The organism is Ornithinicoccus hortensis (genome assembly GCF_006716185.1).
In the GTDB taxonomy this organism is placed as follows: domain Bacteria; phylum Actinomycetota; class Actinomycetes; order Actinomycetales; family Dermatophilaceae; genus Ornithinicoccus; species Ornithinicoccus hortensis.
In genome coordinates, this window is the sequence record NZ_VFOP01000001.1 from 1,710,474 (window position 1) to 1,941,159 (window position 230,686).

General features: G+C 70.6%; 207 protein-coding genes, 1 other RNA gene and 1 other annotated feature (2 of these 209 only partly in view). Of the genes, 136 read left to right on the forward strand and 72 right to left on the reverse strand.

The genetic code is table 11. The features are described 5' to 3' along the window. The 7 genes from FB467_RS07945 to FB467_RS07975 all read left to right on the forward strand — a co-directional run. On the forward strand, positions 1-340 hold the end of the coding sequence (locus FB467_RS07945) for a tripartite tricarboxylate transporter permease (protein WP_141784623.1). The gene continues 1,325 nt to the left of window position 1, outside the view; the window shows 340 of its 1,665 coding nt (coding positions 1,326-1,665); the start codon falls outside the window, past its left edge; it ends in the stop codon at positions 338-340. Further along, positions 337-1,563, forward strand: coding sequence for an L-2-hydroxyglutarate oxidase (lhgO, locus tag FB467_RS07950; protein WP_141784624.1), 1,227 nt, complete (start codon positions 337-339; stop codon positions 1,561-1,563). Before FB467_RS07945 ends, lhgO begins: the two co-directional genes overlap by 4 nt. After that, the gene (locus FB467_RS07955) at positions 1,560-2,513 is read left to right on the forward strand and encodes a dihydrodipicolinate synthase family protein (RefSeq protein WP_141784625.1); all 954 of its coding nucleotides are present in this window, start codon (positions 1,560-1,562) and stop codon (positions 2,511-2,513) included. Before lhgO ends, FB467_RS07955 begins: the two co-directional genes overlap by 4 nt. Continuing rightward, entirely contained in the window at positions 2,510-3,283 is a 774-nt protein-coding gene (locus FB467_RS07960; protein WP_141784626.1) for an SDR family oxidoreductase, read from the forward strand. The genes FB467_RS07955 and FB467_RS07960 overlap by 4 nt, the downstream gene beginning before the upstream one ends. 78 nt (positions 3,284-3,361) lie before the next feature. Further along, positions 3,362-4,228 carry a fumarylacetoacetate hydrolase family protein gene (locus FB467_RS07965; protein WP_228393107.1) on the forward strand — a complete coding sequence of 289 codons (867 nt, stop codon included), beginning with the start codon at positions 3,362-3,364 and terminating at the stop codon, positions 4,226-4,228. 77 nt (positions 4,229-4,305) lie between these two features. Then, a complete protein-coding gene (locus FB467_RS07970; protein WP_141784627.1) occupies positions 4,306-4,986 on the forward strand; it encodes an energy-coupling factor ABC transporter ATP-binding protein in 681 nt (226 codons plus the stop codon). Next, positions 4,967-5,626 carry a CbiQ family ECF transporter T component gene (locus FB467_RS07975; RefSeq protein WP_141784628.1) on the forward strand — a complete coding sequence of 220 codons (660 nt, stop codon included), beginning with the start codon at positions 4,967-4,969 and terminating at the stop codon, positions 5,624-5,626. The genes FB467_RS07970 and FB467_RS07975 overlap by 20 nt, the downstream gene beginning before the upstream one ends. Positions 5,627-5,633: 7 nt before the next feature. Here FB467_RS07975 and FB467_RS07980 read toward each other — a convergent pair whose 3' ends face one another. Further along, complete coding sequence (locus FB467_RS07980) at positions 5,634-6,092, reverse strand: hypothetical protein (protein ID WP_141784629.1); 459 nt, start codon at positions 6,090-6,092, stop codon at positions 5,634-5,636. Between the two features lie 105 nt (positions 6,093-6,197). Between FB467_RS07980 and FB467_RS07985 the strand changes: the two genes are divergently transcribed. Then, the gene (locus FB467_RS07985) at positions 6,198-6,593 is read left to right on the forward strand and encodes a hypothetical protein (RefSeq protein WP_141784630.1); all 396 of its coding nucleotides are present in this window, start codon (positions 6,198-6,200) and stop codon (positions 6,591-6,593) included. An 81-nt stretch (positions 6,594-6,674) separates the two neighbouring features. Further along, positions 6,675-8,300: an AMP-binding protein gene (locus FB467_RS07990; RefSeq protein WP_228393102.1), complete on the forward strand. Its 1,626-nt coding sequence runs from the start codon at positions 6,675-6,677 to the stop codon at positions 8,298-8,300. Between the two features lie 84 nt (positions 8,301-8,384). Here the strand turns inward: FB467_RS07990 and FB467_RS18715 are convergent, their stop codons facing one another. After that, positions 8,385-10,463: an HNH endonuclease signature motif containing protein gene (locus FB467_RS18715; RefSeq protein ID WP_194288304.1), complete on the reverse strand. Its 2,079-nt coding sequence runs from the start codon at positions 10,461-10,463 to the stop codon at positions 8,385-8,387. A gap of 703 nt (positions 10,464-11,166) precedes the next feature. Between FB467_RS18715 and FB467_RS08000 the strand changes: the two genes are divergently transcribed. The 3 genes from FB467_RS08000 (at position 11,167) to FB467_RS08010 (ending at position 16,274) form a co-directional block, all read left to right on the forward strand. Continuing rightward, on the forward strand, positions 11,167-12,105 hold the full coding sequence (locus FB467_RS08000) for an aminoglycoside phosphotransferase family protein (RefSeq protein ID WP_141784631.1): 939 nt from the start codon (positions 11,167-11,169) through the stop codon (positions 12,103-12,105). 71 nt (positions 12,106-12,176) lie between these two features. Next, positions 12,177-12,872, forward strand: a complete 696-nt coding sequence (locus FB467_RS08005; protein ID WP_141784632.1) for a VOC family protein — start codon at positions 12,177-12,179, stop codon at positions 12,870-12,872. A 6-nt stretch (positions 12,873-12,878) separates the two neighbouring features. Continuing rightward, entirely contained in the window at positions 12,879-16,274 is a 3,396-nt protein-coding gene (locus FB467_RS08010; RefSeq protein ID WP_141784633.1) for a TM0106 family RecB-like putative nuclease, read from the forward strand. Here FB467_RS08010 and FB467_RS08015 read toward each other — a convergent pair. Next, the gene (locus tag FB467_RS08015) at positions 16,271-16,768 is read right to left on the reverse strand and encodes a hypothetical protein (protein WP_141784634.1); all 498 of its coding nucleotides are present in this window, start codon (positions 16,766-16,768) and stop codon (positions 16,271-16,273) included. The genes FB467_RS08010 and FB467_RS08015 overlap by 4 nt on opposite strands. Before the next feature lie 102 nt (positions 16,769-16,870). On the opposite strand from FB467_RS08015, the gene FB467_RS08020 reads away from it, so the two are divergent. The 3 genes from FB467_RS08020 (at position 16,871) to FB467_RS08030 (ending at position 19,449) form a co-directional block, all read left to right on the forward strand. Continuing rightward, complete coding sequence (locus FB467_RS08020; protein ID WP_342354708.1) at positions 16,871-18,115, forward strand: DUF445 domain-containing protein; 1,245 nt, start codon at positions 16,871-16,873, stop codon at positions 18,113-18,115. Between the two features lie 68 nt (positions 18,116-18,183). After that, positions 18,184-18,666: a hypothetical protein gene (locus FB467_RS08025; RefSeq protein ID WP_141784635.1), complete on the forward strand. Its 483-nt coding sequence runs from the start codon at positions 18,184-18,186 to the stop codon at positions 18,664-18,666. Between the two features lie 60 nt (positions 18,667-18,726). Continuing rightward, on the forward strand, positions 18,727-19,449 hold the full coding sequence (locus FB467_RS08030; RefSeq protein WP_141784636.1) for an AMIN-like domain-containing (lipo)protein: 723 nt from the start codon (positions 18,727-18,729) through the stop codon (positions 19,447-19,449). 77 nt (positions 19,450-19,526) lie between these two features. On the opposite strand, the gene FB467_RS08035 is transcribed toward FB467_RS08030, so the two are convergent. Then, the gene (locus tag FB467_RS08035; protein WP_141784637.1) at positions 19,527-20,228 is read right to left on the reverse strand and encodes a TetR/AcrR family transcriptional regulator; all 702 of its coding nucleotides are present in this window, start codon (positions 20,226-20,228) and stop codon (positions 19,527-19,529) included. A gap of 65 nt (positions 20,229-20,293) precedes the next feature. Between FB467_RS08035 and FB467_RS08040 the strand changes: the two genes are divergently transcribed. Next, a complete protein-coding gene (locus FB467_RS08040; RefSeq protein WP_141784638.1) occupies positions 20,294-20,806 on the forward strand; it encodes a hypothetical protein in 513 nt (170 codons plus the stop codon). Here the strand turns inward: FB467_RS08040 and FB467_RS08045 are convergent. Then, entirely contained in the window at positions 20,787-22,301 is a 1,515-nt protein-coding gene (locus FB467_RS08045) for a M1 family metallopeptidase (RefSeq protein ID WP_141784639.1), read from the reverse strand. The genes FB467_RS08040 and FB467_RS08045 overlap by 20 nt on opposite strands. A gap of 10 nt (positions 22,302-22,311) precedes the next feature. Next, positions 22,312-22,833 (reverse strand): GNAT family N-acetyltransferase, encoded by a 522-nt coding sequence (locus tag FB467_RS08050; RefSeq protein WP_141784640.1) that lies wholly within the window; start codon positions 22,831-22,833, stop codon positions 22,312-22,314. A 62-nt stretch (positions 22,834-22,895) separates the two neighbouring features. On the opposite strand from FB467_RS08050, the gene hrpA reads away from it, so the two are divergent. Together hrpA and FB467_RS08060 are read left to right on the forward strand one after the other, a co-directional pair. Then, entirely contained in the window at positions 22,896-26,834 is a 3,939-nt protein-coding gene (gene hrpA / locus FB467_RS08055; protein WP_141784641.1) for an ATP-dependent RNA helicase HrpA, read from the forward strand. 80 nt (positions 26,835-26,914) lie between these two features. Beyond that, the gene (locus FB467_RS08060) at positions 26,915-27,700 is read left to right on the forward strand and encodes a hypothetical protein (protein WP_141784642.1); all 786 of its coding nucleotides are present in this window, start codon (positions 26,915-26,917) and stop codon (positions 27,698-27,700) included. A 6-nt stretch (positions 27,701-27,706) separates the two neighbouring features. Here the strand turns inward: FB467_RS08060 and FB467_RS08065 are convergent, their stop codons facing one another. Continuing rightward, positions 27,707-28,420, reverse strand: coding sequence for a PP2C family protein-serine/threonine phosphatase (locus FB467_RS08065; protein ID WP_141784643.1), 714 nt, complete (start codon positions 28,418-28,420; stop codon positions 27,707-27,709). Positions 28,421-28,516: 96 nt separating this feature from the next. On the opposite strand from FB467_RS08065, the gene FB467_RS18720 reads away from it, so the two are divergent. Continuing rightward, the gene (locus tag FB467_RS18720) at positions 28,517-28,891 is read left to right on the forward strand and encodes a YkvA family protein (protein ID WP_228393100.1); all 375 of its coding nucleotides are present in this window, start codon (positions 28,517-28,519) and stop codon (positions 28,889-28,891) included. A 28-nt stretch (positions 28,892-28,919) separates the two neighbouring features. Here the strand turns inward: FB467_RS18720 and FB467_RS08075 are convergent, their stop codons facing one another. Further along, on the reverse strand, positions 28,920-31,061 hold the full coding sequence (locus tag FB467_RS08075; protein ID WP_141784645.1) for a S9 family peptidase: 2,142 nt from the start codon (positions 31,059-31,061) through the stop codon (positions 28,920-28,922). A gap of 122 nt (positions 31,062-31,183) precedes the next feature. Here FB467_RS08075 and FB467_RS08080 point away from each other — a divergent pair, with 122 nt between their 5' ends. Next, positions 31,184-32,125: a PAC2 family protein gene (locus FB467_RS08080; protein WP_141784646.1), complete on the forward strand. Its 942-nt coding sequence runs from the start codon at positions 31,184-31,186 to the stop codon at positions 32,123-32,125. Positions 32,126-32,161: 36 nt separating this feature from the next. Here the strand turns inward: FB467_RS08080 and FB467_RS18725 are convergent, their stop codons facing one another. Continuing rightward, complete coding sequence (locus tag FB467_RS18725) at positions 32,162-33,391, reverse strand: hypothetical protein (protein ID WP_194288302.1); 1,230 nt, start codon at positions 33,389-33,391, stop codon at positions 32,162-32,164. A 130-nt stretch (positions 33,392-33,521) separates the two neighbouring features. On the opposite strand from FB467_RS18725, the gene FB467_RS08090 reads away from it, so the two are divergent. The 5 genes from FB467_RS08090 (at position 33,522) to FB467_RS08110 (ending at position 38,640) form a co-directional block, all read left to right on the forward strand. After that, positions 33,522-34,232, forward strand: coding sequence for an EcsC family protein (locus FB467_RS08090; protein WP_228393098.1), 711 nt, complete (start codon positions 33,522-33,524; stop codon positions 34,230-34,232). A gap of 61 nt (positions 34,233-34,293) precedes the next feature. After that, on the forward strand, positions 34,294-35,511 hold the full coding sequence (locus FB467_RS08095) for a DUF4192 family protein (RefSeq protein WP_141784648.1): 1,218 nt from the start codon (positions 34,294-34,296) through the stop codon (positions 35,509-35,511). Between the two features lie 100 nt (positions 35,512-35,611). Continuing rightward, complete coding sequence (locus FB467_RS08100) at positions 35,612-36,019, forward strand: universal stress protein (RefSeq protein WP_141784649.1); 408 nt, start codon at positions 35,612-35,614, stop codon at positions 36,017-36,019. 221 nt (positions 36,020-36,240) lie between these two features. After that, on the forward strand, positions 36,241-38,079 hold the full coding sequence (locus FB467_RS08105; RefSeq protein WP_141784650.1) for an RNA polymerase sigma factor: 1,839 nt from the start codon (positions 36,241-36,243) through the stop codon (positions 38,077-38,079). A gap of 3 nt (positions 38,080-38,082) precedes the next feature. Beyond that, positions 38,083-38,640 (forward strand): GNAT family N-acetyltransferase, encoded by a 558-nt coding sequence (locus tag FB467_RS08110; protein WP_228393096.1) that lies wholly within the window; start codon positions 38,083-38,085, stop codon positions 38,638-38,640. Here FB467_RS08110 and FB467_RS08115 read toward each other — a convergent pair. The 3 genes from FB467_RS08115 to FB467_RS08125 are packed head-to-tail and all read right to left on the reverse strand — an operon-like array spanning position 38,615 to position 43,222. Then, positions 38,615-40,942, reverse strand: coding sequence for a transglutaminase TgpA family protein (locus FB467_RS08115; RefSeq protein ID WP_141784651.1), 2,328 nt, complete (start codon positions 40,940-40,942; stop codon positions 38,615-38,617). The two genes, FB467_RS08110 and FB467_RS08115, sit on opposite strands and share 26 nt — an antisense overlap. Next, entirely contained in the window at positions 40,939-42,204 is a 1,266-nt protein-coding gene (locus FB467_RS08120) for a DUF58 domain-containing protein (protein ID WP_141784652.1), read from the reverse strand. The genes FB467_RS08115 and FB467_RS08120 overlap by 4 nt, the downstream gene beginning before the upstream one ends. A 37-nt stretch (positions 42,205-42,241) precedes the next feature. Next, positions 42,242-43,222, reverse strand: coding sequence for an AAA family ATPase (locus FB467_RS08125; RefSeq protein ID WP_141784653.1), 981 nt, complete (start codon positions 43,220-43,222; stop codon positions 42,242-42,244). 410 nt (positions 43,223-43,632) lie between these two features. On the opposite strand from FB467_RS08125, the gene mraZ reads away from it, so the two are divergent. From mraZ to dnaE, 23 genes are all read left to right on the forward strand, one after another. Next, positions 43,633-44,064 (forward strand): division/cell wall cluster transcriptional repressor MraZ, encoded by a 432-nt coding sequence (gene mraZ / locus FB467_RS08130; RefSeq protein ID WP_141784654.1) that lies wholly within the window; start codon positions 43,633-43,635, stop codon positions 44,062-44,064. 248 nt (positions 44,065-44,312) lie between these two features. Beyond that, positions 44,313-45,323, forward strand: coding sequence for a 16S rRNA (cytosine(1402)-N(4))-methyltransferase RsmH (gene rsmH, locus FB467_RS08135; RefSeq protein ID WP_141784655.1), 1,011 nt, complete (start codon positions 44,313-44,315; stop codon positions 45,321-45,323). Beyond that, positions 45,320-45,880 carry a cell division protein FtsL gene (gene ftsL / locus FB467_RS08140; protein ID WP_141784656.1) on the forward strand — a complete coding sequence of 187 codons (561 nt, stop codon included), beginning with the start codon at positions 45,320-45,322 and terminating at the stop codon, positions 45,878-45,880. The genes rsmH and ftsL overlap by 4 nt, the downstream gene beginning before the upstream one ends. A 3-nt stretch (positions 45,881-45,883) precedes the next feature. Continuing rightward, positions 45,884-47,770: a peptidoglycan D,D-transpeptidase FtsI family protein gene (locus tag FB467_RS08145; protein ID WP_141784657.1), complete on the forward strand. Its 1,887-nt coding sequence runs from the start codon at positions 45,884-45,886 to the stop codon at positions 47,768-47,770. Beyond that, the gene (locus FB467_RS08150) at positions 47,771-49,192 is read left to right on the forward strand and encodes a UDP-N-acetylmuramoyl-tripeptide--D-alanyl-D-alanine ligase (protein ID WP_141784658.1); all 1,422 of its coding nucleotides are present in this window, start codon (positions 47,771-47,773) and stop codon (positions 49,190-49,192) included. Then, positions 49,192-50,307, forward strand: a complete 1,116-nt coding sequence (mraY, locus tag FB467_RS18965) for a phospho-N-acetylmuramoyl-pentapeptide-transferase (RefSeq protein ID WP_141784659.1) — start codon at positions 49,192-49,194, stop codon at positions 50,305-50,307. The genes FB467_RS08150 and mraY overlap by 1 nt, the downstream gene beginning before the upstream one ends. Beyond that, on the forward strand, positions 50,304-51,848 hold the full coding sequence (gene murD, locus FB467_RS18970; protein ID WP_228393094.1) for a UDP-N-acetylmuramoyl-L-alanine--D-glutamate ligase: 1,545 nt from the start codon (positions 50,304-50,306) through the stop codon (positions 51,846-51,848). The genes mraY and murD overlap by 4 nt, the downstream gene beginning before the upstream one ends. Then, entirely contained in the window at positions 51,845-53,107 is a 1,263-nt protein-coding gene (gene ftsW / locus FB467_RS08165; RefSeq protein ID WP_141784661.1) for a putative lipid II flippase FtsW, read from the forward strand. Before murD ends, ftsW begins: the two co-directional genes overlap by 4 nt. Then, positions 53,104-54,210, forward strand: a complete 1,107-nt coding sequence (gene murG, locus FB467_RS08170; RefSeq protein ID WP_141784662.1) for an undecaprenyldiphospho-muramoylpentapeptide beta-N-acetylglucosaminyltransferase — start codon at positions 53,104-53,106, stop codon at positions 54,208-54,210. Before ftsW ends, murG begins: the two co-directional genes overlap by 4 nt. Next, entirely contained in the window at positions 54,207-55,700 is a 1,494-nt protein-coding gene (murC, locus tag FB467_RS08175) for a UDP-N-acetylmuramate--L-alanine ligase (RefSeq protein WP_141784663.1), read from the forward strand. Before murG ends, murC begins: the two co-directional genes overlap by 4 nt. After that, positions 55,697-56,503, forward strand: coding sequence for a cell division protein FtsQ/DivIB (locus FB467_RS08180; protein ID WP_141784664.1), 807 nt, complete (start codon positions 55,697-55,699; stop codon positions 56,501-56,503). The genes murC and FB467_RS08180 overlap by 4 nt, the downstream gene beginning before the upstream one ends. 188 nt (positions 56,504-56,691) lie before the next feature. Continuing rightward, positions 56,692-58,026 (forward strand): cell division protein FtsZ, encoded by a 1,335-nt coding sequence (ftsZ, locus tag FB467_RS08185; protein WP_141784665.1) that lies wholly within the window; start codon positions 56,692-56,694, stop codon positions 58,024-58,026. Between the two features lie 131 nt (positions 58,027-58,157). Then, positions 58,158-58,925, forward strand: a complete 768-nt coding sequence (locus FB467_RS08190) for a purine nucleoside phosphorylase YfiH/LACC1 family protein (protein ID WP_141784666.1) — start codon at positions 58,158-58,160, stop codon at positions 58,923-58,925. Next, positions 58,922-59,659, forward strand: a complete 738-nt coding sequence (locus FB467_RS08195; protein WP_141784667.1) for a YggS family pyridoxal phosphate-dependent enzyme — start codon at positions 58,922-58,924, stop codon at positions 59,657-59,659. The genes FB467_RS08190 and FB467_RS08195 overlap by 4 nt, the downstream gene beginning before the upstream one ends. Positions 59,660-59,705: 46 nt before the next feature. Next, positions 59,706-60,194, forward strand: coding sequence for a cell division protein SepF (locus FB467_RS08200; protein ID WP_141784668.1), 489 nt, complete (start codon positions 59,706-59,708; stop codon positions 60,192-60,194). Positions 60,195-60,270: 76 nt separating this feature from the next. Further along, a complete protein-coding gene (locus FB467_RS08205) occupies positions 60,271-60,567 on the forward strand; it encodes a YggT family protein (protein WP_141784669.1) in 297 nt (98 codons plus the stop codon). A 117-nt stretch (positions 60,568-60,684) separates the two neighbouring features. Beyond that, positions 60,685-61,881, forward strand: coding sequence for a DivIVA domain-containing protein (locus FB467_RS08210; RefSeq protein WP_141784670.1), 1,197 nt, complete (start codon positions 60,685-60,687; stop codon positions 61,879-61,881). Between the two features lie 134 nt (positions 61,882-62,015). Next, on the forward strand, positions 62,016-62,441 hold the full coding sequence (locus FB467_RS08215) for a TraR/DksA family transcriptional regulator (RefSeq protein WP_141784671.1): 426 nt from the start codon (positions 62,016-62,018) through the stop codon (positions 62,439-62,441). Beyond that, a complete protein-coding gene (gene lspA, locus FB467_RS08220) occupies positions 62,414-63,013 on the forward strand; it encodes a signal peptidase II (RefSeq protein ID WP_141784672.1) in 600 nt (199 codons plus the stop codon). The genes FB467_RS08215 and lspA overlap by 28 nt, the downstream gene beginning before the upstream one ends. After that, positions 63,006-63,935: an RluA family pseudouridine synthase gene (locus tag FB467_RS08225; RefSeq protein ID WP_141784673.1), complete on the forward strand. Its 930-nt coding sequence runs from the start codon at positions 63,006-63,008 to the stop codon at positions 63,933-63,935. The genes lspA and FB467_RS08225 overlap by 8 nt, the downstream gene beginning before the upstream one ends. A 32-nt stretch (positions 63,936-63,967) precedes the next feature. Then, entirely contained in the window at positions 63,968-65,008 is a 1,041-nt protein-coding gene (locus FB467_RS08230) for an AbrB family transcriptional regulator (protein ID WP_211350575.1), read from the forward strand. Between the two features lie 67 nt (positions 65,009-65,075). After that, complete coding sequence (locus FB467_RS08235; protein ID WP_141784674.1) at positions 65,076-67,061, forward strand: S9 family peptidase; 1,986 nt, start codon at positions 65,076-65,078, stop codon at positions 67,059-67,061. 396 nt (positions 67,062-67,457) lie between these two features. Next, complete coding sequence (dnaE, locus tag FB467_RS08240) at positions 67,458-71,015, forward strand: DNA polymerase III subunit alpha (protein ID WP_141784675.1); 3,558 nt, start codon at positions 67,458-67,460, stop codon at positions 71,013-71,015. A gap of 21 nt (positions 71,016-71,036) precedes the next feature. Here the strand turns inward: dnaE and FB467_RS08245 are convergent, their stop codons facing one another. Beyond that, positions 71,037-71,822, reverse strand: coding sequence for an LLM class flavin-dependent oxidoreductase (locus FB467_RS08245; RefSeq protein ID WP_141784676.1), 786 nt, complete (start codon positions 71,820-71,822; stop codon positions 71,037-71,039). A 74-nt stretch (positions 71,823-71,896) separates the two neighbouring features. Here FB467_RS08245 and FB467_RS08250 point away from each other — a divergent pair, with 74 nt between their 5' ends. From FB467_RS08250 to FB467_RS08270, 5 genes are all read left to right on the forward strand, one after another. After that, positions 71,897-74,020, forward strand: coding sequence for a S9 family peptidase (locus FB467_RS08250; protein WP_228393302.1), 2,124 nt, complete (start codon positions 71,897-71,899; stop codon positions 74,018-74,020). Between the two features lie 5 nt (positions 74,021-74,025). Then, positions 74,026-74,430: an HIT family protein gene (locus FB467_RS08255; protein WP_141784678.1), complete on the forward strand. Its 405-nt coding sequence runs from the start codon at positions 74,026-74,028 to the stop codon at positions 74,428-74,430. 162 nt (positions 74,431-74,592) lie between these two features. Then, positions 74,593-74,940 (forward strand): peptidoglycan-binding domain-containing protein, encoded by a 348-nt coding sequence (locus FB467_RS08260; RefSeq protein ID WP_244932731.1) that lies wholly within the window; start codon positions 74,593-74,595, stop codon positions 74,938-74,940. Between the two features lie 84 nt (positions 74,941-75,024). Further along, positions 75,025-75,657 carry a TetR/AcrR family transcriptional regulator gene (locus FB467_RS08265; protein ID WP_141784680.1) on the forward strand — a complete coding sequence of 211 codons (633 nt, stop codon included), beginning with the start codon at positions 75,025-75,027 and terminating at the stop codon, positions 75,655-75,657. Between the two features lie 69 nt (positions 75,658-75,726). After that, the gene (locus FB467_RS08270; RefSeq protein WP_141784681.1) at positions 75,727-76,539 is read left to right on the forward strand and encodes an ABC transporter substrate-binding protein; all 813 of its coding nucleotides are present in this window, start codon (positions 75,727-75,729) and stop codon (positions 76,537-76,539) included. A 244-nt stretch (positions 76,540-76,783) separates the two neighbouring features. Here FB467_RS08270 and FB467_RS08275 read toward each other — a convergent pair whose 3' ends face one another. After that, positions 76,784-77,089 carry a HigA family addiction module antitoxin gene (locus FB467_RS08275; RefSeq protein ID WP_141784682.1) on the reverse strand — a complete coding sequence of 102 codons (306 nt, stop codon included), beginning with the start codon at positions 77,087-77,089 and terminating at the stop codon, positions 76,784-76,786. 793 nt (positions 77,090-77,882) lie between these two features. On the opposite strand from FB467_RS08275, the gene FB467_RS08285 reads away from it, so the two are divergent. Together FB467_RS08285 and FB467_RS08290 are read left to right on the forward strand one after the other, a co-directional pair. Next, the gene (locus FB467_RS08285) at positions 77,883-81,293 is read left to right on the forward strand and encodes a helicase-related protein (RefSeq protein ID WP_141784683.1); all 3,411 of its coding nucleotides are present in this window, start codon (positions 77,883-77,885) and stop codon (positions 81,291-81,293) included. Then, positions 81,293-82,111 (forward strand): hypothetical protein, encoded by an 819-nt coding sequence (locus FB467_RS08290; protein ID WP_141784684.1) that lies wholly within the window; start codon positions 81,293-81,295, stop codon positions 82,109-82,111. Before FB467_RS08285 ends, FB467_RS08290 begins: the two co-directional genes overlap by 1 nt. Before the next feature lie 37 nt (positions 82,112-82,148). On the opposite strand, the gene FB467_RS08295 is transcribed toward FB467_RS08290, so the two are convergent. The 3 genes from FB467_RS08295 to FB467_RS08305 all read right to left on the reverse strand — a co-directional run bounded on the left by FB467_RS08295 (position 82,149) and on the right by FB467_RS08305 (position 85,551). Beyond that, positions 82,149-82,694, reverse strand: coding sequence for a hypothetical protein (locus FB467_RS08295; protein WP_141784685.1), 546 nt, complete (start codon positions 82,692-82,694; stop codon positions 82,149-82,151). Positions 82,695-82,904: 210 nt separating this feature from the next. Next, entirely contained in the window at positions 82,905-84,287 is a 1,383-nt protein-coding gene (locus FB467_RS08300; protein WP_141784686.1) for an IS1380 family transposase, read from the reverse strand. A 49-nt stretch (positions 84,288-84,336) separates the two neighbouring features. Continuing rightward, on the reverse strand, positions 84,337-85,551 hold the full coding sequence (locus FB467_RS08305; RefSeq protein ID WP_141784687.1) for an SIR2 family protein: 1,215 nt from the start codon (positions 85,549-85,551) through the stop codon (positions 84,337-84,339). 79 nt (positions 85,552-85,630) lie between these two features. Between FB467_RS08305 and FB467_RS08310 the strand changes: the two genes are divergently transcribed. After that, complete coding sequence (locus FB467_RS08310) at positions 85,631-86,806, forward strand: PD-(D/E)XK nuclease family protein (RefSeq protein ID WP_228393303.1); 1,176 nt, start codon at positions 85,631-85,633, stop codon at positions 86,804-86,806. Positions 86,807-86,960: 154 nt separating this feature from the next. Here FB467_RS08310 and FB467_RS08315 read toward each other — a convergent pair whose 3' ends face one another. After that, entirely contained in the window at positions 86,961-88,346 is a 1,386-nt protein-coding gene (locus FB467_RS08315) for an IS1380 family transposase (RefSeq protein ID WP_141784688.1), read from the reverse strand. Between the two features lie 136 nt (positions 88,347-88,482). Between FB467_RS08315 and FB467_RS08320 the strand changes: the two genes are divergently transcribed. From FB467_RS08320 to FB467_RS08340, 5 genes are read left to right on the forward strand one after another with little or no spacing between them, the layout of a single operon-like run. Beyond that, on the forward strand, positions 88,483-91,251 hold the full coding sequence (locus tag FB467_RS08320) for a DUF1156 domain-containing protein (protein ID WP_141784689.1): 2,769 nt from the start codon (positions 88,483-88,485) through the stop codon (positions 91,249-91,251). Next, positions 91,248-93,086, forward strand: coding sequence for a hypothetical protein (locus FB467_RS08325; protein ID WP_141784690.1), 1,839 nt, complete (start codon positions 91,248-91,250; stop codon positions 93,084-93,086). Before FB467_RS08320 ends, FB467_RS08325 begins: the two co-directional genes overlap by 4 nt. Before the next feature lie 10 nt (positions 93,087-93,096). Next, complete coding sequence (locus FB467_RS08330; RefSeq protein WP_141784691.1) at positions 93,097-94,944, forward strand: GmrSD restriction endonuclease domain-containing protein; 1,848 nt, start codon at positions 93,097-93,099, stop codon at positions 94,942-94,944. A gap of 1 nt (position 94,945) precedes the next feature. Beyond that, positions 94,946-98,305: a DUF499 domain-containing protein gene (locus FB467_RS08335; RefSeq protein WP_141784692.1), complete on the forward strand. Its 3,360-nt coding sequence runs from the start codon at positions 94,946-94,948 to the stop codon at positions 98,303-98,305. 24 nt (positions 98,306-98,329) lie between these two features. After that, entirely contained in the window at positions 98,330-98,950 is a 621-nt protein-coding gene (locus FB467_RS08340) for a hypothetical protein (RefSeq protein WP_141784693.1), read from the forward strand. An 87-nt stretch (positions 98,951-99,037) separates the two neighbouring features. On the opposite strand, the gene FB467_RS08345 is transcribed toward FB467_RS08340, so the two are convergent. Continuing rightward, positions 99,038-100,213, reverse strand: a complete 1,176-nt coding sequence (locus FB467_RS08345) for a tyrosine-type recombinase/integrase (protein WP_141784694.1) — start codon at positions 100,211-100,213, stop codon at positions 99,038-99,040. Positions 100,214-100,316: 103 nt separating this feature from the next. Further along, entirely contained in the window at positions 100,317-100,733 is a 417-nt protein-coding gene (locus tag FB467_RS08350; RefSeq protein ID WP_141784695.1) for a hypothetical protein, read from the reverse strand. 125 nt (positions 100,734-100,858) lie between these two features. Between FB467_RS08350 and FB467_RS08355 the strand changes: the two genes are divergently transcribed. Next, positions 100,859-101,050 carry a helix-turn-helix domain-containing protein gene (locus tag FB467_RS08355; RefSeq protein ID WP_228393307.1) on the forward strand — a complete coding sequence of 64 codons (192 nt, stop codon included), beginning with the start codon at positions 100,859-100,861 and terminating at the stop codon, positions 101,048-101,050. Positions 101,051-101,108: 58 nt separating this feature from the next. On the opposite strand, the gene FB467_RS08360 is transcribed toward FB467_RS08355, so the two are convergent. Both FB467_RS08360 and FB467_RS08365 read right to left on the reverse strand, forming a co-directional pair. Continuing rightward, complete coding sequence (locus FB467_RS08360; RefSeq protein ID WP_141784697.1) at positions 101,109-101,747, reverse strand: metallophosphoesterase; 639 nt, start codon at positions 101,745-101,747, stop codon at positions 101,109-101,111. 170 nt (positions 101,748-101,917) lie between these two features. Next, the gene (locus FB467_RS08365; RefSeq protein ID WP_141784698.1) at positions 101,918-102,712 is read right to left on the reverse strand and encodes a DUF5677 domain-containing protein; all 795 of its coding nucleotides are present in this window, start codon (positions 102,710-102,712) and stop codon (positions 101,918-101,920) included. A gap of 863 nt (positions 102,713-103,575) precedes the next feature. Here FB467_RS08365 and FB467_RS08370 point away from each other — a divergent pair. After that, positions 103,576-104,873 (forward strand): IS3 family transposase gene (locus FB467_RS08370; protein ID WP_228393305.1). Its coding sequence is split into 2 segments (ribosomal slippage): positions 103,576-103,870 and positions 103,870-104,873, totalling 1,299 coding nucleotides; the frame shifts between segments, so codons are not numbered across the junction. Beyond that, positions 103,854-104,003: a sequence feature (AL1L pseudoknot), on the forward strand. Its footprint overlaps the gene before it by 150 nt. On the opposite strand, the gene FB467_RS08375 is transcribed toward FB467_RS08370, so the two are convergent. After that, entirely contained in the window at positions 104,842-105,285 is a 444-nt protein-coding gene (locus FB467_RS08375; RefSeq protein WP_141784699.1) for a hypothetical protein, read from the reverse strand. The genes FB467_RS08370 and FB467_RS08375 overlap by 32 nt on opposite strands. A 1,240-nt stretch (positions 105,286-106,525) precedes the next feature. Between FB467_RS08375 and FB467_RS18985 the strand changes: the two genes are divergently transcribed. Beyond that, a complete protein-coding gene (locus FB467_RS18985; protein WP_228393306.1) occupies positions 106,526-106,711 on the forward strand; it encodes a helix-turn-helix transcriptional regulator in 186 nt (61 codons plus the stop codon). Between the two features lie 79 nt (positions 106,712-106,790). On the opposite strand, the gene FB467_RS08385 is transcribed toward FB467_RS18985, so the two are convergent. Next, positions 106,791-107,147: a hypothetical protein gene (locus FB467_RS08385; RefSeq protein ID WP_141784700.1), complete on the reverse strand. Its 357-nt coding sequence runs from the start codon at positions 107,145-107,147 to the stop codon at positions 106,791-106,793. Between the two features lie 136 nt (positions 107,148-107,283). Between FB467_RS08385 and FB467_RS08390 the strand changes: the two genes are divergently transcribed. Then, positions 107,284-108,516 (forward strand): Fic family protein, encoded by a 1,233-nt coding sequence (locus tag FB467_RS08390; RefSeq protein ID WP_141784701.1) that lies wholly within the window; start codon positions 107,284-107,286, stop codon positions 108,514-108,516. Positions 108,517-108,759: 243 nt separating this feature from the next. Here the strand turns inward: FB467_RS08390 and glnA are convergent, their stop codons facing one another. After that, positions 108,760-110,184: a type I glutamate--ammonia ligase gene (glnA, locus tag FB467_RS08395; RefSeq protein ID WP_141784702.1), complete on the reverse strand. Its 1,425-nt coding sequence runs from the start codon at positions 110,182-110,184 to the stop codon at positions 108,760-108,762. Positions 110,185-110,307: 123 nt separating this feature from the next. Here glnA and FB467_RS08400 point away from each other — a divergent pair, with 123 nt between their 5' ends. Then, positions 110,308-110,766: an RDD family protein gene (locus FB467_RS08400; protein ID WP_141784703.1), complete on the forward strand. Its 459-nt coding sequence runs from the start codon at positions 110,308-110,310 to the stop codon at positions 110,764-110,766. A gap of 17 nt (positions 110,767-110,783) precedes the next feature. Here FB467_RS08400 and FB467_RS08405 read toward each other — a convergent pair whose 3' ends face one another. From FB467_RS08405 to lipB, 5 genes are all read right to left on the reverse strand, one after another. Beyond that, entirely contained in the window at positions 110,784-111,566 is a 783-nt protein-coding gene (locus FB467_RS08405; RefSeq protein ID WP_141784704.1) for a DUF4191 domain-containing protein, read from the reverse strand. 5 nt (positions 111,567-111,571) lie between these two features. Beyond that, positions 111,572-112,597: a lipoyl synthase gene (gene lipA / locus FB467_RS08410; protein ID WP_141784705.1), complete on the reverse strand. Its 1,026-nt coding sequence runs from the start codon at positions 112,595-112,597 to the stop codon at positions 111,572-111,574. A gap of 157 nt (positions 112,598-112,754) precedes the next feature. Continuing rightward, positions 112,755-113,741, reverse strand: a complete 987-nt coding sequence (locus tag FB467_RS08415) for an ABC transporter permease subunit (RefSeq protein WP_141784706.1) — start codon at positions 113,739-113,741, stop codon at positions 112,755-112,757. Continuing rightward, positions 113,738-114,733: an ABC transporter ATP-binding protein gene (locus FB467_RS08420; protein ID WP_141784707.1), complete on the reverse strand. Its 996-nt coding sequence runs from the start codon at positions 114,731-114,733 to the stop codon at positions 113,738-113,740. Before FB467_RS08420 ends, FB467_RS08415 begins: the two co-directional genes overlap by 4 nt. Before the next feature lie 141 nt (positions 114,734-114,874). After that, entirely contained in the window at positions 114,875-115,516 is a 642-nt protein-coding gene (gene lipB / locus FB467_RS08425) for a lipoyl(octanoyl) transferase LipB (protein ID WP_141784708.1), read from the reverse strand. Between the two features lie 69 nt (positions 115,517-115,585). On the opposite strand from lipB, the gene FB467_RS08430 reads away from it, so the two are divergent. The 4 genes from FB467_RS08430 to FB467_RS08445 all read left to right on the forward strand — a co-directional run bounded on the left by FB467_RS08430 (position 115,586) and on the right by FB467_RS08445 (position 121,113). Continuing rightward, entirely contained in the window at positions 115,586-117,199 is a 1,614-nt protein-coding gene (locus FB467_RS08430) for a protein kinase domain-containing protein (protein ID WP_141784709.1), read from the forward strand. Between the two features lie 152 nt (positions 117,200-117,351). Beyond that, positions 117,352-118,263, forward strand: coding sequence for a 3-hydroxyisobutyrate dehydrogenase (mmsB, locus tag FB467_RS08435; protein ID WP_141784710.1), 912 nt, complete (start codon positions 117,352-117,354; stop codon positions 118,261-118,263). Positions 118,264-118,322: 59 nt separating this feature from the next. Then, positions 118,323-119,672, forward strand: coding sequence for an MFS transporter (locus FB467_RS08440; protein ID WP_141786550.1), 1,350 nt, complete (start codon positions 118,323-118,325; stop codon positions 119,670-119,672). A gap of 10 nt (positions 119,673-119,682) precedes the next feature. Further along, entirely contained in the window at positions 119,683-121,113 is a 1,431-nt protein-coding gene (locus FB467_RS08445) for an L-lactate permease (protein ID WP_141784711.1), read from the forward strand. Between the two features lie 7 nt (positions 121,114-121,120). Here the strand turns inward: FB467_RS08445 and FB467_RS08450 are convergent, their stop codons facing one another. The 4 genes from FB467_RS08450 to lpdA all read right to left on the reverse strand — a co-directional run bounded on the left by FB467_RS08450 (position 121,121) and on the right by lpdA (position 125,962). Next, a complete protein-coding gene (locus tag FB467_RS08450) occupies positions 121,121-121,657 on the reverse strand; it encodes a hypothetical protein (RefSeq protein WP_141784712.1) in 537 nt (178 codons plus the stop codon). Continuing rightward, positions 121,654-122,598: a TIGR01777 family oxidoreductase gene (locus FB467_RS08455; protein ID WP_228393053.1), complete on the reverse strand. Its 945-nt coding sequence runs from the start codon at positions 122,596-122,598 to the stop codon at positions 121,654-121,656. Before FB467_RS08455 ends, FB467_RS08450 begins: the two co-directional genes overlap by 4 nt. A gap of 29 nt (positions 122,599-122,627) precedes the next feature. Continuing rightward, entirely contained in the window at positions 122,628-124,499 is a 1,872-nt protein-coding gene (gene sucB / locus FB467_RS08460; RefSeq protein WP_141784713.1) for a 2-oxoglutarate dehydrogenase, E2 component, dihydrolipoamide succinyltransferase, read from the reverse strand. A 77-nt stretch (positions 124,500-124,576) separates the two neighbouring features. After that, positions 124,577-125,962: a dihydrolipoyl dehydrogenase gene (gene lpdA / locus FB467_RS08465; RefSeq protein ID WP_141784714.1), complete on the reverse strand. Its 1,386-nt coding sequence runs from the start codon at positions 125,960-125,962 to the stop codon at positions 124,577-124,579. A 58-nt stretch (positions 125,963-126,020) separates the two neighbouring features. Between lpdA and FB467_RS08470 the strand changes: the two genes are divergently transcribed. Together FB467_RS08470 and FB467_RS08475 are read left to right on the forward strand one after the other, a co-directional pair. Further along, positions 126,021-126,395, forward strand: coding sequence for a hypothetical protein (locus FB467_RS08470; protein ID WP_170230636.1), 375 nt, complete (start codon positions 126,021-126,023; stop codon positions 126,393-126,395). 104 nt (positions 126,396-126,499) lie between these two features. Further along, positions 126,500-126,709, forward strand: coding sequence for a DUF5302 domain-containing protein (locus FB467_RS08475; protein WP_141784715.1), 210 nt, complete (start codon positions 126,500-126,502; stop codon positions 126,707-126,709). 93 nt (positions 126,710-126,802) lie between these two features. Here the strand turns inward: FB467_RS08475 and FB467_RS08480 are convergent, their stop codons facing one another. Next, complete coding sequence (locus tag FB467_RS08480) at positions 126,803-128,323, reverse strand: leucyl aminopeptidase (protein WP_141784716.1); 1,521 nt, start codon at positions 128,321-128,323, stop codon at positions 126,803-126,805. Between the two features lie 147 nt (positions 128,324-128,470). Here FB467_RS08480 and gcvT point away from each other — a divergent pair, with 147 nt between their 5' ends. Then, positions 128,471-129,577: a glycine cleavage system aminomethyltransferase GcvT gene (gene gcvT, locus FB467_RS08485; RefSeq protein ID WP_141784717.1), complete on the forward strand. Its 1,107-nt coding sequence runs from the start codon at positions 128,471-128,473 to the stop codon at positions 129,575-129,577. Between the two features lie 10 nt (positions 129,578-129,587). Here the strand turns inward: gcvT and FB467_RS08490 are convergent, their stop codons facing one another. From FB467_RS08490 to FB467_RS08500, 3 genes are read right to left on the reverse strand one after another with little or no spacing between them, the layout of a single operon-like run. Beyond that, positions 129,588-130,160: a bifunctional adenosylcobinamide kinase/adenosylcobinamide-phosphate guanylyltransferase gene (locus FB467_RS08490; protein ID WP_141784718.1), complete on the reverse strand. Its 573-nt coding sequence runs from the start codon at positions 130,158-130,160 to the stop codon at positions 129,588-129,590. Between the two features lie 50 nt (positions 130,161-130,210). Further along, positions 130,211-131,206: an SCO2322 family protein gene (locus FB467_RS08495; protein ID WP_141784719.1), complete on the reverse strand. Its 996-nt coding sequence runs from the start codon at positions 131,204-131,206 to the stop codon at positions 130,211-130,213. Positions 131,207-131,265: 59 nt separating this feature from the next. Beyond that, the gene (locus FB467_RS08500) at positions 131,266-131,817 is read right to left on the reverse strand and encodes a DUF937 domain-containing protein (protein ID WP_141784720.1); all 552 of its coding nucleotides are present in this window, start codon (positions 131,815-131,817) and stop codon (positions 131,266-131,268) included. A 114-nt stretch (positions 131,818-131,931) separates the two neighbouring features. Between FB467_RS08500 and FB467_RS08505 the strand changes: the two genes are divergently transcribed. Beyond that, positions 131,932-132,144: a hypothetical protein gene (locus tag FB467_RS08505; RefSeq protein WP_141784721.1), complete on the forward strand. Its 213-nt coding sequence runs from the start codon at positions 131,932-131,934 to the stop codon at positions 132,142-132,144. Positions 132,145-132,154: 10 nt separating this feature from the next. Here the strand turns inward: FB467_RS08505 and FB467_RS08510 are convergent, their stop codons facing one another. Beyond that, positions 132,155-132,736, reverse strand: coding sequence for a DUF3043 domain-containing protein (locus FB467_RS08510; RefSeq protein WP_141784722.1), 582 nt, complete (start codon positions 132,734-132,736; stop codon positions 132,155-132,157). A 22-nt stretch (positions 132,737-132,758) separates the two neighbouring features. Between FB467_RS08510 and FB467_RS08515 the strand changes: the two genes are divergently transcribed. The 3 genes from FB467_RS08515 to FB467_RS08525 all read left to right on the forward strand — a co-directional run bounded on the left by FB467_RS08515 (position 132,759) and on the right by FB467_RS08525 (position 135,421). After that, positions 132,759-133,019, forward strand: coding sequence for a hypothetical protein (locus FB467_RS08515; protein WP_141784723.1), 261 nt, complete (start codon positions 132,759-132,761; stop codon positions 133,017-133,019). Between the two features lie 96 nt (positions 133,020-133,115). After that, positions 133,116-134,414, forward strand: a complete 1,299-nt coding sequence (locus tag FB467_RS08520; RefSeq protein ID WP_141786553.1) for a dipeptidase — start codon at positions 133,116-133,118, stop codon at positions 134,412-134,414. Next, on the forward strand, positions 134,414-135,421 hold the full coding sequence (locus FB467_RS08525) for a glutathione S-transferase family protein (protein ID WP_141784724.1): 1,008 nt from the start codon (positions 134,414-134,416) through the stop codon (positions 135,419-135,421). Before FB467_RS08520 ends, FB467_RS08525 begins: the two co-directional genes overlap by 1 nt. Positions 135,422-135,444: 23 nt before the next feature. Here FB467_RS08525 and FB467_RS08530 read toward each other — a convergent pair whose 3' ends face one another. Next, complete coding sequence (locus tag FB467_RS08530) at positions 135,445-136,914, reverse strand: peptide MFS transporter (protein ID WP_141784725.1); 1,470 nt, start codon at positions 136,912-136,914, stop codon at positions 135,445-135,447. 200 nt (positions 136,915-137,114) lie between these two features. On the opposite strand from FB467_RS08530, the gene trpS reads away from it, so the two are divergent. From trpS to FB467_RS08570, 8 genes are all read left to right on the forward strand, one after another. After that, complete coding sequence (gene trpS, locus FB467_RS08535) at positions 137,115-138,251, forward strand: tryptophan--tRNA ligase (RefSeq protein WP_211350577.1); 1,137 nt, start codon at positions 137,115-137,117, stop codon at positions 138,249-138,251. Positions 138,252-138,264: 13 nt separating this feature from the next. Then, positions 138,265-139,395 (forward strand): glycerate kinase, encoded by a 1,131-nt coding sequence (locus FB467_RS08540; protein WP_141784727.1) that lies wholly within the window; start codon positions 138,265-138,267, stop codon positions 139,393-139,395. 82 nt (positions 139,396-139,477) lie between these two features. Continuing rightward, positions 139,478-139,855 carry a HesB/IscA family protein gene (locus FB467_RS08545; protein ID WP_141784728.1) on the forward strand — a complete coding sequence of 126 codons (378 nt, stop codon included), beginning with the start codon at positions 139,478-139,480 and terminating at the stop codon, positions 139,853-139,855. Positions 139,856-139,979: 124 nt separating this feature from the next. Continuing rightward, positions 139,980-140,963, forward strand: coding sequence for a carbohydrate kinase family protein (locus FB467_RS08550; protein WP_141784729.1), 984 nt, complete (start codon positions 139,980-139,982; stop codon positions 140,961-140,963). A gap of 50 nt (positions 140,964-141,013) precedes the next feature. Next, on the forward strand, positions 141,014-141,718 hold the full coding sequence (gene aat, locus FB467_RS08555; protein ID WP_141784730.1) for a leucyl/phenylalanyl-tRNA--protein transferase: 705 nt from the start codon (positions 141,014-141,016) through the stop codon (positions 141,716-141,718). Positions 141,719-141,785: 67 nt separating this feature from the next. After that, positions 141,786-142,673 (forward strand): aa3-type cytochrome oxidase subunit II, encoded by an 888-nt coding sequence (gene ctaC, locus FB467_RS08560; protein ID WP_228393056.1) that lies wholly within the window; start codon positions 141,786-141,788, stop codon positions 142,671-142,673. Continuing rightward, the gene (ctaD, locus tag FB467_RS08565) at positions 142,673-144,472 is read left to right on the forward strand and encodes an aa3-type cytochrome oxidase subunit I (protein WP_141784731.1); all 1,800 of its coding nucleotides are present in this window, start codon (positions 142,673-142,675) and stop codon (positions 144,470-144,472) included. The genes ctaC and ctaD overlap by 1 nt, the downstream gene beginning before the upstream one ends. Further along, positions 144,469-144,888: a cytochrome c oxidase subunit 4 gene (locus tag FB467_RS08570; RefSeq protein WP_228393057.1), complete on the forward strand. Its 420-nt coding sequence runs from the start codon at positions 144,469-144,471 to the stop codon at positions 144,886-144,888. Before ctaD ends, FB467_RS08570 begins: the two co-directional genes overlap by 4 nt. Positions 144,889-144,991: 103 nt before the next feature. Here the strand turns inward: FB467_RS08570 and FB467_RS08575 are convergent, their stop codons facing one another. The 6 genes from FB467_RS08575 to ctaE all read right to left on the reverse strand — a co-directional run bounded on the left by FB467_RS08575 (position 144,992) and on the right by ctaE (position 151,303). Next, positions 144,992-146,512, reverse strand: coding sequence for an MFS transporter (locus tag FB467_RS08575; RefSeq protein WP_194288301.1), 1,521 nt, complete (start codon positions 146,510-146,512; stop codon positions 144,992-144,994). A 78-nt stretch (positions 146,513-146,590) separates the two neighbouring features. Next, positions 146,591-146,932, reverse strand: coding sequence for a metallopeptidase family protein (locus FB467_RS08580; protein ID WP_141784733.1), 342 nt, complete (start codon positions 146,930-146,932; stop codon positions 146,591-146,593). Positions 146,933-146,999: 67 nt separating this feature from the next. Beyond that, positions 147,000-148,766 (reverse strand): cytochrome bc1 complex cytochrome b subunit, encoded by a 1,767-nt coding sequence (gene qcrB, locus FB467_RS08585; RefSeq protein ID WP_141784734.1) that lies wholly within the window; start codon positions 148,764-148,766, stop codon positions 147,000-147,002. Next, entirely contained in the window at positions 148,766-149,821 is a 1,056-nt protein-coding gene (qcrA, locus tag FB467_RS08590) for a cytochrome bc1 complex Rieske iron-sulfur subunit (RefSeq protein ID WP_141784735.1), read from the reverse strand. The genes qcrB and qcrA overlap by 1 nt, the downstream gene beginning before the upstream one ends. A gap of 1 nt (position 149,822) precedes the next feature. Beyond that, positions 149,823-150,623: a cytochrome bc1 complex diheme cytochrome c subunit gene (gene qcrC, locus FB467_RS08595; protein ID WP_141784736.1), complete on the reverse strand. Its 801-nt coding sequence runs from the start codon at positions 150,621-150,623 to the stop codon at positions 149,823-149,825. An 11-nt stretch (positions 150,624-150,634) separates the two neighbouring features. After that, the gene (gene ctaE / locus FB467_RS08600) at positions 150,635-151,303 is read right to left on the reverse strand and encodes an aa3-type cytochrome oxidase subunit III (protein WP_425325828.1); all 669 of its coding nucleotides are present in this window, start codon (positions 151,301-151,303) and stop codon (positions 150,635-150,637) included. 80 nt (positions 151,304-151,383) lie between these two features. On the opposite strand from ctaE, the gene FB467_RS08605 reads away from it, so the two are divergent. Both FB467_RS08605 and trpD read left to right on the forward strand, forming a co-directional pair. Further along, positions 151,384-151,800: a DNA-binding transcriptional response regulator gene (locus FB467_RS08605; RefSeq protein WP_141784737.1), complete on the forward strand. Its 417-nt coding sequence runs from the start codon at positions 151,384-151,386 to the stop codon at positions 151,798-151,800. After that, positions 151,797-152,861, forward strand: coding sequence for an anthranilate phosphoribosyltransferase (gene trpD, locus FB467_RS08610; RefSeq protein WP_141784738.1), 1,065 nt, complete (start codon positions 151,797-151,799; stop codon positions 152,859-152,861). The genes FB467_RS08605 and trpD overlap by 4 nt, the downstream gene beginning before the upstream one ends. 44 nt (positions 152,862-152,905) lie before the next feature. Here the strand turns inward: trpD and FB467_RS08615 are convergent, their stop codons facing one another. Together FB467_RS08615 and FB467_RS08620 are read right to left on the reverse strand one after the other, a co-directional pair. Further along, positions 152,906-153,193: an Lrp/AsnC family transcriptional regulator gene (locus tag FB467_RS08615; protein ID WP_141784739.1), complete on the reverse strand. Its 288-nt coding sequence runs from the start codon at positions 153,191-153,193 to the stop codon at positions 152,906-152,908. Beyond that, a complete protein-coding gene (locus FB467_RS08620; protein ID WP_141784740.1) occupies positions 153,190-154,995 on the reverse strand; it encodes a DEDD exonuclease domain-containing protein in 1,806 nt (601 codons plus the stop codon). The genes FB467_RS08615 and FB467_RS08620 overlap by 4 nt, the downstream gene beginning before the upstream one ends. Before the next feature lie 198 nt (positions 154,996-155,193). Between FB467_RS08620 and FB467_RS08625 the strand changes: the two genes are divergently transcribed. Continuing rightward, positions 155,194-155,487, forward strand: coding sequence for a hypothetical protein (locus tag FB467_RS08625; RefSeq protein WP_141784741.1), 294 nt, complete (start codon positions 155,194-155,196; stop codon positions 155,485-155,487). Positions 155,488-155,513: 26 nt separating this feature from the next. After that, entirely contained in the window at positions 155,514-156,389 is an 876-nt protein-coding gene (locus FB467_RS18470; protein WP_170230638.1) for a gluzincin family metallopeptidase, read from the forward strand. A 13-nt stretch (positions 156,390-156,402) separates the two neighbouring features. Here FB467_RS18470 and FB467_RS08635 read toward each other — a convergent pair whose 3' ends face one another. Further along, complete coding sequence (locus FB467_RS08635; protein ID WP_141786557.1) at positions 156,403-158,205, reverse strand: AMP-dependent synthetase/ligase; 1,803 nt, start codon at positions 158,203-158,205, stop codon at positions 156,403-156,405. A gap of 69 nt (positions 158,206-158,274) precedes the next feature. Here FB467_RS08635 and FB467_RS08640 point away from each other — a divergent pair, with 69 nt between their 5' ends. The 5 genes from FB467_RS08640 to FB467_RS08660 are packed head-to-tail and all read left to right on the forward strand — an operon-like array spanning position 158,275 to position 161,988. Continuing rightward, positions 158,275-158,730: an SRPBCC family protein gene (locus FB467_RS08640; RefSeq protein WP_141784742.1), complete on the forward strand. Its 456-nt coding sequence runs from the start codon at positions 158,275-158,277 to the stop codon at positions 158,728-158,730. Beyond that, a complete protein-coding gene (locus FB467_RS08645; protein ID WP_141784743.1) occupies positions 158,723-159,250 on the forward strand; it encodes a hypothetical protein in 528 nt (175 codons plus the stop codon). The genes FB467_RS08640 and FB467_RS08645 overlap by 8 nt, the downstream gene beginning before the upstream one ends. Further along, positions 159,247-160,212: an ROK family glucokinase gene (locus FB467_RS08650; RefSeq protein WP_141784744.1), complete on the forward strand. Its 966-nt coding sequence runs from the start codon at positions 159,247-159,249 to the stop codon at positions 160,210-160,212. Before FB467_RS08645 ends, FB467_RS08650 begins: the two co-directional genes overlap by 4 nt. Further along, a complete protein-coding gene (locus FB467_RS08655; protein WP_141784745.1) occupies positions 160,212-161,195 on the forward strand; it encodes an ROK family glucokinase in 984 nt (327 codons plus the stop codon). The genes FB467_RS08650 and FB467_RS08655 overlap by 1 nt, the downstream gene beginning before the upstream one ends. A gap of 1 nt (position 161,196) precedes the next feature. Then, a complete protein-coding gene (locus FB467_RS08660) occupies positions 161,197-161,988 on the forward strand; it encodes an endonuclease/exonuclease/phosphatase family protein (RefSeq protein ID WP_141784746.1) in 792 nt (263 codons plus the stop codon). Between the two features lie 63 nt (positions 161,989-162,051). On the opposite strand, the gene FB467_RS08665 is transcribed toward FB467_RS08660, so the two are convergent. Together FB467_RS08665 and FB467_RS08670 are read right to left on the reverse strand one after the other, a co-directional pair. After that, positions 162,052-162,639 carry a hypothetical protein gene (locus FB467_RS08665; protein ID WP_141784747.1) on the reverse strand — a complete coding sequence of 196 codons (588 nt, stop codon included), beginning with the start codon at positions 162,637-162,639 and terminating at the stop codon, positions 162,052-162,054. Positions 162,640-162,643: 4 nt separating this feature from the next. Beyond that, the gene (locus tag FB467_RS08670; protein ID WP_228393088.1) at positions 162,644-163,414 is read right to left on the reverse strand and encodes an alpha/beta hydrolase; all 771 of its coding nucleotides are present in this window, start codon (positions 163,412-163,414) and stop codon (positions 162,644-162,646) included. Positions 163,415-163,488: 74 nt separating this feature from the next. Here FB467_RS08670 and FB467_RS08675 point away from each other — a divergent pair, with 74 nt between their 5' ends. From FB467_RS08675 to ppk2, 4 genes are read left to right on the forward strand one after another with little or no spacing between them, the layout of a single operon-like run. Beyond that, entirely contained in the window at positions 163,489-164,514 is a 1,026-nt protein-coding gene (locus FB467_RS08675) for a 1-acyl-sn-glycerol-3-phosphate acyltransferase (RefSeq protein WP_211350578.1), read from the forward strand. A gap of 37 nt (positions 164,515-164,551) precedes the next feature. Then, on the forward strand, positions 164,552-165,922 hold the full coding sequence (locus FB467_RS08680; RefSeq protein ID WP_141784749.1) for a class II 3-deoxy-7-phosphoheptulonate synthase: 1,371 nt from the start codon (positions 164,552-164,554) through the stop codon (positions 165,920-165,922). Then, on the forward strand, positions 165,919-166,965 hold the full coding sequence (locus FB467_RS08685; RefSeq protein ID WP_141784750.1) for a threonine aldolase family protein: 1,047 nt from the start codon (positions 165,919-165,921) through the stop codon (positions 166,963-166,965). Before FB467_RS08680 ends, FB467_RS08685 begins: the two co-directional genes overlap by 4 nt. Before the next feature lie 51 nt (positions 166,966-167,016). Continuing rightward, positions 167,017-167,877, forward strand: coding sequence for a polyphosphate kinase 2 (gene ppk2 / locus FB467_RS08690; RefSeq protein ID WP_141784751.1), 861 nt, complete (start codon positions 167,017-167,019; stop codon positions 167,875-167,877). 15 nt (positions 167,878-167,892) lie between these two features. On the opposite strand, the gene pknB is transcribed toward ppk2, so the two are convergent. From pknB to FB467_RS08705, 3 genes are all read right to left on the reverse strand, one after another. Continuing rightward, entirely contained in the window at positions 167,893-169,878 is a 1,986-nt protein-coding gene (pknB, locus tag FB467_RS08695; RefSeq protein WP_228393062.1) for a Stk1 family PASTA domain-containing Ser/Thr kinase, read from the reverse strand. A 161-nt stretch (positions 169,879-170,039) separates the two neighbouring features. After that, positions 170,040-170,486, reverse strand: a complete 447-nt coding sequence (locus tag FB467_RS08700; RefSeq protein ID WP_141784752.1) for a hypothetical protein — start codon at positions 170,484-170,486, stop codon at positions 170,040-170,042. Between the two features lie 168 nt (positions 170,487-170,654). Then, complete coding sequence (locus tag FB467_RS08705) at positions 170,655-171,890, reverse strand: LysM peptidoglycan-binding domain-containing protein (RefSeq protein ID WP_141784753.1); 1,236 nt, start codon at positions 171,888-171,890, stop codon at positions 170,655-170,657. Between the two features lie 137 nt (positions 171,891-172,027). On the opposite strand from FB467_RS08705, the gene FB467_RS08710 reads away from it, so the two are divergent. The 4 genes from FB467_RS08710 to FB467_RS08725 all read left to right on the forward strand — a co-directional run bounded on the left by FB467_RS08710 (position 172,028) and on the right by FB467_RS08725 (position 175,081). After that, positions 172,028-172,393: an Rv2175c family DNA-binding protein gene (locus FB467_RS08710; protein WP_228393070.1), complete on the forward strand. Its 366-nt coding sequence runs from the start codon at positions 172,028-172,030 to the stop codon at positions 172,391-172,393. Positions 172,394-172,481: 88 nt separating this feature from the next. Beyond that, positions 172,482-173,423, forward strand: coding sequence for an ABC transporter ATP-binding protein (locus tag FB467_RS08715; protein WP_228393071.1), 942 nt, complete (start codon positions 172,482-172,484; stop codon positions 173,421-173,423). After that, entirely contained in the window at positions 173,416-174,279 is an 864-nt protein-coding gene (locus FB467_RS08720) for an ABC transporter permease (protein WP_228393072.1), read from the forward strand. The genes FB467_RS08715 and FB467_RS08720 overlap by 8 nt, the downstream gene beginning before the upstream one ends. Position 174,280: 1 nt before the next feature. Next, positions 174,281-175,081: an ABC transporter permease gene (locus FB467_RS08725; protein WP_141784755.1), complete on the forward strand. Its 801-nt coding sequence runs from the start codon at positions 174,281-174,283 to the stop codon at positions 175,079-175,081. 12 nt (positions 175,082-175,093) lie between these two features. On the opposite strand, the gene FB467_RS08730 is transcribed toward FB467_RS08725, so the two are convergent. Then, positions 175,094-176,182, reverse strand: a complete 1,089-nt coding sequence (locus FB467_RS08730; protein WP_228393075.1) for a polyprenyl synthetase family protein — start codon at positions 176,180-176,182, stop codon at positions 175,094-175,096. A 258-nt stretch (positions 176,183-176,440) separates the two neighbouring features. Between FB467_RS08730 and FB467_RS08735 the strand changes: the two genes are divergently transcribed. The 5 genes from FB467_RS08735 to FB467_RS08755 all read left to right on the forward strand — a co-directional run bounded on the left by FB467_RS08735 (position 176,441) and on the right by FB467_RS08755 (position 183,225). Next, the gene (locus FB467_RS08735) at positions 176,441-176,770 is read left to right on the forward strand and encodes a DUF6504 family protein (protein ID WP_141784756.1); all 330 of its coding nucleotides are present in this window, start codon (positions 176,441-176,443) and stop codon (positions 176,768-176,770) included. 42 nt (positions 176,771-176,812) lie between these two features. After that, complete coding sequence (locus FB467_RS08740; protein ID WP_228393077.1) at positions 176,813-177,301, forward strand: SAV_6107 family HEPN domain-containing protein; 489 nt, start codon at positions 176,813-176,815, stop codon at positions 177,299-177,301. Further along, positions 177,301-181,236, forward strand: a complete 3,936-nt coding sequence (locus FB467_RS08745) for a DNA polymerase III subunit alpha (RefSeq protein ID WP_141784757.1) — start codon at positions 177,301-177,303, stop codon at positions 181,234-181,236. The genes FB467_RS08740 and FB467_RS08745 overlap by 1 nt, the downstream gene beginning before the upstream one ends. A gap of 50 nt (positions 181,237-181,286) precedes the next feature. After that, the gene (gene dinB, locus FB467_RS08750) at positions 181,287-182,627 is read left to right on the forward strand and encodes a DNA polymerase IV (protein WP_425325829.1); all 1,341 of its coding nucleotides are present in this window, start codon (positions 181,287-181,289) and stop codon (positions 182,625-182,627) included. Positions 182,628-182,775: 148 nt separating this feature from the next. Beyond that, positions 182,776-183,225 (forward strand): DUF3040 domain-containing protein, encoded by a 450-nt coding sequence (locus FB467_RS08755; RefSeq protein WP_141784759.1) that lies wholly within the window; start codon positions 182,776-182,778, stop codon positions 183,223-183,225. 15 nt (positions 183,226-183,240) lie between these two features. Here FB467_RS08755 and FB467_RS08760 read toward each other — a convergent pair whose 3' ends face one another. Continuing rightward, positions 183,241-183,993 (reverse strand): MerR family transcriptional regulator, encoded by a 753-nt coding sequence (locus tag FB467_RS08760; protein WP_141784760.1) that lies wholly within the window; start codon positions 183,991-183,993, stop codon positions 183,241-183,243. 269 nt (positions 183,994-184,262) lie between these two features. Here FB467_RS08760 and FB467_RS08765 point away from each other — a divergent pair, with 269 nt between their 5' ends. Further along, entirely contained in the window at positions 184,263-186,587 is a 2,325-nt protein-coding gene (locus tag FB467_RS08765) for an HNH endonuclease signature motif containing protein (RefSeq protein WP_141784761.1), read from the forward strand. Between the two features lie 34 nt (positions 186,588-186,621). Here FB467_RS08765 and FB467_RS08770 read toward each other — a convergent pair whose 3' ends face one another. From FB467_RS08770 to FB467_RS08780, 3 genes are all read right to left on the reverse strand, one after another. Continuing rightward, positions 186,622-187,731, reverse strand: a complete 1,110-nt coding sequence (locus FB467_RS08770) for an aspartate-semialdehyde dehydrogenase (RefSeq protein WP_141784762.1) — start codon at positions 187,729-187,731, stop codon at positions 186,622-186,624. Further along, entirely contained in the window at positions 187,728-189,086 is a 1,359-nt protein-coding gene (locus FB467_RS08775; protein WP_141784763.1) for an aspartate kinase, read from the reverse strand. The genes FB467_RS08770 and FB467_RS08775 overlap by 4 nt, the downstream gene beginning before the upstream one ends. Before the next feature lie 90 nt (positions 189,087-189,176). After that, complete coding sequence (locus tag FB467_RS08780) at positions 189,177-189,938, reverse strand: helix-turn-helix transcriptional regulator (protein ID WP_141784764.1); 762 nt, start codon at positions 189,936-189,938, stop codon at positions 189,177-189,179. A 115-nt stretch (positions 189,939-190,053) separates the two neighbouring features. Between FB467_RS08780 and folE the strand changes: the two genes are divergently transcribed. From folE to FB467_RS19305, 4 genes are all read left to right on the forward strand, one after another. Continuing rightward, complete coding sequence (folE, locus tag FB467_RS08785; RefSeq protein WP_228393078.1) at positions 190,054-190,635, forward strand: GTP cyclohydrolase I; 582 nt, start codon at positions 190,054-190,056, stop codon at positions 190,633-190,635. Then, positions 190,635-191,807, forward strand: a complete 1,173-nt coding sequence (locus FB467_RS08790; RefSeq protein ID WP_141784766.1) for an NAD(P)/FAD-dependent oxidoreductase — start codon at positions 190,635-190,637, stop codon at positions 191,805-191,807. The genes folE and FB467_RS08790 overlap by 1 nt, the downstream gene beginning before the upstream one ends. A 315-nt stretch (positions 191,808-192,122) precedes the next feature. Continuing rightward, positions 192,123-193,196, forward strand: a complete 1,074-nt coding sequence (gene recA, locus FB467_RS08795; protein ID WP_141786562.1) for a recombinase RecA — start codon at positions 192,123-192,125, stop codon at positions 193,194-193,196. A gap of 5 nt (positions 193,197-193,201) precedes the next feature. Beyond that, positions 193,202-193,933, forward strand: coding sequence for a regulatory protein RecX (locus FB467_RS19305; protein ID WP_141784767.1), 732 nt, complete (start codon positions 193,202-193,204; stop codon positions 193,931-193,933). A 44-nt stretch (positions 193,934-193,977) separates the two neighbouring features. Here the strand turns inward: FB467_RS19305 and FB467_RS08805 are convergent, their stop codons facing one another. From FB467_RS08805 to FB467_RS08815, 3 genes are all read right to left on the reverse strand, one after another. Beyond that, on the reverse strand, positions 193,978-194,478 hold the full coding sequence (locus tag FB467_RS08805) for a DUF5709 domain-containing protein (protein ID WP_141784768.1): 501 nt from the start codon (positions 194,476-194,478) through the stop codon (positions 193,978-193,980). A gap of 73 nt (positions 194,479-194,551) precedes the next feature. After that, positions 194,552-196,243, reverse strand: coding sequence for a polysaccharide deacetylase family protein (locus FB467_RS08810; RefSeq protein ID WP_141784769.1), 1,692 nt, complete (start codon positions 196,241-196,243; stop codon positions 194,552-194,554). 85 nt (positions 196,244-196,328) lie between these two features. Beyond that, positions 196,329-197,564 (reverse strand): glycosyltransferase family 2 protein, encoded by a 1,236-nt coding sequence (locus tag FB467_RS08815; RefSeq protein ID WP_211350579.1) that lies wholly within the window; start codon positions 197,562-197,564, stop codon positions 196,329-196,331. A 407-nt stretch (positions 197,565-197,971) separates the two neighbouring features. Between FB467_RS08815 and miaB the strand changes: the two genes are divergently transcribed. Continuing rightward, a complete protein-coding gene (gene miaB / locus FB467_RS08820; RefSeq protein WP_141784770.1) occupies positions 197,972-199,501 on the forward strand; it encodes a tRNA (N6-isopentenyl adenosine(37)-C2)-methylthiotransferase MiaB in 1,530 nt (509 codons plus the stop codon). Between the two features lie 18 nt (positions 199,502-199,519). Here miaB and FB467_RS08825 read toward each other — a convergent pair whose 3' ends face one another. The 3 genes from FB467_RS08825 to FB467_RS08835 are packed head-to-tail and all read right to left on the reverse strand — an operon-like array spanning position 199,520 to position 201,708. Then, entirely contained in the window at positions 199,520-200,317 is a 798-nt protein-coding gene (locus tag FB467_RS08825) for a DUF4111 domain-containing protein (RefSeq protein ID WP_141784771.1), read from the reverse strand. Between the two features lie 27 nt (positions 200,318-200,344). Next, positions 200,345-200,635, reverse strand: a complete 291-nt coding sequence (locus tag FB467_RS08830; RefSeq protein WP_141784772.1) for a hypothetical protein — start codon at positions 200,633-200,635, stop codon at positions 200,345-200,347. Next, positions 200,632-201,708 (reverse strand): DNA polymerase III subunit beta family protein, encoded by a 1,077-nt coding sequence (locus FB467_RS08835; protein ID WP_141784773.1) that lies wholly within the window; start codon positions 201,706-201,708, stop codon positions 200,632-200,634. The genes FB467_RS08830 and FB467_RS08835 overlap by 4 nt, the downstream gene beginning before the upstream one ends. A gap of 64 nt (positions 201,709-201,772) precedes the next feature. Here FB467_RS08835 and FB467_RS08840 point away from each other — a divergent pair, with 64 nt between their 5' ends. Further along, a complete protein-coding gene (locus FB467_RS08840) occupies positions 201,773-202,156 on the forward strand; it encodes a hypothetical protein (RefSeq protein ID WP_141784774.1) in 384 nt (127 codons plus the stop codon). Here the strand turns inward: FB467_RS08840 and FB467_RS08845 are convergent. After that, positions 202,131-206,360: a type VII secretion EssC family protein gene (locus FB467_RS08845; RefSeq protein ID WP_141784775.1), complete on the reverse strand. Its 4,230-nt coding sequence runs from the start codon at positions 206,358-206,360 to the stop codon at positions 202,131-202,133. The two genes, FB467_RS08840 and FB467_RS08845, sit on opposite strands and share 26 nt — an antisense overlap. A gap of 317 nt (positions 206,361-206,677) precedes the next feature. Here FB467_RS08845 and FB467_RS08850 point away from each other — a divergent pair, with 317 nt between their 5' ends. Genes FB467_RS08850 through FB467_RS08880 form a run of 7 tightly spaced genes read left to right on the forward strand, consistent with a single transcriptional unit; the run spans position 206,678 to position 211,282 of the window. Continuing rightward, positions 206,678-207,907, forward strand: a complete 1,230-nt coding sequence (locus FB467_RS08850) for a TadA family conjugal transfer-associated ATPase (RefSeq protein ID WP_141784776.1) — start codon at positions 206,678-206,680, stop codon at positions 207,905-207,907. Further along, a complete protein-coding gene (locus FB467_RS08855) occupies positions 207,904-208,773 on the forward strand; it encodes a type II secretion system F family protein (protein ID WP_141784777.1) in 870 nt (289 codons plus the stop codon). Before FB467_RS08850 ends, FB467_RS08855 begins: the two co-directional genes overlap by 4 nt. Further along, positions 208,770-209,726, forward strand: coding sequence for a type II secretion system F family protein (locus FB467_RS08860; RefSeq protein WP_141784778.1), 957 nt, complete (start codon positions 208,770-208,772; stop codon positions 209,724-209,726). Before FB467_RS08855 ends, FB467_RS08860 begins: the two co-directional genes overlap by 4 nt. Positions 209,727-209,758: 32 nt before the next feature. Continuing rightward, complete coding sequence (locus tag FB467_RS08865) at positions 209,759-209,983, forward strand: hypothetical protein (RefSeq protein ID WP_228393079.1); 225 nt, start codon at positions 209,759-209,761, stop codon at positions 209,981-209,983. Continuing rightward, positions 209,980-210,372 (forward strand): TadE/TadG family type IV pilus assembly protein, encoded by a 393-nt coding sequence (locus tag FB467_RS08870; protein ID WP_228393081.1) that lies wholly within the window; start codon positions 209,980-209,982, stop codon positions 210,370-210,372. The genes FB467_RS08865 and FB467_RS08870 overlap by 4 nt, the downstream gene beginning before the upstream one ends. Further along, a complete protein-coding gene (locus FB467_RS08875; protein ID WP_141784779.1) occupies positions 210,369-210,803 on the forward strand; it encodes a pilus assembly protein in 435 nt (144 codons plus the stop codon). Before FB467_RS08870 ends, FB467_RS08875 begins: the two co-directional genes overlap by 4 nt. Further along, positions 210,800-211,282 (forward strand): pilus assembly protein TadG-related protein, encoded by a 483-nt coding sequence (locus tag FB467_RS08880; RefSeq protein WP_141784780.1) that lies wholly within the window; start codon positions 210,800-210,802, stop codon positions 211,280-211,282. Before FB467_RS08875 ends, FB467_RS08880 begins: the two co-directional genes overlap by 4 nt. 9 nt (positions 211,283-211,291) lie before the next feature. Here the strand turns inward: FB467_RS08880 and FB467_RS08885 are convergent, their stop codons facing one another. Continuing rightward, positions 211,292-212,614, reverse strand: coding sequence for a TrpB-like pyridoxal phosphate-dependent enzyme (locus tag FB467_RS08885; RefSeq protein ID WP_141784781.1), 1,323 nt, complete (start codon positions 212,612-212,614; stop codon positions 211,292-211,294). Positions 212,615-212,812: 198 nt separating this feature from the next. Between FB467_RS08885 and FB467_RS08890 the strand changes: the two genes are divergently transcribed. Beyond that, a complete protein-coding gene (locus tag FB467_RS08890) occupies positions 212,813-214,270 on the forward strand; it encodes a nitronate monooxygenase (RefSeq protein ID WP_228393082.1) in 1,458 nt (485 codons plus the stop codon). A gap of 5 nt (positions 214,271-214,275) precedes the next feature. On the opposite strand, the gene FB467_RS08895 is transcribed toward FB467_RS08890, so the two are convergent. Further along, the gene (locus FB467_RS08895; RefSeq protein WP_141784782.1) at positions 214,276-214,617 is read right to left on the reverse strand and encodes an ArsR/SmtB family transcription factor; all 342 of its coding nucleotides are present in this window, start codon (positions 214,615-214,617) and stop codon (positions 214,276-214,278) included. Positions 214,618-214,728: 111 nt separating this feature from the next. Here FB467_RS08895 and FB467_RS08900 point away from each other — a divergent pair, with 111 nt between their 5' ends. Both FB467_RS08900 and prfB read left to right on the forward strand, forming a co-directional pair. Then, the gene (locus tag FB467_RS08900; RefSeq protein WP_141784783.1) at positions 214,729-216,039 is read left to right on the forward strand and encodes a sodium:proton exchanger; all 1,311 of its coding nucleotides are present in this window, start codon (positions 214,729-214,731) and stop codon (positions 216,037-216,039) included. Between the two features lie 71 nt (positions 216,040-216,110). Further along, positions 216,111-217,223 carry a peptide chain release factor 2 gene (prfB, locus tag FB467_RS08905; RefSeq protein WP_141784784.1) on the forward strand — a complete coding sequence of 371 codons (1,113 nt, stop codon included), beginning with the start codon at positions 216,111-216,113 and terminating at the stop codon, positions 217,221-217,223. Between the two features lie 19 nt (positions 217,224-217,242). On the opposite strand, the gene FB467_RS08910 is transcribed toward prfB, so the two are convergent. Further along, complete coding sequence (locus FB467_RS08910) at positions 217,243-218,049, reverse strand: L,D-transpeptidase family protein (protein ID WP_228393083.1); 807 nt, start codon at positions 218,047-218,049, stop codon at positions 217,243-217,245. Between the two features lie 234 nt (positions 218,050-218,283). Between FB467_RS08910 and ftsE the strand changes: the two genes are divergently transcribed. The 4 genes from ftsE to smpB all read left to right on the forward strand — a co-directional run bounded on the left by ftsE (position 218,284) and on the right by smpB (position 221,969). Further along, a complete protein-coding gene (ftsE, locus tag FB467_RS08915; RefSeq protein WP_141784785.1) occupies positions 218,284-218,985 on the forward strand; it encodes a cell division ATP-binding protein FtsE in 702 nt (233 codons plus the stop codon). Continuing rightward, positions 218,982-219,905 carry a permease-like cell division protein FtsX gene (gene ftsX, locus FB467_RS08920; protein ID WP_141784786.1) on the forward strand — a complete coding sequence of 308 codons (924 nt, stop codon included), beginning with the start codon at positions 218,982-218,984 and terminating at the stop codon, positions 219,903-219,905. Before ftsE ends, ftsX begins: the two co-directional genes overlap by 4 nt. A gap of 19 nt (positions 219,906-219,924) precedes the next feature. Beyond that, on the forward strand, positions 219,925-221,403 hold the full coding sequence (locus tag FB467_RS08925) for a M23 family metallopeptidase (protein ID WP_141784787.1): 1,479 nt from the start codon (positions 219,925-219,927) through the stop codon (positions 221,401-221,403). A gap of 89 nt (positions 221,404-221,492) precedes the next feature. Further along, positions 221,493-221,969 carry an SsrA-binding protein SmpB gene (smpB, locus tag FB467_RS08930; protein WP_141784788.1) on the forward strand — a complete coding sequence of 159 codons (477 nt, stop codon included), beginning with the start codon at positions 221,493-221,495 and terminating at the stop codon, positions 221,967-221,969. A gap of 3 nt (positions 221,970-221,972) precedes the next feature. Here the strand turns inward: smpB and FB467_RS08935 are convergent, their stop codons facing one another. Beyond that, positions 221,973-222,488 (reverse strand): hypothetical protein, encoded by a 516-nt coding sequence (locus FB467_RS08935; RefSeq protein ID WP_141784789.1) that lies wholly within the window; start codon positions 222,486-222,488, stop codon positions 221,973-221,975. A 156-nt stretch (positions 222,489-222,644) separates the two neighbouring features. Here FB467_RS08935 and ssrA point away from each other — a divergent pair. The 3 genes from ssrA to FB467_RS08950 all read left to right on the forward strand — a co-directional run bounded on the left by ssrA (position 222,645) and on the right by FB467_RS08950 (position 224,623). Next, positions 222,645-223,011: a transfer-messenger RNA gene (gene ssrA / locus FB467_RS08940) on the forward strand. A 242-nt stretch (positions 223,012-223,253) separates the two neighbouring features. Continuing rightward, positions 223,254-223,475 carry a hypothetical protein gene (locus FB467_RS08945; RefSeq protein ID WP_141784790.1) on the forward strand — a complete coding sequence of 74 codons (222 nt, stop codon included), beginning with the start codon at positions 223,254-223,256 and terminating at the stop codon, positions 223,473-223,475. Beyond that, complete coding sequence (locus FB467_RS08950) at positions 223,454-224,623, forward strand: hypothetical protein (RefSeq protein ID WP_141784791.1); 1,170 nt, start codon at positions 223,454-223,456, stop codon at positions 224,621-224,623. Before FB467_RS08945 ends, FB467_RS08950 begins: the two co-directional genes overlap by 22 nt. 476 nt (positions 224,624-225,099) lie before the next feature. On the opposite strand, the gene FB467_RS08955 is transcribed toward FB467_RS08950, so the two are convergent. Together FB467_RS08955 and trxA are read right to left on the reverse strand one after the other, a co-directional pair. Continuing rightward, positions 225,100-226,011, reverse strand: a complete 912-nt coding sequence (locus FB467_RS08955) for a glycosyltransferase (protein WP_141784792.1) — start codon at positions 226,009-226,011, stop codon at positions 225,100-225,102. Between the two features lie 126 nt (positions 226,012-226,137). Next, on the reverse strand, positions 226,138-226,506 hold the full coding sequence (gene trxA, locus FB467_RS08960) for a thioredoxin (protein ID WP_141784793.1): 369 nt from the start codon (positions 226,504-226,506) through the stop codon (positions 226,138-226,140). Positions 226,507-226,609: 103 nt separating this feature from the next. On the opposite strand from trxA, the gene FB467_RS08965 reads away from it, so the two are divergent. The 5 genes from FB467_RS08965 to FB467_RS08985 all read left to right on the forward strand — a co-directional run. Beyond that, the gene (locus tag FB467_RS08965; RefSeq protein WP_141784794.1) at positions 226,610-228,160 is read left to right on the forward strand and encodes an NAD-dependent malic enzyme; all 1,551 of its coding nucleotides are present in this window, start codon (positions 226,610-226,612) and stop codon (positions 228,158-228,160) included. Next, entirely contained in the window at positions 228,144-228,584 is a 441-nt protein-coding gene (locus tag FB467_RS08970; protein ID WP_141784795.1) for a VanZ family protein, read from the forward strand. Before FB467_RS08965 ends, FB467_RS08970 begins: the two co-directional genes overlap by 17 nt. Beyond that, complete coding sequence (locus tag FB467_RS08975; protein ID WP_141784796.1) at positions 228,581-229,144, forward strand: YqgE/AlgH family protein; 564 nt, start codon at positions 228,581-228,583, stop codon at positions 229,142-229,144. The genes FB467_RS08970 and FB467_RS08975 overlap by 4 nt, the downstream gene beginning before the upstream one ends. Positions 229,145-229,212: 68 nt before the next feature. After that, complete coding sequence (locus tag FB467_RS08980; RefSeq protein ID WP_141786567.1) at positions 229,213-229,509, forward strand: DUF3039 domain-containing protein; 297 nt, start codon at positions 229,213-229,215, stop codon at positions 229,507-229,509. 141 nt (positions 229,510-229,650) lie between these two features. Further along, positions 229,651-230,686, forward strand: the 5' portion of a protein-coding gene (locus tag FB467_RS08985) for a DEAD/DEAH box helicase (RefSeq protein WP_141784797.1). 719 nt of this gene lie beyond the right edge of the window; the window shows 1,036 of its 1,755 coding nt (coding positions 1-1,036); it begins with the start codon at positions 229,651-229,653; its stop codon lies beyond the right edge, outside the window.

Consider the following 230,686-nt stretch of genomic DNA (forward strand, 5'->3'; position numbering starts at 1 on the left):
GATCGCCCTGGTCCTCGGCCCGCTGGCCGAGGAGACGCTGCGGCAGACGATGGTGATCTCCGGCGGTGACCCCACGATCTTCCTGCAGCGCACCACCTCGGTGTACCTGCTTATCGCGATGGCCCTGCTCCTGCTGATCCCGCTGGTCGCGCCGCTGCTCAAGCGCGCGGTCACCGCACAGGTCCGGGACATCGGGCGGGCCCGGCGCTACAAGGAGCGTCAGGAGGCCAAGGCGGCCAGGTCCTCCGGCGGGTCGGATGCTGAGAAGGTAGGGACCGCGGTCGGCAGCCAAGACGGACCGCCCCGTGAGGACCCACCCGCAGGTGAAGGGAAGTCATGACGCAGACCAGGTATGCCGTGGTCGGCGGCGGCATCGTCGGTGCCGCCGTCGCCAGCCGGCTGCTCGACGTCCACCCGGACGCCTCCGTCACCGTGCTGGAGAAGGAGGACTCCCTGGCGGGGCACCAGACCGGCCGCAACAGCGGCGTGGTGCACGCGGGGCTGTACTACACGCCCGGCTCGCTCAAGGCGCGGCTGTGCCGCCAGGGCGTCGGGATGCTGAAGGACTTCTGCTCCGAGCACCGGCTGCCCTACCAGGAGATCGGCAAGGTCCTCGTCGCGCTGGACGACGTCGAGGCCGGGCGGCTGGCCTCGATCCAGGAGCGGGCCGAGGCCAACGGCGTGCCCGGCGTGCGCCGGATCGGACCTGAGGAGCTGCGCGAGCTGGAGCCCCACGTGCGCGGGGTAGCCGGCCTGCACTCACCCACGACGGCGATCGTGGACTACCCGGCCGTGACCCGGACCCTGGCCGGTCAGGTGTTGGACCGCGGCGGTGACGTCCGCACCGGCACCGAGGTGGTGGCGTTGCGCAACACCGCCAACGGGGTGGAGCTGAGCACCACGGCGCAGGGTGAGACGCAGGTCGAGACGTTCGACAGCGTCATCCTGTGCGCCGGCCTGCACGCAGACCGGCTGGCCCGCCAGGTGGGGGCCAGTCCCGAGCCGCGGATCATGCCGTTCCGCGGGGAGTACCTGCTGCTGCGCCCGGACCGCCGCGACCTGGTGCGCGGGCTGGTCTACCCGGTGCCCGACCCGCGGTACCCCTTCCTCGGGGTGCACCTGACGCCCCGCACCGACGGCGAGGTGCTGATCGGCCCGAACGCCGTCCTGGCGCTCGCCCGGGAGGGCTACTCCTGGCGGAAGGTGTCCCTCAAGGACCTGTCCGAGACGGTGCTCTGGCGCGGCTTCGCCCCGTTCGCCGCGAAGAACTGGCGCACCGGGATCGCCGAGATGGCGGGATCGCTCAGCACGAAGCGGTTCGTGTCTGCAGCCCGCCGCTACGTCCCGGAGCTCGAGGTGGGCGACGTGCTGCCCGGCCCGAGCGGCATCCGGGCCCAGGCCATGGACCGGGACGGCAGCCTGGTCGACGACTTCCGGATCGACCGGCAGGGACGGGTCGTCGCGCTGCGCAACGCGCCGTCCCCGGCGGCCACCTCGAGCCTGGCGATCGCCGAGTACCTGGTCACCGAGATCGACCGAGCCCACGAGGAGCTGACGAGATGACCGAGCCCGCTGCACTAACCCCGGAGCACCAGGGACCCGCGGGGCACCCGCACCTGCCGGGGGACCTGTGGATCATCCTGGCCACCCCCTTCGACGGGCAGGGCCGTCTGGACCACGAGTCGATGGTCCGGCAGGTGGGCTTCGCCCGCGACGCCGGCGCCGACGGGGTGGTGGCGCTCGGGGTCTTCGGCGAGGCCGCCTCGCTGAGCCTGGCCGAGCAGCGCGAGGTCGCCCGGACGGTCGCCTCGGCGGCCGACGGTCTGCCGCTGGTCCTCGGGGTCGCCGGTCGCAGCACCGCGGTGGCGCTGGAGCAGGCGGAGAACGCCCTCGCCGGCGCGGACCGCGAGGCGGCCCTCATGGTGCTCATCACCAGCGGTCGGCCGGACGTGCTCCAGGCCCACCTCGACGCGTTGTATGCGGGCACCGGCGCACCCGTGGTGCTGCAGGACTACCCGGCGACCTCCGGCGTGCAACTGGCGGCGGCGGCGCTCGGCGACCTCGTCGCCGCCAATCCCCAGATCGTGGCGATCAAGGCCGAGGCGGCGCCTACGCCACCGGGCATCGCCGCCATGGTCGAGCGCACCGGCGTGCCGGTCTTCGGCGGTCTGGGCGGAGTGGGTCTGCTGGACGAGCTCGCGGCCGGCAGCGCCGGGGCCATGACCGGCTTCAGCCACCCGGAAGGACTCCGCGCGACGCTGGACGCCCACCGGGCCGGCGGCTTCGAGGCCGCCCGGGCGGCCTACGCACCATGGCTGCCGCTGGTCAACTTCGAGGCGCAGCAGGGGATCAGCCTGGCGCTGCGCAAGATGCTGTTGCACCGGCGGGGAGTCCTGGCGGATCCCTTCGTGCGACCGCCCGCCCCCTCCGTCCCACCGGCCCTGCTGCCCGTCCTCGAGCAGCACCTGGCCGCCGCACCCACCCGCCCGGACCACGAAAGGACCCCCGTATGAAGCTCGGCATCGAAGGCAGGACCGCCATCGTCCTGGGCGCCACCTCCGGCATCGGCTCGGCCATCGCCGACGCGCTCGCGGCCGAGGGCGTCAACATCGTCGTCGTCGGACGGGATGCCGACCGGACCACGGCCCGCGCGGCCCAGCTCGCCTCCGCCACGCCGGTCACCGCCGACCTCACCGAACCCGACGCGCCGGCGACGATCGTGGCGGCCGCGGAGTCGGCATACGGGCAGGTCGACATCGTCGTGCTCAACGGAGGCGGCCCGCCGCCCGGCACCGCGGACGCCACGACCCCCGAGGCCGCCGGCGACGCCTTCGACCTGCTGGTCCGGCCGCACGTCGACCTGGTGCAGCGCGTGCTGCCCGGGATGCGGGAGCGTGGCTGGGGTCGCTTCATCGCCGTCGGCTCCAGCGGCGTGCACCAGCCGCTGCCCAACCTCGCCCTGTCGAACCTCGGCCGGGCGGCGCTGGCCGGCTACCTGAAGACGCTGGCCAACGAGGTCGCCGGGGACGGCGTCACCGTCAACATGGTGCTGCCCGGCCGGATCCAGACCGAGCGGGTCGACAAGCTCGACCGGGCCAACGCCGAGAAGGCCGGCAAGGCGGTCGAGGACGTCCGCGCGGCGTCCATGGCGACCATCCCGGTCGGCCGCTACGGACGTCCCGAGGAGTTCGGGGCGGTCGCCGCCTTCCTGGCCGGCGAACCCGCCTCCTACGTCACCGGCCAGGAGATCCGGGTGGACGGAGGTCTGGTCCGCGCCCGCTGACCGACCCGCCCCCACGCCATACCGGCTGTTCCCGCCCCACCACGACGCCCCGTCCCACCCACGCCACCGAGGAGACCCGTGTCCGCCCACTTCGCCACCATCACCGAGTCCGGCACCGAGTCCGACACCGAGCAACCGGTCCTGGTCCTGCCCGAGCGCGGCGTGATCCCCTTCGCGGCGCTCGGGGACGACGTGCCCGCCACCCTGCTCGAGGCGATCCGGTCCGAGCGGACCGGTGAACTCGCCGACCGCGCGGCGACCGCCCCCGACACGGCCTTCCGCCCGGTCGACGGGGTGACCTTCACGGCCCCCTACCGGCACCCCCGGATGATCTGGGGGATCGGGCTCAATTACGTCGACCACGCCGCCGACCTGTCGGAGTCGGTCCCCGAGGAGCCGGCGTCCTTCATCAAGCTGGACCACACGGTGATCGGGCCGGGCGAGCCGATCCCGGTGCCGCAGCAGAGCGAGCGGACCACCAGCGAGGCGGAGATGGGCCTGGTGATCGGGCGACACTGCCGCAACGTCGAGCCCGAGGAGGCCCTGGACTACGTGCTCGGCGCGGTCAACGTGCTGGACCAGACGGCCGAGGACATCCTGGCGCGCAACCCGCGGTTCCTGACCCGGTCCAAGAACTTCCCCGGGTTCTTCTCCTTCGGCCCGCAGATCGTCCCGCTGGAGGAGGTCGTCGCCCACGCCGGGAGCCTGGAGGACATCGAGGTCTCCACGGTCGTGAACGACGAGCAGACACGGACCAACACGGTCTCCCGGATGCGGTACTCGCCCGCCTACCTGATCAGCTTCCACAGCAAGGTGATGCCGTTGCAGCCCGGCGACATCCTGTCGCCGGGGACCCCCGGCGCCATCCACGTGCGCCCCGGCGACATCGCCGAGTGCCGCATCCCCGGGCTGGGGGTGCTGCGCAACCCGGTGGTCGCCGGCTGAGACCGCGGGGCGCACGCCGCCCGGCCACCCGGCCACAGTGGTCGTGGGCACCCGTCCGGTGCTGGGAGACTGTGCGGGTGCCGGGTGTGCGTTTCGAACAGGTCGACCTGCGCTATGAGCGACGCACCGTCCTGGAGAGCATCGACCTGGACCTCGTGGAGCACCGGGTCGGCATCGTCGGCGCCAACGGTTCGGGCAAGTCCAGCCTGGTCCGGATGATCAACGGCCTGGTCCGTCCCACGTCCGGCCGGGTCCTGGTGGGCGGGCTCGACGTGGCCCGGGAGACCCGGCGGGTGCGCCAGCGCGTCGGGTTCCTGTTCCCCGACGCCGACCACCAGATCGTGATGCCGACGGTGCGGGAGGACCTGGCCTTCTCGTTGCGCGGGTCGGGGCTGCCGGCCGCCCAGGTGCACGAGCGGGTGGAGGGTGCGCTCACGGCATACGGTCTGGCCGAGCATGCCGACCACCCGTGCTACCTGCTGTCCGGCGGGCAGAAACAGTTGCTCGCGCTGGCCGCGGTGCTGCTCACCGAACCCACCCTGATCGTCGCCGACGAGCCGACCACCCTGCTGGACCTGCGCAACGTGCGCGCGATCTCGGCGCGCCTGGCCGCGCTCGAGCAGCAGCTGATCCTGGTCACCCACCACCTGGAACTGCTCGACGGGTTCGACCGGGTCGTGGTGATCGACGAGGGGCGGGTGGTCGCCGACGACGCGCCCGGGCCCGCGCTGGAGCGGTATGTCGAGCTCCTGGGGTAGCGGCGCGGCGCGCCTCATCGGGGTGCACTGGCCGGGCGACTCGTGGCTGCACCGGTTGCCGGCCGGGGCCAAGGTGGGCGGCCTGGTGGTCGCGGTGGCCGTGTTGCTCTGGATGGACGAGCCGTATGCCGTGGGGGCCGCGCTCCTGCTCTCCCTCCTGGTGCTCGCCTCGGCCCGGGTGCCGTGGCGCTGGTTGGGGGCCCCCGCCCGTGCCGTCGGCCTGATGCTCCTGCTGGTCGGCGCGTTCCAGGTGTGGGTGCTCGGGTGGGAGGCCGCCGTGGTCGGGGTGTGCCGGATCGCGGCCATGCTCGTGCTCGCCTGGACCGTCTCGCTGACCACCCCGGTCACCGCCATGCTGGACCTGTTGCGGAGGTTGCTGGGCCCGCTGCGGCTGGTGCGGGTGGACCCCGACCGGGTGGCGATGACGATCGCCCTGGCGATCCGGAGCATCCCCCTGGTGCTGGCGGCCGTGGAGCAGGCGGACCAGGCCCGCCTGGCCCGTGGGCAGCGCCGGTCCCTGACGGCACTGGTCGTCCCGACGGTCGTGCGGACCGTGCGCATCTCCGACGCGCTGGGGGACGCCCTGATCGCCCGCGGCTACGGCGCCGAGGAACCTGCCCCGCGGCGGGGAGCGGAGTAGCGGCCGGTCAGGTCGGGTCGGCGGCCTCGGCGAGCACCTGTCGGGCGCGGATCACCTGGGCCTCGACCTCGAGGATGCTGCAGGCCACCCGGCGCCGGTCGAGGATCCCGGCGGTCGGCAGGTAGCTGACGATTTCGCTGACCACCATGATCTGCACCCGTGCCAGGGCGGGGTGGCGCGGCAGCCACCGCTGGCCGAGGAATCCGGGCAGTGCGTGCAGGAGGGTCTCCGGCCCGGCGACCCGCACGACGGCCCCGAGGGAGTGCAGCTGCCGTTCGGCATGGACCAGGACCTTCTCGCTGTCGGTGAGGAACCGCTCGCACTCCAGGTCGAGGTAGCGCTCGAGCTTGCGACGGACGCCGTGCGAGCGTGTCCACATGGCGGGGTGGCGCAGCATCCGGGACTGCGCGAAGAAGCCCTCGAGTGTTCGCTCGATAGAGAGCGGAACTGCGGCCGCCGTGTCCATATGTAGAGACTGCCAAACGCCACCGACAGGTCGTGCACCGGGGTGGCCCGGCGTGTCCCGGAGTCCCTGCCCGGCGCCGGTCATCGGGGTGCGATCATGGCGGTGATGGAGAGACGAACGACCGGCATGGTGATCATCGGGGGCCTGATCTTCGTCGTGCTCGCCGGATTCCTCGCCGTGGTCCAGCCCGATGCCCGGCCCCTCGCACTGTCGGCGGCGTTGTTCTTCGGCGCGGTCGCCGCCATCGCCGCGGTGGAGCGGGGCCGACACCGCATCTCGCCGACCACGAATGCCCGGTTGATGGGGGCCGCGAGCGTGCTGTTCGGGGTCGGTTTCGGCGCCATGGGAGTCGTGGCCTGGCGGGACCCCTATGCCTTCGATCGCGCACCGCAGGCAGTGATCGTCGCGGTCGCCGTGCTCGGGTTGGTCTTCTTCGGCGTCGGCGGTGTGCTGCTCATCGTGACCGGTGGGCGGCCCCTGAGGTGGGGCAGGCGCCGCTGAGGTCCGAGACAAGCCCCAGGCGCCGGTGGCAGTCTGGGTGCTAGCACTAGCCTGGCGGTGCCGGATGACTGGCGATGCCGGATGAGAGGAGTCGAGATGGAGTCCTACGCCCAGGGCGAGACGGAGCCGCTGCTGGAGGAAACGATCGGCGCGAACTTCGAGCGGACAGTCGCCGCCCACGCAGACCGCGAGGCGCTGGTCGAGGTCGCGACCGGCCGGCGGTGGTCTTGGTCCGAGCTGAACCGCGACGTGGATGCCCTCGCCCGGGGACTGATGGCCGCCGGGGTGGAGAAGGGTGACCGCATCGGCATCTGGGCACCCAACTGTGCCGAGTGGACGCTGACCCAGTACGCCACCGCCAAGATCGGCGCGATCCTGGTCAACGTCAACCCGTCGTACCGCACGCACGAGTTCGCCTACGCGGTGAACCAGAGCGGTATGCGGATGCTGCTGGCGGCGAGCAGCTTCAAGACGAGCGACTACCGCGGCATGGTCGAGCAGACCGCCGCGGAGTGCCCGGCCCTGGAACGGGTGGTCTACGTGGACACCGACGACTGGGGCAACCTCCTCGCCGAGGGTGAGGGACTGCATACCGACGCCGTCGCCGAGCGGATGGCCACGCTGTCGCCCACGGATCCGATCAACATCCAGTACACGTCCGGCACGACCGGCCGCCCGAAGGGTGCCACCCTCAGCCACCGCAACATCCTGAACAACGGGTTCTTCGTCACCGAGCTGATCAACTTCACCGAGCAGGACCGGCTCTGCATACCGGTGCCGTTCTACCACTGCTTCGGCATGGTGATGGCCAACATCGGCTGCACGACCCACGGCTCCACCATGATCATCCCCGGTCCGGGATTCGCGGCCGAGGACACGTTGCGCGCCGTGGCCGCGGAGCGGTGCACCGCCCTGTACGGCGTGCCGACGATGTTCATCGCGATGCAGAACCACCCGACCTTCGCCGAGCACGACCTGTCGACGCTGCGGACCGGCATCATGGCCGGCTCGCCGTGCCCGGTCGAGGTGATGAAGAAGTGCGTCGACCTGATGCACATGTCGGAGGTCTCGATCTGCTACGGGATGACCGAGACCTCCCCGGTGAGCACCCAGACCCGGTCCGACGACGACCTGGAACGGCGCACCGAGACGATCGGACGGGTTCATCCCAACCTGGAGATCAAGATCGTCGACCCGGTGAGCGGTGAGGTCGTGCCGCGCGGGGAGACCGGTGAACTCTGCACCCGCGGCTACTCGGTGATGGTGGGCTACTGGGAGGAGCCGGCGAAGACCGACGAGGTGCTGGACGCCGACGGCTGGATGCACACCGGCGACCTGGCGGTGATGCGGGAGGACGGCTATTGCATCGTCGTCGGACGGAGCAAGGACATGGTGATCCGGGGCGGGGAGAACATCTATCCCCGCGAAATCGAGGAGTTCCTCTACGGTCACCCCGACATCCAGGACGTCCAGGTGGTCGGCGTCCCCGACGAGAAGTACGGCGAGGAGTTGTGCGCCTGGGTCCAGCTCAGGGAGGGTGCTGAGCCGTTGACCGCCGAGGCGGTCCGTGAGTACGCCACCGGCAAGCTGGCGCACTACAAGATCCCGCGCTACGTCATGGTGGTCGAGGAGTTCCCGATCACCGTCACCGGCAAGGTACGCAAGGTCGAGATGCGGAAGGTCTCCACGGAGAAACTCGGCCTGTGAGGTGGCGCCTGCCTCGCTGAGGTTGCGCCTGTATCGCTGAGGTGCGGTGTCCTCGGGACGTGGACGGCGCGACCGGTGACGCCGTCAGTCGCTGCCGCCCGGCCCTGGTCGGGCGGTGGGCGCCGCTTGCGTGTCCCCGCGGCTCAACTGGACCTCCATCTCGTGTGCCAGCGGCACCGTACTGATGGGCGGCACCGCCTCCCCGGGAGCCATCCCGCGACGGTTGGCGCCGCCCTCCGTGCGGTGCCAGAGCTCGAGGTTCTCCAGTGCTGCCTTGGTGTTGACCCACCAGTCGTCGAGGACGAGTGCCAGTTCCTCCTCGAGGATGCTGGCGCCCTCCTCGACCCGTGCGCCCGGCGGTGTCGACTGATCAGCGTCCGGCCGTGCACCGTCGGGTCCAGCGCCGCCGGGCCGAGCGCCGCCCGCCCGAGCACTGCCCAGGTGGTCGAAGGAGGCGTGCTCGATGGCGATGTCGAGGTCCTCGAGCTCCAGGTCGTTGTCCTCGCCGCGGATGAGACGGGCCAACTGGTCCCGGAACCAGCGGTAGCCGGCATCGGAGGCATCGGTCGACGCGGCGGTGGCGTGGGCCCAGTTCTGGGGCCGGGTGGTGTACTCCCGACCGGTGGGGCTGGTCCACCTCACCTCGCCGTCCGGAGACATGAGCGCGACCCACAGGGCCCGGGTCTTGGCGTCGTGGTGGAACTCGCACAGGCTCTCGATGTTCCATGTGCCGGTCAGCGGCTCCTGGCCGTCGGGCGTCCAGGGCATGACGTGGTCGCTCTGGGTCCGCATGGCCGGGCGCTGGCAGCCCGGGAAGCGACAAACTCCGTCCCGCGCCCGGGTGTGTTCCCGGACCGCGGCAGTGGGGCGGTAGGCGTGGCTGGACTTCTCGATGAGGTGTCCGTCGAGCGGGTCGGCGACGAGTCGTCGCCAGACGGACCCGGCGGTCAAGGCGGCCTGGCGTGCGCGTGCCGCGCTGATGCTGCTGAGGCCGGGAAGGTCGCCGATGCCGTTGCTCAGGCCCAGCAGCGTCTCCAGCGAGACCACGATGTCCACGTGGGCCGGAGGTAGCTCGCCGAGGTCTCGGTATCGCACCGACGGCCGTGCCTCCGCGCCCGTGACGTGCTCCGGCGGCTGGCCGACGTCATCCGTGGTGTGTGCGTCGTCGGTGACGTCGGCGTCTTCCTCGACGGTGGGTGGGATCGTGCCGAACTGGAGGAGATCCAGGGCGACGTCCGAACGCAGTTGCGCCAGGGTGCGCGGGTCGTCTCCGCAACGCTTGGCGGCCCTGGCTATCCCGTCGATGCGGGTATGCGCGGCGACGACCCGCTCCACGGCGCCGGTCGTGCGGACCTGCCCGGTGCCGTCGTCCTGGACCCGGGAGGTGGAGTCCCGCTTGTCGAGGGCCCGCTGGTCACGTTTGCGGGCCAACTGCGGCACCGCGCTGATCTGCTTCTGCACGGCCCGCTGCAAGGCCTTGTTGAACGACTGGAGGGACCGGCGCGTCCCGCCCGGGCGTCGTGCCAACACCGTCCGGGCGATCTCAGCCCGGTCCGCGTCGGGCAGCAATTCCGTGGCGTCCAGCACCCGCCAGGCCCGGTAGGAATCTGCCCCGCCGTCCGCGAGCACCTCGGCGATGGCCCCCTGGAGCAGCGGCGGTGCGGTGGCCAGGTCGATCAGCTGACCGGTCGCCCGGGCCCCCTTGCCAGTGGTGGTCTCGAGTTCGGTCTGCGTGGCCTTTCGCACGTCCCGGTGCCAGCGTTGCTGTTCGGCCTTGGTCAGTTCCTCGTGGGGAACCGTGGGTCTGAACCGTTCGGCCATGGCCCGGTGCAACTGGCGCGTTGCCCCGGCGGCCACACCGTCGAGCCAGCCGTGGAGGCACTGCACGGCTTCCACCGTGTCGCTGTGGGCGCGGCCATCGTCGGTGCGGAAGGGGCCCTGACCCAGGACGTGCAGCAGGAGGGACTGGAGCGCGTTCGTCACCTCGCCCGTGACACCGGCAGCAGTCAGCCCTTCTACGACGACCGCCGTGGCCTCCACGAGTTGCTCGTCGGCCGCAGAATCGGCCTCATGCTCGTTCGCAGTCTCCGTCGCGGTGGCCTCCGTGGCGGCGGTTGGGGACTGGTTCGCCTCTGGCCCCCGGTAGATCACATGTGACTCCATGCTCCGACCCCCTCGATCTGATCTGGTTCCACCGTAGGAGGGAGGTCTGACAGAGCGGCTCGGCGTCCGTGCAGTGTCGGGAGCGAGCGACGTATTGGTGGGGCCTGACCTGCGGTGTCCTCGAAATGGGGACAGATCGCCCGACAGGGGGTTGCCCGAGTTGAGGACGGCGGTCGTCGCGCCGGCCGCCGCACGGCCAGTGGGCCCCGCGTCCACCAGCTGTGGTCCGTCGGCTCCGCGGGGATGTGCTTGGGTGCGGGAGAAGGCTCGGAGTCGTTCCGGTGGCCATCAGCCGGTGTCCTCGTCACGAGGACACCGCAGGTCAGCACGCCTGAAAACTCCGCACTCCAGCAGCAGCCGCCGGATCGAGGTCTCGGGGACCCCGATGGCCGGCTAGGGCCTGGAAAGTGAGCGCGTGACCTCGACCGTCCGTCCCGGCCGATCGAGCCCCCGCCAGCTGGACTCCGCCTGCGCAACGCCGTCGACGAGTCCAACATCTGTCCCCGATCCGAGGACATCGCTGGTCAGCAGGCACAAGTTCACAGGGCCGAGCACCGTGTCGACACCCGGAACAGCAAGCGGCCCCGGACAGAGGAGATGATCGACCGATGCACTGCCTGTCCACCGTGACCGACGAGTCCACCGGCGAGGACCGACAGCAGGACCTGGGACCGGCCCTCCAGCGGGACGGGAGCCTCGCGACATGGTGACTGCCGACCTCATCCCGGCCGGTCTGCGCGAACTCGTCGTGCGCCACGTCCCCGGCCCCGGGATGCCGGAAGGTGGGGTGTGGCTCGAGGGGCTGCCCCGGCTGGTGGACAACCTGTTGCAGGACTGGGACCTGCAGGTCGACGGTGCGGCGATGCACGGCTACAGCGCCCTGGTGCTGCCGGTGCGACGCGAGGACGGGACGCCAGCGGTGCTGAAGGTGGTCTGGCCGCACGAGGAGGGGCGGGACGAACATCTCGCGCTGCGTGCCTGGGACGGCCGGGGCGCGGTCCGGTTGCTGGCCGCGGCACCGGCACGGTGGGCGCTGCTCCTGGAACGGCTCGACCACACCCGGGACCTGGGCAGGGAGCCGGCCATTGTCGCCTGCGAGGAGATCGGGACGCTCCTGACCCGGCTCGACCGGCCCGCTCCCGCCTGGGCACGGACCCTGTCGGACCACCTGGGCCAACTCGTGGACGACGCGGACCGGGCCCTGGCGGCACACACCGCCTTTCCCCGTCGCCTGCTGGAGCAGGGCCGCGCCCTCGCGCGGGACCTCGCGACCGAGCCCGACGTGGACGCACGACTGGTCCACGAGGACCTGCACCAGGAGAACGTCCTGTGGCGGCCGGACCCGGGGGAGTGGGTGGCGATCGACCCGCACGTGGTCGCCGGCACCCCCGCGTATGCCGTGGCGCCGGTCCTGTGGAACCAGTGGGACCAGGTGCAGCGCGCCCACGACCCCCGCGTGCACCTGGGGCTCCGCGTGGACATCCTCTGCGAGGCCGCCGGCATCGATCCGGACCTGGGCCGCAGCTACGCCATCGTCCGGATGGTGCGCAACGCGCTGTGGACGCTCGCGGCGCCGCATCCCGGGACCGAGCACGAGGTCACCCAGGCCGTGACGATCATCAAGGCAATGCAGCCGGCGTGACGCGGCACCGCGGGCCGCAGCCTCGCCCTGCTGGAGGGGACGGTGTCGGTGGGCTGTGCCAGGGTGGCGACATGAGCACACCGACTGATCCGGTCACCCCCTACGACGCGACCCACGCGGAGGGCCTGCAGGACTGGCGCTACGGGTTGGGGGCCCTGCTCGCCCGGTTCGAGACCGGCGACTTCGCCACCGGGGCGGCGCTCGTGCAGTCCATCGCGGAGGTGGCCGACGAGTTGAACCACCACCCGGACGTCGACCTGCGCTACCCGTACGTCCTGGTGCGCACCACCAGCCACGACGTGGGGACAGTCACCTCCCGCGACCTCGAGCTGGCCCGCCGGATCAGCGCGTTGGCCGCGGAGGTCGGTGCCCCGCCGAGCCCGCACGAGGTGTCTAGCCTGGAGGTGGGCATCGACACGGTCGACGAGGACGCCATCCGACCGTTCTGGGCAGCGGTCCTCGGGTACGAGACCACCGACGACGGGGACCTGGTCGATCCCACGGGCCAGCGGCCGGCGATCTGGTTCCAGGAGATGGACCCGCCGCGCACCGACCGCAACCGGATCCACTTCGACCTGACCGTCCCGCACGACGTCGCCGAGGAGCGGCTGGCCGCGGCCCTCGCCGCGGGTGGCCGGCTGGTGTCCGACGACCGTGCGCCGGCGTTCTGGGTGCTCGCGGACGCCGAGGGCAACGAGGTCTGCATCTGCACCTGGCAGAACCGGCCGAGCAGCGGCGGACCGAGCGCGGGTTCCGGACAGGGGTGAGCCCGGATGCAGCCCCGTGACGGTCAGATCGTCCTCAGCCCCACCGACGTCACACGGCACGTGGCGTGCCCGCACACGACCACGCTCGACCTGCAGGTGGCGCAGGGACGGCTGCAGCCCCCTGCGGACGGGGTGGACGACCAACTCCAGCTGGTCTTCAGCCAGGGCATGGCGCACGAGCAGCGCTACCGCGAGGCCTTGGCCGACCGTGGCCTCCGGGTCGTGGACATCCCGGAGCGGGCCCCCGGGACGGCCGAGGGGTCGGGGCGTCCGCTCACGTTCGCCGAGCGGGAGGACCTCACGTTGACGGCGATGCGGGAGGGCGCCGACGTCATCTACCAGGGGGTGCTGTTCGACCGGTCCTGGCTCGGGATCGCCGACTTCCTGCTAAAGGTCGATCGGCCCAGTGACCTGGGGGACTGGTCCTACGACATCGCCGACACCAAGCTGGCCCGCCGGCTGAAGGTCCCGGCGCTGCTGCAGATGGCGGGGTACGCCGCGCGGCTCGAACAGCTCCAGGGCGTGGCGCCGCAGCGGCTCGTGGTGGTCACCGGCGACGGTGCCGAGCACCCGTGGCGGCTGGAGGACGTCGACGCCTACGCCACCCGGGTCCGCGACGACCTCGAGACGACCATCACGGATGCCGCGGAGCTGCCTCCCACCGAGCCGGTGCCGTGTGCGTTCTGCGACCAGTGCCGCTGGAAGCCCCGCTGCAGCGCCGAGTGGGAGGCCGCCGACGACCTGTCCCTGGTGGCCGGGATGCGACCGGATCACCGTGCGGCACTGATCGCGGCCGGCACCACGACGGCAGCCGCGCTGGCGCGGGCCGCCGACGAAGATCTCGCGAGCCTGACTGCGGCGACGGGGCAGCGGTTGCGCGCCCAGGCCCGCCTCCAGGTGCAGGAACGGGAGACCGGCGAGCCGGCATACGAGCTGTTGCCCGCCCAGCCGGGCAAGGGGCTGCAACTGCTCCCGGTGCCCGACGAGGGCGATGTCTACCTCGACTTCGAGGGGGATCCGTTCGCTGCGGACGGGGCCGGTCGGGAGTACCTGGCCGGCGTGTGGACGCGCGACGAGCAGTTCCTGAGCTGGTGGGCCCACGACGCCGACCATGAACGGGAGATGGTCGGCGCACTGCTGACCTGGCTGAACGAGCGGTGGCAGCAGTTCCCGGACATGCACGTCTACCACTACGCCAACTACGAGCAGGCGGCGCTGAAACGGCTCACCGGACGGTATGCCGTGGCCGAGACCGAGCTCGACATGCTGTTGCGCGGAGAACGCTTCATCGACCTGTATGCCGTGGTGCGGCAGGGCCTGCGGATCAGCAAGGGGTCCTACTCGATCAAGAAGGTCGAGGCGTTCTACTGGGGGCACACCCGGGAGAAGGGAGAGGCCGAGGAGGTCTCGGACGCGCTGGACTCGGTGGTCAAGTACGAGCGGTGGCTGGCGGACGGACGCACCGACGCCTCGATCCTGGAGGAGATCCGCAGGTACAACGAGGAGGACGTCCGGTCCACCTGGGCGCTGCACGAGTGGCTCGAGGAGCGGCGCACGGAGCTGGCGCAGCAGGCGGAGGGCGACCTGGCCCGGCCGGTGGGCAAGGAGCAGACGGAGGCCAAGGACAGCGAGCTGACCCAGCAGGAGAACGACCTGGCTGGTCGGCTCGGCGATGCGGGACACGACCTGCTGGCGGGCTGTGTGGGCTGGCACCGGCGGGAGGACAAGGCGGAGTGGTGGGAGTACTACCGCACGCCCCTGTTGTCCGACCAGGAGGTGTTGGAGGACGCCTCGTTGATCGGTGGGTTGGGGGAGCCGGTGGAGGTCGGGGCGGAGAAACAGTCCCTGGTCTGGCGATACATCTTCCCGAAGCAGGAGGCGAAGATCTCCGTCGGCGACAAGGTCCACGACATCGACCTCGAGCCGGGCACGGGGAACCGCCCCATGGCCGGCACCGTCCACGCGGTCGACACGGAGCAGGGCTGGCTGGAGGTGCGACTGCACAAAGGCAAGCCGCCCCGCAGGGCTCGCGGGTTCGGTCCCGGCGGTCCGATCGCAGCGGGCGTGCTGCGGGAGTCGCTGCTGCGCACCGGGGAGGGCGTGCTCGCAGGTGAGGAGTCGCTGGCCGCGGCCGTGCTGGAGCGACGCGTCCCCGCCGACCTGGCGGTGCGGGCGGGGGAGACGGCGACAGATGCACTGGTGCGGGTCGGCCGGTCACTCTCCGGCGAGGTGCTCGCGGTGCAGGGTCCGCCCGGTGCGGGCAAGACCTTCGGGGGTGCACGGCTCGTGCGGGAGCTCCTCGACGCCGGCCTGCGGGTCGGTGTCACTGCGCTGTCGCACGCGGTCATCGGCCACTTCCTGGAGGGGGTGGACCGGCCCGCGGTCCGCAAGCTCAGCAAGGCCGCGGCCGCCTCCGAGGAGCCGGGTGGCCAGATCCGGCCAACGTCAGACAACGCCGTGCTCCTCGAGGCGCTCGGGCCCGGCGGCGAGCGGCTCGTGGGTGGGACCGCCTGGGTGTGGGCACACCCGGACATGGCCGACTCGGTCGACGTCCTCGTCATCGACGAGGCGGGACAGTTCTCCCTGCCGATGGCGCTGTCGGTGGCCCCAGCGGCACGGTCGATGGTGCTGCTGGGTGACCCGCAACAGCTCACCATGCCGAGCAGTGCGCAGCACCCCGAGGGCGTCGGGGTGTCGGTCCTGGAGCACCTGCTCGCCGGGCACGAGACGATCACATCGGACCAGGGGATCTTCCTGGACCGGACCTACCGGATGCACCCGGAGATCACCGACTTCGTCTCCGGGATGTCCTACGACAACCGGCTCGATTCGGTGCCCGGACTGGAGCTCCAGGAGGTGCACGACGTCCCGGGGCTCTCCGGGTCGGGGATCCGCTGGGTCCCGGTCGAGCACGAGGGATTCGGCTCCGACAACGAGATCGAGGCCAGGATCGTCGCTGATCTCGCCGAGCGACTGCTCCGGGGCACCTGGACCGACAACACGGGGGGCCGGGCCCCGATCGGGCCGGAGGACATCCTGGTGGTGGCGCCGTACAACGCCCAGGTGGACCTGTTGCGCAGCGTGCTGCCGGAGGGCGTCCGGGCCGGGACGGTCGACAGGTTCCAGGGCCGCCAGGGGGTGGTGGTGCTCTACTCGATGGCGTCCTCGAGCGCCGTCGACGCCCCCCGTGGGGTGAACTTCCTCTACGACACCCACCGGTTCAACGTGGCGGTGTCCCGGGCGAAGTCGCTCTCCGTCGTGGTGGGCAGCCCGGCGCTCCTGGACGCCGCGGTCAACCACCCGGAGCAGTTGCGGATGGTCAACGCCCTGTGCCGGTTCGTCGACCGTGCGACCTGGGTATCGCAGGACGAGGCGGGACTCGGTCAGCCGGCGCTTCGTTAGCCGCCGCGGGTCGCCTTCGAGTCCGTCGCGGGGGAGCAGGTGTCGATCCCACCGACGACGAACCGCCCCTCCGATGTCGTCTCGAGGTGGAGCACCGCCACGACTTCTCCGACGTCGTCGATCCGGTGCCAGACCTGTGCCACACCGTTGCCGTCACTGCCGGGCGGTGCCTCGACGTCACGCCCGTCCGGGACGGGGTCGCCGGGGCCGGTCTCCCCGGAGACGAAGGAGGCGATCGCCTCCTCGGGGGTGTCGTCTCCCATCCCGGGTTCGAAGGCGTAGTCGATCGAGGCGGACTGCACCAGGTCGCATCCCAGCACCGCCCGGGGCGGACCGGCTGTCGGCGGCGGCGTGGTCGTCCTCGTCGACGGGGTCGCCGTGCTGGCGTCGTGGGAGTGTGCGCCGGGCCCGGTGGCCGTGCCGCACCCGCCGAGGGCGACCGCCAGCGTCGCCAGCCCGAGGGCCAGGCGGGGCCTCGTGTGCCGCACGTTCATGCCCGATGATCGGCCCCGGGCCGCGTGCGGGTCAACGCCTCTCCACAGGCCGACCCCGATCCGTCGCGCGACGGGACACGCTGTCGGCATACCCTGACCCGGGTGATCGACCTGATGAGCGGGGCAGACGCGGCGCGTCGCCAGTCCCTGCGACGGATGCGTGTCGTGGCGACCGGCCTGCTGGTGCTGGCCGCGGTGGTCTTCCTGCTGACGCTGGGCCGGGACGGCGTCTGGGGCTACGTCCACGCCGCGGCCGAGGCGGGGATGGTCGGTGCGATCGCCGACTGGTTCGCGGTGACCGCGCTGTTCAAGCACCCGCTCGGGCTGCCGGTCCCGCACACGGCGATCATCCCGCGGCGCAAGGACAGCCTGGCGCTGAGCCTGGAGCAGTTCGTGACCGAGAACTTCCTCACCGGTGAGACGATCCGGGAGCGCTACCTGGGCGCCCAGGTGGCCGGCCGGCTGGGTAGTTGGCTGTCCCGGCGCGAGAATGCCGAGCGCATCGTGGCCGAGGCGGCCCCCCTGACCAGGCGGGCACTGGAGCGCATCCGCCCGGATGACATGCAGGCCTTCATCGAGCAGACCCTGCTGCCCCGGGTGCGGACCGAACCGCTCAGCCCGCTGGCCGGCCACCTCCTGGAGGCCGTGGTGGAGGACAAGGCGCACCGGGGTCTGGTCGACATCGCGGCGCGCGAACTGCATACCTGGCTGGAGGGACACCCGGACGAGGTCGCCTCGATCCTGGCCTCGCGGGCCCCGTGGTGGTCACCCCAGTGGCTCGACGAGAAGGTGGTGGCCCGGGTGTATGCCGAGCTGGTCGCCTGGGCGGCCGAGGTGCGGGCCAACCCGGAGCACCGGGTGATCCTGGCGCTGGACTCCTACCTGGCCGACCTGGCCGGCGACCTCCAGCACGACGAGGTCACCATGGCCCGGGCCGAGGAGCTGAAGCTGCGGATCCTGGAGCACCCGTCCGTCGGTCCGGCCGCGGTCGCCCTGTGGGAAGCGGTGCGGGTGGCGCTGGTGGAGGCGCTGGAGTCGCCGGAGGGGCACCTGCGGGTCCGGTTGTGCCGGGAGCTGCAGGAGTTCGGCGCCCGGGTCGTCGACGACGGGCCCTTGCGGGCCCGGCTGGACGAGTGGGGTGCCGACGCGGCCGTCGTGCTGGTCGAGCGCTACGGCGCCGAGCTGACCACGGTGATCAGCTCCACCATCGAGCGGTGGGACGGGCAGGAGGCGGCCGCCAAGATCGAGCTCCACGTCGGACGCGACCTGCAGTTCATCCGGATCAACGGCACGGTGGTCGGGGCGTTGGTCGGGCTGGTGCTGCACACCGTGTCGCAGCTCCTCTGAGCCGGCGGGTCGGACAGCCTGTGGACGACGGGCACGCGGGTCGGCGCGGATCGGCACGATGGGTTGGCATGACCTTCGAAAACCTCCCCGAGGACTGGCCGACCCGGTCACTGTCCCACGCAGGCCTCGCCCGCGATGTGCTCGACCTCGTCGTCTCGAACAGGGACCGCGACGGCGGCGGCATCTCCATCCTGTTCTGCGGTGCGACGGGCCGGCTCATGCAGCCGGTCTTCATCACCGACGCGACGCCGGAGCAGGACCTGTCCGCCGGGATGCCGGTCGTCAGGGTGGCGACCTCCGCCCTGGGCCCGGACCCGGAGGGACCGGTGGAACCCCAGCCGCTCCGCAGCGGCTCGGTCCTCTTTGCGCTCGTGCGCCGGCGGGGTGGCGTGACCGATACCGACCGGGCATGGCACCAGCGGGTGATCGAGGAGTGCCGCGACGCGGGCCTCCGGTTGCTCGGAGTCCATCTCGTCACGCTGGACGGCGTGGAGACGCTGCCCGCGTTGCCCTCGTCGGCCGGCGCGCTCCGGCCGGGAAACGTCGCCTGACCACCCCGGGAGGACCCCGCTGCCCGTGACAACCGGGCCGCCGTGCGCCACAGTGATCGGGTGGTGCACCGGCGAGGGAGCGTGTGGGGCGGCACGATCGCGTGTGTCGTGCTCCTGGCCGCCTGTGGACTGGCGACCGAGGATCCGCAGGTCCCGAGCACCCCGCCGCAGGACGACCTGTCCAGCCCGAGCGTCACGTCCACCCCGACACCCTCCGGCACCGGACCGGACTCGACCTCCGGGCCCCCCGCTACCTCCGAGCCGAGCACCACCCAGCCCACCTCCACGACGACGGGCGGCACCGGGCCCACCACGTCGACGGGCGCCCCCGACCTGGAGGGTTTCCTGCCGCCGGGGGAGCAGTCGGTGCAGGACCCCACGGGTCAGGTGGACCTGGTGGTCTCTGACGTGCGGGTCGGCGCGCAGCCGGGGTTCGACCGGGTGGTCTTCGACCTCGCCGGGACGGGGACCGTGGGGTGGCGGGTGGAGTACACCGAGGAGCCGGCCCAGGACGGCAGCGGTGCGCCGGTCGACCTGGCCGGCGACTACGTGCTGGCGGTGCATATCCAGGGGACGGGCCTGCCCGGGGCGGAGGAGACGGTCTACGACCCGCCGCAGTTGCTGGTGCCGGGGACCGGCCTGACCGAGGTCACCGAGGTGCTGCGGCTGACGCCCTTCGAGGGGCAGCTCAACGCCTACATCGGCGTCGCCTCGGAGCAGCCGTTCCGGGTCAGCCGGCTGGACGGGCCCGAACGGCTCGTCGTGGACGTGGCCCACGGCTGATCGGGCCGGCCGCTCTGACGTCAGTGGTCGCCACTCGTCGGGGCCCACCCGCCCTTGGTCTCATACGTCGTCTGGTCTCATATGTCGTCGGTGCCGGTGTCGAAGCCGGTGAGGATGGCATCGAGGGTGGCGTCGAAGGTGCTGGTCCGTGGCCCGGTCCCCTCCGCGGAGCGGACGGCGTCCGCCAGCTCGGGGAACTCGTCCAAATCCAGGCTGGCCAGCAACCGCAGCCGCGCGGTCGAGCCCTCGCCGGCGTCGCCACCCATCGCGACGTGACCGACCACGAACCCGATCACCGCGTAGACAAGGTCCAGCGCGCGGTGCGCCGGCATCCCGGACGTGCGGGCCACGGCGACGGAGCGCTCCAGCGCCGAGAGCGCGCTCGGCGTCACAGCCGGTCTGCTGAGCACCACCGGCACCAAGTTGGGGTGGGCCAGCAGCGTGTCCAGGATGCCCCGTGCGTGGCGGCGCACCACCTCCCGCCACGGTTCACCCTCGGTGGGCTCCGGCAGGGAGGCCAGGAAGAGCTGCTCGACCAGACCATCCAACAAGGCGTCCTTGCTGCCGACGTGGTGATACAGCGCCATCGCCTCGACGCCGAGTTCCGCCCCGAGTCGGCGCATCGACAGTGCGGCCAACCCCTGCTCATCCACCAGCGTCACCGCAGCGGCGAGGACTGCGTCCCGGGTTAGCCCCGCATGTCGTCCACGCGCTCGTCCAGCTGGCGCGGCGGGGCCTCGTCGATCGGCGGTGGCGGGGGAGCCAAATCCCGTTGACATGTTCTACAGCGTATATCTAACGTTGCTCGACGTTGTGCTTTACGACGTAAAACGTGCGTCGCGTGATGACCGGCATGACGGAGGGAAGAGGAAACGTGGAGCGGAAAGAGATGACGGCACCCGGGCTGCGCGCACTGTGGATCGGGGCCGCCCTGACGATCCTGGCGGTGGTGTTACCCCTGCTCGATCTCGTGACCAGCGACATCGTGGGGGACCACGTGCGTTCGGCCTACCCCCAGTGGGCGGCGGACACCGTGGCGACCGAGCGGATGGCCATCGTCGGATGGCTCGCGGGCAGCAGCGGGCTGGGACTCGCCGGGTGGTGGATGTCGATCAGGGGTGTGCGCCGCGGCAAGCGGTGGGCGCGGCCGGTCGCCACGACCTGGTTCGTGCTGGGGGCCATCGTGGCCTGCATGGACGTGTCGATGGGTGGTGCGGCCTACGCCGTCATCGTCCCGACGGTGTTCGGCGTGATCAGCGCCCTGCCGGCGGTCGCCGGTGCGGTGGCGACCGTCCAGGTCTGGCGGTCCATCCCGGTCCGGTCCGGTGTGGCAGGGGTCACCACTCCGTCGGTTTGACCGGCTGGTGCACCCAGACGTCGAAGAAGGTCGTCAGGTCCTGACCGGAGACCTCCTCGGCCAGCGCCTCGAAGTCGGCCGTCGTCGCGGTGCCTCCGCCGTAGGTCGCCACCCACTGCTGGGCCAGTTCGAAGAACGCGTCGTCGCCGATCTCGCCGCGCAACGCGTGGAGCGTGGCGGCGCCGCGGTCGTAGATGGCCCCACAGAAGAGGCAGAGCGAGCCCGGGTCGGCGACGACGACCGACCAGAACCCGTTGTCCGCCGGGATCGCCATGACCTGCTCGAACGACTCCTGCGCGGTGGCGTCGCCGTCGTGCTCGTTCCACATCCAGGTGGAGTAGCTCGCCCACCCCTCGTTGAGCCAGATATCGGCCCAACGGCCCGGGCTGACGTGGTTGCCCATCCACTGGTGCGCCAGCTCGTGCGCCACCGTGCCCTCGCGCGCCCGCACGCTGAAGAAAGAGCGGGTCTGCGTCTCCAGGGCATAGCCGACCGAGTCGTCGTCGACGATCGCCCCGTAGGACACGAATGGGTAGGGGCCGTAGCGCTCGGCGAAGAACTCCAGCATCTCCGGGGTCCGTGTCAGGTCGGCCGAGTTCGCCGGGGGCAGCGCCGGGTCGATGGCGTCGATGATCGGTATGCCGTCCGGTCCGGTCGTGGTGGTCAGCTCGAAGTCGCCGACGGTCGCCGTGGCCAGGTAGGCGGCCATCGGGTCCGGGGCGTCCCAGGTCCAGGTGGTCCAGCCGTCCTCGGAGGACTCGTCCTCCAGCACGCCGTTGGCCACCGCGACCAGCCCGTCCGGCACGGTGATCTCGAAGTCGTAGGTGGCCTTGTCCGTGGGATGGTCGCTGACCGGGAACCAGGTCGCCGACCCGTCCGGTTCGCTCACCACCATGGCGCCGTCCCGGGTGGTGACCCACCCGTAGAGCGCCCCCTCGATGTCGGTCGGTCGGGTGGTGGTCGCCTCGTAGAAGACCTCCACCTCGACCTCCTCGCCCTGGTGCAGCAGGCCACGGGCCCAGACCTGCAACTCGTTCTCGACCTGGGCGAAGCGCGTGCGCTTGCCGTCGATCCGGACCTGGCTGACCTCCGGGCCGCGCAGGTCGAGGTTGAAGCGGCGCAGCTTCTCGGTGGTGGTCAGCCGGATCGTCGCCACGCCCTCCAGGTGGCCCTCCAGCGGTGCCGGGGCGGCCTCCGGTGGGGTATAGGTCAGGTCGAGGGAGTAGTGGTCGACGTCGATCCCGCCGTTGCCGGCGAGCGGGAAGTACGGGTCGCCGGCGCCGTCGTCGCCGAGGACGGGGCGTCCCTGCTCCGAAGGTTGGGCGCGCTCCGCGGGTTGGGCGCGGTCGGGCTGCTCGCCGGGGGCTGCGCCGGCCGCGGTGGTGGCCAGGCCCAGGCAGAGGACGAGGGCGGCCGCGGCGCTGGCGCGGCGACGGGAGGGGGAGACGCGGGGTGTGGAGCGGCGGGCGGGGGAGGTGCTGCCGAGAAGGTCCATCCCAACGAACCTAGTCCGGAATGGCCGATCCCGCACCGGATAACCGGAACCGCAGGCGGGGCAGGACCCGGCCGGGGATCGATCCGCTCGGCGAGTCCCCGACCTGTCGGGCCCCGTGGTGACGGTAGAAGGGAGCGGCCCCCGGATCGGCGTCGAGCTCCAGCGTCGTGAAGCCGGCCGTGGCCGCCTGCTCCAGGGCGGCCCGCAGCAGGAGACCACCCAGGCCGGTGCCGATGTGCGCCGGGTCGACGAACAGGGCGTCGAGCTCACCGACCGGGGGAGTGCCGGAGAAGCGGAAGAAGCCGGCCGGGGTGCCGCCCGCGGCATCCACGACGCCGAATTCCACGACGCCGAACCCGCCACCCTGCTGCGGAGCCCCCGCACCCGCGATCTGCTCCGCGGTGTAGGTCAGTTCGGCCCGGCAGGCCTCCAGGAACTCGGCGTCGTAGCCCCAGTGGGCCTTGGACCGCAGTGCCAGCGCCGACAGCGCGGCGGCCTCCCGGGGTGCTGCTGGTCGGACCCGGATCGACATGCGCCCCATGCTTCCAGGTTTTCGGGTGTGCGAGCAGCCCGGGGATTTGTCAGGATGGGCCCATGCCCGAGCACGCCCGCCCTCCTCGGCGTGCCCGTCGACCGGGACGTCGCCCGCCCAGGCAGGGCGGCGACCCCGCGGCCAGGGCGGAGCGCCTCGCCCGACGCCGGGCGCTGGTGCCGACCGGGATCGACTACCCGGCCGACTTGCCGGTGGTCGAGCGCCGGGACGACATCGCGGGGGCCATCCGGGACCACCAGGTCGTCATCGTGGCGGGCGAGACAGGGTCGGGCAAGACCACCCAGCTGCCCAAGATCTGTCTGGAGCTCGGCCGCGGGGTGAACGGCACGATCGGGCACACCCAGCCGCGCCGGATCGCGGCCCGTTCGGTGGCCGAGCGGATCGCCGAGGAACTGGGCGTGGAGACCGGTGGCGTGGTCGGCTACCAGGTGCGGTTCACCGACCACTCGACCAGGGACACCCTGGTCAAGGTGATGACCGACGGCATCCTGCTGGCCGAGCTGCAGCGCGACCGGGAGCTTCGCCGCTACGACACGCTGATCATCGACGAGGCGCACGAGCGCAGCCTCAACATCGACTTCATCCTCGGCTACCTGCGCCAGCTGCTCCCGCGCCGTCCGGACCTCAAGGTGATCATCACCTCGGCCACCATCGACGTGGAGCGTTTTGCCGAACACTTCGCCGACGGGGAGGGGTGCCCGGCACCGGTCGTCGAGGTGTCCGGGCGGACCTACCCGGTCGAGGTGCGTTACCGCCCCCTGGTGCGCCCCGGCCCGCCGGCGAAGGACGGCACCCCGACCACCGTGGACGTCGACCAGGTCACCGGGCTGTGCGAGGCCGTCGAGGAGCTGTGGACCGAGTCCCCGGACGACGGTGGGCCCCAGGACATCCTGGTGTTCTGTTCCGGCGAGCGGGAGATCCGGGACGCCGCCGACGCCCTCGCGGGTCTGAACCTGCCGGCCACCGAGGTGCTCCCGCTCTACGGCCGGCTCTCCGCGGCCGAACAGCACCGGGTGTTCTCCCGGCATGCCGGGCGCCGGATCGTGGTCTCCACCAACGTGGCCGAGACCTCGCTCACCGTGCCGGGGATCCGGTATGTCGTCGACACCGGCACCGCGCGGATCTCCCGCTACAGCCAGCGGCTGAAGGTGCAGCGCCTGCCGATCGAACCGATCAGCCAGGCCAGTGCCAACCAGCGCTCCGGCCGGTGCGGGCGCCTCGCCGACGGCATCGCGGTCCGGCTCTACTCGGAGGAGGACTTCGCGTCGCGACCGGAGTTCACCGACCCCGAGATCCTGCGGACCAACCTGGCCAGCGTCATCCTGCAGATGACCAGCCTGGGACTGGGAGAGATCGCCGCCTTCCCCTTCGTCGAGCCGCCGGACTCCCGCCAGGTGGCCGACGGGGTGCGGTTGCTCACCGAGTTGCAGGCGATCGACCCGGACGCCCCGGTCCACCTCCCGCGCAAGCGGCTCACGGCATACGGCAGGGCGATCGCCCAGCTCCCGGTGGACCCGCGGCTGGCCCGGATGCTGATCGAGGCCGAGCGCAACGGTGCGCTGCGCGAGGTGCTGGTCATCGTGTCCGCCCTGTCGATCCAGGACCCCAGGGAACGGCCGACCGACAAGCAGGCGCAGGCAGACCAGTCGCACGCGCGCTTCCGGGAGGGGGCCGACGACTCCGACTTCCTGACCATCCTGAACCTCTGGCGCTACCTGAAGCGGCAGCAGAAGGAGCTCTCCGGCAGCGCGTTCCGGCGGATGTGCAAACGGGAGTACCTGCACTACCTGCGGGTCCGCGAGTGGCAGGACCTGCACACCCAGCTCAAGCAGGCGTGCAAGCAGGTCGGGCTGGGCCTCAACGACAACGACGCGGGACCGGACGCGATCCACCAGTCGCTGCTGGCGGGCCTGCTCTCGCTGGTCGGGCTCTACGACAGGGACAAGCGCGAGTACCTCGGGGCGCGCGGCGCCCGGTTCCACCTCCAGCCGGGTTCGGCGCTGTTCAAGAAGAACCCCGACTGGGTGATGACCGCCGAGCTGGTCGAGACCACCCGGCTGTGGGCGCGGGTCAATGCGCGCACCGACCCGGCCTGGGTGGAGCGGGCGGCGGGCCACCTGGTGAAGCGCAGCTACTCCGAGCCCCGGTGGTCACGCAGCCGCGGCAGCGCGATCGCCGACGAACGGGTGACCCTGTATGGCGTGCCGCTGGCCGCCGGTCGCGCCGTCCCGCTGGGCAGGGTGGACCCGGAGACGGCCCGCGACCTGTTCATCCGGCACGGACTTGTCGAGGGCGACTGGGACACCCGGCACGACTTCTTCCACGCCAACCGCAAGCTGATCCGGCAGCTGGGCGAGCTGGAGGCGCGGGCCCGCCGCCGCGACATCCTGGTCGACGACGAGACCCTGGTCGAGTTCTACGACCAGCGCATCCCGGCCGAGGTGGTGTCCGGGGCCCACTTCGACACCTGGTGGAAGCGGGCCCGGCGGGGGGATGCCGAGCTGCTCACCTTCACCGAGGACCTGCTGGTCAGCGACGGGGCCGGCCGGGTCAGCGACAGCGACTACCCGGGCACCTGGCGACAAGGCGACCTGGAGCTCCCGCTCACCTACCAGTTCTCACCCGGATCCGACGCCGACGGCGTGACCGTGCACATCCCGATCGAGGTGCTCAACCGGCTCACCCCCGACGGGTTCGACTGGCTGGTGCCCGGACTGCGCGAGGACCTGGTGACCGCGCTGGTCAAGGCGCTGCCGAAGGCCACCAGACGGCACTTCGTGCCCGCCCCAGACCACGCCCGGCGGGCGCTGCGGGCGATGGGCCCGGAGGGCGGGTCGGGGCCGATCGACGAGGCGCTCGCCGACGCGCTGTCGGCCGACGGCCCGGTGCGGGTCGATCCGGACGAATTCGACTGGGCCAGGGTGCCGGACCATCTGCGGGTCACCTTCCGGGTCGAGCGGCGCGCCGACCCGGCCGGGCGTCGGGGTGGCCGGCCGCGGGGCCGCGTCGAGGTGCTCGGCGAGGGCAAGGACCTCGCGGCCCTGCAACAGCAGCTGGCCCCCCAGGTCCGCACCACCATGGCCCGGGCGGCCGCCTCCGTGGAGAAGCAGGGGCTGACGACCTGGGACTTCGGGGTGCTGCCGGAGACCTTCGAGCAGCAGGTCGGGCCCCGGACGGTGCAGGGCTACCCGGCCCTGGTCGACACCGGGTCCGCGGTCGACATCCGGGTGCTCGGCACCGCCTCGGAGCGGGACCGCGCCACCCGCCTGGGCATCCGCCGGCTGTTGCTGCTCAACACCACGGCGCCCTGGAAGCGGCTGTTGGCGCTGCTGACCAACCAGCAGAAGCTGGCGCTGGGCAACAACCCGCACGGCTCGGTGCCCGCGCTGCTGGAGGACGCGCTGGCCTGCGCGGTGGACTCGGTCGTCGCGGAGATGCCGGGCGCCACGGTCCGCAGACCGGAGGACTTCGACGCGGCCCTGTCGCAGGTGCGCCAGCAGGCGGTGCCCCGGGTGCTGCAGATCGTGGAGAACCTGGTGCCGGTCCTCGACACGGCCCGGGAGGTCGGGCTCGCCCTGACCCGGCTGACCAGCCCGGCGGCGGCGGACCTCGCCACCGACCTCAGGCGCCAACTGGACCAGCTGGTCCGGCCGGGCTTCGTGGCCGACACCGGGTACACGCGGCTGCCGCACCTGCGGCGCTACCTGGCGGGCATGGCCGAGCGCCTGGAGAAGGGGCCGCAGGACGTGCGGCGCGACGCCGATCGGATGGCGACGGTCCACCAGGTCGAGCAGGAGTATGCCGACTTCCTGGCCCAGCTGCCCCCGCACCGGCGGACCGATCCGGACGTGGTCGACATCGGCTGGCAGCTGCAGGAGCTCCGGGTCAGCCTGTTCGCCCAGCGTCTCGGCACGCCGCAGCCGGTCTCGGCCAAGCGGATCTACGCCGCGATGGACCGCGCGGAGGACGCCACGGCGTGAGTCGTGCGGTGAGTCGTGCGGCGGGCCGTGGGGGACGGGCGTCGTGGGAACGGACCCCGGGTCGGTAACGTCTGCGTGTCATGAGACGAATCACACGGATGCGGCGGGCGGTGACTGCGGTCGCGGCGGGTGCCGGGCTGGTCCTGGCGCTGGGGGCCTGCGGAGACGGCGAGGACACGGAGGGCGACGCGGGGGACGGCGGGGACCCGGTCTCGCAGACCGGTGGCTCCGACGGCGCCGCGGGGTCCGAGGGCACCGACACGGACGCGGCGACCGCCACGGAGGGGGCCGACCCGGCGGCCGAGGAAGTGGCCGGTGCCCGGGCCGGTCTGGCGTCCTGGCTGGAGGAGAACAAGCCGGAGACCGCGCAGACCAGCACAGACATCCCGGACTGCCCCGCCATCACCGTCGAGCGGATGGAGGAGGCGTTGGGGGCTGCCGGGCACGAGGGGGTCTCGTTGGCCAGCTGGGGCACCGAGATCGAGTGGAGCGAGTACGAGGCGCTGCACCCCGACCTGATGGGGATCGTCTGCGGCGGGGACTCCGACGGGGACACCCACGACTCGGAGTTCGGGACGGCCAGTGGCGTCTTCGCGGTCGACCTGGCGGGCAAGTCCGACTTCGAGTCGCTGCTCAGCGCGCTGGACGTGGCCGACGCCGACAGCGTGCAGCCGCCGGAGGAGCTGGGCGGCGACCTCAGGACCGCCTGCTTCGAGGACGGTCCGCCGTTCTGCGTGGCCATCTGGCACTCCGACGGGCTGGTGCTCGGGACGAGCCTGATCGCCGACGACGCGGACGAGGAGGCGGTTCAGGCCATGTTGGTCGACCTCCTGCCCGACGTGCTGGACAGCCTGGCCCAGGCCTGACCGGCCTCAGTCGTCCAGGTCCACCACGACCACGCTGACGTTGTCGATCCCGCCGGCCGCCAGCGCGGCCCCCGTGAGTGCCTCGCACGCCGCCTGCGGGTCGCCCTCGGCCAGGAGCGATGCGATCTCGGGGTCGCACAGGTGGATGGTCAGGTCGTCGGTACACAGCAGCAGCCGCCCGGAGGCGGCGACCGTCAGCGTGTCGGCCTCCGCGGCCGGTCCCGCGCCGCCGAGACGCCGGGTGAGTTTGGACTGCCCCCAGTGGTCGTGGGCCTGCTCCGGGGTCAGTTGCCCGGCGGCCAGCAGCTCGGCCGCCACGTTGTGGTCGGTGGTCAGCCGGTGCAGGGTGCCGTCGACCAGGTGGTAGGCGCGGCAGTCGCCGACCCAGGCGCCCTCCACGGTGTCCGGCGCGTCCGGGCCGCCCAGCCGGGCGAGGACGGCGACGCAGCCCATGTCCGGCATACCGGTCTCGACACCGCGCGCGGAGACCCGCTCGTGCCCGACCCGGAACGCATCCGGGAGAGCGTGGGCCCAGCGGCCGTCCTCGCGCCGGGCGCCAGCATGCTCCAGCAGGGCCTGCGTGGCCGCCTCGGCGGCCACCTCACCACCTTCGTGGCCGCCCATGCCGTCCACCACGACCCACAGGCCGTCACCGACGGCGAGGGCGTCCTCGTTGCCCTCCCGGACCAGTCCAATGTGCGTCGCACTGCCTACCCTCATGGGCCCAGTCTGGACCGTGTCGCGGCGACCGCGGGAATCCTGGGCCGTCCGCGTTCGTTGACCGACCCGAGAACACCTGCCCGATCGGAGGGGACCGTGTCCGCTGCTACTGCCACCAAGGCCCTGCGCTGGGGGGCGCTCGCCGCCGTCGCACGCGCCATCAAGTCGGCGAGCTCGCCGGACGCCCCGAGCCTGTGGACCCGGCTCGCGGCGCTGCCCCGGATGGTGCGTGCCATCCGGCGCGGTGACTACACCGGGGCCGACCTCAGCCGCGTCCTCCTGATGATGGGCGCCGTCGGATACGTGGTGTCGCCGATCGACCTGATGCCCGAGGCGGTGCTGCTGCTCGGCGGGTTGGCCGACGACGCCGTGGTGGTCGGCTGGCTGGCCGTCACGGTGATCCGCACGACCGACGACTTCCTGGACTGGGAGCGCAACCGGCAGGCGGTGCCCGGCGAGGTCATCGGCTGACCCGAGGCCACCGGCCGACGCGGGGTCGCTACTGGCCGGCGGCCGACGCCTCGTCGCCCAGGTCTGTGTCGCCGTCCTGGTCCCCGTCGACCGCGCGCACCTGCTCCTCGGTCGGTGCGGTGCGGCCCAGTTCCACCGGCAGCGGGGCGGCCTCCTGACCCAGCACGTGCTCGGTCAGGAAGGCGCTCACCACCTCGTACCAGACCCTGGCGTGCTGCGGTGACAGGATCCAGTGGTTCTCGTTGGGGAAGTAGAGGAAGCGGTGCGGGGAGCGGCCCTCGTCGTCGGCGGGGAGGCCGGACGCGCTGAGCAGCTCGTACCAGAGCCGCAGGCCCTCACCGATCGGCACCCGGTAGTCCTTGTCGCCGTGGATGACCAGCACCGGCGTCACGATCTTGTCCACGGACAGGTGCGGGCTGTTGGCCTCGCCCATCTCGCGGGTCATCTCCCGCTGCCAGTAGAAGGCCGCGTCCGTGGTCGGCCCGAACTGGTCCAGCGCCCACAGCGAGGCGTGCGTGACGATCGCCTTGAACCGGTCGGTGTGCCCGGCGACCCAATTGGCCATGTAGCCGCCGAACGAGCCGCCCATCGCCGCCGTCCGGGTCTCGTCGATGTCCGGCCGGGCCACCACGGCGTCGGTGATCGCGAGCAGGTCCTCGTAGGGCGCACCGCCCCAGTTGCCCCACCCGCGCTGGATGAAGTCCTGCCCGTAGCCGGTGGACAGCGCGGGGTCCGGCAGCAGCACGGCATACCCCTGGGCGACCATCAGCCACGGGTTCCACCGCCAGGTCCAGGCGTTCCAGGAGCCGAGGGGGCCGCCGTGGATCCACAGCAGCATCGGGGCGGGCCCGTCGGTCTCGGGCAGCGCCAGCCAGGCCCGCACCCGGGTGCCGTCGGCGGTGGTGGTCTCCACCTCCTCGAGGCGACCGGGCAGTTCCGGGCGGGCGACGGGACCCTGCAGCGCGGTGGTCTCACCGGTCTCCAGGTCGATCCGCACCACCTCCGCCGGGAAGGCGTAGCTGCTGCGCACGGCATACCCGGTCGTGCCGTCGGGTGACACCACGAAGTCGCTGTATGCCGAGTCGTCGGTGGTCACCGCGGCCACGCCGCCGGTGGCGGGGTCGATCCGGAACACCGGGCACCGACCGTTGTCGTCGGCCAGGGCGAACAGGGTCGTGCCGTCGGGCGACCAGGCGACGGGGCTGGCCCACCGGTCCCAGTCCTCGGCGAGGGGGCTGAGGCTGCCGTCGGCCAGGTCGAGCAGGGCCAGCAGGGGACGGGGCGCGGTGTCCGGCGTGCTCTTGCCCTGGTGGACGACCACGGCGTGCGTGCCGTCCGGGCTGACGGGTCCGGGGGCGAACTCCCGACCCTCCTCGTCCAACAGCACCCGACGCTCGCCGGTGGTCAGGTCGATCCGTTCCAGGACGCTGCGCTGCTCGCCGCGCGCCTCCGGGCGGGCCACCGCGGCCAGCGCGAAGGTGCCGTCCGGGCTCAGCTGGACCGAGCCCGCGCCGAGCCGGTTGCCGATGCCCTCGGTCACGTCCCGCAGTCGCAGTGGGGCGGTGTGGTCCAGCGTCGTCGGCATGGTCGGCTCGTCCGACTCCTCGGGCTCGGCGACGAACAGGTGCGGCGCCGCCGGTCCGAGGTCGGCGTCCCAGAACCTGACCGGGTAGCCGTCGTGCAGGATCGCCGCGACGCCGCCGTCGGTGCGCACCTTGTGGATCGCGGCGTGGGCGGACTCGCTGTCGGCACCGGGGTAGGAGGGGGCGGTGACCAGGACCGTGGCCGCGTCCCGGGCGCACTGCACGGCGGAGACCCCGCCGGGACGGGAGAGCACGACGCGGGCCTCCCCACCGTGGGTCGGGACCTGCCACAGGGCGGCCTCCGGCTGCTCCTCGTCGGAGTCCGGGTTCGGCCGGGACGAGGTGAAGTACAGGTCCCCGGTGCTGCTGAACGTGGCGCCGGCCTCGCCCTTGCTGCTGCGGGTGATCCGGTGGGCCGGGGCCTCACCGGTCGGGTCGACCTCCCAGAGGGCCGTGGCATACCCGGTGCCCTTGCGGGTGGTCGTGGCCACGGTCGTCACCAGCCGTGACCCGTCGGGGCTGAGGGCGAGGCCGGAGAGCCTCGGGTAGGCGACGTACTGCATCAGGTCGTGGAAGACGGTCGTCATGACTCATCAGTATCACTCCGCGGTGTGGCCCTGTCCTGCGGAGGTGTCGCCGGAATCAACCGGGACCCCGGACCGTTGGAGTAGTCGACAAGGTTCGACCCTGCAGCCCAGGAGGGCAGATCGTGACGGAGCGCAGTCCCCTGTTCCAACTGACCGACGAGGCGGCCCGGCAGCCGATGCACGCGCCACACCTCATCGTGTCCCTCGAGGGATTCATGGACGCCGGCCTGGTCAGCGAGCAGGTCGCCGACCACCTGCTGGAGGCCCTGGAGCACGAGGTCGTGGCGACCTTCGACGTCGACCAGCTGGTCGACTACCGCGGCCGCCGCCCGGTGATGACCTTCGACAGCGACCACTGGGACGACTACGAGGCCCCGAGCCTGCTGCTCTACCGCATGCAGGACCACGCCGGTCAGGACTTCCTGCTGCTGCACGGCTCCGAGCCGGACTACCGCTGGGAGGGCTTCGTCAAGGCGGTCCGCCAGCTCTGCCTCGCCTTCGGCGTGCGGCGGATGACGACCGCCCACGGCGTCCCGATGGCGGTGCCGCACACCCGGCCCGTCGGGATGACCCGGTTCGGCAGCGACCCGGAGGTCGTCGGCCTCCAGGAGGCGGTCTTCGGCCGCGTCCAGGTGCCGGCCAGCGCCGAGTCGCTGCTCCACCTGAGGCTGGGGGAGGCCGGTCTGGAGACGTTCGGGATCGCCGTGCACGTGCCGCACTACCTCGCCCAGGCCCGCTTCGGCGACGCCGCGGTCGCCGCCCTGGACACCCTGCTGGTGCACTCCGGGCTGCAGGTGCCGACCGCCGACCTGGTCGAGGCCGCCAGCCTCAACCGGGTGGACATCACCAAGGAGGTGGCCGGCTCGACCGAGGTCACGGAGGTCGTGGAGGCGCTCGAACAGCGCTACGACCGGTTCCTGGAGGGTCAGCGCCGCCGGAGCCTGCTGGCCTCCGAGGCGGCGGACCTGCCCAGCGCGGAGGAGATCGGTGCCGAGTTCGAGGAGTTCCTGCGGGAGACCACCTCCCCCGACGCCGAGGGCGACCCGGACGGTCCCGCCGACTGAGTCACCCGCAGCGGGTCCGTCCCGGCGCCGGGCGGGTCAGCGCTGCCCGGCGTCGGTGCCCTCGGACTGGCCCTCGCCGTCTGTCTCGCTCGTGCCTTGCTCACCGCCGTCGTCTGTGGCGCCGAACGGGGACTGGTAGGGCTGCTGTCCGTATGCCGGGGGCGGCGGCGGGGGCTGCTGGCCGTACTGGTCGGAGCCTGAACCGCCCTGCCCGTAGGCCTGGGTCGGGTCCTGCGGCTGGTCCTGGCCGTACTGGTCGTAGCCGCCCTGTTGCTGGTAGGACCCCTGGTCGTAGCCGCCCTGTTGCGGGTAACCGCCCTGCTGCTCCTGGTAACCGCCCTGCTGCTCCTGGTAACCGCCCTGCTGCTCCTGGTAACCGCCCTGCTGCTGGTAGCCACCCTGCTGTTGGTAGGACCCCTGGTCGTAGCCGCTCTGCTGCGGGTAGCCACCCTGCTCCTGGTACCCGCCTTGCTGCGGGTAGCCACCCTGTTGCTGGTAGGAGCCCTGGTCGTAGCCGCCCTGTTGCGGGTAGCCACCCTGCTGCTGGTAGGAGCCCTGGTCGTAGCCGCCCTGTTGCGGGTACCCGCTCTGCTGCGGGTAGCCACCCTGTTGCTGGTAGGACCCCTGGTCGTACCCGCCCGGCTGCTGGTACCCGGCCGGCGCGGCGGGATAGCCGGCGCCCTGCTGGTCGTAGGACGGCTGGCCCTGCGCGTGGTACTGGTAGGGCGCCTCTTCCTGCTTCTTCTTGCCCTTGCCGCGGGTCAACAGGGCGGCCAGGGCGAGCAGCAGCGCCAGGCCGAGCAGGACGCCGCCGATGATCAGGCCCAGCTCGCCCATCACACCCGAGGCGACGGTCCGGGTGGCGCGCGGCCCGGCATACACCGCCTCCTCGGCCCCTTGGCAGGTGAGCGTGTACTCGCCGGCATCGGTCCCGGCAGGCGTGCGGCCGACCTCGTAGAAGTCGGTCCCCCCGACGTCCACCGTGAACTCGCTGACGGGCCGCTCGAAGACGACCTCCTCGCTGCCCGACGTGGCGACACAGACGGCCGCCTCCCGCACCGCGTCGGAGCGGGCGTACACGGACATGCCGTTCTCGCTGATCCGGAGCGTGTCGCCCTGGTTGAAGCCGGTCATGTTCGGCTTGGCCACGGTGAGCGTGCCGTAGAGCCCCAGACCGAGCAGGACCAGGCCTGCCACGCCCAGGAGGGCGGCAAAGATGGACAGGATCTTGGACGGGCCGGTGCCCCGAGACTCGGTGTTCCCCATGCGCGCAACCTAGCGCACCGAGGTCGCGGCGGGATAACGAACCCGCGCCGGACGGCATACCCGGACAACCGGTGGCAGGATGTGCCCCGAACCGTCCCGTTGGGGCGCCAGGTCGATGAAGGGGATGCCCGTGGGACTGTTTGGCAAGAAGGACGACTCCGTCGAGGAGAGCCCGAAGACCATCGACGAGGGAGGCGTGGCCAGCAAGACGGCCAACGCCATCGTGCAGAAGCTGATGGACTTCGGCTTCGACGGGCTGGGCCCGCTGGACTCGGTCGAGGACGTCGTGAAGGAGTTCACCGCCAAGTACCCGGACCCGGAGAAGGCGATCACCAAGATCATCCGGTCGCACACCCGGCTGGTCGCCTCCGCCGGTTTCGTCACCGGCTTCGGTGGCCTGTTCACCCTGCCGGTGGCCATCCCGGCCAACATCATCGAGTTCTACGTCCTGGCCACCCGGATGGTCGGCAGCATCGCCGAGATCCGCGGGTATGACGTGCGGCGCCCGGAGGTGCGGACCGCGGTCCTGCTCACCCTGGTCGGCGCCGACTCCACCGAGCTGCTCAACAAGGCCGGCGTCCCGACGGGCACCCGGCTCGCCCAGATCGCGGCCAAGCAGCTGCCCGATGCCGCGATGATGGTGATCAACAAGGGTGTGGGCTTCCGGGTCGCCACGAAGTTCGGCGGCCAGACGCTCAGCCGGTTCACCAAGGGCGTGCCGATCGCCGGCGGCGTCATCGGTGCCGGGCTCGACACGTTCATGCTCGACAAGATCGCCGACAACGCCAAGGTCGAGTTCCCGGCCCGGCGTCGGTTGGCCGCGGTGCCCGCCGAGGACTGAAGTTATCCACAGATTCGGTCGCTCCCGGTTCGGGGGCGACCGAATCGGTCACGCTGGGGCGATGAGTGCATCCGAAGGCGTGATCAGGGTGCGGGGGGCAGCGGAGCAGATCGCCGTGCTTCCCCACCAGTTGGGGTACCAGCCTCGGCAGAGTCTGGTGGTGACGCTGTTGGGGGAACCCCGCAGCGACGGCGGTCCGCTGACCGCGGCGGTGCTGATGACCATGCGGTTCGACATCCCGGAGCCCAACGTGGTCAACCGGGTGGTGGAGGAGGTCCGGGCGGTGTGTGCCCGGGAGCAACCGGGGGCGGCCCAGATCTTTGCCTACACCGACGAGCGCGAGGACGCCCACGCGGTGCGGTCGCTCCGGCTGTTCGGGCAGGCCTGCGCCGACGAGGGCGCTGCCGTGGACACGCTCGCCCAGGTCAGCGACGGGTTCTGGTGCCGTCGCACGCACCTGGGCGAACACGACTGCCCGCCGACCTGGGCCAGGATCCCGGCGCTCGCCGACGTGCCGGCCGCCGCCGACCTCGTATTCCGTGGCGCGAGTCCGCTGGGGGACCGGGCCGAACTCGGGCGGGCCCTGGACGCCGACTGTCCATTGACGCACCAGGCCGTGCGCCAGGCGCTGCGCCTGCACGACGAGGACCCGGAGGGGCCGTTCGGGGATGTCGACGGGCCCCGCCGGGAGGGGGACCTGCAGGCCTGGGAGGACCGCGAGCTCCGGCACTACCGGACGTGGGCCCTGGTGCTGCGTACCGACCCGGACGCGCCGGCCATCGAGCAGTTGGGTACGGAGGATCTCGTCGCGACTGTCCGTTCCCTGCGGTACCGGGTGTTCCGCGACTGCCTGTTGGAGCTCATCGCTCCGAGTCAGTTCTCCGACCTGGACTCGTCGGCCCCGAACAGGGTCCAGGCGGCGCTGGTGCGGGTGGAGCGACGATGCCTCGCCGAGGCCGTCGAGGAGGAGGCGCGTGGGCGCGGGCTGGCCGCGCCGCCCCCGATCGACCTGGACCTGCTGACCCCCCGGTTGACGACCCTCTGTGCCCGGACCCCCCGGGAGCACGCCGTCCCCGTGCTCAGCCTGTTGGGGATGCACGCGTGGTCCAAGGGGGCAGGCACCCTGGCGAACCTCGCCGTCGAGCGCGCGCTCGCGGTCGATCCGGACTACCGGCTGGCCCAACTGCTCGACCTCGCCCTGACGGCCGCGCTCCGGCCGAGGCGCTTCACCCGGGAGGCCGCCGACCGCTGCGAGGGCCGGGGCCCGGACGCGGCCTGATCGGCGGACACGCCCTACCCCGGTGGGCCCCGACGGGGGACGAAATGACATGCTCCGGTGTAATCTCACCAACATTCTCTCGAGCGGATGAGGAGCACCTATGTCGATCATCGTGGGTTATGTGCCGACCAAGGAAGGGCGCGCTGCGCTGCGGCGGGCCGCCCAGGAGGCACAACTGCGACGGACCAAGCTCATCGTGGTCAACTCTCACCGGGGTGGGCGGGACTTCGACGCGGGGGAGGCCCAGCGCTTCGAGGAGGAGCTGGGCAAGGTGCAGCGTTCGCTGGACGCCGACGGTGTCGAGCACGAGGTGCGGGCCCTGGTCCGCGGAAACGAGCCGAGCGAGGACCTCATCGCGGTCGCCGATGAGTCCGATGGCGACTTCATCGTGATCGGGCTGCGCAGGCGCACCCCGGTCGGCAAGTTGATCCTCGGCTCCAACGCCCAGCGGATCCTGCTCGACGCCTCCTGCCCGGTGCTGGCCGTCAAGGCGGGCGACGACGACTGACCCGCGTGTGTCGGGTGGGTTCGCGAGGCCCCGGACACCGCGCTGACCAGCCGGGGAACAACTTCGGCGGCCCGGTGGTTTTATAATGTCAGTAAGCCGCTGATCGGAACGCAACACGATCGGTGACACATCGCGAACCCCCCGACCACTCTGGTGCTCCCGTGCGCCCTGACTGGTCGTCCCCGGGTGCTGCGCAGGACCGGCGCAGCAGAAAGTAGTTGATGCCACCCGTGACCCCCAAGACCGCCGCCAAGACCGCCGAGCCGACCGAGCTTCCCGCTGAGTTCGGCACCCCCGAGCTGACCACCCTCTTCAAGGAGGGCAAGAAGCGCGGACACCTGAGCATGACCGAGGTGAAGGTCGCGCTGGAGAGCGCGGACCTGGGCTCCCGGGGAAGCAAGAAGGTCCTCAAGACGCTGCACGACAACGCCATCGAGATCCGCGAGGACGACAGCTCCCAGTTGCCGTCCGGCCGGCGCCGGACCGCCAAGAAGTCCCCGGCCAAGACCAAGACGGCGAGCAAGACCACGAGCAAGACGACCGACAAGAAGTCGAGCCCGGAGCCCGCCGACTCCGCCCCCGCCAACGACGAGGCGCAGGACACCACGTCGGCCGCCAAGAAGCCCGCAGCGAAGAAGGCCGCCGCCAAGACTGCGACGAAGACCGCGGCCAAGACGACCGCGGCCAAGACCGCGGCCAAGACGACCGCGGCCAAGACCGCGGCCAAGACGACCACGGCCAAGACGACCACGGCGAAGAAGGCCGCGAGCAAGGCCGCGGGAGCGGACGACACGGCCGAGGACGGGACGAGCACCAGCACGGGCGCCGCCAAGGGGACCGCCCGCAAGACCGCCTCCCGGGCAGGCACCACCCGCGCCGCTGCCAAGAAGGCTGCCGGCCGCACGACGAAGGCCGCGGCGGGCAAGACGGCAGCCAAGAAGACGGCCGCCAAGAAGGCCGCCGCCGCGAAGGTGGACGACGACCTCGAGGTCACCGAGGCGGACGACGAGGAGGGCGAGGACGCCGAGGAGACCGAGGAGGCCGCCACCCCCGGCAACGCCAACAAGAAGCCGGAGCGCGAGGACGAGAGCTTCGTGCTCAGCTCGGCCGACGACGACGACGCACCGGCCCAGCAGGTCGTCACCGCCGGCGCCACCGCCGACCCGGTTAAGGACTACCTGAAGCAGATCGGCAAGGTCGCGCTGCTGAACGCCGAGCAGGAGGTCGAGCTCGCCAAGCGGATCGAGGCCGGCCTGTTCGCCGAGGAGCGGCTCAACTCCGGGGACAAGATCGAGGCCAAGCTCAAGCGTGAGCTTTGGTGGATCTCCCAGGACGGCAAGAACGCCAAGAACCACCTGCTCGAGGCCAACCTGCGCCTCGTGGTGTCGCTGGCCAAGCGGTACACCGGCCGCGGCATGCTCTTCCTCGACCTGATCCAGGAGGGCAACCTCGGGCTGATCCGTGCGGTGGAGAAGTTCGACTACACCAAGGGCTACAAGTTCTCGACCTACGCCACCTGGTGGATCCGGCAGGCGATCACCCGCGCCATGGCCGACCAGGCGCGCACCATCCGCATCCCGGTGCACATGGTCGAGGTCATCAACAAGTTGGCGCGGGTGCAGCGCCAGATGCTCCAGGACCTGGGCCGGGAGCCCACCCCGGAGGAGCTGGCCGCCGAGCTGGACATGACGCCGGAGAAGGTCGTCGAGGTCCAGAAGTACGGCCGGGAGCCCATCTCGCTGCACACCCCGCTCGGTGAGGACGGCGACTCCGAGTTCGGTGACCTGATCGAGGACTCCGAGGCGGTCGTCCCGGCCGACGCGGTCTCCTTCACCCTGCTCCAGGAGCAGCTCCACTCGGTGCTGGACACGCTCTCCGAGCGGGAGGCCGGCGTGGTCTCCATGCGGTTCGGCCTGTCCGACGGGCAGCCCAAGACTTTAGACGAGATCGGCAAGGTCTACGGGGTCACCCGAGAGCGGATCAGGCAGATCGAGTCCAAGACGATGAGCAAGCTGCGTCACCCCTCGCGCTCCCAGGTCCTGCGGGACTACCTGGACTGACCGGTGCCCGTGGCGCGACCGGTGCCGGGGCCGCCGGGTCTGCACCTGCACCGTGTCGCCGCCGGGGACTGGGCCTCCCACCGCGACCTGCGGCTGCAGATGCTGCGGGAGGCCCCGGACGCGTTCTGGACCACCTACGAGGAGGTCGCCGACCGCACCGAGCAGGACTGGCGCGCATCGGTGACCGGTGCCGCGTGCGTGCTCCAGGCCCGCTCGGCGGACGACACGCCGCTCGGCACTCTGGGGATCCTGCCGGAGGGGTATGCCGACGACGTCCCGTTCGCGCAGGGGTCGGTCAACCTGATCGCGATGTATGTCGTGCCGGCTGCCCGCGGGTCGGGGGTCGGCGACCTGCTGATGGCCGGCGCGCGGGAGCTCACCCTGGAACTCGGGCGGCGGCGCATCCTGCTCGAGGTCACCAGCAGCAATGCCGCCGCGATCCGGCTCTACGAGCGGACCGGATTCCGGTTCACCGGAGCCACCACCCCGCACCCGCGCCGCGCCGACCTGGTGGAGCGCGAGATGGCCTGGGAACTCACCGCCGCCGGAGGAGCCGGCTGACCCCGTCTCGGATCGCGTGGAGCCCGCTGCGAGGGAGCACCCGGTTGTGCACCCGCACGTTCCACGGCAGCTTCTCGTGGGCGGCGTCGACGACCGCCCGGACGTCCCGGGCCATCACCGCGACCTGACCCTCCTGCTGGGCGGTGTCGCTCGCGTAGCGGCTGCGCTCGAGGGTGTCGGCGGCCCGGCCCAGCGCCTCGTTGCTCCGGCGGTCCAGCGAGGTGGCCGCCAGGTAGTGGTCGCGCATCTCCCGGGGGCTGCGGGCACCCGGCGGCCCGACCCCGAGGTCCTCCAAGGAGCGGGTGAGCAGCAGCCAGTGGCCCTCGATCCGGTCCGGATCGTTCTGTGCGCTGCGCAGCCCGGCCTCGCGGTAGCGGCGACCCGCCCACGGCACCAGCAGCATCAGGGCGGCGAGCACCACGAGCCCGACCAGGACCCGTCCGAGCGTGGGTGCCAGGTCCTTGACCGAGTCCCAGAGACCGGACTCCTGGCCACCGCCGGTGGCGTCGTCGGGCGCGGTGGGCGTGGCGGTCGGCGTGGGGTCGGTGTCCGCGGTCGGGTCGTCCTCCGGCAGCTCGGTCTGGCTCTGGGCATAGCCGGGAGGGGTGTTACCGGCCCGGCCGGGCGTGGGCTCGAACCGGGTCCACCCCATACCGTCGATGTACAGCTCGGGCCAGGTGTGCGCATCGGAGGCCCGCACCGCCCGGGTGCCGTCCTGCTGGATCGTGCCGGGCAGGAACCCGACGGCCATCCGGGCCGGGATCCCCTCGTGCCGCGCCATCATCACCATGGCGGTGGCGAACTGCACGCAGTAGCCCCGCCGGGTCTGCAGGAAGTGGCTGATCGGGTCGGACTCGTCACCGCCGGGTGCCAGTTCCAGGGAGTAGAGGTAGGCCCCGGTGCGGAAGTGGTTCTGGATCCGGGAGGCGACGTCGACGTCGTTCGTGGCGTTGCCGACGACCTCGTCGGCCAGCGCGGAGATGGCCTGTTCGGAGGCCGGGTCGACCCTCAGGTACTCCTCGAACTGTTCCTCCTGGCCGGGGGGCGGGGTCGCCGGCTCGTCGCCGATACCCTCCGGCAGGCCTCCCCGGGGCGCGATCTCCAGGTAGCGGACCTGGTACGACTCCGGCGGGGCCTCGACACGGATCGCGGCCGTGCCCCCGTCCACCGCCCAGGCGACGCCGAGATCCGCCGAGACGACGGGGCTGGGTACCGCCAGGGCCGGAGCCCGCACGGAGTTCTGCACCACCGTGATCTCCGCCGTGCCGCCGGGCACGTCCGGGTCCAGCGCGCCGGTCTCCCCGCCCCACTCGAAGCGGTCCGTGCCGCGCTCCGCGGGCGTCTCGGAGTAGTCGGGTGGCAGCCACTGGCCGTCCTCGAACACCGAGGTGGCGGTGACCCTGAGAGGAGTCGGGACCGCCGAGTTGGTCCGGTAGCGGAGGACGGGTGCCTGGGACGGGTTGTTGAGGTCCTGGCGCAGGTCCATGGTCTCGGTGAACGACACCGACCCGCTGTCACCCCCGACGCTGCGCCCGTCCGGGTTGCGGGCCAACCCGTCGGCGAAGTAGGTGGGGGGCAGGTGGGGCAGCAGGGAGGCGGCGAGCAGCGCGCCGATGATGGTGCAGGCCCCGAGGACCCGGGCGACGGCGCGGTAGCCCGTCGGCCCGTGCGAGACGTCCCGGGCACCGACCGCCTCGCGCCGGTCCGCGGAGGACCAGCCGCCCACGACCCGCCCGCCCTGTTGGGCGATCATCACCAGCCAGGCCGCGGCCACGGCCACGAAGTAGTAGGGGGCCATCGCCTCCCCGGTGTTGGAGACCGAGACCAGGAACCCGGCGGCGAGGGGGATACCGGCCGCGGCGGGGGAGCGTCCGGTGACCCCGATCGAGTCGACCGAGAGCGCGGTCAGGGTGATCACCAGGACGATGAGGAACTCCACGCCCTCCGTCGTCGGGGCCGGGGCGGCGTAGGTGCGCAGCACCTGCCCGGCCTCCTGGAGCAGACGCGACGCGCCGGAGATCGTCTCGGGGGTGGGCAACAGGTACCAGAGCGTGTCGCCCAGGTAGCGGTAGAGGACCGCCCACAGGGCCACGACCGCCTGGACCAGCACGGTCGTGGTGGGCCCGGCCCCGACCGCCCGCAGGAGCGCCCCGGAGACGGCCACCAACAGCACCATGATGAGGGCGCCCTCGAGCCAGACGTTCTCCCGGAGCAGCGAGGACACCGGCCACGCCACGCACAGCGAGGCGACCGCCGCGACGGCCGCCTCCTGCCACAGGCTGCGGTCCAGGCTCGGCCTCATCGCACGCCCTCCGACCGGCGGGACCCGTGGATGACCTCCCAGGCCCCGGCCACCGGGTCCGCCGGCCCCACGAGGGCGGTCTGCCAGCCGGACTCGGAGAGCACCCCCTCCAGGGCCAGCGTGCCGGTGTCCCGGGTCGTGCCCGTGGGGGAGCCGGCGTCGAAGGCCGACCGGTCCAGCACGAAGGCCATCGCCGTGTTGCCCGGTTGCCGGATCGCCGCGAGGTTGCGCACCTCCTGCTCGTCGTGTGCGACCACGGCGGCCACCACGAGGACGCCGCCGGAGGTGAAGGAGTGCGCGGCCGCGATCAACGGGTCCAGCCCCGCGGAGCCGGTCGCCGGCTGGATCCTGGCCAACACGGTCATGATCCGGTCCAGGTCGAGCGGGTGCGCGGCGCTGCCGTCCTCCAGCGTCGCCTCGGTGAGCAGGTGGACCACGAAACCGTCCTGGATCAGGTGCCGGGCGACCGAGGCGAGGGCACTGACCGCCCACTCGTAGGAGGGGCGGTGGACCGAGCCCGGGTGGGCCGACGAGCGCGAGTCCAGCAACAGCACCGCCCGGCGCCGGGTCGGCCGGTCCTCCTGGCGCACCATCAGCTCACCCCGGTGGGCGGTGGCGGGCCAGTGCACCCGGCGCAGCTCGTCGCCGTCCCGGTAGGACCGGATGCTCACGTCGTCCTCACCGTGCAGGGCCACCATCTGCGGCAGCTCGCCCTCCGTGCCGCGGCCCTGCCCGCGGGGCCCCCGGGTCCCGAGGTCGTAGATGCGGGGGAGGACGAGCGCCTCGTCGGTGCGGGGCAGCTGCATGACCAGGTAGGTCAGACCGAACGGGTCGCGCAGCCGGAGGGTGACCGGGCCGAGGGGGTAGCTGCCGCGGTGCCGACTACGGATCGTGTAGCGCAGCTGGCGTTCCTCGCCCCGGTCCATCCGGGGCAGCAGGAACCGCGGCCGGTCGCCCAGCGCGTAGTCGAACTGCTCCTCGGCCAGGTACATCGGGGTGCGGGAGGAGCCCACGTTGGTGAACAGTGCCCGCACCTCACCGCGCTCGTCCGGCAGCATCCGGGAGGGTGAGACGGTGCGGAGCACCCGGATCGAGGGCGGACGCCGGCGCATCCACACCATGGCCAGCAGCGGGAGCGCCAGCAGCAGGATGCCGATCCGGGTCACGTCCCGGTAGCCGAGCACGATGCCGGCCAACGCGGTCAGGACGCCGAGCATCAGGAAGGCCTGGCCCCTGCTCGTCAGCACCCCTGGGCTGCGCATCGTATTCCTTCGTCCGGGAGGTCGGTCGCCGGGGGCGTCAGCCGCGCCCGGAGGGCACCGGCGTGCGGCGGACGACGTCGGCGATGAGGTCGTGCGCGGTGTGCCGGGCGAGCTGGGACTCACCGGTCAGGATCACCCGGTGGGCCAGCACGTCCCCGGCCAGGCCCTGGACGTCCTCGGGCAGCACGTGGTCCCGGCCAGCCAGGGCCGCGTGCGCACGGGCCGCGCGGAGCAGCTGGAGACCGGCGCGGGGGGAGGCACCCAGCCGCAGGCCCTGGTGGTGCCGGGTCGCGGTGACCAGGTCGACCACGTAGCGGCGCAGCGCCGGCGAGGTGTGCAGGCCGCGGATCGCCTCGATCTGCGCCTGCACCGTCGCCCCGTCGGTAACCGGTTGCAGGGCGGCCAGCGGATCGTGCTCGCTGTGCGAGGCCAGCATCGTCATCTCCGCCGACGCCTCCGGGTACCCCATCGAGATCCGTGCCATGAACCGGTCCCGCTGGGCCTCGGGCAAGGGGTAGGTGCCCTCCATCTCGATCGGGTTCTGGGTCGCCATCACCATGAACGGGGACGGGAGTGCGTAGGTCGTGCCGTCCACCGTGACCTGGCGCTCCTCCATGCTCTCCAGCAGGGCGGACTGGGTCTTGGGGGAGGCCCGGTTGATCTCGTCGCCCACGACGATGTTGGCGAAGACCGCTCCTCGGCGGAACTCGAAGGACCGGGAGTCCTGGTTGAACACGCTGACGCCGGTGATGTCGCTGGGCAACAGGTCCGGCGTGAACTGCACCCGGCTGACCCGGCAGTCGATCGCCCTGGCCAACGCCTTGGCCAGCATCGTCTTGCCCACACCCGGGACGTCCTCGACCAGCAGGTGTCCCTCGGCGAGCAGTACGGTGACCGCCGTCCGGACCGCCTGTTCCTTGCCCTCGATCACGGTCGACACGGCGTGGTGGATCGTCGAGGCCGTCCCGCGGATGCTGTCGAGGTCGGCGGACTGTGCGGTCGGGGCGTTGACGGACATGGTGCGATCTTGCCTCATCGGGGCCACGGGGACCGCACCCGAATTGGGGATCGTGTCCGCACTGTGATCCGTGGGGCGACCCGGGTCCGCGCCGCCCTCCGCCATTCCGTCGCTGCCCACCGGCACTCCTCCACTTCGCTCCACCCTCGGCCCCTCCGCGGTGTCCCGATCCTCCCACGCCCGCCCCGGGGAGCCGTCGTTCGGTGCGCTCCGCGACCGGACGCGGGGCCCGTGGGCCCGCCGTGGCGAACTTCCCCCACTTGGCTCCACCTCGGTTCACCAGCGGGTATTCGGGAAACCTGGTCGTGAAAGCGGTCAGGAACGATGCGTGGTGGAGGAAAGTGGAGTACTGTGGGGCGCCTAGGAGAGCAGTGGTTCGGACTGGCGCGGTCGGGAAGGGGTGAGCACCGGTGTTCCTCGGCACGCACACGCCACGGCTGGACGACAAGGGCCGGATGTTCCTCCCGGCCAAGTTCCGCGAGAAGCTCGCCGGCGGAGTCGTCATCACCCGCGGCCAGGAGCACTGCCTGTACGTCTACCCGATGGCCGAGTTCGAGCGGGTCGCCGCGACGATGCAGACCTCGCCCACCACCAACCGTGCCGTCCGGGACTACCAGCGCGTCTTCCTCTCCGGTGCCTCCGACGAGGTCCCGGACAAGCAGGGCCGGGTCACCATCCCCGCCAACCTGCGCGCGTATGCCGGGTTGAGCCACGAGTGCACCGTCATCGGCGCCGGATCCCGGGTGGAGATCTGGGACACCGAGAGCTGGAACACCTACCTGGAAGAGACCGAGCCTGCCTACGCCGACCAATCGGAAGAGGTGGTGCCCGGACTCATCTGACCGGCCGCGGGTGCGCACTGCGCTCCTCGGGCCAGGTCTCCAGCCGCTCACCGCTCCGACGTCCCTTCCCCGGCGCCGGAGCCACGTCGAAACGGTGGCGTCGCCGACACCTCTTCCCCGGTGCCGGACCGCCCCGGAGCGGATGGAGACCTGACCAGAGGAACCAGGCCACCCGCGGACCGCCCGGACCGGGCGCACCAGGACCCCCGACCTTGACCATCCAGCGAGCAGAGCGGAGCACCCCGCAGATGACCGAACGGGCAGCGGCAGACCGGCACCAGCCGGTGCTGCGCGACCGCGTGGTCGACCTGCTCGCCCCTGCCCTCCAGCAGCCGGGCGCGGTGTATGTCGACGCGACCCTCGGCATGGGCGGCCACACCGAGGCGATCCTGCGGGCCTGCCCCGGGGCCCGCGCCGTCGGGATCGACCGTGACACCGAGGCCCTGGCCCTGGCCGGGGAACGGTTGGCCGGCTTCGGGGAGCGGTTCGTGCCGGTGCACGCCGTCTACGACGAGATTCCCGCGGCGCTCGCCGAGCTGAGCATCTCCCGGGCCGACGCGATCCTCTACGACCTGGGGGTCTCCTCGCTGCAGCTGGACGAGGAGGAGCGCGGCTTCGCCTACCGGATGGACGCGCCCCTGGACATGCGGATGGACCAGTCGCGCGGGATGACCGCCGCGGACGTGCTCAACGGCTACAGCGAGGCCGAGCTGACCAGGATCCTGAAGGACTACGGCGAGGAGCGCTTCGCCCGCAAGATCGCCCGCGCCCTGGTCCGCCGCCGTGAGCAGGAGCCGTTCACCACCTCCGGCCCGCTCGTGCAGCTGCTGCACGAGGTCGTGCCCGCCGCGTCGCAACGCTCCGGTGGGCACCCGGCCAAGCGCACCTTCCAGGCACTGCGCATCGAGGTCAACGCCGAGCTGTCCACCTGGCGGGCCGCGCTGCCCGCTGGACTCGATCTGTTGCCGGTCGGCGGCCGGGTGCTCGTGCTGGCCTACCACTCGCTCGAGGACCGCATCGCCAAGCAGCTGCTCGGCGCCGGCGCCACCAGCTCGGCACCCCCCGGGATGCCGGTCGAGCTGCCCGAGCAGCGCCCGTGGCTGCGCCTGCTCACCCGTGGCGCGGAGCAGGCCGACGACCAGGAGATCGCCGCCAACCCCCGGGCCGCCTCGGTCCGGCTCCGCGCCGCCGAACGCATCCGAGAGACCGCGCCCGCCGACCTTCACGCGCCAGCCGACCACAAGGAGAACCGCCGATGAGCCAGATGACCGCGGCGCGAGCCCCGCGAGGCGCCGTCCGGGCCTCCCGGGCAGGCGCCGCCCGCCCCGCGCCGGGGAACCGTCAGACGACGCAGCGTCCCCGCCTACGGATCGTCGACGCGGCACCGCGCCGCCAGGGCAACACCGGGTTCGCCCTGCTCTGCATCGCCCTCGTCCTCGGGGGCCTGATGGCCGCGCTGATGCTCAACATGGCGCGGGGGGAGGGGGCCTTCACGCTCGGGGCACTGACCGCCGAGCAGACCCGCCTGCACGACGAACGGGTGACCCTCGAGGCCGAGCTGAGCGTGCTGAGCTCCCCGGAGACCATCGCGAAGGAGGCGGACAAGCTGGGCATGGTGCCCTCGCCCTCCACGGCCGTGCTGCGACTTTCCGACGGCGCCGTGCTCGGCGTGGCGGCAGGGGTCGACGGCAATCAGACCTTTACCGTGGTGACGTCCTCAACGACCGACGAGACCACCTCCGGATCCGACGCCGAGGAAGGGGCCGGATCGGGCACCACCGACGAGAGTTCCGGGGACGCGGACAAGGAAGGCTGACCTGTGGCGACGAAGCGTCCGACCCCTGCCCGCCGGGCCCGTCGCCGCTCACCGGCCTCCCGCGGTCTGGTCCACCCGCAGCGCCGGGCGCGGATCATGCTGTTCGGCGTGCTGATCGTGTTCAGCCTGTTCGCCGCCCAACTGGTGCGGCTGCAGGGCCTGGACGCCGCGTCGGTGTCGGCCGCCGCGCTGGACATGCGGCTGCGGATGGCGACCATCCCGGCGGCGCGCGGCTCCATCGTGGACGCCAACGGGCTCCCGCTGGCCGAGAGCGTGGAACGCAAGCACATCACCGTCGACTCCACCGCCGTGGTGGAGTACAAGAAGAAGGTCGACGGCGTGACCACCACGGTGGGGGCGCAGGGGGCGGCCGAGGACATCGCGGCGGCCACCGGTCGGGACCCGCAGGCGCTGCTGGACATCATGCAGGCCAACCCGGACAGCCAGTGGGCCTACCTGGTCAAGGACGTCTCTCCCCAGGTCTGGCAGGAGGTGCACGCGCTCGGCATACCGGGCATTTATGCCGAGGACTACTACAAGCGCACCTACCCCCGGGGCAGTTCGCACGCCCCGCTGGTCGGCTGGGTCGGTGCCGGGGAGCAGCCGGCCGGCGGCGTCGAGCTCATCTACAACGACCTGCTGACCGGCACGCCCGGGACCAAGACCTTCGAGAAGGGTGGGGTCGGCCCGACCATCAGCACCGCCGACCACGCGGAGGAGCCGGCCGTCCCCGGCCAGGACGTGCGACTCACCATCGACAGCGACCTGCAGTGGTACGCCTACGACGTCATCGAGCAGCGGGTCAAGGAGGCCAAGGCGGTCTCCGGCTACGTGGTGATCACCGACATCGACGGCAACGTGCTGGCGCTGGCCAGCTACCCCTCGTTCGACCCGGCCGAGCCGTCGCAGACCTCCGCCGGGATGCGCAACGCGGCCGTCGAGGACGCCTACGAGCCCGGCTCCACCGGCAAGCTGATCACCGCAGCGGCCGCCCTGGAGGAGGGCCTGGTCGAGCCGGAGACCCCGATCGTGCTGCCCAACCGCCTGCCGCGGGGCGGCACGCGGTTCAAGGACTCGCACGACCCCGACAACCCCTACGTGACCTTCGCCGGGGCCCTGGCCACCTCCTCCAACATGGGCACCATCCTGTACGGCGAGGCGCTGGACGACGACGTCTTCTACGAGTACGAGCGCAAGTTCGGGATGGGGAGCACGTCCGGGCTGGGCCTGCCCGGTGAGTCCCCGGGACTGCTGTGGGAGCCGTCCAACTGGGGCCCCACGACCAAGTACACGATGCTCTTCGGCCAGGGCCTGACCAGCAACGCCCTGCAGCAGATCGGGGTCTTCCAGACGATCGCCAACGGCGGGGTCCACATCCCGCCGCGGATCGTCGCCGGCACCCAGGACGAGGACGGCGGATTCGTCGAGGAGCCAGCCCACGAGGGCACCAGGGTCGTCACCGAGGAGACGGCCGACACGCTGACCAGCATCATGGAGCACGTGCCGACGCAGGACGGCACGGCGCCCCAGGCCGCGGTCGAGGGGTACCGGGTCGCGGGCAAGACCAGCACCGCCGACCGGGTCGACCCCAAGACCGGCAAGTACAACACCGTCACCTCGGCATTCGTCGGCTTCGCGCCCGCCGAGGACCCGCAGATCATCGTGTCGGTGACCGTGCAGGCGCCCAAGGTGGGCAAGTGGGGTGGCGAGGTCGCCGGGCCGGCGTTCGCCGACGTCATGCGGTTCGCCCTGCAGCAGCAGGGAATCGAGCCGAGCACGACCGAGTCCCCGGACATCGAGCTCACCTACGACCCGGACGACCCTGCCCCGGGGGAGCCCTCAGGTGTCACACTGGGCGACATCGCGATCAAGGACGAAGGGAACGACTGAGTGATCCCGTTGTCGCTGCACGAGGTCGCGGCGGTCACCGGAGGCCGGGTCTTCCCAGCCGGGTCGGGGGACGTCCTGGTCCGGACCGCCGTGGTGACCGACTCCCGGGAGGCCGATCCCGGGAGCCTCTACGTTGCCCGCCAGGGTGAACACGCCGACGGCCACGACTTCGTGGCGGGTGCCGCCGAGCGCGGGGCGGTCGCCGCGCTCACCGACCGCGAGGTGTCCGAGCTGCCCTGCGTGGTCACCCCCGACGTCCAACAGGCCTTCGCCGACCTCGGCCGGGAGGTGGTGGACCGCTGCACCGCCGCCGGGGGGCTGCGGATCATCGGCATCACCGGGTCCTCGGGCAAGACCTCGACCAAGGACCTGATGGCCCAGGTGGTCGCCGGGCTGGGCGAGACGGTCGCGCCGATCGCCTCCTACAACTCCGAGGTCGGCGTGCCGCTGACCGTATGCCGTCTGGTCGAGTCGACCGCCTACCTGGTCGCCGAGATGGGCGCCTCCGGCGTCGGCCACATCGAGTACCTCACCCGGATCGCGCCGCCCTCCATCGGCGTCGTGCTCAACGTCGGCACGGCCCACCTCGGCGAGTTCGGCAGCCGACAGGCCATCGCCGACACCAAGGCCGAGCTGGTCCGGGCGCTGCCGGCCGACGGCCTCGCCGTGCTGAACGCCGACGACGCAGTGGTGGCCGCGATGGCCGAGAAGACCAGCGCCCGCGTGCTGCTGGTCGGCACCGGACCCGACGCCCAGGTCCGGGCGGAGGACATCCGGGTCGATGCCCGCGGCCGGGCCGGCTTCCGTCTGCTCCTGCCCGGTGCGGAGCCCCAGGACGTCCAGCTCCGGCTGCACGGCCCGCACCACGTGGGCAACGCGCTGTCGGTGGCTGCGGTGGCCCAGGAGCTGGGGATGGAGGCCCCCGAGATCGCCCGTGCCCTCGGGGAGGCCGGGCCGGTGAGCCGGTGGCGGATGGAGGTCCACGAGCTCCCCGGGGGGATCACGCTGGTCAACGACGCCTACAACGCCAACCCCGACTCGATGCGGGCCGCGCTGCGGTCGCTGGCCTCGATGCGGGGCACCGGCCGGACGTTCGCGGTGGTGGGGGAGATGCGCGAGCTGGGCGAGGACTCCGCGGCCGAGCACCGCGCGGTGGGCGAGCTCGCGGCACAGCTGGGGATCGACGCCGTGGTGACGGTCGGGCCGGGGGCCCTCCCGGTCGCCGAGGGGTTCGAGTCCGCCGGCGCCACCCGCCCGGGCGGACCCGGCGCGGTGTTCCGCACCGAGGACGCGGATGCCGCCCGCACGCTGCTCGAGCAGGAACTCGGCGAGGGGGACGTCGCCCTGCTGAAGTCGAGCCGGGACTCGGGGCTGCGCCTGCTGGGTGATGCGATCGTCGAGGCGGCGGAGGCGAGCGACTGATGGTGACCGTGCTGCTGTCCGCGGGGATCGCCATGGTCGTGGCGCTGTTCGGCACACCGCTGTTCATCAAGTTCCTGGTGCGCCGCGGCTACGGCCAGTTCATCCGCGACGACGGACCGACCTCGCACCACACCAAGCGCGGCACCCCCACGATGGGCGGTGCGGTGATCATCGCCGCGACCCTGCTGGGGTACTTCGGCTCCCACCTGCTGCTCATGCTGCTGGACGCGACCGGGCTGGTGGAGCTGGGCAGCAACACCTTCACGATCAGCGCCCTGCTGGTGCTCTTCCTGATGGCCGGGCTGGGCCTGGTCGGGTTCCTGGACGACTACATCAAGATCTCCAAGCAGCGCAGCCTCGGCCTGCGCTCCCACGAGAAGCTGATCGGGCAGACCGCCGTGGCGGTCATCTTCGCGGTGCTCGCCCTGCAGTTCCCGGGCGACACCTACCGCACCCCGGCCAGCACCGCCATCTCCTTCGTGCGGGACACCAACATCGACTTCGCCGTGTTCGGCACGGTCGGCGGCCTGATCTGCTTCGTGCTGTGGGCCAACGTGATGATCGCCGGGGCCTCCAACGGGGTGAACCTCACCGACGGCCTGGACGGCCTGGCCACGGGCGCCTCGGTGATGGTCTTCGGCGCCTACGTGCTCATCGGGATCTGGCAGTTCAACCAGAACTGCCAGATCAACCCCGGTTCGCGCTGCTACGACGTGCGCGACGCCCACGACCTGGCGGTGGTGGCCGCCTGCGTCGCCGGTGCCTGCTTCGGCTTCCTGTGGTGGAACGCCTCGCCGGCCAAGATCTTCATGGGGGACACCGGCTCGCTCGCCCTTGGCGGCGCGCTGGCGGGCCTGGCGATCACCACCCACACCCAGTTGCTGATGGCCATCCTGGGCGGGCTGTTCGTGATGATCACCCTCTCGGTCATCATCCAGGTGGGCTACTTCAAGATGACCCGCAAACGGGTGTTCCGGATGGCGCCGCTGCAACACCACTTCGAGCTCGTCGGGTGGCACGAGATCACCATCGTGATCCGGTTCTGGATCATCGCCGGACTGTGCGTCGCCGTGGGCCTGGGCATCTTCTACGCCGAGTGGGTGGTCCAGCTGTGACCGCGCGTCGCTCCCTGGACGACCTCACCCACGGCGCCGCGGACTGGGCCGGCCTCAAGGTCGTGGTCACCGGGCTCGGGGTCAGCGGGTTCGCCGCCGCCGACGCCCTGCTCGAGCGGGACGCGAAGGTCACGGTGCTGGACGCCGGGACCGGCCGGCAGCACCAGGAGGAACAGGCCCAGATCCTGCGGGTGCTGGACGCCGACGTCCGGCTCGGGGCCGAGCACGTGTCCGACCTGCCGGCGGACCTCGCCGATGCCGACCTGGTGGTGACCTCTCCCGGCTGGCGCCCCGACCACCCGGTCCTCACCGCCGCGGCGGGCCTCGGCATACCGGTCTGGGGAGAGGTCGAGCTGGCCTGGCGGATGCGTCCGCAGGAGGGGGCCGCGCCCTGGCTCACGGTCACCGGCACCAACGGCAAGACCACCACGGTCCAGATGCTGGCCGCCATCCTCACTGCGGCCGGGTTGCGCGCCACCGCCGCCGGCAACGTCGGCACCCCCATCCTGGAGGCGGTGCTGCACCCCGAGCCGTATGCCGTGATCGCCGTCGAGCTGTCCAGCTTCCAGCTGCACTGGAGCGAGTCGATCGCCCCGGTGGCCTCCTGCTGCCTGAACGTCGCCCCGGACCACGTGGACTGGCACGGGTCGTTGGAGGAGTACACCGCGGCCAAGGGCAAGGTCTACGAGCACACCGAGCTGGCCTGCATCTACAACGTGCAGGACCCGGTCACCGAGCAGTTGGTCCGCGACGCCGACGTCCAGGAGGGGTGTCGGGCCGTCGGGTTCACCCTCGGCACCCCGGGCCTGTCGATGGTCGGCCTGGTCGAGGACGTGCTGGCCGACCGGGCCTTCATCGAGGAGCGACGGTCCTCGGCCGCCGAGCTGGCCACCCTGGCCGACCTCACCCGGGACGGGGTCCCCCCGGCGCCGCACCTGGTGGCCGACGCGCTGGCCGCTGCGGCGCTGGCCCGTGCCGTCGGGGTCCCCGTGGCGGCCGTCCGGGACGGCCTGCGGGGCTTCGAGCCCGACCAGCACCGGATCACCGACGTCGGCGAGGTCGCGGGGGTCCGCTTCGTCAACGACTCCAAGGCGACCAACCCGCACGCAGCCGCCGCCAGCCTGACCGCCTTCGAGCACATCGTCTGGGTGGCCGGCGGCCAGCTCAAGGGCGCCGACGTCGACGGCCTGGTCGCGGGCGCCCGCGACCGCCTGCGCGCCGTGGTGCTGCTCGGCCAGGACCGGGAGCAGATCGCCGCCGCCCTGACCCGACACGCGCCCGAGGTCCCGGTCGTGCGGGTGTCCGCCGCCGACACTGGGGACATGGGACGTGATGGGCAGCAGACTCGGGGGACCGCGGAGGCCCTGGCGGCGGTGATGGACGAGGTGGTGGACCGGGCCCTCGGCCTGGCCCGCCCCGGCGACGTCGTGTTGCTGGCACCGGCCGCAGCCTCCCTGGACATGTGGCCCAACTACGGCGCGCGGGGCACCGACTTCACCGGCGCGGTCGCCCGGCGCCGGGACCGGGGTGAGACCTCGTGACGACGCTCAACCCGTCGCGGGGCCGCGGCGAGCCGGTCGAGCCGCCGTCGATCACGGCCGCCCTCGCCGACCGCCTGCGGTCGCCGCTGGCGCCCTACTACCTGCTGGCCACGAGCACCGCCATCCTGGTCGCGATCGGCCTGGTCATGGTGCTGTCCGCCTCCAGCATCGGCTCCTACTACGACAGCGGCAGCTCCTACACGGTCTTCCTCAACCAGGTGGTCTTCGCCGGTGCCGGGGTGGTGCTGTGCTTGATCGGCAGCCGGTTGCCGATCGGTGTCTGGAAGAAGCTCGGCCTTATCGGGATCGTGGCGGCCGTCGGGTTGCAGGCCCTGGTCTTCACCCCGCTGGGGATCGACTGGCAGGGCAACCGCAACTGGGTGCGCCTCGGGCCGTTCCAGCTGCAGCCCTCGGAGTTCGGCAAGATCGCGCTGGTCGTCTTCGGCGCGGTGGTGCTCGCCCGCAAGCGCAAGGTGATCCACCGGATCGGCCACGTGATCGTGCCGTTCGTCTTCCCGTTCGCACTCATCCTGATCGGCCTCGTCCTGCTCGGGCACGACCTGGGCACGGCGCTGATCCTGGTCGCGATCACCGGGGGGATGATGTTCACCGCCGGCGTGCAGGCGCGGTGGTTCATCGGGGCCGGTGCCCTCGCCGGGGTCGGCGTGGCCTACCTGGCCACCTCCAGCGCCAACCGGATGGAGCGGATCGCCGCCTGGATCGGGGACTCCTGCACCAACCCCCACGTGCAGGGCTGCTTCCAGAAGGTGCACGCCGAGTACGCCCTGGCCGACGGCGGTTGGTGGGGCCTCGGGCTGGGCGAGAGCCGGGAGAAGTGGGGCCTGTTGCCCGAGCCGCACAACGACTTCATCCTGGCCATCATCGGCGAGGAACTGGGGCTGCCCGGCACCCTGGCGGTGCTGCTGCTCTTCGTGGTGATCGGCTACGCCTGCTACCGGATCGTGGCGGGGAGCCCGGACACTTTCGTGCGGATCGCCGCCGCCGGCGTGATGGTCTGGCTGCTGGCCCAGGCGATGCTCAACATCGGGTCCGTCATCGGGGCGCTGCCGATCATCGGTGTCCCGCTGCCACTGGTCTCCAGCGGCGGGTCCGCGCTGGTCTCCGCCCTGCTCGGGATGGGCCTGCTGCTGGCCCTGGCCCGTTCCCTGCCGGGGGCCCGGGAGTCGCTGGCCGCCAAGCCCTCGGTACTCCGGCGCACCCTCGCGGTGCTGCCCACTCCCCGGGTCGGCCGCCGATGAACCCCCCGGGAGCACGGTCGGTCGTGCTCGCCGGCGGCGGCTCGGCGGGACACGTCAACCCCCTGCTGGCCACCGCCGACTGCCTGCGGCGTCGGGACCCCGACGTGCGGATCACCGTGCTCGGCACGGCCGAGGGGCTGGAGTCCGAGCTGGTCCCGGCCCGCGGCTACGACCTGCGGGTCGTGCCCAAGGTCCCCTTCCCCCGCCGACCCTCCGGGGCCGCCGTGCGCTTCCCGGCCCGGATGCGGTCCGCGCTGGTCACCACCCGTGGGGTGCTGGAGGAGGTGGCCGCCCAGGCCGTCGTCGGCTTCGGCGGCTATGTCGCCAGCCCCGCCTACCTGGCGGCCCGCCGTGCCGGGGTGCCGATCGTGATCCACGAGCAGAACGCCCGCCCCGGGCTGGCCAACCGGCTCGGCGCACGGTTCACCACCCACGTGGGGGTGACCTTCCCGCAGACCAGGCTGCCGCACGGTCGCGTGGTCGGCCTGCCGCTGCGCCGGGAGATCGCCGACCTGGACCGCGCCGCCCGCCGCGCCGAGGCCCGGGAACACTTCGGGCTGGCCCCGGACGCCACGACCCTGCTCGTCTTCGGGGGATCGTTGGGCGCGTTGCGCCTCAACACCGCCTTCGCCGGGGCCGCCGGCGACGTCACCGGTGCCGGGGTCCAGGTGCTGCACCTGACCGGGGCCGGGAAGGACATCGAGCTGCCGGAGGGCGGCGGCGTGCCCTACCGGGCCCTGCCCTACACCGACCGGATGGACCTGGCCTATGCCGCCGCCGACCTGGCGGTGTGCCGGGCGGGCGCGGGCACCGTCTGCGAGCTGGCCGCGGTCGGGCTGCCGGCCGTCTACGTCCCGCTGCCGATCGGCAACGGCGAGCAGCGGTTGAACGCCGCCGACCTGGTGGCCGCGGGTGGTGGGGTGCTCGTCGCCGACGAGGACGTCACCGCCGGGTGGGTCCGCTCCGAGGTGCTCCCGCTGCTGCAGGACGCCGACCGGCTCGCCACCATGGCCCGGGCCGCGGCGGTCATGGGCCACCGCGACGCCGACGAGGCGGTCGTGGACATGGTCCTGGACGCCGTCCGGGGAGGCGACGCGGGGTGAGCGACGGCGTCAACGAACGGTTCGACTTCACCCAGCCGGTTCCTCCCGCGGAGGAGCTGGGGGCGGTGCACTTCATCGCGGCCGGCGGCTCGGGTATGTCGGGGGTGGCCCGGATGTTCCTCGCCTCGGGGGCGGAGGTGTCCGGCTCGGACGCCGTCGACAGCCCCGCCCTGCAGGCACTGGCCCGCGAGGGGGTGCGGGTCGCCGTGGGCCACGACCCGGCGAACCTCGGTGCAGCGCAGACGGTGGTCATCTCCAGCGCCATCCGCGAGTCCAACCCCGAGCTCGTGGCCGCCCGCGCGGCCGGGCTGCGCGTCCTGCACCGCGCCCAGGGGATCGCCGCGCTGCTCCACGGTCGGGACGCTGTGGCCGTTGCCGGGGCCAACGGCAAGACGACGACCAGCGCCATGCTCGCCTGGGCCCTCCGGCAGGCCGGCGCGGACCCGGCATACGTGGTGGGATCCCCGATCGGCGGCACCGGCACCAACGCCGCGCCGGGGACCGGCCCCTTCGTGGTCGAGGCCGACGAGAGCGACGGGTCGTTCCTGGTTTACCGGCCGCAGGTCGCCATCGTCACCAACGTCAAGCCCGACCACCTGGACTTCTACGGCACCGTGGACAACCTGAGGGCGGCCTACCGGAGGTTCGCCGCAACAATCCGCCCGGGTGGGCTGTTGGCGGCCAGCTCCGACGACCCCGGTGCGGCCGATTTGGCCGAGCAGCACCGTGACCAGGGCAACCGGGTGCTCACCTTCGGGTCGGGTCCGGCGGCGGACCTGCAGGTGGGGGAGAGCGTCCCGGGGCCCGACGGGCTCTCGACGCGGGCGGTGCTGACCGACACCCGGTCCGGTGCCACCCACGACCTGCTGGTCCCGATGCCGGGGCGGCACAACGTGCTCAACGCGGCCGCCGCCTACCTCGCGGCGACCGCCGGGCTCGGCCTGGAGCCGGACCCGGTGCTGGCCGGGCTCGCGAGCTACCCGGGGACGCACCGCCGGTTCGAGCCCGTCGGCACCGCCGGTGGGGTGCAGATCATCGACGACTACGCGCACAACCCGGACAAGGTGGCCGCCGTCGTCCAGGCCGGACGTGCCGTCGCCGGACCCGACCGGCGCCTCGTGGTGCTGTTCCAGCCGCACCTGTACTCCCGGACCCGGGACTTCGCCGAGGAGTTCGCCGCCGGGCTCGCCGCCGCCGACGTGGTGTGCGTGATGGACGTCTACGGCGCCCGGGAGGATCCCGTCCCCGGGATCAGCGGTCAGTTGATCATCGACCGGCTCACGCTGCGCGACTTCCGGGGGGAGGCCCGCTTCCTGCCCCAACGGGACGGGACGGCCCACCATGTCGCCGAGACCGTGCGGCCGGGGGACCTGCTGCTCACCGTGGGCGCCGGCGACGTGACCCGGGTCGGTCCCGAGGTGCTGGGGCTGTTGGGTGCCGCCGACCGGGCCGCGGACGAGCCGGACCGGCAGGGGCGGGGCGGGTCGTGAGGTGGCTGCCCCGCCGGCGTGGGAAGGGTCAGCAGAACACCCCCCACCGCCGGATCGCCGAACGTGCTGCCCAGGTGCGGCGCCGCCCCCTGCGCCCGCTGCGCTGGGTCGCCCTGCTGGCCGTGCTGGTCGGCGCGCTGGTCTTCCTGTTCGGCTACTCCCGGGCGTTCGTGGTCCACGACGTCGTCGTCGAGGGCACCGAGGGAGAGCTGGCCACCGCCGTGGTCGACTCGGCGGCCATCCCCACCGGGCGTCCGCTGGCCCGGGTGGATACCGGGGACGTGCGCGAGCAGATCCTGGCGGACCCGCGGGTCGCCGACGTCGAGGTGAAACGCTCGTGGCCCGATGCGATCACCCTGGTGGTCTCGCCCCGGGAGCCGGTGCTGGCCGTGCGGTCGGGCTCCTCGGGGGACTACCAGGCGGCCGACCGGGCCGGTGTGCTCTTCGACCCGGTGGGCGGCCCTGCCGAGGACCTCCCGAAGCTGCGGGTGCCCGAGGCGGGGGCACCGGAGGAGCAGGTGGCCGGGGTCGCGGGCCTCCTGGAGGCGCTGCCCGAGGACCTGCGGTCCCGCGTCTCGGACCTGCGGCTCCGTAGCTCGGGCACCGTGCAGTTCACGATCGGCACGATGAAGGTGACCTGGGGCGACGTGTCCCAGTCCGAGCTCAAGACCAGGGTGCTGACCGCCCTGCTCGAGCAGAAGAGCATCGACCCGGACAACGAGGTCCAGCCGGTCACGGTGGACCTGTCGGCACCGGAGACCCCGGTCCTGACCGGTATGCCGATCGCGCCACCGGAGGACTGAGCCAGACGAGGATCCGCGAGCCCGGGCGGAGCTGGGCGCCGGGACCTCACCCTCGACCTCTACTTGAGGTCCAGGGATTGGCGGCCGGGAGGGGGCACCGACTTATGATGCGGAGCACCACCCGACCACGTCGCCGTCGCTCTTTTCCGGGCGCGCGCGACGAGCCACGAACCCGAGGAAGGCGCACCGTGTCATCAGCGCAGAACTACCTGGCCGTCATCAAAGTAGTCGGGATCGGCGGTGGTGGCGTGAACGCCATCAACCGGATGATCGACGTGGGCCTCAAGGGTGTGGAGTTCATCGCGATCAACACCGACGCCCAGGCGCTGCTGATGAGCGACGCCGACGTCAAGCTCGACGTGGGCCGGGAGCTCACCCGCGGCCTCGGCGCCGGGGCCGACCCGGAGGTCGGTCGCAAGGCCGCCGAGGACCACACCGAGGAGATCGAGGAGGCGCTGCGGGGGGCCGACATGGTCTTCGTCACCGCTGGCGAGGGCGGTGGCACGGGCACCGGCGGCGCGCCGGTCGTGGCCAAGATCGCCAAGTCGCTGGGCGCCCTCACCATCGGCGTGGTGACCCGCCCGTTCACCTTCGAGGGTCGGCGCCGGGCGAACCAGGCCGAGTCCGGGATCGGCAACCTCCGCGAGGAGGTCGACACCCTGATCGTCATCCCGAACGACCGGCTGCTCTCGATCAGCGACCGCCAGGTCAGCATGCTGGACGCGTTCCGCTCCGCCGACCAGGTGCTGCTCTCGGGTGTGCAGGGGATCACCGACCTGATCACCACCCCCGGCCTGATCAACCTGGACTTCGCCGACGTGAAGTCGGTGATGTCCGGTGCCGGGTCCGCGTTGATGGGGATCGGCTCGGCCCGCGGCGAGGACCGCGCGGTCCAGGCGGCGGAGCTGGCCATCTCCTCCCCGTTGCTGGAGGCCAGCATCGAGGGAGCCCACGGCGTCCTGCTGTCGGTCCAGGGTGGCTCGGACCTCGGTCTGTTCGAGATCAACGAGGCGGCCCGCCTGGTCCAGGAGGCGGCGCACCCCGAGGCCAACATCATCTTCGGCGCGGTGATCGACGACTCCCTGGGCGACGAGGTCCGGGTCACAGTCATCGCCGCCGGGTTCGACGGCGGCGCACCGCAGCAGCGCACCGACGAGCGGGCGCTCGGCCAGGTCCAGGCCGGTGGCGGCGGCCAGCAGCGCGGCCAGGGGCAGCAGGCCCCGCAGGGCCAGCGTCCGCAGGGCCAGCCCCAGCAGCGCCCCGCCCAGGGCGCGCCGCAGCAGGGACAGGGCCAGCCGCAGCAGGGACAGCCCCAGCAGGCGGGCCAGGCCGGCGCGCCGGCCGGTGGCCAGCAGGGGCAGCAGCGCCCGCAGCAGGCCCAGCCCGCCCCGCAGGGGCAGGGACAGCAGCAGGGGCAGCCCCAGCAGCGCCCCGCCCAGCCGCAGCAGCGGCCGGCCCAGCCGCCGCCGCAGGTGACCTTCGAGGAGAGCGACGAGCTGGACGTGCCCGACTTCCTCAAGTGAGGCGCTGACCCGCGTCGAGACCGGCCGGAACGGCCCGTCCCCATCCGGGGGCGGGCCGCTTCGTCATTCAGGAGCCCTTCTCCGGCAGGTGACCTGCCCGGCGGCGACCCGAGGGGGCTACCGTGGGCCCCGTGTTCAGGTGGCGTGAGCGTGAGTCGGGCGAGGGTCTGGAGTTCGGCGTCGACTGGGCCTTCACCGACCGGTGGGGCGGGGCGAGCCAGGAACCGTATGACGAGTTCAACCTCGGCGCGCACGTGGGCGACCTGCCCGGGGCGGTCGAGACCAACCGGCACCGGTTGGCCCACGCGCTGCGGCTCTCCGCCACGCAGCTGAGGTTCATGGACCAGGTGCACGGCACCGACGTCCTGGTCGCCGACGTGCTCGGCCGCCCGGCCGGCATGGACCCGCCCACCGCCTCCTGCGACGGCATCGTCACCGACAGCGACGAGGTCGCCCTCGTGGTGCTGGTCGCCGACTGCACCCCGGTGCTCCTGGTGGACCGGGTCGCCGGGCTCGCCGGTGCGGTGCACGCCGGACGCAAGGGCATGGTGGGCGGGGTGGTCCCGGCCGCCGTCGAGCGGTTGCGCCAGATGGGTGCCGAGCGGCTCGAGGCCGTGGTCGGCCCCTCGATCTGTCCGCGGTGCTACGAGGTGCCCGCCGCGCTCCGGCAGGAAGCGGCCGAGGTGGTGCCCAGTGCCTGGTCGGTCTCCGCGCAGGGCACCCCCGCCATCGACGTGGCCGCGGGGGTCGTCGAACAGCTCTCCCGGGCCGACGTCCCGCTCCGGTGGCTGCCCGGCTGCAGCCGCGAGGACGAGGGCCTCTACTCGCACCGGCGTGCCGGCACGACGGGCCGGTATGCCGGGGTGATCCGCCTGCTGCCGAAGGAGGGTGCCGCGTGACGGACCGGCGTGCGGAGCTCGCCGCGAACCTGGCCGCGATCCGGCAGCGCATCGAGGCGGCCTGCGCCGCCGCCGGCCGGGACCCGGCCGGGGTGACCCTCGTCGTGGTGACCAAGTTCTTCCCCGCCTCCGACATCGAGCTGCTGGCCGGGCTCGGCGTCACCGACATCGGGGAGAACCGCGACCAGGAGGCCGGGCCCAAGGTGGCCGACCTGTCCCCGGAGGTGGCCGGCGGGGTCCGGGTCCACTTCATCGGCCAGCTGCAGACCAACAAGGCCCGGTCGGTGGCGCGCTACGCCGACGTCGTCCACTCGGTCGACCGGGCCCGGTTGGTCACCGCGCTGGACAAGGCCGCCGGTGCCGCGCTCGACGCCGGTGAGCGGACGGCATACCTCGAGGTGCTCCTCCAGGTCGACCTGGAGGAGGGGGAGCGGGCCGGCCGGGGCGGGGTGCTGCCCGGGCAGGTCGCGGAACTGGCCGACCGGGTCGCGCAGGCGGAGCACCTGCGGCTGCGAGGGGTGATGGCGGTCGCCCCGCCGGGGCTGCCCGAGAACGGCACCCGCGCGGCCTTCGCCCGGCTCGCGCAGGCGTCCCGCCAGGTGGCGGAGGTCGTCCCGGAGGCCCGGCTGATCTCGGCCGGGATGAGCGGGGACCTGGAACTCGCGGTGGCCGAGGGCGCGACACACCTGCGTGTCGGGAGCGCAATCCTGGGATCACGCCCCGCACCCCGGTAGCGTCGTCAGCGACCACGTACACGCACGGCATCAAGGAGTCCACGACATGGCTGGGGCGCTGCGAAAGACCATGGAGTACCTCGGGCTGCAGGAGGCCGAGGAGCGCTATGACGACTACGAGGACTACGACGACCGTCCCGCGGCCGCCCCGGAGCCCGAGCGTGAGGAGAAGCCGCGCCGCACCGCCGAGGTGACCCAGCTGCCGCAGCGCACGCCGGTCGCCCGGGTGGTCCGCCAGCCGGAGGTGACCGAGTTGACCAGGATCACCACGATCCATCCCCGCACCTACAACGAGGCCAAGGACATCGGCGAGGCGTTCCGCGACGGTGTGCCGGTCATCATGAACCTCAGCGAGATGGCCGACAACGACGCCAAGCGCCTGGTCGACTTCGCCGCGGGCCTGGCCTTCGGGCTGCACGGCTCCATCGAGCGGGTCACCAGCCGGGTGTTCCTCATCTCGCCCTCCACGGTGGAGGTCGACGGAGGACCCGGTGAGTCTGCCCGCGCGCAGCAGCCGTTGTTCAACCAGAGCTGAGCACCGCTCGTCTGGTCCGCACCCGGCGGCACGGCGATGACCATCGCCCTGCCGCCGCCTGCGATACTGGGGCGTAATGAACAACAACATCGTCGGCGCCACCCTGAGCCTGGTGCTCTTCCTGTACTTCATCGTGCTCATCGGCCGGCTCATCTTCGACTGGATCCAGGTCTTCTCCCGCGACTGGCGGCCCACGGGGCCGCTGCTGGTGATCGCCGAGGGGGTCTACTCGCTGACCGACCCGCCGCTGCGCGCCCTGCGCAAGGTGATCCCGCCGCTGCGGCTGGGCAACGTCGCGCTGGACCTGGGTTTCCTGGTGCTGATCCTGGCGGTCAGCATCGCCCGCAGCTTCGCCGCGCAGATCCCGTTCTGAACCTTTGGCCTGCGCTGGGCAGGTCGCTAAGGTTGCTCGTTGTCAGTGCATGCCCGTTAGTCCCTGCTGGTCGAGTCGTGAGCGACCGGCAGTGATCATCTCCGGATCGAGGTAGACATGGCGCTCACCCCCGAAGACGTCATCAAGAAGAGTTTCAGCCCCACGCACATCCGCCGCGGGTATGACGAGCAGCAGGTGGACGACTTCCTGGACGAGGTCGTCATCGAGTTGCGCCGCCTCATCGCCGAGAACGAGGACCTGAGCAGCCAGCTGGCCGACTGCCGCGCCAGCAAGGGGTATGCCGAGGGCGAGGCGGTGCCCGCATCGTCCGCCGCGGCCGTGCCCGGGTTGAGCGAGGAGGACCTGGCCTCGCTGCGCGAGGAGCGCTCGTCCCTGGAGTCCGAGGTGGAGTCCCTGCGTGCCGAGCTCGAGCAGGCCCGCGCCGAGGCCTCCGGTGGCGCCGGTGAGGGCGAGCCGGGCGATGGCGAGGGCACCGACGGCGACAACGACGAGCGCGGCATGGGGGGCGACCCCGACGACGACACCGCCACCGGTGCCGACGCGGCCGCCGACGACCTCGGTGCTGCCGGGGTCCAGGCGGAGGAGCCGCAGGACGAGGACCAGCAGGACGACGTGCAGCTCGGTGCGTCCGACGACGCGGCCACGGTCGAGGAGGCCGAGGTCGACGGGGCCGACGAGCACCAGGACGCCCAGGACGAGTCGGGCGACGCCCCGGCGGCTGCGCCGGTCGCGGCCTTCGCCGCCGGCGGCGCCACCGCGGCCGTGTCCAGCGACCAGGGTCTGGCCGAGGACCCCACCTCGATCATCACCCTGGCCCAGCGGCTGCACGACGACCACGTCCGCGAGGGCATGATCACCAAGGAGCGGTTGGTCACCGAGGGCAACGAGTACCGCGACCGGGTGGTCGGCGAGGCCGACGCCCGCGCCAAGGAACTCGTCGAGACCGGCCAGCAGACCCACGACGAGCTGGTGCGCACCGGGCAGGAGAAGCACGACGAGCTCGTCTCCACCGGGCAGGCCCGGCACGACGAACTGGTCGCCACCGGTGAGGCCCGGCACGAGGAGCTGGTCACCACCGGGCAGACCCAGCACGACGACCTGGTCAACCAGGCCAACGAGGAGCGCAGCAGCGTCCTGGCCGACCTGGAGGTCAAGCGCAGCGCGGTGGCCACCAAGATCCAGGAGCTCACCGCCTTCGAGAACGACTACCGCGGTCGGATGCGCTCCTTCATCGGCGAGCAGCTGAACATCCTGGACCGGGACGGCGACGGCATCCCCGACGCCGCCCAGTAGGGACTCGCACGGACAGGGAGGGGCCCGGAAGACCGGGGCCCCTCCCTGCTGTTGTCGCAGGTAGGATCCTCACCTATCCTGCCGCCACACGCTGCGCCCACCGATGCGGCGCTCGACGACACATAAGGGGTCACATGACCAAGAAGGCGGGGTCCGCCAAAGTGCTCGAGCACCTCCCGGTGCTCGAGCACGAGGACCCGTGGACCGAGGCCGAGCTGGCCGAGGTCAAGGGGGAGTTGCAGGGCGACATGGAGCGGTTGCGCGCCGAGGTCGACGAGGCCGAGGCCGAGCTGTCGGAGTTGATGCGTGACTCCGGTGACGGGGCCGGGGACGACCAGGCGGATGCGGGCGCGGCCACCTGGGAGCGGGAGCAGGAGATGTCGTTGACGGCCAACGCCCGCGACCTGCTCGAGCAGACCGCCCACGCCCTCGCCCGGATCGAGAGCGAGGACTACGGGCTGTGCGAGTCGTGCGGGAACCCGGTCGGCAAGATGCGGCTGATGGCCTTCCCGCGTGCGACCCTGTGCATGACATGCAAACAGAAGCAGGAACGACGCTGACCCCCGAACCCGACCATGCCACTGGGGCGGCTGCCCCCACCCGGCACCGACCACGGTTGTTCTGGGTGGTCATCGTCGTGGCCGTCGTGTGGCTCGCCCTCGACCAGGTCACCAAGTACCTCGCCGAACAGCACCTGACCCAGGGCGACCCGATCCCGCTCGTCGGGGGGCTGCTGCAGCTGCGTCTGATCTACAACTCCGGGGCCGCGTTCTCGCTGGCCACCGGGGCCACCGGACTGCTCACGATCCTGGCCGTCTCGGTCGTCGTCTACATCATCTGGTCGGCCCGGCGGCTGGGCAGCCTCGGCTGGGCCTGGGGGCTCGGCCTGCTGCTCGGTGGGGCCACCGGCAACCTGACCGACCGGTTGTTCCGCCCGCCGAACTTCGGCGAGGGCCACGTGGTGGACTTCCTCGCGCTGCCCAACTTCCCGGTCTTCAACGTCGCCGACATGGGGATCACCGCCGCCGCCATCCTGATCGGGTGGCAGGCGCTGCGCGGGGTCAGCCCCGACGGCAGCCGGTCCGGCGGTGACGCCGCCGACGAGCGCCGGCCGGACCCCGCCGATGACTGAGGTGCGGGCGCTGCCCGTCCCCGAGGGGCTGGAGGGGGAGCGGGTCGACTCCGCGCTGGCCCGGATGCTGGGGCTGTCCCGCAGCCGCGCCGCCGACCTGGCCGGTCAGGGCCAGGTCACCGTGGACGGGATCGTGGTCGGCAAGTCCGACCGAGTCAGCGCCGGCGCCTGGCTCGAGGTGGCCCTGCCGCCGGCCCGGGAGGCCGAGGAGCTGCAGGTCAAGGCCGAGCCCGTGCCCGGGATGCGGATCGTGCACGACGACACCGAGATGGTCGTCGTCGACAAGCCCGCCTTCGTCGCGGCCCACCCGAGCGTCGGGTGGACCGGGCCCACCGTCGTGGGCGGCCTGGCCGCGGCGGGCTACCGGATTTCCACCTCCGGTGCGCCGGAGCGGCAGGGCATCGTGCAGCGCCTGGACGTGGGCACCAGCGGCCTGATGGTCGTCGCCAAGTCCGAACGGGCCTACACCGTGCTCAAGCAGGCCTTCCGGGACCGGGTCGTCGACAAGACCTACCACACCCTCGTCCAGGGGCTGCCGGATCCGCACGAGGGCACCATCGACGCCCCGATCGGACGGCACCCGGGCCACGACTACCGGTTCGCGGTGATGACGTCCGGGCGGCACTCCATCACCCACTACACGCTGCTGGAGGCCTACCGTTCCGCCAGCCTCCTGGAGGTGCACCTGGAGACGGGGCGGACCCACCAGATCCGGGTCCATTTCTCCGCGCTGCGGCACCCCTGCGCGGGCGACCTCACCTACGGCGCCGACCCCACGCTGGCCAAGCGGCTGGGCCTGGACCGGCAGTGGCTGCACGCCGTGAAGCTCGGCTTCGAGCACCCCGGCAGCGGCGACTACGTGGAGTTCGAGTCGCCCTACCCCGAGGACCTGCGGCACGCGCTCGAGGTCATCGCGTCCTGAACCCGCGGCCGGTCCCCTCCCTCCTCCGGCTGGTGCTGCTGGCCGGCCTCGTCGCCGTGACCGCGGTCGGGCTGGGCGCCGCCGGCCTCCCGTCACCCGACCTGTTCGCCGGGCTCGTCGTGGGGCTGGCGTACGCCCTGCTGGCGCGGGACGAGCTGCGGCTGCCGGGGTGGACCGGCACCGCCGCCCAGGGGGTGATCGGCGTCGTGATGGGCACCCTGGTCCAGCCGGACACGCTGCGGCCGCTGGCCGGCTACTGGCTGCCGGTCACGTTCATCACGCTGGCCACCCTGCTGCTGACCGTCCTGGCCGGGCTGCTGCTCGCGCGGTTCACCACGTTGGGGCGGACCACCGCCATCTTCGGGATGATCGCCGGCGGGGCCTCCGGGATCGTGGCGATCAGCGACGAGCTGGGGGCCGACGGCCGTTACGTCGCGGTGCTGCAGTACCTGCGGCTGCTGCTCATCGTGGTGCTCATGCCGGTGGCCGTCGTCGTCATCTTCGGCACCGACGGCCGGCAGGGTGACCTCGGGGCCGGGTCCGGACCCGCGGGGCCGTGGCCGGTGGCGGTGCTGGGGGTCATCGTGCTCGCCGTGGTCGGCACCTGGGTCGCCCGCGTGCTCCGGGTGCCCGCCCCCAGCCTGCTCGGCCCGATGGTCCTGGCCGCGGCGCTCACCGCTGCCGGGATCGAGGTCGTCCCATCCGTGCCGGTCCTGCTGACCAGCGCGGCCTTCGCCGTGGTCGGGGCCGAGGTCGGCCTGCGGTTCACCCCCGAGACGCTCCGCACGCTGCGCCGCATCCTCCCGGCGGGCCTGTTCCTGATCGTCAGCCTCATCGTGCTGTGCGGCGGGCTGGGGGTGCTGCTGAGCGTGATGACCGGGTTGACGCCGCTGGACGGCTACCTGGCGACCACGCCCGGGGGCATCTTCGTCGTGCTCGCCGTCGCCGCGGGGGCCGACGCCAACAGCACGGTGGTCGTGGCCGTGCAGGTGCTGCGGATGCTGGTCATGCTGCTGGCCGGCCCCGCGCTGGCCCGGCTGCTGAGCGGCCGGGACGGCGGCCCCGACCGGTGACCCGCCGGGGCCGGCGCCGGGCGGACACGGCCGACCCCCGGCATACGGCCTGTGACAGGCTGCCGTCATGGCTTCCTTGGACGACACCGCCCTCATCCCGCGTGACGCGCTGTTCGGCAACCCCGAGCGGGCCCTGGTACAGCTCAGCCCCGACGGGCGCTACCTGAGCTGGGTCGCCCCGCTGGACGGCGTGCTGAACGTCTGGGTGGCGCCGGCCGACGATCTGTCGGCGGCCCGCGCGGTGACCGCCGACACCGCCCGTGGCGTCCGGATGTACTTCTGGACCTACCGCCCCGGCGTCCTGCTCTACCTGCAGGACACCGGCGGCGACGAGGACTTCCACCTCTACCTGGTCCAGGTGGAGGGTGCGCCGGAGCAGGCCCGCGACCTCACGGCATACGAGCACACCACCGCCCAGGTGGTCGGGGTGAGTCACCGCCGCCCGGACGAGGTGCTCGTGGGGATGAACGACCGGGACGCGCAGTGGCACGACCTCTACCGGGTCGACCTGGCCAGCGGCGAACGCACCCTGGTGGAGGAGAACGCCGGACAGATCGCCGGCTACCTGGCCGACGCCGACTACCAGCCGCGGATGGCGCTGCGCGCCCGCCCCGACGGTGGGATGGACGTGCTCAGCCGGGCCGGGCAGGAGTGGGAGACCACCGACCTGATCCCGTTCGAGGACGTGATGAGCACGGCCCCGCTCTCGCTCACCGAGGACGGCTCCACCCTCTACCTGCTGGACTCGCGGGGGCGCAACACCACCGGGCTGTATGCCGTGTCCACCGCGGACGGGGAACGCACCCTGGTGCACGAGGACGACAGCGCCGACGTGGCGGACCTGCTGACCCACCCGCGGACCGGCCGGGTCGAGGCGGTCGCGGTGACCTACCTGCGGCGGGAGTGGGAGGTCGTCGACGAGGCGGTCCGGGACGACCTGGCGCGGCTGGCGGACCTGGGGCCGGGTGAGGCCGAGGTGACCAGCCGCACGCTGGACGACCGCCACTGGCTGGTGTCCTACTCCGCGGCGGAGGAGCCGCTGGCCTACTACCGCTACGACCGCGACGCGGCCGAGCTCACCCTCCTCTTCCACGGACGCCCGGCCCTGGACGGCGCGCCGCTGGTGCCGATGACGCCGGTCGAGATTCCGTCCCGGGATGGCCGGACCCTGGTGAGCTACCTGAGCGTGCCCGCGCACGCCGCCACCGGCGCGGCCGACGGGCTGCCCGCCGAGCCGGTCCCGATGGTGCTCCTCGTGCACGGCGGGCCGTGGGCGCGCGACAGCTACGGCTACGACGGTTGGGCGCAGTGGCTCACCAACCGGGGATATGCCGTGCTGCAGGTCAACTTCCGCGGCTCGACGGGCTTCGGCAAGGACTTCACCGGAGCCGGCGACGGCCAGTGGGGGTTGAGCATGCACGACGACCTGGTCGACGCCGTGGAGTGGGCCGTCGCCCGGGGCGTCACCCTGCCCGGGGCGGTGGGGATCATGGGCGGCAGCTACGGCGGGTACGCCACGCTGGCCGGGCTGACCTTCACCCCGGAGACCTTCGCCTGCGGCGTCGACATCGTCGGCCCGTCCAACCTGGAGACGCTCCTGGCGACCGTGCCGCCCTACTGGGCGGCCATGTTCGAGCAGCTGGCCCGCCGGGTGGGCGACCCGCGCACCGAGGAGGGGCGGGCCCAGCTGGTGCAGGCCTCGCCGCTCACCCACGCGGACAAGATCGTCCGCCCGCTGCTGATCGCCCAGGGCGCCAACGACCCGCGGGTCAAGCAGGCCGAGAGCGACCAGATCGTGGGGGCGATGACCGACAAGGGCATCCCGGTCACCTACGTCCTGTTCCCCGACGAGGGGCACGGCTTCGCCCGCCCGGAGAACAACAAGGCCTTCACCGCCGTCGCCGAGGGCTTCCTCGCCGAACACCTGGGCGGTCGCGCCGAGCCCATCGGGGACGACCTGACCGGGTCCAGCCTGACCGTCCCCACCGGTGCCGACGGCGTCCGCGGCCTGCCCGAGGCGCTCGCCGGCCACGAGGCCGTGCTCCGCGCCTGACCGCCCCCCTCGGGCGGGCGTGGGTGGCGTGGGGCTGCAGGATTATCGGGTCACCCGGTAATCCTGCGCTTCGTAGGAGAAGCTTCCCGGTCGATAGCGCCAGGTTCCGGGGTGAAGCCGGGGGCAGCCCCGCCAGGACGGGCAGGTGACGACCCCGCGCGGAGCAGGAAACCCGCACGCAGACCCGGGGCGGGATCGCGGGCGGGCCGCAAGGAGTCACCTTCGGGACGGCAACCGGCTGACCGCGGAGCGCCGACCCGACTCGGACCGAAACAGGCCGATTCGGGGTTCGGGCCGACACGCCGAGATGGTGCTCCGGCGCCCTGGCCTGCGGTCCCGTGCGAAGCCTGTGACCGCTCGCCGGGAGTGTCCCCGCGGCGACCTATGATCGACCCGATGTCAGCCTCCACGCCGCCCCCGGACCAGAACTTCGTGCACCTGCACAACCACACGGAGTACTCGATGCTCGACGGTGCCGCGCGCATCGAGGACATGTTCGCCCGCGCGCAGGAGCTGGGGATGCCGGCGATCGCGACGACCGACCACGGGTTCATCTTCGGGGCCCACGAGTTCTGGCGGACCGGCAAGAAGTACGACGTCAAGCCGATCATCGGCCTCGAGGCCTACATCACCCCGGGCACCCACCGCTCCGACAAGACCCGGGTCAAGTACGCAGACGGCGGGCGGGACGATGTCTCGGGTGGCGGTGCCTACACGCACATGACGATGCTGGCCCGCAACAACAACGGGATGCACAACCTGTTCCGGCTGGCCTCCCTGGCCTCCCTGGAGGGCTACTACTTCAAGCCCCGGATGGACCGCGAACTGCTGGAGACCTACGGCCAGGGGCTGATCGCCACCACCGGGTGCCCCTCGGGTGAGGTGCAGACCCGCCTCCGGCTCGGCCAGTATGCCGAGGCGCGGCAGGCGGCGGCGGACCTGCGGGACATCTTCGGTCCGGAGAACTTCTACTGCGAGCTGATGGACCACGGCATCGACATCGAGCGCCGCACCCGGCAGGACCTGCTGAAGCTGGCCAAGGACCTGGGCCTGCCGCTGCTGGCCACCAACGACCTGCACTACACCCACCGGGAGGACGCCAAGAGCCACGCCGCGCTGCTGTGCGTGCAGTCCGCCTCGACGTTGCAGGACCCGAACCGGTTCAAGTTCGACGGTGACGGTTACTACCTCAAGACGGCCGCCGAGATGCGCGAGGTGTGGCGCGAGCTGCCCGAGGCCTGCGACAACACGTTGCTGGTGGCCGAGCGCTGCGAGGTCTCCTTCACCGAGGGCGAGGGCCGCTACATGCCGCGCTTCCCCTGCCCGGAGGGGGAGGACGAGACCAGCTGGTTCGTCAAGGAGGTCGAGACCGGGCTGCGGAGGCGCTTCCCCGACGGGGTGCCCGACTACGCCAGCAAGCAGGCGGCATACGAGACCGAGGTCATCGTCGGGAAGGGCTATCCGGGTTACTTCCTCGTCGTCGCCGACTTCATCAACTGGGCGAAGCGGCAGGGCATCCGGGTGGGTCCGGGGCGCGGCTCCGGTGCCGGCTCGATGTGCGCCTACGCGATGGGCATCACCGACCTCGACCCGATCCCGCACGGCCTGATCTTCGAGCGGTTCCTCAACCCCGAGCGCATGTCGATGCCCGACTTCGACGTGGACTTCGACGACCGGCGCCGCGCCGAGGTTATCAAGTACGTCACCGAGAAGTATGGCGACGAGCGCGTGGCGATGATCGTCACCTACGGCACGCTGAAGGCCAAGGCGGCGCTGAAGGACTCCGCCCGCGTGATGGGCTTCCCGTTCGCCATGGGGGAGAAGCTCACCAAGGCGATGCCGCCGGCGGTGATGGGCAAGGACATCCCACTCTCGGGGATCCATGACGAGAACCATCCCCGGTATGCCGAGGCGGGCGAGTTCCGCGAACTCCTGCAGACCGACCAGGAGGCCGCCCAGGTCTTCGAGACGGCCAAGGGCCTCGAGGGGCTGAAGCGTCAGTGGGGCGTGCACGCGGCGGGCGTGATCATGTCCAGCGAGCCGCTGATGGACGTCATCCCGATCATGCGCCGCGACCAGGACGGCCAGATCATCACCCAGTTCGACTACCCGACCTGCGAGACGCTCGGGCTGGTCAAGATGGACTTCCTGGGGCTGCGCAACCTGACCATCCTGGACGACGCCATCGCCAACGTGCAGATGAACCGGGACCAGCAGATCGACCTGGACGCGCTGTCCAAGGACCTGACGGACCAGCCGACGTATGACCTCCTGGCCCGCGGCGACACGCTGGGAGTCTTCCAGTTCGACGGCGGTCCTATGCGTGCGCTGTTGCGACTGATGCAGCCGGACAACTTCGAGGACATCTCTGCCGTCGGAGCGCTCTACCGCCCCGGCCCGATGGGGGCGAACAGTCACACCAATTACGCCTTGCGCAAGAATGGGAAACAGGAAATCTCTTATCCTCACCCCGAATTGGCGGAGGCGCTAGAACCAATCCTGGGAACGACATACGGTTTGATAGTTTACCAGGAACAAGTAATGGAAATTGCCCAGAAACTTTCTGGGTATACTCTGGGTAAGGCGGATCTTCTTCGTCGCGCAATGGGAAAGAAGAAGCGCGAAGTCCTGGATGCGGAGTATGTCGGCTTCGAGCAGGGAATGCTTGACAATGGCTTTTCTGCGGCCTCGATCAAGGCGCTCTGGGACATTCTGGTTCCGTTCTCCGACTATGCCTTCAACAAGGCGCATTCGGCGGCATACGGGCTGGTCTCCTACTGGACCGCCTACCTCAAGGCGAACTACCCGGCCGAGTACATGGCCGCCCTGCTCACCAGCGTCCGGGACGACAAGGACAAGACGGCCCTCTACCTCAACGAGTGCCGCCGGATGCGCATCTCGGTGCTGCCTCCGGACGTCAACGAGTCGGTCGCCAACTTCGCCGCCGTCGGGACCGACATCAGGTTCGGTCTGGCCGCCATCCGCAACGTCGGGCGCAACGTGGTCGAGGCGATCGTGCGGACCCGCGAGGAGAAGGGCAAGTTCGTCTCCTTCGAGGACTTCCTGCGCAAGTGTCCGGCGGTGGTCTGCAACAAGCGCACCATCGAGTCCCTGATCAAGGGCGGTGCCTTCGACGAGCTGGGCCAGACCCGGCAGGGCCTGGTGATGGTGCACGAGCGGTATGTCGACGCGCTGGCGGAGGAGAAGAAGCACGAGGCGGTCGGGCAGGACAGCCTGTTCGGCGGGTTCGGCTTCGGCGACGAGGACGAGAGCGTCCAGTTGATCGCGCTGCCGCCGGTGCCGGAGATCGAGTGGGACAAGCAGATCCTGCTCGCCTTCGAGCGGGAGATGCTCGGCCTCTACGTCTCGGACCACCCGCTCAACGGCATCGAGCACATCCTGTCCCAGCACGCGGACACCTCGATCGGCCGGTTGCAGCAGGAGGAGGGTGGGCCCCAGGACGGCGAGTTCGTCACCATCGCCGGCCTAATCACCGCCCTCCAGCTCAAGCGCACCAAGAACGGCGACCCGTATGCCCGGGTCATGGTCGAGGACATGGACGGCTCGATCGAGTGCGTCTTCTTCCCCAAGGCCTACCTGACCGTCTCCACGATGCTCGCCACCGACACCGTCTGCGTGCTGCGCGGCCGGTTGAAGAAGAGCGAGGACACGGTCGAGATCCTGGCCCAGGACCTCACCCTGCCGGAGATCAAGGAGGGGCCGCGCGGCCCGGTCATCGTCAGTCTCCCGCTGACCCGGGTGACGGACGGCCTGGCCCAACAGCTCAAGGGGGTGCTGGCCACCCACCCGGGCGCCACCGAGGTGCACGTCAAGCTGATGCAGCCGGGCCGCTCGGTGCTGATGCGGCTGGACCCCTCGCTGCGGGTCACCGCCTCACCGGAGCTGTTCGGTGAGCTCAAGGCGCTGCTCGGCTCGGCCGCCGTCGGCAACTGAGCGCGGGGAGCACCGGGGCGGTCAGCGCAGCGAGGTGAGCCTGCTGCGGATCGACCCGACCCAGTCCGCGTCGGTCTTCGGGTTGGCCGAGAGCACCAACCAGGTCGCTCCGGCGTCGGCGTACTCCTGTGCCGGGACGCCCTCGACCCAGTGGGCCACGACGTCCCAGTCGGCCGGCGCCGGCTGCTCCAGGCGGCCCAGGTAGTCCGCCAGCTCGGCGGGCAGGGCGGTCTCGCCCTTGCCGATCGGCACGATGCCGTCCCACCGGCGGGCGCGCTGCAACGGTCGGCGGTTGGGCATCACCCCGGCCACCCAGACCGGCGGGCGGGGCTGCTGGACCGGTCGGGGGAGGAAGTCGGCCTGCACCGTGAAGTGCCCGCCGGCGAAGTCGGTGGGCCCGGTCCACAGCCGGTCGATGAGGTCGAGCGACTCGTCCAGCATCTCGGCCCGGACCCGCGCGTCCCCCTCGTCGCCCAGGTCGGTGAAGTCCTTGTCGACCGGCGATCCCAGCCCGACGCCGAGCACGGCACGGCCGTTGCTCAGGTGGTCCAGCGTCACCATCTGCTTGGCCACGACCCACGGCCGGCGCCGGGACAGGGGCGTGACCAGGGTGCCCAGCAGGACCCGCTCGGTCTGCACCGCCGCGGCACCCAGCAGCACCCACGGGTCGTGCGGCTCCACCGGGTGGCTCCACTGCAGGTGGTCCCAGAGGAAGACCCCGTCCCACCCGGCGGCCTCGGCCTCGGTCGCCAGCGCCAGGACGGTGGTGACGTCGGTGAACGGGGGGATGCTGACGGCATACCTCATGCCACCACCCTATGACCCGGAAGGTGACCGGGCCGGATGGCCGGATGGGCCGCCCCGGAACGTATCGTGGAGCGGTGACCGACCAGAACCAGACGATCGCCCCGCCCGTCGCCGCCCGCGTGGACCACGTCCGAACGCACCACGGCGAGACCGTCACCGACCCCTACGAGTGGCTCCGTGACAAGGAGGACCCGAAGGTCATCGCCCACCTCGAGGCGGAGAACGCCTACACCGAGGCGATGACCCCGCAGCTGGCCGACCTGAGCCAGGCAGTGTTCGAGGAGATCAAGGGCCGCACCCAGGAGACCGACCTGTCGGTGCCGGTGCGCGACAAGGGCTGGTGGTACTACTCGCGCACCGTGGAGGGGCTGCAGTATCCGATCCGCGCCCGGATCGCGGTCGCCGACAGCCCCGAGCGGCCGGTGCTCGACCCGGAGACGACACCGGCGGGTGAGCAGGTGCTGCTGGACGAGAACGTGGCGGCGCAGGGTGAGGAGTTCTTCGCCCTCGGGGCCTTCGACATCTCCCAGGCGGGCGACCGGCTCGCGTATGCGGTGGACACCTCCGGGGACGAGCGCTTCGACCTGATCGTCACCGACCTGGCCACGGGCGAGAAGCTCGAGGAGTCCGTCACCGGGATCGGGTATGGCGTGGCGTGGGACGCGCAGGGACGGCACCTGTTCTACACCCGGGTGGACGACGCGTGGCGCCCCTACCAGGTGTGGCGCCACGAGCTGGGCACCGACCCCGCCCAGGACGTGCTCGTCTTCCAGGAGGACGACGAGCGGTTCTGGATGGGCCTGGACTCCTCCCGGGACGAGCGGTTCATCCTGATCGGGGTCGGCAGCAAGAACACCACGGAGTACCGGATCCTGCCCGCAGACGACCCCACGGGTGAGTTCCGGGTGATCGCCCCGCGGGAGGAGGGGGTCGAGTACGACGTCGAGCCCGCCGGCGACACGATGTGGATCTTGCACAACCGGGCGCACCCGGAGGCCGAGCTGGCCCGGGCGCCTCTCGGCTCGACCTCCCCCGAGGACTGGCAGACCGTCATCCCCGGTCAGGACGGCGTGCGGCTGACCGGGGTCGACGCCTTCGCCTCGCACCTGGTGCTGTCGCTGCGCCGGGAGGGGCTGGCCGAGGTCGAGGTCTACCCGCTGGACGCCTCGTCCGCGACCGGGCTCGGCGAGGGCCGTGCGGTCGACGCCGGCGAGGAGCTCTACACCGTCGGCGTCGGGGCCAACCCGAGCTATGAGACCGACACCCTGCAGGTGGTCATCGGGTCCCTGGTGACGCCCCGCTCGATCTTCGACGTCGACCTGACGACGGGCGTCAAGACGCTGCTCAAGCAGCAGCCGGTGCTCGGCGGGTACGACCCAGCCGACTACGTCCAGCAGCGCCTGTGGGCGACCGCAGCGGACGGCACGCAGGTCCCGATCTCGCTCGTGGCCCGCAAGGACGTCACCCCGGACGGCACCGCCCCCGGCCTGCTCTACGGCTACGGCTCCTACGAGATCCCGATCGACCCGGCGTTCTCGGTGTCCCGGCTGTCCTACCTGGACCGCGGTGTGGTGTTCGCCATCGCGCACATCCGGGGCGGCGGCGAGATGGGCCGCCGCTGGTACGAACAGGGTCGGATGGAGCACAAGCAGAACACCTTCACCGACTTCGTGGCCTGTGCCGAGCACCTGGTGGACACCGGGTGGGTGGCACCCGACCGGCTCGCCGCCGAGGGGCGGTCGGCCGGTGGTCTCCTGATGGGTGCCGTGCTCAACCTGGCGCCCGAACGCTTCCGGGTGGTGCACGCCGGGGTGCCGTTCGTCGACGCCCTGACCACCATCCTGGACCCGAGCCTGCCGCTGACGGTCGGGGAGTGGGAGGAGTGGGGCAACCCGCTGGAGTCTGCGGAGATCTACCGGTTGATGCGCTCCTACACCCCCTACGAGAACATCCGCGAGGTGCCCTACCCGGCGATCCTGGCCACCACCGGCCTGAACGACACCCGCGTCTACTACGTGGAGCCGGCCAAGTGGGTCGCCCGGCTGCGGGAGACGGTGACCAGCGACCCGGTCGAGCGTCCCATCCTGCTCAAGACCGAGATGGTCGCGGGTCACGGCGGCAAGACGGGCCGCTATGACGCCTGGCACGAGGCGGCCTTCGAGATCGCCTTCGTGCTGGACCAGCTCGGGGCCCGCTAGTCACCGTGGGCTGCACGTTCTGCGCCATCGTCGCCGGTGAAGAGGCGGCGCACATCGTGCTGTCCACCGAGGACGTCGTGGCCTTCCTGGACCGGCGCCCGGTCTTCAAGGGGCACGTGCTCGTGGTGCCCCGCGAGCATGTGGTCACTCTGCCCGACCTCACGGATGCCCAGGTGCAGTCGGTGATGACCGCGGCCCGGACGGTCGCGGACGCGGTGCGCACGGCATACGGGGCCCAGGGCTCCTTCGTCGCGATCAACAACACGGTCAGCCAGTCGGTGCCGCACCTGCACGTCCACGTGGTCCCGCGGACCAAGGGGGACGGGCTGCGCGGGTTCTTCTGGCCGCGGACGAAGTATGCCGAGGGGGAGGCGGCCGAGTACGCGGACCGGCTGCGGGTGGTCCTCTGACCGGTGGCCAGGGCCACCAAGCGTTGTTAGCCTGGCCGGATTGAACCGCCAGGGGAGCCGCACGGTGCGGCACGCGGTCGAGGAGGGGGACACATGAGTCGAGCAGCACTGGCACCGGACGCGAGTTGGCCCACGCTCAGACAGGGACACCGGGGACGGAACGTGACGACGCTGCAGGCGCTGTTGCGCTCGCACGGTTACGCACTGGACGTCGACGGGGTCTTCGGGCAGGGCACCCTGTCGAAGGTCCGTGCCTTCCAGGCCAACCGGGGTCTCGCCGTCGACGGTGTCGTCGGACCCAACACGTGGACGGCGGCGACGCCGGCGACGGTGGCCAGGCGGGGCACGAAGGGGTGGCGGGCCACGGCGGCCAACAGCCAGGTCGGGATCGCCTCGAGCACCTTCGGCGCCAGTTCCGAGTCCGCCTGGAGGTCGCTGCAGCGCAGTCTGGGGCTCACCGCCGACGGCGTCTGCGGCCGTGAGTCGCTGCGTAGCGCGCTCCTGCGGTAGGGCAGCCGGGCGGTCCGGCTCCGCGACGCGCATGTCGCTTCTGGGCTAGGATCGCCGCACTGGTCGCCGGAACAGGGGAGTGAGATGTCGGCAACGCCCACGACGCGCAAGGGGCTGCGGACGCGGCAGTCGATCGTCGAGGCCGGACGTGGGGTCTTTGCCCGCGACGGGTTCGTGAGCGCCCGGATGGGCGACATCGCCGAGGCGGCGGGCCTGTCGATGGGTGGTCTGTACCGGTACTTCGCCAACAAGGAGGACGTCTTCGAGGCGGTCATCGCCGACGTCCACGAGGGGTTGTTCCAGGCGAGCGTGTCCACCAACCACGACTTCCGTACCGAGCCCTACGAGGCTCTGCTGGAGGCGAATCGGGGCTACCTGCAGCGCTACTACGAGTACCGCGACGTGATGCGCGCCTTCATGGAGGCGGCCCACGTCGACAAGCGCTTCCGCGACTTCTGGTGGTCGATGCGGTCGCGGCACGTCGAGCGCTTCCTGGGCGTGATGGGCAAGGTGTCGGCCGACGGGGGTGAGTCGGCCCCCGACCTGCGGCTGGCGGCGGAAGCCGTGGCCTGCATGGTGGAGCAGTCCGCCTACGTGTGGTTCGCCCAGGACGAGCTCTACGGCGCGACGGTCGACGTCGAGGACGCGACCCGGGTGGTGACCCAGATCTGGCACGGGACCTTCTTCCCAGAGAAAAAAGCGACATCACCCTCTTGACTTAACGCCGTTTGCTGGCGACGATCTATCAGACCGACCAATGGTGGTGACGTCTGAAGGGTTGTCCCGATGGCATTTCGTGAGTGGGCTGGCGGGTTGTCCGCCCTGGCCCTCCTGGCGCTGACCGGCTGCGCCACGGGCGAGGCCGGCGCCAGTACCGGCCCGAGCGATGAGGTAACCGTCGCGCTGATCGCCCCGTTCACCGGGTTCTCCGCCAACTACGGACCGGAGGCCAAGGCTGGCATCGAGATCGCCCTGGAGGATGCCGGCTACGCCGCGGGGGACACCGAGATCACCCTGATCACGGTGGACGAGGACGTGCTGGACCCCTCCCAGACGCTGGAGCGGGTGAAGAAGGCGGTCGAGGGCGACGGGGCCGACGTCCTCATCGGCCCCGTGTTCGGCTCCAGCCAGCAGGCGGTCGCGCCCTACCTGTCCCAGCGCAAGCTGCCGATGTTCACCTTCCTCGGCGGTCAGGAGTCGCTGGCCGGGGAGCGCAGCGGGTTCATCTGGCCGGCGCCCGACGACCAGACCGCCCGTCCGCTCGGCACCTACGCCGGTGAGGAGCTGGGCTACGAGACGATCGCGACCCTGGGTCCGGACTACGCCTACGGCCACGACGCGATGAACGGTGCCGCGCAGGCCTTCGAGGCCACCGGGGGCACGGTGGTCCAGCAGCAGTGGGTGCCGTTGGGTACGACCGACATGTTGCAGTACGCCACGTCCCTGGACCGGGACGTCGACGCACTGGTCATGTGGCTGGTGCCCACCGACGCCGCGGCCTTCGTCCGGGAGTACCGCAACCTGGGCATCGACATCCCGCTGCTGATGTTCCAGGGCGTCTTCGACCCCGACCCGGCGGTGACCAGGAGCGGTTCCTGACCCAGTTCACCGAGGACGTCGTCCCGCGGCTGAGAGACCTCGGCTGACACTCTGGTGCACCGAGGACAGCAACCGGCTGATTGATCCTGAGTCGGCCAGTCAGGGGGCAGTCTTGTTCCCTATCGGGCGTGATCTATAGAGCGGCTGGCTGGCACATACCCACGAGAATGGCGGCCAACGCTGGGAGACGCTGACCTGGGCAAACGCGGTTGTGATTGGCCGTGGCGCCTCCGGCGGCCGAGTTTCAGCTCGCCACCAGCGTGGTCACCTTGGCCAGTTCGGCACCGTGTAGGTCGCGCTCCACTTCGAGGTCGTAGTCGGTCTGGATGTTGATCCAGAACCGGTCGTCGACCCCGAGCGCCTTGGACAGTCGCAGTGCGGTGTCAGTGGTGATGGTGCGCTTGCCGCGTACGATCTCGCTGATCCGGGTCTGGGGGAGTCCGGTGGCCTGGGCGAGGCGGTACTGGGTGATGCCCAGCGGCTCCAGGAACTCGGTCAGCAGGATCTCGCCGGGAGTGATCGGGTCGTGGGCTTTGGTGGTCGTGGCCATGATCGTGGCTCCTCTCTTGCTCGGTCAGTGGTAGTCGGTGATCTCGACGTCAGTTGGACCGGTGTCTGTCCAACTGAAGCAGATTCGGTACTGGTCGTTGATGCGGATGGAGTGTTGTCCCGCGCGGTTGCCGACGAGTTCTCCAGACGGTTGCCGGGTGGCACTCGCAGGCTGTTCAGTTCGGAGGCCGCGTTGAGGAGGCGGAGCTTCTTCTGCGCGGCCCGCTGTAGTTCGGGTCCGAAGGCCCGAACGTGTTCGCGATTCCAGACCTTCTCGGTTTCGGTGTTCTTGAAGGACCGAATCACGACACAAGCGTAACGCGCAACGATACTAACGGCAAGCGTAAGTATCGGATCGGCTCGATGGATGGGTGCGCACTGGTTGTGCCCGAGAACGACGAACGGCGGCTGACGCTGGAAGACGCTGAAGGCGTCTCCACAGGTCAGCCGCCGTTGTCGGCAACTACTGACAGAGGGCGAACCCTCGGATCAGATGTCGTAATAGAGGACGTCGTACGGCGCTCACCTGCGCAAACGCCGCTCTGCAGGCGCTGCATGTACCACCCGTGTAACGAGTCGATCGCCCGCGCTGCGTCGGTTGACGACCCAAACCAGCAATGTAGGGACGGCCAGCAACGACGAACAATCCGTGACCGCGAGTGGAACGGGCTCAGGGGCGCAACTCCAACCCGGACTGCAGGTTGCCTGCCAAGATGGGCGACAGGCGTCGGAGTTCGCGCACCTTGTCGGACCGCTCGCGTAACGTAGGCCGACTGTCGATCAGGAGGTCAGTAGTGCAGCTCGAGGAGCTCAAGCCCGGTCTGCGGGTTGAGGGGTTGATCCCGTCCGAGGTCATCACTGTCATCGCGACGCAGTGGCATGGCACGGATGCGTTGGAGCTGACCTACAAGGATTCCTCCGGTCGTCTCGGCCAGCAGGTCGTGTTTCGCAAGGAGGAGGCGAACCTGTCGGTTGCCCAGACCGGCGGCCGCGCCTTCGACGCCGAGGCGAGTGATTTCAAGTTGGTCGCGGAAGCACAGCGCATCACGCTCGCGGGTTTGTTTGATCCGATGCTCGCGGTGGCCACGAGCGACGTGCAGCCGTTGCCGCACCAGATCCGTGCCGTGTATGGCGAGATGCTCCCGAGGACTCCGTTGCGGTTCCTGTTGGCCGATGACCCTGGTGCTGGCAAGACGATCATGGCCGGGCTCTATGTCAAGGAGTTGCTGCTGCGCGACGACGTGAAGCAGTGCCTCATCGTCGCGCCTGGTGGTCTGGTCGAGCAGTGGCAGGACGAGCTGTTCTTCAAGTTCGGTCTCCGGTTCGACCTGCTCACCAACCAGTTGATCGACGCGAACATCAACGTCAACGTGTTCGAGCACAGCCCGCTGCTGATCGCTCGCATGGACCAGCTCTCGCGCAACGAGGAACTCCAGGCGCAGCTCAAGGAGACCGAGTGGGATCTGATCATCATCGACGAGGCGCACCGCATGGGGGCGCACTACTTCGGCGGCAAGCTGGAGAAGACCAAGCGGTTCCAGCTCGGAGAGTTGCTGGGCGAGATCACCCGGCACCTGCTGTTGATGACCGCGACCCCGCACTCGGGCAAGGAGGAGGACTTCCAGCTCTTCCTGACGCTGCTTGATCGCGACCGATTCGAGGGCAAGCAGAGGAAGTCCGTTGACGTCTCCGGCGTCATGCGGCGCATGGTCAAGGAAGACCTGCTTACCTTCGAGGGGAAGAAGCTCTTCCCCGAGCGCATCGCGGAAACGGTGCCGTATGAGCTCACCGCGCTGGAGGAGGAGCTCTATGAGGATGTCACCCACTATGTCCGGGAGGGGATGAACCGAGCGGACAAGCTGGGTGGCAAGTGGAAGAACACCGTCGGGTTCGCGCTCACGGTCCTGCAGCGGCGCCTGGCGTCGAGCCCGGAGGCGATCTACAAGAGCCTCGTGCGCCGCTCGGAGCGACTGGAGCGCAAGAAGCAGGAGATCCTCAACGGCACCTACACCGAATCGGAGCCGTCGGTTGACCTGAGCGAGATCGATGATGACGAGTACAACGCCGAAGAGATGGAGGAGATGGAGGAGGAACTCCTCGACGCGGCCACTGCTGCGCAGACGGTGGAGGAACTCAACGCGGAGCTCCTCGAATTGGACGACTTGATCGAGACCGCGAAGAGGGTCCGCGAGACCGGCACCGACCGCAAGTGGACGGAACTGTCGACGATCCTCCAGGACAACGCACTGACCACGGACGCCAACGGGATGCCGCGCAAGTTCATCATCTTCACCGAGCACCGCGACACCTTGGACTACCTCGAAGGCAAGATCGGCTCGCTGCTGGGCAAGCCGGACGCGGTCAAGGCGATCCACGGCGGTGTACGCCGGGGCGAGCGTCGCCTGATCACCGAAGAGTTCACCAAGAACCGCGACGTCCAGATCCTCCTCGCCACCGACGCCGCAGGAGAGGGACTCAACCTCCAGGCCGCGCATCTCATGGTCAACTACGACCTGCCGTGGAACCCCAACCGCATCGAGCAGCGCTTCGGACGCATCCACCGCATCGGCCAGGAAGAGGTCTGCCGGCTGTGGAACCTGGTCGCCTCGAACACCCGCGAGGGTGAGGTCTTCACCCGCCTGCTGACGAAGCTCGAGCAGATGCGTGAAACTTATGGCGGCAAGGTCTTCGACGTGCTCGGGGAGGCGTTTACTGAAACGCCTCTGCGCAACCTGCTGCGTGAGGCGATCCAGTACGGCGAACGTCCCGACATCAAGGCCAAGATGCACCAGGTCGTCGACTCCTCCGTCGGCGATGGACTGAAGGACCTGCTCGATGATCGTGCGCTCGCCTCGGAGAACCTTGCTGAGGGCGACATGCAGGCCCTGCGCGCCGCAATGGACGAGGCCCGGGCCCGCCGGCTGCAGCCCCATTACATCGAGCTCGCGTTCAAGGCAGCGTTCAGCCGGCTCGGGGGACGGATCGTGAAGCGCGAACAAGGCCGCTACGAGATCGCGAACGTGCCCCAACAGATCCGCGCCGCCAGCACCGGCCCGATCGCCACCAAGTACGACCGCGTGACGTTCGAACTCGACAAGGTCCACGCCGAGGAACACACCCGGGCCGACCTGCTTGCCCCAGGCCACCCGCTCCACGACACGGTCATGGACGAAGCCGTCCGCCAATTCGGGGACACCCTCAACCAAGGCACCGTCCTTGTGTCCTCAACCCTGGAGGAACCCCACCTGCTGGTCGGCGTGGTCGAGGAAGTCGCCGACGCGACCGGCGAGTCCGTGTCCCGACGCTTCGGCTACGCCTACGTCGACAACTACGGCACCGTCACCCCAGCCGGGCCCGCTCCCTATCTCGACTGCGTCGCCGCGCCGGACAGCCCTGTCGTGGACGCCGTCCGAGAGCTGCCGTGGCTCGTGGATGCTGAGGACAAGGCGATGAGCTGGATCATCGCCAACCGGCTGCCCGAGTACCTGTCCGAGGTCCAGCCGCGTCGACTCGCCGAGCTGGACAAAGCACGCGCCCTGGTCGTCAAACGGCTCGAAGGAGAACGCGACCGGCTCCTCCTCGATGCCGCGGTGGCGTCGGAGAAGGAACAGGCTGGCGACAAGCCCAAGATTTCGTCGGAGAGCCTCAACCGTAAGGCCGTCGAACTCGACGTGCGGCTGCGCAAGCGGCTCGAGCTGATGGACCAGCAGCAACTCATGTCCACCAAGCCGCCCCGCATCGTCACCGCAGCACTCGTACTACCCGTCGGGATGCTGGAATCGGAGCTGCCCGACACAGCGCCGATCCACGCCAAGGAGACCAAGGAGGTCGAACGCCGCGGCGTCGACCTCGTGATGGCCCGCGAACGCGAACTCGGCCGCAAGCCCGTCGAACAGGCCTTCAACAACCCCGGCTTCGACATCCTCTCCACCGACGCCAAGGGCGACACCTACCGCATCGAGGTCAAGGCCCGCATCGACGGAGCGAAGGACTTCTTCGTCACCCACAACGAAGTGATGACCGGCAAGAACGCCGTCCCGCGATACCGCCTCGCCCTCGTCCGCGTCGACCCACGCGGAGCCCAGTACGACGAAGTCCGCTACCTCGACGACCCCTTCGCAACCACCGACCTCGGCGGCTTCGACGCCACCGGCGTCCGCGGCGACTGGGCCAAGCAGTGGGCCAAGGGGAAGTTGCCATTCTGATGGCCGAGCGAGTCCCGGAGAGGGAGGATGAGCGTCACGCACGTGAGCTCCTCGAGCGCCAATTGGGCGTTCAGCTGGAGCTCACCGACCTGGGCGGGAAGAGGATTGCGGACTACCGCTTCGTGCGACCCGACGGCCGTGTCGGTGTCGTCGAGGTCACTTCCGTAACTAACCCCGATCGCAAAGTGAACGACGTCGCGTGGAGTGGTGAGCTTGGACCGTTCCCCGTGGACGATCTCCGCAGGAGTTGGATGGTATTCCTGCCCGAGAGCGCCCGTGCGAAAGGTGTTCGATCTCGGATCCACTCAGCTTTGAAACTCCTTGAGGCCGAAGGGAAGGACAGTTTCGACCGCCACAGGCCCCCGGTTGATTGGACGTCATCCGGCGCTCGAATCGCATGGTCGCCAGGGGGGCGCGCTCTCGCTGCTGCTGAGGCGGACCGCGCGAACGCGTACGACGAAGGAGATGGGGCTGTCCATCTCTCGCTGGCCACACACGGCAGCTTTGTGGCGAAAGGCAGCGATGCGTCCGTGACCTTGATTTTCGGCGAGCTCGCCGCCAAGCCGGACAACTACGACAAGCTCCGCGAAGCGACAGGCGACGAAAAGCATCTATTCGTCTGGCTCGATGGTCAGACGGACTACGAGATCTCCCGCCCGCTGATGGACGACCCTGCGCAGCAGTACGAGCACTTCCGGCTGCCGACAGGCGACCCCGACGTCGAGCCGGTCGTAGACGTTCTGTGGATCGTCCATCGCGGATCCATGCGTGGATGGTTCTGGTCGAGAGGCTCCGGATGGAGCTCGGTCGGCGATTGATCGCGCGCCTGCGGTGTGGCCTGCCCGGCTCGGAGCCCTACTCGTGTTCCAACGGCACGTCGGCGATGACGAACGCGATGAACGTCTCCACGGTGGCCAGCATGCCTATCGGGTTCACGCAGCACCAGTCCGAGGCCATGTCGTTGGGAAGCTCCGCATACTTCCCGTCGAATCCGTTCGGGGTCACCGCAACCATTGCTGCCACGAACTCCGCGACCCACTGCTGGTGGCCGTCCGGAGCGCTGGAGGCCCAGCCGGTCGTGCCGAGTTCGTTGAGCAGGTCGTTCAGCAGGTGCCCCTTGAGCTCGCCTTCGATGGCGACCCCGCGCTGGACCAAGGCAGCCTTGATCGCGACCTCACAGGTGTGGTGGGCGGCAAAGATGATCGGCCGCGTCAACGGTTCGTCCGTATGGGCCGCGGTGCAGAGGATCCTCAGGGCGCGTGCATGCTGGTCCAGCATCCCCAGCCACCCCCCGTTCTCCTCGTCGCCCTCAAGGAAGGAACAGTGGCCGCCGCCGGGGTGGTCGGACTGGTCATCCCGGCGAAACGCGATTCTGTCGATGTCCGGGAACTGTGACGTCATGGACTGCCCAACGTCGTGGTCACTTCGGACATTCCGTCGGGCGCTGGCTCTAGCCTCGGCCTTTCATGGGGGTCTGGATCGGCTGCGGATTCTTGGGGTGTGCGGGGCGGAGGGCTCCCGGCTGGGGTCTGGGCAGGCCAGTGTCCCGGGTTGTCGTACCGGGTGGACGTTTTCCGAGGTCTTTCGGGTGGTAGGGGCAGGGGGCTGGGTTCAAGTGAACGCGGTGCGGATCCTGCCCCAGCCGGTGGCGATCGCGGTGGCCCAGGCCCAGGTCTTATCGATACGTAGCCGCACTTGTCGGGCGCCGTGGGTGATCCGGGCGGCGACGTGCAGGACGGCGTAGCGGAACGCGGCGATCTCGCACCGGGCCAGGATGGGGTGGTCGGTGAAGGCGATGAGCTTGGTCCAGGCGATCAGGTCGGTGGCCATGAGGACGACCTGTAACCAGGCAGCGTTCTCGTTCCAAGCCCGGCAGGGCAGGTTGCGCAGCCCGGTGGCCTTGGCCTGGCGGATCCGGTCCTCGACGCGGGCGTGCTGGCGGTGGCGTAGCTCCAGCCCGGCGAGCTGCCCGGGCACCACGCCAGGGCCGGTGTCGGTCAGGAACGCGGTGATCCGCATCCCGTCGGCATCGGTGAACGTCAGCTGCGCGCCGGGGTGGGGCCGTTCTTTGCGCAGGATCAACCGAGACCCATCCGGCCAGGGCGACAGGTCAATATTGTCAGTGACCTCAGCGACCCAGGCGCCCTCACGCATCCCGTCGGTCTCGACCGCCGGGTACCAGGCACCCTCGGGAATGGCATCGACAATGTCCTTGACCCGCAGGTCAACAGGGAACCCGAAAGAGAACCCGACCCCGGCCTGGCGGCACGCGTCAGCGAAGGCGTGGGTCGCCCCTGCCGAGTCCGAGCGGGCCAGCACCCGCGGGCCGCCGGGGTCATCTGGTCGGGGCCGGGCCTGGGTCGGCAGGGCCGCCAACGCCTGCTCCAGGACGGTGATGTGGTCGGCGGCGGTGTTCGACCCGGCGTTCCCTGCCCGCAGCAACCCGGCCAACGCCTCCCCGCCGGCGATCTCCGGGCGGTCCAGGAACGCTAGCAGCGGATGGAACCCGAACGTGCGTTTCCACGTGGCGGCAGCGTTCTCCTTCTCCGAGTGGGCAACCGTGATCGTGGCATCGAAGTCGATCGCCAACTCCTGGGCCAGGTCCGGGCCTGCCCCGGCAGCCCACGCTCGTTCTCGTGCGTCTGCCCGAGCCGCCTGCACCAAGCCCAGGTGATCGGCATCGACCCGGTCCAGCACCCGCCATGCGGTCGGCATCGAGGCCACCGGCCCGAAGACCTCTTCCCGGTCGCTTAGTACGCCGATACCGGTGATCGCCTGCGCACCGTCAGCGACCGCGACCGCCAGGTCGGTCAGCACCCGACCTGGGGCATGCACCCAGGGGCCGGAGTAGGTATCGGCCAGTGCCCTGTCCAGGGCGCTGACCAGACCTGTGTACTCAGCCAGTTCCCGCAACATTCCCAGACCGGCGTGGGACACCACGCCCTCCCCGTCAGCGCTGACCTTGACCCGCGGAAACGACCCGTTACGCTTCACCTTGGAAGTGCTCCTCGAACTGCGACGACGTGACTCTAGACAAGCCACATCATCCCAGTTCAGGAGCACTTTCCACGTCAACCCAAGCCCGCGCCACCGCCCCCGCGTGAAACGCCGAGGCTAGTTCCAAATAGGCGCTGTCCATGAGGCTGAAGCCCAGGAACAGCACGTGACTCGTCATCAGCAACCCCTGGACCAGCCCGTACAGCGGCTTGCCGTCTTCTGCGTGCCGCACGTAGTCATCCGTAGTCAGGACGACACCACGTGGTTTACCCACTGTCCCGTGAAGTTTGAGCAGCCACGGGCCGCTGGTCGTCGCCCACTGATGCGCCATGACACGCAGGTCCTCGCCGTGAGTCAACTTCATCGCTGCCTCTAGGGCTGTGTCAAAGTTCGTGGTGACGTTCTGACGGAGCCGCAGGCTGGCGATGAGTCCATGACTCAACGCGTGATGTTCGGTCGCGAAGAGTTGCTCGAGCAGCCTGGCGTATCTGTCCTCGCCCAGTGCGTCCTTTGCCCGTTGCGCAGCCGCCTTGTAGGCCACTTCGTCGGACCCTTTAGGGAGATCTTGTCCCTCCGCCTGCTGTAAGAGACTGTGCACCAACTGCCCCCAGCTCGGCATCCCGAGCGGGACGCTCGCGCCAGCACCGACGAACACCGACAGTTCACCGCGGCCGGCAAGTTCCCCGAGGCGATCCGCATGATCTAGCAGTTCCTTGCTGACGCTCCATGTCCGCTCCGTCGCTCCCTGCACGGCCGCGTAGTCCCGCGGATCCCTCATCACCAGCGCGACGTCAACGCCGAGCCGTTCGGCGCACGTCACCAGCGCTGGCACCACCGCTCCGACCACGGCACCACGGCGGTGCGCGAAGACTCCGTGCCCAGTGCCGGGCAGCGGCATCGCCACGAGACGCCGGGTACGGCCTGCGTGAGCACCCTGCGGCAGACGGGGAACCAGACGCTCGAGTCCCGAAACGACCGCCTCGGCAAGCTGCTCCACATCCTCCGGCGAGACCGTGTCGACGAGTTCGTATGCCGTCGGGTCCGGTTCGCGCTCCTGCGAACCTCGGCGGCGAGGCGCCAGGCCTGCGCCCTCGGGGAGCGGTTCCCACGCGTCCTGCGGTTGCCGCGTGGTGTCGAACAGCCGGAACCACCAGCTGCTCACGGCCTTGTCCTGGTCGCAGGGGATCAGCACCGCGTCCCAGGACAGCTTGGTCAGGTCACCATGCACGACGAACAGATGGCCTTGCGTCTCCGCGGTCATGAGGTCAGAGTGGCAGGCCTTTCAGGATGGCGCGCGGCGGCATGGCCGACCAAGAATCGTCGGCGCTATCCTGGCCGGCGTGGCCCCCCTTGCGAGTTCCGTCGAGCAGATGGTCACTGCGCTCGTACCGACCCTGTCTCGGAGTCTGGCTGAGCAGTTCAACGTCTTCCGCGTGATGCACCACGGGACCCATGAGAAGCAACTGTCCAACGTGTTCGCCTGGCTCCTGACGCCAGGAGCGACACACGAACTGGGCGATGCGTTCCAGCGGCTTTTCCTCGAGCACGTCAACCAGTTCCTCGACGAGACAGCACAGCTCCCCACAACCGGCTATCGCGTGATCCAGGAGGTCAACACCTCCGTGGCAGAAGAGGGCGCGGACATCGCGGACATCGTCCTCACGAACGACCGTGCGAGCGTGGTCGTGGAGAACTACGAGGTCTCCGACGGTCACGGCCACGGCTATCACCGGTACCTTGCGCACGGCGCCCTGGGCGGGAGGCAGAGTGTCGTGGTTCTGCTGTGCGTCAGACGCGAGAGCCAACTCCAGCGAGGAGGTTGGGAGAACGCTGCCGTCCTCACCTATGCACAACTCCTTGAGAACCTGCATGCGCACATCGCCGGCGACCAGGCCTGGCAGCGTGCCCACCCCAGACAGAACTTCTTCATCAGTGAATTCGTCCAACACTTCACGGAAGGCCCAACGGCTGTGAGCACCGGTGACCAGATCGCATTCATCAAAGCCATGTGCGAGACGGGCGAGAGTGTTCGATACGGTCACCGCCCGCAGGACGCCGCCGGGCAGGAGTTCGCGAGCCTCGTGGCGCAGCATGCCCAGAGGCAGTTCGAGGATGGCCGCAGGACCCTTGCCACGGTGAAACGGACCTTGAGAAGTTACGCCGAGCACACGCTGACCGGGCAGGTCAACGAAGCGGTGGCGGCGGGGCATATCACCACGGTCTCGACGAACTTCCGCGGCCTGTGGGAGTGGGCCGTTGCCCTTGAGCGGCCAGTTCCACACCCGCGCATCCATTTCGAGTTCGGCCCGACGGCCGTGGCGGAGAACGCTGTTGTCGCTGAACCGATCGCTGACCCCGACTACTCGAAGATCTTCGTGAGTCGCCAAGGACCTGACTTAGGCGCGATTGACAAGATTCTCCAGACGGACGTAGGACTCGACGACGTCCTCGCAGGCCTAAGCCCTGATGACGTCCGACTCCGCGACGATCTGCTCGCGATCACCAGGCTGCCCTAGCCTCGGTCTTTCATGCGGCTGCTGACGGTGCCCGTTCTGGCCGGTCGTGAGGCGGGTCTGGCCTGATTCTGGTGGGTGGGCATGGGTGGTGCCCGGCTGTCGCGCCGGGTGTGCGGTTTCCGAGGTCCTTGGTCGTCGGGACGGGGGTCTGCGTTCAGGTGAACGCGGTGCGGATCCGGCCCCAGCCGGTGGCGATCGCGGTGGCCCAGGCCCACGTCCTGTCGAGGCGCAGCCGGACCTGTCGGGCGCCGTGGGTGATGCGGGCGGCGACGTGCAGGACGCGGTAGCGGAACGCGGCGACCTCGCACCTGGCCAGGGTCGGGTGGTCGGCGAAGGCGATGAGCTTGGTCCGGGCGATCAGGTCGGTGGCCATCAGAACCACCTCGAGCCATGCCGCGTTCTCGTTCCACGCCCGGCAGGGCAGGTTGCGCAGGCCGGTGTCCTTGGCCTGGCGGATCCGGTCCTCGACCCGGGCGTGCTGGCGGTGGCGCAGCTCCAGCCCGGCGATCTGCCCGGGGACGACGCCGGGGGCGGTGTCGGTCAGGAACGCGGTGATCCGCATCCCGTCGACATCGGTGAAGGTCAGCTGCGCGCCGGGGTGGGGACGTTCCTTGCGCAGGATCAGCCGGGAGCCCGCAGGCCAGGCCGACAGGTCCACGTTGCCGGTGACCTCGGCCACCCAGGCCCCGTCCCGCAGGTCGCCGTCGGTCTGGATGGCCGGGTGCCAGCAGTTCTCGGGGACGGCATCGACGATGTCCTGTACGCGCAGGTCGACGGGGAAGCCGAAGGAGAACCCGACCCCGGCCTTGCGGCACGCGGCGGCGAACGCGTGCGTGGCACCGGCGGAGTCGGACCGGGCCAGCACCCGCGGGCCCTCGGCATCACCCGGACGGGGTCGGGCGTGCTCGGGCAGCGCGGCCAGCGCCATGTCCAGCACCGCGATGTGGTCGGCGGCGGTGTTGGACCCGGCGTTGCCCTTGCGCAACAACCCGGCCAGCGCCTCCCCGCCGGCGATCTGTGGGCGGTCCAGGAAGGCCAGCAGCGGATGGAAGCCGAAGGTGCGCTTCCAGGTCGCGGCCGCGTTCTCCTTCTCCGAGTGCGCGATGGTGATCGTGGCGTCGAAGTCGATCGCCAGCTCCTGGGAAAGGTCCGGCCCCGCCCCGGCCGCCCACGCCCGCTCCCGCGCGAGCGACCGTGCCGCCCGCACCGCGCCCAGGTGGTCGGCATCGACCCGGTCCAGGACCCGCCACGCGGTCGGCATGGAGGCCACCGGCCCGAAGATCCCTTCCCGGTCGCCCAGCACCTCGATCCCGGTGATCGCATCCGCCCCGTCGGCCACGGCGACCGCGACATCGGTCAGCACCCGGCCCGGGGCATGGATCCACGGCCCACGGTAGGTGTCGGCCAACGCCCCGTCCAGGGCCTCGACCAGGCCGGTGTCCTCGGCCACCTCCCGCAACATCCCCAGCCCGGCGTGCGACACGACGCCCTCACCATCGGCGCTGACCTTCACCCGTCGGACCGACCCGTTACGCTTCACCTGAGAAGTGCTCCTTGAACTGTGACGACGTGAACTCTTGACAAGTCACATCATCCCAGTTCAGGAGCACTTTTCACGTCAACTCAAGGACCGTGCCGCACCACCCACGTGAAACACCGAGGCTAGGGTGGTGCGCGTGGGAGAACTGAAGCGCAAGCTGATCGAGGTCGCCCTCCCGCTGGAGGCGATCAACAAGGAGTCGGCGAGGGAGAACTACATCTACAGGGGAAACCCATCGTCGGTGCACAAGTGGTGGGCGCAGCGCCCGCTCGCGGCAGCCCGTGCCGTGCTGTTCGCCCAGCTCGTCGATGACCCGTCCGCGCGGCCGGACGAGTTCCCCACCGAGGAGGACCAGCGCCGCGAGCGCGAGCGCCTCCACGGACTGATCGAGCGCCTCGTCAGGTGGGAGAACGTCCGCGACGAGAAACTCCTCGCCGAAGCCCACGCCGAGATCCTCAAGTCCACCGACGGCAACCCGCCGCCGATCCTCGACCCGTTCGCCGGCGGCGGCACCATCCCGCTCGAAGCGCAGCGCCTCGGCCTCGAAGCCCACGCCTCCGACCTCAACCCGGTCGCGGTACTCATCAACAAGGCACTCATCGAGATCCCGCCGAAGTTCCGCGACCAAGCCCCTTCCTATCCTGACCTCGCCGACTCCGAGATCCGCGACTGGAAGGGCGCTGAAGGGCTCGCAGCCGATGTCCGCGCTTACGGCGGCTGGATGCGTGACGAAGCCGAGAAGTGGACCGGTCATCTCTACCCGAAGGCAACTCTCGACGATGGCACCCAAGCGAACGTCATCGCTTGGATCTGGGCTCGTACCGTGACCTGCCCCAACCCTGCCTGCGGCATCGAAATGCCACTGGTCCGCTCCTGGTGGCTGGGCAAGAAGAGGGGCAAGGAGGCGTACGTCGTCCCCACCGTCGTGGGTGATCCGGACCACCCCTCGGGCCAGCGAGTGCAGTTCGACATCGGGCACGACAAGGCTGGTTCACCGACCAAGGAGACCGACGGCACCGTCGGCCGAAATGGTGCCTTCTGCATCGCCTGCGAGACCGCGGTCGACTTGAAGTACGTCCGAGCTGAGGGTCGCGACGGGCGTACGGGGCAAACACTGATGGCCGTGGTCGCCGAAGGCAACCGCTCCCGCGCATATGTGGCGCCAGATCAGGTCCACTCTTTGGCAGCAGATGTACCCCGTCCGGATGACCTTCCTGACCCTTCGATCCCGGATCAGGCGCTTGGCTTCCGGGTGCAGGCGTACGGCATGACGAAGTGGGTAAATCTCTTCACCAACCGCCAACTGGTGGCGCTGACCACCTTCAGCGACCTGGTCTCCGAGGCCAGGGAGAAGGTTCGCGCCGACGGCGGCACGCCGGAGTACGCCGACGCCGTCGCGACTTACCTCGCATTTTCTGTCAGCAAGCTGGCTGACTATGGGAACTCGCTTGCGGTTTGGTATCCGAAGGAGGATCGCCCGAAGAATCTGTTTGCCCGACAGTCCATCCCGATGGTGTGGGACTTCCCCGAAGTCAACCCGCTGTGTGACATAGGGGGAAGCTGGTCACGTTGCGTGCAGGTGGTCAGCCAGGGCTTCGCGGAGCTCGTACCGGCGACGAGTGGCGTTGCGCAACAGGCAGATGCCTCGGCGCGGTCGTACTTGGGGGCAGTCGTGAATACAGACCCTCCGTACTACGACAACATTGGCTACTCGGACCTGTCCGACTTCTTTTATGTCTGGTTGCGCCGTGCCCTCCGGAAACAGTATCCAGACCTACTCTCGACGATGCTCGTGCCCAAGGCAGAAGAGCTCGTGGCAAACCAGTATCGACATGGTGGAAAATCTGCGGCCAATGGCTTCTTCGAGTCGGGATTCAGACGCGTGTTTGCGAAGGTGCGTGAGAGTGCCGCAACTCACGCACCTATGGTCGTGTGGTACGCCTTCAAACAGAGTGAGAAGTCAGACGCTGGAGAGACCTCATCCGGGTGGGAGACCCTGCTCGAAGGTATGATCCGCTCAAATTGGGAGATCACTTCAACGTGGCCAGTTCGAAGCGAGCGTTCCAGTCGAGCGGTCGGGTTGGGCACGAACGCGCTGGCGTCATCGATCGTCCTCTCGCTCCGTCCGCGCGCAGAAGATGCGCGGACCACTGACAGGCGTGGCTTCATCGCAACGCTTGAGGCGGAGTTGCCTGACGCTCTCCGCAAGCTTCAGCAGGGCCTGATCGCGCCTGTTGACCTGCCCCAGGCCGCCATCGGTCCCGGCATGGCGGTGTTCAGTCGCTACAGCGCGGTCCTTGAACCGGACGGCACGAAGATGACTGTGCGGGCTGCCTTGTCCAGGATCAACGAGATCCTCGATCAGGTTCTAAATGAACAGGAAGGCGACTTCCACGCGACGACCAGGTTCGCTCTGGCGTGGTACCGGCAGCACGGGTACGCGGTGGGCGATTTCGGCGACGCCAACACTCTCGCGAACGCTCGCAACACGAGCGTGGATGCGATGGCCCGCGCGGGCGTGCTGACCTCCGCTGCGGGCAAGGTGCAGTTGATTCGTCCCGAGGACATGCCGGCCGACTATGACGTGCTGGCCGACGAGTCGACCAGCGGCTGGGAGGTCCTGCACCACCTGATCCGCCTTCTGAACACCGGTGGCGTCCAGGCAGCGGGATCATTCCTTGCGACCGCACTCAGCCGTCCGGAGGGGGACATCGAGGCCGACCTCATCAAGGAACTTGCCCACCTCGTCTTCCGCGTCAGTGAAAAGAACGGCTGGACCAAGGAAGCCCTCGACTGCAATACCGTCGTCACCAGCTGGCCCGAGATCCTCGACGCCTCCCGCGAGGTCGGCAAGGCCACCAGTGAGCAGGGCGAGATCGACTTCGACGAGGTCACCGAGTCATGATCGCGGCAGCCGTCGAGAGCGAGTGGACGCGCGACTATGCGGCGTTCATGCGTTGTGACGCCGGTGACGAATGGCTGCCTCGGGCTGCGGAGCAGGTGGGGAAGTGGCTCCGGGAGAAGGGGTTCGGCGATGTTGACCTGAACACCGATCAAGACCTCGTCGCGAAGGGTGCTCGCCTCGCTATTCGCGCAATCCGCGACGACGCCGCGCAGGACTTCCGGATCCGGATGGTCGAGGAGAACGACGGCGGGACGTGGGCCACTGACCTCGTCGCCCACGACGCGCCCGGCGAGTCTGACTGGGTCCACGTCACGGTCGCGAACAAGGAGGGCAACTACGCGAGCGTTCCGCGCGTGGCGAAGTACCTGATGGGTGCGCTACCGCTCGGCGACGGCAAGCTCGAACTGCGCGAAGAACCGGTCGTTCACCACACTGCGGACCTCGATCTCCTTGTCGAGCTGCTAGCCGACCGAGAGCGCCACGGGCTCGTCCTGGTGGCCGGCACGACAGCCGCTGACGGGATCCCGTTCGACAAGTTCCGGGAAGCTGTTGGCGACTGGACCCGTGACGTAGCGGGGTTGGCTCAGGTCGTCGTGCTCGATCCCATCGCAACCCAGGAGTTCGCAAACCGGGTGGGGGAGCGGTTCAAGGCCCCTGCTTGGACCATTCGCACCTATCAGCCCGGTGTCGACTTCGACGACCCGGCGAGTTCGAGGCACCACCGGATGATGGGCACGGCGCGGTTGGCCAATCAGAAGCCGGGCCGCACCCGACACCTCCTTGGCGAGATCGCGCGTAATCATGCCGCCAAGCGTGGACTGCCGGTGGAGGTCCAGCGGGTCCGGCGCCGGTTCGAGCGACACGAGAATCGCCGGCTCGTCCAGACGCTGGGCCAACCCGAACTCGAGCTGGGGCTTGAGACCAAGGAAGCACCTCAGCTCCCGCTGAAGGTCGAGAAGCGGTCGGCGGCGAAGGCCGGTAGGGAACGGCTTGGCCGAGCAAAGGAGCAGCTTGCGGAAATCGCGCTGGTCAAGCGCATGCTCAAGCTCGAGGAGATCACAGAGGCGAGCCTTCGGGGCATCGCCGACCGAATTGCGCGCGTCGGTTCTCACCAGCAGGCTATGCAGCAGTTCCAAGACCGGGTGGACCAGCTGCAGGTGCGCGTCGAGAGGCTGGAAGACGAGGGTGTAGACCTTCGCGAGGCGCTCGACACCGCGCAGCTCGAGGCCGAGGACGCCAAGCTGGACCTCGACAAACGGGATGGACGTATCAGGTGGCTCGAGTCGCGACTGCGAGATGCGGGTGACTACGAGGCTGGCTATGCAGAGGTGCCAGACGAGTACAGGGTCGAGCGTCCCGACAGCTTCGAGGACCTCATCAAGCAGATCGAAGACCTTGACGGCGTCGAATTCACGGGCGCGATGGACGACGTGGACAAGCTCAATGCCATCGACACCAACGAGGCTGCACTGCGTACGGCCTGGGAGGCGGTGCTGACGCTTGCGGACTACGTCAAAGCGCGTGCAGCCGGGGACTGCGACAACGGGCTCGATCACTACATCAAACACACGCCGACCGGATACCGCACGATTTCGCCGGGAAAATGGGCCCACACCGAGACTGCCCAAACCATGAAGGGCTGGGGCGGCGAGCGCATCTTCCCCGTGCCTGCCTCCGTAGACGTAGCGGAGCGTGCTGAGATGAAGGCTCACTTCAGGCTCGCCCAGATCGGGATGGAGTCGCCCCGCATGTACATCCTCGACTGCCACCCGAAGCAGCCGATGGTCTACGTCGGCTACATCGGCACGCACCTGACCAACACGAAGACCAACTGAGGGGGAGCGGATGGGCTTCCAGACACCGCAGCACGGCTTGGGCAGCTATCTGGAGTGGACCACGTCTGGGAAGATCCAACTGCCGGACTTCCAGCGCGGCTACAAGTGGGAGGACGAGCGGATTCGGCAGCTCCTCGTCACCATCCTCCGCGGCCACCCGATGGGCGTGGTCATGCTGCTGGACACCGGTAGCAACGAGGTGCGCTTCAAGCCGCGCCCCATCGAGGGCGTCGATGCAACCGCCTGCGATCCGCCCGAGCACCTGCTGCTGGATGGCCAACAGCGGCTGACATCACTGACTCAGTCACTGACGGGTGACGGAGTTGTCGACACGAAGGACAGCCGCGGAAAGCTGATGCGGCGGCGCTACTTCGTCCACATGGCCATGGCCCTGGACGGCGAGGATCGGCTCGACGAGGCCGTGATCTCTGTTCCCGCTGACGGCAGGATCAAGGAGAACTTCGACCGCGACATCGTGCTCGACCTCTCTACGCCCGAGCTGCAGCGGAAGAACGGTTACTTCCCCTTGTCATTGCTCTACAACAGCTCCTCGGCGACCGAGTGGCTCTTCGACGTGGAGGACCGCGACCTCGGCCGGGACTTCCACTCCAAGATCGTGGCCGAGGCCGGAAAGTACTCGATCCCCGCCATCCAGCTCGACAAGCGGACCAGCAAGGCGGCCGTTGCGACCGTCTTCGAGAAGGTCAACACCGGCGGCCTCCCGCTGAACGTGTTCGAACTCCTCACCGCCACTTTTGCCGGAGACAAGGCCTACTACGACGAGCACGGCACAGACTTTCGGCTCAACGACGACTGGCTGGAGACGCAGCAGAAGTTCTCGTCGCACCCCGTCCTGGCCGGCCTGGAAAACACCGACTTCCTGCAGGCCGTCACCCTCCTCGCTACGCGCAAGCGCAATCTGGCCGACACCAGCGCCAGGCCGACCGCGGTGTCGGCGAAGCGCGAGGATGTCCTCAAGCTGGACCTCAGCGACTACCTGGAGTGGGTCAGCCCGCTGCGGGAGGCCTTCATCTGGGCAGCGAGTTTCATGGCCGACCGGCACATCTTCGACACCAAGTTCTTGCCGTATCCGAAGCAGTTGGTGCCGCTCGCGGCGATCAAGGTCGTGATGGGAGCCGATGCCGACCTGATTGGCGTTCGCGACCGCATCGTCCAGTGGTTCTGGTGTGGGATCCTCGGCGAGCTCTATGGCGGCGCCATCGAAACCCGGTTCGTGCGTGACCTGCAGCAGGTGCCCGCCTGGGCACGGGGCGAGGAAGGCGCTGCCACGCCGAACACCGTCCAGGACGCGACGTTCGTTGAGTCGCGGCTCCACTCGCTGCGGACTCGGAACGCAGCCGCGTACAAGGGAATCTATGCACTGCTCCTCGCCAACGAGGCGCGTGACTGGATGGAGGACAAGCAGCTCGACAAGGTGCAGTACGTCGATCTGGATCTCGACATCCACCACATCTTCCCGAAGAAGTGGTGCAACGACGGACAGATCGACGACGAGCACCGCGAGTCCATCATCAACAAGACCGCCATCAGCGCCCGCACCAACCGGGTGATCGGCGGTGCAGCCCCATCGGGATACCTGAGGGTCATCGAGGACAAGGCGCAGATCTCAGCAGACAAGCTGGACGCGCTTCTCGAGTCGCACCTAGTACCCAGCGATCTGCTCCGTGCAGACGACTTCGACGGCTACTTCGCAGAGCGAAGAGAGCGGTTGTGCAGGCTGGTGGAGAAGGCAATGGGCAAGGCGGTTCCCCGCGACCTCGACAGAGGTGAAGCGTCGGAGGCGTCCGACAGCTTCGATACGGCCGAGGTCTCGGAGATGATCGAGGAGCAGGATTGACATGGCACTGAGCAACCGCGACCGCATCAACAAGATGTTCGAGATCATGGCGCCGGCCCTGGATGACTTCATCTCGGCGCAGATCGGGGCGGTACATGCCGCTGCTGGGCCGAAGTGGGCGGAGCTGGTCCGGGCCAAGGACGGCGCTGGGTCAGAGAAAGACTATGACCCTCGCGATCCGCAGGTCCAGTTCCGGATGCTGACCGAGAAGAACATCTGCACCAAGGTCAAGCAGGGCTGGTACCCGTTCAGCGATGCGCTCGGCCGGACTGGCGAATCGTTCGCCAGCGAGCTCCGGGATGTGCGGAACACGTGGGCGCACAATGGGTCGTTCACCGACGACGACGCCTACCGGGCGCTCGACACGGGGGAGCGACTTCTCTCGCTGATCGGCGCTGCCGACGAGGCCGCGCAGGTGAAGGACGTTCGCCTCAACCTGCGCCGTGTCACCGCGGACAAGGACGACAAGCGCTCGCTCAAGACCGCGGCCGGGGACAACCCCGAGGCCGAAGGTCTCAAGCCGTGGCGTGAGGTGCTCCAGCCGCACGATGATGTCGCGACCGGCAACTTCCATGCGTCTGAATTCGCGGCTGATCTCTACAAGGTCGCGACCGGCGGCGAGGTCGACTCGGACTACGCCGACCCCGTCGAGTTCTTCAAACGCACCTACCTCACTGAAGGTCTCAGCGACCTCATCGGTCGCGCGGTGCGCCGCCTCTCCGGGGACGAGAACGCGTCGCCGGTCATCAACCTGCAGACCAACTTCGGTGGCGGCAAGACGCACTCGATGCTGTCGCTGTGGCACGTCGCCGCTGGCCTGCCCGTGGGCGACTACCCGCAAGAGACACAAGAGTTGCTCCTTGCCAACGACTACAAGGGCGACAAAGTCAACCGCGTCGCCATCGTCGGCAACCACACCAGCCCGTCCGGTGTCATCAAGGACGACGGCACCCAGGTCAACACGATCTGGGGCGAACTCGCCTGGCAACTCGGCGGCGCCGAAGCGTATGCGGTTGTCGCCAATGCCGATCGGGACCGGACGCTTCCTGGCGACGCACTGCACGAGCTCTTGAAGAAGTACGCACCTGCTGTCATCTTGATCGATGAGTGGGTTGCCTATGCACGCTCTCTCGTTGGACGCGACGATCTTGCTGGTGGCACGTTCGACGATCAGTTCACGTTCGCTCAGTCGTTGACCGAGGCGTCGAAGGGCACGCCAGGGGTGTTGCTGGCGATCTCGATCCCTGCCTCGGAGAGTGGGGACGACTCGGAGATCGCGACTGGGAATGCCGAGGAGGTCGGCGGGGCCAATGGCTTGGAGGCTCTCAAGCGGCTCCAGAACGTGGTCCGTCGCGTGGCCGACCAGTGGCGTCCGGCGTCCTCGGACGAGGCGTACCACATCGTCAAGCAGCGGCTCTTCAAACAGCCCGACGCCGCCGCACTCGCCACGATCGGCGCCACCGCACGGGCATACGTCGAGATGTACCGCAAGTACACCGACGACTTCCCCCGCGGGGCTCGCGACGCGTCGTACGAGGACCGCATCAAGCGCACATATCCGATCCACCCCGAGCTGTTCGACACGCTCTATGAGGAATGGTCGTCACTGGAGCGGTTCCAGCGCACCCGTGGCGTGCTGCGCCTGATGAGCACCGTTATCCACGCACTCTGGACGGGCGAGGACGCCTCGCCGCTGATCATGCCCGGGTCGATCCCGCTCGCCACGGCGGACGTGAACGCTGAGCTGACCCAGTACCTCCAGGACTCGTGGAAGGCGATCATCGACGCCGATGTCGATGGCCCGAACTCCGAGCCGGGACGCATCGACAAGGAGAAGCCGCTCTTCGGGCAGCGTGCGTTGACGAAGCGTCTGGCGCGGACCGTGTTCTTCGGGGCCGCGCCGACGATCGCGCCGGGCTCGACCCACAAGGGCATCGGCACTCAGCGAGTGTTCCTCGGCACCGCCGTACCCGGTGACGTGCCCGGCAACTTCCACGCCGCGCTGACGCAGCTCGGTGACCGGGCGACGTACTTCTACTCCGGCTCGGGCAAGCACTGGTACGACCTGCAGCCCAACATCACCCGAACGGCGAAGGACCAGGCCGAGCGCCTCCACAAGGAGGACGTCTGGGCCGAGATCGTGCGCCGGCTCCAGGGCCAGGGACGCACCCGGGGTGACTTCGCCGGCGTACACGTGTGCCCAGAGACGAATGCCGACATCCCGGACACCGACGAGGCACGGCTGGTGATCCTCCACCCGAAGGTCGCGCACAAGGGCAAGAAGGACTCCGAGGCCAAGGAGTTCGCACACAAGGCGACCGAACAGCGGGGGAGTGCCAACCGGACCAACCGGAACACGGTGGTCTACCTTGCCGCCGACGAGGCCCGCCGCGAAGAGCTGGATGCCGCGACGCGGGACTACCTCGGCTGGAAGCACGTCCTCGACAACGAGGCCGACCTCGACCTGACCCAGAACCAGAAGAACCAGGCAGCCCAACGCCGCGACCAGGCCGACCAGACCGTGACCTCGCGGCTGCTGCAGACCTTCACCTGGGCGCTCGTACCCATGCAGCCCGACCCGGGCTCGCCGTTCCTCATCCGCGAGACCAAGGTCGAGGGCCAGTCCGAATCTCTCGCGGAACGCGTGTCACGGCGTCTCGGGAACGACGGGGACCTGTCCACACGCCAAGCAGCCGCCACGATCCGGCTGGCGATCAGCAACGTGCCGCAGATCTGGAAGGACGGCCACGTTTCACTCGGCGCACTCTGGGGCCTGTACGCGCAGTACCCCTATATGCCTCGGTTGCGTGACCGGAAGGTGCTCGACGAAGGCATCGTCGACCTCCCGATGATCTGGCAGACCGACGCATTCGCCCTTGCGACCGGGTACGACGAGGACGCGGGACGCTACATCGGACTGTGGACCCCGGAGGACAAGGGGCCGGCGCCGGTTGCCACGGACACGCTGCTGCTGGTCCGCCCGGATGTTGCCACCAAGCAGCGTGAGGCGGAGTCTGCAGCGAAGGCGTCGCCCGAAGAGCAGGTCGCAGATCTCATCGATCAGCACGGGGGGACTGCAGAGCGCGACCCGTCGGCACCGAGGGTCGACGTTGTCTACCCGAAGGCCAAGACTCGCTTCTTCGGCGTCAAGACCCTCAACTCCAGCAAGATCGCGATCGACTTCAAGAACATCGCCGACGAGGTCATCGCCAACCTCCGCGCCGACGACGGCACCGAGCTGACCGTCCGCATTGAGATCGAAGCCACCAACACCAGCGGGTTCGAGGACGGCAAGATCCGTACCGTCTCGGAGAACGCCAAGACGTTGAAGTTCGATCAGTCCGGGTTCGAGGAAAGCTGAACGAGAAGGCGAGCAAAGGGAACGATGTCTGATCCAGACGATCCGATCAGCCAGTCGACTCAGCGATTCCTCGCAGGCGACATGTCTGACGAACTTGAACGACACTGCCGCAACGTTGGACGAATCGCCGTCGAATTCGCCTGCCTCGAGGAGCGCATCGGGAAAGTGCGCGCGGCTCTCGATCCGGGTGCCCGAGCGTCCCAGGACTATATGAAGCATGTCGCCTCCGTGGGCGCGCTCAAGCAGGCGTTCAAAGAGTTGAAGCGTTCGAGCATCGTGGACATCGATACCGCGGACATCGAGGAGTCGTACTGGCGCTTCAAGCAGGAGCGGGACCGCTTTGCGCACGCCGCCGTCGGTTCCACGATGGAACAGCGGGCCGACGGGGTCCACGAGTTGATGAACAATCGCCTGAAGCATGCAAAGAGCGCTGCTATCACGGATCTCCCGAGCGATGACGAGGCCGACGAGCTGGTCAGGGAGATCCGCGCGGTGCAACTCAAACTGTTCTTTGAGCCGTCGCGGCTCATGATTCTCCACGCGAATCGGCATTCCGCTGACGTAGCGAAGCAGACGCTTGCACAGGTTGTCGAGGCTCCGGGCCGCGTCGCTCGGGAGGCGATCGCGCGCATTTGGCGCGACTGACTGACAGGTGTCCGCGTACGTCACACTGTCACGCGGGCTGGTCGGGATGTCCATGCGGGCAAGGGGAGCTTCGGATCGATCCGAAGCTCAAGGAGCGTTGCACGCGGCAGGTGCTCGAGCACCTGCCTCCTTGTGATCTGTCAACGCCGAGTCGACCGCAGTACGGGTCCGTTCGTCGCTACTCGGCATCAGATGCGTGTAGGTGCGCAGCGTGAAGCCGGGGTCGCTGTGCCCGAGGTACTCGGATACTGCGCGGATCGACTCGCCGGCGTCCAGCAAGACTGAGGCGTACCAGTGGCGAAGGGCGTGCATGCCGTTCTCGCGGGTGGGCACGACTCCCGCGGTCGCCTGAGCGCGACGCCAGAGGTTGCCGTTGAAGTAGTTGCGGTTGAGGGGGCGGCGTTCGCGGGTGGTGAGCACGAGCGGTACGCGCACGCTCTCGCCGCTGTTGAGCGTCCGCCACGGCAGTTCCACAGGCATGGCCCGGAATCGCGCGAGGTATGAGCTCAGCTCGTCGGCGACGGTCTTCGGGAGCGGGACGGTTCGGGTCTTGCGGCCCTTCGGCAGCGAGAACACCAGCTTGTTGCCGGCGAGGATCTTGACCTGGCGGCGTACTTCGACGGTGCCGCGGAGGAAGTCAACGTCGTCGGGGGAGAGGCCGAAGACCTCGCCCTGCCGCAGGCCGAGGCCCGACCCGAGAGTGACGGCGATCTGGTAGCGCTCCGGAAGGGCGTCGTGCATCGCGCTGACCCATTCGGCGGGCCAGGGCACGACCTTGCGGCGTACGACCTTGGGGCGTGCAACTGAGCCGGCCTTGCACGGGTTCTTGGCGATCAGGTCGTCGTCGACCGCGGCGCCGAAGATCGCCGACACGTTGGAGAGGATCATCCGCTTGTAGGTGTCGGACAGGTCCATCGACGCGATCAGGCGTTGGATCGTCGACGGCTTGATCTGCCGGAGCTGCATCTGCCCGAGGATGGGAAGCACATGGAGGCGCAGTCGCAGTTCGGTCGCCTCGTACGTCGTCTCCTCGAAGGTGCGGCCGGCCAGCCACTCGGCGGCGTACTCGCTGAACGTCACGCGCCCGGCGTCGACGTCGATGTAGGTGCCGCGGAGCTTGTCAGCCTCGACGGTGTTGCGGAACCTCTCCGCCTCGCCCTTTCGGCGGAAGCTCTTGCGGCGTTGTCGGTTGTCGAGATCGCGGTAGTTGACGACGTAGCGCGGGCTGCCGTCATTCGCCTTCGTGGTGGTCAGGCTGGCCATGGCTGCTCCTCTCGGGGTCTGGCCACGGTAGATCTGAGCAGTGATCGCGTCGAGACTTCGTGGTGGTTGCTCGGGAACACTCCGTGTTGTTCGCCGTTGCCGATCACGGTGGCGTCTCCGAGTCCAACGCGAGCAACACGGTGTGGGCTTCGTCCATGCTCAGATTGGCTGGAACGCCGGTGTCCACCGAGATTGTCAACCAGTTGCGGAGCTCGTCGACATCCTGCGTCGTAGACCTCATCGCCCCGATCGCGTTCAGTGCGTCAGCAAGGACACCCGCCTCGGTCTTGTTGAGCCCGATCGGTTGGTGGAGCGCCAAGCGGTGGCGGAGCTTGCGGCGGACCGACTCGAGGCTCGTCGTCGCGGTCGGCCATCGGCAGGTCCAGCACACCCAGGAGCCGCCACGCTTCGCGGGCAGCTTGAATATGCGGTCGCCGACGGCGATCGGTCCGCCACAGAGGGTGCACGGGCTCTCCCACTTGGCGGCGATGCCGTGGGTCTCCACCCAAGACTGTGCCATGACCGGAGAGTACTACTAGTAGGGCAGACATCGACGCCCTTTCAGTGTGGCATCGGCTCGTGCCGATTCGCCCTTCACAAACGCCTGAGGATGCTGCTGCACGCTGGGCCGAGGTCCGAGCACAGGTGGGGAGTCGGGTTCGTACGTTGAGGACCGCCGCCGGCCTCACGCAGGAAGCCTTGGCGCTCGAGTCGGGGTTGAGTCGGAACCAGCTCATCGAGCTGGAGCACGGGCGCCGAGGGCTGCTGTTCGAGAGGCTCCCCGACCTCGCCGCCGTCCTCGATTGCGAGGTCGCAGACTTCTTCCGCGACGGCTGACCGGGGTGGGTGTCGAATTGTCGCGTCGGTGCCGCGACAATCTGGTTCTGCGCCCCCGTCATCCCGTGATCGGCGTGACGCGGTCGCGGCGCAGGTCGTCAAGGTGCTGCGCGAGCACTTCTGCTGAAACCGGTGCGTAGTCCCACCAGTCGACGCCCACATTGATGTGCCACGTCCCTTTCTTCGTACGCCGCTCCCGGAACGACTCGTGGACGTGTCCGTGCAGGAGCGGGATGCCTTCGTCGCGGAGTCGGAACTGGGCGTAGCGGTCCTCGTCGTGGCTGTCGCCGGCGTAGGGGAAGTGGGAGAGCAGGACGCGGGTCGCCGGCGCCTGCGGGCGCAGCGGCGGGAGCGTGGTGACCGCGAAGTCCATGACCGCGTTGAACCCGGCAGCGAGGTAGAGGTCGCGGTTCTTCCAGCCGTCCCGCATTCCAGCCCAGCAGGAGTCGTGGTTTCCGGCGATGAGGATCTTCGTGCCGACGAGCTGGTCGATGAGCGCGAGCGTGGCGTCCTTGCCGTGCATGTCGACGTCCCCGAGCACCCACACGGTGTCGTCGGGCTGGACGACGGAGTTCCAGTTGTGGACGAGCCGCGCGTTCATCTCGCTGACGGTCGGGAACGCGGCGCCGCGGGCGGGGGAGAGCTCCAGGAGGCGGCCGTGGCCGAAGTGCTGGTCGCTTGTGAACCAGGTGGTCATGGCGGTCTCCCTTCGTCGTGTGCGGCGAACCAGCCTGACAGGGCGTGCCTTGCTGCGCCACTCGGTTTCGGAAGTACCCGGCCGCAAGTGGGAACTGTTGCGTCGCTGACGCAGGAATCGGCGGGAAGAGTCGCCACCTCGCGGCTTACACAGGGTGCTCGTCGCGTGCGTCAGTGCTCGAAGCGGCTCGACCAGTCGTCGCTCGAGGGCGGGTCCAGAAGGCCTGCAGTTGTTGCCCTTATGAGCGCCGCTGTCAGTCGCTCGTCGAGTCGGTCGACGGTGGCGCGCCAGACATCCGAGCCGAGCGCCTCGCCCATCGAGCGGAAGGCGTCCACGGCGACTGAGGCGCAGCGCAACTCCAGAGTGTCGCCGAGGCTTCGAGGAGATCGGAGCAGATGGTATCGGTCGCTCCCCACGACGACGTAGGGAGCAGCGCTCGCCTGGGTGGCGTGACTGGTCGCGGTCTCACTCAGCCACGCCACGTATAGGTCGAAAGCCTTGGCAACCTTGAACCGATTCTCAATCTTCCATTCCCCGTCCACCGAACCTTCAGGGATTTCCTGTGCAGCGAGCTCGTCGAACACCGCATCGAGCTCCGGCGACCACTCGGTGCGTCCGAGCTGTTTCTCCTGCTCGTTGGAGGCAGCTACCGCACTTTGGACATTTGCTGCCCAACGCTGGTGACTGCGACCCAAGGCGAAAAGGGCATCGTGACCGAGTTGTCGGAGCCACCTCATGCCCACGGCATGCTCCATGGCCGACCGAACCAGCGGATCGGCCACACGGCCCAGCCCCTGGTCGTGCAGCACCAGAGCCGCGTTGATGCTGTCGACGCAGCGAACAAACCATGCGTGGGTGAGAGCGAGCTCAGAATCTGTAGTGACGGTGCGGAGGTCGCGGTCCGCCATGCGCGGCAACTCATTCAGTACGTCGCGCAGGGACTGACCACTCACGGGTTCAGACATGGTTCAAGTGTGACTGGTTCCGGATGACGAGGCTGATGACGCTCAACGAAATTCCCCAGGGGTGCTCATCCGAAGGTCCCCACCCTGGGCGGTGGTCACCGTAGCGGTCGACGGGTGCCGGTCGCGGTCTGTCGCATGGCGTCGTTCCTAGCGCAGTGGTCGCGCAGGCGGTAGGACTCGCCGTCGAGGCCGAGCACCATCCTTCGGCGGAGGAGGCGGTCGCGCATGGCAGCGACGATGGTGTCGCCGAGGACCTCGCCCCAGGACGCGACGCCGCGCCGCTCACCCTCACCCCAAGTAGGAAGATCCCGGATAAGGGAAACGCACTTCACCGATCACCCACTTGCGGCGGTGCACATTCAGTGGGTGGTCGTCAGGCCCTCCAAGAAAATTCTCGGTTCGCACGAGTTCTCCGGGGCGTGGACCGACCTCCATTGCTACCTCCCAGATCCCGCCACGGCCGTCGGTGAACGTGCCCACCACGTACCCGTCGTCATCTCCTTCGGCTGTGGGGTAGTCGCCGTCGTAGCCAACGCTTGCCAGGAGGTCTCGAAGTGAAGGAGCTCCTTCCCAACTGACGCCGCGACCGAGTGCCTCGGCTTGGTTGCACTCCTTGTGGGCGGGCCCGAGGTAGTCGTGCGTACCACCCTTTGTGTGATCATGAGCGAGATCCCAAGCACGCCCCGGCGACCCAGCTTCGATACGGCGACTTGGCATGACGCAGATGGTCTCCATGCAGTCGGCCCCGTGGTCCCGGATGATGCCCGCCCAGGCACGACGCAGCGCAGCATGAGCCTCTCCATAGCGATCAGTGAATCGCCCCGGGTCTGATGGAGGCTCTCAATCCATGGAGGATGAGAGTCATGGCAGCACCCAGGAAGTACCCCGACGAGCTGCGTGAGCGGGCCACTCGAATGGCCGTCGAGCTGCGGCAGGATCCGGCGACGAGGCAGGGCGCGATCCAGCGCGTGGCCGAGCAGCTCGGCATGCACCCCGAGACCCTGCGGGGCTGGGTCCGGCAGGCCGAGATCGATGGCGGTGTCCGTCCCGGCACCACCACCGAGGATGCCGAGCGGCTCACACAGCTCGAGCGTGAGGTCCGCGAGCTGCGTCGGGCGAATGAGATCCTGAAGACGTCCGCAGCTTTTTTCGCGGCCGCGGAGCTCGACCGCAAGATCAAGTAGAAGTTCCTACCGCGGTGCTGGTCGACTACATCGACCAGCACCGCGACCGTTTCGGGGTCGAGCCGATCTGTGCCGTGCTGACCGAGGCCGGCACCAAGATCGCCCCGAGCACCTACTACGCCGCGAAGAAGCGCCCGCCCTCGGCGCGCGCCATCCGCGACGCCGAGCTCATCGAGGACATCAAGATCGCCCACAAGGCCAACCTGGGTGTCTACGGTGCGAGGAAGATCCACGCCGAACTCAACCGCGAGGGCGTCGATGTCGCCGGCTGCACCGTGGAACGGCTGATGCGCGCCGAGGGCCTGCGCGGCATCCCGCGGGAGAAGACCCGTCGCACCACCGTCGGCGACGGGGCCGAGACCGAGCGGCCCGAGGACCTGGTCAACCGGAAGTTCGCAGCGACCGGGGCGAACCAGCTCTGGGTGGCCGATCTGACCTACGTCCGCACCCACGCCGGCTGGACCTATGTCGCGTTCGTCCTCGACGTGTTCAGCCGGATGATCGTCGGCTGGCAGGTGTCCACCAGCCTGCGCACCGACCTCGCGTTGGACGCCCTCGACATGGGCCTGTGGACCCGGCAGCGGGCCGGCCAGGACGTCACCGGCCTGATCCACCACTCCGACCGCGGAGTCCAGTACCGAGCGATCCGTTACACCGAACGGCTCGCCGAGGCCGAGGCCGTCGCGTCCGTCGGATCGCGCGGGGACTCCTACGACAACGCCATGGCCGAAGCGCTGAACTCGCTGTTCAAGGCCGAATGCATCCGCAACCCGACCATGCGCCCCAAGGGCGGCTGGAAGCGCGTCACCGACGTCGAGATCGCCGTCGCCGAATACGTCGACTGGTTCAACCACCGACGCCTTCACGGCGAGATCGGGCTCGTCCCGCCCGCCGAGTTCGAGGCCAACCACCAGGCCACCAACACCCCCGTCCACTACCCTGAGATCACCGTCCCGGCAGGGGCTGGTTCCAAGTAACCGAGCCTCCACGAAACCCGGGGCGATTCACAGACGCCTCACGCCATGTCGACGTCGCCGATCCGCCCCAGGATCGGGTCGGTCGCACCACGCCGCCGACCGACGATCTGTCCGCCGCGTGCACTTCCGGTTTTCGGGCAATTCGCATCTGAGCATCCCGGAACGCCGCCCTCTGGCGTTCCATCTCCTGCGCCATCGCCGCGTTTCGGCGATCAGATTCCTTCTGCGCCTCGGCCTGCGCTTCCCGCACCCGTTCCGCTTGCTCGTCCCGACGCCGCTGCCGGTACGTGGGAGAGATCGCAGTATGAAGCGCTTCCGACAGCTCCTTCGCCACTTGCCACGCCGCGTAGGAAAACGCGAGAAGAAGCGCGGCGGCCAAGAGGAGGAGGACGGCCAGTTCGCCGATGTTCACAATCACCAGTTTGCATCGAACCCCCGACACAGGCCAGAAGCTACGTCGCCGAGCGAGCGCAAAACTGGGCTCATGCAGATGAGGGGCTCCGCGGGGATCGACGCAACGGCCAACAGCGACGCCTCGGGCCACGCTTCGGGCGGGTGTCGCTTCTCGGTCGCGCGGAGCTTGCGGTTCTAGGCGCCACTCTCCAGTTCCGCCCCCACCCGGTCCAGCATTGGTCGACCATGTGACGAGGTGTGAGGACCTCGCCGTAGGTCTTGACGCGGTGTCATGACTTCGCGACCTCGACGACCGTCGGTGTCTCCTTCACTGCCGTCCCGTGCGATCGGAAGATCTTGACATTGGCAGCGGTCGTCAATGTTCGCTGCATCTCGACATCCATCACGCGAACCTCGACACGCCGACACCCACCTGCCACGGACCCCATGCACTGTCGGACTGGTTGTAACGTTTCGTAACGCATCAGGCGTAGGATCGGCTTCGTGAGGAACACCAGCCGACGCATCGAAAGGGCAATGCGCGCCCGTGACGAGCGGCTCGAGAAGGCCTGGCTGGAGGCCAACCCTCCGCCCATGTGTCCCGGACCGGGCTGCGGCCGCCCGCTGCCGACCGTCTTGCCGGGGACCGCCAAGGGAAGGACCCGAACCTGGTGCTCAGACGCATGCCGGCAGAGGGCGTACCGGGCACGGAAGAAGGCGGGTTCATCGCCCCCGGCTGCGGAGTCCAAGCCCACCGCCGCGAGTGCCTCCGAGCCGTCACGGGCAGCGGTGCCGGCGCCGCATGACCTGAGTGACAGCATCATCGCCGTACTCGAGTCGCCCCACGCGATCTCTGAAGTCCTCGACGCAGTCCGACGCGCTCACCGAGACGGCGTCCTCGAGCGCCCCGAATTCGCCGAAGTTCAGATCGCGCTGACCGAGATCCGTCAGGCGCCGGAGTAGGTCCATGGGCGACCGGCCGAATGAATGGGCCAGAAAACCTGCCGGCCGCTGTCCGATCTCGGTTCCTTCTCGTTGCTTCTCGTTTGTGAGAGGACGATCGCGACCGGAGCGTCGTCCTCGTGACCGGAAGGACGAGTGACATGACGACACGAGACCGTGACGACGGCCAGCCGGGACTCTGGCCGATGACGGAGCCCGGCAGCAAGGGTCGGGCCACCCCGAGGAAGCGAGCCGGCGCCGCACCGGTCCCACCGCAGCGTCGTGCACCGGTTCAACCGAAACGTCCCGGCGAGCCGGTGGACGAGCGCAAGCTCTGGTGGATCGACGACGTCGCGCTCTACCTCGGCGTCCCCAGGCAGACGATCTACTCGTGGCGGCAGAAGAACTATGGGCCGCCGGCGATCAAGGTCGGCAAGCACCTGCGCTGGCATCCTTCGACCGTGATCGCGTGGGCGAAGCAGCAGGAGCGGCCGGCAGGATGAGGCCGCCAGTCCGGCTACGAATGCATACTTCGACCAGGCATGCGGGTGCATGCCGACGGCGCCTCGCGCAGGGGGAGCGTCAGCGCCGGTAGCGCCGCTCGCAGGCAGGGTCACTGCGGCCGAGTAGTCTCAGCGCAGCTTCGATTCTGAGCCTGTGCTGCGGGACGCCCGTCTTGGCCAGAAGGGTCTTCAGCCGATCTTCCAGTTCGCGGAGTCCGCCATGCAGGTCGCTGACCGCCATGGGGACGTAACGCTCCACCCGCATTTGTCCGAAGTCGGTGAGTTCGGCGCGTGCCATGCCTAGGTAGGGGAGTGCTGCGGCGTGTCCTTCGAGGTCGGTCGCCTCCTCCAGCGCGGCAAGCAGCGAGAGAGCGTGGATGAGCTCGAGCGACTCGTCGTACCCGTCGTCGCGCCGTGGATGATCGATGGTCGGCACCAGGTCTCGTCCCTGGTGGTCACTCGTCGAGTGTGTCAGTCCGGGGTTCGGGTGGTCAGCAACCGGCTTTGGGGCAAGTGGGAACAGCGGGCCAGATACACCACTTTATGCATATAAAGTGGTGTAAAATCGTTTCATGGACCACGTGGCCGAAGGGTTCGCCATCGGGCTGGAGACCCACGAGTGGCAGCGCGAGCCAGATCGTGCCGCCTCCCGTCGCCAGCGCCTGTCCGCGCGCGGTCCGTACCGAGCCGCGGTTCCTGCTCGGATTGCCGACCTGTCTGTCCCGGTCAGTGCGCAGACTCAGGCCGAGGTTGAGGACGCCATCCGGGAGATCACCCGTTTCGACGCCGACGTCACCGCCCTCGCGGAGCGGCGTGCCCAAGCCGAGGGCGAGGATCCCGCGACGGAACTTGCTCCGCTTGCCTCGGCGCTGCTGCGGACCGAGTCAGCGTCATCGTCCGAGATCGAGGGGGTCACCGCGGGGGCGCGGGCCCTGGCGCTCGCCGCTATCGAAGCGAAGACCGGACCCAACGCGCAACTCGTCACCGCCAACGTGGTCGCGATGCAGCGCGCAGTCGAGCTGGCCGACGACATCAGCGTCGGTTCGATCCTGGCCGCCCACGAGGCGCTCCTGGGAGGACACGAGTACGCCGCGCCCGGCCGGTTCCGGACGGCCCAGGTGTGGATCGGCAGCAACGCCGTGAGTCCGCACACGGCTACGTTCGTGCCGCCGCACCACACGCGCGTTGCGGCCGGGATGGAGGACCTGATCTCCTTCGTCCAACGAGCCGACCTCCCGGTGCTGGTGCAGTGCGCGATCGCCCACGCCCAGTTCGAAACCATCCACCCGTTCAACGACGGCAACGGTCGCGTCGGTCGGATGTTGGTGCACGCGATGCTGCGCCACGCGGACGTGACGCGACGTCTAACGGTGCCGATCTCCGCTGGCCTGCTGACCGACACCTCGGCGTACTTCCGCGCTCTGACCGCCTATCGCGAGGGCGATCTCGAGCCGATCGTCCAGCAGTTCGCGAATGCGTCCTTTCGTGCGGTCGCCAACGGTCGCGAGCTGGTCGACGACCTGGAACGCATCTACGACGGGTGGTCGACCCGGCTGGCGTCACGACGCGGATCGGCTGCACGACGACTGCTCCCGCACCTGCTCAACCAACCCGCCGTCAACGTCGCGCACATCCAGCACGTGACCGGCGCGGCACTGTCCGCGGCCCAGCGCGCGGTCGAGCAGTTGGAGAACGTCGAGATCCTCACCCGGGCGAGCTCTGGCCGCCGCAACCGGGTCTGGCTGGCCCCAGAAGTCATCGACGCGCTCGACGCCTTCGCCGAGCGCGTCGGCCGCCGCGGCTGAGGCTGCACAACTCGGCGAGTTGTGCAGTCATGTCCGCAGGGAACCGTCCGCCCGGGCGTAAGCGACGCGGGTGGCGTGCGGGCGTCAGCCGCCCCTCCATGTACCACTCATGTAACAAGCCAGTGGAAAACCACGAGAAACGCCGCCGAGCGACCACGAAGGTCGTCGGCGGCGTTTCCGCAGGTCAGAGGCGGGTTTTCGTCAATAGTTGGCGTTGACCGCCTGACCTTCAGACACCCAAAATCAGATGTCGAAATACATCTCGAACTCGTGCGGATGCGGGCGCAGCCGGATCGGGTCGATCTCGTTCTTGCGCTTGTAGTCGATCCAGGCCGAGATCAGGTCCTCGGTGAACACGTCGCCCTCGGTGAGGTAGTCGTGGTCCTGCTCCAGAGCCTCCAGCACCTCTGGCAGGGAGGTCGGCAGCTGGTCGATGTCGGCGATCTCCTCCGGCGGCAGCTCGTAGAGGTCCTTATCCACCGGCTCCGGGGGCTCGATCCGGTTCTTGATCCCGTCCAGGCCGGCCATCAGCTGCGCGGCGAAGCACAGGTAGGGGTTGGCCGACGGGTCCGGCACGCGGTACTCGATCCGCTTGGCCTTCGGGGAGGACCCGGTGATCGGGATCCGGACGCAGGCCGAGCGGTTGCGGGCGGAGTAGACCAGGTTGATCGGGGCCTCGAAGCCGGGCACCAGGCGGTGGTAGGAGTTCATCGAGGGGTTGGTGAAAGCCAGCAGGGAGGGGCCGTGGGAGAGCAGGCCGCCGATGTACCACCGGGCGATGTCGGACAGCCCGCCGTAGCCGCTCTCGTCGTAGAACAGGGGCTCCCCGTCCTTCCACAGCGACTGGTGGGTGTGCATCCCCGAGCCGTTGTCCCCGAACAGCGGCTTGGGCATGAAGGTCGCGGTCTTGCCCACGGCCCAGGCGGTGTTCTTGATGACGTACTTGAACTTCATCAGGTCGTCGCCCGCGTGCAGCAGGGTGTTGAACCGGTAGTTGATCTCCTGCTGACCGGCGTTGCCGACCTCGTGGTGCGCGCGCTCGACCTCCAGGCCGACGGAGTCCAGGTCCAGGCACATCCGGTCGCGGATGTCGGCGAAGTGGTCGACGGGCGGGACGGGGAAGTAGCCGCCCTTGACCCGGGTCTTGTAGCCCCGGTTGCCGCCCTCCTCCGCGCGACCGCTGTTCCACGCGGCCTCGATGGAGTCGATGTGGTAGTACCCACCGCTCGGGCCGGTCGCGAACCGCACGTCGTCGAAGACGTAGAACTCCGCCTCGGCCCCGAAGAAGGCGGTGTCGGCGATCCCCGTCGAGGCGAGGTGCTCCTCAGCCTTCGCCGCGATCTGTCGCGGGTCCCGCTCGTACGGCTCGTCGGTGAACGGGTCGACGATCGCGAAGTTCATGATCAGCGTCTTCTCGGCCCGGTAGGGGTCGAGGTAGGCCGTCTTGGGGTCCGGCACCAGCTTCATGTCCGACTCGTGGATGGCCTTGAAGCCACGGATCGACGAGCCGTCGAACATCTGGCCCGCCACGAACGCCTCCTCGTCGAAGGTCGCGGCCGGCACGTTGAAGTGCTGCATCACCCCCGGGAGGTCGCAGAACCGGATGTCGATGAAGCGGACGTCCTCCTCCTTGATGAAGGCGAGGACCTCCTGTGCGCTGTTGAACATGTGAACTCCTGTACTTTCGTGGCTGACCGGCCGGGGGACCGAGTTGCGACGACCCTAGGACCGGGGCATTTCCCGGTCGTGACCCAAGTGTTTCACCAATGTTTCGCCGGATACCCTGCCTGGGTGACCGTCGTCCAACCCTACCCAGGTGACCGCCTCGGACTCCCGGAGGCGGGCCGCGGCTCGATCGGGACGTTCCCGCGCCGCCTGGCCGGCGTGGTGATCGACTGGGTGCTCTGCCTGCTGATCGCGAACGCGGCGCTGGGGCTGGGGTTCGGGGAGGCCTCCGGCGCCGCGTCGTTCGCGCCGCTGGCGGTCTTCGCGGTCGAGAACCTGCTGCTCGTCTCCACCCTGGGCACGACCATCGGGCACCGCATCGTCGGGTTGCAGGTGCTGCGGGTGTATGCCGAACCCGTCCGGGCTCCCGATGGGCCCACGCTCGTGGCGGGCGTCCCCGGTTTCGCGCGCGGCGGCATACGGACGGTCCTGCTGTGCCTGGCCATCCCCGCCCTGATCTGGGACGCCGACGGTCGCGGGATGCACGACCGGTGGGCCAGGACGGTCATCGTGCGGAGCCGCTGACGGACCCAATCGGACGGTCAGCGGCCGCGCAGCGCGCGGCGGTCCATCCGGGCACGGCGGGGGTCCACCCCGGCCGGGACCGCGGCCTTGGCCACGCCGAGCGCCTTGAGGCGCTGGTGCACCGCGATCGCCTCGTCCTTGGTGATCTTCTTGTCCAGCTTCTTCATCGACTTGGTCATCTTGGACAGCCGGGTCTCGTCCTCGCCGGTCCCGACCCGGATCAGGTGCACCGGCACCTCCGCGCCGACGACGCGGCTGACCCGCCGCTTCTCGGACTGGCTCAGCTTCAGCGCGGCACCCTTGGGGCCCTCGCTGATCAGCACGACACCGGGCCGGCCGACGGCCCGGTAGATCATCGCGGCGTTGTGCAGGTCACGCATACCCCGCATCTTGCCGCCGGCCTCGGCGGCCACCGGCTCCTGGTCGTAGAACCAGCCGCGGCGCAGCGACCCGAGCACCGCGCCGACCGCGCCCGGCTGCCCCTCGATCTGGGCGAAGGCGGCACGCTCGGCCTTGCGCGCCAGCACGGCCAGCGCGGCCAGGACCGCCAGCGGCACGCCGAGGATCATCACGTAGATGACGAGGTCCAGCCAGATGCCGACGAGCAGGGCGGCCAGCATCACGACGAGGAAGGCCAGCGCCATCCACCAGACCGCGCTGGGGTCCTGCTTGCGGGTCATCGCAAAGACCTGGCGGAACTGGGCGATGCGACCCGGGTTGTTCGGGTCCTTCACCTTCTTCTTGCGCCGGAAGAGGCCGCGCTTGGTTTCGGGCGCGCTGGCGTCGGTGTTGCTGGACATAGGGGTCAGGATACGTCGGCGACGGGGCGGTCCACGAGCGAGGCAGCCTCCTGGCGGGCCGGTAGGTCGGCCTTCTTCGCCAGGTGTGCCAGGTGCTCCGGGATCTCGCGGCCCCACTGCTGCATCGCCTGGGCGTACAGCCGGCCCGCGCGGTAGGAGGAACGCACCAGCGGACCGGCCATCACACCCTTGAACCCGATCTCCTTGGCGACCTCGCTCCAGTGCACGAACTCGGTCGGCTTGACCCACCGCTCGACCGGGTGGTGCCGGGGCGAGGGCCGCAGGTACTGGGTGATCGTGATCAGGTCGGTGCCGGCGTCGTGCAGGTCCCGGAGCGCCTGCTCGATCTCGTGGTCCTCCTCGCCCATCCCCAGGATCAGGTTGGACTTGGTCACCAGGCCGGCCTCGCGACCCATCGTGATGACGTCGAGCGAGCGCTGGTAGCGGAAGGCGGGGCGGATCCGCTTGAAGATGCGGGGGACGGTCTCCACGTTGTGCGCGAACACCTCGGGGGCGGCGTCGATCACCTGGCCGACGAGTTCGGGTATGCCGTTGAAGTCCGGGATGAGGATCTCCACACCGGTGCTCTCGCTGAGCTCGTGCACCTTGCGGATCGTCTCGGCATACAACCAGGCGCCGCCGTCGACGAGGTCGTCGCGCGCGACACCGGTGATGGTGGCGTAGCGCAGCCCCATCTGCTCCACGGACTCGGCGACCCGGCGCGGCTCGTCACGGTCCAGGTCGGCGGGGCGACCGGTGTCGATCTGGCAGAAGTCGCAGCGGCGGGTGCACTGCTCACCACCGATCAGGAAGGTCGCCTCGCGGTCCTCCCAGCACTCGAAGATGTTGGGGCAGCCGGCCTCCTGACAGACCGTGTGCAGCCCCTCGCTCTTCACCATCGAGTGCAGCGCGGTGTACTCCGGCCCCATCTTGGCGGTGGTGCGGATCCAGGACGGCTTGCGCTCGATCGGTGTCTCCGCGTTGCGGGCCTCGACCCGCAGCATGCGGCGACCCTCGGGTGCTACGGCCACTGGCTTACTCCCTCGTGTCGAAGACGGTGGTTGCACGTGACAGCGCAATCACGGCCCAGCGTATGCCACGGCCGCGTGCGGGAACCCGTGGGTTCGGGGGAGACCTGAGCAGAGCGACGTCGCAGTCCTGACAGGACTCCGTGACCGACCGACACCATCAGTTCACGTCGGCACGACGGAACACCAACCAACAGACCACCAGGGTGGCCGCGACGACCAGTCCGAGGAGGGTGCCCGCTTCCGTGGTGCTGACCACGTGCGAGATGGCCTCGCACTCTCCTCCGTCGCTCGGGCAGCGCCAGGTCTCCCACTCGTGGCCCCCCTTCACCCACGCCAGGATGTTGTTGCTCAGCGAATAGCGCGCGATCCCCGGGAAGAACTGGGCGAGCAGAATCTCGACCGTCACCAGGTAGCCCACCACGATGCCCAGCACCGCCGCGGTGTGCCGGACCGCGAGACCGACCGCCGCGCCCGCGGCCGCTACGAGCGCCAGCACGGCGACGCTGCGCAGGCCGACCCAGGCCAGGTCGGCCCACTCGTCGTTGCTGATGTGGTCGTCCACGCCGTGCAGCCGGAAGACAGCCGACACCCCGGCCACGACGAGCACGAGGTAGCCGACCGACACCGGCACCGCCCACAGGCCGGGCGCGAGCACCTTGCTGGTGAACACCCGGTCGCGGCGCGGCTCGAAGGTCAGCCAGGTGCCGATGGTCCGCGCGCCGAACTCGGCCGCGGTCGCGGTGGCCCCCACCAGGAGGACCAGGAAGAGCATCGGGAACACCAGTTGGGCAAGGAGTTCGTTGACCTGCACGAAGAGCGATTCCGGCCCCCACTGGAAGTCCGCCAGCTCCGGGGCGACCATCTGGTCGCACCCGAAGTCGAGGGTGTCGTCACCGGTGGCCTCGCGCTCGCGTTCCTGGTCCTGCAGGCACTCCTCGTGGTACCGCTCGCCGTTGACCTCCCAGTCCTGCACCGCCTCCTGGTAGTACCGGTCCGCGTTGGCCAGCTCGGCGCTCGACATACGGACCATGTCGTTGACGCCGTAGAGGGTCAACGCGACGACGCCGACGGCCATCAGCAGGACGGCCCAGACCAGGCGGCGCCAGCCCAGCCGCCGCAGCTCCACCAGGGTCAACCGGTTCATCGGCGCTCCTCCGTCGAGGTCCCGGGCGTGCTCCCCGCCGGGGGGTTCGGCGCGCCGAGGGCGTCCTCGCGGGTGAGTTCCAGGAAGACCGACTCCAGGTCCCGGCGCACCGGCACCAACCGGGACAGGTAGATCCGTTGCTCGGCCAGCAGCCGGGTCACCTGCGTGGGGTCCGGGGCGCCGACCACGGCCAACGGACCCGTGTCCCCGGCCACCTCGAGCCCGGCGCCCCGGAGGACGCCGACCGCACGGTCGCGGTCGGCCTGCGGGACGGTGACCTCCAGGGCCTCCGCCCCCTGGGCGCCGATGATCCCGGCCACGCTGCCCTGCGCGACGACCCGGCCGCGGCCGATGATCGAGACGGTGTCGGCGATCTGCTCCACCTCGGCCAGGATGTGGCTGCTGACCAGCACGGTCCGGCCCTCGTCACCCAGCCGCCGCATGGTCTGGCGGATCTCGTGGATGCCGGCGGGGTCCAACCCGTTGGTCGGCTCGTCGAAGATCAGCAGGTCCGGTTCCTTCAGGAGGGTGGCGGCGATCGCCAGCCGCTGCTTCATCCCCAGCGAGAAGCCGGCGAACCTGTCCTTGCCCCGCTCGTGCAACCCGGTCGCCTCCAGCACCTGGCCGACCCGCTCCCGCGGCGTGCCGATCGCGTCGGCCAGCAGGCGCAGGTTCTGCTCCGCGGTGAAGGCGGGGAAGAACTTGGGGGACTCCACGATCGCGCCGACCCGGTCGATCACCTGGGGGAGCCGTGCCGGGACCGGTGCGCCGAAGATGTGCATCGTGCCGGCGTCGGCGTGCAGCAGCCCGAGCAACATCCGGATGGTGGTGGTCTTGCCGGAGCCGTTGGGGCCCAGGAAGGCGTGCACACCACCGGCCGGCACGTCCAGGTCCAGCCCGTGGACCGCCGGTCGGCGGCCCCGCACGGACCGGAACGACTTGCGCAACCCCCGGGTGGTGACCGCGTTGCCGCCGTCGGGACTGTTCCCCATGCTCGTGCTCCCTGCCCGCCCGACCCGACGTCGACGCGACAGGACAGGTCTACCGCAGGAGGGTGGCCCAACGGTGGGAGGCGCGAGCGCGACCCGCGGTGCGATCCGGCGGGGAGCCCGTCCCCGCCGGGCCGCGGGAAGCTAGGCGACCTGGGAGGCGGTGATCGCTGCTGCCCGGGACCGCACCAGGGGCAGGATCTCGGCGACGGTCACCTCGCGGCCCAGTTCGGCCGACAGCGACGTGACCCCGGCGTCCGGGATGCCGCAGGGGATGATCGGCGCCGCCCAGGAGAGGTCACAGTTCGCGTTGAGCGCGAAGCCGTGCATCGTCACCTCCTGGCTGACTCGCACACCGATGGCCCCGACCTTGCGGTCCGGTCCCCGGGAGTCCGCGCGGAACCACACCCCGCTGCGACCCTCGACCCGCTCGGTCGTGAGCCCCAGGTCGGAGCAGACCCCCATCATCAGGTCCTCGAGGCGACGCACGTGGGCGACGACGTCGACGGGGGAGGGCAACCGGACGATCGGGTAGCCGACCAGCTGACCGGGTCCGTGCCAGGTGATCTTGCCGCCCCGGTCGACATCGATGACCGGCGTGCCGTCGGTCGGGCGCTCGTGGGGCTCGGTGCGCTTGCCCGCGGTGTAGACGGCGGCGTGCTCCAGCAGCAGGAGGGTGTCCGGCAGGTCGCCACTGACCACCCGGGCGTGGACGGAGCGCTGGTGGTCCCAGGCCTGCTGGTAGTCCACGAACGAGGGGGCGAAGCCGAGGTCTTCCACGCGCATACCGGCAGCCTACCCAGCCGCCTGTGGACAACGCGCCCGCGCCCGCCCGGTCCGGGGCACAGTGGCGGGATGGAGCAGGCCTACCCGAGCATCCCCGGATATGACGTCCTCACCCTGCTGGGTGCGGGGGCCAGCGCCCGGGTGTGGCGCGCCCGCCGGCTGGCCGACGACCGGATGCTGGCGGTCAAGGTGCTGCCGGTCCGGGCGGGCGGCCTGTCGGAGGCACTGCGGGAGGCCGCGGTCCTCTCGCGGGTGCGCCACGACCACGTCGTCCACCTGTATGACGTGGTGCCGCTGCCCGGACCGGACGGCCAGCCCGCGGCGGTGGCGCTGGCGATGCAGCTGGCCGAGGGGGGCTCGCTGGCCGGGGTGCTCGCGGGCCGGGGTCACCTCAGCGCGGGGGAGCTGGTGACGCTGCTCGTCCCGCTCGCCGGAGCGCTGGCCGACCTGCACCGCTCGGGTGTGGTCCACGGTGACGTGTCCCCGGGCAACGTGCTGTTCCTCGGGGACGGTATGCCGATGCTCGCCGACCTCGGCGTGTGCCGGGTGGCGGGCGAGACCCCGACCGCGGTCCACGGGACCGACGGTATGGTCGCCCCCGAGCTCCTGGAGGGGTTTCCCCCGGGACCGGAGGCCGACGTCTATGCCCTCGGCGCGGTCGCCTGGACCTGCCTGGTCGGCGACCCGCCGGGGTGGGTCGGGACGCGGGGGTCGCTGGCCGAACTGGCCCCGGAGGTGCCCGAGGCGCTGCGCGACCTGGTGCTGGCCTGCCTGGAGCCCGAGCCCGCCGACCGCCCGGACGCCGAAGAGGTGGCGGCACTGGCCTTCGACGCGGCGCCGGCTGAGCCGATCGAGCTCGGACCGGGCGCCGACCCGGCGGCCGGCCTGACGCAACGGATCCGTCGGGCCGCGGCGGTCGACCCGTTCGGTGCCGACGACGCGGCCGACGTGGGGGAGCCGGTCTCCCGCCGCGACCGGCGCGCGAGGGGGCGGGACCGGGAGCGCCACCGCCGCCGCTCCCGGATCCTGCTCGGGTCGGCGGTGGCGGCCGTCCTGCTGCCGCTGTCACTGTTGGGGGTCCGGTGGGCCGCGGCCTGGGTGCTGGACGCCCCGGAGGGCGTGGTCACCAGCGAGGGGACCTTCCCCGACGGGGCCGTCCGGACCACCCCACCCGCGGACGACGGGGCGCGGGCGACCGGCTCCCCTCCGGCCGAGACAACTGGACCCGCCGCACCCCCAGAACCCGACGAACCCGCTGAACCGGAGGCGCCGACGGAGGAGCCGGAGTCACCGGCGGAGGAGAACGGGGGCGAGGTGGCGCAGGACCTCCAGGACCTGCTGGACGCCCGGGCCGCCGCGTGGCGGGCGGGGGACCCCTCCCTCCTGGCGCGGGTCCACGCGCCGGACTCCGTCGCGTGGCAGACGGACCGGGCCGACCTGACCGAGGCGGCCGACCGTGGCCTGACCTACCGCGACCTGGCCTTCACCGCGAGCGGAGTCACGGTGCTCGAGCCCGGCACCGACGGACTCGTGGTGCGCGCACGGGTCGAGCGGTCGGCATACGAGGTCGTCGGCGACGGCCGGTCGGGTGAGCCGCACCCCGGCAGCCGGGAGGAGGTGACCTTCGAGCTGCGCAGGGTCGACGGGCAGGGCTGGCGCATCTGGTCGTGGGCGGTCGACTGAGAACGCTTGCCTGCCACACGGAAGCAGCAACCGACCGATCGGACCCGGGCTGCTGGCTGTCGTCGTGGTTCGGGGGGTCGTTATAGTCCCGCCCTGAGCCGGCTATCGGGACCACACGGGGTCAGGATGCGGCCACGACAAAGGAGTGACAGATGACCACCATCGCGTGGGTCGGGCTTGGGAACATGGGCGCGCCGATGACTGCGAACCTGGTCCGTGCCGGCCACACCGTGCAGGGCTTCGACCTCTCACAGGCGGCGCTCGACGCCGCTGCCGAGGGGGGTGTGACCCGGGCCTCGAGCATCGCCGAAGCGCTCGCCGGGGCCGAGGCCGTCTTCACGATGGTTCCCAAGGGTGAGCACGCCCGTGCCGTCTACGAGGGCCCGGACGGGATCTTTGCCAACGCCGCGCCCGGGACACTGTTGGTGGACAGTTCCACCATCGACATCGAGTCGGCGCAGGCGCTGCACGACGGGGCCAAGGCGGCCGGCTTCCGGTTCGTGGACGCACCGGTCTCCGGCGGCATCAGCGGCGCCGCCGCGGGCACGCTGACCTTCATGGTCGGCGGAGCCGAGGCAGACGTCGCGGCCGCCAGCGAGATCATCGAGCCGATGGCCGGCAACATCATCCCCACCGGTGGCCCCACCACCGGCCAGGCGGCCAAGATCTGCAACAACCTGATCCTGTCGATGAACCTGGTCTCCACCGCCGAGGGCGCGGTCCTCGCGGACCGGCTCGGCCTGGACCCGCAGGTCTTCTGGGACATCGCCTCGGTCTCCTCCGGTGACTCCTGGGCGCTGCGCACCTGGTACCCGATCCCGGGCATCGTGGAGACCGCTGCCTCCAACCGCGACTTCGCGGCCACCTTCTCCACCGAACTGCTGTTCAAGGACGTCGGGCTCGCCGTGGCGGCCGCCGACCAGACCGGCACCACGCTCGAGCTGGGGCGGCACGCGGCGACGATGTACCAGCGGCTGCGCGAGGCCGGGTATGCCGACAAGGACTGCAGCGCGATCGTCAAGATCGTCGACGGCACGATCAGCGAGGGAGGCGAGACCGCATGAGCGAGAACACCCAGGGTCCGGAGGACGGGGCCGAGGAGCTCGCCGTCGAACAGTCGCGGATGGAGCACGAGCACACCGCGGACATGTCCTACCTGCGCAAGGTCGTCGGCGCCTCCATGGCCGGCACCATCGTGGAGTGGTACGAGTTCTTCCTCTACGGCACGGCGGCCACGCTGGTCTTCGGCCAACTGTTCTTCCCGGACAGCGACAACCCGCTGGACAACATCATCCTGGCGTTCGGGACCTACGCGGTCGGCTTCATCTCCCGGCCGCTCGGCGGTGTGGTCTTCGGGCACATCGGGGACAGGATCGGGCGCAAGTCGTTGCTCCAGTTCAGCCTCGTGCTGATCGGTGGGTCGACCTTCCTGATGGGCTGTCTGCCCTCGTTCAACCAGATCGGCTACTGGGCACCGGCCCTGCTGGTCACGTTGCGCTTCATCCAGGGCTTCGCCCTCGGTGGCGAGTGGGGCGGGGCCGTCCTGCTGGTGACCGAGCACAGCCCCAACAAGAGCCGCGGGTTCTGGGGATCCTTCCCGCAGGCCGGCGTCCCGCTCGGCAACCTCCTGGCGACCATCGTGCTGCTGGTGCTGAACAGTGCGCTCAGCGAGGAGGCCTTCCTGTCCTGGGGCTGGCGCGTCGGGTTCTGGTTGTCCGTGGTCATCGTGGCCATCGGCTACTACATCCGCACCCAGGTGAGCGACTCCCCGATCTTCAAGGCCGCCAAGGAGCAGGTCGAGAAGGAGGCCGCCGCCGGCTACGGCCTGATGGAGGTGTTCCGGCACTACCCGCGGGGCGTCTTCACCGCGATGGGTCTGCGCTTCGGGGAGAACATCCTCTACTACATGGTGGTCACCTTCTCGATCACCTACCTGGACCACATCGGCGTGGAGACGGGTCGGATCCTGACCCTGCTGCTCTTCGCGCACATCCTGCACGCTTTCGTGGTCCCGGCGTTCGGTGGTCTCTCGGACCGGATCGGCCGCCGGACCATCTACCTGATCGGCTCCGGGTCGGCCATCGTGTGGCCGTTCATCGCCTTCCCGATGTTCGACACCGAGTCCACCCCGATGATCCTGGGCGCCATCATGCTCGGGCTGGTCGTGCACGGCCTGATGTACTCCCCGCAGCCGGCCATCATGGCCGAGATGTTCCCGACCCGGATGCGCTACTCCGGGGTGTCCCTCGGCTACCAGGTCACCGCCATCGTGGCCGGGTCGTGGGCCCCGCTGATCGGTACCGCGCTGCTGCGCCAGTTCGAGAACTGGACCGCGATCGCCGGGTACATCGCGGTGGCCGCCGCGGTCAGCCTGATCGCGGCGCTGGTGATGCGCGAGTCCAAGGGAGCCTCGCTGCTGGAGATCGACCAAGACGACCGGCGCCGGGTCATCGCCGGGAGGTCCGGCTCCTGATCGACGCCCGTTGAGTCAGGCACTGCTGGCAGGCCTGCCGCTGCTCGTGGCATGCGGGGCGCTCGCGCTCCGCATGCCCGCGCTGCGTGCTGCCCTGCTCGGCATCCTGGTCGCCCTGGGGGTCGTGGCGGTCGCCTTCCGGGACCACCTGAGCGAGCTCGGGTCGGGCCTGGTGGGCTGGGCCCCGACCCTCATCGAGGTGCTGGTGATCCTCGGTGGGGGGATCGCGCTGAGCCGGATCATGGACCGGTCCGGCGCGCAGGGCGTCCTGGCGGACTGGGTCGGGCGTCTCACCGGCGGGCCCGTGCCGACGGCGCTGCTGGTGGTGCACGGCGTGACGCCGTTCGCCGAGTCGGTCACCGGCTTCGGCGTGGGTGTCATGGTCGGCGTCCCGTTGCTGGTCGCGGCCGGCTTCGGCCCGCACCGCGCGGCGGTGCTGGGACTGTTGGGGCTGTGCGCCGTGCCCTGGGGTGCGCTCGGCCCCGGCACCATCATCGCCGGCCGGCTGATCGGTGCGTCCGCGCAGGAGGTCGGGGTAGCCACCGCCTGGCCCAACCTGCTGGTCTTCGTCGGTGTCGGGGTCGCCGCCGTGCTGATCGCCTCTCCCGGGCGCCCGGCGCCGGTGCACCTGGGGGCCGCGCTGCTCTCCGGGCTGTTGGTCGGCCTCGGGGTGCTGGCCTCCAACATCCTCATCGGGATGGCCCCCTCCGGTGCGCTCGGGGCGCTGCTGGCGATCGTGGGCCACGTGCTGGTCCGCCGTGCCCAGGGTGCGCCGGTGCGGATGGCCCGGGAGGTCCGCCGGGCCCTCGTCCCGTATGTCGTACTGCTGGCCGGCATCCTGGTGTCCGCTTGGACCGTGCCCCTGCTGCCGGTGGGCGGCGCCGGGGCCCTGCTGACCTCCCCGGGGACCTGGCTGGTGGTCACCTGTCTGGTCGCCGTGTCGTGGACCCGGCTGGCCGGTCCCGAGCGGGCGGCGGTGGCCCGGGAGGTGGTCTCGATGTGGCAGGGGGTCGCCCTGCCGACCGCGGCCTTCCTCGCGCTGGGGGTGGTGATGGTGCTCGGAGGACTCACCGAGCCACTGGCCCGGGCGCTGGGGTCCACCGGACCGTTCGCCCTGGTGCTCACCCCGGTGATCGGTGCGCTCGGTGGCTACGTCACCGGTTCGGGGGCGGGCGCCAACTCCATGTTCGCCGCCGGCACCGGTGCGGTGGCCCCGGGACTGGGAGTCAGTCCGGTGGGGTTGGTCGGCGTGCAGAATGCCGCGGCGTGCCTGTTCACGATGGCCTCGCCCGCCCGGGTGCTGCTCGCGGTGGTGTCCACCCCGCGGGACGGTGTGGCCGAGACGGACCGGGCCAGCCTGCCGCGGGTCACCCGGTCGGTGCTGGTGGTGGACCTCGTGCTGGTCGCCTGCCTCGCTGCGTGGAACCTGGTCGTGCTCTGAGGCGGCGTCACCCGCTGACGGAGCCGAACTCGCGCAGCCGCTCCTCGGCCGCGGCGACCACCGTGCCGCTGGTCCTGGACATCAGGTAGGCGCCGAGCAGCACCGGTAGGGCCAGCAGCGCCACGATCTGGACGAGGTCCGCGACCGGCGGCACCGCGCGGTAGACCACGGCCGCCACCAGGGGAGTGGACAGCGCCCCGACGACCAGCGTGGTCCAGAACGCCCTCCACCGGGCGCGTCGGGGGTCCAACGTCCCCCCGACCGTCCCCGTCGTGACCAGGCCGGCGACCAGACCGACCGGCGTGCCGATCAGGGCTCCCACGAGCGCCCCGTAGAGCGGGACGACGACCAGGAGGGTCAGCTGACCGACCACGCCGGTGCCCGCTGAGAAGGTGCTGGCGAGGACGACGACGAGGCCGACGAGGACGCCGGTGAGGATGCCGACGGCCAGGCCCCAGCCGAGGCCCGCCACCGCATAGCGCCAGTCCCACCGCCTCCCGTCCCCGGGACGCCGATGGGCGCTGCCCCCTGACAGCTCCGTCATCGCGTGTCGCCGGTCCGCGTCCCCAACCAGGCCATGGCGCTCTCCAGGTCGGGGTGGTCGAACTCGAAGCCCGCCTCCTGGAGGACGGCCGGGAGCATCCGGATGCTGCCCAGGATGTCCGAGGCCATCTCGCCCAGCGCGAGCCGCAGGGCGATGGTGGGGGCGGGCAGGACGGTCGGACGGTGCAACTGCCTGCCCAGGGCCGCGACGACGTCCCGCTGGGTGTCCGGGTGCGGCCCACCCGCGTTGACCGGTCCGGTGATCTCGGGGTGGTCGAGCAGGAACTGCACCGCACGCACGTGGTCGCGCAGCGTGATCCAGGACCAGTACTGGTCGCCCGTGCCCAGCGGACCGGCCAGTCCGAGCCGGGCCAACGGGAGCAGTCTGCCCATCGCCCCGCCCTCGCGGGAAAGCACCAGCCCGGTGCGGAGGTGGCTGACGGCGGAGCCGGCCTCCTCCGCCGGCCGGGTGGCTGCCTCCCAGTCCTGGCAGACGCCGGCCAGGAAGTCCTCGCCCAGCGTGGACTCCTCGGTCAGGACGTCGTCACCGCGGTGCCCGTAGATGCCCATCGCGGAGCCGGACACGAGTCGGGGCACAGGGTCCAGCGCCGCCACGGCGTTGCTGATCGTGCTGGTGCCGTCGACCCGGGAGGACCGGATGGTGCGCTTGTAGTCCTCGGTCCACCGTTTGTCCCCGAGCCCAGCGCCGGCCAGGTGCACGACCGCGTCGACCCCGACCAGGGACTCCGTGTCCACCTGCTGCCGCGCCGGGTCCCACCGGACCTCGGTGACGCCCTCGGCAGGAGCGGCAGCGGGGTCGCGGCGGACCAGGTGGATTACCTGGTCGCCGCGACCCCGCAACGATGCCGACAGTGCCGAACCGATCAGTCCGCTGGCCCCGGTGATGGCCACCCGACGGGTGCTCTCCGGGGACTGCGTCACCGCTCTCTCCGTCCTGCCGTGTGGCGTCCTCAGACCTCGAAGGAACCCTCTTCGAGCCGTGCCTTCATGGTGCCCAGGAACCGGGCCGCGTCGGCGCCGTCCACGATCCGGTGGTCATAGCTCAGCGCCAGGTAGACCATCGACCGGATGGCGATCGTCTCGCCGCCGTCCTCGTCGATCACCACGACCGGTCGCTTCACGACCGCGCCGGTGCCCAGGATCGCGACCTGCGGCTGGTTGATGATCGGCGTGTCGAACAGGGCACCGCGGCTGCCGGTGTTGGTCAGCGTGAAGGTGCCGCCCGACGCGTCGTCCGGGAGCAGCTTGTTGGTCCGGGTCCGCTCGGCCAGGTCGGCGATCTTGCGGGCCAGCCCGGCGATGTTGAGGTCGCCGGCGTCCTTGATGACCGGGACGAACAGGCCCTTGTCCGTGTCGACCGCCATCGCCAGGTTCTCCTGGGCGTGGTAGACGATCTCGTCACCCTCCACGCTGGCGTTGACGTTCGGGTGCGCCTTGAGCGCCTCGACGGCCGCCAGCGCGAAGAACGGCATGAAGGACAACTTGGTGCCCTCGCGCTCGGCGAAGTCCGCCTTGGCCCGGTTGCGCAGCCGGGCGATCTTGGTGACGTCCACCTCGACCACCGTGGTCAGCTGGGCGCTGGTCTGCAGCGACTCGACCATCCGGGTGGCGATCAGCTTGCGCAGGCGGGACATCTTCTCCCGGGACCCGCGCTTGGCCTGTAGGGCCTGGGTGGCCTCGGTGCTCCGGCCCGTCGCGGCGGGGGCGGCACCGACACCTGCGGACGCGGGTGCGGAGGAGGCCGGGGCCGACGGGGCGGGGGCCGACTGAGCGGACTTGGCGGCCTCCTCGATGGCGCGGGCGGCGTCCAGCACGTCCTGCTTGCGGATGCGGCCACCGACGCCCGTGCCCTTGACCTCGTTCAGGTCCACGCCGTGCTGGGCCGCGAGCTTGCGGACCAGCGGGGTGACGTAGGCGCTGACATCTCCTGCGGCGGATTCGGAGCCCACGCCGCTGGCGGTGCCGGAGGGCTTGGCGGCCGGCTTCTCGGGCTCCGCAGGGGCCTGCGCCGGCGCGGGCTCGGCGGAGTCGGTCTTCTCCTTCGACTCGGCGGCCGCAGCCTCCTGGAGTTCCTTCTCGTCGGCCAGGTCGCCCTCGCCCTGCTCCTTGGCGGGCTCGGGCTCCGGCTCCGGCGCGGACTCCTCCGGCTCGGCCTCCTGCTGGGCGGACTCGGACGAGCCGCCCCCCTCGCCACCGATCACCGCGAGCGCACCGCCGACCTCGACGGTCTCGTCCTCCCCGGCGATGATCTTGGACAGCACGCCGGCGACCGGGGAGGGGATCTCGGTGTCGACCTTGTCGGTCGAGACCTCCAGCAGCGGTTCGTCGACCTCGACGGTGTCACCCTCGGACTTCAGCCAGCGGGTCACCGTGCCCTCGGTCACGGACTCACCCAGCGCCGGCATCGTGACGGTCTCACCCTCGCCGCCGCCCGCGTTCCCGCCTCCGGAGGAGGCCTCCTGGGCGGGTTCCTCCGCAGCGGGCTCCTCGGCCGGCTCCTCCGCGGGCTGCTCCTCGGCGGGTTCGTCCGCGGGCTCCTCGGCGGACGCCCCGTCGGCGGCGTCGCCGCCGGAGTCGGAGGCCTCGCCGTCGCCGATCACGGCGAGGTCGGCACCGACCTCGACCGTCTCGTCCTCCTCCGCCAGGATCTCCTGGAGGACCCCGGCGACCGGGGAGGGGATCTCGGTGTCGACCTTGTCGGTGGACACCTCCAGCAGCGGCTCGTCGACCTCAATCGTGTCGCCGACGCTCTTGAGCCAGCGGGTCACGGTGCCCTCGGTGACAGACTCACCCAGGGCTGGCATGGTCACACGTTCAGACATTCTCGGCGTCTCCTCGTCCGGGGGTTTCGCAGTCTACGGGGGCGGCTGCCGGATTGGCAGCCGGTGGGGTCGTCGGGTCAGGCATGGGCGTGCAGGGGTTTCCCGGCCAGGGCCAGGTGCGCTTCTCCGAGCGCCTCGTTCTGGGTGGGGTGCGCATGGATCAGTGAAGCAACATCGTCGGGCAGCGCCTCCCAGTTATAGATCAACTGGGCCTCACCGACCTGCTCGCCCATCCGCGCGCCGACCATGTGGACGCCGACGACGGGTCCGTCGGGCGCCCGGACCAGCTTGACGAAGCCGGCGGTGCCCAGGATCTGCGACTTGCCGTTGCCGCCGAGGTTGTACTCGTAGGTGGTCACCTCGCCGTACCGCTCGCGGGCGGCGGTCTCGGTCAGGCCGACCGAGGCGATCTCGGGGTCGCAGTAGGTGACCCGCGGGATCCCGGCCTCGTCGATCGGGCGGGGCTCCAGCCCGGCGATCTCCTCGGCGACGAAGATGCCCTGCGCGAAGCCCCGGTGCGCCAGCTGGAGGCCGGGGACGATGTCCCCGACGGCATACACCGTCGGCACCGAGGTGCGCAGCCGCTCGTCGGTGGTCACGAACCCGCGGTCCAGGGCCACTCCGGCCTCCTCGAAGCCGAGGCCGTCCGTCGCCGGACCACGCCCCACCGCCACGAGCAACAGGTCCGCCTCGATGGGGTCACCCGACTCCAGCTCGACCGTGACGCCGCCGTCGGTCTGGGTGACCCCGGTGAACTTCACCCCGGTGCGAGCGGTGATCTTGCGCTTGCGGAAGGCGCGCTCGAGCGTCTTGGAGACCGCCTCGTCCTCGGCCGCCACGAGCCGGGGCAGTGCCTCGACCACGGTGACCTCTGCGCCGAAGGAGCGGAAGACCGAGGCGAACTCGACGCCGATCACGCCGCCCCCGAGCACCACGACCCGCTCCGGCACCGTCTCCAGGGTCATCGCCTGGTCGCTGGTGATGACCCTGCCACCGATCTCCAGGCCGGGCAGCGAGCGGGCGTACGACCCGGTCGCCAGCACGATGTGGCGACCGGTGAGGACCCGCTCGCCCACGGTGACGGTGTCCGGGCCGGTGAGCCTGCCCTCGCCCTCGACGTAGTCGATCGACGAGGCCTTCACCAGCCCCTGGAGGCCCTTGTGGAGCCGGCCGATCACCCCGTCCTTGTAGCTGTGGACCTTGCCCAGGTCGATCGACTCCACGGTCGCGTTCACCCCGAACGCGGCGCCCTCCCGGGCCGAGTCGGCCACCTCGGCGGCGTGCAGCATGGCCTTGGTCGGGATGCAGCCACGGTGCAGGCAGGTCCCCCCGAGTTTGTCCTTCTCCACCAGCGCCACCGTGAGCCCGAGCTGGGCGGCGCGCAACGCGCACGAGTAGCCGCCGCTGCCGCCGCCGAGGATCACGAGGTCATAGGTCTGGTCAGGCGTCGACGATTCCTCCATACGGAGCATCTTGTCATTGCGCGCGATTCCCGACCACCGAGGGTTTACGCTCACCCGTATGGCTTGGTGGAATCGCAAGCGCAAGGAGCGGCAGGCAGGCGGGGGGAGTTTCTCCGGGGGCCCCGCCCCGCGCACCGACGGACCTCAGATGAGCATCGACCTGGGGGCCGTGCGCGGCCGTGCCCAGGAGTTCGTGGAGTCCCGGCGCGGCGTCGAGGGGTATGTCGAGCCGGCCACGAACGTGAGCACGACGACGCTGATCCTGATCGCCCACGACGGGGAGTGGACCCGCCGGGCGGTGGGCAGCCCCAAGGCCGGATTCCAGCTGTGCCGGGACCTCGGGATCCCGGTCTATGACGTGAACCAGACTGGCTACCCGTCGCGGATGAGGGAGTGGAACCGTCGGCACAAGGGCAACGGCGCACGTCCGTGACCGGCGCTCCCCGTCGCGCCCCCCGGGGGTCGTGACAAACCACTAGCCGGGTGCGGGCGGCCATGACAGGGTGGTGCCACCGACCAACGACAGGAGGTTGCCCCATGGCTGACCAGCAGGGATCCCAGGACGCAGCACACGAGGGAGCCGAGGTGACCGACGACGTCAAGGCCAAGTTCCGCGCCGCCCTGGACAAGAAGCACTCCCACGGGGGCAAGGACGTCTCGGACCAGTCCGAGCACGGCAAGGTGGACCACTCGAGCAGGGCCAAGACCTCCGGGGCCCAGCAGATGTTCCGCCGCAAGAGCGGCTGAGCCGCCCACCTCCCGACACGCTCAGGGGCCGACCGCAGGTGCGGTCGGCCCCTTTGCGTGTCTGCACCGCCGGGTCGGCGGCGGGGGAGTCGGTCAGGCGTAGGACTCGGCCAGCGCGATCAGCGCGCGGACCCCGGAGCCGGTGGCGCCCTTGGGGGTGTAGCCCCACGGGGCCTTGTCGTTGAACGCGGTGCCGGCGATGTCCAGGTGCGCCCACGGGATCTGCTGGCCGTCGGCGTCCTTGCCCACGAACTCGCGCAGGAAGGTGCCGGCCACCATGGCGCCGGCGGAGCGCTCGCCGGTGTGCTTGATGTCGGCGACCGGGGAGTCCATCGTGGCGCGGATCTCCTCCGGCATCGGCAGCGGCCAGGAGCTGTCACCGGCGTTGGAGGAGGCCTGGTGCACCCGGTCGGTCAGCGACTCGTCGTTGCCCATGATGCCCAGCGTGCGGTCGCCCAGCGCGATCACGCAGGCGCCGGTGAGGGTGGCGATGTCGACGATCGCGTCCGGGGACTGCTCGGTGGCCAGCGCCAGGCCGTCGGCCATGACCAGGCGGCCCTCGGCGTCGGTGTTGATGATCTCCACGGTCTTGCCGCCGCGCATGGTGACCACGTCGCCGGGCCGCTGGGCCAGGTCGCCGGTCATGTTCTCGGCCAGGCACAGGTAGCCGGTGACGGCCACCGGGACCTCGAGCTCGGCCAGGGCCAGGATGGCGGCGGCCACCGCGGCGGCGCCGGCCATGTCGCACTTCATGGTGACCATGGAGGCACCCGGCTTGATGCACAGACCACCGGAGTCGAAGGTGATGCCCTTGCCGACCAGACCCAGGTGCGCCGTGGCCTTGCGCGGGCGGTAGCTCATCACCACCAGGCGGGGCGGACGGCCGGACCCCTGCCCGACTCCCAGGATCCCGCCGCACCCCTCGGCCTCCAACCGCTCGGTGTCCCAGACCTCGAGGGAGACCTTGCTCCCGGAGGCGCGGCGGGTCACCGACTCGGCGAAGGACTCCGGGTAGAGCACGTTGGGCGGGGTGTTCACCAGGTCGCGGGCGTAGCTGACGGCACCGGTGACGGCCTTCAGCCGGGCCGTGAGCGCCTTCGCCTCCTTGCTGCGCGGCTTCAGTGAGCCGAGGACGACCGCGGTGCCCAGCGGGGCCTTGGCGGAGTCCTGCTTGCCGGCGCCGTGGAAGGTCTGGAAGGCGTAGCCCCCGAGCAGCGCCCCCTCGGCGACCGCCGCGGTCTGCTCGGCCGAGCCGTCACCCAGGGCGAACGCGGCCTTGGCCCGGCCGGACAGGGCACGGGCGGCCGCACCCGCCGCGCGGCGCAGCCGCTCCTCGGTCCGGGCCAGACCGTCCTCGGTCGACTGCGGGCCGGTGCCCACGACCAGGACCAGCGGGGCGCTGATGCCGGGGACACCGGACAGCTTGGTGACCTCCTCGGCGCCGGCCTCCGCACCCACGGCCGCGAGCGCCTCGTCGATGTGCCGTGTCGTCGCCTTGGGCAGCGTGGTCCCCGGGGCCAGCGCGGCCCCCGAGTCCTGCTTCACCGCGGCCAGGACCAAGGCGTCGGCCTTGGTGGAGGCGGGGGCGGAGTCGGCGAGGGTGAGTTCAGTCATCGGCGTCCTATTCATCGACATGGCGTGCAGCGGCCCGAGGATGTCGCACCCCCATGACTGCTTCTCTACGTGCACGAGGGTAACGCCAGACACCGACACGGTGAACAGACCTGTCCCCGGCGTGGGGCCGGCGCTAGGGTTTCGGCCATGACTGACGCTGGCCTGAAGACCTCACCGCTGCACGACGTCCATGTCTCCCTCTCGGCCAAGATGGCCGACTTCAGCGGGTGGTCGATGCCGATCGAGTACCCCGGGGCAGGGGTGGTCAAGGAGCACACCGCGGTCCGCGAGGCCGTGGGCGTCTTCGACGTCTCCCACCTGGGCAAGGCCCGGGTCAGCGGACCGGGCGCCGCCGCCTTCGTCAACGCCTGCCTCACCAACGACCTGGGCCGGATCGAGCCGGGCAAGGCGCAGTACACCATGTGCTGCGCGGAGGACGGCGGGGTCGTCGACGACCTCATCGCCTACCTGCGCAACGACGAGGACGTCTTCCTCATCCCCAACGCCGCCAACACCGGCAGGGTGGTCGAACTGCTCACGGCCGCCGCCCCCGACGGGGTCGTCGTCGAGAACCAGCACGAGCAGTTCGGCGTGATCGCCGTGCAGGGGCCCCGCAGCCCCGAGGTGCTGGCCGCCATCGGTCTGGACGTGGACCTGTCCTACATGTCCTTCACCGAGGTGGACTGGAACGGTCGGCCCGTGATCGTCTGCCGGACCGGCTACACCGGCGAGACCGGCTTCGAGGTGGTGCCGCACTGGGAGGACACCGTGGAGGTGTGGGAGGCGCTGCTGGCCGCGGCCGAGCCCCTGGGCGGGATCCCGGCCGGGCTGGGCGCCCGCGACACGCTGCGGACCGAGATGGGCTACCCGTTGCACGGCAACGACCTCGGACCGGAGATCACGCCGGTCATGGCCCGGTCGGTGTGGGCCGTGGGCTGGGACAAGGAGACCTTCTGGGGCAAGGAGGTTCTGACCGCCCAGCGGGCCGCCAAGGAGAGCCGGCTGTCCTGGGGTCTGCGCGTCACCGGCCGGGGCATCCCGCGCGCCGGGTGCGAGGTGCGGGACGGGTCCGGCGCCACCATCGGGGTGGTCACCTCCGGCACCTTCTCACCGACCCTGAAGCAGGGGATCGCCCTGGCGCTGCTCGACCGCGGTCAGTCCGTGGGGACCGCCGTGGTCATCGACGTGCGGGGACGGGACGTGGCGGCCGAGATCGTCAAGCCCCCGTTCGTGGAGGCGGGCGTCGCGGGCTGACCGGCTCGGGTCAGCGCAGCGCGGCGCCCTGCACGCGCAGCGAGGACCCCAGGTCCAGCAGCCGTCCCGCGACGACCAGCTCCACCCTGCTGCAGGTGGCGCCCACCCGGCGCACGACGGCTCCGAGCAGGTCGTGCAGCAACTGTTCGCCGGGAGCGGTGGCGGCGGCCAGCAGCCCCGGGTCCCGGCCGAGTACCACGACGTCCACCGGGACCGCCATCAGGGCCACCTGGAACTGGTCCACCAGGTCGTGCACCAGGGCGGTGGCCGTCTCCGGGTCCTCCCACCCCTGGGTCGAGTCGAGGACGGCGCCGACCCACGTCTCGAGGTCGTCGATCAGCACCGGGTGGCGCGACTGGATGAGCGCCCGGGCCAGGTCCGTGGTCTCCACCCGGATCCACGTCGATGGCGCGGGGACGTTGGTGGTCAGCGGCTGGGCCACCTCCGGGGCGGGCTCGACACCGGCTTGACCGGCCGGCTCCGGGGGGCACACCCAGGTCACCTGGGGCGTGCCGGAGAGCAGGGACAGCGCGTGGTGCGACCGCCCGCCCGCTGCAGGGCCGAGGACGAGCGTCGAGGACATGGGGGATCCCTCCTGACCTGGGGCTGGGCGATGGGCTGCCGAGGACCGGCCTAGATGTCCGGGTCCACCCCGGCCTCGCGCTCCTGGTCCCGTCGGCGGGTGGCGCCGACCACGGCGCCGAGCAGCGCACCGATCACCACGAGACCGACCAGCAGCCACGCCCAGATGGGCATGCCGCCGTTGCCGTCCTCCGCCACGTCCTGGGTGGGGCCGTCACCCTCGTCCCCGGGGTCGCCGGCGACGTCGCCGGACTCGGTGTCGGCGTCCTCGCTCCCGGCCTCGTCCCCGGCCGTGTCGGACGGCTCGGTGGCACCCTCCTCGGCCTCGTCCGTGTCGTCGGTGGTGGCGTCGGTCGTCTCGGCGGGGGTGTCCTCGTCGGCGTCGTCGCCACCCTCGGTGGCGTCCTCATCCCCGGTGGTCTCCGGAGCGTCGGTCGCACCCGTCCCGCCGCCGACCGGGGCGCCCACGGCGATCTCGATCGGCTCGTCGGGCGCCAGCTGGTCCTCCGTCGGCTCCTCGACCGGGTCCCCGCACCCGGCGGAGGGGAACCCGCCGAGCCCGCAGATCAGGCCCGACGAGGGGTCGGTGCGCACGTCCTCCACCAGGAGGGTCACCAGCTGCTGACCGGTGGAGGCCTCGGGTGCGGTGACGCAGGCAGCGGTCGGCTCCCGGGGAGTCTCGCCCTCGGGGGCGTCGACGTCGCGCCCGAAGTCGACCACGACGGCCACCCGCTTCTCGCCCTCGCCGGCCTCCGGCGCGGCACCGCAGACGTCGTCGAAGGAGGGTGTCGCCCGGGGGAACCGGGTGTCGTCGTCCGCGGCGACCGCGAACCGCCACCCCTCGACAGCGCCGTCCTCCGGCACGGTCGTCCCCGCCCCCTCGGTGGCGAACCCCCACTCCCCCTCGGTCAGCTGGTAGTAGCCCCAGAACTGGTATCCGGCGGCATGGGCCGCCACCGGCGCGAGGACCATCGTGAGGAGACCGACGAGGGCGGCGACGACCAGGCCTACAGTGCGGCGACGGGGGCGGGGGGACGGCTTGGGCACGACGGCTCCTTGGGGGCGGCGGGGGAGGGTGTCGAGGGGGAGGGAGTCGGGGGCGCGGACTACCGGCCGCCGCCCAGGATCGACCCCAGCAGGTCGTCCAGGCCGAGGCCGCCGGATGATCCGGCAGACTTCTGCCGGGCCCCTCCGAGGATGCCCCCGAGCAGGTCTTCCAACGCCCCGCCCAGCCCGCCGCCCGCGGAACCCCCGGCGGCGGCACCGCCACCCAGCTTCTTGGACAGCCACGCGAGCACGATCGGCGCCAGGATCGGCAGCAGCTTCTGCACCAGGCCGGACCCGCCCTGCCCGCCCAACCGGTGGGCGACGGCGTCGGTCTGGTCGCCGAACACGTGACCGACGATCTTCTGCCCGTCGGCGGTGTCGACCTGGTTCAGCTGCAGCCGTCCCTCACCCAGGCCGCTGCCCGAGTGGTCGGCCAGGGCGGAGGCCAACGACTCCTCGCCGGCCGGCTCCTGGGCGTTCAGCCGCAGGCCACCGACCAGGGCCGGCAGTGCCTGCCGCACCGCCTGCTCGGTCTCGGCCTCGCCCGCCCCGAGTTGCTGGGCGAGGTCCTGGATCGGGATGCTCGCGAACAGTTCGTCCAACTGGCTCATCGATGACCTCCTGGATCGTGGCCCCGGGCGGGCCGCGTGCTGATCCGACCCTAGGGCACACCCGGCGGGCAGGTCACCCGGACGGCGTGAGGATCCGGCGCTACGGTGGCGCCCATGAGTGGTGTATTCAGCTGGACCTACTGTGACGCCGACGGCGCACCGATCCCGGACCTCGGGCTCAGCGGCGCCGCCTTCCCCACCCGGTCCGAGGCGGAGGCGTGGCTGGCCGAGGAGTGGAGCACGCTGGCCGACGCCGGGGTCGGGTCGGTCTCGTTGATGGACCGGGACGAGGTGGTCTACGGCCCGATGAGCCTGAGCCCGGGATGATCCGGCTCGCTCAACGGCGCACGACGGGGTCGCCGCGCTTGATCTGCGGTCGGGGCACCCGCGACATCCGCATCTGGAACGCGCGGAGCACCACGTATGAGGCGGACCCCTTCGGGGGTTCCTCGCCGAACGTCTCCCGGACCCGCTTCTTGGTCCGGCGCCACAGCAGGACCGAGTCGAGGATGCCGATCAGGATCATCCCGTAGGCGGCGCCGAACACCCCGAGACGGGCCCACGGCTGGTTGATCAGCGACATGGCCAGGATGATCACCATCAACGGCAGCAGGAACTCCCCGATGTTCCAGCGGCTGTCGACCGAGTCGCGCAGGAACCGCTTGATCGGGCCGCGGTCCCGCGGACCGAGGTACTTCTCGTCGCCCCGCAGCATCCCCTCCCGGGCCTTCGCCCGGGCCTGGCGCATCTTGGCCTTCTGCTCGGCCGTGTTGGCCTTGCTGCCGCCCACCAGGGGGCGCCGGTTGGCCGCCTCCTGGGCCTTCCGCTTCGGGGTGGGACGGCCCTTGACCCCGGGGCGGGCCGGAGCCTCCGGCTCGGGGTTGGCGGGGACGGTCACCGACTTCTTGCGCGAGAACACGGGTCCACTGTATGACGTGGCGATGGACTTCCAAGACCTCGCCGTCGACCGGGAGCGCCGGTTCAGCCTCGGGCGCGAGACCACGACGGAGCAGTTCTACCTCTCGATCCCGGTCGCGCTCAGGCTGGTCGACGCGGAGGAGTACTACCGCCTGACCCCCGAGGAGTTCTCCCGCTTCCGCGAGGACCCGGAGGCGGCGGGGCGTCTCGCCGACCGGTGCCGGCAGCGGTTGGAGGATCCCCGCCTGCTCGTGGCGCCAGGTCCCGAACGGGGCGTCGGGTGATCCGGCGGCGACCTGGATAGGCTCGGTGGGGTGAACCCGACTTCCACCTCCCACGCCGACCGCCGCGCCGAACTCTCTGGGCGGGTGCAGGACCTCATGCCCGCGATCCGGGACGACCTGGAGACCCTCACCAGGATCCCCTCGGTGTCCCTGGACTCCTTCGACCAGCGGCACGTGGACGACAGCGCCGCGGCCGTGGCGGACCTGCTCGAGGCCGAGGGGATGCAGGTGCGGATCGTGCGCGAGGGGGGACGACCGGCCGTGATCGGGCACCTCCCGGGACCCGAGGGTGCGCCCACGGTCCTGCTGTACGCCCACCACGACGTCCAGCCGCCGGGCGATGACGCGGACTGGGACTCGGCACCGTTCGAGCCGACCGAGCGGGACGGCAGGGTGTATGCCCGGGGCATCGCCGACGACAAGGCCGGCGTGATGGCCCATGTCGCGGCCCTGCGGGCCCACGGCGGCCGCCCCCCGGTCGGGGTGACCGTCTTCGTGGAGGGGGAGGAGGAGATCGCCTCGGAGTCGCTGCCGGCGATCCTGGACAAGCACGGCGACAGCCTCACGGCGGACGCGATCGTCCTGGCCGACAGCCAGAACTGGAAGATCGGGGTGCCCGCGCTGACCACCACGCTGCGCGGCCTGGTCCGGGTGGTGGTGGAGGTCAAGGCCCTGGACCACGGTGTGCACTCCGGCATGTTCGGCGGGGCGGTGCCCGACGGGTTGACCGCCCTGGCCCGGCTGCTGGCCACGTTGCACGACGACGAGGGGAACGTCGCGGTGCAGGGGTTGCTGACCTCCGAGGCGGCCGAACTGGACTACCCGGAGGAGGTGTTGCGGGCCGAGGCCGGGCTGGCCGAGGGGGTGTCCCCGATCGGCTCCGGCTCGTTCCTGTCCCGCCTCTGGACCAAGCCGTCGATGACGGTCATCGGCATCGACGCACCCTCGGTCGCCAAGGCGGCCAACCTGCTGACCCCGGTCGGCCGGGCCAAGCTCTCGATGCGGATCCATCCCGCGGAGGACCCGGACACGGCATACCGGCTGTTGGAGGCGCACCTGACCGAGCACGCCCCGTGGGGCTGCCAGGTGACCGTCACCCTGGACGACCAGGGCGCCGGGTTCTCCGCCGACGCGCAGGGACCGATCTACGAACAGGCCCGGGCCGCCTTCGAGGACGCCTGGGGTGTGCCGCCGGTCGACATCGGCGTGGGCGGGTCGATCCCGTTCGTCGCCGCGTTCGCCGAGAAGTTCCCGGAGGCGGCGATCCTGGTGACCGGCGTGGAGGACCCGGACACCCGGGCCCACGCGGCCAACGAGAGCCTGCACCTGGGGGAGTTCGAACGGGTCTGCCTCGCCGAGGCGCTGCTGTTGGACCGACTGGGAAGGATGGGCTGATGGCCGAGGAGAAGCAGGGCGCCTACGTGGAGGACGAGTTCCGACGGGACACCCGCTACATCCCCACCCGGATCACGGCCGACGGGCAGCCGGACGGGTTCGCGGCGGAGGCCGGCCGCTACCGCCTCGTGGTGAGCCGGGCCTGCCCGTGGGCGAACCGCACGGTCATCTCCCGGCGCCTGCTCGGGCTGGAGGGGGCGATCTCGATGGGGATCTGCGGGCCGATCCACGACGCCGACAGCTGGACCTTCGACCTCGACCCCGGCGGGGTGGACCCGGTCCTGGGCATCCCCCGGTTGAAGGACGCCTACGAGGCGCGCCCGGACGGGTACAAGCCCGGCGTCACTGTGCCGGCGATCGTGGACACCACCACCGGGCAGGTGGTGACCAACGACTTCCGCCAGATCACCGAGGACTTCGCGACGCAGTGGACCGCCTTCCACCGCGAGGGCGCGCCGGACCTCTACCCGGAGGCCCTGCGGGCCGAGATCGACGAGGTGCAGCAGCTGGTCTACGACGACGTGAACAACGGGGTCTACCGCTGTGGCTTCGCGGGCAAGCAGGACTCCTACGACCGGGCCTACGACCGGTTGTTCGGCAGGCTGGACTGGCTCTCGGAGCGGTTGTCCACCCGGCGCTACCTGGTCGGGGACACCATCACCGAGGCCGACATCCGGCTGTTCACCACGTTGGCCCGCTTCGACGCGGTCTACCACGGCCACTTCAAGTGCAACCGGTCCAAGCTCACCGAGATGCCGGTGCTGTGGGCCTACGCCCGGGACCTGTTCCAGACGCCCGGCTTCGGCGACACCACGGACTTCGACCAGATCAAGGCGCACTACTACGGCACGCACCTGGACATCAACCCGACCGGGGTGATCCCCAAGGGGCCCGACAACTCGTCGTGGCTGACCCCCCACGGCCGGGAGGAGTTGGGCGGCCGCCCGTTCGGTGACGGCACGCCGCCCGGGCCGCCGCCGGAGGCCGAGCGGGTCCCCGAGCTGTAACCGCGGGGGAGCCGGCAGCCGGGTCAGTGCACCCCGCGCATCAGCACCGTGATCCGCCGGGACAGCAGGAGCAGCACCACCCCGATGGTGATCGTCACCGCTCCCAGGGTGCCGAAGTAGGCCACCTCGTTCTCGGCGCTGTAGAAGCCCGCGAGACTGCCGGACAGGGCGGTGCCGAGGGCGACCGAGAGGTAGAACAGGGCCACCATCAGCACCGGGTAGGCCTTGGGTGCCAGCTTGGTCGACAGGGACAGCCCGACCGGGGAGAGCAGCAACTCACCACAGGTGGCCACCAGCATGATCAGCGCCACCCAGAGGGCCGGCACGCTGGTCACGCTGGCCATCGGCAGGAACAGCAGGAAGGCAGCGCCCATCAGCGCGATCCCGAGGCCGAACTTGGTCGGAGTCACCGGTTGGCGGTCACCCATCCGGGTCCAGGCCGCGGCGAACACCGGGGCCAGCAGGATGATGAAGAACGGGTTGAACGACTGGACCCAGGAGATCGGCATCGTCCAGTCGCCGAGGAAGGGCAGCGAGAGGTCGCGGTCCAGCCGGGTGTCGGAGTAGATCGTCACGACGGTGAACTGCTGCTGGAACAGCGCCCAGAAGGCTGCCGACCCGATGAACATCGGGATGAAGGAGACCACCCGGGAGTGCTCGTCGGGGGAGACCCGGTTGCTGGTCAGCAGGATCGCGAACAGGGCGATTGCCGAGATCACCGTCGCCCCGACCACCACGTCGGCCAGGTTCTCGGCGGTGAGCAGGCCGAACAGCACGGCCAGCACGACGACCAGCACCGCTGCGACGGCGATGCCCAGCCACTTCGGGTACTCCTGCCGGGGCAGCGGGTTGGGGACCGCGTGCACGGTGTCCGGCAGCCGCCGGCGGGCGAGGCCGTACTGGGCCAGGCCGATGGCCATCCCGATCGCCGCCAACCCGAAGCCCAGGTGGAAGCCCCAGCGCTGCTGCGCCAGACCGGTCAGCAAGGGTCCGATCAGCCCGCCGATGTTGACGCCCATGTAGAAGATCGAGAAGCCGGCGTCCCGCCGGGGGTCGTCGGTGCCGTAGAGCGCCCCCACCAGGTTGGTGATGGTGGCCTTGAGCCCACCGGACCCGATGGCGACCAGGATCAGTCCGGTGGCCAGCCCGGGCACGGCCGGGATCACCGCGAGGGCGATGTGGCCCAGCATGATCAGCACGGCCGAGACGAACATCGTCCGCTCCGACCCGATCAGCCGGTCCGCGACCCAGCCGCCCACGATCGAGAACAGGTAGACCGACCCGCCGTAGGCGCCCACGATGCCGGCGGCCACCCCCTGGTCGATGCCCAGGCCACCGTCGGTGGTCTGGAAGTACATGTAGATCAGGACGATGCCCTGCATGCCGTAGAAGGAGAAGCGCTCCCACAGTTCGACGCTGAACAGGTTCGCCAACATCCGGGGTTGTCCGAAGAAGCCCCGGTCGATCGTGTCGTCAGCTCGGTTCACAGCCATCCCCTCATGCTGGACCCGGCACGGCGGATTGTCTTGGCGAGGGTCCCGGTCGGGCAGGCACTACCATCGGGGCATGACCGTTGTGTGCTCCTGGTGGCCGTCGACCCGACGGCACTGACGCGCACCCCGCACAAGGCCGTCCCGTGGGCGGCCTTGACCTGTGTCCGGGCACCGCATCGACCTCGGGCGGCAGAAAGGCAATGATGACGACCGAGACCACCACCGAGACCGTGGGCGCCGAGTCCGCCGGGGACGCCCTGGCCGGGTCCACCTCCGGGGCCTCGCTGGCCCGCACCACGGCCCGCTCCGCCGAGATCGAGCGGCAGATCGACGTCGACCCCTCGGGCTTCCGGGTGCTCACCGGCGACCGGCCCACCGGCAACTTGCACCTGGGTCACTACTTCGGCACGCTGCGCAACCGGGTCCTGCTGCAACGCAAGGGCGTGGAGACCTTCATCCTGGTGGCCGACTACCAGGTGATCACCGACCGGGACGGCGTCGGCGCGATCCGGGAGCGGGTGCTCTCGCTGCTGGCCGACTACCTGGCCGTCGGGCTGGACCCGGAGGCCACCACGATCTTCACCCACTCCTCGATCCCGGCGCTCAACCAGCTGATGCTGCCCTTCCTGTCCCTGGTGACCGATGCCGAACTGCGTCGCAACCCGACGGTGAAGGCCGAGTTCGAGGCGACCGGGGGCCGCCCGATGTCCGGCCTGCTGCTGACCTACCCGGTCCACCAGGCGGCCGACATCCTGTTCTGCAAGGCCAACCTGGTCCCGGTCGGCAAGGACCAGCTGCCGCACCTGGAGCAGGCCCGGGTGGTCGCGCGCCGGTTCGACGAGCGCTACGGCCGGGCCGTCCCGGACGCACCGGTCTTCCCCGCGCCGGAGGCGCTGCTGTCCCAGGCGGCGAACCTGCTCGGCACCGACGGGCAGAAGATGAGCAAGTCCAAGGGCAACACGATCGAGCTCGGGATGGACGCCGACGCCACCGCCAAGGCGCTCAAGAAGGCGGTCACCGACGCGGACCGGCACATCACCTACGACCCGGAGAACCGGCCCGAGGTCGCCAACCTGCTCCTACTGGCCGGGCTGGCCTCCGACCGCGACCCGGCGCAGATCGCGGAGGAGATCGGGGACGGCGGCGGCGGCACCCTGAAGAAGGTGGTCACCGAGGCGGTCAACGAGCACTTCGCCCCGATCCGGGCCCGCCGAGCCGAGCTGGCCGCGGACGAGGCCTACCTCCGCGAGGTGCTGGCCCGGGGCAACGCGCGCGCCACCGAGATCGCCGAGGCGACGCTCGACGAGGTGCGCACCGCCATGCAGATGCAGTACTGAGGGGAGCGGACCCATGCGGGTGGTCCTCGCCACCGGTCCGTATGCCGGGGTGCCGGGGGTGGTGGAAGCCGCCCACCAGCTCGCTCGGGGCTGGTCCGGCCAGGCGCCGCACGACCAGGTGCTGGCGTGCCCGTTGTCCGACGGGGGCACCGGGTTCGTCGAGGCGCTGGCGCACGGGCTGGGCGTGCAGCCCGCGCCGCTGGTCGTCACCGGTCCCGACGGGCGACAGGTCCCGGCCGAGGTGCTGGTGGCCGAGCTGGACGGGCGACGCACCGCCTACCTGGAGGCAGGACAGGCGGCCGGCCGGCACCTGGTGGGCGAGGCCGCGCTGGCCGACCCGACCGCGCTGACCAGCCGCGGGGTCGGCGAGCTGCTCCGCGCGGCGGTGGACACCGGGGCGGACCGGATCGTGCTCGGCGTCGGCGACCTGGCCAGCCACGACGGCGGCCGGGGGATGCTGGAGGCGCTCGGGGCCGGGGAGGACCTCGGCAACCTGCCGGCCGTGCGGGCCGGTCTCACCGGGACGACCCTCGTGCTCGCCGCGGCCGTCGACCTGCCGCTGCTCGGCTTCCACGGTGCTAGCGCTGCGCTGGGGACCGACCACGGCGTCCCCGACCCCGTCACCCAGTCCCTGGAGCAGCGGATGGGCCGGCTGACCGAGGTGGTCGGCCAGCTGCTGCCGCCGCGCCGCGACCTGTTGTCCGGCAGCCGGATCCGTCCCGAGCGGGAGGCAGGTGCCGGCGCGGGCGGGGGAGTCGGGTGGGCGACCCTGCTCCTCGGCGGCACCCACGTGCCCGGTGCCGCCTTCGTCATGCAGGAGCTGGGGCTGCCCGACCTCCTGCCCGGCGCCCTCGTGGTGACCGGCGCGACGGCATACGACTGGCAGAGCATCCGCGACGGCGTCATCGCCGAGGTGGCCCGGGCCGCCCTCGGGTATGCCGCACCGACCGTCGTCCTCGCGGAGCGGGTGGGCGTGGGGCGTCGGGAGGGGATGTCCCTCGGGATCTCGGGCAGTTATGCGCTCGCCGACGGCGAGGACCTCCCGGCGCTCGCCGCCCGGGTGGCCCGCACGTGGTCCCCGCCGCCCCCGCCGCCCACGCCGCCGGCGACACCGGGCTCCCCGGGAGCGGGGCCGCAGGCGTAGCCTGGGGACCAGGGACGGAACAAAGCGACGTCCACGCGGCGTTGGATCCCGTGAGCAGCACCACCGAGAGGAAGAGACAGCGATGAGCCTTCAGGACACGCAGGGCAGCCCGGCCACCACCGAGACCACGCCGGCGCACGGGGTGGTCCTCACCGACGTCGCCGCCGGCAAGGTCAAGAGCCTGCTGGAGCAGGAGGGACGGGACGACCTGCGCCTGCGCATCGGGGTGCAGCCCGGCGGCTGCTCCGGCCTGATCTACCAGCTCTACTTCGACGAGCGCACCCTCGACGGCGACCTGGTCGAGGACTTCGCCGGCGTCGAGGTCGTCGTCGACCGGATGAGCGCCCCCTACCTGGACGGTGCGACGATCGACTTCGCCGACACCATCGAGAAGCAGGGCTTCACCATCGACAACCCCAACGCGGGCGGTTCGTGCGCCTGCGGTGACAGTTTCAGCTGAACCACCCCCGCCACGCGCGACACCCCGTCGAACACCCCGGCAGGGCCCGGCCCCGGACACGTCCGGACCGGCACCCGAGCCGGGGTGTTCGGCCGTCCGGGGGCCGTGGCGGTAGGTTGCCGGGGTGAAGATCGCCGTCTGCGGGTCCATCGCGACCGACCACCTGATGACCTACCAGGGTCGGTTCACCGACTCCCTGATCCCCGATGCGCTGGACAAGATCTCGTTGTCCTTCCTGGTGGAGGACCTGCAGGTGCGTCGCGGGGGGATCGGGGCCAACATCAGCTTCGGGATGGCCAAGCTCGGCCACCGGCCGATCCTGGTCGGCTCGGTGGGGGAGGACTTCGGGTCCTACCGGTCATGGCTGGAGCGGCACGGGGTCGACTGCAGCCACGTGCACGTCTCGGAGACCCGGCACACCGCCCGCTTCGTGTGCACGACGGATACCGAGATGGCCCAGATCGCCACCTTCTACGCCGGTGCGATGAGCGAGGCCCGGGAGATCGAGCTCGGCCCGATCGTCGACGCCGTCGGCGGCCTCGACCTGGTCGTGGTCAGCCCCGACGATCCCGAGGCGATGCTGCGCCACTGCGCCGAGTGCCGGAGCCGGGGCCTGCGCTTCGTGTCCGACCCCTCCCAACAGCTGGCGTTCATGGACGGCGACTCGATCCGGCGGCTGGTCGACGGGGCGTACTACCTGGTCACCAACGAGTACGAGGCCGCGCTCACCGAGCAGAAGACCGGCTGGTCCGCCGAGGAGATCCTGGACCGGGTCAGCTACCGGGTGATCACGCACGGCAGGGACGGCGCGTCGATCCACGCCAAGGGGCAGGACAGCATCCACGTGCCGATCGCCAAGCCGGTGGAGCGGGTCGACCCGACCGGGGTCGGTGACGCCTTCCGCGCCGGCTTCCTGACCGGGTTGGCCTGGGAGCTCGACCACGAACGGTCCGCCCAGATCGGTTCGATGCTGGCCGGCTGTGTGCTGGAGACGGTCGGCACCCAGGAGTACGACTTCAGCCGGGCCCAGTTCCTCGACCGCTTCGGCACCGCCTACGGCCAGGCCGCCGCCGACGAGGTCGCCCCGCACCTGGGCCTGGCGGGCTGAGGCCGGCGCCCGGCCCGCAGCCACCAGTTCCCTACCGCGCACGACGCCGTATGCCGACCGAGCCACCACCCACCGAGTGGGCGCTGAGCCTGGCCCAGGTGGTCCCCGGCGAGGACCTGGCCGGGGTGGGTGCCGACCTGGAGCCGGGCACCGTGCTGGCGGCGTACCGGATCGGCCTGTTCCCGATGGGACTGGGGGAGGGCGGCACCGACCCGATCGGCTGGTGGTCCCCGGACCCCCGGGGCGTCCTGCTGCCGGGCGACCTGCACGTGAGCCGGTCCCTGCGGCGGTCGCTGCCCCGTTTCGAGGTCCGGGTCGACACCGCCTTCGAGGAGGTGGTCCGGCGCTGTGCCGACCCGTCGCGGGACGGCCGGTGGATCACCCCGGCCATCGCGACGGCATACGGACGACTGCACCGGCTCGGCTGGGCGCACTCGGTCGAGACCTGGCAGGCCGGCTGCCTGGTCGGCGGGCTCTACGGGTTGGCGATCAACGGGCTGTTCGCCGGAGAATCGATGTTCCACACCGTCACCGACGCCTCGAAGGCCGCCCTCGTCGGGCTCGTGGAGCTACTCGGTGACGGCGGGCAACCGGGTCTGCCCCGGTGGATGGTCGACGTCCAGTGGCGCACCGAGCACCTGGCGACGCTCGGGATCCGGGAGCTGCCGCGGGAGCGCTACCTGGAGTTGCTCGGGCACGTCCTGCGGCAACCCGCCCCCGACGCGTGGAGCCACCGCGACGCGGGGTCACCCTGACCACACGGGACACAGGGGAAGGGGTAGAGTTCCGTTGTCATGATCAGGCCGGACTGTGAGGTGCGCATTGCGACGGCGAATTGAGCCCCGAGACCACAGGGGGGCGCGCAAGGCGACGCTGGTCGCCGGAGCCCTGGCGGCGACGCTGCTGTTGTCCGGGTGCGGGGCCGAGTTCCGCCGTGGCTACATGCCCGAGCCGGTCACCGAGCACGCGACGCAGGTCATGCACTTCTGGAACTGGACCTGGATCGCCGCCCTCGCGATGGGCCTGCTGGTCTGGGGTCTGATCCTGTGGTGCATGGTGGCCTACCGGCGCCGCAAGAACGACAACGGCGAGCTGCCGCCGCAGATCCGCTACAACGTCCCGTTGGAGATCCTCTACACGGTCGTCCCCGTGATCATGGTGGGCGTGCTCTTCGGCAAGACCGTGGAGCTGCAGAACGAGATGCTGGACACCGACCGCCCGGCCGACGTGACGGTCAACGTGATCGGCAAGAAGTGGTCCTGGGACTTCAACTACGTGAACGAGAACGTCTACATCGCCGGCACCCAGGCGGTCGACCTCCGCAAGGGTGAGGAGGGGATCCCGGACACGCTGCCGCACCTGGTGCTGCCGATCGACTCCCGCGTCGAGTTCGTGCTGACCTCCCGCGATGTCATCCACTCCTTCTGGGTGCCCCAGTTCCTGACCAAGATGGACATGCTCCCCGGGCAGGTGAACACCTTCCAGGTGGTCACCACCGAGGAGGGCGAGTTCATGGGCAAGTGCGCCGAGCTCTGCGGTGCCTACCACTCGGAGATGTTGTTCATGGTCGACGTGGTCTCCCAGGAGGAGTACGACCAGCACATCGCCGACCTCGAGGCCGCCGGCAACACCGGCCAGCTCGACAACACGCTCAACCAGTACGACTTCCACGACGGACAGGAACTCGACTACGAGGAGGGCACGGACTGATGGCTATCGTCACCGGCGAGCGTCCGGACACACTGTCGGCCCCACAACCGGCGGCACCGCGCCGCGACCTGGGTCGGCTCTTCGTCAAGGTCATCACGACCACCGACCACAAGGTGATCGGCAACCTCTACTTCGCGACCTCCGTCATCTTCTTCATGCTCGGTGGCCTGATGGCACTGGTCATCCGCGCCGAGCTGTTCACCCCTGGCCTGCAGGTCGTGGACAACCCCGAGCAGTTCAACCAGATGTTCACCATGCACGGCACGATCATGCTGTTGCTGTTCGCGACCCCGCTGTTCGCCGGTTTCGCCAACGCGCTGATGCCGTTGCAGATCGGTGCCCCCGACGTCGCCTTCCCGCGGCTGAACATGTTCGCCTACTGGCTGTACCTGCTCGGCGGCCTGATCGTGATGGGCGGCTTCCTGGTGCCCGGCGGCGCCGCGGCGTTCGGCTGGTTCGCCTACCAGCCCCTGGCCGGCGCGATGCACAGCCCCGGGATGGGTGGGGACCTGTGGGTGATGGGCCTGGCGCTGACCGGATTCGGCACCATCCTGGGTGCGGTCAACTTCATCACCACGATCATCTGCATGCGCGCCCCCGGCATGACCATGTTCCGGATGTCGATGTTCACTTGGACCGTCCTGGTGACCTCGATCCTGGTGCTGATGGTCTTCCCGGTGCTCGCGGCGGCCTTCTTCGGGATGGCGGCCGACCGGATCGTCGGCGCGCACATCTTCGACCCCGAGCACGCCGGCGCCATGCTGTGGCAGCACATGTTCTGGTTCTTCGGCCACCCCGAGGTCTACATCATCGCGCTGCCGTTCTTCGGCCTGATCTCCGAGATCGTCCCGACGTTCAGCCGCAAGCCGCTGTTCGGCTACAAGACGATGGTCTTCGCGGTCGTGGCGATCGCGGCCCTGTCGGTGAGCGTGTGGGCCCACCACATGTACGCCACCGGTGCGGTGCTGCTGGAGTTCTTCGCGATCATGACGATGCTGATCGCGGTCCCGACCGGGCTGAAGTTCTTCAACTGGGTCGGCACCATGTGGCGCGGCAAGATCACCTTCGAGACCCCCATGGTGTGGTCGTTGGGCTTCCTGGTGACCTTCCTGTTCGGTGGCCTCACCGGCGTCATCCTGGCCAGCCCGGTCCTCGACTTCCACGTGACCGACTCCTACTTCGTCGTGGCGCACTTCCACTACGTGGTGTTCGGCACGGTCGTGTTCGCGATGTTCGCCGGCTTCTACTTCTGGTGGCCCAAGTTCACCGGTCACATGCTCAACGAGAAACTGGGCAAGCTGCACTTCTGGATGCTCTTCTTCGGGTTCCACGGCACCTTCCTGATCCAGCACTGGCTGGGCGTCGTCGGTATGCCGCGCCGCTACGCGGACTATCTGCCCGAGGACGGGTTCACCTGGATGAACCAGGTCTCCACCGTCTCCTCGTTCCTGCTGGGCGCCTCGATGCTGCCGTTCCTGCTGGCGGTCTGGAAGAGCTTCAAGACCCCCAAGGTCGAGGTGGACGACCCGTGGGGTTATGGAGGGTCCCTGGAGTGGGCCACCTCGTGCCCGCCGCCGCGGCACAACTTCGACCACATCCCGCGGATCCGTTCCGAGCGTCCGGCGTTCGACCTGCACCACCCGGCGGTCGCCACGATGGAGTCGCCGGAGCCGGACAAGGGCGTCATGGAAGAACTGCTCGGCGGTCCCACGACCGACCCGGAGGGTCGCGTGGGCACACACAGCGGTGACGAGTCGGACCCGCAGGCCGGGCGCGACCAGGAAGGTGGCCAGCGGTGAGGGTCAAGACACTGTCGACCGAGTTCAAGACGTTCGCCCTGCTGGTGCCCTTCTTCGTCGTGGTCGCGGCCGTCTACGCCTACTTCACCGACCCGATGGAGTGGGTCGGGATCGTCGGGCTGTCGTTGACCGCCTGCCTGTGCGCGTTCATCGCCGGCTTCATCTGGTTGACCTCGCGCAAGGTCGACGACCGGCCCGAGGACAACGAACTCGGCGAGATCTCCGACGCGGCGACGGACAACTACGGCTTCTTCAGCCCCCACTCCTGGTGGCCGCTTTGGCTCGGACTGTCTAGTGCCGTGGTCTTCCTCGGCGTGGCCATCGGCTGGTGGTTGGTCATGATCGCCGCCCCGTTCATGGCCCTGGCCACCGTCGGCTGGACCTTCGAGTACTTCCGGGGCGAGAAGGCCGTCTGAGCCCTCTGCAGCGCCCCTCCAGGTGAGACGCCCCTCCTGCAAAGGACGGGGCGTCTCCTGGTTGCTGTGCCCTCGTGCGTGCGCCGTATGCGTGCCCCCGGGCCTAGGGGTCCTGGGGAACGTGCCCGTCGCGCGGGGCGCCCGGTGGTGGCACCCCAGCAACGTCCGCTGCACTCCCTGCACCATCGGGTGGGGGTGGGGGCGAGAGCGTGAGGGCAGCAGCGGCCGAGGCAGTCGCCACCACCTCGCCGGCAGTCGGCGTCACCGGTTGCCCTAGTTCTGCGGTGGGGGGCGGCACCGCAGCCGCGTAGGTGGTCGACAGCGCCCGGTAGGCGGGGGAGACGAGGGCGAGCAGCCCGACCACGACCATGATCAGGCCGGCGCCGAGGAAGACGAGGGCGATGCCCCGGGAGACCGGGGTGCCGGCGCCCACGAGCGGCTCGATGGCCAGCTGCCCGGACTCCGACCGCGCGAAGGGGATGATCCAGCGCGCGGCGATCGGGGCGATGAGGAAGGCGGTCAGCGGGGCCGCGGCGGTCTCCACGGCCATCGCGAACCCGAAGACCCGGCCCTGACGTTCCAGCGGGACCACCCGCTGGATGATGGTCTGCTCGGCCGCCTCGATGGCAGGGATCAGACACATGTAGAGGAAGATCCCCACCACGAAGAGCCAGGCCCACTCGCGGATGGTGAAGACGGCGCCCAGCGCGCCCATGGCGACGACGCACAGCAACATGGTGCGCACCGGTCGGGGCCCGAGACCGAACCTGGCGACCAGGCCGCCGCCGACGATGAACCCGAGCGAGGTGGCGCCGAGGACCAGCCCCCACACGGTGACGTCGAACATCTCCAGGCCGTAGGGATCCATCAGGGCCATGTAGACGCCACCGATGAAATTGTTGAAGGTCGAGAAGAAGATCAGCGCGAACAGTCCCGCGGATGCCGCGATGAGCGCGATCGATCCCCGGATGGCGACCCTGCCCTGGTCGTCGGAGCCGGCCGCGGCGGGCTCGGGCTCCTGGGGCATCCGGATCGTCAGCAGGTGGACCAGCCCGATGCCCACGGCGGCGCAGGCGACCACCATGGTCCAGCCCATGCCGAGGTACCCGATGGCCAGTCCGGAGAGCACGCTGGTCGCGAGGAAGGTGATCCCCTGGGCCGTGCCGACCAGTCCGTTGGCGCGTGCCCGCTCGGCCTCCGGCACCAGGATGGTGACGCAGGTGGACAGGGCGATGTTGCGCATGTGCTCCACGACGGACCCGATCAGGATGAGCACCGCGAGCATCCAGAACCAGGGCTGCTGCAGGTCGGTCAGGGCGGCGCCGGGGACCCGGTGGTAGAAGACCGCGGCCACCACGAACAGGACCAGCGTGGTCACCGACGACAGTCTCATCACGGTGATCTTGCGGTGGTGGTCCACGACCGAGCCGAAGACGATGCTGCTCGCCGAGACGAACAGCATGTAGGCACCGCCGATCACGCCGGTGGCCAGCACCGATCTCGTCTCAAGATAGGCCCAGAAGGTCAGCGCGAACCACAGGAAGCTGGTCGTCAGCCCGGCGACGGCCGTGTTCACCAGCAGGTGGGTGAACGTGCGGCCGACCGGGGGGAGGTTCTTCACCATGCCAGTCTGACCGCTCACACCGACAAACCTCATCGGAATTTGTTGCTGTGGGTCAGGGTCGGCGGGTGTCGGACCGGGTCAACCCCAGCCCAGTGCGTGCAGCCGGTCTTCCTCGATGCCGAAGTGGTGGGCGATCTCGTGGACCACCGTGACGGCCACCTCCTCGATGACCTCCTGCCGGTCCCGGCACATCCGCAGGGTGGGTCCTCGGAAGATGGTGATCCGGTCCGGCATGGTCCCGCCCCAGGACAGGTCGCGCTCGGTCAGCGGGGTGCCGTCGTAGACGCCCAAGAGCTCGGGGTCGTCGTCGGGCGGCTCGTCCTCGACGAAGAACACGACGTTGTCGAGCAGGTCCATCAACTCCGGTGGGACCTGGTCCAAGGCGTCACCGACGGCGTCCTCGAACTCCTCACGGGTCATCGACAGCGGGTCGTCCGGGTCCTCCGGGTCCTCGGGGCCGTGCCGGTGCGGTTCGTGCGGGGTTTGCTCAGTGATGCTGACCCGGCTCCAGGGCCTCGGCCCGCTCGTCCTCGGACTCGCCCGCGGGCAGGGCCTCGGTCTCACCGTGGTGGTGTGCGGCCGCCAGCTCGGTGGGGGTGACGGGCTCGACCCGGTCCTTGAAGTAGAACTCGGACAGCGCCCGGCGGGCCTTGTAGAGCATGCCCCGCGGCTCGCGCACGCCGTGCTCGTCGACCTCGGACCCCTCGGTCACCGACAGCGGGCGCTGCGGCTCGTGCTGGACCAGGTGCCACCGGTCGCTGGGCGAGAGCGGCTCGTGGTGCTCGTAGAACTTGCCCTCGGGGGTGCGCACGATCCGGCCCGACTCCACGCCGTGCATGACCAGGTCGTGGTCGGCCCGCTGCAACGACAGACAGACCCGCTTGACCACCATGAACACCACGATCGGCAGGACGAAGAAGGCCACCCGGAACGAGTTGGTGATGTCGTTGATCGACAGGTGCAACTTGATCGCCAGGATGTCGTTGACCGTCGCCAGGGCGAGCACCACATACATCGAGATGCCTGCGGCACCGATGGCGGTCCGGACCGGGGCGTTGCGCGGGCGGTCCAGCAGGTGGTGCTCGCGCTTGTCACCGGTGATCCAGGCCTCCAGGAACGGGTAGGCGCCCAGGATGATCCAGACGAGGGGGAGCAGCACCAACGAGCCCAGAAAGATGTTGAAGCTCCAGGTGAAGCCCCACAACTCGAACTCGAGCCAGCCGGGCAACAGGCGCAGCGCCCCGTCGGAGAACCACATGTAGAAGTCCGGCTGGGACCCTGCGGTGACCTGTGTCGGGTCGTAGGGTCCGTAGACCCACACGGCGTTGATCGTGACCAGTGCCGAGATGAGGGCGACGACACCGAACACGATGAAGAAGAAGCCGCCGGCCTTGGCCAGGTACACCGGCATGAACGGGAAGCCGACCACGTTGTCGTTGGTCCGGCCCGGGCCGGGGAACTGGGTGTGCTTGTGCACCATGACCAGCACGATGTGGGCGGTGAACAGCCCGACCAGGAGCGCCGGCAGCAGCAGCACGTGGGCGATGAAGAGGCGGGGGATGATCAACTCGCCCGGGAACTCCCCGCCGAAGACGAAGAAGGTCATGTAGGACCCGATGACCGGGGCGGACTGCATGAAGCCGTTCATCGCCCGGATGCCGGTGCCGGAGAGCAGGTCGTCCGGGAGGGAGTACCCGGCGAAGCCCTCGATGCAGGCCAGCAGCGACAGGACCGCACCGATCACCCAGTTGATCTCACGGGGCTTGCGGAACGCGCCGGTGAAGAAGACCCGGGCCACGTGGAGCGCGATGCCCACGATGAACAGCAGCGCGGCCCAGTGGTGCATCTGCCGGATCAGGAGCCCGCCCTTGATCTCGAAGGAGATGTCCAGGGTGGAGGCGTAGGCCTCGCTCATCCCGACGCCCTGCAGCGGCACGAAGGACCCGTCGTAGACGACGTGGCCCATGCTCGGGACGAACCAGAAGGTCAGGAAGGTCCCGGTGATCAGGCAGATGATCATCGAGTACATCGCGATCTCGCCCAACAGGAACGACCAGTGGTCCGGGAAGATCTTCTTCATCATGAAGCGCATGCCCTTGGCAGCGCCCAGCCGTTCGTCGGCCCAGACCAGCGGGGGCGGCAACGTGGGGTTGCTCGCGACCTCCGCCGTGGGGCTGTCGGACCGCACGGTCCCGGCCGGCGAGTCGCCGCCGCGCAGCGCGTCCGCGCCCTGCGGCACGTGTGTGGTGCTCATCAGCCACGCTCCCAGAAGCTCGGGCCCACCGGCTCGGCGAAACCGTCCGCCGCGACGAGGTAGCCCTCGCCGTCGACGGTGATCGGCAGCTGGGGCAGCGGGCGCTTGGCCGGACCGAAGATGACCTTGCAGTCATCGGTCATGTCGAAGGTCGACTGGTGGCACGGACACAGCAAGTGGTGGGTCTGCTGTTCGTACAGCGCCACGGGGCAGCCGACGTGGGTGCAGATCTTGGAGTAGGCCACGATGCCCTGGTAGCCCCACTCGCGTTGCTTGCTGCTCTTGATCTTCGCCGGGTCGAGGCGGACGAGGATGATCGAGTCCTTCGCCTTGGCGGTCATCATCACGCTCGGGTCCAGCTCGTGGGCCGCCTCCCCGACGAAGCCCTCGGGCATGACGTGGAAGACCGAGCCCTGGGTGACGTGCTCGGGCCGGATCGGGGTGCCTGACGGGTCGATCATCAGGCGCATGTCCTTCTTCCAGTTGGTGATCGACAGCTTGTTGCCGGGCAGCGGGCCCAACCCGCCGGCGACCTGCAGGGCCAGCGGCAGCGCGAACAGGCTCAGCGCACCACCGGCGGTCATCAGCAGCAGTGGGCGCCGGTTCAACTGGGCGCTGCGGTAGCCGCGGGACAGGTGCTGGGCGGTCTCCAGCCTGGCCTGGTCGTCGGAGGCCTGGGGGTGGCGCTCCTCGGAGACCTCGACGTCGGACATCAGGGTCTTGGCCCAGTGCCCGGCACCGAGTCCGATGCCCAGCAGCGAAACCGCCAGGGTCAGCCCGAGACCCAGGTGGTAGACGTCCATCTCGCCGATCCAGAAGACCCAGCCGCGCTGGCCTTCCTCCATGAAGAAGTAGACGGCGATGAAGCCCAGCGTGCCCAGCATCGAGAGGGTGAACAGGGCCGCGACCTGGCGCTCGGCGCGCTTGGCGGCCTTGGGGTCCACGTCGGCGCGACGCGGGACGTGCGGCGGGATCCCCGGGTTCTCGAACCGGTCGGTCGTCGCGGCGGAGTTCTCTCCTCCGTGCGGTGCCAGCTCCTGGGTGGTGTCACTCACGTCAGGCCGCCTTCCGTCCGAGCCACACGGCCAAGCCGATCATCAGGGCCGCTCCGATCGTCCAGATGAACAGGGCGTCACCGGCCGGCCCCAGGGATCCGAGGCTGTGGCCGCCGAAGGAGTTGCCGCCCTCCTCGACGTCCTTGAGGAAGGCGATCACGTTCTCCTTCTCCTGCGGGGTGATGTTGTAGTCGTTGAAGACCGGCATGGACTGCGGGCCGGTCAGCATGGCCTCGTAGATGTGGGTGGCCTCCACGCCCATCAGGCTGGGGGCGAACTTGCCGCGCGTCAGGGCGCCGCCGGACCCGGAGGAGTTGTGGCACATCGCGCAGTTCGTCCGGAAGATGGCCCCGCCCTCGGCGATGTTGGCGCCCTCCAGGTCGAGGAACTCCGGGTCCGGCAACGCCGGTCCGGGACCGAGCGAGGCGACGAAGGCGACCAGCTGCGCGGTCTGCTCCTCGGTGAAGTGGTTACGGCCCTTGGCCGGGGCCTGGACCCCGGGGGCGGCCAGCGGCATCCGGCCGGTGCCGACCTGGAAGTTCACGGCGGCGGCCCCGACGCCGACCAGCGACGGCCCCGCCGGCGGGTTGCCCTCACCGTTGGTGCCGTGGCAGGAGGCGCAGTTGGCCAGGAACAGTTCCTTGCCGGCCTTGACGTCGTCGGCGTCGGCGGTGGCCGTCGGGACGGCGCTGGGCGCCTCCGGCTTCATCACGGCGTAGGCGGTGCCGGTCATCGTGAGACCGAGCAGGAGCAGCACGAGTATGGCGATCGGGCTGCGGCGTCGGGCGGCGAGCTTCTTCACAGTCCAGGTCCTCACTTCACCACATAGATCGTCAGGAACAGGGCGATCCACACGACGTCGACGAAGTGCCAGTAGTAGGACACCACGATCGCGCCGGTCTCTTGGGCGTGCGTGTACCGCTTGGCGGTGAAACTGCGCCCGATGATCAGCAAGAACGCCAGCAGGCCGCCGGTCACGTGCAAGCCGTGGAATCCGGTGGTCATGTAGAAGACCGAGCCGTAACCGTCGGAGGCGAGGGTCACGCCCTCACGGATCAGCTCGGCATACTCCCAGACCTGTCCGGCGACGAAGATCGCGCCGAAGATGTAGGTCAGGACGAACCATTCACGCATCCCCCAACTGCCGATCTGCCACAGCTTGCCGCTGCGGGAGGGCTTGCGGGCCTCGGCCTTGAACACGCCCAACTGGCACCAGATCGAGGAGATGACCAGGATCGAAGTGTTGGTGAGGGCGAACGGGAAGTTCAACATCGAGGTGCGCTCGGCCCACAGGTCGGGGGAGACCGCGCGGATGGTGAAGTACATCGCGAAGAGGCCAGCGAAGAACATGATCTCGCTGCCCAACCACACGATGGTGCCCACCGCCGTCATGTTCGGCCGAGAGACCGGTCCGTGCCCTAGGGACATCCCCGCGGCCGCGGGGTCTGCTGTCGCTGCTGGAGTACTCGCCACGTCGGCCATTATGTCCTAAAGCAATCCGTCGTGGGCACCGACCCTCCGGGGTGAATGTGGACCCTGGCCGGGCTGGGTACGATCAGGGCATGACCGTTGCGACGACCGCCGACCAGGCCTCCGGAATTCGCCGGATCACCGTGCTGCTCTACAGCGACGACCGCGCCACCCGTGACGCCGTCCGGCTGGGGGTCGGAAGTACCCCGAGCAGGGACGTCCACGTCGAGCGGTGGCTCGAGTGCGCAACCCCCGACGCGGTGCTGCAGGCGGTGCAGGACGGGGGCTTCGACGTGCTCGTGCTCGACGGGGAGGCCACGCCCTACGGGGGTCTCGGGCTGTGCCGTCAGTTGAAGAACGAGATCCACGACTGCCCGCCGGTGCTCGTGCTCACCGGCCGGGCCGACGACGGGTGGTTGGCGGCCTGGTCCCAGGCGGAGGCCGTCGTCCCGCACCCGCTGGACCCGGCCGCCCTGGCCGGTGCCGTCGCCCGGCTCGTCACCCGGTGAACGGGCAGCCGGCCACGACCTGGCCGGACGTCTTCACCCACCTGCTGGCCGGGGAGGACCTCTCCGCCGAGGCCGCCGCGTGGGCGATGGACCAGGTGATGCGCGGCGAGGCCTCGCCGACCCAGTTGAGCGCCTTCCTCGTGGCGCTGCGCGCCAAGGGGGAGTCCGTCGCCGAGATGCGCGGCCTGGCCGACATGATGCTCGCCCACGCGCTGCGCTTCGAGGTCGAGGGTCCGGCCCTGGACATCGTCGGCACCGGTGGCGACCGCGCGCACACCGTGAACATCTCGACGATGTCCTCCATCGTGGCCAACGGCGCCGGGGTCCGCGTCGTCAAGCACGGCAACCGGGCGGCATCGTCCAAGTCCGGCTCCGCCGACGTGCTGGAGGCGTTGGGGGTCAGCCTCGACCTGTCACCCGAGGCGGTGCACGAGACCTTCCGCCGGTGCGGCATCACGTTCTGCTTCGCGATGACCTTCCACCCCTCGTTCCGGCACTCCGGCGTGGTGCGTCGGGAACTGGGCATCCCGACCGCCTTCAACTTCCTCGGTCCGCTCACCAACCCGGCCCAGCCGCGGTACGGGGCGATCGGGGTGGCCAACGACCGGATGGCGCCGCTGCTGGCCGGTGTGCTGGCCGACCGCGGTCAGGTGGCCGCCGTCTTCCGGGGGGATGACGGGCTCGACGAGATCACCACGACCACGACCACGACCGTCTGGTGGGTTCAGGACGGTCAGGTCCACCAGTTCACCCTCGACCCGGAGCGACTGGGTGTCCCGCGGCACCCGATCGAGGCGCTGCGTGGTGACGACGCGGCGTTCAACGCCGGGGTGGCCCGGGACCTGCTCGCCGGCAAGACGGGCGCCGTCCGCGACGCGGTGCTGCTCAATGCCGGGACGGCGCTGGCGGTCGTGCAGGCGGGGGAGGACTCTCGGGTGCCTACCTCGGAGGAGGAGTTCCACGCCTCCGTGCGGGCGGGGATGGAGCGGGCGGCCGCGGCGATCGACGACGGCTCCGCGCAACGCGCCCTGGACGGCTGGGTCGCCGCGACCGCGGGCTGACCCCGGTCGGCCACCGCGGGCTGACCGCGTGTCCGGGTCCGGGGTCAGTCCCCGTCTTCCAGGCCCAGGGCGAAGCCCGCCTCGAGGTCCTGGTCCGAGTAGGTGCGGAACGCGATGTGCGTGCTCGTCTCCAGCACGCCGGGCACCTTGTTCAGCTGGTCGGCGATCACCGTGTGGAAGTCCTCGTGTCGGGCCACCCGGGCCACGGCGATGAGGTCGATCTCACCGGTCACCGAGTAGACCTCGCTGATCCCGTCGATGGCCACGATCTCGGCGGCTACCTCCGGGATACGGGCTACGTCGGCCTTGATCATCACGATGGCGGAAATCACGTCTCCACCTTAGCGGTGCGCTCTGCCGCATCGGCGCGCAGCGCCCCCGGTGGACGCTCCAGCGGCCGCTGCCCGGACAGGGCTGCATGCTCCCGGTCGCGGTCGAACCCACCCCAGGTCCGCGACATCGGCTCCAACTGTGCCCTGGTCTGGCCGGCGCCGCCGACCGGGCAGGTCCAGGAGCCGCCCTGCAGGTCGACCAGCCGGGTGCCGGGCGTCTCCAGCCAGCGCAGGATCTGCTCGGTCTCCTCCGGGAACGCTGCCGGGGTCGGTCCCTCCGGGGCGGCCACCACCTCGGCGGTGGCCCGCAACGCCGCGATGAACGGCACCGGGTCGGCGCCCCGCGGCGTGACCGTGGTCGCTGCCAGACGGCCGTAGCGGACGCAGACGACCTCCCAGCCCCCCGCCTCGCTGCGTCGCGCGGCCACCAGTTCCGGTGTCTTCGCCAGTGGGGCCATCCGCTGGCTGCGGGCGGCAGCCCGGACCAGGGCCAGCATCCGGTCCCGCAGCGCCCGGGCGTCCTCGAAGCGCTCCTGCGCCGACAGTGCATCGAGCCGGGCGCGCAGGGCCTGGACCACCTCGCGCCCGTCACCGACCAGCACCTTGGCGGCACGCTCGGCGACCGCTGCGTAGTCGGACACGTCCTGGCCGCCGATGCAGGGAGCGCCACACCGGCCCATCTCCGCGAGCACGCAGGCGCTGGTGCCGGGCTTCGCGGACAGGCGCTGGCTGCACTGGCGCAGCGGGACCACCTCGTGCACGGCGGTGATCGCCTGCTCGGCGCTCTTGCGCGAGCCGAACGGGCCGGCGTAGTGCGCGCCGTCGTCCTTGACCCGGCGCACGATGCTCAGGCGGGGGAAGGGCTCGACGGTCAACTTGACCCACAGCGCCTTTTCGGGCTGGCGGGAGCGCCGGTTGTAGCGCGGTTTGTGCTGGGCGATCAACCGGAGCTCCCGGACCTGGGCCTCCAACCGGGTGGCGCACACGATCGGGGTGATCGACTCGGCGATGCCGACCATCTCGGCCATCCGGCGTCTGGTCTCCGAGGCGGTGAAGTAGGAGCGGGTGCGGCGGCGTATGTCCCCGGCGGTCCCGACGTACAGCGGCTCCCCACGGCGGTCCTTGAAGACGTACACGCCAGGGGCGGACGGCATCGCGTCGGCGAGGAAGCGCTTGCGCCGTTGCGCCGGCGTCACCCTGCTGGAGTAGCTCTGCAGCTCCTCCAGGGTGTGCACGCCCAGGTTGCCGACGCGCTCGATGAGGCCGTGCAAGACGTCCACGGTCGCGCGGGCGTCCTGGAGCGCCCGGTGGTTGGGCACCGTCTGTGCGCCGAACAGGGTGGCCAGGCTGGAGAGCTTGTGGTTGGGCGCCTCGTCCCGGTGCACCAGCTGACGGGCCAGACGGACCGTGTCCAGCACCGGGAAGCCCGGCCAGGGGTGCCCGGCGTGGGCAGCGGCCGACTTGAGGAAGGAGACGTCGAAGCCGGCGTTGTGTGCCACGAGCACCGATCCCGCGGCGAACTCCAGGAAGGACGGGAGCACGGACTCGATCCGCGGGGCCCCGGCGACCATCTGGTTGCTGATGCCGGTGAGGACGGTGATGAACGGGGGGATCGGCGCGGTCGGCCGCACCAGCGTCTGGAACTCGCCCAGCACCTCGCCCCCGCGGACCTTGACCGCGCCGATCTCGGTGATGTCGCACTCGGCGGCGGAACCACCCGTGGTCTCCAGGTCGACCACCACGAAGGTGACGTCGGACAGGGCGAACCCGAGGTCCTCGAACGTCTCCTGCACCATCTGCATGACCCCGACGTTAGGACGCGGGTCCGACAGAGCGGCGCCGACAGGCCGGGCCCGGGGGAGGTCGCCGGCCGTCACCGCACCCCTTGCCCGCCGCCGGAGCGGTCGGAGGACCCGAGGTAGAACAGGAGTGTCAGACCTCCCCTCTAGCGTCGTCGGCGCAAGGTCAGCAGACGGCAGGACAACGGAGGTGAGGACCAGATGACGACGATCGACTGCGACACGTGTCCGGTGCGCGGGCGGCACTGCGGTGACTGCTTCGTGCCGGTGCTGGGAAAGATCTGGATGGCCGAGGAGGCGATCGGGCGCCGGCCCGCGTCTCCCGGCGGCGAGGACGCTCCGCGGCAGGTGTTGACCGGACCCGGACCGCTCGACCGCGCCGAGATGACGGCGGTCGGTGCCTTCGTCCGCGCAGGGTTGCTCACGCCGCGCGCGGCCGAGGGCCTGCGGGCCGTTCCGGACGGTGCCCGGGGTTTGGCAAGACAGATCGGGTGAGGACGTGCGCGGCGTAGCCTCGGGTCATGACCGCAGGCCGCCGCGCGCGCACCGGTGCGCGCAGCCCGTGGTGGTCAGCCGCCGTGGCCTGTGCCCTCTGCGGTGTGGTGCTCGCCGGGTGCGGTGGGACCCACCCCGCGCCCGGGGACGGGTCCACGAGTAGCCCGTCCATGGACAATCCGTCGACCGAGGTCGAGTCGACCGACCAGGTCGTGGTGGAGAGCCGGGTCGGACCGGCCCGCACCTCGGCCTACGAGGACATGGCGGTCCTGGCGCTCGCCGAGGTCGAGGGCCTCTGGGGGTCCGGGGCCGTGGCCCGCCCGGTGCGTCTGGTCCTGCCCGCCGACGGTGCCGCCTTCGCCGGCCTGACCGGCCACGCCGAGGACGAGTCCGAGGTGCCGGCCAGCACGGTGGGCTCGGGCCCACGGGCCCGGGTCGTGATCCACCCGGACGCCTGGGACCGGCTGTCCCCGGCCGGGCGACAGGCGGTGCTTACCCATGAGGTCACCCACCTGGCCATGCAGGGGGACGGGCCCGTGCCGGGATGGTTCGGGGAAGGGCTGGCCGAATACACGGCGCACCGTCGCAGCACCCTGTCACCGCAGGAGATCGCCGGCTCGGCCCTCGACGCAGTCCGACAGGGCAGCCTGCCCACCGGATGGCCGGGAGCGGTCCCCGCCACGGGTGGGACCGGCGGCCAGTGGCAGGGGTATGCCACGGCCTGGCTGGCCTGCCTCTACATCGCCCGGGAGTACTCCGAGGACGACCTCGTGACGCTCTATCGCACGGTCCAGGACGGTCGGTCGTGGGAGCAGGCCGTGCCCGCGGTGCTCGGGGTCAGCGACGAGGAACTGCTCACCGGCTGGCAGCACTGGTTGACCGACCTCGTCGCCCGGTCCTGACCTCCAGGGTCGCTCAGCGCGGGGCGTTGTACAGCGCCTCGATCTCGTCGGCGAAGTCCTTCACCACGACGTGGCGCCTCAGCTTCAACGAGGGGGTCAGGTAGCCGTTGGCCTCGGTGAAGTCCTTCGCGAGAATGGTGAAGCTGCGGATCGACTCGGCGCGGCTGACCGACTTGTTGGCCTGGTCGACGCCCTCCTGGACAGCGGCGACGACCGCCTCGTGGGTGCGCGCCTCCTCGAGGCTGACGCCCTCCAGGCCGTGGTTGGCCGACCACGTCGGCCACATCTCTTCGTCGAGGGTCACCAGGGCGGCGATGAAGGGGCGACCTTCCCCGACCACCATGCACTGGCCGACCAGCACGTGGGCACGCAGCCGGTCCTCCAGCGGGGCGGGGGAGACGTTCTTGCCGCCAGCGGTCACCAGCAGTTCCTTGCTCCGGCCGGTCACGGTGAGGAATCCCTCGTCGTCGAGCGACCCGAGGTCTCCGGTGCGCAGCCACCCGTCCGCCATCGAGGAGGCGGTGGCCTCGTCGTTCTTGAAGTAGCCGTCGAAGACGTTGCACCCCTTGACCAGGATCTCGCCCTCGTCCGAGATCCGCACCGCCACGCCCGGCAGCGGCCTGCCGACCGTGCCGATCTTGACCTGCTCGGGGGTGTTGACGCCGACCGGCGCGGTGGTCTCGGTCAGGCCGTAGCCCTCCAGGATCGTGATGCCGACCCCGCGGAAGAAGTGGCCGAGCCGGTCGCCGAGGGCGGCACCGCCGGAGATCGCGTACTCCACCCGGCCCCCCATCGCCTCGCGCAGCTTGCTGTAGACGAGGGTGTCGAAGAGCGCGTGCTGGGCCTTCAGCGCCAGTCCCGGGCCGCCGGTGTCCTGCGCCCTGCTCCAGGCCGAGGCCACAGCGGCGGCGCGGGCGAAGACGGTGGCGTTCACCTTGCCGCTGCCGGCCGCCTTCTGCTCGGCGGAGTTGTACACCTTCTCGAAGACCCGGGGGACTGCCAGCAGGAAGGTGGGGCGGTAGGCGGCCAGGTCGTCGAGCAGGTTCTTCACGTCGGGGCTGTGGCCCATCCGTGCTCCGGCGGCGACCACCGCCACCTGGATGAACCGCGCGAAGACGTGCGCCAGGGGCAGGAACAGCAGCGTCGAGGCGCCCTCCCGGTTGAGCACCTGGTCCAACCGCTCGATGGCGTTCTCGGCCAGGGCCATGAAGTTGTCGTGGGTCAGCACGCACCCCTTCGGGCGGCCGGTCGTGCCCGAGGTGTAGATGATGGTGGCCGGGGCCGTCCGGTCGAGCTGGGAGCGCCGGAGGTCGACATCTTCGTCGGTGACCTCCGCGCCGGCCGAGGCCACCTCGTCGAGGGCCCCGCCCTCGATCTGCCACACGTCGCGCAGGTCCGGCACGTCCTCCCGGATCCCGGTCACCAGCGCCATGTGGGCGGCGTCCTCCACCACGATCGCCACGGCGCCGGAGTCCTGCAGGATCCACCGGACCTGCTCCTCGGAGGAGGTCTCGTAGACCGGGACCGGAACGGCACCGGCGGTCCACAGCGCGAAGTCGGTCAGCGTCCACTCGAAGCGGGTGCGCGACATGATCGCCACCCGGTCCCCTATCTCCACACCGGCGGCGATGAAACCTTTGGCCAGGCCGCGCACCTGCTCGGTGAAGTCGGCTGCGGACACGTCGCGCCACTGCCCACCCTCGTTGACCGAAAAGAGTGGGCGCGCCGGTTCCCGCTGCGCCCACCCGTGCGGCAGATCGGACAGGTTCCCGTGCGTGGTCGGCTGGACCAACGGCGGGACAGAGATCTCCTGCATCGACGATTCCTTCTTGGTCGGCGTCACTGGCGAGTCACTCTATCCGCCGGTCCGGTATAGATTTCGGGCATGGCTGACCGCACCGAATCCAGCATCGTGATCGCCGCACCGCCTGCCGAGGTCCTGGAGGTGATCGCCGACTTCGCCAGTTATCCGGAATGGGCCAAGGAGGTGCGCCAGGTCTCCGTCCTCACGACCGAGGTGGACGGACGGGCCGACCAGGTGGAGTTCACCCTCGACGCCGGCCTGATCAAGGACACCTACGTCCTGGCCTACGACTGGGAGGTCGCCAAGGAGGGCACCGGGGTGGTGTCCTGGGACCTGGTGAGCGCCGAGGTGCTCAAGGCGATGACGGGCTCGTACACGCTGACCGCCCAGGGCGGCGGGCAGTCCACGGAACTCACCTACCGGCTGGCCGTCGACGTCAAGATCCCGATGCTGGGGATGCTCAAGCGCAAGGCCGAGCGGATGATCGTCGACACCGCCCTCAGCTCCCTCAAGGACCGGGTCGAGAGCCGTGGCTGAGGCGGCACCGGAGTCGGAGGAGGACGACGGCCGACACGTCGGCTCGGTCGAGGAGGAGGCCCACGCCCTGGTGCGTGCCGCCGCAGCGTGGTTCGGCACCCAGGTCGGTGGCAAGGACACCCCCGCCGACGAGGCCACGGAACAGGCCACGAGCGAGGAATCCGGACCACGGTATGGCGGGGGCCGGGGAGCCGGGGCGCCCGACAGTCGAGGAGCGGGGACGGCTGACAGTTGGGGAGCCGGGACGGCCGATGAGCAGACCGCGGGCGAGCAGCACCGGGAGCAGGTGCTGTGCACGGGCTGTCCCTGGTGCCGGGCCAAGGCCGCGGCCGGCCCGATCGGCTCCGACACCCTGGACAGCCTCGCCGACCTGTTGGCCAGCGCCGCGGTGAGCCTGCGGCATTTCGCCGACTCCCGGCGCGCCGGGCACGAGCGTGCGGAGGGCCCGACGGGCCCGGGGCCCGAGTCGTCGCCGGAGGAACAGGCGGCGGGCGAGCAGGCAGAGGCGGACCGGACATGACGCTCAGCGTGGGGGTGGACATCGGCGGCACCAAGATCGCGGCCTGCGCCGTGGACCGGGCCGGGACCGTGGCGCACCGCGCGCTCCGGGAGACCCCGGCGCAGGACCCCGACGCCATCACCGTGGCGGTGGCCGACCTCGTCGAGGACCTCAGGGACCAGGCCCGGGCCGGGGGCGAGACGGTCGGTGCGCTGGGGGTGGCGTGCGCGGGGTTCGTGGACGCCGCGGGCAGCACGATCGTGTTCGCCGCGAATCTGGCGTGGCGCAACGAGCCGATGCAGGAGCGGCTGGAGGCCGCGACCGGACTCCCGGTGATCCTGGAGAACGACGCCAACGCCGCCGCGTGGGGGGAGTACCGGTTCGGCGCCGCCGAGGACGTCGACGACATGCTGTTGATCACGGTGGGCACCGGCATCGGCGGCGGGGCGATCATCCAGGACCGGGTGCTGCGCGGGGCCAAGGGCTTCGCCACGGAGGTGGGGCACCTGCGCATGGTGCCGGACGGTCACCTCTGCGGCTGCGGCAACCACGGCTGTTGGGAGCAGTACGCCAGCGGCACGGCCCTGGTGCGGGACGCGCGCGAACTGGTCCGCGCAGGCGGCCCGCACGCCAGCGGGCTCGCCGAACGGTGCGGAGGGGACGCCGATTCGCTGGAGGGAGTGATGGTCACCGAGGCCGCGCTGGCCGGTGATCCGGCGGCCACCGAGCTGTTCTGCGACGTCGGGCGAAAGCTGGGCGAGGGCATCGCCGACCTGGTCGCGGTCCTGGACCCGGCCCGGATCGTGGTCGGCGGCGGCGTCGCCGCCGCGGGCGACCTGCTCCTGGACCCCGCGCGGGCGTCCTTCGCCTCCCACCTGAGCGGGCGGGGGCACCGCGATCCGGCACCCCTCGTCCTGGCCGGGTTGGGCAACGACGCAGGAATGGTCGGGGCCGCCGACCTGGCCGTGGCCCGTCGCGGGTGATGCGGGAGGACTCCCTGGTCATCGGCGTCGACGTCGGCGGCACCAAGGTCGCCGCCGGGCTGGTCGACCGGTCCGGCAGCGTCCTGGCGAGCACGCGGCGGGACACCCCGGACCGGACCACCACGCCGGACGTGGTCGAGGACATCATGGTCGACGCGGTGGCGGAGCTCCTGGACGAGGCGGCCGGCCGCGCGGTGCTGGGCGTGGGCGTCGGGGCGGCGGGGTTCGTGTCCGGGGACCTGGCCACGGTGGTGTTCGCCCCCCACCTGTCCTGGCGGGACGAGCCGCTGCGCGACCGCCTCACCGCGCGCCTCGGCATACCCGTCGTGGTGGACAACGACGCCAACGCCGCCGCCTGGGCCGAGCACCGGTTCGGCGCGGCCCGTGGCGAGGACCGACTGCTCATGGTGACGCTCGGGACCGGGATCGGGGGCGCCCTGGTGCTGGACGGACGGGTGGAGCGGGGCAGGCACGGCCTGGCGGGCGAGTTCGGGCACATGCAGGTGGTCCCGGACGGGCAGTTGTGCGAGTGCGGCAACCGCGGCTGCTGGGAGCAGTACGCCAGCGGCAAGGCGATGCAGCGGGTGGCCCGGGAACTGTTGGTCGCCGACAGTCCGTATGCCGCGGGGTTGGCCCGGTTCTGCGGGGGTGACCCCGCCCGGGTCGAGGGTCGGCACGTGACCGAGGCCGCGCGGGCCGGGGACCAGGCGGCGCAGGACATGGTGCGGGACATCGCCCGGTGGCTGGGGGTCGGGCTGGCCAACCTGGCGGCGGCGCTCGACCCCGGCACGATCGTGGTCGGGGGTGGTGTCAGTGAGGCTGGGGACCTGCTCCTGGTCCCGACCCGGGAGGCCTTCGCCCGCCAGCTCACGGGTCGCGGGCACCGGCCGGTGCCCCTCATCCTGCCCGCCCACCTGGGGACCCGGGCGGGTCTGGTGGGGGCGGCCGACCTGTTGCGGATCGAGGTGGGACAGGGTGGATGACATGACGACCGACCCGAACCAAGGGCCAGAGCCCGCGCCGACCGCCGAGCTGCCCGGTGGGGAGACCTCCGACTCCCCGCGCGAGGAGGCTTCCCCCACCCTGCGGGTCGCCAGCTACAACCTCCGGGCGCTGCAGGACGACGTCGGGGCGGCGGCCGCCGTGGTGCGGGCCATCGACCCCGACGTGCTGTTGTTGCAGGAGGTGCCGCGCTACCCGGGGTCGTCCTACAAGATCGCTGACTTCGCCCGGCGGTGCGACCTGTTGTGGTCCGGTCGGACCCGCCTGGTCTCCGGGACGGCCATCATGACCAGCCTGCGGGTGATCGCCACCGACTCGACCGACCGGGCGCTGCCGGTGAAACGGGGACGCGGCAAGCGCAGCCTCAACCCCCGGTGCTACACGGTGGCACAGGTCAAGCGCCCTGGCGGCCGGGACGCCACGGTGGTCTCGGTCCACCTGCCGCTGTTCCCCGACGAGCGGCTCATCCACACCAGGCTGGTGCTGGCGGAGCTGGCCAAGAACCCTCGCCTGGCGGACGGGCCGTTCGTGGTCGGCGGGGACTTCAACGAGTCGACCGACGGCGAGGCCTGGCACCTGCTGGGGGAGCGGTTGCGGCTGGTCAGCGCCGAGGAGCCGACCTTCCCGTCGTCGCGGCCGCGCACCTTCATCGATGCCGTCTTCGCCAGCACCGAGATCGCCGAGGAACTGGTCCATCGTCCGGTCGAGCTGGACCCCACGGTGCTCGCCGCCGCCACCGACCACCGCCCCGTCTGGGCGGACCTGCGGATCTGAGGGCAGGCCAGCCGGTCACCGATCGGGCTGCGGAGCGCCGTTGGACGGGAGCGTCAGGCGTTGTCAGACCTGCGCGCCGCCGGAAGGGTCGTCGTGGCGGTCGGTGGGCGAGCGCAGCACCAGGAGGACGAAGCCGCCGAGGGAGAGCAGCAGGCCGAGCCAGGTCCACACCGAGCCGTGGAGGACCTGGATGCCGTGCGCCAGCAGCAGGATGAGTGGCCCGCAGATGAGTCCGACCAGGATGCCCCAGAAGTGCAGGTCGCCGGCGGGAAGGGGCGGAGGGTCGGGCGGGACGAAGTGCTCCTCGACCTCCGGGTCCACCCACTCCCGCCAGCTGGCCGGCTGGCTCCCGTCGCCGTCGGAAGTGGCGGGCTCGGGGGCAGGTGTGGGCTCCGGGGCGGCCGGCCGCGCAGTCTCCTCCGGCTCGGGGCGCGGTGCGGGAGGGCGTTGGAACCTCGCGGGCGGGGGATTCGGCGGGTCCGTGGGCGACGCACCGGTGCCGGGCCACCGTGCCCGGCGCGGCCCGGTCCGGTCCGTCGGTCCTGCCTGACCGGACTGGCCGCCGCCCGGTGTCCGCAGGTGGCGCACGATCTCGGCGAACCGGGCGTCGATGTCCTCGTCGTCGGGACGGCCGTCGGGCTGGTCGCTCACCGGATCAGCGCTCCCGGTCGCCCTGCCGGGTGACCCGCTCGATGAAGTCGCTGGTCGCGCCGAGGAGCAGGTCGACGTCGTGGTCCAGGGTCGCCACGTGGGCCGAGTTGGCCAGTAGCAGCTGGGTGACGTCACGGCTGCCGACGTGCTCCAGGAAGCGTTCCCCGGAGAGCGGGGGGACCACGGCGTCGTGCGCCGAGCGGGCGAGCAGCACCGGCTCGGTCAGCTGCGGCAGGCGGCTCACCAGTTGGGGCCACTGCTCGACGAAGGAGTGGAACGCCTTCAGCGGCAGGCGGTCGTAGGCGAGCTCGGTGGGGCCACCGGTGCGGCGGATGTCACCGGCCAGGCCGGCCATGCTGGGCAGGGCGTGCTTGAGCACCGGCAGGAGGCGGAGCCGCCAGTCGGTCGCTGCGAACGCCGGGTTGACCAGGACCAGGCCGTCGACCATCCCCGGGTGGGTCAGCGCCAGGTCGGTGACCAGCGCTCCGCCGAGGCTGACGCCGACCGCCACGACCGACCGGTGGCTGTCCGCGAGCTCGAAGGCGGACTGCTCCACCACACCCAGCCAGTCGGCATACCGGGTGCGGTTCATCTGCTGCCAGGTGGTGCCGTGGCCGGGCAGCAGAGGGGCGTGCACGGCATACCCCTGGCCCGCGAGGTGCTCGGCGACGGGACGGATCATCTGGGGCGTCGACGTCAGCCCGTGCACGCACAGCACGGCGACCTCCGCGCGCTCGCCCGAGCCGTCTGCCCGGAAGGGTTCGGCACCCGCCATCGTCTGCACGCCTCGATCTTGTCACGCCGGACCGGGGATGCCGTAACCTTGCCCCGCGAGGTGAGGAGGCCCCGGTGATCTATTGGTTCCTGAAGACCATCCTGTTGGGTCCCATCATCAAGGTGGTCTTCAAGCCCTGGGTGGAGGGTGCGGAGAACATCCCCGAGCAGGGCGGCGCGATCTTCGCCAGCAACCACCTGTCCTTCTCCGACTCGATCTTCCTGCCCCTGGTCGTGCCGCGGCGGATGACCTTCCCGGCCAAGATGGAGTACTTCACCGGCACCGGCATCAAGGGCCGGCTGACCAAGGCGTTCTTCAAGGGGGTCGGACAGATCCCGATCGACCGGTCCGGCGGGCAGGCCTCGATGTCGGCGCTCAACTCGGGGCTGAAGGTGCTGGGCCGGGGCGAGCTGTTCGGCATCTACCCCGAGGGCACCCGCAGCCCCGACGGCAAGCTCTACAAGGGCAAGACCGGCGTGGCCCGGATGGCGCTGGAGGCCGGAGTCCCGGTGATCCCGGTCGCGATGATCGACACCGACAAGGCCCAGCCGACCGGGCAGAAGATCCCCAACGTGCAGCGCGGGCAGGTGGGGATCCGGATCGGCAAGCCGCTGGACTTCTCCCGCTACGAGGGGATGCAGGACGACCGCTACGTGCTGCGGTCGATCACCGACGAGATCATGTACGAGCTGATGAAGCTCTCCGGCCAGGAGTACGTCGACGTCTACGCCTCGACCGTGAAGGACCGGATCGCGGCCCGGGCCAAGGCCACCGTGGAGCAGGCCAGGGCCGGCCTGGAGACGGGGCTGGAACAGACCCGGGCGGGGATCGAGACCGCCCGGGACCAGGCCAAGGTCAACATCGAACGGGCCAGTGAGCAGGCCAAGGCCAACCTGGTGACCGCGCGGGAGCAGATCGAGCATGCGGCGGAGCAGGTCCGCGGCCAGGTCGAACAGACCCGGGACCGGATCGTGGCGGGCCGCTCCGGCGAGGACGCGGACGAGCAGCCCGGCGCGGACGAGGACGTGCAGGGCGGCGAGAACGCGGAAGGGCAGGCCCCGGACCCCGACGAGGCCGAGGACGCCGCGACCGGCCGCTGAGCGACCGGTGCCGGGTCCGCACTCGCAGGCTCCTACCATGGGCCGGGTGACTACCGATGTGACCGGGGTGCCGGTGCCGCACCACATGGACTGGCCGGACCTCCCGGTGAAGCAGCAGCCGTCCTGGGACGACCCGACCGAGCTGGCCGAGGTCCTGGCCACCATCGCGCACTACCCCCCGCTGGTGTTCGCCGGCGAGGCCGACATCCTGCGCGAGCGGCTCGCCGCCGCCTCGCAGGGGCAGGCGTTCGTCCTCCAGGGCGGGGACTGCGCCGAGACCCTGTCCGGGGTCACCGGGCCCAACATCCGGGACCGGATCAAGACCATCCTGCAGATGGCGGTCGTGCTCACCTATGGCGCCGGGATGCCGATCGTGAAGATCGGGCGGATGGCCGGGCAGTTCGCGAAGCCGCGCTCGGCCGACGTCGAGACGCGCGACGGCGTCACCCTGCCGGCCTACCGCGGCGACATGGTCAACGGTTTCGAGTTCACGCCGGAGTCCCGGCGGCACGACCCGAAGCGGTTGTTGCGCGCCTACCACGCCAGCACCGCGACCCTGAACCTCGTGCGGGGCTTCACCACCGGCGGGTTCGCCGACCTGCGCAGCGTCCACATGTGGAACAAGGGCTTCCTGTCCGGCCCGGCCCAGGCCCGCTACGAGCAGATGGCGCGGGAGATCGACCGCGCCATGCGGTTCCTGGACGCCTCCGGCGTGGCCGAGGCCGAGGAGCTGCGCCGGGTCGAGTTCTACGCGGCGCACGAGGCCCTGGTGCTGGACTACGAACGGGCCATGGTCCGCCGTGACTCCCGGACCGGACGTCCCTACGACACCTCGGCCCACTTCCTCTGGGTGGGCGAGCGGACCCGCGACCTCGACGGGGCGCACATCGACTTCATCTCCCGGGTGCACAACCCGGTGGGGGTCAAACTCGGCCCGACGGCCACCCGTGACGACGTGCTGGCGCTGCTCGACAAGCTCGACCCCGAGCGGGAGCCGGGCCGGTTGACCTTCATCACGCGGATGGGCGCGGAGCGGATCGGCGACGTGCTCCCCGCACTGCTGGAGTCGGTCCGGGACGAGGCGGGCTCGGTGACCTGGGTGTGCGACCCGATGCACGGCAACACCTTCACCTCGCCCGGTGGCTACAAGACGCGGCGGTTCGACGACGTGGTGGCCGAGGTGCGGGGCTTCTTCGCCGCGCACCAGCAGGTCGGCACGTGGGCAGGCGGTATCCACGTCGAGCTCACCGGCAACGACGTTACCGAGTGCGTCGGCGGGGTCAGCCCGATCGACCTGGACGACCTGGGGCTGCGCTACGAGACGCTGTGCGACCCCCGGCTGAACCACCAACAGAGCCTGGAGATGGCCTTCCAGGTGGCCGAGATGCTCGAACAGGGCGAGCGGTGAGCGGCCCCACCGCCGACCTGCGCTCGGACACGCTGACCCGCCCCACCGCGGGGATGCGCCGGACGATGGCCGACGCCGAGGTGGGCGACGACGTCTACGGCGAGGACCCGACCGTCAACGCCCTGGAGGAACGGGTCGCGGACCTGCTCGGCACCGAGGCCGCGCTGTTCACCCCCACCGGGTCGATGGCCAACCAGTTGGGCGTGCGCGCGCACGCCGGCCCCGGCCAGGAGATCATCGGTGACCACCTGGCGCACGTGCTGCGGGCCGAGATGGGCGCCGCGGCCCAGCTGTCCGGGATCACCTCGCGCACCTGGATCGCCGAGCGCGGCCAGTTGGACGTGGACACCGTCAAGCAGGTGATGTCCGTCGGCGCCGGCACCTACCAGGTCGGGACGTCCTGCGTGGTCGTGGAGAACACCCACAACTTCGGTGGGGGCACCGTGCAGCCGCTGGACCGGATGCAGTCGCTGCGGGAGCTCACCCGGTCCGCCGGGATCGCGGTGCACCTGGACGGTGCCCGGCTGTGGAACGCGCACGCCGCCTCGGGCGTCCCGCTGCAGGAGTATGCCGCGTGCGCCGACACCGTCGCCGTGTGCCTGAGCAAGGGGCTGGGTGCACCGGTCGGCTCGCTGCTGGCGGGGTCCGCGGCGGTCGTCGAGGAGGCCCGCGCCTGGCGCAAGCGCTTCGGTGGCGGCATGCGCCAGGTGGGAATCCTCGCCGCGGCCGGCAGCTACGCCCTGGACCACCACCTGGACCGGTTGTCCGAGGACCACCGGCGGACCAGGCTGGTGGCTGAGGCGCTCGCCGAGGCCGCCCCGGACGTGGTGGACCCCCGGTGGGTGCACACCAACATCCTGGTCCTCGACGTGGGGGCAGCCGGGTGGACGGCCGCCGACTTCAGCGCGGCGGCCCGCGAGGCCGGCGTGCTGGGCTACCCGACCGACGCCTCGCACGTCCGGTTCGTCTGGCACCTCGACGTCGACGACGCGATGACCGAGCACGCGCGGTCGACCCTGGTCGGGTTGGTTACGGCGCATTGACCTCGCCGGGAGGTGGGCCTAGGTTCACCGGTATCCGGCCGAGGAGGAACGATGCGCAAGGTTGCCACGGTGCCCGAGGGGGCCGACGACGTCCCGGTGGCCAAGCCCGACCGTGACCGGTCGGTCTACACCAAGAGCGGTCGGGTCGCCCGGGCGGTCTACTGCGCCGAGCTCACCCGGTTGCAGGAGCAGCTGGTGATGCTGCAGTACTGGATCCAGTCGCAGGGACTGAAGGTGCTGGTGATCTTCGAGGGGCGCGGCTCGGCGGGCAAGGGCGGGGTGATCAAGCGGATCACCGAGCGGACCAGCCCGCGGATCGTGCGCGTCGTGGCGCTGCCCAAGCCGACCGAGCGGGAACGGACCCAGTGGTACTTCCAGCGGTATGTCGAGCACCTGCCGGCCGCGGGGGAGATGGTCCTGTTCGACCGGTCCTGGTACAACCGGCCCAACGTCGAGCGGGTGATGGGCTTCTGCACCGACGAGGAGTACCAGGAGTTCATGCGCAGTTGCCCCGAGTTCGAGCGGATGCTGGTGCGCTCGGGGATCGTGCTCCTGAAGTACTGGTTCTCGGTGAGTTACGAGGAGCAGCGCAAACGCTTCGAGTCACGCAACGCCGAGCCGCTGAAGCGGTGGAAGCTGTCCGACATGGACCTGGCCGAGCACGAGCTGTACGTGCAGTACTCGATGGCCAAGGACGCGACCTTCCAGTTCACCGACACCAAGCAGGCCCCCTGGTATGTCGTGCCCTCCGACGACAAGCGGGCCGCGCAGCTCAACTGCATCACCCACCTGTTGTCCCAGTTCGACTACGAGGACGTGGCCCCGGACGCGGTGAACCTGCCGACGATGAAGCCGGTGCCCTACGTGCGGCCACCCATGCACGAGCAGACCTTCGTCCCGCACGTCTGGTGAGCGGGGGCGACGGCGTCAGAGGACGGAGAGAGTGATCTCGGTGCCCCGCTTGACCTTCTCGCCCGCGTCGACCGACTGGTAGCGCACCGTGCCGAAGTAGGCGCCGGCGATCTCCTCCTTCTTGACCTCGAAGCCCAGGTCGCGAAGCTCCGCCTGGGCGTCCTCCCACTGCTTGCCGATCACGCCGGGAACCTCGACCAGGTCGGGTCCCTTGGAGATCGTCAGGGTGACCTCGTCGCCACGGAACAGGGTGCCGTCCTCGGGGGACTGGCTGACCACGGAGCCCTCGGGGACGTCGTCGTCGAAGACCCGCTCCTCCTCGACCACCGCGACCAGCCCCTCGGCGGTCAGCGCGCTCTGCGCCTCCACCTGGGTGTCCCCGGTGACGTCGGGCACCTCGATCGGCTCGCGCCCGGCGCTGACCACCACCTCCACCGTGGTGCCCGGCTTGACGGACTCGCCGCCGGGCGGGGTGGAACTGAGGATCTGCCCTTCCGGCACCTGCTCGTCATACTCCTCGGTGGGTTCCCCGAGCGTCAGGTTCGCGTCCTCGACGAGCGGACCGGCCTCCTCGACGGTCTTACCGACCAGGCTCGGCACGGCATACCGCTCGGGTCCCCGTGACACCTCGAGGGTGACGTCGGTGCCGTGCCGGACCGATTCGCCGGGTTCGTGGGAGGCGGAGATCACGACGCCCTCGGCGATGGTCTCCGAGTAGGCGGGATCCGTCACGGCGTCGAGGTCCTGGGCATCCAGGGCCTCGCGGGCCTCGTCCTCGGTCAGACCCTCCAGGACCGGCACGGGGGAGTACACGCCCGGACCCTCGGTGTAGTACCAGGCGGCGCTGGCGCCGCCCGCCGCCAGGAGCACCAGGAGGATGCCCAGGAACCAGGCCAGCCCGCGCCGGCGGCGGCGCGGTGGCGCGGCCCGCGGCTGCGGCGGCGGTGCCGGGGACTCCTTCTCCTTCGGCCGGTTCCGTGCCTTCGCCTTGCGCGGGCTCCGGTTGCCGGTCGTGCGGGCGTAGTGACCCTCGCTGCCCAGCGGTGGGACGGCCGTGGTGTGGTCGGACCGGATCGGACGGGTCGCGTCGAAGGCCTGCGTCGCGTCCGGGTCGGGCAGCAGCGGAGCACCCGGGGTCGCGTCCACCTGGGCCGCGGTCAGCCCTCCGACCACCTGCTGGAGCTCGTCCCGGAACTCGCCGGCGTCGGCCGGCCGGTGCTCGGGATCCTGTGCCGCCGCCCACTGGATGAGGGCGTCGATCTCCGGAGGCACCGTGTCGACCTGCTCGGAGGCGCGGGGGACCGCACCGTGCACGTGCTGGTAGGCGACCTGGATCGGACTGGTGCCGGGGAACGCCTTGCTGCCGGTGAGGAGCTCGTAGAGCAGCAGCGCCGCGGCATAGACGTCGCTGCGTTCGTCGGCCCTGCCCCGCTCGACCTCCTCGGGCGACAGGTAGGCCGCCGTGCCCCAGGTCAGCCCGGTGCTCCGGCTCTGGGTGCCGGCCGTGATGGCGCGGGCCAGGCCGAAGTCCGCCACCTTGACCCGGCCGTGGCTGTCGATGAGCACGTTCTCCGGCTTGACGTCCCGGTGCACGATCCCCGCGTGGTGGGCGGCGGACAGCGCCTGCAGCACCGGGTCGAGGTAGTTCACGGCGTCGCGGACCGACATCGGCGCCTCGGAGGAGATGACCTCGCGCAGGGTGCGACCGGGGACGAGTTCCATGGCCAGGAACACCAGGTCGCCGTCCTCGCCCTGGTCGTAGACGCCGACCACGTGCGGGTGCGAGAGCCGTGCGGCGCTGCGCGCCTCGCTGCGGAAACGCTCGACGAAGTCGTGGTCGCGGGCCAGGTCCGGGTGCATGACCTTGAGCGCGACCCGGCGCTCCAGGCGCGTGTCGGTGGCTTCGTAGACCGAGGCCATCCCGCCCCGGGCGAGCAAGGACTCCACGCGGTATCGACCGTCGACGACGCGATCGATCCCGGAGGAGGCCGTGGTGCTCACTCCTCGAGTTTACGAAGCGAAGATGAGAATCCGGGGGAGGCGGCCGACCTCGGCGAGCGGCCGGGAACTGCGAAGGAGGCCGCGGCACCACCCTGGGGTGGCACCGCGACCTCCTGTGTGCTGCGGACCGTCAACCGTGGCGGACCGGCAGCGTCACCGGATCAGTTCGCGCAGATCAGGTTCACCGGCTTGGAGTAGGCCCATTCGTGGTCCGAACCGATCCGCTTCCAGTCGAAGCGGGCCTTGGCGCGGACCTTGACCGGGTGCCCCGGCTTGCAGGGCACGGCCTTGCCGAGGGCGAGGTCCTCGCGGTCGTGCCAGCCGTCGAAGTCCTTGACGACTGCCGTCGCATTCGTCCACGTGCCGTTGCTGCTCTGCCGCTGGAGCACCACGTGCGTGGTCTTGACCTGGAAGTCGACCCCGTCGGGCATGTCCGTGATCCGGGCCGCCGGTGTGGCCTTGCCCCCGCTGATCCGCACGTTCATGCAGGTCTTGACCTGGGTGCCGTCGCAGTTCGAGCCGGCGGCGTTGGCCGGGACCCCGGCGAACATGGTGCCCCCGATGACGACGGCCGCGGTGGTGGCCAGGGCGTGCTTGAGCAACTTCATGATTTCTTTCCCCTCTGCATACCGCCCCCTGCGGCATGCCCCCGGCCAGCCCCCTGCCGACCGAGCAACCGGGAGACTGTGTCCCCCGACGGCCCACGACCTTGCCAGACCCGCGGCAGGGATGCAACCCCCCTCCCCGGGCTGGCGTGGCGCCGGCCCGGGGGCGGCTCACATCTGCTTCTTGAGCGCCTGGATGGTGGCGACGTAGTGCCGGGTGTCCGGATACATGCCGTTGCTCTGCACCCCGGCAAGGCCCTGGTAGTAGCCGGCGATCGCCTGGTTCTCGTCGTCCGCGGTGCGGAGCAGGGACCGCATGATCACGGTGCCGGCGGTGATGTTGTCCTGCGGGTCCAGCAGGTTGAGCTCGCGACCGACCAGGCCGGAGGCCCAGTCCCCGGAGCTGGGGATCACCTGCATCACCCCGATCGCGTTGGCCGGGGAGACCGCGCGCTGGTTCCAGCCCGACTCCGTGCTGGACAGCGCCAGCATCAGTGCCGGGTCGACGCCGTGCTGGCGGGCGGTGTCGGCGACCATCTGCCGCACCTGGTCCCGGGACGGGACGTCGACGGAGGCCAGGTGGTCGCGGTTGGCGGCGGCGGACCGGGCCACGTCGTGCGGGTAGGTGTAGTGCAGGAACGTCCGGTCGACGTGCTCACCCGCCTTGGCGTCGCCGACGTTCTCCGGCCGGGCCGTGGTCGTCCGGACCTCCGCGGTCCCGCCGGGAAGGTTCACCTGCTGTCCGACCCACAGGGCCTGTGGGTTCAGGCCCGCATTGGCCTTGACCAGCGCGCTCAGCGAGACGTCGTGCCGCGCGGCGATGCTGGTGAGCGTGTCGCCCTGACGGATCGTGACCGACCCGCCGGCGGCGCCGCGGGAGGCCGCCTTCGTGCCGGAGCGGCCCTGGTCGCCGGACGTGCTGCTGGTGCCCGGGCTGGCCGCCTGCGTCGTGCCCCCGGGGATGGTCAGGACCTGGCCCGCGTGGATCATCCGGGGGTTGTCCAGCCCGTTGGCCTGCACGATGGCGGCGACCGAGACGTCGTGTCGCACCGCGAGGTGGGACAGCGTGTCGCCGGGCCGCACGGTGACCTTCGTGCCCTTCCCGGCGCCCTTGCCCGCCTGGTTCGACGCCTTGCCGGTGCTGCCCTTCGTCGCCGTGCTGTCCCCGGCCTTGTCCGACGACCCGCTGGTCGGCACCTCCAGCACGGTTCCGGGCATGAGCCACCGGCCGCCGTGGGGCAGGTCGTTGTGCTCCCGGAGCGCCGCGACCGTGGTGCCGTACCGGGCCGCCAGGTCGTAGAGCGTGTCGCCCGGCACGACCTCGTGGGAGCGGGTGCTCTTGTCGGTCAGCACCGTGGCGTGCAACTCGGTCGGCAGTTCGGGTGGCAGATCGGCCAGCGGGCTCATGCGCGGTGGGCCTTTCGTCGGTGACAGGCGTGAGAGGTGTGACGTGTGTGACTGTTGTGACGAGTGGGCAACTTATCCGATTCGAGCCCCTGGGGCCAGATCGACGGCGTGTCGGTCAGTGTGAAAGACTGGATAATGTGGTAAACGACAACGATGTAATTCTGCCGGACGACGCCTGGTTGGCGGTGCCGGACCTGATGGAACTCACCGGTGCCTCGCTGCCCACGGTGAAGGGGTGGCTGCAGGACCGGGAACTCGTCGGCGCCCGTCGCGGGCCGAACAAGGCGGTCATGGTCCCCGCGTCCTTCGTGACGGCGGAGGGGCCGGTCAAGACGCTCAAGGGCACGATCACGGTGCTCAGCGACAGCGGGTTCGCGGACGAGGAGATCATCGACTGGCTGCACCGCGCCGACGACACCCTGCAGGGGGGTAGCGCGATCGAGGCGCTGCGCCAGGGCAACAAGACCGAGGTCCGTCGTAGGGCGCAGGAACTCGCCTTCTGAGCCCCGGGACGGGGTGGCTCGCCGGCCCCGCGGGTGGCTTTCGGAAACCGTTTGGTGAGTGTCGGTGCTCGGGTCCAAGATGCTCCCTGTGACTCAACCAGGGGCGGGCGATCCGATCGTCGTCGCGCAGGACCTCACCAAGATCTACGGCGACACCCGGGCGGTGGACGGGATCTCCTTCGGGATCACGACGGGGGAGTCCTTCGGCCTGCTCGGCCCCAACGGCGCCGGCAAGTCGACCACGATGCGGATGATCGGTGGCACGTTGACCCGCACGAGCGGTGCGATGAGCGTCGCCGGGCTGGATCCCGACACCGACGGGCCGGAGGTCCGGGCCCACCTCGGGGTCGTCCCGCAGCAGGACAACCTCGACGAGGAGTTGTCCGTGCGCGACAACCTGATCGTCTACGGCCGCTACTTCGGCCTGCCGCACTCCTACCTGCGGACCAAGGCCGACGAGCTGCTGGAGTTCGCCCAGCTCACCGAGAAGGCCAGGGCCAAGACCACGTCGTTGTCCGGCGGCATGAAGCGCCGGCTGACGATCGCCCGCTCGCTCATCAACGAGCCGCGGCTGCTGCTCCTGGACGAGCCGACCACCGGACTCGACCCGCAGGCGCGGCACGTGCTGTGGGACCGGCTGTTCCGGCTCAAGGAGGTCGGCGTCACCCTGGTCGTGACCACCCACTTCATGGACGAGGCCGAGCAGCTGTGCGACCGGCTCATCGTGATCGACCGCGGCGTGATCATGGCCGAGGGCAGCCCCCGGTCGCTGATCCGGGACTACGCCACCCGCGAGGTGCTCGAGGTGCGCTTCGGCGCCGAGCGCAACGCGGAGGTCGTCGACCAGCTGGAGGGGGTCGGGACCCGGATGGAGGTGCTGCCGGACCGGATCCTGATCTATGCCGACGACGGGGAGGGGGCGCTGGAGGAGATCTCCGCGCGCGGCCTGTCCCCGGTGACCTCGCTGGTCCGGCGCGCCTCGCTGGAGGACGTCTTCCTCCGGCTCACCGGGCGGAGTCTCATTGACTGACTCGCTCCAGGACCTGCAGAGACTCGCCGCCTCCGGTCGGGTGCCCCCGCCGGAGGTGATGGCAGCACGCGCCCGTCGCTGGGGCTGGTGGTACTACGTCGAGTACTGGCTGCGCACCGCCAAGGCGTGGGCCGTGTCGATCGTCGGCTACATGATCGGCGAGCCGCTGCTCTATCTCATCGCGCTCGGGCTCGGCCTCGGGTCGCTGGTGGACAGCGGGGTCGGGACCGTCGACGGGGTCTCCTACCTGGTGTTCGTCGCGCCCGCCCTGCTGGTGTCCACCGTCGTCATGTCGACCGGGGCCGAGCTCACCTATCCGGTGATGGCCGGTTTCAAGTGGGACCGGCTCTACTACGGCCCGCACGCCACGGCGGTGACCCCGGCCCAGATCGCGACGGGCCAGTTCGTCGGGGTGATGCTGCGCTTCGTCGTGCAGGCGGTGATCTTCTGGTTGTTCCTGCTGGGCTTCGGCGCGGTCCCGCGCGGTTGGCTCGTCTCGCTGCTGGTGGTGCCGATCGCGGTGCTGTCCGCCGCGGCGTTCGGCGCCCCGCTCCAGGCCTACGCGGCGACCCTGAAGGACGAGGGTTACCAGTTCGCCTTCATCCAGCGGTTCGTGATCATGCCGATGTTCCTCTTCGCCGGCACCTTCTTCCCGTTGGCGACGATGCCCGGCTACCTGCAGTGGATCGGCTGGATCTCGCCGGTCTGGCACGGCACCGAGCTGGCGCGCCTGGTGACCTACGGGGCCACCGAGCCGGGGTGGCTCACCGTGGTGCACCTGCTGGTGCTCTCCGGTATGACGATCGCCGGCCTGGTCTGGGCCCGCCGGGTCTACACGCGGAGGCTGGGGAGCTGAGATGACGACCCAACCGCGACCCCTGGCCGGCCTCTACGGCCGCAACGCCCGCGCCGTCATCGAGCGCGGCTTCCGGGTCATCGCCCGGCAGAACTGGATGATCCTGGTGTCCGGCTTCTTCGAACCGGTGCTCTACCTGCTGGCGATGGGGCTGGGCCTGGGGGCCCTCGTCGGGGAGGTCGCCGGCCCCGGCGGCACCCAGGTGCCGTACCCGGCATACATCGCCCCCGCGCTGCTGGCCACCTCGGCGATGAACGGCGCGATCTACGACTCGACCTGGAACGTCTTCTTCAAGTTGCGCTTCGCCCGGCTCTACGAGGCGATGTTGCAGACCTCGCTGGGGCCGATGGACGTGGCGTTGGGCGAGATCTTCATGGCGCTGTTCCGCGGCTTCCTCTATGCCTGCGGGTTCATGGGCGTGATGGTCGTCATGGGCCTGGTGACCTCGCCCTACGCGATCCTGATGATCCCGGTGGCGCTGCTCATCGCGGTCGGCTTCGCGAGCTTCGGGATGGCCGTGACCTCCTACCTGAAGTCGTTCCAGCAGATGGACGTCGTCAACTTCGTGATGCTGCCGATGTTCCTGTTCTCGGCCACGCTCTACCCGATCGAGGTGTTCCCCGAGGCGCTCCAGTGGTTCATCAAGGCGATGCCGCTGTGGCACGGGGTGGAACTCATGCGCCACCTGGCCTTCGGGTACCTGTCCTGGCCGACGGCAGGCCACGCGCTGTACTTCGTGGTGATGACGGTCGTCGGCGTGTGGTTCAGCACGACCCGGCTGAGGGCACTCTTCCTGCGCTGATCGCCCGTCCGGTCAGGTGGTGCGGGCGGTGCAGGCGGCCACCAGGTCGGTGAGCGCGGCCCGGGACTCCTCGGCGAGATCCGGTATGCCGTGCAGGGCCGCCGTCGCCCGGTCGGCACCGTCGGTGATCATCTGCTCGGTCAGCTCGACCGCACCGCTGCGGAGCAGGACGTTCCGGACCGTCGCCACGCGGGCGGGGTCCAGGTCGGGGTCGCCCAGGGCGCCGAGCAGCATCTCGACGTCGTCCGGCGCGGCATGCTCCACCGCGTGTGCGATGAGCACCGTGCGCTTGCCCTCGCGCAGGTCGTCGCCGGCCGGCTTGCCGGTCGCGTCCGGGTCGCCGAACACCCCGAGGATGTCGTCCCTCAGCTGGAAGGCCCGGCCGAGCTCCCGGCCGTAGTCGCTCAAGCCGGCGGCGGTGCACTCGTCCCAGCCCGCGGCATACGCACCGATGAGCAGCGGCTGGCGCACCGAGTAGTTGCCGCTCTTGTAGTGGATGACGCGCAGGCACTGCTCGACGCGCTCGGGGTAGGAGAGGTCGTCCCAGTCGCGGACCGACTCCAGGACGTCGAGGAACTGTCCGCCCATCAGCTGGGTGCGCATGTCGTCGAACTCGGCGCGGGCGTTGGCGAGCTGGTCGGCGGGGAGCCCCGAGCCGGCGAACATCCGGTCGCACCAGGTCAGGCAGAGGTTGCCGGCGAGGATCGCGCCGGCCTCGCCGAACCGGGCCGAGTCGCCGGTCCACCCCGCCTGCTCGTGCGTGGCGGCAAAGGTGCGGTGGGCGGTGGGACGTCCGCGGCGCAGGTCGGAGTCGTCCATCACGTCGTCGTGCAACAGGGCCGCGGCCTGGAACATCTCCATCGAGGCGGCCGCGCGGACCAGTGCCTCGGAGTCCGCGCCGCCGGCCGCCCGGTAGCCCCAGTAGAGGAACGCGGCCCGCAGTCGCTTGCCGCCGGCCAGCAGGTTGTCGACGGCGTCGACCAGGGCACTCATCGGGTCGCCGAGCTCGGACAGCACGGATCGCTGGTGGGCGATCTCGGTGTCGAGGGCGGCCTGCACGCGGTCGCGCAGCGCCACACCCGACCGGGGGTGCTGGGGCACGGGGTCCTCCTGTCCGGCGCACGGGTCGTCCGGCAGGTCCGAGCCTACGTGGTCCCCGCGTGGGTGCGGCAACGGGTCGGGCCATCCCCTCCGTGGCCCGACCCGTCCTGTCGGTGCCGTGGTGTCCGATGGTGTCGCGCGGGAGGTGTTCCCCGGGAAGTTGTCCACAGGAGGGGACGGGGATTGACATGGTGTCGGTGGCGAAGCGTACATTTGTGCTATCGAACATAAGTCCGATCGAATGGTGTGGAGGTCAGCGTGAGCCGGCGGTACTCGGAGCAGGTCGAGGTGCGGATGGGGGAGCCGATGACCGGTCCGTTGGAGGGGGCGGTGGGTCGGTTCGGGACGGTGCCGACGGCGTTCATCTGGCGGGGCCGGCTGCACGTGGTCACGGCGGTGCTGGGGCACTGGACCCAGCGACTCCCGTGGTGGCGTGGGGCCTGGTCCGAGGGTGCGGGGACGGAGGTGCAGACGGAGTTGGAACAGGACGTATGGCGTGTGGAGGCCAGCGCGGGGCGGTTGCTCGGCGCCGGTGTCTACGACCTGACCCGTGGCGAGCAGTGGCGGCTGCTCCGGGTCGCTGACTGAGCGAGAGGCGGCAGGTGTGAGAAGCGAGCAGAGGAGAGAACGATGACCATGACGACGACGAGTCCCGTGCCGGGGGTGGCGACACCGCGACCCGCGGGGGAGCGGGGAGAGCCCACGCCGACGGCGCCCGCGGCGACCGTGCTGGACCTGCTGGAACGTTCCCGTGACGGGCTGGTGCAGGCCTGTCACAGCGAGCTGGCGGCCGAGCGTTACACCGAGGCCCACCTGGCGGCGCTGCGCGCCGCGGCCGCGCTGCTGGCATCGCGCAGTGCCCCGTCCGGGCGGGCCCGGCCGCGCAGCGTCTGGGAGGTGCTGCCGACCGTCGCGCCCGAGCTGGGCGAGTGGGCGACCTTCTTCGCCGGCACCGGACGGCGCAGGATCTCCCTGGAACGGTCCATGTCGGGAGTCAGCCCCCGCGAGGCCGATGACCTGGTCCGCCAGGCCGAGACCTTCCTGGAGCTGATCCGTGCCGCGCTGCACCTGCCGATGGCCGCACCGCTCCCGGGCGAGCTGACGCCGATCATCCGCTGATGGCCGTCCCGGACTTCGCCCACCTGCACGTGGCGTCGAGCTGCTCGATGCGCTATGGCGCCTCGACCCCGGAGGACCTGGTGGAGCGTGCGGTGCAGCTGGGGCAGTCGACCCTGGCGCTGACCGACCGGGACGGCGCCTACGGGGCGGTCCGGTTCGTGCAGGCCTGCGACAGGGCAGGGATCTCCCCGGTGCTCGGGGTCGACCTGGCGTTGGAACGGTCGGCGCTCGACCCCAGCGCCGCCGGGGCAGCGCGGGCAGCGTGGGGGTCGGGGGCAGCGTGGGGGGCGGGGGCAGCGTGGGGGGCGGGGGCACGCCGGGCGGACCAGGCCGTGGGCACCCGCACCCTGGAGCTCCCGGAGGCGGCCCTGGTGCCGCGTCCCGGTCGCGCCCAGCCGGTCAAGGGCGGCGCCCTGGTCGACGACCAGCACCCGCGGGTCACCGTGCTGGCCCGGGGGCAGCACGGGGGGATGGCGCCGGGTGCCGGATGGGCGCGACTGTGCCGGCTGATCACGCACACCCACCTGGCCGGGGAGCGGGGCTCTCCGCGCACCACGCCGGAGCTCCTGGCCCGGGCGGCCGCTCCCGTGGACGGCGTGGCACCGGTGGTGGTGCTGCTCGGGCCGGACTCCGACGTCGGCCGCGCGGTCCGGCACCGCAGGAACGCCCGGGCGGCGGACCTGGTGCGGGCGTGGACCCACCGGCTGCCCGCCGGGGCGGTCGTCATCGAGGTGGTCTGCCACGACGGGCCGGCGGACAGCCCGGCGAGCCTGGCCCACGCGGCCCGGATGTGGGGGCTGGCCATGGAGCACGGTCTGCCTGCCGTCCTCACCTCGGCCGCCCGGCATGCCACCGCCGACCAGGCCCGGATCGTCGACGTGCTCGACGCGGCCCGCCGGATGGTCGCCCTGGACGAGCGGCACCTGGACCGGGTCAGCACCGCCGGCCACCTGGCCGAGACCGGTCACATGGTGGCGCTGGCGCACCGGTTGGCCGACGCGGTCGGCCCGGCCGGAGACGCGGACGCCCTGCTGTCGGCGACCACCCGGCTGGCGGCCGAGTGCGTGCAACAGTCCCGGAGCGACCTCGGCATCGGCAGGGTCCACCTGCCCGAGCCGGAGGTGCTCGGGGTCACCGGCATCGGTGGGGCGCAACAGGTCCTCGCCCAGCGGTGCCGCGCGGCGGTGCACGAGCGCTATCCCGGCCGGCCCACGGCATACCTGGACCGGGTGCACAGCCGGCTGGAGGAGGAGCTGGGCGTGATCGCGGGGCTGGGCTATCCCACCTACTTCCTCACCGTGGCGCAGGTGTGCGACCTGATCCGGGAGATGGGGGTGCGGGTCGCCGCACGGGGGTCCGGGGCGGGGAGCCTGGTCAACTACCTGCTCGGGATCAGTGGGGTGGAGCCGATGCGGCACGAGCTGCTGATGGAACGGTTCTGCTCCCCGCTGCGGGCGCAACTGCCGGACATCGACGTCGACGTGGAGTCCGCGCGGCGCACCGAGATCTACGAGCGGATCCTGGAGCGCTTCGGCTCCGAGCGGGTGACCTGCGTGTCCATGATGGAGACCTACCGGGTGCGGCACGCGATCCGTGACGTCGCGGCCACGCTGGGGATGCCGCCGGGGGAGATCGACGTCATAGCCAAGGCCTTCCCGCACATCCGGGCCAGGGATGCCCGCTCGGCCATCCGGGACCTGCCCGAGCTGCGCCGACACGGATTCGACGCCCCGCGGATGCAGCTGCTCTTCGAGCTGGTCGAGGGGTTGGACGGGTTGCCCCGGCACATCGCGGTGCACCCGTGCGGGGTGATCCTGTCCAACACCACGCTGCTGGAGCGGACGCCGGTGGAGGCCAGCTGGCTGGGCTTCCCGATGAGCCAGTTCGACAAGGACGACGTGGAGGACCTCGGCCTGCTCAAGCTCGACGTGCTCGGCGTGCGGATGCAGTCGGCGATGGCGCACGCGGTGGCCGAGGTGGAGCGGGTCGACGGGGTGACGGTGGACCTGGACGACAACCGACCCGGCCAGGTCGACCTGGAGGACCCGGAGACCTACGCCCTGATCCAGTCCACCCGGACCCTCGGCTGCTTCCAGATCGAGTCCCCGGGGCAGCGGGAGCTGGTCGGCAAGTTCGCCCCGGAGACGTTCGAGGACATCATCATCGACATCTCCTTGTTCCGCCCAGGCCCGGTGAAGTCCGACATGGTCCGCCCGTTCCTGCACGCCCGGCAGGGCTGGGACGAGCCGCAGTACCTGCACCCGACCCTGGTGCCCTACCTCCGCAGCACCTACGGGGTCGTCGTCTTCCACGAGCAGGTGCTGCAGATCGTCGCCGAGACCACGGGGGTCACCCTTGCCCAGGCCGACGAGGTGCGGCGGGCGATGGGCAGTCCGCAGGGGCAGGAGCAGGTCGAGCAGTGGTGGCGCCCTGCGGCGGCCGCCCGCGGCTACACCCCCGAGGAGGTCGACCGGATCTGGAAGGTGCTGGCCTCGTTCGCCTCGTTCGGGTTCTGCAAGGCCCACGCCGCGGCGTTCGCGCTGCCCACCGTGCAGTCCGCCTGGCTGAAGACCCACCACACCGCGGCCTTCCTGGCCGGCGTCCTCACCCACGACCCGGGCATGTACCCCAAGCGGTTGCTGCTGGACGAGGCCCGCACGATGGGCGTGCACGTGCTCGGGCTGGACGTCAACGCCTCCCGGGACGCATACCGGGTGGAGAAGGTCCCGGCCGACGACCGGCCACCACCGGGCCGGGCCCGGTCGCGGGCCGGTCGCGGGGACCGGGTCGACACCGTGATGGCCGCGGTGCAGGAGCGGGCCGGTGCCTATGGCATCCGGCTGTCGCTGGCCGACGTCAAGGGGATCAGCGACGCCGAGGTCGACCGGATCGTGGCCGGTCAGCCCTACCACTCGCTGGCCGACTTCTGGCAGCGCGCCCGGGTGAGCCGGCCGGTCGTGGAGCGGCTGGTGGTGGCCGGCGGTTTCGATCGGTTGCACGGGGTCGGGACCGCCCGCGGGCAGCGGCGGGACAACCCGACCCGGCGCGACCTGCTGCTGCACGTGGCCGAGCTGGAACGGTGGCACAAGCCGGTCCGGTCGGCCGGCCGCCGGCGGACCCGGGGAGCAGTTGCCCCCGCGCTCGGACCCGCCGGTGGTGCTCCCGGGGCTGCCGGAAGCACGGTCGGTGAGGTCGGGACCCGGGCCGGCGCGCAGGCCCAGGGTGCCCGGACCTGGCACACCCGGCAGGTCGACCCGACCCAACTGACCCTGGACCTGGGAGACCAACCGGTCCTGACCAGCGGCAGCGGACTGAGCGAGATGACCCCGCAGGAGCAGATGCTGGCCGAGCTCGAGGTGCTGGGGATGGACGTCAGCTCCCACGTGACCACGACCTACCGGCCGATGCTGTCGGCCCTCGGGGTGGTCCCGTCGGAACGGATGCTCGCGCAGCGGAACAAGGCCGAGGTGCTCATCGCCGGCGCCAAGGTCGCCACCCAGACCCCACCGATCCGGAGTGGTCGGCGGGTGGTCTTCCTCACCCTCGACGACGGCACCGGGCCGACCGACGCCACCTTCTTCGAGGACGTCCAGGGGCCGTTTGCCGCCACCGTGTTCAGTTCCTGGCTGCTCGTGGTCCGCGGCGTGGTCCGCCGCACCGGGCCACGGGGGGTCTCACTGCGGGCGACCGGTGCGTGGGAGATGGCCATGTTGGGGCAGGCCTTCGAGACCGGTGGGGTCGAGGCGGTCCGCGACCTGATGGACTCGGCCGAGCGGGAGGCCCTCGCAGGAGCGGCAGCGGGTGCCGAGGAGCACGCCGGACGCCGGGTGCTGGTCCACGCGTCCGGGTTCCGCCAGTCACCGTATGCCGACGTGAAGCCCGCCGAGCCGACCACCAAGCTGTGGCACTCCTCCCCGGGGAGCTCGGGGTGGTGACGTCTGGGGTGGTCGTGTCTGGGGTGGTGCCGGTCGATACGGCACGTCCGGTGCAGCCGACGATCCGCCCAGGCCCAGGCCCAGGCCCAGGCCCAGGCCCAGACCCGGATCTGCTCACCGTCCGGGACTGCCCGGTCCTGCACGTCGACATGGACGCCTTCTACGCGGCGGCCTCGCTGATCGACCGCCCCGAGCTGCACGGCCAGCCGGTGGTCATCGGTGGCGGGCTGCGCAGCGTGGTGCTCTCGGCCACCTACGAGGCGCGGGCACACGGCATACGGTCCGGGATGCCGATGGCCAAGGCGCGGCGGCTCTGCCCCGCGGTCCAGGTGGTCCGGCCCGACTTCGACCGGTACTCCCGGATCTCGGACGCGGTGATGGAGATCTTCGGCGAGGTCAGTCCGTTGGTCGAGCCGGTCTCGATGGAAGAGGCCTTCCTCGACGTGTCGGGTGCGCGGCGCACCCTCGGTGGTCCCGCCCGGATCGCCCAGTGGATCCGGGACACGGTCGCCGACGAGCAGCAGATCACCTGCTCGGTCGGTGGGGCCCCGACCAAGGTGGTGGCCAAGATGGCGTCCCGGGCGGCGAAACCGGACGGCATGCTGCTGGTGCCCGGCGAGGAGGTCGTCCCGTTCCTGCACCCGATGCCGGTCGGTGCGCTGTGGGGCGTGGGGGAGAGCACCGAGGCGGCGCTGCACCGACTCGGGCTGCGCACCGTCGCCGACGTCGCCCACCTCCCGCGGGCCACGCTGGAGCGGGCCTTCGGACCGGGCACCGCGGCCTACCTGCAGGACCTGTCCTGGGGGCGGGACACCGGTCGGGTCACCCCGCTGCCCGTCGAGCGCAGCGTGGGTCACTCCGAGACGTTCAGCCACGACATCGACGACCCCGAGGTGATCTACCGGCAGCTGCTCAGCCTCAGCGACAGGGTCGCGGCCCGGATGCGGCACGCGGGCATGGTGTCCCGGACGGTGGTGCTGACCGTCCGGTTCTCCGACTTCACCACGATCACCCGCTCGCGCACGATCCGGCAGAGCACGGATGTGGGGCGGGAGATCTATGCGACCGCCCGGGGCCTGTATGACGCACTCGGGTTGCAACGTGCCCGCATCCGGCTGCTCGGCGTGCGGGCCGAGAACCTCACCGAGGGGGACCGGACCCCCGTGCAGGGGCTGCTGGACGAGCCGGAGCACGGGTGGCGCGACGCCGAGCGGGCGATCGACCGGGCCACGGCCAGGTTCGGCCACGGCGCGGTCCGCCCGGCCAGCCTGGTGGGCGACGGCACCCGGCGCGGACGCCATCCGGATAGTGACCCGTCCGGCAGCCAGCTGAGCAAGATCGGGGTCCGCAGTTGGGCCCGAGGACCCCGACAAAACGTCTTCCGGGGGTGAGCGCGTCTACCAGGTGTGGAACCCGGCTAGTGCTATACGCGTTGACGAACTATCCTGAGATTAGACATCGCCGTCAGATCGACGGGGGTGTTGACACCGTCCCCACGGGGCGGCGGTGCCGCAACGAATAGGTCAATGGGAGGTCCCAGTGCCGCTCTCCGAGCATGAGCAGCGTGTTCTTGAGCAGATGGAGCAGGCGCTCTATGCCGAGGATCCCCGCTTTGCCAACCAGATGGTCGGCAAGGCAGAGGCCAAGGCGGCGCGCCGTCGGATGGGCGTCGGGATCCTGGCTGCGATCCTCGGACTCGGACTGATCGTGCTCGGCGTGACCGTGCAGCAGATCTGGGTGGGCGGCATCGGCTTCGCTGCCATGGTCCTGGGGGCCGCGCTGGCCTTCACACCACCCCGCAAGAGCCAGGGGCCGACCCTGGGCACCGTGCAGGACGACGGCAACATCACGCTCCGCACCGGCTCCTCGAACGCGGGCCACGGCGGCAGGACGCACCGCGGCAAAGGCGGCCGGACCAAGGGCAGCGGGAACTTCATGGAGCGCCTTGAGCAGCGCTGGGACCGACGACGGGAGCAGGGTCCCTTCTGAGACCCTGAGGGGCCCTCAGCCCAGGTGGGTCTCCGCATACGCGGTCATCGCCTCGCGGACGAACTCGGCGTAGTTGCGGCCGTCCACCTCGTAGTTCGTGCGGAAGCGGGGGTCATCGACATACATCTGGCCGAGCCCGACGAAGGCCTCGGCGCTGGGGGCCTTGCCGCCCCACCCAGCACGCACCCAGTTGTACTGACGTTGTGCCAGGGCCAGCACCGTCTCGCTGCGCACGTCGAGCCCGCGGGTCGCGGCGATGGCGAACTCCTCGGCAAGGTCCCTGCCCTCATCCTGGAATGACCGCTTGCCGGCGTCGTCCAGCGAACGCCACCAGGCGTCGGAGTCGGCGTATGCCTGGGCGCCCCACCGCTCCTCGACCTCTGCCTTGTGCTGTCTGTGATCGAACCCGTCGAACGTCTCGGAAGCCACGAGTTCCTCACCGCCTTCCAGTTTCTCGATGGTGGTCTCTACGGACCTGATGAGTCGGTCCACCCGGTCGCGTTCCTCGGCCAGTTGCGCCAGGTGATGGCGGAGCGCCGGGACGGCGTCCTGCTCCCCGGCCAGGAGATCGCCGATGGCGGGAAGCCCCATGCCCAACTCCCGCAGCAGCAGGATGCGCTGCAGTCGCACCAGGGCATCCTGGTCGTAGTAGCGGTAGCCGTTGGTGCCCGTGTGGCTGGGCGGCAGCAACCCGATCCGGTCGTAGTGCCGCAGCGTCCGGCTGGTCGTTCCGGCTGCCTGCACGATCTCGTGCATGGACCAGGCCATCGCTCCTCCTTCCGTCGCCGTGTCTACCGGGACCGGGGTTTCCCGGTCTGCAACCAGGATGCAGGTTGACGCAACGTCAATGTCAACCGGAGCGAGTCGGGCCGTTTGTCGGGGCGTTCCGCTAGCTCTGTCAGACGTATGTTCTATCGTTGTTGGTATCGATCCAGTAGGTCGTCCCAGCAGGTGGAGGGGGCGGTCGAGGCGTGTCCAGGACGGGGGTGAGCGGGATGGAAGGTCCATCGAGGGAGGCCGGGACCGGGGCGGTTCTGATGGAGGTGCCCGCCCTGCCCGATGTGTCCGGGATGTCCCCGCAGGACGCCCGCTGGACGTGGCTGGAGTGGGAGGCCGAGTTCGGGGACTGGGCTCCCGAGCCGTTGGACCTCATCCCGTGGGAACTGCAGGAGGAAGCGAGTGCGGCTGCCCGCTGTTGGGACTCCGAGCCTGTCGAAGCGCCGCCTGTCGAAGCGCCCGACGCGGGTCAGGGGCTGAGGTCCGCGCTGACGGCGGCCGGCTTCCCGGAGCACATCGTCGCCCACCTGGTGGCCCTGGCGCCCGTGCTGACGACCGGTAGGTCCGGCACCTGCCCGGCTGCGACGGCCGAGCCCCAGGTCCCCACCGTCGGCGTCGAGGACCAGGGGAGCGTGACCCAGGACCGCAACGGGCCTGGCGACGGAGCAGCCCCGGACCACTCGGGACCGGACGACGAAAGACTGGACCACCGGCGTTCGGGCGACGTCGGGGCTCGCGTCTCAAGGGGAGGTGAGCGTGCGGAGGATGCCGCGTTGGTCGCCGCGGCCGAGGCCCTGGTCGTCCTGCAGCGCTGGGCGGACGCAGCGCTGGCCGGTGTGCTGGCCGACTTGGGGGCCGCGACGGGGGAGGTGTTCCTCGGGGAGAAGGGCGTCGTGGACCCGGACGAACTGTCCACGACGGCGCGGAAGGAGTGGCGGGCGAAGACGAAGTCCGTGCTGGCCAATGAGCTGAAGGTGCTGACCGGATGGGCGATCCAGGACTGTCACGACCGGGTCGGTTTTGCCCTGGTGTCCCGAGAGCAGACAAGCATCCCGTGGACTGCGCTCGCGCTCGGCGAGGTGCAGTGGGGGCAGGTCCGGGCCTGGTGGTCCACCTGCCGGGGGATGCCGGTGGAGGTCGCGGCACAGATGGCCGCGCGGACCTTCGGGCCGGACTCGGACCGCGCTCGGTCCATGCGCAGGAGGAGCGGGAGAACAGGCGAGCGGGATGACACTGCGCGCCCCTCCTTCGGCGAGACCAAGGACACCCTGGCCAGGCTGGTGGCCGCCCTGCTGGGGGAGGATCCCGACGCCGCGCGCAAGGAGCGACGGGCTGCCGTGTCCCGGAGGGACGCTACCGCGCGCCTTGATGACGACGGCACCGGGGAACTGACCATCATGGGGCGGTCCTCCTCGGTCGCGGCCGCAATGGACCGGGTCGACCAGATCGCGCGGGCCGTCCGTGCCGCAGGTGATCCCCGCACGCTCGCCCAACTCCGTGCCGACATCGCGATGTCCTTGCTGGTCCACGGGTCGATCACGCCGGCCACCGGCCACCCGGATCCGAAGGTCTCCTCGCACGCTGCGCAGGCTGACGGCGCCGCCGCGAGCACGGGTGGAGATTCCTCCGACGAGGACATCCCCGCGGCGCCCGACGAGGCGTTGGCCGCGGTCCTGTTCGGACGGCCCACCGCGAACCTCGAGGTCATCGTCCCGCTCGAGGTCCTGCTCAGTGCCGATTCGAGTGGGGTCGGGATGCTGTCCGGTGGGGGATACCTGTCGGCAGAGGAGATTCGCGAGCTGGCCCTGTCTGCGGGCGGCGTGTTGCACCGGTTGGTGACCGACGAGCTGGACGGGCGGGTGGTCGAACGCTCCAGACGCTCGTATCGCCCCGACCGGGAGATGCGGGCACAGGTGGCCGCGGCCGACCGGACCTGCCGCGCCCCCGGATGCCTGGTCCGCGCCGAGAGGTGTCAGTTCGACCATGTGGAGAACTACGTCGACGGCGAGACCGGCGGGCTCACCAGCGAGGCCAACGGGCAGTCCCTGTACGGCGTGCACCACCAGCTCAAGACGTGGGGCGCGTGGAAGGCGGTGATGGATACCTACCGCAATGTCACCTGGACCACCCTGTTCGGAAGGATCTACACCACGCGCGCCTTCGACTATGGCACCCTGACGCATCCGTGGACGCGGGATGCGGCCACGGAAAAGTCCGGTGGGTCCGGTGGGCCTGGTGGGTCCGGTGACGGGCCAACCTCCGGGTTACCTGACGCGGTGCGGGACGACGGTGACCTGCGGGACGACCTGATCTACGCGGCGCTCGCACACCGAGATCGGGAGGGCGGCACCTTGGCGGCGGACGACGACGAGCCCGCCCCGGAGTACTTCGATCTCGGCCGGGGCTGGTTGCACCGGCACGCCCCGATCCAACTGCGACACCTCACCCGCTCCGGCAGACGACGCAACGGTGCACCGCCGCACCAGCCCACTCCCGAGGAACTCATCGCGGACGCGACCGCGGAGCAGGAGCCACCGGAGCAACCCGAACGGCCCGACCCATCGAGCGAGCCTCCGCCGTTCTGATCACAGCCCTGGCGACGGGCAGAGGGGCGTCGCGTCAGACGCGGGCCGACTCGCCGACGAGGCCACGCTCCAGGAGCACCTCGGCGATCTGGATCGTGTTGAGCGCGGCACCCTTGCGGAGGTTGTCACCGACCACGAACATAACCAGGCCGCGGCCGTCGGGGACCGACTGGTCGGTCCGGATGCGGCCCACGTAGGACGGATCCGTTCCGGCGGCCGCGAGGGGAGTCGGCACATCGGCCAGCGCGACGCCCGGAGCATCGGCCAACACGCTGCGTGCCTGGTCCGGTGTGATGGCCCGGTCGAACTCGGCGTGGATGGCCAGGCTGTGACCGGTGAACACCGGGACCCGGACGCAGGTGCCTGCCACCGGGAGCCCGGGCAGGTCCAGGATCTTGCGCGACTCGTGGCGCAGTTTCTGTTCCTCGTTGGTTTCCTCGGAGCCGTCGTCGACGATGTCCCCGGCGAGCGGGACGACGTCGAAGGCGATCGGGGCCACGTAGGCGTGCGGCTCGGGGAGGTCGACGGCGGTGCCGTCGTGGGTGAGCGCCTCGACGTCCTGTGCCGCCCCGGCCCGCACCTGGTCAGCCAGTTCGGAGACCCCCGCCAGACCGCTTCCGGAGACGGCCTGGTAGCTGGAGACGATCAGCCGGGACAGCCCGGCGACATCGTGCAACGCCTTCAGGACCGGCATCGCGGCCATCGTGGTGCAGTTGGGGTTCGCCACGATCCGGGGCCCGCCCTCGGCGACTGCCAGGTCGAGCGCGTCCGGGTTGACCTCGCTCACCACCAGGGGGATCCGGTCGTCCATCCGCCACGCCGAGGAGTTGTCCACGACGACGGCTCCGGCCTCGGCGAACCGGGGTGCGTGGGCCCGGGAGGCCGTGGCGCCGGCGGAGAACAGGGCGACGTCGATCCCGGCGAGGTCCGCCGTGGCCACGTCCTCGACGACGATCTCCCGCGGCGTCCCAGTCGCGGGCTGGTTGTCCCAGCGCCCCTCCCAGGGCAGCGTGCTGCCGGCCGACCGGGCGGAGGCCAGGTAACGCACCGTCGCCACCGGGAAGTCCCGCTCGACGAGCAGGCGGCGCATGACCTCGCCGACCTGCCCGGTCGCGCCGACCAGTGCGATGTTGATCCCGCTCATCGTCCCGTCCCTCCGTATACGACTGCTTCGTCCTCCGCGTCCAGCTGGAATGCCGTGTGCACCGCACGGACGGCATCCTCGAGGTCGCGCTGGTCGGTGATGACCGAGATGCGGATCTCCGAGGTGGAGATCATCTCGATGTTCACCGCGGCTTCGGCGAGCGCGCCGAACATCCGGTGGGCCACCTGCGGATTGGACCGCAGGCCCGCGCCGACCAGCGACAGCTTGCCGATGTGGGAGGTGTAGATCACGTCGGCGAACCCGAGGTCGTGCTGCAGCTCGCGGATCGCCGCGACCGCCGCCGTGCCGTCGGCCTCCGGCAGGGTCAGCGAGATGTCGGTCATGCCGGCGGCGGAGGTGGAGACGTTCTGCACGATCATGTCGATGCTCACGCCCACGCTGGCCACGGCTCCGACCACGAGCGCCGCCGCCCCGGGGCGGTCCGGCACGCCGACAGCGGTGATCTTGCCGAGCGACTTGTCGTGCGCGATGCCGGAGATGATCGGGTCTTCCATGGGTTCCTCCCCGGAGGTGGGCGGGACTGTGGTCTGTTCGGGTTGGTGCGGGTCGGTGCCCTCCGGCCGCAGGGAGCCGTCCCGACGGAGGGCGGCGGTGAGCGGGCGGGCGACCAGGATCCAGGTGCCCTCCTTGTCGGAGAAGCTCGACCGCACGTGCAGCGGGACGGCGAAACGACGCGCGTACTCGACCGCGCGCAGGTGCAGGATCTTGGCGCCGTGCGCGGCCATCTCGAGCGTTTCCTCGATGGTGATCCGGGTGATCCGGCTGGCGGTCGGCACGATGCGCGGGTCGGCGGTGTAGAGCCCGTCGACGTCGGTATAGATCTCGCAGACGTCGGCGTCCAACGCCGCGGCCAGCGCGACGGCGGTCGTGTCGGACCCGCCTCGGCCGAGGGTGGTCACGTCCTCGTCCTCGGAGACCCCCTGGAAACCGGCGACGATCGCGACGGAGCCCGCGCGGAGCGTGTCGGCCACGCGCCCGGGAGTGACATCGAGCAGGCGGGCACGACCGAAACTCCTGTCGGTGTGCATGCCGGCCTGCTGCCCGGTGAAGGATCGTGCCGGGACACCGAGTTCCTGGATCGCCATCGCGAGCAGCGCCATCGAGATCCGCTCGCCGGCGGTGAGGAGCATGTCCAACTCCCGCTCGGGGGGCTCCTGCGGGCTGACCTGCTGGGCGAGGTCAAGCAGCTCGTCGGTGGTGTCGCCCATGGCGGAGACCACGACGGCCACGTCGTTGCCGCGGTTGTGGGTCGCGACGACCCGCTGGGCGACGCGACGGATCGCATCGACATCGGCGACCGAGGAGCCGCCGAACTTCTGCACGAGGAGAGCCATGGGAACTTCCGGACGGGGGCAGGGGGACGAAGGTTCGGCTGACGCCGTCGTCACTGGGGGCCAGTCTAGAACCTCGGCGCGCCCCGGCCTTCAGCGCGCCGGTTGGTCCGACGAGTCTGACCGGTCATCCGGAGCGGTGGTCCTGAGGGCGACGCAGCACCGACCCGGGGCAGGGTCCAGATCGGCCCGCAGCTCGTCGGGGGCGATCCGCTCGACCATGCCGCACAACAGCGCGTGGTTCATCCGGCATACCAACTCGGTATGCGTGTGAGCCAGCGCGTGGAACGGGCAGTTCTGCATCAGGATCTGCTCGCCGTCCACGCGCGGTTCATACCCCTGGTCGCGGAGTTGGTCCAGGGCGCGCTCGCGGGTGGTTTCCCCGTGCGCGACGACACCGTCGGACGTCACGGCATCCTCGGGCGCCACCGTGTCCCCGGCCGGTCCGCCGGCCAAGGAGCTCCCGTAGGTGTGGGCCACCTGCGCGAGTGCGTCGTACACGGGCTCCCCGCTCGACGCGGACCGCGTGATCGCCTGGGCCATCAACTCACCGGCGAGGCCGTAGTTACGGGCCGGCAGAGACAGGGAGACCTCCTCGTCCGCCCGGCGATACACCTTGGCCGGACGTCCCGCCCCGGGCCCCGTCCGCCCGGTCAGCCGACGGTAGTCACTGACCAGCAGGCCCGACTCCTCGAGCTTGTCGAGGTGGAACTTGGCCCGGTGCCGCGGGATGTCGAGCGTCTGTGCGGCCTCGTCGCGTCCCACGGGTTCCGGCCGGGAGCAGACGAAGAGGTAGAGGTCGCGGCGCACCTCGTCGTTGAGGGCGGCGATGCCGGTGATGTCCTCGGCCCGCATCACTGGTCCCTCCCGGCGATGGGTTGTATCGACTCCATCCCTTGACGATAGACCGTCAACGCTCTAACGTCCAGATATGACAACGTTAGAAACTGAGTTCCCTGATCTCCGGGTGATGCCCAGTCCCGATGCGGAGGTGGGACTCGAGGCCGCGACCCGGGCGGCGCAGGACTTCCTCGAGGCGCTCGGCGTCGACTGTGAGACGCCGGGGACGCTCGACAGTCCACGGCGGATGGCCAAGGCCTACGCCGACCTGCTCAGCGCCCCCGAGTTCACGATGACCACCTTCCCGAACGACGAGGGGTACCAGGAACTGGTGCTCGTCAGCGATCTACCGGTGACCTCGGTCTGTGAGCACCACCTGCTGCCGTTCACCGGTGTCGCGCACATCGGCTACCTGCCGGGGGCACGGCTGCTGGGACTGTCCAAGTTCGCCCGTGCGGTCGAGTCGTTCGCCCGCAGACCGCAGGTGCAGGAACGACTCACCAGCCAGCTCGCCCACTGGCTGCACGAGGCGCTCGCTCCGCGTGGGGTGGGCGTCATCGTCGAGGCGAGCCACTCCTGCATGAGCCTGCGAGGGGCCACGGTGAGTGGCTCGACCACCAGGACGACCGCGCTGACCGGCGCGATCCACGACCACCCCGCGACGAGGGCCGAGTTCCTGGCTGCCGTCGCCGACCGCACCAGGAGGATCTGATGAGTTCTGCAGGCATTGTCGTGATCGGGGCCGGGCTCGCCGCCGCCGACCTCATCGGCGAACTACGGACGGGCGGCTATGACGGTCCGTTGACGCTCGTGGGTGACGAGGGCGAGTTGCCCTACGAACGGCCGGCCCTGTCCAAGGAGGTCCTGCTCGGCAACGCCGAGGTGGAGTCGGTCTACGTCCACGACGCGCAGTGGTACGAGGACCAGCGGGTGACGGTGCACGCCGCCGACGCGGCCGTGTCGCTCGACCGCGACGCCCGCACCGTGACCCTCGCGTCAGGGACGGTCCTGCACTACGAGGACCTGGTGCTCGCCACGGGCGCGAGCCCGCGCACCCTGGACGTGCCCGGTGCCGATCTGGCTGGTGTGAACGTCTTGCGGCGCATCCCCGACTCCCGGGCGCTGCACGACGCGTTCGCCCCGGGGGTCCGGGTCGTCGTCGTGGGTGCCGGGTGGATCGGTCTGGAGGTGGCCGCGGCCGCACGTCTCGCCGGGTCCGACGTCGTGGTGTTGGAGTATGCCGAGGTGCCGCTCGCGCGGGTGCTGGGAGAACGGTTGGGCAACTACTTCGCCGACCTGCACCGGCGTCACGGTGTGGACCTGCGGCTCGGGGTCCAGGTCGAGGGATTCGACGGCGCGGATGGACGCGTCACGGGCGTGCGGGCCGGGGGAGCGGTCGTGCCCGCGGACCTGGTCGTCGTCGGCGTGGGCGCCGTGCCCAACACCGCGCTCGCCGAGGGCGCCGGGCTTGAGGTGGGCAACGGCATACGGACCGACGCCCGGTTGCGGACCAGCGACCCGCACATCCTCGCCATCGGTGACGTGGCCGAGGCCGAGCACACGGTCCTCGGTGGTCGCCTGAGGGTGGAGCACTGGGACAACGCCAAGCGTCAGGGTGCCCTCGCGGCGCAGGTGCTCCTGGGCGGCAGCGCCACCTACGACTGGCAGCCGTACTTCTACACCGACCAGTTCGACCTGGGCATGGAGTACGTCGGTCGCGGTTCGGCCGACGACGACGTCGTGGTGCGGGGTGACGAGGCGAAGGGCGAGTTCATCGCCTACTGGGTGCGTGACGGGGTCGTGACCGCCGCGATGAACGTCAACATCTGGGACGTCAACGAGGACCTCCGCGCCCTCATCGGGCAACCGCTCCCGCCGGAGTGAGGCTCCGGCCATCGAAGGCGGCACCGGGTCGGCCATCGGGAGTCTCCGGCACGTTTGCGGCGTGTCGGGACACCCTTGCCGTGTCTCGTACAGAGTTGCGATTACGGTGGTCCACAGGTGCAGGAGGCACGGCGGGTTGTCCACAGCTCCAGGCTGGGGCGGCCGCAGTGTCGGTGGCTGCACCTAGCGTCTGACAGGACACGGATCAACGCAGCGGCCCAGGGGTCGCGGGCGAGCCGCAGTCGGTCGAATGTAGGCGCGCCCGCCCACGATGTGAAGGAGCAGGAGATGGCACAACCGAGCAAGGTCACGCCGATGCACCAGGACAAGTCCAAGGCCCTCGACACGGTCATGGCACAGATCGAGAAGCAGCACGGCAAGGGCGCGGTCATGCGCCTGGGTGACGACATCCGACCGCCCGTCGCGGTCATCCCCACCGGGGCGATCGCTCTCGACGTCGCGCTCGGGATCGGCGGCCTGCCGCGTGGTCGTGTGGTGGAGGTGTACGGACCGGAGAGCAGTGGCAAGACCACGGTGGCGCTGCACGCGGTCGCCAACGCGCAGAAGGCGGGCGGGATCGCCGCCTTCATCGACGCCGAGCACGCGCTCGACCCGGACTACGCCAAGAAGCTCGGGGTGGACACAGATGCGCTGCTGGTCAGCCAGCCGGACACCGGCGAGCAGGCGCTGGAGATCGCCGACATGCTGATCCGCTCCGGTGCGCTGGACATCATCGTCATCGACTCGGTCGCGGCCCTGGTGCCGCGCGCGGAGATCGAGGGCGAGATGGGTGACAGCCACGTCGGTCTGCAGGCCCGGCTGATGTCCCAGGCGCTGCGCAAGATCACCGGGGCACTGAACTCCACCGGGACGACGGCGATCTTCATCAACCAGCTCCGAGAGAAGATCGGCGTGATGTTCGGCTCTCCCGAGACGACGACCGGTGGCAAGGCGCTGAAGTTCTACGCCTCCGTCCGGCTGGATGTCCGTCGGATCGAGACGCTCAAGGACGGCACCGACGCGGTCGGCAACCGGACCCGCGTCAAGGTGGTGAAGAACAAGGTATCCCCGCCGTTCAAGCAGGCGGAGTTCGACATCCTCTACGGCCAGGGCATCTCCCGCGAGGGTGGCCTGATCGACATGGGTGTGGAGCACGGCTTCGTGCGCAAGGCCGGTGCTTGGTACACCTACGAGGGCGAGCAGTTGGGGCAGGGCAAGGAGAACGCCCGGCAGTTCCTGAAGGAGAACCCGGACATCGCCGACGAGATCGAGCGCAAGGTCAAGGACAAGCTCGGCGTGGGTCCGCGCTCGGACGCTGCGGGTGACGGCATGGACGGAGTGCCCGAGGGCGTCAACCCCGAGACCGGTGAGGTCTCGGTCAACTTCTGAGGCCGATGGCTGACGAGGAGAACGACCGGCTCGCCCGTGCGCGGGCCGCACTGGCCGCCGCGGAGCAGTCCGCGGCGGCCAGTGGCGCCGGTGGTGGGAGCGCTACTAGCGGTGAAGTCGGCGGGGGGAGCGCCACGACCGGTGAAGCCGGGGGTGGGGACGATGCCGGGCGCCCCCGTCGTGGTGGGACCCGTGGTCGTGGGGGCCGTCGCGCTGCGGCCAGTGGTGGCGAGGATCCGTTGGACGACGCGGAGCCGGACCCGCACGACGTCGCCCGGCGGATCGTGCTGCGGCAACTCACGATGGCCCCGCGGAGCCGCAAGCAGCTGGAGGACAAGTTGCGCCAGCGCGGCTGCGCCGACGATGTCGCCAAGACCGTGCTGGACCGGATGACCGAGGTGGGCCTGGTCGATGACGAGGCCTATGCCCGGAGCCTGGCCCGGACCAGGGTGGAGACCAAGGGGCTGGCGGCCCGCGCGATCACCCATGAGTTGCGGCGCAAGGGGGTTGCCGAGGAACACATCGAGCAGGCCCTCGACGACGTGGATCCGGACGTCGAGAAGGAGCAGGCGCGCGGCCTGGTGGCCAAGCGGCTACGCACGATGCGCGGCCTGGAGCGCGAGGTGCAGACCAGGCGGCTGGCCGGCTTCCTGGCGCGCAAGGGCTACTCCGGAGGGGTCGCCTACGAGGTGATCAGGGAGGCGCTGGCCGACCTCCCGGAACACCAGCGCGACTAGCAGCGTCCGGGTCTTGAGGTCGCCCCCGCGGAGGCGGTCGGGGGTCAGTCCTCGAGGTCGTCCTCGGGGTCCCGCACGTAGTGCATGGCGGACTCCTCGGGGGAGTCGTCGCCGGTCGGCCGACTCTCCCGGGCCACCTCGTCCTTCTCCCGGTCCTCCCCCTGCCCGCCGTCGGGAGCCACCAGCCTGCCGACGCGCTCGCCCTCGCTGCCGAGGAAGTCGCGGTCCGCCGGGATCGCGTCGGGGTCGTCACCGCCGACCCTGTCCTCATCGAGGCCGCTCTCGTTGTCGGGGGCCCCGTAGGCGGAGTCGGGGTCGGGGACCTCCTGGCGGATCCGCTGCTCGATCGTCTCCTCGGTGCGCTCCTCCTCGGCGGTGGTGCCCCACGCCGTCACGCCCTGCAACCGGTCCGCCGTCTCGTAGCCCCGGTCCAGCGGATCCTCGGTGCCGTCGAGGGTGTCCTCGGGCTGCAACTGGTCCTCGTCGTCCAGGCTGTAGCTGCCGTACTCGTTGTCCAGGTTCTCCCGGCCGGGCTGGTCACTCATCGTGGGCTGCTCCCTTCGTCAGGCTCCCGAGCCTAGACCCGCTCCGCACCGGGCGCGGCCCGGACGGCGTGGATCAGGGAGTGGTGGCCACGCCGGAGGGGGTCACGGACAGCGAGGTCACGACCGCGTGTCCCGCGGAGGGCGACGCAGCTCCCCAGTCGAGGGCGAAGCCACCGGTGGCGATGGAGCCCCGCTGCACCGGGACCTCCGCCAGGGTGGCACCGTCGACCTCGACGGTCGTTGTCGTACCCGATACCCGGACCCGTATGTCGTGCTGGTCGCCGGGGTCCAGGTCAGCAACGGACAACACGTCACCGGCGCTGTCCAGGACCTGTGCCTGCCGGTCCGAGACGCGGACGCGCACTGGTTGGGCGCTGCCGACGCGGACGGACAGGCCGACCGTCCGGCCATCTCCCCGCAGGCTGGCCGCGCGGGCAGCGATCGTGTATTCGGTCCAGTCGGCGGTGCGAGCCGGTGCCCACTCGGCGGCCACATAACCGACAGTTCCCGGTGCCGGCGTGATGCCGTTGGAGGTGGCTCGCACCGGGGCCTCGTCGCGGGCGGGGGTGGACCATTCGCGGCGGTCGACCAGAGATGCTGTGGCACGGGTGCCGGAGCCGTGGGTGTTGGAACCGTGGGTGCCTGCGTCGTTGCTGCCGGAGTCCAACGACAGGGCGGTGACGGGGAGCGTCGTCATCGCGGCGACCTCGTCGAACAGGGCCCGGTCCGTGTCACCGGTAAACACCTCGAGGCGCTCGACCGTGCGGGCCGCTGCGGCGCGGCGGGACACCGGGGCCGGCTGACGGGCCGCGTTGACGAAGGCGACCTCGAACCGTTCACCGATGAGGGAGGTCGCGACCTGTTGGTCCTCGCGATCTGTGGCGCGGTCGTTGAGCTCGGAGAAGGGGTAGGCAAACACCGTCGGGGCGGGGAGCCCGTGCTCCGTCATCGCCGCGATCGAGCGATCCAGGTCGCTGGCCACCCGCTCGGCGAAGGCCTGCTCGGTCTCCCGACGGGATGCCTCATGGCCAGTCTCGTCGTCTCCGTCCCAGAGCCGGTGGGTCAGGGCGCCACCCAGCGTCCCGTCCGCGTCGACCGGGGTCCGGTAGTGCAGGGCATCGGTGTGCGAGCCGAACTGCCAACGCCCGGACCGGGCCATCTCCTCCACCTCGGGCCAGGGGAGGTAGTACGGCTGGTGGGTGCCGACGGACCCGGTGATCAGGAAGGACACCGCAGTGATGTCGTAGCGCTCCAGGATCGGGTCGGCATAGCGCCACAGCCCGGAGGTGCCGTCGTCGAAGGTGAGCAGGAAGGAACGGGCAGGCGGGGTGAAGGTCCCGTCGCGGTAGGCCAGGAACTCCTCCAGCGTCAGCGACCGGTAGCCGGCGAGGTCCAACATCTGCATCTGCGACTCGAAATCGGTGGGCGTGACCACGTAGTCGCCGTCACCGGTCTCGGGCCCGATGTCGTGGTAGGACAGCACCACAGGTGCCGTGGGCACGTCCGGGTCCGCACCGGTGGCGTGGGTCTCGTATGCCGACCGGTCGGCCGTCTCCAGGACCGTCACGGGAGTCGCGATCTGCTCGGAGATGCCCGAGTCGCGGGCGAGGGCCAGCGGGATCGCGAGGGTGCTGAGCAGGACGACCGTGGCCACCAGGGCCAACGCCTGCTGGACCACGCGATGGCGCCGCAGCCGGGGCGGTAGGGGTCGGGAGGTCAACTCGGGGAGCAGGGCGAGGGCTGCTGCCTTGGGGTCGGTGCTCACCAGAACTGCCCCTTCGTGAAGACGAACAGGTAGGACAGGATCAGGGCCACCGCCAGGAGGACGCCGGTCAGACGCTGTCGCAGCCTCATGCCGACCTCGACCAGATGCCGCGACGCACGGTCAGCAACGAGTAGGGAAGCAACCAGGACAGCCCGATCGAGGAGATCAGACTCATCAGCGGGCGGTACCGCCACCGCGGGTCACCGGGGTTGTCGACGGCATACGCGGCACCCCACACCCCGCCCTTGACGAGGACGCCGGCGAGGTAGAGCCCGGTCAGCAGCCACATCCCGGCCAGCGGGGCGACCACGAGGTGGCGGACCGCCATGAGCGGAGCGGCGATCACCCAGATGGCGTGACCGTAGTAGAGGACGCTCGGCCCCATCCCGCGGCGCCACATGAACGTTCCGGTGAAGCACAGATTGCGGATGAAGCTCTTCTTCCACCGCACCTGCTGCTTCAGGAAGGGGCGGGCCCGCTCGGGCACGACGGTCCAGACCAGGGCCGAGCGCACGTAGCCGACGGCCCACTCGCGCTCACGGTGGTCGATCGCCAGGAACGGCGAGCCGGCGTGCTGGGCCTTGAGCTTGGCTCCGACCCACTTCTGTCCCAGGACGTACCCCGTGAGCTGGCGGTCCGTGGCGAACTTGAACTCGGCCCCGAGGAACCGGTCTTCGGCCCAGACCGGCAGATAGTTCCAGATCGCGTCCCGGCGGAACACCGCGAGCGGACCGGAGACACAGGTCACCGAGCCGAAGGTGGACTCGGCTGCCTTGCTCATCCGGAAGCTGCCCTCGTACCAGGTGTCCTGGATGCGGCTGAGCAGCGTGGCGTCGGCGTTCAGCGCGCGGGCGTGCCCGGACACCCCACCGAGCCCAGGGTGGGCAACCAGCGCGGCCACGCACCGGCGCAAGGCGTCCGGGGCCAGCACGCAGTCGGAGTCGGTGAACGCGATGACGTCGCCGGTCGCATGCCGCAGACCGGCGACCAGCGCTCGCTTCTTGCCGGAGCGACGGGGCATCTCGACCAGCGTGAAGTTGTGCAGCGCGGTGAGTTCGCGCAGTCGCTGACGGGTGCCGTCATCCGAGCCGTCGTCCACGACGATGACCTGGAGGTCTGGATAGTCGGACCCGGTCATCGAGGCCACGCACTGGTCGATCACGTCGATCTCGTTCATGGCGGCGACGATCAGCGTGACGCTCGGGACCGCCGGGAGCGGGGGAGCCTCGGCGCGGTTGCGCACCCGGGAGATCAGCGGGTTGGACAGGTCCTCGTAGGAGGCGTACGCCCGGTAGAAGATGAAGGCGGTCGAGCCCAGCACCCCCATGCCGTAGGCCAGGACGAGCGGCTGCGGAGGAAGTCCTGCACCCGCGTGGCCAGCAGGACCAGCAGGGGCACCATGCAGAGCACCACGACGAGACGGAAGAGTTGCCGTCGGACCCCGACCTCCTGCCGACCCACCCATGCGATGGCGGGCCGCGGACGGGCCCGGGCGGCATCGAGGTGTGGCTGCGTGATGGTGCTCATGGTGCTTCTTCCGGACAGCAAGGAGGGTCAGGGCACCCGAGATCGACTCGGACGGCCTGTGGGAGTGTGTGATTCGGCGGCGAACCCCCGCGAGATCAGGATGCCACTTCCCTCACGGTAATGCAAACGTCAAGTAAAGTACTGGTAGGTAATCTTCGTCACGTCGTGGCCCTCGCCGACGCGGTTACCCTTGTGGGTGCGATGGACACAGCACTGAAGACCTACGACGTGCGCACCCACGGGTGCCAGATGAACGTGCACGACAGCGAGCGACTGTCCGGCCTGTTGGAGACGGCCGGCTATGTCGACCTGGCCAGCATCCCCGAGGGGGAGCGACCGGACACCGCCGACGTCGTGGTCTTCAACACCTGTGCCGTCCGGGAGAACGCCGCCAACAAGCTCTACGGCAACCTCGGCCAGCTGCGGCCCGCCAAGCAGCGCAACCCCGACATGCAGATCGCGGTCGGTGGCTGCCTGGCGCAGAAGGACCGCAGCACCATCGTCGAGCGGGCGCCGTGGGTCGACGTCGTCTTCGGCACGCACAACATCGGCTCGTTGCCGGCGCTGCTGGACCGGGCCCGGCACAACAAGGCGGCCGAGGTCGAGATCCTGGAGTCCCTCGAGGTCTTCCCGTCCACCCTGCCGACCCGGCGGGACTCGGCATACAGCGGCTGGGTGTCGATCTCGGTGGGGTGCAACAACACCTGCACCTTCTGCATCGTGCCGAGCCTGCGCGGCAAGGAGCGTGACCGCCGACCGGGGGAGGTCCTGGCCGAGATCAAGGCGCTGGTGGAGCAGGGCGTCGTCGAGATCACGCTGCTGGGACAGAACGTCAACACCTACGGCGTGGAGTTCGGCGACCGCGGGGCCTTCGCCAAGTTGCTGCGCGCCTGCGGCGAGATCGAGGGGCTCGAGCGCGTCCGGTTCACCAGCCCGCACCCGGCCGCCTTCACCGACGACGTGATCACCGCGATGGCGCAGACCCCCAACGTGATGCCGAGCCTGCACATGCCCCTGCAGTCCGGCTCCGACGACGTGCTCAAGCGGATGCGGCGCTCCTACCGGTCGACCAAGTTCCTGGGGATCCTGGACCGGGTGCGCGAGCAGATCCCGCACGCCGCGATCACGACCGACATCATCGTCGGCTTCCCCGGCGAGACCGAGGAAGACTTCCAGGCGACCCTGGACGTGGTGCGGGCCAGCCGGTTCTCCAGCGCCTTCACCTTCCAGTACTCGATCCGTCCCGGGACCCCGGCCGCGGAGATGGACGGCCAGCTGCCCAAGGCCGTGGTCCAGGAGCGGTTCGACCGGCTGATCGCGGTGCAGGACGAGGTCTCCTGGGTGGAGAACCGCGCCCAGGAGGGACGCGAGGTCCAGGTGCTGGTCGCTCCAGGCGAGGGCCGTAAGGACGCCGAGACCCACCGGATGTCGGGCCGGGCCGAGGACAACCGGCTGGTCCACTTCGCGGTGCCGGAGGGCGCGGAGCTGCCCCGCCCCGGCGACGTCGTCACGGTCGGCGTCACCTATGGCGCCCCGCACCACCTGGTCGCGGACTCGGGCGTGCAGGGCGGGACGTATGCCGTGCGCCGCACCCGGGGCGGCGACGCCTGGGCGGCGCTCCAGGACCAGCCCGACGCGGGACGGCCCAAGGTGACGCTCGGGATGCCCTCGATCGGCAAGCCGGCCACCCCGCCGGTGCCGGTCGCGGCGTGCGGAGTCAACCAGTACTGAGCCGGCCCCCCGCTCCGGTCAGCCGTGGCCGTGGACGATCGTGCTGACCAGGTCGACGGCCTCGAGCGCGTCGGCCACCGTGAAGCTGACCCGGGCGCCGCTCCGGGCCTGTAGCGCGCGCTTGGCCAGGTCGGCGTGCCGGGGGAGCGCATCGATCACCCAGCGCCCCGCCTCCGACTTCGACGGGATCGGGCCGGTGGTCCTCATCCCGGAGAGGAAGGCCGCGAGGCGCGGTGCCCCGAGCACCACCCACTGCAGGGTGGCCGAGCCCTCGAGCTCCTCATCCGGGTGGCGCCCGGCCAGCTGCAACCGCAGCCCCTCGGCGACCGAGGCCCAGTAGGTCTGCAGGTTGCCCCGGGTGTAGGCCTCCGCCGCCGCCCGGTCGGCGGCCACGTTGACCCGTCCCGGGTCGATGCCGGCGGCCGGCAGCGCCTCGGGCAGCGTCAGCCAGGTCACCGGGTGCACCTCTCCGGCGGGTTTCCCCACGTGCAGCCGGCCGTCGACGCTGAACGGGGTGATCAGACCGGGCACGGCCGGTTCGGACAGCGTCGCGACCGACAGGTAGGTCGTGTCGTAGGCCAGGTCGGGGAACTCCTGCAGCAGCTGGTGGTGGACCCGCTCCAGCGCGGGGGTGTCCGCGGTCTCCAGGGGCCGGGCGGTAAGCGTGAGCGTGTCGACGTCGGAGCGCACCGTGAGGTCGCCGAGGATCGCCGACCCGATCAGCCACACGCCCATGACCTCGCTGCCCAGCTCGACCCGGAGCAGGTCGTAGTGGGTGGTGGCCACGGCGGACGCACGGTCCAGCAGGGCAGGCATGCGGGCCAGCCTAATCCGCCGGGAGCCCTAACCGGTCGCCGAGTCCACACCCGAGGACAGCTCGGCATACCTTGTGGCGCAGGCCGAACACCCGCAGAGGGTGAGCTTGTGCATGGTGCCGGCGTTCCAGACCGACCCGGGACGGTAGAGCGGCTCGGGGCGCCCGCCCGGGGAGGTGAAGGTGTCGACCAGCAGCGGGTTGGGGTCGAGGTCGCCGGGCCCCCGGCAGCACCGGCAGCCGCTGTAGCCGCGGTCGCCGCCGTCGTGCGAGGTGGCCCGGTGGCCGCAGGTGCGGCACAGGTGCAGCAGGACGCTCACGGCTCCTCCCGCACCGGCATGACCAGGCCGAGGCGCGAGGCGTCGGCGCTGCGGATCAGCAACGGCGCGATCGCCCCACCGAGCGGCAGGACCACGTGCCCGTCCCGGACCCGGTCCAGGGCGTCCCACAGGAACCCGCGGTCGACCAGCAGGCGGTCCGTGTCCTCGGGGGACCCGGCGGGCGAGACGTACACGCGGTCCGGGCCCGTCTCCGCACGGCCGGCCAGGGTGGCCCGCAGGTCCTCGACGGGGACCTCGGCGGTGCGCGGCACCCCGCTGTCCAGCACCCGGCGGATGTCGGGGTAGTCGCCCTCCGGCTCCCTGCCCGCATACCGTGGCCCGGTCCCGCGTGCGGTGGACGCGGCGATCGTCACCCGGCCGGAGTCGGCGGTGACCTCCAGCGTCGTGCCGGTGGGTCCGTCCGCGAGCACCTCGTCGACCAGGGGGAGAGGGAGCAGGACCTGGACCGGCCCGCCACCGGCCGCCGCCCCGACCAGCGCGACGGCCAGGCGGTACCGGTCCGTCGCCACCAACCGGACCCCGTCGGCGTCGCGGTCCAGCAGGACGGCGGACAGGACCGGGAACTGCGGGTCCTCACCGGCGGCATACCGCACGGCGGCGAGGGCCGTATGCAGTGCCGCACCGTCGAGGTGGAGGGTGCGCGGCGTCCTGGTGTCCTGCTGGGCGAGCTCGCGCAGCCGCGTCACCTCCCGTCGGGCGTCGGCCAACCCCTGCTCCAACCGGGCCAGGTGCAGGTCCAGCAGCTCCGACACCGCCTCGCCATCGCCCAGGCTCTCCAGCACGGCGACCATCTCCGGGACCGGGACCTGGATGCGGCGCATCCCGGCGAGCAGCCGGGCCGGCCGGACCTGGTCCGGGTGGTAGCGCCGGTAGCCCGTGGCGCCGTCCACGTCGGCGGGCACCAGCACGCCCTCGCGGTCGTAGAACCGGAGGGCGCTGACGCTCAGGCCGCTGGCCCGGGACAGGGCGCCGATGCCGAGCAGCGCCGGGGCCGGTTCGGCAGGGTCGTGGTCGGGTCCCTCGAAGGGCGTGGTGTCGGGGTCGTGGTGCACACCCCAACTCTGGGGTCTGCACCTGGTTGAGGGTCAATCCGGCCGGCTCGATTACCCTGCAGCCGTGACCTCCGCCAGCGCGCCCACGCCCCAGCAGCTGACCCGTGGGCGGGTTGCGGCCGGGCTCGTCGCCCTGGAGGCCATGGCCATCGCGGGGTTCGCGGTCTTCTACCTCGTGGAACTGGTCCTCGGCGAGGGCCAGGACCCGATGATCGTGATCATGTCGGTGGTGACGATGCTCGTCTTCGTCGTCGGCCTCGGCTACGTCGCCGCCGGGTTGCGACGACGCCACCCCCGGGCCCAGGCACCGGCCATCGCCTTCAACGGGCTGCTGGTGCCGCTCGGGATCGCGCTGTTCCAGTTCGCCCCGGCGTGGCTCGCGGCGACGGTGCTGATCGCTGCGGTGGTCACGATCGTCTCCGTCATCGGGATGGGTCGGCTGGACTGAGCCCAGCCGACGGGGGAGGGGTGGGGAGCGCCACCTGGAGGACGGTCGCGCGGCCACGCACGACCAGGAGTCCACGGCCCGGGACCGCCAGCCCCGGGACGCCGGTGGACACCCCGAGCGGTGCCCCGTCCGAGGGTGTGGTGGGCTGCAACAGGATGCCGGTCCGGTTCCGGGTCGCCAGCGGGGCGAGTCCCCGGTAGCTGCCGGCCAGTTCCTCGGGCTCGCCGCTGACCAGGAGTGCCCCGTCGGTCGCGGGCAGGCCCCTGGCCAGCTCGAGGAGGGCGTCCTCGACAGGTCCGTCGGCCACCTGCGCGGCGCCGTCGACGGCCACCACGAGCCCGCGCCCCGCCACGGTCCCGGTGCTCCCGGCCGCTGCCCGCACGTCGGCCAGCGCCCCGTCGGGATCGCGCAGCGCGCGGTCGCCGTCCACGAACAGGGTTGGGCGTCCCGCCCGTCGCGCCGCGTCCAGCAGGGTCCGCAGGGTCGTGGTGCGGCCGCTGCCCGGTGGCCCGGAGACCAGAACGGTCCCGCCTCCCGCGGTATCGATCGGCACCGTGCACGGACCGGCATCGTCCCCGCCCACCCCGACGAGCAGACCGGTGGACGACCCGGCACCCTGGGTCGCCGCCGGAAGGAGGTCCGCCAGGGCCACCTGCCGCGGCAGCGGTCGGACGTATGCCGGGGGTCGGCCGCGTGGCCGGGCGACCGGCTGGACGACGAGCCGGTCGAGGAGAGAGCCGAGCTCGCGGACCTGGGCCTCGCCTGCCGGTTCGGTGCCCAGCACCGCCGCCTGGGCGACCGTGCCGTCGACGAGCCGGATCATCCGGCCCGGTGGCATCCGCTCGGGCACCTGCCTGCGGGTGAGCCCGGTCATCAGCAGGTCCTGCGGATCGCTCATCCGCAGGCACCAGGTGGAGCCGAGCAGGGGGGCCACCCGGGAGGTGAGCAGCGTCCGGTCGCCGGTCAGCAGGGCGACGACCCCTGCGGAGGGCCCCTCGCGCAGGATCTGGGTGACCAGCTCGGAACCGCGACCCCGGTCCACCTCGCCGTAGTCCTCCAGGAAGCGTGTCCACCCGTCCAGGACCAGGCACACGACCGGGAGGGCGCCCGGACCTGCGTCCGTGCCCGAATCCCGGTCATCGGCTGGTCTGTCGGCGCGCAGGGAGGCCTCGCGCTGCTCACCGATGCTGGTGAAACCCGCGGCGGCGAGTTCCTGCTGTCGCCGGTTGACGGTGTCGGCCAACACCTCCAGGACGCGCAGCCCGCGGGGCACGTCGTCGGGACCGACCCAGGCGCCGGTCTGGGGCAACCTCGCGAGGGGACCGAGCGCGCCCGCGGGGTCGAACCCGTACAGCTGCACGTCGCCGGCTCCGGCGCCCTCGAGGAGCCCCGCGACCAGGGTGCGCAGCAGGCTGGAGCGTCCCGTGCGGGGAGCGCCCACGACGGCCAGGTGCCCGTCGGTGACCGGGTCCCAGGTGGTGGCCCGCTGTTCCTGCTCGGCCGGGAGGTCGGCCAGGGCAAAGGCCACGGCGGTGGACGAGGACTGCCCCGCGCGCTGGGGTGGCGGGAGTTCGGCGAGCGGGAGCACGTCCGGCAGGGGTCGCAGCCAGGGGGAGGGCGGCGCGGTGCACGAGAGCCGGTCGGCGGCCTCCCGTGCCTGGGCGCTGAGCCGGGACAGCTGGGAGTCGCTGCCCGTCGACTCGGTGCTACGGACGGCAGCCGCTCGCGGCCCCACCTCCAGGGGTCCGCCGACCCGGCATACCCGGATCCGTTCGGTCCCCACGTGCCGCGGCGCCGTGGGTTCGCTGACCCTGGCCACCTGCACCGGGCGGGGTGGTCGTGCGCCGGTGCGCACCAGCGCACGACCCGGCAACCGCTCGGGCAGCGATGCGGCGGCCGCGCTGTCGATGACGTCGTGCGAGTCGGCCGCGTCCCGCACCCGGAGGGCGATGCGCAGGTTGACGTTGGCCCGCACGTCGGCGGACACGATCCCCCCGGGACGCTGGGTGGCCAGGACCAGGTGCACCCCGAGGGAGCGGCCGAGCGCAGCGATCCGGACCAGGCCGTCCAGGAAGGTCGGCAGCTCCTCCGCCAGCGCCCGGAACTCGTCGATGACCAGGACCAGCCGGGCCAGGGGCGGGCCACCCCGCGCCTGGTACTCGGCGAGGTCCCGGGCCGCCACGGCACCCAGCAGGCGTTCCCTCCGCTTGAGCTCGGCGCCGAGAGAGGTGAGCGCCCGGTCGGCCAGGTGCGGGTCGAGGTCGGTGATGAGTCCGACCGTGTGCGGCAGCTGCGCCGCCTCGGCGAAGGCCGAGCCTCCCTTGTAGTCGACCAGCACGAAGACCAGTTCGTCCGGACGGTTGGCCAGGGCCAGCGAGGTGACCAGGGTGCGGAGCAGCTCGGACTTGCCCGAGCCGGTGGTGCCCCCGACGAGCGCGTGCGGACCGTCCGCCACGAGGTCGAGCTCGCACGGGCCGCCCTCGCCGAGCCCGAGGACGAACCGGGTGGACCGGGGTGCGGACCGCCAGCGCTGCACGAGGTCCGTCGCGCTCGCGGCCGGATCGACCTGCGCGAAGTGCACCTCGTCCGGGATGCCTGCTTCGACCGGTCCCTGCGCCACCCGGAGCGAAGCGAGCCCGCGGGTGATGTCGCGCGCACACCGGGTCCCGATGAGGTCGCCGCGCACGGACGACGCGGAGACGGCCCCGGTCACCTCGAGGCGACCATCGCTGCGGATCCGCACCATCGTGGCCAGCGGTGGAGCGGGCTCGGACGGGCCGACCAGCACGACGGGCAGCAGGCCCTCCGGGGGACGGACCGGTGCGGCCCGGGTCCCCGGGCCGAGGTGGTGGTCCTCGACCAGGACCACGGTGCCTGTCGGTGGCGCCGGGTCGCGGAGGTCCGCCGCGGGGTCCGCCGCGGGCTCCGCCACGAGGTGCGGAGCCCAGTCGAGCCAGTCCCACGTCCGCTCGCCCCGCGGGCAGGTGGGCGGCACGACCACGACGTCCCCCGGCCGGTGCTGCACCAGGAGCTGGCAGACCAGGCTCCGGGCCAGGCCACGCGCCGCCGTTGCCGGTCCGATGATCGCCACCCCACCGCGCGGGTCGATCTCCAAGGGTGCGTCCGCCAGGGTGATCGGCTGCCCGGCCACCCGCACCCGGGAGGGTTGGTCGGCGGTGCCCAGCCGGACCAGCACCTGGTCCGGTGCCCGGCTCCACACCCCTGAGGTGGGGCGCTGGCAGACCCGCGCCCGCAGCTCGGCCAGGTCGGGGGTGCGGTCCCGCCGGACCCGGTGTTCGGCCGCGACCGCGGCGTCGGTGTCCGAGCGCGCCCGTCGCAGGTCGGTCCGGTACTTCTCCCGGGCCCGGCGGGTCTCGGCCCGGTGCCGCCGCCGCTCGCTGAGGTAGCTGCCGAGGGTCAGGGCCGGGGCCATCACCCCGAACAACAGGAGCATCGGCATCCGCAGCAGCAGCGCCAGCAGCCCCGACACGACGAGCGGGATCGCCCAGGACAGCACGGGCGGGCTGGGTCGGGGAGGCGGCTCGGGGAGCTCCGGGAGGTCGACCGCGACGTCGGGGACCGGGGGCGCGACGGCGGGTCGGACGCTGAGCGTGAGGCGCCCGGCACCGTCGGGCCGGGCCGGGTCGACGGCCACCGTATGCCGCACGAGGTCCAGGCGGGTGGCGCCCGCCCGCAGCGGCACGCCCGGGTGCCACGCAGTGGGGCCCTCCAGTGCGACCCCGTCGAGGGTGCTGCCGTTGGTGGAGGAGGCGTCCTCCACCAGGACGCCGCCCCTGGCGGTCCAGACCGTCAGGTGGTGCCGGGAGAGGCCGGCGTCGGTCACCGTCAGGTCGCACCCAGGGGACCGCCCGACGGTGAGCCCGTGGCCGGGGTGGAGGGACACCGAGAGCCCGCAGTCCGGGCCCTCGCTGACCCGCACGGTGACCGGTGCGGCGGGAGGGGCGTCCGGGAGGGGCGCCGCCCGGAGCTGGGCACCGTGCAGGAGCGGGGGCTCGCCCACCACCTCGTCCCCGGTGAGGGCCGACGGTGCGGCACCCGGCCGGCCCACGGCATACCAGGCGGTCCGGCGACACCAGGGTGCCGGGAGGTGCGGCACCAGCTCCGCCCAACTGACCGGCCCGGCGGTCGCCACGTCGAGCAGCTCGGCAGCGTGGTCGTCGCCGACCGTGAACCGTACCCCCACGGGGCGATTCTGGCCGTCGTCCACCGCGCCCGCGTGGGCTGTCCACAGGTGGGCCGTGACCCACCGCGCCGCCGGTGGCCCCAGCCGGTGCGGCCCGCGTGGAGCGGGACTCGGGCGCGCTCCGGCGTCCTCTGGGCGGACGCCGTTGTCCACAACGCGGACCTTGTCCACAGATTTGGTCAGTGGGCCTCCAAGACCCCGCCAACTCTGTTTACATATTCGGGTCGGTCGGGGTTGGCTGGATCGGCAGCGGGGGTTCGTGCCCAGGACCTCCGGAGCCAAGCGGTCACACCATGGTGGTGTGGTGAGGGGGTGTCATGTCGGCGCTCGAGTTGCTCGAGGAAGACGTCCGGGAGCTCATCCGCCTGCGCCGGCTGGACCCCGCCCGCGACGACGTCGCGATCCGGCAGCTGATCAAGGAGGCGGTCGCCGAGTACGACGAGCGGGCGCTCCTCGATGGCGCCGCCCCGTTGCCGGATCCCGAGGACGCCGGGCGGCGGGTGCTCGAGTCCGTCGCCGGTTTCGGGCCGCTCCAGCCCTACCTGGACGACCCGACCGTCGAGGAGATCTGGATCAACGAGCCGAGCCGGGTGTTCGTGGCCCGGCACGGGCGCTCCGAGCTCACCCCCACCTTCCTCACCGAGCAACAGGTGCAGGACCTGGTGGAGCGGATGCTGCGCTCCTCGGGCCGCCGGGTCGACCTGAGCACCCCCTTCGTCGATGCCTCGCTGCCCGACGGCAGCCGGCTCCACGTCGTGATCCCCGACATCACCCGCCGCCACTGGGCGGTCAACATCCGCAAGTTCGTCGTCGCCGCTGACCACCTCGACGACCTGGTCCGGCTGGGGACGATGACCAGCGCCGCCGCGACCTTCCTGGGGGCGGCCGTGGCGAGCGGGCTCAACATCCTGGTCGCCGGCGGGACCCAGGCCGGCAAGACCACCCTGCTCAACTGCCTCGGTGCCGCCATCCCGGCCCATGAGCGGGTGATCACCGTCGAGGAGGTGTTCGAGCTCAAGGTACCGCTGCGGGACGTGGCGGCGATGCAGTGTCGGCAACCGAGCCTGGAGGGCACCGGGGAGGTGCCCATGCGCAGGCTGGTCAAGGAGGCACTGCGGATGCGTCCGTCCCGGATCCTGGTCGGCGAGGTGCGCCAGGCCGAGAGCCTGGACCTGCTGATCGCCCTGAACAGCGGGCTGCCCGGGATGGCGACCGTGCACGCCAACAGCGCGCGCGAGGCGATCACCAAGATGTGCACCCTGCCCCTGCTGGCGGGGTCCAACGTGAGCAGCAGCTTCGTGGTGCCCACCGTGGCGGGATCGATCGACCTGGTGGTCCACCTCGCCCTGGAGGCAGACGGCAGCCGCCGGGTGCAGGAGATCGTGGCCCTGCCCGGACGCACCGAGCACGAGGTCGTCGAGGTGGCCGACCTGTTCGTCCGCTCGGACGGGGACCTGGTGCGGGCCGATGGGTTCCCCCCGCACCCCGACCGGTTCGCCAGGGCCGGCTTCAACCTGACGACGCTGTTGGGGAGCGCGGTCGCATGAGCGGGGCGCTGCTGGGACTCGTCTTCGGGTGCGGCCTGGCCTGCATTTGGTGGTCGTTCTGGCCACGGCCCGAGCCGTCCTCCCGGACGGGGCGACGCGCACTCCTGCTCACCGGTCTCAAGGACGACCTGGTGCTCTCCGGCATCCGGGGCCTGGGTGTCCCGACCCTGTTGGCGCTGTCGGCGGGGGCCGGCCTCGTGGTGCTGCTGCTCGGCGCCGCGCTCACCCGGACCCCGGCCATCGCGGTGGCCTTCGCGGTGATGGCTGCCGTCGCACCGATCGGCTACGTGCGTGCCCGGGCGCGGAAGCGTCGTGCCGGACTGCGGGACCTGTGGCCCGACGTGGTCGACCACGTCGCCTCGGCCGTGCGGGCCGGGCTTTCCCTGCCGGAGGCGTTGGTGCAACTCGCGGAGCGTGGACCCGAGGACCTGCGCGAGTCCTTCGCGGCGTTCGCCTACGACTACCGGGCCAGCGGCCACTTCTCGGACAGCCTGGACCGGCTCAAGGAACGGTTGGCCGACCCGGTGGCGGACCGGCTGATCGAGGCGCTCCGGATCGCCCGGGAGGTCGGCGGCACGGACCTGGGGCGGCTGCTGCGCGCCCTGTCGGCCTTCCTGCGCGAGGACGCCCGGTCCCGTGCCGAACTCGAGGCCCGGCAGAGCTGGACCGTCAATGCCGCGCGCCTGGCGATGGCCGCGCCGTGGATCGTGCTGCTCCTGATGGCGACCCGCGGTGCCGCGCTGGAGGCCTACCGCGAACCCACGGGTTTCTTCGTACTGGCGGCGGGGGCGGCGGCCTGCTTCCTGGCCTACCGCATCATGCTGCGGATCGGCCGGTTGCCCGAGGAAGAGCGGGTACTCCGATGAGCCTGACCTCGGCAGCGGTCCCGCTGGCGGTGCTCGGTGCCGGACTGGGCGCCATGTTCGCGATCGGGGTCCTCCTGGTGCTGCGCGGACTTCCGCTGACCAGCCACGTGGACCTGCAGCAGCGCATCGCCCCCTACCTGGACCGCCAGGCTGGTGGCCTCCGTGGCCGGGCCGGCGGTCAGGGCGCCGCCGAGCCGTGGCGCCTGGGCAACTTCCTGCAGCCGCCGGCCCGCCGGTTGGCCTCGCTGCTGGACCAGACGTTGGGGGGTGCCGACTCGGTCCGCCGCCGGCTCTCCCAGGCCGGTCTGGCACCCGACCTCGAGGGGTTCCGGGTCCAGCAGGTGCTGTGGGGGATCGGGGCGGCGGTCCTGACCGGTGGCCTGGGGTCGTTGTTCTGGTGGGCCCGGGGGTCCAGTCCCACCGCCCTGCTCGTCGTGACCGCCTGCAGCGCCCTGGGCGGGGTGATGCTGCGCGACCAGCTGCTCAGCCGTGCCGCCACCCGACGCCAACAGCGGATCCTGGCCGAGTTCCCGGCCGTGGCCGAGCTCCTCGCGCTCTCGGTCACCGCCGGTGAGGGGACCGCGCAGGCGCTGGACCGGGTGGCCCGCTCGGCCGGCGGCGAACTGTCCACTGAGCTGGAGACCTGCCTGGCGCAGGCCCGCACCGGTGCCAGCCTGCCCCAGGCGCTCCAGGGCCTGTCCGACCGCACCGCCTCCCCTCCGATCACCCGGTTCGTCGACGGACTCGTCGTGGCGATCCAGCGCGGCACGCCGCTGGGCGAGGTGCTGCGCGCGCAGGCGCAGGATGCCCGCGTCGCCGCCCGCCAGGCACTCGTCGAGGAGGGTGGCCGGCGCGAAATCCTGATGATGGTCCCGGTGGTCTTCCTGGTCCTGCCGGTGACCGTGCTCTTCGCCGTCTATCCCGGCCTCTCCCTGCTCCGCATCTCCGTCTGAATCCCGATGACCCCACCCAAGGAGGAAACACGATGACACCACTCACCAGGGTCCGCGCCAGGCTGTTGCGGGCCGCGCTCGACCTGCCGGGCCGACTGGGCCGCGCCTACCGCCAGGAACCCGAACGCGGCGACGTGCCCGGCTGGGTCCTGATCACGATCATGAGCGCCGGCCTCGTCGCGGCGCTGTGGCTGGTGGCCGAACCGCTGCTGTCCAGCCTGTTCACCGATGCGGTCTCGGGGGTCACCGGGCCGTGAACCTGCGCGGCCGGGACCTCGAGCGGGGTGCGGCCGTCGCCGAGTTCGCACTGGTCTCGGCCCTGCTGGCGCTGCTCTTCCTGGCGGCGCTGCAGTTGGGCTATGCGCTGCACGTGCGCAACACCGCGACGGCCCACGTCATCGAGGGTGCCCGCTACGGGGCACGGGCCGACCACACCCCGGCCGACGGCGTGGCCCGGGCCCGGGAGCTGCTGGGCACCACGCTGCCGGGGCGGTACGGCACCGACGTCACGGCCCGGGAGACCGTGGTCGGCGGCGTCGTGGTCGTCGAGGTGAGCGCCGAGCTCCCGCTGCCGGTCCTCGGTCCGCTGGGCCCGCCCTCGAGCATGACGGTGACCGGGCAGGCGTATGCCGAGGACCAACCGTGACCAGGGGCGCGGGGGAGCGGGGCACGATCCTGGTGGAGGCGGTCGTCCTGGTGGCGCTCCTCAGCCTGCCGGTGTTCTACCTGGTCGCGACACTGGCCCGCCTGCAAGCCGGTGCGTATGCGGTGTCCGCCGCTGCCCGGGAGGGCGGTCGGGCCTACGTCACCGCAGCCCAGGTCGACCTCGCGCCGGGCCGGGCGGTGGCCGCCGCCGGCCTGGTCCTGGACGGCCACGGCTTCACGCCCGAGGAGGGGACCCTGGCCTTCACCTGTTCGGAGGACCCGTGCCTGACACCCGGCTCGACGGTGCGGGTGGACAGCACCGTGCAGGTGTCCCTGCCCCTCATCCCCGACTTCATGGCGGGCATCGTGCCCACGCAGATCGAGCTGGTCTCCTCCCACGTGGAGGCCGTCGAGGAGTTCCGGGAGCGATGAGAGGGCACGACGGAGCCGGACGGTGCCGTGCGGCATACCGGGATCCCGAGCACGGGGGCGTCAGCGTCCTGGTCATCGGCATGGTCGCCATCGCGCTGCTCCTCGTGCTGGGAGTGGTCGGGGCGACCTCGGTGCAACTGAGCCGTATCCGTCTGCTCGACGCCGCGGACGCCGCCGCCCTCGACGCGGCCGACGCGATCGATCGGGACACGGTCTACGAGCGCGGGCTCGGCGACGGCGTCCCGCTGACCGATGCGGGCGTCCTCGAGGCTGCCGGCGAGCACCTGGCCGACCGCGGACTTCCCCCGCGGATCACCGGCTGGTCGCTCGGTCCGGGCAGCGGGAGTCCGGACGGGCGCACCGCCGTCGTCGTCCTCCAGGGCGAAGCGAGCATCCCGGTGGTCAGCCGCATCCTGGATCCGTTCGGCGGCGGCGTGACGATCACCGTGCAGTCCCGCGCCCGCTCCGACCTGGAGTAGGCGCCCGGGTCAGCCGGGGTAGTTCTCCACGAACGACCCGTAGGCCGGCAGGTCGAGGTTGCCGTGCCCGGACAGCCCGATCACCACGGTCTCCTCGGCGCTGCTCTCGCTGACGTGCCGGAACGCGGCCGCGAGCGCGTGGGTGGACTCCGGTGCGGGCACCAGGCCCTCCGTGCGGGCCAGCAGGATGCCGGCGTTGAAGGCCGCATCCTGCTCGATGGCCACGGCGTCGGCCAGACCCAGGTGGACGACATGGCTCAGCGCCGGTGCCATGCCGTGGTAGCGCAGACCGCCGGCGTGGATCGGGTCCGGCACGAAGTCCTGACCGAGGGTGTACATCTTCAGCAGGGGCGTCATCCCGGAGAAGTCGCCGTGGTCGTAGCGGTACTCACCCGCCGTCAGGGACGGGCAGGCGACCGGTTCGGCGGCCACCACCTTCGTGCTGGAGTCCCCGCTGAGGACGTGACGGAGGAAGGGGAAGGCCAGGCCACCGAGGTTCGACCCACCGCCGGCACAGCCGAAGACGATGTCCGCGCCGTCCTCCCCGGCCGCCTCGAGCTGGGCGATGGCCTCCTGGCCGATCACGCTCTGGTGCAGCACCACGTGGTTGAGCACGCTGCCCAGCGCATACCGGGCCGCCTGGTCACCCACCGCGACCTCGACGGCCTCGCTGACCGCCATGCCCAGGCTGCCGGTCGTGTCAGGGTCGTTGGCCAGGATCGCCTTGCCCGCCTCGGTCAGCTCGCTGGGGCTGGAGTGGACCACGCCGCCGTACAGCTCCATCAGGTGGCGCCGGTACGGCTTGGACTCGTAGGAGGCGCGGACCTGCCAGATCTCCACGTCCAGGCCGAACAGGGCACCGGCGAACGCCAACGAACTGCCCCACTGCCCCGCGCCGGTCTCCGTGGTGAGCTTGGTGATGCCCTCCTGCTGGTTGTAGTAGGCCTGCGCGACCGCGGAGTTGGGCTTGTGGCTGCCGACCGGGCTGGCGCCCTCGTACTTGAGGTAGATGTGCGAGGAGGTGCCCAGCGCCTTCTCCAGCCGCCGCGCCCGCAGCAGCGGGGTGCTGCGCCACGACGCGTAGACGTCCCGCACGGCCTCGGGGATCTCGATCCACCGCTGCGTGCTCAGCTCCTGCTCGGCGAGTGCCCTGGGGAACAGCCCGAGCAGGTCGTCGACGACGATCGGCTCCTTGGTGCCGGGGTGCAGGTGCGGCGGGATCGGCTCGGGCAGGTCCGCGGCGATGTTGTACCAGGAAGTCGGGACCTGGCCGGCGGAGAGGGCGGGGGAGTCGGTGGTGGCAGCCTCGACGGCTGGAGTCTGGTCGGTCATGCACGGATGCTACCGGCGGCCCGGTGGGTGGTGTCGAGGGTTCGGGGCGAAGATTCTGGACCCGTCGTCGGGCCGTCGTGCGACGGGCGTGACCTGCAGGGCTGGTCGTCACCCCGATGCCTACGGTACCGTAACCTACGGAAGCGGAACCTACGAAGGCGTAGGTTCCGACACCCCAAACGTTCAGGAGGCCATCACGTGGCTCCCACCACCCGACCGGTCGTGATCCAAGGCGGCATGGGCGTCGCGGTCTCATCGTGGCAACTGGCCCGTGAGGTCTCGATGTCCGGGCAGTTGGGCGTGATCTCCGGCACCGCGATGGACGCGGTCCTCTCCCGCAGGCTGCAGGACGGCGACCCCGGGGGGCACATGCGCCGCGCGCTCGCGGCCTTCCCCTCCGCCGAGATGGCCGCCCGCGTGTTGGATAAGTACTACATCGAGGGCGGCCGCCGCCCCGGCACCCCCTACAAGCCGATCCCCAAGCTGACCCTGGCCACCGCCCGCGCCGGCCAGGAACTCGCGGTCGTCGGCAACTTCGCCGAGGTGTGGCTGGCCAAGGAGGGGCACGACGGTGTCGTCGGCATCAACTGTCTGGAGAAGGTCCAGATGGCCACGCCCACGGCGCTGCTGGGCGCCATGCTCGCCGACGTCGACTACGTGCTGATGGGTGCCGGGATCCCCCGCGAGATCCCGCGGCTGCTCACCGACCTGAGCCACGGGAGCGTGGGCCGGATCACCGCCGACGTGCTGGGCGGCAAGATCACCCGGCACATCGAGGTGGACCCGGTGGACCTGCTCGGTGACGACCTCCCGACGCTGCGCCGACCGGAGTTCCTGGCGATCGTGTCGGCCGAGGCCCTGGCCAACTACCTCTACCGCGACCCGGAGATCCGGCCCGACGGCTTCGTCGTCGAGGGGCCGCCCGCCGGTGGGCACAGCGCCCCGCCCCGGGGCAAGATGCAGCTGGACGACCACGGCGAGCCGATCTACGGGCCCCGTGACGACGCCAACCTGGCGAAGATGGTCGAGCTGGGCCTGCCGTTCTGGCTGGCCGGGGCATACGGCACGCCGGAGCGGGTCGCCGAGGCGCTGGACCACGGCGCGGCCGGGGTGCAGGTCGGGACCCTGTTCGCCCTCTCCCGGGACTCGGGGATCACCGATGCCACCCGCGAGACGATGCTCGAGGAACTGCGCGCCGGCGAGCTGGAGGTCAAGAACGACCCGCTCGCCAGCCCGACCGGCTTCCCGTTCAAGGTGGCCAGCCTGGAGGACACCGCCAGCGAGGCCGAGACCTACGAGGCCCGGCCGCGCCTGTGCGACCTGTCCTACCTGCGCACGCCGTATGAGAAGGAGGACGGCGAGGTGGGCTACCGCTGCCCCGCCGAGCCGGTCCACATGTACCTGAAGAAGGGCGGCCAGGAGGAGGCCACCGTCGGGCGCAAGTGCCTGTGCAACGGGCTGATGGCCAACATTGGGCTCGGTCAGGAGCGCAAGGACGGGTATGTCGAGGTGCGCCTGGTCACCCTCGGGCAGGACCTGGCCGGGGCCAGGGAGCTGATCGGCCGGTATGTCGAGGGCTGGTCCGCGCGCCAGGCCGTCGACTGGCTGCTCACCCGGGTGCCGGCCAGCCTGGTCCGCCAGGTGCAGTTCGCCTGAGGTTCCTAGCGGGGGAGGCCCTCGCCGAGGGGAGGGTCCGGGGCCAGTGACCCGTCGGGTGCGATGTGCTCGAAGATCTGGTGGACCATCGTCAGGACGTGGGGGTCGTCGACGGTGTAGATCTGGCGCTTGCCGTCCCGCCGCGCACTGATCACCCCGGCCAACCGCAGCTTGCTCAGGTGTTGGCTGGCGGTCGCGTTGCTCACCCCGGCATGCTGCGCCAGCCCGCTCACGTCGTACTCGCCCTGCGCGGCGAGCGCCACGAGGTGCAGCCGGACCGGGGCGGAGAGCAGCGCGAACGTGCGCGCCGCCACCTCCAGCTGGGGCCCCGTCGGCTCGGTGATCATCGCCACATTGTCCACGAGGCAGGGTCGGTCCGCGCGGGCAACACCGTGATCCTGATCACTTTGAGTATTTCTCACGTGCGCAAATGACGAAATGAACGTCAGGGTAGGGACATGCACTCCACCCCGAGCACCTCGAGCCTGCCCGGCCGGGTCCTGCGCAATCTCGCCCTCCCGTCGCTCCTGGTCCTGCCGGCCGTCCTGGTCCGGGTGACCGGGACGCACCCGGTCGCGCCGGTCGCGCTGCTCGTCTTCGGGGCGGCCGTGGTGGCCGCCTCGTTCGTGCTGGCCTGGGCCGCCGAGGCGGCGGAGGTCGACATCTCCGGCGGGCTGGCGGTCGCGGTCCTGGCGGTGATCGCGGTGCTGCCCGAGTATGCGGTCGACCTGTTCTTCGCCTTCCGCGCCGGGTCGGACCCGACCTACGTGCAGTACGCCGCCGCCAACATGACGGGCTCCAACCGGCTGCTGCTGGGGCTGGGGTGGTCGATGGTGGTGCTGGTCAGCGTCTGGGTCGCCTCCCGGCGCTCGGGCCGGCCGGTGCGCGAGGTCGTCCTGGAGGCGCGGCACCGGCTCGAGGTGGGCTTCCTGGCCGTGCTGGCGCTGGTGGCCTTCGTCATCCCGGCGACGGGGCAGATCCACATCGTGCTGGGCTGCGTGTTGCTGGCCTTCTTCGCCTACTACCTCGTGCGGGTCGCGAGTCACGACGACGGGTCCGAGCCGGACCTGGTGGGGCCGGCGGCCGCGGTCGGCTCGCTGCCCACGACGACGCGCCGGGTCACGGTCATCGCGATGTTCGTGCTGTCCGCGGCGGTCATCGTGCTGTGTGCGGAGCCGTTCGCCGATGCGCTGGTCTCCTCCGGTCAGGCCCTCGGCGTCGACGAGTTCCTGCTCGTGCAGTGGCTGGCCCCGCTGGCGTCCGAGGCGCCGGAGTTCATCGTCGCGCTCATCTTCGCCACGCGCGGCAACGCGGTCGGGGCGCTGGTGATGCTGATCTCGGCCAAGGTGAACCAGTGGAGCCTGCTGATCGGGAGCCTGCCGATCGCCCACCTGACCGGTGGGGGCGACGGCGTGCTGGTGCTGGACGCCCGGCAGGTCGAGGAGGTCTTCCTCACGGCGGCGCAGACGGTGCTGGGCGTCGCGGTCCTGCTCAGCCTGCGCTTCCCCCGGTGGGCGGCCTGGTCCCTCCTGGGCCTGTTCGTGGTCCAGTTCGCGATCCCGGGGACGACCGGGCGACTGGTCCTGGCCGGCGTGTACCTCGTCCTGGCCGCGGGGGTCCTCGTCCACCACCGGCGGCACATCGTGCCGACCCTCACCGCCCCCTTCCGGCGGACGCCGCAGGGGCCGCCGGAGGACGGACCGCACGGGGCTGCCGGGGACCATCGCTCGAACGGGGTCGACGCCCGCGTCGGGACGCCGGTCGGCTGACCCCCGACCGGAGGGGTGGCGGCCGACGCCCCGACGGGGCAGGGCCCGCGACTCGCGTAGGCTGTCTCTCCGTGGCAGTGGACTTCGAAAGCGAGATCAAGGCACTTCGTGCGACCGTGCGCTCCATCGCCGAGGTGAGCGACCTCGAGAAGCTGGAGGCGCAGATCACCGACCTGGAGACCAAGGCATCGGCCCCGGACCTGTGGGACGACGTCGAGGCCGCCCAGCAGGTGACCAGCCAGCTCTCCCGGGCCAAGGCCGAGCACGACCGGGTCACCTCCATGGAGGCCCGCGTCGAGGACCTCGAGGCGCTGGTCGAGCTGGGCCAGGAGGAGTCCGACGCCGAGACGATGGCCGAGGCGGAGAAGGAGCTCGCCTCGTTGCACAAGGCGGTCAGCGAGCTCGAGGTGCGCACCCTGCTGAACGGGGAGTACGACGAGCGCGATGCCGTCGTGACGATCCGGGCCGGTGCCGGCGGCGTCGACGCCGCCGACTTCGCCGAGATGCTGATGCGGATGTACCTGCGGTGGGCCGAGCGCCAGGGCTACCCGACGAACGTGCTGGACACCTCCTACGCGGAGGAGGCGGGGCTGAAGTCGGCGACCTTCGAGGTGAAGGCGCCCTACGCATACGGCACCCTCGCGGTGGAGGCCGGCACCCACCGGTTGGTGCGGATCAGCCCGTTCGACAACCAGGGCCGGCGGCAGACCAGTTTCGCCGCGGTCGAGGTGATCCCGCTCATCGAGAGCACAGACAGCATCGACATCCCGGAGTCCGACCTCAAGATCGACGTCTTCCGGTCCTCGGGCCCGGGCGGTCAGTCGGTGAACACCACGGACTCCGCCGTCCGGATGACCCACCTGCCGACCGGCACCGTGGTCTCGATGCAGAACGAGAAGAGCCAGATCCAGAACCGCGCCGCCGCGCTGCGCGTCATGCAGTCCCGACTGCTGCTGCTGAAGAAGCAGGAGGAGGAGGCGGCCAAGAAGGAGATGGCCGGCGACATCAAGGCCTCGTGGGGGGACCAGATGCGGTCCTACGTGCTGCACCCCTACCAGATGGTCAAGGACCTGCGCACCGAGTACGAGGTCGGCAGCACCGGCGCCGTCCTCGACGGGGAGATCGACGCCTTCCTCGAGGCGGGCATCCGCTGGAAGCGTGGCCAGGAGCGCGCCGCGGAGTAGCGGCGCGGTAGCGGACCGGTCAGACGACGGTGACCGGGGTGTCCATGGTCATCGTCCCGGTCTCCCAGAACATGTCCATCGCGGCGACCGAGACGCGGGCGCAGCCGTGGGAGTCGGCCCACGGCGGGATGTACTCCGAGCCGTGCACCGCGATCCCACCGTTGAAGTACTGCGGGCGGTAGAGGTCGCCGAGCGGGCCGGGCTGCCAACCGGGGGAGTAGGTGTTGAAGACGGAGAACGACCCGGCCGGGGTGACAGCTGACAGGGTCTGGCCGTACCAGTCGTAGGGCTGCCCGTTGCCGGTGGAGGTGTTGAACACCCAGCGGGTGCGGCCGCCCTCGATGACCTTGAGCAGCTGGGCGCCGAGGTCGATCTCGATCCGGACGCCGCGCGGGATGCGGTTGCCCGGGAGGTCCGGCGCGGGGGTGCGCGGCGCGGGGAGCTCCCCGGCCAGCGCGAAGAAGGAGTTGCGGCCGAACTGGCCGTCGGGGGTCAGGCCGTTCGCCTTCTGCAGGGCGTAGACGGCCTGCTGGGTCAGGTGCCCGTAGTACCCGTCGGGCTCGCCCAGCCAGTACCCCTTCTGGGACAGCGCCTGCTGCAGCGGGTGCACGTGCGCGGCCCGGGAGCCCAGCCCCACGACCGTGTGCAGGCCGGCCCCACCCAGCGGGGAGGCGGCCTGGCTGGGACGGGCGGCCGCGGTAGCCATGGCCAGGGCGCCGGCGACGCCGAGCGCGCCGGAGACGAGACGCCGGCGGGGGATCCCGCTGCGGGCGCGGTCACTGTCGACGACGTCGCTGGTGGTGAGGGACATGGTGGCGTCCGTCATGCTGGTGCTGACCCCCTGGGAGTACCGGTGCTATACGAGCAGATTCTACCGGCTGTGGAGGCGGGTCATGACGCGGCGAAAGGATGTCGGCGCGCCGAGCAAGACAATATTCACCAATCACTCCAGTCACGGACGTAACCTGCTTGTGCCTGTGGTCGAGCCCCCTGACCCCAGGCGGCCGGCCGGTCGAGCCCAGTTCCGTGCCGGTCGACCCGACCACTGAGGCCTCCCACGATGATCGCGTTCGAGAACGTCACCATGCGGTACGCCAAGGGCGACCCCCTGGCGCTGCAGGACGTCACTCTGGAGATCTCCCGGGGCGAGTTCGCCTTCGTCGTCGGCGCCTCCGGCTCGGGCAAGTCCACGCTGATGCGGTTGATCATCCTGGAGCAGGAGGCGACCAAGGGCCGGGTGCTGGTGGCCGGTCACGACCTGTCCACCCTGCCGAACCGCAAGATCCCGCACCTGCGCCGTCAGGTCGGCATCGTCTTCCAGGACTTCCGGCTGCTCTCGACCAAGACGGTCGCCCAGAACATCGCCTACGTCCCGCAGGTGCTGGGGGTCAAGCGCCACGCGGTCCGGCAGCAGGTGGCCGAGACCCTCGAACTGGTGGGGCTCAGCGACAAGGCCAAGCGGATGCCGAACGAGCTCTCCGGTGGTGAGCAGCAGCGCGTGGCCATCGCCCGGGCGATGGTCAACAAGCCCACGATCCTGCTGGCCGACGAGCCGACCGGCAACCTGGACCCGGGCATCAGCCAGGAGATCGTGGCGATCTTGGACCGGATCAACCGGGCCGGGACGACGGTCGTGATGGCGACCCACGACACCACCATCGTCAACGAGTTCCGCAAGCGGGTCATCCAGCTGCGCGACGGTCAGGTCGTCCGCGACCAGGCCGAGGGGGAGTACGAGGCGGTCGAGGTGGAGCTGGCATGAGGCTGGGATTCCTCGCCGGGGAGGTCGCCAACGGGCTGCGCCGCAACACCTCGATGTTCGTCTCCGTCGTGCTGGTCACGATGGTCTCGTTGTTCTTCCTGGGCAGCGGCCTGCTCGCCCAGCGGCAGGTCGACACGCTCAAGGGCTACTGGTACGACCGGGTCCAGGTCTCGATCTTCCTGTGCACCCCCGACAACAGCGACGTCGCCTCCTGTGCGGGCGGCGGCGCCACCGAGGCGCAGCGCGACCAGCTGGCCCGGGACCTGGACGGGCTCAGCCCGCTCGTGGAGCAGTACTGGTTCGAGTCCAACCAGGAGGCCTACGACCGGTTCCGCGACCAGTTCCGCAACTCGCCGGTGCTGGACAACATCCCGCAGGAATCGATCCCGGAGAGCTTCCGGGTGCAGCTGTCCGACCCCACCAAGTACGACGTCGTCGCCAGCGCCTTCGAGGGCGCCCCGGGGGTGGAGAGCGTCGAGGACCAGCGGGAGGTGGTGGACAAACTGTTCACCTTCCTCAACGCCGTGAGTATCAGCGCGGTGGCGCTGGCCGGGGCGATGGTCGTTTGCTCGGTGCTGCTGATCAGCACCACGATCCGGTTGACCGCCTACAGCCGACGGCGGGAGACCACGATCATGCGGCTGGTGGGCGCCTCCGCCTTCACGATCCACACCCCGTTCATCATCGAGACGGTGCTCGCGACCCTGTTCGGCGCCGCCCTCGCCGTGGGGTTGTTGTATGCCATGGTCCACTACGGGATCGCCGGTTTCCTGACCGATCTGCTCGCCGGGGAGGGCGGGATGATCGGGCTGATCGGCACCGGCGACCTCTGGGCCATCGTTCCGTTCCTGGTCGGAGGCGCTGCGCTGCTGGCGATCGTGACCTCCTGGCTGGCCCTGATCCGACATGTAAGGGTGTGACCGAGGTGAGGACACGATGATGACCCGGCCCACGACACGCCGTCGCCTCGGCGCGGCCACGGCACTGGCGCTCAGCGGGCTGCTCGCCCTCTCCGGGCCGGCCCTCGGGCTGGACGACATCCGGGACCGGATGAGCGACGTCGAGCGTCAGCAACGTGAGGCGCAGGAGTCCCACGGAGAGGTCGAGGGACAGATCGGCGACCTCGAACACGACCTGGAGCACACCTCCAAGGAGCTGGTGACCGCCCAGCAGAAGCTGGAGGCGACGACCGCGAAGGTCGAGCAGGCCCGGCTCGACCTCGCTGCCGCGGAGCAGGAGCTGGCCGACGCCGAGGCGGAGGCCGAGCGGATCGACGGTGAACTGACCCTCGCCTACGCCAACGAGGAGAAGATTCAGGGCAGCCTGGACCAGGTGGCGGCCGACCGGGCCAGCACCCAGGCCGCGGCGGGGTCGATCGCCCGCGAGAGCTACAAGAGCAACGGCCTGGGCAACCTGACGATGACCCTGGAGGTGCTCTCCGGCAGCGAGGACGTGCTCGGCGACATGTCGCGGGCCAGGACGGTGCTGCGGGTGCAGGACAACACGCTGCAGGAGCTCATGACCCAGCAGGCCCAGGAGGTCGCCGAGCAGGACCGGCTCGCCGGGGTGCGACGGGACATCTCGCTGCTCCTAGCGGAGGCCGAGGCCAACGTGCTGCGCTCGGAGCAGGCCCGCGACGACGCCGAGCAGGCCACCCGCGACCTGGAGGCGCTGGAGGCGCAGCAGGCGCAGGACAAGGCCGAGCTGGAGAAGGAGAAGGCGGCGCTCGAGGCGGACCTGGCCGTGGCCCAGGCCGAGTCCGACGAGCTCGAGAAGGAGCTGTCCCGGCTCGCCGAGGAGAAGTACGGGCTGGAGGTCGAGGAGAAGGCCGAGAAGCAGCGGATCGCCGACGAACAGGCGCGGCAGCGGGCCGAGGAAGAGGCGCAGCGCCAGCGCGAGGAGGAGGCGCGCCGGCGCCGGGAGGCACCGGCCCCGGCACCCCCTGCGGCCTCACCCCCCGTGTCCGCGCCCCCGGCCGCCCCGGAGCCGGCTCCTGCCCCGGAGCCCGCACCGCCGCCGGCCAACCCAGGCGCCCTGTCGGCACCGGTCAACGCCCCGACCTCCAGCGAGTTCGGCTACCGGATGCACCCGGTGCTGGGCTACCCGCGGCTGCACGCCGGCCTCGACTACGCCATCGCCTGCGGGCTGCCGGTCCGGGCCGCGGCCAGCGGCACGATCATCTCGGCCGGGTTCAGCGACGGCGGCGGCAACGTCATCGTCGTGGACCATGGGGTGAAGCGTGGGGTCAACCTGACCACGCGCTACCTGCACCTGAGCGGCTACGAGCGCACCTCCGGCACGGTCGCGGCCGGCGACATCATCGGCTACGTCGGGACGACTGGTCTGTCCACCGGGTGCCACCTGCACTTCGAGACGCGGGAGAACGGCGTGCCGGTCAACCCGCGCGGCTGGCTCTGACCGGCCCCACCCGATAACGGTTGGGTCGGCGTGGCCCCGGCCGGTTAACCTGGGCCGTTCGAGGAACGGCATACACGAGGGACGGAGCCATGGCCAGGGAGAGCGGGCGCAAGCTCATCGCGAGCAACAAGAAGGCGCGCCACGAGTACCTGATCGAGGACACCGTGGAGGCCGGCCTGGTGCTGACCGGCACCGAGGTCAAGTCGCTGCGGATGGGCCGGGCGACGATCGTCGACGGGTATGCCGTGAACTACCAGGGGGAGTTGTACCTCGAGGGCGTCCACATCCCGGAGTACTCCCAGGGCACCTGGACCAACCACGCGGCCCGGCGCCGCCGCAAGTTGCTGATGCACCGGGCCGAGATCGAGAAGTTCATCGCCAAGTCCGAGCAGGCCGGTCACACCATCGTGCCGCTGTCGCTCTACTTCAAGGACGGCCGGGCCAAGGTCGAGCTCGGCCTGGGCAAGGGCAAGAAGCTGCACGACAAGCGGCAGACCCTGCGGGAGCGGCAGGACCGGATGGAGGCGCAGCGGGCCATGTCGGCCCACCTGCGCCAGCACGGCTGAGGATCAGCGGGTGCTGCCGGTCAGCCAGTCGGCCAGGCCCGAGTGGGCACCCGTGCCGTCCAGCACCTTCGCGTAGCGCTCCAGGGTCGCCCGGTGCGGCACGACGAGCAGGCCCATCGCGATCAGCGTCGGCACGGCGGGGACCAGGTAGGTCACGAAGGACTGGTCCGGCAGCGCAAACATGGTGACCAGACCGATCAGCGCGGGAGCCTCCAGCACCGCCATCCGGGGCAGGTGCAGGGCCTGCACCGCCTGGAAGGTCTGCCCGCCGGTGGCGTTGGGGGGCAGCGGGGTCGCCCGGCGGAGCAGGAGCTCGGAGAGGCCGATGGCGACCACGAGCACGCCGAGCAGCGCCAGGCTCACCCACACCGGGGGCAGCACGACGTCCGGCGCGACGAAGTAGGCCACGACCGCCAGCATCACCAACGCGCCCATGAAGGCGAACGTCAGCATGAAGAGGATGCGGAGCAGGGCAGGGCCGTTCGTGGAGCCGTAGTTGGCGGGAGGAGGAGTAGTCACGGGGGGACAATGTAGTTCACCGTCCCGCCGCCGCGCTCACCGGCGGGAATGCGGTGGAGCACCCCGGCGTTGGCACGGTAGGCTCAGTCCTCCACGGGCCGGCACCACGGCCCGTCGGATCTTGACAACTGCACAGTGTGACGTGCCCCCGACCATGGGGGTGATCGGTTTCGACGTTGTTCGGCCAATGCGGAGAAGCGGGTCGAGAAGGCAAGGTCATCTCGTAAACGTTCCTTGCAAACCAATAGGTGCCGATTCCAAGCGCACCGACTTCGCCCTCGCCGCCTGAGCGAGCCACGAAGTCCGTCAGCCTGAGCTAGTTTCCGACTCAGTGCCTGGCGTCAGCTAGGAAACTTGCTGCGTGATCATGTTGGGGGATCACGCGGGACTCTCACTCAACTGGGCCTGTCAGGGGACGTGTGCGTGCGAGCCCTGGGGCCGAGAAAATCCGTAGCGCACTGCACCCGGAGAAGTCCTCATTCCCCGGCAGCGGACGCGGGTTCGATTCCCGCCACCTCCACCACCTGCGGGTGGCGCGTCACACTGTGCAGCCACAAAACCTCCGGACCTGCACAAACTGCAGGTCCGGGGGTTTCTGTGTTTGGGACACGGCTGGCCACGTCTTCGCATGTGGCGCCAAACTTCCGTCACCTCGACCCCGTTGCTTCCGACCATGCCACGTGGAGCGTTGGAGTAATACGCCGGTTTCGCCCGGCGACTGGTATTCGTTGACCGCGTTCGGAGGCGCGGCCTAGCATGGTTCGCGTGTCGACCCGCAACTATCGGCAGCCGTCGCCGGCGACGCATCGCAGGGCCGCGTCCCCGGTTTCGCAGACGCCGGAGCACGTGCTGCGGGTCCTGCAGCGATCGGCCGGTAATGCTGCTACGTCGCGGATGCTCCAGCGCCTCATCTACAAAGATGACAAGGCCAAGGAGGAAGGCGGCAACTACCAGAACATCGAAAGGTGCCGTGGTATCAGGGCTTGAGTGCGGCGGAGAAGGCGATAGCGCTCGCGCTCCACAAGAGTGACCAACAGCATCTGACCATCACGGAAGCCCAGGCGAAGATCACGAAAATTCTGGAGGGCAAGGAGACACTCGTCGAAGAGGACGCGGGTTACGACAGCGGCGCAGATCACGATGACGTCGCTGTGGACGACCGGATCCTGACCGTGCAGGAGTTCGAGGCGTTGCCCGAGAAGGGGAGGCTGAACCCCTTCAAGTTGCGGACGGTGCAACCCGGCATCGAGTTGCACTTCGCGGATAAGTCGAAGGGGAAGGTCGCCGACCTCGGCAACCGGCTCGCGGAGGACCCCGAACTCGCGCGCCGGCTGCCCGCCGTCAAGATCGGGGTGTACAAAGGCCGCGTCTACAGTTTCGACACGCGGCGCGTCGTGGCATGTCAGATGGCCCGGGCGAAGAACCCGGCCGTGGTGATCAGCTTCGAGAAGATTAACGAGAAGGACAAGGCAACCCGCGTGAGTTCCGTCTACGGCGCGCGTCCCTGGATGGGGATAGTAACCGCGATGCGAGAAGCAGGGATGAGGAGCGGCTCAAGGCCGCACATCAACCCTGCCTATGAGGCGCAGTTGAGCGACCGCGTCCACTTGAGTTGGGACATCACGTCGCATATCGGCTTCCCCAAAGAGCAGCCCAAGATCTCCGAGGAGGGGGACGACGACGCCGAGGCGAAGGCGGTCGCCACGGAGGTGATCAACGACGTCAAAGAGGAGCAGCGGGAGAAGGGCAGCGGCGAGTCTGGCGTGCTTCCGGCCGAGCCGACAGATGATTTGTTCAGCGGGCTCGAGAAGAGGCCGGAGCCGGAGAAGGGCATGCTGCTGGCCGAGCTCGAGAAGCTGGAGAAGGACCTGGCGGAGTGGGCGAAGGGCGCTGAGGCCACACTATCGTCGCAGAGACAGATCGAGCACGCCCAGCAAATCTGGGCGTACATCGTCAGTGCGCGCAAGCAGGGCCTCAACCGCTCGGCGCTGAACGGATGGATGCTGGACGATGTCTTCGAAAGAGTCAACCTGCTTCCGAGGAACGCGAAGACCCAGTTCTTGTGGGAGTGGAGGATCCCGAGAGACCCCGGCAACTCCCGAGCGCCGCTGATTCGCAAATTGCGGGGTGGCTGACGGGCTCCCACCTCACGGCTACTACGTCGAAGCGTGCGGTGGGGTGAAGCTCTCGATGTTGGGTCACGGCGTTGCGCAGGCTCCGTTCTGTCTTCCCGGCTGAGCCGGGTGGTTTCTATGATGAGATCTGGAGTTGTCGATCTGGTGGGCGGGAAGGGTGTGAGTGTCGTGTCGCGTCGTAAGCGTGAGCAGGGCCGCCCTGAGGCGTTCAGCCCTCCGGTCGACCAGGGCCTCGGCCCAGCTTGAGCGGCGCACGGTGCCGTCCGGCTTTGTGCGCTCCGCGAGTGTCCAGCGGATGCTGGACAAGCGGCGCCAGCACCCGGCGTAACCTGCAGCCGGGCTACGGGCAGACTCCCGCCGATCCTGACGAGCTAGCTGGGCTTGTATGACTGGCACCGTGACCCCAACGATCTTGCGACCTTCATCGCAACCCAACCCCTGGGTCCGTAGCACTGCGCAGCGGTCAGCCCCTGCCCTCAGCCGTCCTCGAGGTGTCCCTCGAGCGTGGGGAAGCGTCGCAGCACCTCGGACAGGTCGGTGACCTCGGACAACTTGTCCAGCGCCCGGACGATCTGCTCCCGCGCCTCGTCGGCGTCGGACAGGGTGTCCTGCCCCGTATGCCGCATCTGGAAGAAGGCAGGTTGGCGCGAGTCCACGATGGTGGGCATCGAACGATCGACCTTGTGGTGTCCCGCGCCGGATCGCAGGGTCAGTTCCCCTGCGGCCGCGTCGTAGTGCCCGATCGCGGCGAGCCCCTGGGCGCCGAAGAGGCGCCGGGCTGCCCGCACCTGGCGGACCGTCCCCCGGTCGTAGAGGCCGGAGTAACCCGCGGCCAGGCTCACCGAGCGACCACGGTCGTTCGGCGTCGCGAAGGCAGCGATCCGGTCGAGGTAGTCCACCGCGAGGATGTCATCGTCGTCGAGCCGGAAGCGCACGACGGTCCGGGACGGGCGGTCCTCGGCGGCGAGCAGCTCCTCGACGGTCGGGTTGGCGGTCTCCCCGCGCGCGTTCTCCTGCAGGCACAGCACGGGGTACTGCTCGGCCGCCGCGAACAGCTCCGAGCGCCACGGGTCCGGCATCTGCTCGGAATACATCACGACGTGGCGGTAGGTGTGCCGTTCGGACATCCGCTGCAGGAGCGGCAGGGTCAGGGTGAGGAAGATGTCGCAGCGGGGGCGCATCCGCTCCGGGGACCACAACTGCTCCCGGTAGGCGTCGGCGTCATCGGTGTTGCGGGTCAGCTTCCAGGCGGCCCCGTCGGGGCGGTACACGCTGAACCGGGTGACGCCGAAGAAACTGGGGGCCTCGTCCTCCGGTGGGTCCCGACGAGCCCTGGCGGTCAACTGCGTGGCGGCACGGCGCAGGCGGTGCCGGATGTGGGCGCTCACCGGATCCGTACCCCCTCGTCACGCTCGTCGAGCCCTGCTGGTGTTTCGTGACTCATCGTGGCACGGAGAGGGAGGTCGGCGCGCGCCGGAGCCCAGGTGATCGGGGGCGCTGCTCGCGCTGGGGGGTCAGGCGTCGCTCTCGGCGGCGGCCAACTTCGCGCGCACGTCCTCCATGTCGACGTCCCGCACCTGCTGGATGAGCTCCTCCAGGGAGGCCTTGGGCAGCGCGCCGGGCTGCGCGAACAGCAGCACGCCCTCCCGGAAGGCCATGATCGTGGGGATGGAGGTGATCTGGGCGCCCGCGGCCAGCTCCTGCTGCGCCTCGGTGTCGATCTTGCCGAAGACCACGTCGGTGTGCTGCTCGGACGCCTCCTCGTAGACGGGGGCGAAGGCGCGGCAGGGTCCGCACCAGGAGGCCCACCAGTCGACCAGGACGATGGGGTTCTCGTCGAGGGTCCGGTCGAGGTTCTCGGTCGTCAGTTCCACGGTGCTCATGCAGGCGTCAACCACCGGACCCGCCCCGGAGATTCCCGAGGGGCGCGACGCGCCACCCGGCACGTGGCACGGACGACCGTGGGGTTGGGACAGAATGGGGACCATGTCTCCCGCCGCGCCGTCCGTGTCCAACTCGATCACCGTCCGCCTGGAGCTCCCGGCCCGCGCCACCGCGGTCAGCGAGATCTCGATCGCGGTCGAGGAGGCGGGCGGGATGGTCACGGCCGTGGACATCACCGAGTCCGGCACCGAGCGGCTGCGGGCCGACCTGACCGTCTCCACCCGCGGCGCGGACCACGCCCCGCAGGTCGTGGAGGCGATGCGGTCGGTGACCGGCGTGCAGATCCACAAGGTGAGTGACCGCACCTTCCTGGTGCACCTGGGCGGCAAGCTGAGCGTGGAGTCCAAGCTGCCGATCCGCAACCGGGACGACCTGTCGCTGGTCTACACCCCGGGGGTCGCCCGGGTCTGCCAGGCCATCGTCGACAACCCCGAGGACGCCCGCCGGCTGACCATCAAGCGCAACACGGTCGCCGTGGTCACCGACGGCACCGCCGTGCTGGGGATGGGGGACATCGGGCCGCTCGCCGCGATGCCGGTAATGGAGGGTAAGGCCGCCCTGTTCAAGCGGTTCGCCGACATCGACGCCTTCCCGATCTGCCTGGACACCCAGGACGCCGACGAGATCGTGCGCATCGTGAAGGCGATCGCTCCCGGTTTCGCGGGGATCAACCTGGAGGACATCTCGGCCCCGCGTTGCTTCTACGTCGAGGCCAGGCTCCGGGACGAGCTGGACATCCCGGTCTTCCACGACGACCAGCACGGCACGGCCATCGTGACCGTCGCCGCCCTGCGCAACGCGCTCCGAGTGGTGAACAAGGAGCTGTCCGAGGTCAAGATCGTGCTCTCCGGGGCCGGGGCGGCCGGCACCGCGATCCTGCGGTTGCTGCTGCGCGCCGGTGCGCGCAATGTCGTCGTCAGCGACTTCCACGGCATCCTGCACCCGCACCGGGAGGACATCGCCAGCGGCGACAACAGCACCATGGCCTGGATCGCCTCGCAGACCAACGAGGCCGGGCTCACCGGGACGGTCCGGGACGCCGTCGTCGACGCCGACGTCTTCATCGGGGTCAGCGCCGGCGACATCCTCACCGGGGACGACATCGCCAACATGAACGACGACGCCATCGTCTTCGCGATGGCCAACCCGGTGCCCGAGGTGGATCCCACGGCGGCGGCCCAGCACGCGACCGTGGTCGCCACGGGGCGCAGCGACTTCGCCAACCAGATCAACAACGTGCTCGTCTTCCCGGGGGTCTTCCGCGGGTTGCTGGACGCGCAGACGGACAAGATCACCGACGAGATGCTGCTCGCCGCGGCCATCGCGCTCGGCGACGTGGTGGGCGACGACGAGCGGAACCCGACCTACATCATCCCCAGCGTGTTCAACTCCCGGGTGACCAAGGCCGTGGCCAAGGCGGTGGCCGACGTCGCCCGGGCGGGTCAGGAGACGGTCGAGGAGCTGCTCTCCACCCCCTCCCCGGACGGGGAGGTCGAGGTGGTCGGGCCGCTGTCCCTGGGCCGGTCGCTGAACGACCGGTCCAGCCGGACCCGGGCTGCGGCCGAGGCCGAGCAGCATGCCGAGTCGGACTGAGACGCCCCTCCCGACGGAGCAGTCGACGGTCGGGCGACCGCTCCGGCTGCTGGGCTGGTGCCTGTTCTGGCTCCTCCTGCTGGCCCAGGTGTACCTGCTCTACCTGAGCACGGGATCCGGTGAGCCCTACTTCCCCTACGACGACAAAGTCGCCCACCTGCTGATCTTCGGCGTGCCCGCGGGGCTCGCCGCCCTCCTGCGACGCCCGTGGGCGGTCGGGGTCGTCGTGGCCCACGCCCTGCTGTCGGAGCCGCTGCAGGCCTGGCTCACCACCTCCCGGGTGGCCGACCCCTGGGACCTGGTCGCCGACCTCGTCGGGATCGTGCTCGGCGTGGTGGTGGCCTCCGTGCTGCTCCGGCGCACCCGACGGTCGACCTCCCTCCACCCGGCCGAGGCCGAACGCGCCCTGCGGGGGGACGGGTGAGTCCGCATACCTCCACGGCCGGGCAACTACTCGTCGCGACACCGCTCACGGGGGACTTCTTCCGGCGCAGCGTCGTGCTGGTGCTGCACCACGACGAGGAGGGGGCCCACGGTCTGGTGCTGAACTCCCCGACGGAGGCCGAGGTCGCGGCCGTGCTCCCCGAGTGGCAACCCCACGTCACCGCACCCGGGATGCTCTTCCAGGGTGGCCCGGTGGGTATGGACACCGCGATGGGCCTGGTCAGCGTGCCCGGCGACGCCACCGATGACCTGCTGGGCGTGTCCCTGCTGTTCGGCGGACTGGGGCTGGTCGACCTGGACGCGCCGCCGCCGGTGGTGACCCCCGAGATCGCGGGACTGCGGATCTTCGTGGGGTATGCCGGGTGGTCGCCCGGGCAACTCGACCAGGAGTTGCGCGATGGTGCCTGGTACGTCGTGGCGTGCGAGCCGCGCGACCCGTTCCAGCCCGACACGTCCGGGTTGTGGCGCGACATCCTGGTCCGACAGCGCGACACGCTCTCGCTGGTGGCCACGCATACCGATACGCCGGAGCTGAACTGAGGTCACGCCCCCGCCCGGGGGCCGGGTCCTAGACTGGACCCATGGACGAGCGCACCCAGATCACCGCCATGTCCGAGCCGCTGGACGCGCCGGAGGCGCCCACGGCCCCGTCGACGCGCACGGCCGTGCTCGAGCGGGAGGACACCCGCACCGACCCGCGGCTGAGCGAGCCGGGTGACCACGAGCGCTTCGCGCACTATGTGCGCAAGGAGAAGATCATGGAGAGCGCCCTCAGCGGCGACCCGGTCGTGGCGCTCTGCGGCAAGGTGTGGGTGCCCGGTCGCGATCCCAAGAAGTTCCCGGTCTGCCCGGCCTGCAAGGAGATCTACGAGGGTCTGCGGGCCCCGCAGGACGGCGGGGAGTAGCCCCGTCGGACGGCCCGGCACCACGGCCTCGGGCCGCCCGACGCTGACCTTCTCGCCCGGCCTATAACACGGTCCACGTCGGTCGGGCCGGCAACCGCCCCCCGGCATGTCGGCGCCGGAAGTTTTCTATCCTGAGCGGCGATGTCCACTTCCGCCGCCTCCCACCTGCCTCCCGCCTATCCCGCACGCGCGCCGTGGGGGACCGCGCCCAAGTTGCGCGCCTGGCAGGCCGCGGCGCTCGGGACCTACCTGACCGAGCAGCCCCGCGACTACCTGGCGGTCGCCACACCCGGGGCCGGAAAGACGACCTTCGCGCTGCGGGTCGCGACGGAACTGCTGGACCGGGGCGTGGTCGAGCGGATCACCATCGTGGCGCCCACGGAGCACCTGAAGACCCAGTGGGCCGAGGCCGCGGCCAAGGTGGGGATCGCGATCGACCCCAAGTTCGCCAACGCCCAGGGCCGGCACAGCGCGGACTTCCAGGGCGTGGCCGTGACGTATGCCGGGGTGGCCAGCAAGCCGATGCTGCACCGGGCCCGGACCGAGGCCGCGCCCACCCTGGTCATCCTCGACGAGATCCACCACGGCGGCGACGCGCTGAGCTGGGGGGACGCGATCCGGGAGGCGTTCGAGCCGGCCACGCGACGGCTCGCGCTGACCGGCACGCCGTTCCGGTCCGACACGGCGGCGATCCCGTTCGTGCGGTACGAGCTGGACGAGCAGGCGACCCTGCGCTCCAGCGCCGACTACACCTACGGGTATGCCGAGGCGTTGCGGGACGGGGTGGTGCGCCCGGTCCTGTTCCTGGCCTACGGCGGCAACATGCGCTGGAAGACCAAGGCAGGCGACGAGGTGGAGGCGCGGCTGGGGGAGCCGCTGACCAAGGACCTGACCGCGCACGCCTGGCGGACGGCCCTGGACCCGGCCGGGGAGTGGATCCCGTCGGTTCTGCACGCGGCGGACAAGCGGCTCACCGAGGTGCGCCACCACGTGCCCGACGCCGGGGGCCTGGTGATCGCCTCCGACCAGTCCTCGGCCCGCGCATACGCCAAGCAGCTGGAGGCCATCTGCGGGGAGAAGCCGGCGGTGGTGCTCTCCGACGACGCGGGGGCGTCCCGCCGGATCGAGGAGTTCTCCGACGGCGACGCGCGCTGGATGGTGGCCGTCCGGATGGTGT

Excerpts from the sequence above, each read along its gene's own strand:
- FB467_RS07975 (WP_141784628.1), top strand. The coding sequence starts at position 4,967 with ATGTCGAGCTCCTGGGGTAGCGGCGCGGCGCGCCTCATCGGGGTGCAC.
- FB467_RS08505 (WP_141784721.1), top strand. The coding sequence starts at position 131,932 with ATGAGTGGTGTATTCAGCTGGACCTACTGTGACGCCGACGGCGCACCG.
- FB467_RS18725 (WP_194288302.1), bottom strand. The coding sequence starts at position 33,391 with ATGGGGAACACCGAGTCTCGGGGCACCGGCCCGTCCAAGATCCTGTCC.
- hrpA (WP_141784641.1), top strand. The coding sequence starts at position 22,896 with ATGCCCGAGCACGCCCGCCCTCCTCGGCGTGCCCGTCGACCGGGACGT.
- ftsE (WP_141784785.1), top strand. The coding sequence starts at position 218,284 with ATGATCGCGTTCGAGAACGTCACCATGCGGTACGCCAAGGGCGACCCC.
- FB467_RS08330 (WP_141784691.1), top strand. The coding sequence starts at position 93,097 with ATGGGCTTCCAGACACCGCAGCACGGCTTGGGCAGCTATCTGGAGTGG.
- FB467_RS08295 (WP_141784685.1), bottom strand. The coding sequence starts at position 82,694 with ATGACGTCACAGTTCCCGGACATCGACAGAATCGCGTTTCGCCGGGAT.
- FB467_RS08655 (WP_141784745.1), top strand. The coding sequence starts at position 160,212 with ATGCGGGAGGACTCCCTGGTCATCGGCGTCGACGTCGGCGGCACCAAG.
- FB467_RS08520 (WP_141786553.1), top strand. The coding sequence starts at position 133,116 with ATGCCCGCGATCCGGGACGACCTGGAGACCCTCACCAGGATCCCCTCG.
- FB467_RS08350 (WP_141784695.1), bottom strand. The coding sequence starts at position 100,733 with ATGGCACAGTCTTGGGTGGAGACCCACGGCATCGCCGCCAAGTGGGAG.
- FB467_RS08670 (WP_228393088.1), bottom strand. The coding sequence starts at position 163,414 with ATGGCGGGTGCCGAACCCTTCCGGGCAGACGGCTCGGGCGAGCGCGCG.
- FB467_RS08635 (WP_141786557.1), bottom strand. The coding sequence starts at position 158,205 with ATGCAGGAGATCTCTGTCCCGCCGTTGGTCCAGCCGACCACGCACGGG.
- FB467_RS08235 (WP_141784674.1), top strand. The coding sequence starts at position 65,076 with ATGGCTTCCTTGGACGACACCGCCCTCATCCCGCGTGACGCGCTGTTC.
- ppk2 (WP_141784751.1), top strand. The coding sequence starts at position 167,017 with ATGCGCAAGGTTGCCACGGTGCCCGAGGGGGCCGACGACGTCCCGGTG.
- FB467_RS08705 (WP_141784753.1), bottom strand. The coding sequence starts at position 171,890 with ATGAGCCCGCTGGCCGATCTGCCACCCGAACTGCCGACCGAGTTGCAC.
- FB467_RS08790 (WP_141784766.1), top strand. The coding sequence starts at position 190,635 with ATGAGTTCTGCAGGCATTGTCGTGATCGGGGCCGGGCTCGCCGCCGCC.
- lspA (WP_141784672.1), top strand. The coding sequence starts at position 62,414 with ATGCAAACAGAAGCAGGAACGACGCTGACCCCCGAACCCGACCATGCC.
- FB467_RS08515 (WP_141784723.1), top strand. The coding sequence starts at position 132,759 with ATGGACTTCCAAGACCTCGCCGTCGACCGGGAGCGCCGGTTCAGCCTC.
- FB467_RS07985 (WP_141784630.1), top strand. The coding sequence starts at position 6,198 with ATGGAGAGACGAACGACCGGCATGGTGATCATCGGGGGCCTGATCTTC.
- glnA (WP_141784702.1), bottom strand. The coding sequence starts at position 110,184 with ATGTTCAACAGCGCACAGGAGGTCCTCGCCTTCATCAAGGAGGAGGAC.
- FB467_RS08430 (WP_141784709.1), top strand. The coding sequence starts at position 115,586 with ATGGAGCAGGCCTACCCGAGCATCCCCGGATATGACGTCCTCACCCTG.
- FB467_RS08415 (WP_141784706.1), bottom strand. The coding sequence starts at position 113,741 with ATGAACCGGTTGACCCTGGTGGAGCTGCGGCGGCTGGGCTGGCGCCGC.
- lpdA (WP_141784714.1), bottom strand. The coding sequence starts at position 125,962 with ATGGAGGAATCGTCGACGCCTGACCAGACCTATGACCTCGTGATCCTC.
- FB467_RS08005 (WP_141784632.1), top strand. The coding sequence starts at position 12,177 with ATGAGCACACCGACTGATCCGGTCACCCCCTACGACGCGACCCACGCG.
- FB467_RS08000 (WP_141784631.1), top strand. The coding sequence starts at position 11,167 with ATGGTGACTGCCGACCTCATCCCGGCCGGTCTGCGCGAACTCGTCGTG.
- FB467_RS08470 (WP_170230636.1), top strand. The coding sequence starts at position 126,021 with ATGGCTTGGTGGAATCGCAAGCGCAAGGAGCGGCAGGCAGGCGGGGGG.
- FB467_RS08620 (WP_141784740.1), bottom strand. The coding sequence starts at position 154,995 with ATGCAGATGGTGCAGGAGACGTTCGAGGACCTCGGGTTCGCCCTGTCC.
- FB467_RS08340 (WP_141784693.1), top strand. The coding sequence starts at position 98,330 with ATGTCTGATCCAGACGATCCGATCAGCCAGTCGACTCAGCGATTCCTC.
- FB467_RS08360 (WP_141784697.1), bottom strand. The coding sequence starts at position 101,747 with ATGACCACCTGGTTCACAAGCGACCAGCACTTCGGCCACGGCCGCCTC.
- FB467_RS19305 (WP_141784767.1), top strand. The coding sequence starts at position 193,202 with ATGGCTGACGAGGAGAACGACCGGCTCGCCCGTGCGCGGGCCGCACTG.
- FB467_RS08115 (WP_141784651.1), bottom strand. The coding sequence starts at position 40,942 with ATGAGGCCGAGCCTGGACCGCAGCCTGTGGCAGGAGGCGGCCGTCGCG.
- FB467_RS08775 (WP_141784763.1), bottom strand. The coding sequence starts at position 189,086 with ATGGCTCTCCTCGTGCAGAAGTTCGGCGGCTCCTCGGTCGCCGATGTC.
- FB467_RS08440 (WP_141786550.1), top strand. The coding sequence starts at position 118,323 with ATGGAGCACGAGCACACCGCGGACATGTCCTACCTGCGCAAGGTCGTC.
- FB467_RS08035 (WP_141784637.1), bottom strand. The coding sequence starts at position 20,228 with ATGTCAACGGGATTTGGCTCCCCCGCCACCGCCGATCGACGAGGCCCC.
- FB467_RS08215 (WP_141784671.1), top strand. The coding sequence starts at position 62,016 with ATGACCAAGAAGGCGGGGTCCGCCAAAGTGCTCGAGCACCTCCCGGTG.
- FB467_RS08850 (WP_141784776.1), top strand. The coding sequence starts at position 206,678 with ATGTCGGCGCTCGAGTTGCTCGAGGAAGACGTCCGGGAGCTCATCCGC.
- FB467_RS08345 (WP_141784694.1), bottom strand. The coding sequence starts at position 100,213 with ATGGCCAGCCTGACCACCACGAAGGCGAATGACGGCAGCCCGCGCTAC.
- FB467_RS08865 (WP_228393079.1), top strand. The coding sequence starts at position 209,759 with ATGACACCACTCACCAGGGTCCGCGCCAGGCTGTTGCGGGCCGCGCTC.
- FB467_RS08805 (WP_141784768.1), bottom strand. The coding sequence starts at position 194,478 with ATGAGTGACCAGCCCGGCCGGGAGAACCTGGACAACGAGTACGGCAGC.
- gcvT (WP_141784717.1), top strand. The coding sequence starts at position 128,471 with ATGACTGACGCTGGCCTGAAGACCTCACCGCTGCACGACGTCCATGTC.
- FB467_RS08210 (WP_141784670.1), top strand. The coding sequence starts at position 60,685 with ATGGCGCTCACCCCCGAAGACGTCATCAAGAAGAGTTTCAGCCCCACG.
- FB467_RS08885 (WP_141784781.1), bottom strand. The coding sequence starts at position 212,614 with ATGACCGACCAGACTCCAGCCGTCGAGGCTGCCACCACCGACTCCCCC.
- FB467_RS07990 (WP_228393102.1), top strand. The coding sequence starts at position 6,675 with ATGAGAGGAGTCGAGATGGAGTCCTACGCCCAGGGCGAGACGGAGCCG.
- FB467_RS08200 (WP_141784668.1), top strand. The coding sequence starts at position 59,706 with ATGGCTGGGGCGCTGCGAAAGACCATGGAGTACCTCGGGCTGCAGGAG.
- dnaE (WP_141784675.1), top strand. The coding sequence starts at position 67,458 with ATGTCAGCCTCCACGCCGCCCCCGGACCAGAACTTCGTGCACCTGCAC.
- FB467_RS08365 (WP_141784698.1), bottom strand. The coding sequence starts at position 102,712 with ATGTCTGAACCCGTGAGTGGTCAGTCCCTGCGCGACGTACTGAATGAG.
- FB467_RS08270 (WP_141784681.1), top strand. The coding sequence starts at position 75,727 with ATGGCATTTCGTGAGTGGGCTGGCGGGTTGTCCGCCCTGGCCCTCCTG.
- FB467_RS08925 (WP_141784787.1), top strand. The coding sequence starts at position 219,925 with ATGACCCGGCCCACGACACGCCGTCGCCTCGGCGCGGCCACGGCACTG.
- FB467_RS08305 (WP_141784687.1), bottom strand. The coding sequence starts at position 85,551 with ATGACCGCGGAGACGCAAGGCCATCTGTTCGTCGTGCATGGTGACCTG.
- FB467_RS08580 (WP_141784733.1), bottom strand. The coding sequence starts at position 146,932 with ATGACCCGTGAGGAGTTCGAGGACGCCGTCGGTGACGCCTTGGACCAG.
- FB467_RS08760 (WP_141784760.1), bottom strand. The coding sequence starts at position 183,993 with ATGGCCTGGTCCATGCACGAGATCGTGCAGGCAGCCGGAACGACCAGC.
- FB467_RS08980 (WP_141786567.1), top strand. The coding sequence starts at position 229,213 with ATGTCCGAGCCGCTGGACGCGCCGGAGGCGCCCACGGCCCCGTCGACG.
- FB467_RS08880 (WP_141784780.1), top strand. The coding sequence starts at position 210,800 with ATGAGAGGGCACGACGGAGCCGGACGGTGCCGTGCGGCATACCGGGAT.
- mmsB (WP_141784710.1), top strand. The coding sequence starts at position 117,352 with ATGACCACCATCGCGTGGGTCGGGCTTGGGAACATGGGCGCGCCGATG.
- FB467_RS08490 (WP_141784718.1), bottom strand. The coding sequence starts at position 130,160 with ATGTCCTCGACGCTCGTCCTCGGCCCTGCAGCGGGCGGGCGGTCGCAC.
- FB467_RS08420 (WP_141784707.1), bottom strand. The coding sequence starts at position 114,733 with ATGGGGAACAGTCCCGACGGCGGCAACGCGGTCACCACCCGGGGGTTG.
- FB467_RS08625 (WP_141784741.1), top strand. The coding sequence starts at position 155,194 with ATGACGACGATCGACTGCGACACGTGTCCGGTGCGCGGGCGGCACTGC.
- FB467_RS08965 (WP_141784794.1), top strand. The coding sequence starts at position 226,610 with ATGTCTCCCGCCGCGCCGTCCGTGTCCAACTCGATCACCGTCCGCCTG.
- sucB (WP_141784713.1), bottom strand. The coding sequence starts at position 124,499 with ATGTCTGAACGTGTGACCATGCCAGCCCTGGGTGAGTCTGTCACCGAG.
- FB467_RS07960 (WP_141784626.1), top strand. The coding sequence starts at position 2,510 with ATGAAGCTCGGCATCGAAGGCAGGACCGCCATCGTCCTGGGCGCCACC.
- FB467_RS08765 (WP_141784761.1), top strand. The coding sequence starts at position 184,263 with ATGGAGGTGCCCGCCCTGCCCGATGTGTCCGGGATGTCCCCGCAGGAC.
- lhgO (WP_141784624.1), top strand. The coding sequence starts at position 337 with ATGACGCAGACCAGGTATGCCGTGGTCGGCGGCGGCATCGTCGGTGCC.
- miaB (WP_141784770.1), top strand. The coding sequence starts at position 197,972 with ATGGACACAGCACTGAAGACCTACGACGTGCGCACCCACGGGTGCCAG.
- FB467_RS08725 (WP_141784755.1), top strand. The coding sequence starts at position 174,281 with ATGACGACCCAACCGCGACCCCTGGCCGGCCTCTACGGCCGCAACGCC.
- FB467_RS08525 (WP_141784724.1), top strand. The coding sequence starts at position 134,414 with ATGGCCGAGGAGAAGCAGGGCGCCTACGTGGAGGACGAGTTCCGACGG.
- FB467_RS08575 (WP_194288301.1), bottom strand. The coding sequence starts at position 146,512 with ATGGTGAAGAACCTCCCCCCGGTCGGCCGCACGTTCACCCACCTGCTG.
- FB467_RS18470 (WP_170230638.1), top strand. The coding sequence starts at position 155,514 with ATGACCGCAGGCCGCCGCGCGCGCACCGGTGCGCGCAGCCCGTGGTGG.
- mraY (WP_141784659.1), top strand. The coding sequence starts at position 49,192 with ATGGTGACCGTGCTGCTGTCCGCGGGGATCGCCATGGTCGTGGCGCTG.
- FB467_RS08680 (WP_141784749.1), top strand. The coding sequence starts at position 164,552 with ATGGGCCGGGTGACTACCGATGTGACCGGGGTGCCGGTGCCGCACCAC.
- FB467_RS08855 (WP_141784777.1), top strand. The coding sequence starts at position 207,904 with ATGAGCGGGGCGCTGCTGGGACTCGTCTTCGGGTGCGGCCTGGCCTGC.
- FB467_RS08015 (WP_141784634.1), bottom strand. The coding sequence starts at position 16,768 with ATGAACGTGCGGCACACGAGGCCCCGCCTGGCCCTCGGGCTGGCGACG.
- FB467_RS08500 (WP_141784720.1), bottom strand. The coding sequence starts at position 131,817 with ATGAGCCAGTTGGACGAACTGTTCGCGAGCATCCCGATCCAGGACCTC.
- FB467_RS08105 (WP_141784650.1), top strand. The coding sequence starts at position 36,241 with ATGCCACCCGTGACCCCCAAGACCGCCGCCAAGACCGCCGAGCCGACC.
- qcrB (WP_141784734.1), bottom strand. The coding sequence starts at position 148,766 with ATGAGCACCACACACGTGCCGCAGGGCGCGGACGCGCTGCGCGGCGGC.
- FB467_RS08040 (WP_141784638.1), top strand. The coding sequence starts at position 20,294 with ATGACCGGCATGACGGAGGGAAGAGGAAACGTGGAGCGGAAAGAGATG.
- FB467_RS08825 (WP_141784771.1), bottom strand. The coding sequence starts at position 200,317 with ATGCCTGCCCTGCTGGACCGTGCGTCCGCCGTGGCCACCACCCACTAC.
- FB467_RS08650 (WP_141784744.1), top strand. The coding sequence starts at position 159,247 with ATGACGCTCAGCGTGGGGGTGGACATCGGCGGCACCAAGATCGCGGCC.
- FB467_RS08125 (WP_141784653.1), bottom strand. The coding sequence starts at position 43,222 with ATGTCCGTCAACGCCCCGACCGCACAGTCCGCCGACCTCGACAGCATC.
- FB467_RS08860 (WP_141784778.1), top strand. The coding sequence starts at position 208,770 with ATGAGCCTGACCTCGGCAGCGGTCCCGCTGGCGGTGCTCGGTGCCGGA.
- FB467_RS07955 (WP_141784625.1), top strand. The coding sequence starts at position 1,560 with ATGACCGAGCCCGCTGCACTAACCCCGGAGCACCAGGGACCCGCGGGG.
- FB467_RS08095 (WP_141784648.1), top strand. The coding sequence starts at position 34,294 with ATGAGTGCATCCGAAGGCGTGATCAGGGTGCGGGGGGCAGCGGAGCAG.
- FB467_RS08780 (WP_141784764.1), bottom strand. The coding sequence starts at position 189,938 with ATGCGGGCCGAGGACATCACCGGCATCGCCGCCCTCAACGACGAGGTG.
- FB467_RS08450 (WP_141784712.1), bottom strand. The coding sequence starts at position 121,657 with ATGACGGAGCTGTCAGGGGGCAGCGCCCATCGGCGTCCCGGGGACGGG.
- FB467_RS08770 (WP_141784762.1), bottom strand. The coding sequence starts at position 187,731 with ATGAGCGGGATCAACATCGCACTGGTCGGCGCGACCGGGCAGGTCGGC.
- trxA (WP_141784793.1), bottom strand. The coding sequence starts at position 226,506 with ATGAGCACCGTGGAACTGACGACCGAGAACCTCGACCGGACCCTCGAC.
- FB467_RS08545 (WP_141784728.1), top strand. The coding sequence starts at position 139,478 with ATGAGCCTTCAGGACACGCAGGGCAGCCCGGCCACCACCGAGACCACG.
- FB467_RS08325 (WP_141784690.1), top strand. The coding sequence starts at position 91,248 with ATGATCGCGGCAGCCGTCGAGAGCGAGTGGACGCGCGACTATGCGGCG.
- FB467_RS08405 (WP_141784704.1), bottom strand. The coding sequence starts at position 111,566 with ATGTCCAGCAACACCGACGCCAGCGCGCCCGAAACCAAGCGCGGCCTC.
- FB467_RS18715 (WP_194288304.1), bottom strand. The coding sequence starts at position 10,463 with ATGGAGTCACATGTGATCTACCGGGGGCCAGAGGCGAACCAGTCCCCA.
- FB467_RS08060 (WP_141784642.1), top strand. The coding sequence starts at position 26,915 with ATGAGACGAATCACACGGATGCGGCGGGCGGTGACTGCGGTCGCGGCG.
- FB467_RS08075 (WP_141784645.1), bottom strand. The coding sequence starts at position 31,061 with ATGACGACCGTCTTCCACGACCTGATGCAGTACGTCGCCTACCCGAGG.
- FB467_RS08045 (WP_141784639.1), bottom strand. The coding sequence starts at position 22,301 with ATGGACCTTCTCGGCAGCACCTCCCCCGCCCGCCGCTCCACACCCCGC.
- FB467_RS08065 (WP_141784643.1), bottom strand. The coding sequence starts at position 28,420 with ATGAGGGTAGGCAGTGCGACGCACATTGGACTGGTCCGGGAGGGCAAC.
- FB467_RS08245 (WP_141784676.1), bottom strand. The coding sequence starts at position 71,822 with ATGAGGTATGCCGTCAGCATCCCCCCGTTCACCGACGTCACCACCGTC.
- FB467_RS08050 (WP_141784640.1), bottom strand. The coding sequence starts at position 22,833 with ATGTCGATCCGGGTCCGACCAGCAGCACCCCGGGAGGCCGCCGCGCTG.
- FB467_RS08290 (WP_141784684.1), top strand. The coding sequence starts at position 81,293 with ATGGCCGAGCGAGTCCCGGAGAGGGAGGATGAGCGTCACGCACGTGAG.
- FB467_RS08275 (WP_141784682.1), bottom strand. The coding sequence starts at position 77,089 with ATGGCCACGACCACCAAAGCCCACGACCCGATCACTCCCGGCGAGATC.
- FB467_RS08640 (WP_141784742.1), top strand. The coding sequence starts at position 158,275 with ATGGCTGACCGCACCGAATCCAGCATCGTGATCGCCGCACCGCCTGCC.
- FB467_RS08120 (WP_141784652.1), bottom strand. The coding sequence starts at position 42,204 with ATGCGCAGCCCAGGGGTGCTGACGAGCAGGGGCCAGGCCTTCCTGATG.
- trpS (WP_211350577.1), top strand. The coding sequence starts at position 137,115 with ATGATGACGACCGAGACCACCACCGAGACCGTGGGCGCCGAGTCCGCC.
- ftsL (WP_141784656.1), top strand. The coding sequence starts at position 45,320 with ATGAGCCAGATGACCGCGGCGCGAGCCCCGCGAGGCGCCGTCCGGGCC.
- lipB (WP_141784708.1), bottom strand. The coding sequence starts at position 115,516 with ATGCGCGTGGAAGACCTCGGCTTCGCCCCCTCGTTCGTGGACTACCAG.
- rsmH (WP_141784655.1), top strand. The coding sequence starts at position 44,313 with ATGACCGAACGGGCAGCGGCAGACCGGCACCAGCCGGTGCTGCGCGAC.
- ctaE (WP_425325828.1), bottom strand. The coding sequence starts at position 151,303 with ATGGCCGACGTGGCGAGTACTCCAGCAGCGACAGCAGACCCCGCGGCC.
- FB467_RS08740 (WP_228393077.1), top strand. The coding sequence starts at position 176,813 with ATGACCATGACGACGACGAGTCCCGTGCCGGGGGTGGCGACACCGCGA.
- FB467_RS08540 (WP_141784727.1), top strand. The coding sequence starts at position 138,265 with ATGCGGGTGGTCCTCGCCACCGGTCCGTATGCCGGGGTGCCGGGGGTG.
- FB467_RS07980 (WP_141784629.1), bottom strand. The coding sequence starts at position 6,092 with ATGGACACGGCGGCCGCAGTTCCGCTCTCTATCGAGCGAACACTCGAG.
- FB467_RS08100 (WP_141784649.1), top strand. The coding sequence starts at position 35,612 with ATGTCGATCATCGTGGGTTATGTGCCGACCAAGGAAGGGCGCGCTGCG.
- FB467_RS08895 (WP_141784782.1), bottom strand. The coding sequence starts at position 214,617 with ATGATCACCGAGCCGACGGGGCCCCAGCTGGAGGTGGCGGCGCGCACG.
- FB467_RS08700 (WP_141784752.1), bottom strand. The coding sequence starts at position 170,486 with ATGAAGTTGCTCAAGCACGCCCTGGCCACCACCGCGGCCGTCGTCATC.
- FB467_RS08225 (WP_141784673.1), top strand. The coding sequence starts at position 63,006 with ATGACTGAGGTGCGGGCGCTGCCCGTCCCCGAGGGGCTGGAGGGGGAG.
- FB467_RS08475 (WP_141784715.1), top strand. The coding sequence starts at position 126,500 with ATGGCTGACCAGCAGGGATCCCAGGACGCAGCACACGAGGGAGCCGAG.
- FB467_RS08205 (WP_141784669.1), top strand. The coding sequence starts at position 60,271 with ATGAACAACAACATCGTCGGCGCCACCCTGAGCCTGGTGCTCTTCCTG.
- FB467_RS08910 (WP_228393083.1), bottom strand. The coding sequence starts at position 218,049 with ATGACGGACGCCACCATGTCCCTCACCACCAGCGACGTCGTCGACAGT.
- FB467_RS08660 (WP_141784746.1), top strand. The coding sequence starts at position 161,197 with ATGACGACCGACCCGAACCAAGGGCCAGAGCCCGCGCCGACCGCCGAG.
- smpB (WP_141784788.1), top strand. The coding sequence starts at position 221,493 with ATGGCCAGGGAGAGCGGGCGCAAGCTCATCGCGAGCAACAAGAAGGCG.
- FB467_RS08480 (WP_141784716.1), bottom strand. The coding sequence starts at position 128,323 with ATGACTGAACTCACCCTCGCCGACTCCGCCCCCGCCTCCACCAAGGCC.
- FB467_RS08390 (WP_141784701.1), top strand. The coding sequence starts at position 107,284 with ATGGACCACGTGGCCGAAGGGTTCGCCATCGGGCTGGAGACCCACGAG.
- FB467_RS08745 (WP_141784757.1), top strand. The coding sequence starts at position 177,301 with ATGGCCGTCCCGGACTTCGCCCACCTGCACGTGGCGTCGAGCTGCTCG.
- folE (WP_228393078.1), top strand. The coding sequence starts at position 190,054 with ATGCCCAGTCCCGATGCGGAGGTGGGACTCGAGGCCGCGACCCGGGCG.
- FB467_RS08605 (WP_141784737.1), top strand. The coding sequence starts at position 151,384 with ATGACCGTTGCGACGACCGCCGACCAGGCCTCCGGAATTCGCCGGATC.
- FB467_RS08530 (WP_141784725.1), bottom strand. The coding sequence starts at position 136,914 with ATGGCTGTGAACCGAGCTGACGACACGATCGACCGGGGCTTCTTCGGA.
- recA (WP_141786562.1), top strand. The coding sequence starts at position 192,123 with ATGCACCAGGACAAGTCCAAGGCCCTCGACACGGTCATGGCACAGATC.
- ctaD (WP_141784731.1), top strand. The coding sequence starts at position 142,673 with ATGGCTATCGTCACCGGCGAGCGTCCGGACACACTGTCGGCCCCACAA.
- FB467_RS08010 (WP_141784633.1), top strand. The coding sequence starts at position 12,879 with ATGCAGCCCCGTGACGGTCAGATCGTCCTCAGCCCCACCGACGTCACA.
- FB467_RS08265 (WP_141784680.1), top strand. The coding sequence starts at position 75,025 with ATGTCGGCAACGCCCACGACGCGCAAGGGGCTGCGGACGCGGCAGTCG.
- FB467_RS08335 (WP_141784692.1), top strand. The coding sequence starts at position 94,946 with ATGGCACTGAGCAACCGCGACCGCATCAACAAGATGTTCGAGATCATG.
- FB467_RS08025 (WP_141784635.1), top strand. The coding sequence starts at position 18,184 with ATGACCTTCGAAAACCTCCCCGAGGACTGGCCGACCCGGTCACTGTCC.
- FB467_RS08970 (WP_141784795.1), top strand. The coding sequence starts at position 228,144 with ATGCCGAGTCGGACTGAGACGCCCCTCCCGACGGAGCAGTCGACGGTC.
- aat (WP_141784730.1), top strand. The coding sequence starts at position 141,014 with ATGCCGACCGAGCCACCACCCACCGAGTGGGCGCTGAGCCTGGCCCAG.
- FB467_RS08900 (WP_141784783.1), top strand. The coding sequence starts at position 214,729 with ATGCACTCCACCCCGAGCACCTCGAGCCTGCCCGGCCGGGTCCTGCGC.
- murG (WP_141784662.1), top strand. The coding sequence starts at position 53,104 with ATGAACCCCCCGGGAGCACGGTCGGTCGTGCTCGCCGGCGGCGGCTCG.
- ftsX (WP_141784786.1), top strand. The coding sequence starts at position 218,982 with ATGAGGCTGGGATTCCTCGCCGGGGAGGTCGCCAACGGGCTGCGCCGC.